Here is a 230686-nt window from a genome sequence, read left to right on the forward strand (position 1 = left end):
ATCGCTCAGTGTTCCGGCGTACCTGGCAGCAACCCTGGCCGCGAGCTCTGCAATGGCCGGGGTAAGGACAGCTACCGGCGAGACGACTTTGTGCAGGGCCGTCAACGGGTGAGCCGCGTCGGAGGTCGCGCGCCGCTCTGTGATGTAGCCGTTCAGTTCCTGGCCGTTGAACTTGACCTTGACCCTGACCCCGGGGGCAGCCGCTTCGGCCAGCACAGCTGGAACACTGTAATCGAAGGGCCGGTCCAGGTGGGGCAGGGATGACTCCAGAACCACGCGGGCAACGGGGTCCGTTTCTGCCAGGGGCGGGCCGTTGACGGGCAGGCGGTCCGGGAAACCTTGCAGCAGCGAGGGTTGAAGCAGGGACGGCTGGGCCTCGGGTCCTGCCATGCACTTCACCTCCAACTCATCAAGCGGAAAACCGCTGCGCGTCACCAACGCAGATGCCCGCAGCAGGATGGAACCCGCTGCGGGCATCTCACTGGCACCAGCCAATCACGGGCCACCGACAAAGTAGTAACCCCGGATGGCACCGGCAAAATCGACAAAGCGATCAGGCGTTGAAATATTCCTTCAGGTCAGCAACCCGGTCCAGACGCTCCCAGGTGAAATCGGGCTCGTCGCGGCCAAAGTGTCCGTGGGCTGCCGTCTTGGCGTAGATGGGCCGCTTGAGGTCCAGGGCATCGATGATGGCGCGCGGACGCAGGTCGAAGAGTTCGTCGATGGCCTCGCTGATGCGGGCCGGGTCCACGGTCTCCGTGCCGAACGTCTCAACGTACGTCCCGACCGGGCGGGCCTGGCCAATCGCGTAGGCAATCTGGATTTCGGCACGCTTGGCCAGTCCGGCGGCCACCACGTTCTTGGCAACCCACCGCATGGCGTAGGCAGCCGAACGGTCAACCTTGGACGGATCCTTGCCTGAGAAGGCGCCGCCGCCATGCCGGGAGAACCCGCCATAAGTGTCGACGATGATCTTGCGCCCCGTGAGGCCTGCATCGCCTACCGGACCGCCGATGACGAAGGCACCGGCCGGGTTCAGAATATTGGCCGTGCGCGAGAGGTCCAGGCTTGACGCCGCGAGGACGGGGTCGATGACGTAACTGGCGAGATCGGCCCGAAGCTGCTCAAGGCCAGCTTCCTCGGCGTGCTGGCTGGAGATCACCACGGTTTCAACGGAAACCGGGCGGTCGCCGTCGTACCCTACGGTAACCTGCGTCTTGCCGTCCGGCCGGAGGTAAGCCAATTCGCCGTTCTTGCGCACTTCGGTGAGCCGTTCGGACAAGCGGTGGGCAAGCCAGATGGGCGTGGGCATGTAGGAGGCTGTTTCATCACTGGCGTAGCCGAACATGATGCCTTGGTCGCCTGCACCCTGGAGATCGTAGTCATCCTCCTGGCGGCCTTCGCGGGCCTCGAGGGAGTTGAACACCCCGCCTGCGATGTCGTTGGACTGCTGGCCGATGGACACCGAAACACCACAACGGGCACCGTCGAAGCCGTTGGCTGAAGAGTCATATCCGATGCCGAGGATAGTCTCACGGACTATCTGCGGGATCTCTACGTAAGCGTCGGTAGTGACCTCACCAGCCACGTGCACCAGGCCGGTGGTGGCCATGGTTTCAACGGCCACGCGGGACTCAGGATCAGCGGCCAGCAGCGCGTCAAGGATGGCATCGCTGATCTGGTCGCAGATTTTGTCCGGGTGCCCTTCGGTGACCGACTCGGAAGTGAAGAGCCGGAGCTTGGACGGGGTGCCATGGTGTTCATGGTGCAGCGGTAAAGTCACTCGACCACCTTACTGGGTTGCGGGACGGCGGCATCTGCCGTGTGTCCCTTTGCTAAGAATTCGGGTGTGGGCTCAGTTACAACGCCGGGAAGACCCGTGTGAGCTCGGCGCCCACCCGATCAACCACTGCAGCGGCGACATCGGCCTTGGAACCGGCGGCCGACTGCGGGTCGGCTCCGTGACCGGAGAGGATCACCACGGAATTGTCATCCTGGCCGAACACGCGCCCAATGCCCACCTGGTTAACTACCAGGAGGTCGCAGCCCTTGCGCTTGAGCTTGGCCGTTGCGTGTTCCAGGACGTCTCCCTGGGCGTCGCCTGTTTCGGCCGCGAAACCGACAATCAGTTGCCGGCCACCCTCGGCGTTGCGGCGTTCCACGAGCTCATGCAGGATGTCAGGATTCCGGATCAACCGCACCACGGGCGCATCCTCGCCGTCGACCTTTTTGATTTTGGTGTCCGAGACCTCGGCCGGACGGAAATCCGCCACGGCGGCGGCCATGATGACGACGTCGGAATCCACTGCCGCCTTCAGCGCGGCCTCGCGCAGTTCCAACGCCGACTCAACACGGACAAGCTCGACGCCGGCGGGCGGTTCGACGTCCATATGTGCGGCAAGGAAGCGAACAGTTGCCCCGCCAGCCAAGGCTGCGGCGGCCAGGGCGGCACCCTGCTTGCCGGACGAGCGGTTGCCCAGGAAGCGGACCGGGTCCAGCGCCTCCCTGGTGCCACCGGCTGAGATCGTTACGATCCGGCCTGCCAACGGCTGCTCCGCGGCGGGTGAAGCCTTGGCGCCATCCGCCACCTCAGTCAAAGCCATCGCAGCCGTGAAGATTGCTTCCGGCTCCGGCAGGCGGCCAGGGCCCGAGTCGGACCCGGTGAGGCGACCGGAGGCTGGCTCGAGTACTGTCACACCGCGGCTGCGCAACGTCTCCACGTTCGCCTGGGTTGCGGCGTGCTGCCACATCTCAGTGTGCATGGCCGGAGCAAAGAGCACTGGACCGTGGGCCATGAGCAGCGTATTGGTAAGGAGGTCGCCCGCTTGTCCTGTTGCAGCCTTGGCCAGGAGGTCCGCCGTGGCGGGTGCAACCACAATCAGGTCGGCTTCATGGCCCAGGCGCACATGGTTGACCTTCTCGACGTCGTCAAAGACGCTGTTGCTCACAGGGTTGCCCGAGAGGGCCTCCCACGTCGCGACTCCAACAAACCGTGTGGCCGCTTCCGTGGGGATGACCGTGACCTTGTGGCCGGCTTCAGTAAAAAGCCGGAGGAGCGATGCAACCTTGTAGGCTGCAATCCCTCCCCCGACTCCGAGGACTATGCGCACGTGACCTCCGTCAACAGGCAGTCTGTACTTATTCTGCAGGCTCGATCGGCGTGGAAACCAAAAGGCCTTCGTTGATCTCGCGCAGGGCGATGGACAGCGACTTCTCGTTCAGCTTGGTGTCAACCAGCGGGCCGACGTACTCAAACAGGCCCTCGTGGAGCTGGGCGTAGTAGGCGTTGATCTGGCGGGCACGCTTGGCGCCGAAGATGACCAGGCCGTACTTGGAATCAGCAGCCTCAAGCAGCGAATCGATCGGCGGGTTGATGATGCCTTCAAGGTTCGTGGACACGAATTCTCCAAATTTTAGCGGGCCAACAAATGCAAGCGCTTAGCGCTGGTGCGGGGTAAGCCCCATGAGTGAAACAAGCTCGTCCGCTGCCCGGCGAACGTCGTCATTGATGACGGTGTGGTCAAACTCCGGTTCAGCAGCAAGTTCCAGTTTAGCGGTTTCCAGCCTGCGCTGCTGTTCCTCGGGAGTTTCCGTGCCGCGGCCCACCAGGCGGCGGACCATTTCGTCCCACGTCGGCGGTGCCAGGAACACAAAATTCGCGTCCGGAACAGCCTTCTTGACTTGGCGTGCGCCCTGGAGGTCAATCTCCAGGAGGACGGACTTTCCTTCGGCGATGGCGGCGTTGACAGTACTGCGGAGCGTCCCGTAGCGGTTCTGTCCATGCACCACAGCCCACTCCAGCAATTCACCATCCGCCACCAGGGAGTCGAACTCCTCGGCAGACTTGAAGAAGTAGTGAACGCCATCCTGCTCACCCGGACGGGCGGCCCGGGTGGTTGCCGAGACTGAGAGCCAGACCTCTGGATAGTTGTCCCTGATGTAGGTGGATACGGTTCCCTTGCCAACGGCAGTGGGGCCTGCAAGGACAGTCAGTCCGGGTTTCTTGCTCACGGATTCCTTCGGGGAGATGCGTCAAACGCTTTGCTGGGTGTCCATAAAATCTACCAGCGCCCGGGCCTGGTGAATTCCCAGGCCCCTGATGCGCCGGGATCCGGCGATGCCTATCTCCGCCATGATCCCGGCCGCCCTGACGGGGCCAATGCCCGGCAGGGCCTCCAGGAGTTCCACCACACGCATGCGCGCAATCGCCTCGTCCGTTGCCCCGGAAGAGATCAGCTCCGCAACACTGACCTCGCCGCGCTTGAGCCGTTCCTTGGCGGCGGCACGGACTGCCCTCGCCTTGGCGGCCTTCTCCAGCGCATCGGAACGCTCCTGTGGTGTCAGCTCTTTAAGGCCCACTGCCAAACCCCTGTCAGATCGCGATTGTGATCCAGATCACGCGGACTGATCCTGAACCTACCGGCAGGGGCGCTGTTGCGCAATGCGGTCAGGCAACTTACTCCGACCGAAGCCCGCCCAACGTCTCTTCGGTTGCGGCACGAAGGCCCACCACGGAGGGACCTGCGGCCAGGATGCCCCGGCTGGAGGTAGCCAGGACCGAAGGATAGGCAGCACCGAACGTCGCACGAAGGTCAGCAGGGGTTGCACCCTGGGCGCCGAGCCCCGGTGCGAGGATCGCGCCGCGGACCTGGCCCAGATCGATGTCCAGGTCCCCAAGCGCCGACCCAATGGTGGCGCCCACAACCAAACCAACGGAACCAAGGGTCCCCTCGTACCGCTGGTTCTCCGCTGCAGCAGCGGCCACGATCCTGCGCGCCACCGAATCATCGCCACCAACGTGCTGGACCGACTTCCCTTCCGGGTTGGACGTCAGGGCCAGGACAAACACTCCCCTGCCATATTGCGCAGCGAGGTCCAGCGCCGGACGCAGCGACTCAAAGCCCAGGTAGGGGCTGAGGGTCACGGAGTCTGCGGCCAAGGACGAACCGTCACGCAACCAGGCGTCCGCGTACGCCGCCATGGTTGAGCCGATGTCGCCACGCTTGGCATCGGCGATGCTGAGCACGCCTGCTTCCGAGGAAGCGGCAAGCGTGCGCTCCAGGACGGCCATGCCGGCGGAGCCGTGACGCTCGTAGAGTGCCACCTGCGGCTTGACCGCGGCAGCGAGGGAAGCGACCGCCTCCACCACTGTCAGCGAGAAGCGTTCCAGGCCGGCGGCGTCGTCGTTCAATCCCCAATCAACCAAAAGCTGCGGGTGGGGATCGATTCCGACGCACAGCGGACCGCGGGAGGCCATGGCGGCCGCCAGCCGGGAGCCAAAAGACTCCCGGACCGGCGTCTGCGCCTGCTGCAATTGGGCAGACTCAGGCATTGGCTGCTTCCACTGCTGCTGCCAGGTTGGCCGCGTGCTCCTGCAAGCTGGTCACGGACCACTCGTAGGTACGCAGGGCCTCGATGGCCTGCACAGCCGCGTTGAATTCGGCGACGGTGGTGATGCAGGGGATCCCGATGGACGTTGCTGCGGCGCGGAGTTCGTAGCCGTCGCTGCGGGCTTCGCCGCCGGACGGGGTGTTGAAGACCATATCGATCTCGCCAGCGATGACGAGGTCAGCAATGGTTCCTTCACCTTCAGCGCTGCTGCCCTCGGCCACCTTGCGGACCGGAGTCGCCTGGATGCCGTTACGACGCAGGACGTCCGCCGTGCCACCGGTGGAGACGATCTCGAAGCCGAGGTCCGAGAGGCGCTTGACACCCATGATGACCGAGCGCTTATCGCGGTTGGCCACGGAAACGAAGATCTTACCCTCGGTGGGCAGTGCGTTGTTGGCAGCGGCCTGGCTCTTGGCGAAAGCGGTGTCGAAGTGCTTGTCGATGCCCATGACTTCACCGGTGGAGCGCATCTCCGGGCCGAGCAGGGAGTCAACAACCTTGCCTTCGGGAGTGCGGAAGCGGCTGAACGGAAGCACGGCTTCCTTCACGGCAACCGGCGCGTCCAGGGGCAGCGTGGAACCATCACCGGTTTCCGGCAGCATCTTGTAGGCGCCGCGGAGCTGGTTGATGGTGACCCCGGTACCGATGAGGGCTGCTGCTTTGGCCATCTGCACGCCCGTTGCCTTGGAGACAAACGGAACCGTGCGCGAGGCGCGCGGGTTGGCTTCGAGAACGTACAGGACGTCTGAGGCCAGCGCGAACTGGATGTTGATGAGGCCGCGGACGCCCACACCTTCAGCGATGGCACGGGTTGCCGTGCGCACGCGCTCGATCACGTTATTGCCCAGGGTGATCGGAGGAAGCACGCAGGCGGAGTCACCGGAGTGGATACCGGCTTCTTCGATGTGTTCCATGATGCCGCCGAGGTACATGTCGGTGCCGTCGAAGAGTGCGTCGACGTCGATCTCCACGGCATCCTCGAGGAAGCGGTCGATCAGTACCGGGTGGTCCGGCGTAATTTCCGTGGCGTTGGCGATGTAGCGGGAGAGGTTCGCTTCGTCATAGACGATCTCCATGCCACGGCCGCCCAGGACGTAGGACGGCCGAACCAGCACCGGATAGCCGATTTCGTCGGCAATCTTCTTGGCGTCCTCGAAGGACACCGCGGTGCCGTTCTTCGGGGAGGTCAGTCCGGCTTCGTCCAGCACGCGGGCGAAAGCACCACGGTGTTCGGCGAGGTCGATCGCTTCCGGCGAGGTACCCAGGATGGGCACGCCGGCGTCGGCGAGCTGCTGTGCCAACTTCAGCGGAGTCTGCCCACCGAGCTGCACGAAGACGCCCATCACGCCGCCTGTGCGTTCCTCGGCTGCGATGACCTCAAGGACGTCCTCAAGGGTCAGCGGCTCGAAGTAGAGACGCGTGGAGACGTCATAGTCCGTGGAGACGGTCTCAGGGTTGCAGTTGACCATGACGGTCTCGTAGCCGGCCTTGCGCAGCGCCATGGAGGCGTGGACGCAGGAGTAGTCGAACTCAATGCCCTGGCCGATGCGGTTGGGGCCGGAGCCGAGGATGATCACTGACGGCTTGGCGTGCAGGCCTACCTCGTCCTCTTCGTCGTAGGAAGAGTAGTGGTAGGGGGTGTAAGCGGCGAACTCCGCGGCACAGGTGTCCACCGTCTTGTAGACCGGACGGATACCCAAAGCCTGACGGACTCCGCGGACCACGGCCTCGTTGTTGTGCGTCAGGGCACCGATCTGCTCGTCGGAGAAACCGTGGCGCTTGGCGTTGCGCAGCATTTCCTCCGTGAGCACACCGGCCTTGCGGATCTCCTGGGCTGTCTCGTTGAGCAGCTGCAACTGGTCCAGGAACCAAGGGTCGATCTTGGTGGCCTCGAAGAGTTCTTCCACGGTGGCGCCGCCGAGCAGGGCGCGCTGCACCTGGTGCAGGCGGTCCGTCGTGGGTCGCTTGGCCTTCTCGATGAGCTCTGCGACTTCGTATTCCGGCACGGAGCTGAAGTCCAGCTGGGAACCCTTCTGCTCAAGCGAGCGGAGGGCCTTTTGCAGGGCTTCGGTGAAGTTACGGCCCATGGCCATGGCTTCGCCAACGGACTTCATGGTGGTGGTCAGCGTGTTGTCTGCTGCCGGGAACTTCTCGAACGCGAAACGCGGGACCTTGACCACAACGTAGTCCAGGGTCGGCTCGAAGGAAGCCGGGGTCTTCTGCGTGATGTCGTTCGGGATTTCGTCCAGGGTGTAACCCAGGGAGAGCTTGGTGGCGATCTTGGCAATGGCGAAGCCGGTTGCCTTGGACGCCAGTGCTGAGGAACGCGAAACGCGGGGGTTCATTTCGATGACCACGACGCGGCCAGTGGCGGGGTCGATGGCGAACTGGATGTTGCAGCCACCGGTGTCCACGCCAACCTCGCGGATGACGGCAATGGAGACGTCGCGCAGCTTCTGGTACTCGCGGTCTGTCAGGGTCAGCGCCGGCGCAACAGTGATGGAGTCACCAGTGTGGACGCCTACGGGATCGAAGTTCTCGATGGAGCACACAACAACGACGTTGTCGTTCTTGTCGCGCATCATCTCGAGCTCGTATTCCTTCCAGCCGAGGATGCTCTCTTCAAGCAGGACCTCGGTGGTGGGGCTGTACTGAAGGCCCTGGCCCACGATCCGGCGAAGGTCGTCCTCGTTGTACGCCAGGCCCGATCCCAGTCCACCCATGGTGAAGGACGGACGGACCACCATCGGGTAGCCGAGGTCCTCGGCAGCGGCGAAGGCCTCTTCCATGGTGTGGATAATGTGGCTGCGTGCGGATTCTGCACCGCAGCGCTCCACGACGCCCTTGAACTTCTCGCGGTCTTCGCCAAGCTCGATGGCGGCAATGTTCGCGCCAATGAGTTCCACGTTGTACTTCTCCAGTACACCGTTCTTGTCCAGGGCGATGGCCGTATTCAAAGCTGTCTGGCCACCCAGGGTGGGCAGGATGGCGTCCGGGCGCTCCTTGGCGATGATCTTCTCCACCACCTCCGGGGTGATGGGCTCAACATAGGTGGCATCGGCGAACTCGGGGTCCGTCATGATGGTGGCCGGGTTGGAGTTCACGAGGATGACCCGCAGGCCCTCCTCCTTGAGGACGCGCAGGGCCTGGGTGCCTGAGTAGTCGAACTCGGCTGCCTGGCCGATGACGATCGGGCCCGAACCAATGACAAGGACGCTCTTGAGATCTCTACGTTTGGGCATTACTTCTTGTCCTCAGTCTTGGATTCGGTGGAGTTTTCGTCTGTGGCCTTGGACTTGGTGTCGGCCATGAGGTCGATGAAGCGGTCGAAGAGGTAGGCGGCATCGTGCGGACCAGCGGCAGCTTCGGGGTGGTACTGAACTGAGAAGGCGGGGATGTCGAGGCAGGCGAGTCCTTCAACGACGTCGTCGTTCAACGAAACGTGGCTGACTTCAACCCGTCCGTATCGCTCTTCAGGCGCCACGGTGGAACCGTTCAGCGGGGCGTCAACGGCGAAGCCGTGGTTCTGCGAGGTGATTTCCACCTTGCCGGTGCGGCGGTCCATGACGGGCTGGTTGATGCCGCGGTGGCCGTAGCGGAGCTTGTAGGTGCCGAACCCAAGGGCACGGCCCAGGATCTGGTTGCCGAAGCAGATGCCGAAGTACGGCAGCTTCTCGTCCAGGACTGAACGCAGCAGGGAGACCTGGTGGTCCGCCGTGGCGGGGTCGCCGGGACCGTTGGACATAAAGAAGCCGTCAGGGTTGACTGCGTTGACGTCTTCCAGCGTGGAGGTTGCCGGCAGCACGTGGACGCGGACACCGCGCTCTGCGAAACGCACGGGCGTCATGGCCTTGATGCCGAGGTCGACGGCGGCGATGGAGAACCGCGGTTCGCCTTCCCAGCCGTGGTCCTTGGGCTCAACGACATAGGCCTCATCGATGGAGACTTCCTCCGCCAGGGCTGCGCCTTCCATGGGAGCGCTGGCAAGCACGGCGTCCAACAGTTCCTTGTCGGTGGCCTGGGCAGCCTCGCCGGAGAAGATGCCTGCGCGCATGGTTTTGTGCTCGCGGAGGTGGCGGGTGATGGCACGGGTGTCTACGCCCTGGATGCCAACGATGCCCTGTTTCACCAGTTCGTCATCGAGGCTTCGTTCCGAACGCCAGTTGGAGGGACGGCGTGCGGCGTCGCGTACGACGTAGCCTGCCACCCAGATCCGGCGGGACTCAGCGTCTTCGCTGTTGACGCCGGTGTTACCGATGTGCGGCGCAGTCTGGACTACCAGCTGGCGCGCGTAGGAGGGATCCGTGATGGTCTCCTGGTAACCGGTCATGCCGGTGGCGAACACCGCTTCACCGAGCGCAGTTCCCTGCGCGCCGTAGCTGCGGCCGCGGAACATGCGGCCGTCTTCGAGCACCAGCACTGCTGCTGAGGGGGCGGGTGTGGTGGCTGCTTTACTATCCGTCACTTTATTACTTTCCACTATCGGCATCTGCCTGAGGGGCTGCGGAGATCAATTCCTGGAGGGCTTCGAGGAGGAGCTGCTTGTCGGCTGCGTGCCTGGACCGGAATCCGGTATCCAGTTCCCGGCCACCGAGTTTCCAGCTGATGACCAGGAGCCCGTCTTTTTCGACGAACTTCCCTGCCATTCCGCTGGACTCACGGCTGTCGGCCAGTGCGGAGCGGGGGATGAAGACCGGGGCGGCACCGGAGCGGTCGAACAGCACGCCTTCGGCGTGGATGCTCAGTTCCGCGTTGGTCCGGATACCCAGGCCCTGAACCGCGATCCGGTCCAGCCAGTCGCCCGCCGTGGTGGTGGCAACGTACTGGCCATCTGCGACGACGGTGGCCGGCGTCAGCTGCTCCGGCACCGCTGGTAGGCGTTCGACGTCGGCTTGTCGCCGCAGCCTGTTACGCCACCCCAGCCAGATCATCGCCAGGACGACGACGATCAACGGCACCGTGATGAGCACGGTCAGTGTCTGGTTATCCATTAATTGCTGCTGACTTCCGGGTACCGGTACGGCGTGTTGAGCCGGCCGTCGACGACCGTGGGATGTCCTTTGAAGAAGGTTGCCACAACGGATCCGGGCAGCTCCTTGCCCTTGAACGGTGAATTGCGGCCCATGGTTGCCATTTTATGGGGGTCAACGGTCCATCGCGCAGCCGGGTCCACCAGGATGACGTTGGCCGGTTCGCCAACCTCCAGCGGACGGCCCTGGTCAGCGACACGGCCGATGACCGCCGGAGTGAAGGACGTCACCCTGGCGAAGTCGGCCCAGGACATCAGGCCAGTCTCGATCATGGTCTCCTGGACCACCGACAGAGCTGTCTCCAGTCCGGTCATGCCCATTGCGGCCTGCGCCCACTCACATTCCTTATGTTCACTGGGGTGCGGTGCGTGGTCGGTGCCCACGACGTCGATGGTGCCGTCTGCCAGGCCTTCACGCAAAGCTTGCACGTCAGCATCGGTACGCAACGGCGGATTGACCTTGTAGACGGGGTCATAGCTGCGGACCAGTTCATCAGTGAGGAGCAGGTGGTGCGGCGTGACCTCGGCCGTGACGTTGATCCCCCGCGCCTTGGCCCAGCGCACGATTTCCACGGATCCAGCGGTGGAGACGTGGCAGACGTGGAGGCGGGACCCAACATGCTGGGCCAGCAGGACATCCCGGGCGATGATGCTTTCTTCGGCAACGGCCGGCCACCCGGTCAGTCCGAGGACCGCTGAGACAGTGCCTTCGTTCATTTGTGCCCCGGCGGTAAGGCGCGGTTCCTGCGCGTGCTGGGCCACCACGCCGTCGAACGCTTTCACGTACTCCAGGGCGCGACGCATCAGGACGGGATCATGGACGCAGATACCGTCGTCGGAGAACATGCGCACCTGGGCACGGGAATCGGCCATGGCCCCCAGCTCGGCGAGCTGTTCGCCGGCGAGACCCACAGTGACTGCTCCTACGGGACGAACGTCCACCCAACCCGACGCGCGGCCCAGGCTGTGAACCTGCTCCACCACGCCCGCAGTGTCAGCCACCGGGTTGCTGTTGGCCATCGCGTGGACGGCCGTGAAACCGCCCAAGGCAGCGGCACGGGTACCGGTTTCGACCGTTTCGGCGTCTTCGCGGCCGGGTTCGCGCAAGTGCGTGTGCACGTCAACCATGCCGGGCAGGGCGATGAGGCCTGCGGCATCAATCACCATAGCGCCGTCAGCGGCGAGGCCCTGGCCGCGCGCTTCGATGATGCCATTGCGGATCAGCAGGTCTTCAGCTTCGCCACCGAGGATGGCGGCCCCACGAAGCAGGTAGGTATTCTCGGCCATCATTTGGTCTCCTTGCTGGACTGGCTTAAGGTGTGGGCGGCTTCGCGGGAGTCTCCGGAGAGCAGCAGGTAGAGGGCGGCCATGCGGACCGAAACACCGTTGCGCACCTGGGCAAGCACGGTGGAGCGCGGCGAATCCGCGGCGGCGGAGGATATTTCCAAGCCCCGGTTCATGGGACCGGGGTGCATGATGATGGTGTCTTTCATGCCGAGGTCATCCAGAGCACGGAGCCTGGCGTCGTCGAAACCCCAGCGACGCGAGTACTCCCGGGTTGAGGGGAAGAACGACGCGTTCATACGCTCACCCTGGACGCGCAGCATCATCATGGCATCAATGCCGGCTTCCAGCGTCTCGTCCAGGTTGTAGCTGACTTTGCAAGGCCAGTGCTCGACGCCGATGGGCAGCAGGGTCGGTGGCGCCACCAACGTGACTTCAGCGCCGAGGGTCTTCAACAACCAGACGTTGGACCGGGCAACGCGGGAATGCAGGACATCGCCGGCGATCGCTACCCGCATGCCCTTAAGGTCAGCACCGGTGGATTCGCTGCCGTTGACCTTGGACCAGTGCCGGCGCATGGTGAACGCATCCAGGAGCGCCTGCGTCGGATGCTCGTGGGTGCCGTCGCCGGCATTGATAACGGCGGCGTCAATCCAGTCTGTCGCGGCAAGCCGGTGCGGGGCCCCGGATGCCCAGTGACGGATGACCACGGCGTCTGCGCCCATGGCGGCCAGGGTCTGTGCCGTGTCCTTGAGGGACTCCCCCTTGGACACCGAGGATCCCTTGGCGGCGAAGTTGATGACGTCGGCAGAGAGTCGCTTTGCGGCAGCCTCGAAGGAGATGCGGGTGCGGGTTGAGTCTTCGAAGAAGAGGTTCACCACTGTCCGGCCGCGCAACGCGGGCAGCTTTTTCACTTCACGCTCACCAACGGCGGACATCTCTTCTGCCGTGTCAAGGATTCGGATGGCGTCGAAAGCACTCAGGTTCTCGGTGGAAAGGAGGTGCTTCACTTGCCGGCCTCGATAACTACCTCGTTGACGGGCACACCGTCCACGGAGTCGATTTCCTCGAGGTGGACACGGACCTTTTCAGAAGAGGAAGTAGGCAGGTTCTTGCCCACGTGGTCAGCGCGGATGGGCAGTTCCCGGTGGCCCCGGTCCACCAGAACGGCCAAGCGGACAATCCGGGGGCGGCCAAGGTCCACCAGCGCGTCCAGTGCAGCACGGATGGTACGGCCCGAGTACAGGACGTCGTCGATCAGGACAACCACTTTGTTGTCGATCCCTGACAACGGCAGGCGTGTGTGGCGCGGGGGCCGGGTGGGCTGATGGGAGAGATCGTCACGGAACATGGTGACATCCAATTGGCCGACAATCGTTTCAGCGTTGACCGAGGCGTCGGCAGCTGCGATCTTTTGGGCGAGCCGTACGGCCAACGGATAGCCGCGGCTGGGAATGCCCAGCAGGACCAGGTCCTGGGAGCCTTTATTGGCTTCGAGGATCTCATGGGCGATACGAGTGAGCGCACGGTCAATGTCCGCCTGGTTTAGAACAACCCGCGACGGCACGTGCGCTGAAGTGACTTCAGTCATCGCTCGTCTCCCCTTTCCCCGCCTCACGGGACGGAATTAAAAAAGGAATATTTGCTTTTCAAAACTACCACAGGGGCCCTTCGCCACCGCACCGCCCGACCAACCCAAGCGTGAGTTTAAGCTCACACTGCGTGCCGTGGAATAGGCTCTTGCCCATGACCATGAACCACCACGGCCAACCCGGCGGACAACCCTATCCGCGACCCTATCTGGAACCTGGCGCCAACCCCACGTGGATCGGACGGGTACAGCCGGGAAACTATCAACCGGCTCCAGGGAATCCAGCCTCACTCCCCCGGCAAACCTGGGCCACACCACAGGCTCCGCGCAGCCGCCGGTCGCTGGGCACACTCCCCTTGGTCATTGTTGGTGGGGTCCTTGCCCTTGCCAGCCTGATGCTGGTGCTGCCGTTCCTGCTGGGCAACACCGGGGTGACAGGCTTCGTGATCGGCTTTATTGCTTCGTTGATTCCGTTGTCCGTCGTGCTGCTGACGGTACGACTCATCGATCGCTGGGAGCCGGAACCAAAAAGGCTGCTGTGGTTCGCCTTCACCTGGGGTGCCGCAGTGTCCATCGCCGGGACGCTGCTCATCCAGCCCCTCTTTGCCCTGGCCGCACCCACCAGCAGCGAAGAAGCTTTCACCTACTTCATGGCAACGGTCCAAGCACCCATCGTCGAGGAATTCACCAAGTCGCTCGGATTGCTGGTCTTGATCCTGGCCGCCCGGAAGTACTTTGACGGACCCGTGGATGGGGTGGTGTTCGCCTTCACCATTGCCGCCGGCTTCGCCTTCACTGAGAACATCCTCTACTTTGGACGCGAAATTGCCTCCTCCACCGATCCCGGGACGGACTTGGTCCGTATCTTCATCCTCCGCGGCGTCATGTCGCCCTTCGCCCACGCTCTGTTCACAGGCACCACCGGCCTGATCATGGGCTTTGCTGCGCGGAGGTGGCACAGCGGCTATGCCGTACTGGGATTCTTCATTGGGTTACTGCCCGCGATGTTCCTCCACAACCGTTGGAACAGCATGGGTCAGAACTTCCTGACGGAGTACTTCGTGGTCCAGGTCCCCATCTTCCTGGTGGCAGCAGTGGGCATCATCCTGCTTCGGGTCGCTGAAGGAAAACTCACGCGCCAACGCCTCCTGGAGTATGCCCGGGCCGGCTGGTTCACTCCGGCCGAGGTGGAGATGCTTGCCACCTCGCGCGGCAGGCGCCAGGCGGTGCGCTGGGCATCCACGCGCGGCCGTGGAAACCAGATGAAGTCCTTCATCAAGGGAGCCACTGCTTTGGCGTTCACCAGGCAGCGGATACTCAGCGGGCGGGACGTCCACGTTCACCAGCAAGACGAGTTGGAGCATCTGCGCAACATCCCCGGCTTGCGGGCAGCAGTTCTCCAATAACGGGAAAAGGACCCGCTCCCACAGTTTCCTGTGAAGCGGGTCCTTTGAATTCAGGCCAGGCGTGTACCTAAGCGAGAAGTGATGGCTTCAGCTTCTGGAGCCGGCCGAGGAGTCCATTGATGAACGCCGGGGACTCGTCCGTGGACATCGTCTTGGCAAGGGCCACGGCTTCGCTGACAGCTACACCATCCGGAACCTCGTCATTGTAGAGAAGTTCCCACGCGCCGATCCGCAGAATGATACGGTCCACGGACGGCATCCGTTCCAGCGTCCAGCCCTGGGCATACGTTTCCAGGAACTCATCGATGGTTGCCTGCATGGAAACAACACCCTCGACGATTTCCACCGTGTAAGGGTTGATGACCAGGTCAGTCTTCTCCCGGCGCGCCGTCATGGCGTCGAATGCCGGGACGGAGCGCTGCTCCGCCTCGAAAAGTACTTCAAGAGCCCTGCTACGGGCTTTACCGCGTGCGCTCACTAGTCGTTGACCCGGCCCAAGTAGCTGCCATCGCGGGTGTCGACCTTGACTTTGGTGCCCTGCTCGACGAACAGCGGAACCTGGATCTCGTAGCCGGTTTCAACGGTGGCCGGCTTGGTGCCTGCCGAAGAGCGGTCACCCTGGAGGCCCGGCTCCGTGTAGGTGATTTCGAGGACAACGCTCGGGGGCAGTTCAATGTACAGCGGGGTGCCCTCATGGATGGCAATGTTGACCATCTGGTTTTCAAGCATGAAGTTGGTGGCGTCGCCGACCGTTGCACCGGAGACGGTGATCTGGTCGTAGTCCTGGGTATCCATGAAAACGAAGTCTTCGCCATCCTGGTACAGGTACTGGTAATCACGGCGGTCAACCGTGGCGGTTTCGATCTTCAGACCGGCGTTGAAGGTCTTGTCGACCACCTTGCCGGACATGACGTTGCGCATCTTGGTGCGGACAAAGGCGCCACCCTTGCCAGGCTTGACGTGCTGGAACTCGATAATGTTCCAGAGCTGGCCCTCGAGCTTCAGTACGGTCCCGTTCTTGATGTCGTTTGTGGTTGCCACTCGTATCCTCTGGTTATCGCACTGGTTCTAGCTGCCAGCTATCTATGCCAAGCAGGCGTACCAATCGGCCCGCCAGCGCGTATTTATCAAAAATCCAAGAACCATTCTACCGGCAAATACGCCGGGGGCTTGCGGGGCGTGTTTCCACGTGCGTCAGGAAGTCAGTTCCAGCACATTCCGGGCCCTTTGAAGGGCAACGGCGGAGGAATAGATCAGCGCGGCATCAGCAGCCATGGCGACGCGCAGGTCCAAGGCTTTGGCGAACTCCTCGGATGCAGCCAGGGCGTTCCCGCTGACGAAGTATGCCCGCCCCAGGTACTGGTGGACGATCGCTTCCTTCGAGCTGCCCTGGACGTCCTGCAAGAGGTGGCGGAACAACTGTATGGCGCGGTCCAGCCGGTTGGTGGCACGGTGGACTTCCGCCTCGAAGATCCTCAGTCGGAACGACTCGGGATCCTTGTAGCGGGCTTCGGCCAACAGTTCGGCTGCCTCGTTGGGCTGATTTTCCAACAGCAATGCCATGATGCGGTCAGCGGGATCATCAGAGGCGGCCAGTGCCGTCTCCATGACTTCCTGGTTGACTATCACGGGCAGGAGGGTATCGGGATTGGTACGAACGCCCGGGAAGCCGGCTGTTGGCCAGTCGCTGACGCCTTCCCGCACGGCGACACTCATGATGCGATTTCCTGGTAGGCCGCAAACAGGAGGGAGGTATCGGGAACGTCCAGGATGCCAGGCTTGGCAACGCCGTCAAGGACCACAAACCGCAGAAGGTCGCCCCGCGACTTCTTGTCCCTGCGCATGCCATCGAGCAATCCCTGCCAGCGGTCACGCCGGTAAGTGATGGGAAGTCCCAGGCTTTCCAGGATGGTGCGGTGACGATCTGCATCGGCATCCGACAACCGCCCCACGCTGCGCGACAACTCGGCGGCGAACATCATGCCCACTGAGACAGCAGCACCGTGGCGCCAGGAGTAGCGCTCCACGAGTTCAATGGCGTGTCCCAGCGTGTGGCCATAGTTCAGGATTTCGCGGAGGCCGGATTCCTTGAGGTCCTGTGACACGACATCTGCCTTAACCGTAATGGCCCGCTCGATGAGTTCCCGGACAACGTCCGAGGACGGGTCCATCACTGCGTCGGTGTTCTTCTCAATCAGGTCCAGGATGACGGGATCAGCAATGAACCCACACTTGATGACCTCGGCCATACCGGAGATGAGCTCGTTCTTGGGCAGCGTCTGAAGCGTGTCGAGGTCTGCCAGGACGGCAGCCGGCGGGTGGAACGATCCCACGAGGTTCTTGCCCTCGGCTGTGTTGATGCCGGTCTTTCCGCCCACTGAAGCATCCACCATGCCCAGAAGGCTGGTGGGCATGTGGATGACCTTGACACCACGAAGCCATGTGGCTGCCACGAACCCGGCCAGGTCCGTCACAGCGCCACCTCCGACCGCCACGATGGCGTCAGAGCGGGTGAAGTCGTTTTGGCCCAGCACCTGCCAGCAGAAAGCAGCAACCTGAATGTGCTTGCCTTCTTCCGCATCAGGGATTTCGGCAGTCAGCGCGGTGAAACCGGCTGTTTCCAGCTCGTCGCGAACCGTGTCCCCCGTCAGGCGGAGGGCCCGGGGATGAATGACCAGGACACGCCGGACACGCTCCCCCAGCTTTTCAGGAAGGGTCCCCAAAAGGCCGCGCCCCACTACGACGTCGTAGTTTTCATTGGCGGACTGGCCAGTCACCTTGATGACAGTTGCTTCGTTACTCACTTTTCAACTTCCTCTTTCAAGGCTGCATACTGGCGCAGCCGCTCCTCCAACTGGAGGCCGATTTCCGCCACGGATCCTGAACGGACGTCCATGACGATGTCCGCGAGACGCTCATAGACAGGACGCCTCGTAGCGAACAATGCTTCCCACCGCGTCATCGCATCACCCTTCAGCAATGGCCTGCCAGTGTTGCGCGCGATGCGATCGGCAACGGTCTCCGCGTCACATTCGAGGTAGACCACCGTGCATTCTTCCAGCAGTTGCTGGGTTCCGGAGTCCAGGACCGCTCCCCCGCCCAGGGAAATAATGGCGGGCTGAACCTTGGCATTCTCGATGGACTTCGCCACTGCCCGGGCTTCAATTTCACGGAAGGCGTGCTCTCCGCGCCCCGCGAAAATATCTGCGATACTGCCGTGGGCAGCGACCACCACAGCGTCGGTATCCACGAACGGGAGCCCCAACTGCTGGGCCAACTGCTGGCCAATGGCCGACTTGCCAACAGCCATAGGGCCCACCAGGACAACGGGACGGCCGGTGCAGCCGTCCAGGATCGGGCGAACCACTACCGGCCGACCGAGTCCAGGGTGGCCGGTATGTTGCCGAGGTAGCTTTGCAGGTTGCGGCGGGTTTCGGCTACGGAGTCGCCGCCGAACTTCTCGGCGACGGCCTCGGCCAGGACCAGTGCAACCATTGCTTCGGCGACTACACCGGCCGCGGGCACTGCACAGACGTCTGAACGCTGGTGATGGGCCTTGGCGGGTTCACCTGTGCTGACATCGATGGTGCGCAGGGCACGGGGAACGGTAGCAATCGGCTTCATGGCTGCACGCACGCGCAATACCTCGCCAATGCTCATGCCGCCCTCAATACCGCCGGCGCGGTTGGTCTGCCGAACAATTTTCCCGTCAGCATCCTTCACGATTTCATCGTGGGCAGCGGAACCACGGCGCGCAGCAGTAAGGAAGCCGTCTCCGACCTCCACTCCCTTGATGGCCTGGATGCCCATCAGCGCAGCGGCCAGGCGGGAGTCAAGGCGGCGGTCCCAGTGCACGTAGCTGCCCAGTCCCGGCGGAAGTCCGTATGCCAGGACCTCAACAACACCGCCAAGGGTTTCGCCTTCCTTATGGGCGGCGTCCACTTCAGCGACCATGGCGTCGGAGGTCTGACGGTCAAAGCAGCGGAGGGGGTCCGCGTCGAGCGCCAGCACATCCTGGGGCAGCGGCAAGGGGCGGCCCTCGGGAACAGTCACGCTGGCGATGGAAACAGTGTGGCTCACCAATTCCACGCCCAGCTGCTTCAGGAACTGCGCGGCAACGGTGCCAAGGGCCACGCGGGTGGCGGTTTCCCTGGCGCTGGCGCGTTCAAGCACGGGACGGGCTTCGTCGAAGCCGTATTTCTGCATGCCCGTGAAATCTGCATGCCCTGGGCGCGGCCGCGTCAGGGGTGCGTTGCGGGCTTGATCGGCAAGGATTCCGGGATCTACGGGGTCAGCAGACATGATCTGCTCCCACTTGGGCCACTCGGTGTTGCCCACCTGGATGGCTACGGGGCCGCCCTGCGTCAGGCCATGACGAACGCCACCCATGATGGTGACCTCGTCTTGCTCGAACTTCATGCGGGCACCACGTCCATAGCCCAGGCGGCGACGCGCCAGGGCATCACGGATCTGCGCGCTGGTGAGTTCAACACCGGCGGGCACGCCTTCAACAATTCCGATCAGGGCCGGACCATGGGATTCACCGGCAGTCAACCAACGCAACATATAACCAATCCTGCCATGTAAGGCTTCTAGAACACTCGCCGGGGAAGCCCGACTGAGTCGCACATCACATCTATGACGGCGGCATCCACGTCACAGCCGCTGAAGCGCCTGATCTGCTCGGCCGCCTGGTACATCAGCATCTCAAGGCCCGGGACTACGGCGCCTCCGTGACCATGCCACACCTCAGCAAGGCGGCTGGGCCAGGGATCGTAGGCAACGTCCAGCAGGACACCGGCCCCTGTTCCCGGCAACGCCGCCAACTCATCCGCCAAGGAATCGGCGGCACGCGGCGGGAATGTGGAGATCACCAGGTCGGTGCCCGCCACAGCGGTGGCTGCTTCAGTCAACGGTCTGACATGGAGGGAAATTCCGACGGCGGCTGCAGCGGCTTCGGCCTCACCGGCACGCCCTGCATCACGGACGAAGACATCCACGTGGCTGCCACCAAGTTCCTTGACAGCCGCTACGGCCGCAGCGGAGGTACCGCCGCCACCCAGGATGGCCGCGTGGGGCGTGGAAGCAACCCCGGCATACCGGACCGCCTCAACGATCCCGGCGACATCGGTGTTGTATCCAACGCGTCGCACCACTCCGCCGTCGTGTTCAAAGACCACGGTGTTGATGACTCCCAACTGGGCGCCCGCGCCGCGGACCTCGTCGACCTCCTTGACCATGGCCGACTTCAACGGCATGGTCACTGAGAGCCCGCACCAGGAGTCATCGCCGAAGAGTGAGCCCATGAACGCCTGAAGGCCGTCCACGGTGACATCGATTGCGGAGTATTCAATGTCAACGCCCAGTTTGGCGTAGGCAGCAGTATGCAGGGCCGGTGACTTCGAATGCGAGATCGGATGCCCCAGGACTGCGGCACGACGACTCACACACACCGTCCCGGATTGGCCTGGCACCACGCGTTGTACTGCTCAACATAGACGTTGTGCTCAGCCAGCGTCTTGGAGAACTTGGTTTCTTTGCTGTCCAGGTTGATGGTGACCCAGTACATGTAGTCGTTCTGGGTGGGTTTGGCCGCAGCATCAATGGCAGTCTTGCCCGGTGAGCCGATGGGTCCAGCCGGCAACCCAACATTGGCGTACGTGTTGTACGTATTGGACTTATCGGCCTTTTCTTCCTCCGTGAGATGGAAGGATTTCTTGCCGAGTCCGTAGGTCACCGTGGCGTCAGACTGGATCAGGCCGCTGGTTTCCACATTGTTTGGCTTGAGCCTGTTGTAGATGGCGCCGGCCACGTTTCCATAGTCCGCTTGACCGCCTTCTGCCTGCACAATACTGGCGATGGTCACGGTGTCGTACTGCTTGCCCGGTTCCGTGATTCCCTGGGACTTGAGCTCATCCAGCGTGGTAGTGGCCAACTTTTGGATGATGTCCTTGGCCGGCGTGCCGAGCGGAAAGCGGTACTCCCCCGGGGCCAGGAAGCCTTCGAGGTTCTTGGCCTTGGACGGAATGCCGAACTGTGCCGGGGCCTGGTTGAGCGCGTTGAGTTCCTGCATGGAGATACCCGAGCCCTTGGAAATGGCTTCCAGCGACTCATTAATGCGAAGGCCCGCACTGAGGGCGAAGTACATCACCTTGGATGCGTCCTTGTTGACCAGGACATCCACTGCGTCGGAATTCTTCATCTCGGTACGGAAGGTGAACTCGCCCGGGGACAATTCGCCGCCGTCGTTAAGGAATTCCTTGACGAAGGCATCGGCGTCGGCCACCACTTTGTTCTCGACGAGTGCTACGGCCACCGCCTTCGGTCCGGAGCCTTCGGGCACTGTGATGTTGACCGAGCCCGTACCTGGGCCCGGATAGTCGGTGACCTTGTCCATGCCCAGCAAGGGCTTGAGGAACTGGGCCCCGATGGCTATTGCGGCAACGAAGACACCCAGCGTGATCAGCAGGGCAAGGACGCGACGACGGCGGCGGGCCTTCTTGACCGCTGCCTTGGAGGAAGCCGTCTGCTCGACAGGCGCGATGAGGTCGTGGTGGTGTTCATCGTGGTGAAGACCGTCGACGAGGTGCTCATCGTGGTAAAGATCGTCCGGGTGGTGTTCATCGTGGTGAACCCCATCTGCGTGGTGCTCATCATGAAAATCGCTGTGGGGCCCATGCCCGGCGACGTCGTGCGTAGGGTCGGAGTCCTCATGCCCGGGGTGGTGATGTCCTTCCACCTCGTGGGCTTCGGCGCCCTCCAGGTGATTCCCGCCATGATCCGGTTCAGCCGGGTGCGCTTCCTCCGGAGTCTCAACGGACGGCGATTCGTCAGTGGACGCCGGGGTGGGCTCGTCGGCAGGACTCGGCGCTGTAGACACTGGTTGCGCGGCGGGAACGGGAGGAGCAGCAGGCTTTGACACGGGAACGGGTGGAGCAGCCGGCACAGGTGGCGCAACCGGAGCCGGGGGCACCGCGGGAACAGGATTGGGCAGTTCAGGCTCACGGTCTGCGGACGCAGCGGCTTCCCCGGGGGTCGCTTCGGGAACGGGTACGACGTTATGGTTCTGCGTGGCGAGGAATCGTTCCCGCGCCCGCAGCTCTTTGCGGGTCAGCGGCATACCGCCGCCGGCGGTACCGCTGGAGGGGTCGTTGTTGACCGGGCTCACAGTTGCAGTCCCCTCGTAGAAGAATCGGGTTCACGGCCGGAGGCAGCCCGCAGCGTTGGGGCACTGCTGGGCTTATCGGATTGCGCCGGTGCCTGCACTCGGCGGCCAACGTCCGTTCCTCTGGCTTTTTGCATGTCAATTGCGTGCTGCAGTATTCCAGCAGCGGCAACCTGATCAACCACTTTACGGTGGTTCCTGCTGCTCATGCCAGCTTGATGCAGGTTGCGGTGTGCCGTGACGGTCGAAAGCCGCTCGTCCACAAGGCTCACGGAGATGTCCAAACCAACCCGCATCAGTTCGTTGGCGAGGAGTTCGGCGTACGCGGTGGCCATGTCTGCCGAGGCACGTTCCTCACCCTTCATGGTGCGGGGAAGGCCCACAAAGATCTGCACCGCAGGCAGTTCAGCGGCGTGCTTGACCACGAAGCGGACGTCGGAGTTCTTCTTGGCGTCGCGTAAAACAGTCTTGAAGGGTGTGGCCAGGATTCCGTCGGGATCGCAGATGGCGACGCCTACACGGACGGTGCCGACGTCTACCCCCAGCTTGATGCCCCGGGGGTAGACGTCACCGTGAGTACTTGCAGCCACCGTCAGCGCTTGGCTATCGCATCCACCACCGCTGTGAGGGCCTCGGGGACCTTCCCAGCGTCGGCGCCGCCGCCTTGGGCGACGTCGTCTTTACCGCCACCGCCACCGCCAAGGATGCCCGCAGCAAGGCGAACCAGCGCGCCGGCCTTGACGCCTGCTTCGCGGGCGGCCTCATTGGTGGCGATGAGGATCACCGGGCGGTCATTGCTGACGCCTGCCACAGCCACCGTGGCAGCCTCCGAGCCGAGGCGGCTGCGGAGGTCCAAGGCGAGATTCCGGAGATCGTCGGCACCGCCGACCTGACCGGCGTCGTGGGCTACTACGCGCACACCCGCAGCGTCCTTTGCAGTGCCCACAAGGTTTGCGGCAGCCGCGGCCAGCTGCTCCTTGCGAAGGCGGTCGAGTTCCTTTTCCGTTGCCTTCAGCTTGCTCAGCGTGCTGGAAATGCGGTCGGCGAGTTGCCCGGAGGGAACCTTCAGGAGTTCTGTGAGCTCAGTCACCAAGGCCCGCTCGGCGGCCAGATGACGGAATGCGTCCAGGCCAACGAAGGCTTCAACACGGCGGTTTCCGGAGCCAACGGACTGCTCTCCCAGCAGCGAAAGGCTGCCGATGAGCGAGGTGTTGGACACGTGCGTCCCACCACACAGCTCGCGGGACCAGGCGCCGTCGATCTCCACGACGCGCACTTCGCTGCCATAGTTTTCGCCGAACAGTGCCATGGCACCCAGCGCCTTGGCTTCAGCGAGCCCCATCACCTTGGTGTCTACCCGGTAATTGTTCCGGATGGCGATGTTGGAGACTTCTTCGATCTCGGACCGCGTGGCTGTGCTCAGACCCTCGCCCCAGGCGAAGTCGAAACGCAGGTAACCGGCTTTGTTGTAGGAGCCACGCTGGGTAGCTTCAGGGCCCAGGATTTGATGCAGGGCGGCGTGCACAATGTGCGTGCCGGTGTGGGCCTGCTCGGCTGCGTGGCGACGTTCACGGTCGACGGCGGCGCGCACCAACGCATCTGAGGCAATCTCGCCTTCACGGACAATAGCCTTGTGCACGCTCAGGCCCTTGATGGGCCGCTGAACGTCCAGGACCTCCACCACGAAGCCATCGCCGGTAATGAGGCCGGTGTCAGCGGACTGGCCGCCCGCTTCGGCATAGAACGGGGTTTCGTTGAGGACCAGCTCAATTTCGTCGCCGGTGGAGGCATGCCCTACAGCACGGCCACCGCTGACGATGCCGCGGACCGTGGATTCGCCCTCAAGTTCGTCATAGCCCGTGAAGACGGTCTCGCCCTTGCCCAGGAGATCCTGGTAGGCGCTGAGGTCCGCGTGGCCACCCTTCTTACCCTTGGCATCAGCCTGTGCACGCTGGCGCTGCTCGAGCATGAGCGAGCGGAACCCTGCTTCGTCCACCTTGAGGCCGGCCTCTTCCGCCATTTCCAGCGTCAGGTCGATCGGGAACCCATAGGTGTCGTGCAGGGCAAAGGCGTCGGCGCCGGAGAGCGGAACACCGGCAGCCTTCGATTCCGCCACGGCATCCTCGAGGCGGGCCGTGCCCGAAGCAATGGTGCGCAGGAACGCCTTTTCTTCGGCGTAGGCAATGCGGCTGATCCGGGCGAAATCCGTCTCCACCACGGGGTAGACGCCCTTCATGGCGTCACGGGAGGCGGGAAGAAGGTCCGGCAGGCAGGCCTTTTCGACGCCGAGCAGCCGCATGGCGCGGACTGCGCGTCGAATGAGGCGGCGCAGCACATAGCCGCGGCCTTCGTTGGACGGCGAAACACCATCAGCAATCAGCATCAGGGCAGAACGAATGTGGTCTCCGACGACGCGCATACGGACGTCGTCCGTGTGGTGCGGGTCCTCCGGAGACTCGGCCGAGGTGTACTCCCGGCCGGACAGTTCTGCAGCCTTGTCGATGACCGGGCGGACCTGGTCGGTTTCGTACATGTTCTCGACGCCCTGGAGGATCATCGCGAGACGTTCCATGCCCAGGCCGGTGTCAATATTCTTCTGCGGGAGCTCTCCCACGATGTCGAAGTCCACCTTGGAACGGACATTCTCGATCTGGTACTGCATGAACACGAGGTTCCAGATCTCGATGTACCGGGTCTCATCGGCCAACGGGCCGCCTTCGATGCCGTAGGCGGGGCCGCGATCGTAGTAGATCTCCGAGCAGGGACCGGCAGGACCCGGCTGGCCGGTGGACCAGTAGTTGTCGGCTTTGCCCATACGCTGGATGCGCTCGGCCGGGATGCCGGTGTTCTTGAGCCAGAGTTCCTTGGCTTCGTCGTCTTCTTCGTAGACAGTCACCCAGAGGCGCTCGGCGGGAAGTCCATAGCCGCCGTCGTCAACGCTGGTGGTGAGCAGCTCGAACGCGAACTTGATGGCGTCTTCCTTGAAGTAGTCGCCAAAGGAGAAGTTGCCGCACATCTGGAAGAACGTCCCGTGGCGGGCCGTTTTCCCCACTTCCTCGATGTCTCCGGTGCGGATGCATTTCTGGACGCTCGTGGCACGGCTGTACGGGGGTTCTTCGCGCGCAGTCAGGTACGGAATGAACGGCACCATTCCAGCGACGGTGAAGAGAAGGGACGGGTCGCTGGAAACGAGCGACGCGGAGGGAACGGCGGTGTGGCCCTTGCTGACAAAAAAGTCCACCCAGCGTTTGGTGATCTCCTGCGACTTCATTAGCTGATTACTTACCCTTCTCAATTCACTGCACGTCATGTGCGCGGTACCGGCTGGTGCCGTTCCGCAGTTTTCCATTCTGCCCTGTTGCGGGCGTGGGAGCGAACCGCTCCGCTAGCGTCGGCCTGCTCCGGCGTCGTCAATCCCCAACGCCGCCCGAAGGTCCTCTTCCCGCTGGTGCATGCCCGTCCGGACCGCGTCGGCGAAATCGAACAAGCCATCAGCCATCCGGCCCACGGCACGGTTCAAGCCCTCAGGACCGATGTTCGCCTGGGCCTCAGTGATCTTCCGGAAAGCAATGACGCCGATGGCGACGCCGATGCCCATCCACACAATTCTTTTCATGGGTTTCTTTCTCCCTCTTATTCAGCGACTGTATAGGGCAGCTGCTGCGCAGGTCAGCGGCTGCGGCGGCCGGAGGAAGGTGCACGGCGGCCGGCGAAGGCGGAACGTACTCCATAGCTGAAGGCAGCCACCTTGATCAATGGAGAACCCACCGTGGCCGCCACCAGAGAGGACAACGCGGAGATGTTGGCCGAGGCATCGGAGACGTTCGAGGCGATCCCGTCAACCTTCTTCAGCTGCTGGTTGGTGGTGGAAACCGTAGCGGTCACTTCATCCATCAAGGGGGTTGCACCGTCGCTGATGGACCGGATGGAGGTGCGGACCTCGTCAAAAACGCCACCCAGCTTCAAGATTGGCACAGCCAACAACAACACAAGGAGCGCGAAGACTCCTGCTGCGATGAGGCCGGCGATGTCGCCACCAGACATAGAACTCTTCTCCTAGGGTTGTTGCATTGCCCTGCACCAGCCGCTGAACGGCTTTGGACAAGGCCTCCCAAGTACCTTACCCACTTTGGACCGGTACCTTACATACAAAGAAGCCCGCGGCATGTGCCACGGGCTTCTTTGTATGCGCTGCTTGAATTTAGCGAGCGTAGAATTCGACGACGAACTGCTCTTCGCAGATCACGGGGACCTCAGAGCGCTTGGGGCGACGAACCAGGCGTGCCTGCAGGGCCTCGATCTTGACGTCCAGGTACGGCGGCACGTTGTTCAGAACATGTGCGCCTGCAGCTGCCACCTGGAACGGGGGCATGACCTCGGAGCGGCTGTGAACGTGGATGAGCTGGCCTTCGCCAACGCGGAAGGACGGGCGGTCCACGCGGATGCCGTCAACCATGATGTGGCGGTGCACAACCAGCTGGCGGGCCTGTGCGATGGTGCGGGCGAAGCCTGCACGGAGCACAAGGGCGTCCAGACGCATTTCGAGCAGCTCAACCAGGTTTTCACCGGTGAGGCCCTTGGTGCGGCGTGCTTCTTCGAAGGCACGGGTCATCTGGGCTTCGCGGATGCCGTACTGGGCGCGCAGACGCTGCTTTTCGCGCAGACGTACGGCGTAGTCGGAGTCCTGCTTCTTGCGGGCACGGCCATGCTCACCGGGGCCGTACGGGCGGCGCTCCATGTACTTGGCGGCCTTGGGGGTCAGAGCGATGCCGAGTGCACGCGAAAGGCGTGCGGTACGGCGAGCACGAGTGTTGTTAGCCACTTGTGTCCTTCCAATTACTGCGGTGTGTCAGTGTTACTGGCCTCCATCAGGGAGAGCATCGGCCAACCGCTGCCTCTTGCTACTAGCCCGGGCGCACAGCACTGTTGAAGGAATCTTCAGTGGGATTGTGCGTCGGGCCATGCCAGACAAGGATCAATCGTACCATGCACAACGTGGTTGACGCCTGTGGGCCTTCGAGGGGAATGGGCGCCCTTGCCTACTCCCCACGCACTATCTTGCGGAGCCGTTCCAACCTGGCGGCAATATCCCGTTCGGCTCCGTTATTGGTGGGCTGGTAGTAGTCCTTCCCCACCAAATCGTCGGGCGGGTACTGCTGGGTTGCCACACCGTGCGGTTCGTCATGTGCGTACTTGTAGCTCTTGCCATGCCCCAATTGTTTTGCCCCGGGGTAATGCGCATCCCGCAAATGCATGGGGATGCCACCGCCAAACCCTGCCCGGACATCAGCCACCGCTTTGTTCAAGCCCATATACGCGGCATTGGATTTCGGCGCGGTAGCCAAATGGACCACAGCTTCGGCGAGGACGATCCGCCCCTCGGGCATGCCGATCAACTGCACCGCCTGGGCCGCCGCCACTGCCGTTTGCAGCGCAGTGGGATCGGCCATTCCAATGTCTTCAGCGGCGGAAATCACGATGCGTCGTGCAACAAACCGTGGATCTTCGCCCGCTTCAAGCATGCGGGCCAGGTAATGCAGCGCGGCATCGACATCCGAGCCACGGATGGATTTGATGAAAGCACTGGCGACGTCGTAATGCTGGTCCCCGGCACGGTCATAGCGAACGGCGGCGGCGTCCAAGGCTCGCTCGGTATGGCGCAGTTCCACCAGCACCGGAGCGTCAGGGGTGCCGTCGCCGGCGAGTCCCGGCTCGCCGTCGTCGTTGATTGGTCCAGCGTCGCCGTCCTCCCCCGGCACGGCATCGGCACCGTCCGGTTCGGGCCCGACGGCGGTGCTGTCACCGAACGCGACCCCGGCAGCGGCTTCCAGCGCGGTCAACGCCCTGCGGGCATCGCCGCCGGAGAGGCGCACCAGATGGTCCAGCGCCTCCGGGCTGAGCTCCACACGTCCGGCAAGGCCGCGCGCATCGGCGACGGCACGTTGCAGCAGTCCCCCAATGTCGTCATCGGTGAGCGGCTTCAGCGTCAGCAACAGGGACCTCGACAACAGGGGCGACACCACCGAGAATGACGGGTTTTCCGTGGTGGCGGCGACGAGCACCACCCAGCGGTTCTCGACACCCGGCAGCAGGGCGTCCTGCTGGGCCTTGTTAAAGCGATGGATCTCGTCCAGGAAGAGGACGGTGGTTTTCTTATAGAGGTCGCGGGCCGTCAAGGCCTCATCCATGACGCGCCGGACATCCTTGACGCCCGCGGTGATCGCAGACAATTCCACGAACTTCCTTCCGGGACCCCGCGCGATCACATGGGCCAGCGTGGTTTTTCCCGTCCCCGGAGGCCCCCAAAGGATCACGGAGCTCGGTCCGGCAGGACCCGCAGCTTCGGCCCCGGCTGCCAACTGCCGGAGAGGCGAACCATGGCCCAACAGGTGCTGCTGCCCCACGACGTCGTCCAAGGTACGGGGGCGCATCCGCACTGCGAGGGGACTGCGCTGGGACGCCATCCAGTGTGCGTCGGAAGGCCCCCCGGGCGAATGCGGCGAGGCCGCCGGTTCCTCCGACCCGTCGTCGTTGTCAGCACCGGCACCAAAGAGATCTTCCACATGGATAGGCTACTCATAGTTCCAGCAAAGGAGACATCCACCATGGACCGCCGAGCATCTGCCCCGCGCCACCAGGCCATCCGGACCGCCTTGGTGTCCGCCACCAGGTTGCAGGGCTGGGTGGAACGGTTCGCGGCCGGCCACGGTCCCGTGGTGGAAGACCTCCACGACGGCGGCCTCCTCCTGCGCGCAGCCGACGGAGCCACCGCGCTGCTAAAGGCGCCATGGCCATCCGACGGACGCCCCGGCCGGGGAAGCAGCGAACTCCACCGCCTCGCCTCATTGGCCGCCCAGGAACGCGGGCTGGGCCTGGTGCTGGTCCGGCGCGGCGGTTACGCTGTGGCCTCGGCCAGCGGCACCACCATCATCGCTTCCAAGAGCGGGAACCGATTCATCGATGCCAGGTCCACGGCGGAACATGCGGCCAGGATCTTCACGGAGCACCTGATGGAGTACATCGTGCCCGGCGGAGACAGGGCCTTGGTGGATCAGGTCCTTGCGCAGCCCGCCCTCAAGGCTTTCACAGGCCGCACACGGCTGGCATTCCTGGACATTCAGGAGATCAAATCCGCGGCCCTGCAGAAAGCGGCAGCAGACGCCTGCTCGATCCGGATTACTGTGACCGATCCGGGGGCGGCGGGTTAGCAGCCGCTGAGGGCACGTTTCAGGGGAGCCTGCCGGTACACGTAGCTGCCGTGGTCCACGAATCCAGCCTGCGTGTACAGCGCCTGTGCCCCGTGGTTGGCGGCCGTGACCAAAAGCCAGACCCCCTTGAGATCCCGCCCGGCACCGGCATGCAGCAACGCGGCCAGCACCTGGGCGGCGTATCCGCGCCGGCGGTGCCTGGCAGACGTCGCCATACCGTAGATACCACCCCAGCCATCAACCAGGGCGAGGCGCCCGACGGCGGCGGGGACGCCGTCGTCGTCCCTCACCATTGCGTACAGCGCCGGGCAGCCGGTGAGGATCCTGTGAGCGACCGATAATTCGGCCTCACCCCCGCGGCCATCGACGGACCACCAGAGACTGAGCCATTCCTCAGAAGGCAGTTCGAGCATCTCCATCGTCGGTTGGCAGGACGGCAATGAGTCCAGGCCGCGGAGCATGATCTTCGTTTCGGACTGCCGGGTGAAGCGGCGGCGGTCCAGGAGATCATTGAGGGCAGCACTGCGGGAGTCATCGAACACTTGGAAAATCAATGGCAGACGGCGGCGCCGGTACCACTCCGATGCGGCGGTGACGGATCGCTCAAGGTCAGCGGCAGACTCCAGGCCGGTGGCCACTGCATGACTGTCTGCACTGCCTGCACTTTTTGCACTGTCTGCCGGGTTGGCCGGCCACACAGAATTGGCCCGCTGCGTCACCCCGTTCGAAGCACGAAGCACCCACTTCACCGTGCCTTCGCCAACAAGGTCTTCACGCTCAAGGGCCGGCCAGGCCTTGTCCATGAGCGTTTCCAACACGGTTTGCTCCAGCATCCGGCAGCACCTTTCGTTGAGGGAGTCTTGGGAAAAACGCCAAAGGCCCTCCACCGGAGTGGAGAGCCTTTGGGTGACCGTTTAGACGGTGGTGGTTTCCGGCTTGGCTGCAGGTTTGGCTTCCGGCTTGAAGTCGACGCCTGCCTCCTTGCGCTGCTGCGGAGTGATAGGTGCAGGAGCGGCAGTCAGGGGGTCATAGCCGTTGCCCGACTTCGGGAACGCAATAACATCGCGGATGGATTCCACACCGGCGAGCAAAGCAACAACGCGGTCCCAGCCCAGGGCCATTCCGCCGTGCGGAGGTGCACCGTACTTGAAGCCCTCCAGCAGGAAGCCGAACTTGGTTTCGGCGTCTTCCTTGTCAAGCCCCATGAGCTGGAAGACCCGTTCCTGCACTTCGCGCTGGTGGATACGGATGGAACCGCCACCGATCTCGTTGCCGTTGCAAACGATGTCATAGGCATACGACAGTGCGGATTCCGGGTCCTGGTCGAAGGTGTCCAGGAATTCCGGCTTGGGCGAGGTGAACGCGTGGTGCACAGCCGTCCACTGCCCTCCACCCACAGCTACGTCACCGGAAGCGACAGCTGCGGCGGCGGGCTCGAACATGGGAGCGTCCACGATCCAGACAAACGCCCAGTCGTTGGGGTCGATCAGGCCGGTACGGTGACCAATCTCCACGCGGGCAGCACCGAGCAGGGCGCGTGCCGCTGACTTCTCACCGGCGGCGAAGAAAATGCAGTCACCAGGCTTGGCGCCCACGGCGTCGGCCAGTCCGGCACGCTCTTCTTCCGTGAGGTTCTTGGCAACGGGGCCGGCGAGCTCGCCGTCCTCCTTGAAGAGCACGTAGGCAAGGCCCTTGTGTCCACGCTGCTTGGCGAATTCCTGCCAGCCGTCCAGCGTACGGCGGGGCTGCGAAGCTCCGCCGGGCATGACCACTGCGCCGACGTACGGTGCCTTGAACACGCCGAAGTTGGTGTCCTTGAAGAACTCCGTAAGCTCAGTCAGCTCCACACCGAAGCGAAGGTCCGGCTTGTCCGAGCCGTACTTGGCCATGGCATCCAGGTACGTCATGCGGCGGATCGGGGTGGGGATCTCGACGTCGATGAGCTGCCACAGAGCCTTGACGATTGCCTCGCCCAGCTCAATGACATCGTCCTGGTCCACGAAACTGGCTTCGATGTCGAGCTGGGTGAACTCCGGCTGGCGGTCCGCACGGAAATCCTCGTCGCGGTAGCAACGGGCAATCTGGTAGTACTTCTCAAAGCCACCCACCTGGAGCAGCTGCTTGAAAAGCTGCGGCGACTGCGGCAGGGCGTACCAGGAACCCGGCGCCAGACGTGCCGGGACAACGAAGTCGCGGGCGCCTTCCGGCGTCGAACGCGTCAGCGTGGGTGTCTCAATTTCGACGTAGCCACGCTGGTGCAGCAGTTCGCGGGCCACACGGTTGGCCTCCGAACGCAGACGCATGTTGCGGGCGGGGCCGGGACGACGAAGGTCCAGGTAACGGTGCTTAAGGCGTGCTTCCTCGCCAACTTCAACGTGTTCGTCGATCTGGAACGGAAGTGGCTCAGAGGTGTTGAGGATGACCACCTTGTCAGCGATCACCTCGATGTCACCCGTCGCCAGAGCCGGGTTTTCGTTGCCTTCGGGACGCTTGTTGACGGTACCCGTCACCTGCAGGACGTACTCGTTCCGCAGGCCATGGAAGACCTCTTCCTCACGGACTACCACCTGGGCGACACCGGACGCGTCACGCAGGTCAACGAATGCAACGCCACCGTGATCACGGCGGCGGCCCACCCAGCCGGCCAGGGTAACGGTTTGTCCAATGTGCTCGGAGCGAAGTGATCCGAGGTCATGTGTGCGCAGCACAGCATTCCTTTCAGCATGAAATTTATAGGGACCGCTGCAATGGCGGTCCCGTCCGAGTTTACCCGCCCCGGCCGCGGCTCCCGCCAAACGGCGGAACAAGCGATGCCGGTATCAGGCGGTGGTGACGCGGACGTGCAAGTCCTCTTCCGCCGGCGTCCATTCTGCGGGGTCGGCGTCAACCTGCTCACCGGTGCGGATGTCCTTGACCTGGTGTTTGCCGTCGTCGTCGGTAAACCACACAAACGGGATACCGCGCCGGTCGGCGAACTTGATCTGTTTGCCGAACTTCTCGGCTTTTGCAGCAACTTCGGTCGCGATGCCCCTCCCCCGCAGTTGTGCCGCGATATCCTGCGCGGAAGACCAGCTGTCGTCCGTATTCAAGGCAACCAGTACCGCTGTGGGGACCGAGCGCGATGCCGTCGCCAGTTCCTGGCTAAGGATGCGCGATACGAGGCGCGTCACACCGATGGAAAGGCCGACGCCGGGGAACTTGCGGTTGCCCTTGCTGGCCAGGGCGTCATAGCGGCCACCGGAGCAAATGGAACCGAGCTGCTCATGGCCAACCAGCACGGTTTCGACGACAGTTCCGGTGTAGTAATCCAAGCCGCGGGCGATGCTCAAATCGGCAACCACCTTTCCCGGGGCACGCTGTACGGCCGCCTGGATGACCTGCTCCAGCTCGTTGAGCCCTTCCTCCAGGAGCTCATCGGTGACGCCCAGGGCGCGGACCTGCTGGACGAAGGAGGTGTCCTCAGTGCGGATACGAGCCAGTTCCAAGGCCAGTCCGGCTTGCTCGTCCGTGGCACCAAGCTCGCTCTTCAACAGCTCTGCCACCCTCGCAGCGCCGATCTTTTCCAGTTTGTCGATGCTGCGCAGGACCCCGGCAGTGTCCGCCAGGCCGATCCCGCGATAGAAACCCTCGGCCAGCTTCCGGTTGTTGATCCGGAGCCGGAAGTCCGGAATCGGCAACGCGCTCAGCGCCTCGGCAATGACCAGGGCTATCTCGACGTCGTAGCGGAACGGAAGCTCGCCGTCGCCCACCACATCGATGTCCGCCTGGGTGAACTCACGGGCGCGGCCTTCCTGCGGCCGCTCGCCACGCCACACCTTCTGGATCTGGTAGCGGCGGAAGGGGAACGCCAGGTAGCCGGCGTTCTCCACCACGTAACGGGCGAAGGGAACAGTCAGGTCGAAGTGCAGGGCCAAGGCGTTGGGATCCGCTTTATCTGACTTCGCAGCCTCACCCTCGTCATCCTGGAGCCGGCTCAGCCCGTAAACCTCTTTGTCGATCTCGCCTTTGCGGAGCAGCTGCCCCACAGTTTCCACTGCCCTGGTCTCGATGGACGAAAACCCATGCAACTCGAACGTCTTGCGGAGCGTATCCAGCACATGGAGCTCCACCAACCGCTCCTGGGGAAGCCACTCGGGGAATCCGGACAGGGAGGCGGTACGTGCCATGGTGGAAATGTCTCCTCGAAGAAAGCTGACGCTGGTATGGGACCCACAGCTTTAAAACGCCCGTACGGCGTTTACAGGGCGGGCGTCCAGCCGGTCATGCATAAACTATGTGCGGCAGCCAGTTTATGCTTTCCGCGCGTGCACATCTAATGCAGCATGCCCGGGTTCCTGTCGGCGGCCCCGGAAGTGGACACAATCAGGAGGACTCTTGGCAACAAGGTCGCGGGATGACCGCGAAGCGAAACGGCGCATCAGGCAGATGGAAGCCAAGCGTGCCCTGCGGCAGGAACAGGGCAAGCGGCGCAAACGCGACAACACCATCGCTGTTGGCGCAGGTGCCGCAGCGGTGGTTCTGGCCGTCGTGCTGCAACTGACGGTCTTCAGCTCCAACCCCACCGAAGCGGAGTTCGCCGCAGCAGAAGCCGGGCTCAGCTCTCCGTCCGCTTCGCCGTCTGCGCCTGCCTCTAACAGTTCGGACATTCCCAGCCCGGACACAGCCGCTGGAAAAACGTTCACCGGCGAGCTCGCGTTGAACAGCGGAGTGGTCGGCGTTGAACTGAACGGAACGGCTGCACCCCAGGCCGCGGCAGTGTTCAAGTCACTCAGCGACTCCAGCTACTACAACGGGAAGTTCTGCCACCGCCTGACGACCTCGGAAACCTTCGGGCTGCTGCAGTGCGGCGCCCCGTCCGAAGACGGCGCGGACGACCCCAACTACCGATGGGGTCCGCTGGAAAACACGCCCGCAGACAACAAGTACCCTGCGGGGACGATAGCCGTGGCCCGCAGCGGGAACAACGCCTATGGCAACGGGCACCAGTTCTTCATCGTCTACAAGGACACCACCATTCCTGCTGACACGGCCGGTGGGTACACCGTAGTGGGCAAGGTAACCAGCGGGCTGGACGTAGTTGCCAACATCGCCGCCGCAGGCCTGAAAACCGGCGAAAGCACCAGTGACGGCGCCCCTGTGGCACCTGTCACGATAGACTCGTTTTCTCTGAAGTAACCAGCTCCAGGCCCCGGCCCGGGGTGCATTACCTGAGCAGTCCCTCCAAGCGAAAGACTTTTAGCGGTGACAGACAGTCAGAAATCCGACGAAACAGCAGTAGTGGCCAACGAAGAAGAAGCAGTCGAGGCGACCAGCCCCGACCATGTGGAAACCTCCGTCGCGCCGGCAGCTGCACAAGAACCAGCGCCTGTTGATGAGGCAGCAGCCGGGGCCGAAACTGCAGCCGGGGACAAACCGGAACCTGCAGCGACGCCCGAGGCCGAAGCAGCCGCAAGTGAGCCGGCCGCACCGCGACCTGCCCCGTCCGCTGCCCCAACACCTGCAGCGCTTGCGGCCCGCCCCAAGGCTCCCGCCGCCGTCGTTCCCGCTGCCCCGGCCGTGTCCGCCGCGTCGCTCGCCGAGGCAGCCAAGTGGGGTCGCGCCGAAGGCGATGGCCACGTGTTCCTGACGCTGGATGGTGACGAGATCGCCGTCGGCCAGTACCCGGGTGTCAGTCCCGACGAAGCCCTGGGTTACTTTGCCCGGAAGTTCGACGACATTATTGCCCAGGTGGTCCTGCTGGAACACCGTGTTGAGTCCAAGGCCCCGGCCACGGACATGCAAAAGACCGTCACTCATCTCCGCGAACAGCTTGCAGAGCGCACCATGGTGGGCGATATCCGGTCTGCGGAAGCACGCCTGGATGCCCTTTCCACCCAGATCGTGGAGCTGGAAAAGTCGGAGAAGGCAGCACACGAGGCTGTGCGGGCCGGCGAACTCGCTGCACGTGAAGCGATAGTGTCCGAAGCCGAATCCATTGCCGGACAAGATCCTGCCCAGATTCAATGGAAGACCTCCAGCGCCCGCATGAACGAGTTGTTTGAAACCTGGAAGGCGGCGCAGAAGAGCGGCGTACGCCTGGGCCGCAGCAATGAGGACGCATTGTGGAAGCGGTTCCGTTCGGCCCGCACAGTCTTTGACCGTCACCGCCGCGCCTACTTCTCACAACTTGACAGCAACAATTCAGCAGCGAAGTCCGCCAAGGAAGCGCTGATCGCCGAGGCTGAAGCCCTCTCCTCTTCCACCGATTGGGGATTCGCCGCCGGTGAATACCGCAGGCTGATGGACCAGTGGAAAGCCACCCCCCGGGCGAGCCGCAAGGATGACGACGCATTGTGGGGCCGCTTCCGCGCCGCCCAGGATGTCTTCTTCAGCAACCGCCAGGCAGCCAACGACCAGATCGACCAGGAGTACACCGCCAACCTGGTGGTCAAGGAGCAGCTGGTAGCTGAAGCGCAGGCCCTGCTTCCCATCAAGGACCTCAACGCAGCCAAGAAGGCCCTCCAGTCCATCAGGGACCGCTGGGAAGATGCCGGCAAGGTTCCGCGAGGGGACATGGGTCGCATCGAGGCCGGACTCCGCAAGGTTGAAGACGCCGTCAAGGAAGCCGAAGAAGAGAAGTGGCGCCGGAGCAACCCGGAGACCAAGGCGCGCACCAACAGCGCCCTCTCGCAACTCGAAGCTGCCATCGCCGGCCTTAAGGATGACCTCGAGAAGGCTGAAAAGGCAGGCGACCAGCGCCGCATCAAGACTGCCCGCGAGGCCTTGGAGGCCCGCCAGGCGTGGCTGGACCAGATTCAGCGCTCTGCAAGCGATCTCGCCTAGCGCTTCTGGCAAGGCACTACCGCAGGCTCCGTTCCAGTTATCCACATAACCGGAACGGAGCCTGTACTGCTTGGGCGGCGGCGCGGAATGATCAGTGGATGGACCCCGCTGCCGCCGCCCCGCACCTATCGGAGCCGGCCATCCCAGAGCTGTACTCCCCCCATCGGATCTTCACGTGGAACGAACTCCAGGGCATGGCCTTCGACGGCATCCTGCTGCCGCTCTACGGGAAGAGCTACGCCTCGCCGGGCACCGCTGTCACCCATCGCCTCCGGGCCCGCGCAGCAGCCCTCACAGTTCCGGAACGGATCCGGACCAAAGTAGTTGCCGGCCGCCTCACGGCCGCGTGGATCTACGGCTGCGCGAACCCTCCGGAGCGCCTGTCGCTCCTGGTTGATGCGAAGCACCGCATTTCAAGTCTGCGCGGAAGCACCGCCTGCAGCCTCCACGAGGTCCGGCTTGGTCAAATGGACGTAGTGAGTCTGGGCGGGATGCTGGTGAGCAGCCCGCTCCGCACCGCAGCTGACATCGCCTTGCATGTGGAAAGTGACCGCGCCCTGCCTGCCCTGAGGCGTCTCCTGGCCAAGGACGACCTCGGAATCCGGTTGAGACTCCTCACGCTGGCCGTGGAGGCAACACCGCGCGTTCCCCACAAGCGGCGTGCGCTGGCCACCCTTGCACACCTTGCTTCCGGCTAGCTGCGCCGCCTGTTACCCGTGGTGCGGTAGACATCAAAGACGCCATCAATGCGGCGTACGGCATTCAGGACGTGGTGCAGGTACTTGGGGTCGCCCATTTCGAAAGCGAACTTCGAGATGGCAACCCTGTCGCTCGAGGTGTGGACCGAGGCAGCGAGGATGTTCACGTGATTTTCGGACAGAATCCTCGTCACGTCGGACAACAGGGATTTACGGTCCAACGCCTCCACCTGGATTTCCACCAGGAACACACTCGACTGCGTGGGAGCCCATTCCACTTCCACGATTCTGTCCGGTTGGTCCCTGAGCCCCGAAACGTTGGTGCAATCGGTCCGGTGGACGGAGACGCCCGAGCCACGGGTGACGAATCCCAGGATGGGGTCCGGCGGAACGGGTGTGCAACAACGGGCCAGTTTGACCCAGACGTCGCCCACACCGCGGACGATGACTCCGGAGTCCGAGAATTTGGACTTGGCAACCTGCGTCGGAATGCTGACTTCGTCGAGGTCTTCATCCGGAGTCTCATGGCCGCCCAAGTGCTCGACGAGTTTTTCCATCACGGATTGGGCGGAGGTATGTCCATCGCCCACCCCTGCGTAGAGCCCGGAGATATCTACGTAGTGGAAGTCCTCGGCCACCGCAGACAAGGCGTCGTGCGTCATAAGGCGCTGCAAGGGCAGGTTCTGCTTCCGCATGGCCCGCGTCAGCATGTCCTTGCCGCGATCGATTGCTTCTTCGCGGCGTTCCTTGGTGAACCACTGGCGGATCTTGTTGCGTGCACGTGCCGACTTGACGAAATGTTGCCAGTCCTGGCTGGGACCGGCTCCTTCGGCCTTGGATGTGAAGATCTCCACCCAGTCGCCATGGTTCAGCTCACTGTTGAGCGGGACCAGCTTGCCGTTGACGCGGGCGCCGATGGTCCTGTGGCCGACCTCCGTGTGGACGGCGTAGGCAAAATCGACGGGAGTCGATCCCGCGGGCAGGGCCATGACCTCACCCTTGGGGGTGAAGACGAAAACTTCGCGTGCATTGATCTCATAACGCAGGGAGTCCAGGAACTCGCCGGGGTCCGACGTCTCCTGCTGCCAGTCCACCAAGGACCTCAACCAGCCCATGTCCCCATCGCGGGGGCTGCCGGGGCCCTGCGCAGTGCGGTTTGGCTGGTCCTTGTATTTCCAGTGTGCTGCCACACCGTACTCGGCCCGGCGATGCATCTCATGGGTTCGGATTTGAATCTCCACGGGCTTGCCGCCCGGGCCGATCACCGTGGTGTGCAGCGACTGGTACATGTTGAACTTGGGCATGGCGATGTAGTCCTTGAACCGCCCCGGAAGGGGATTCCATCGCGAATGCAGGGTACCCAGGGCTGCGTAACAGTCCCGGACCGAGTCCACCAGGACGCGCACGCCCATGAGGTCGTTGATGTCGTCGAAGTCCTTATCCCGGACGATCATCTTCTGGTAAATGGAGTAGTAGTGCTTGGGACGCCCGGTGATGGTCGCCTTGATCCGGGCCGTGCGCAGATCATCAGCTATCTGGTTGCGGATGACACTGAGGCTCTTCTCGCGCTCCGGCGTGCGGTCCCCCACCATGCGCACGATTTCCTCGTACACCTTGGGATACAGGGCAGCGAAGGACAGGTCTTCGAGCTCCCACTTGATGGTGTTCATGCCCAGTCGGTGAGCCAGGGGGGCAAAGATCTCCAGCGTTTCACGAGCCTTGCGGGAGGAAGACTCAGCGGAGACAAAGCGCCACGTACGGGCGTTGTGCAGGCGGTCGGCCAACTTGATCATCAAGACACGGATGTCCTTGGCCATGGCCACAACCATCTTGCGGACGGTCTCTGATTGCGCGGCTTCGCCAAAGCTGACCTTGTCCAGCTTGGTCACGCCGTCCACCAGCATGGCAACCTCGGGACCAAAATCCCTCGTCAGGTCAGCGAGTGTGTAGGGCGTGTCCTCCACGGTGTCGTGAAGCAACGCCGCTGCCAGGGTGGTTCCTGTCATTCCGAGTTCAGCCAGGATGGTGGCCACGGCAACCGGATGGGTGATGTAGGGATCACCACTCTTGCGTTTCTGGCCCTGGTGGCTTCGCTCCGCAACGGCGAAGGCCCGCTGGATCAGGTCAAAGTCCTCTTTGGGGTTGTTGGCCCGCACTGTCCGCAGCAAAGGTTCGAGGATCGGAGAATACGGAGCCACGCCACGACCGGTCAGACGGGCCAAACGGGAACGTGTACGCTCCCGACGGCCCGGGAAGGTTGGACGCGCGCCAGGGGTATCCACCGGAACAGCTCCCGCAGTCCGTCCAGCCATGCTTGTTGCTGGAACCGCCACAGCATTGTGGCCGTCTTCCCCGCCCGCCGGTGGTGCCGACGTCGCACGTTCTTCCACAGAAGTACCCCTCACAACCGAATAATTCTCTAAGTCTATTCCCGTCAGTGAATGCTTCTGCAAATGGGCAGCACATGACGCATGGGACGGGCAAGTCAAAAAGCCGGTCCCCGCGTAACTGCGCGGACCGGCTCTTTGGTCAAACAGAGGAGTTGCCAGAGCCTAGACGGTGACCTCGGCCCGGCGGTGGGCTACCTTCTTGGCCTGCTTTACGAGTTCCGGTTCACCTTGGCGCAACCAGGCGTACAGGGGCGCCGCGATGAAGATGGTGGCTGCCGTACCGATGAGGATACCGACGAACAACGCCAGCGAGAGGTCACGCAGCGTGCCCGCACCCAAGAGACCGGCGCCGATGAAGAGGATCGCTGCCACCGGGAGCACGGCCACCATCATGGTGTTGATGGAGCGGACCAGGGTTTGGTTGACGGCCAGGTTGACCTCTTCGGCGAATGTACGGCGGGTGGAAGTCGAGATATCGGCCGTGTTCTCGCGGATCTTGTCGAAGACCACGACGGTGTCGTAGAGCGAGTAGCTCAGGACCGTCAAGAAGCCGATGATGGCCGACGGCGTCACCTCGAAGTCGCTCAAGGCGTAGACACCCGCTGTGGTGAACATTGTGACAAGCATGCCCACGAGGGCCGACAACGACATCTTCCAGGTTCTGAAGTACAGCGCCATCAGGACAGCCGCCAAACCAACGAACACCACCAGGCCGATGAGCGCCTGTCGCGTGACATCCTGACCCCAGGTGGGACCCACAAAGTTGGACGTCACTTCATTCTCGGTAACGCCATAGGCGCTGGTAAGGCCGTCCTTGATGCGGTTGGTCTCATCATCGGTGAGCTGGTCCGTTTGGATCCGCATGGTGTTGCCCGCGACGTTTGCCACGCGCGGGATGGCGCCGGGTACGACGTCGTGCACAGCCTTTTCGCCAAGGCTGGCGTCCGTGGTGCTCACGTTGGAGACGGTGAACTCCGAGCCGCCCCGGAACTCGATGCCAAGGTTGAAACCGCCCTTGGCCACCGGAATGAGGATGGACAGGGCCACCGCGACGGCCGCAATGATGAACCAGATCTTCTTCGAATTGACGAAGTTGTACGAGCGCTTGCCCGTGTACAGCTCATGGCCGAAGGTTGCGAAGCTCGTAGTCATTACTTCTCCTCCTTGGTTGCCTTGGAGGAACCAGTCAACTGGCCCTTCTCGGCAAGGCGCCGTTCGGCGATGGTCATGCGACGTTCAGCTTCAGCCACTGCGCCGGTGTTCCGCGCACGGACAGCCGTGGGCTTCTCGTCAGGTGTACGGATCCGTCCCGCGCCACGGTACAAGGGAACTGCCCCAAGACGGTCCGGGGAAAGGCCCGAGAATCGGTGGCCTTCCCCGAAGAACTTGGTGCGCGCCAGAACCTGCAGCATGGGGTGGGTAAACATGAACACGACCAAGAGGTCGGCGAGGGCTGTCAGGCCCAAAGTGAAGGCGAAGCCGCGCACGTTGCCGACAGCCACGAAGTAAAGCACCAGGGCAGCAAGGAGGTTGACCGCCTTGGAGGCAAGGACAGTTCGCTTGGCCCGCTTCCAGCCGTTTTCGACGGCGGATACCAGTCCTCGGCCTTCGCGCAGTTCATCGCGGATACGCTCGAAGTAGACGATGAACGAGTCAGCGGTCTGGCCGATGGCCACGATCAAACCAGCCACGCCGGCGAGGGAGAGCCGATAGTTCTCGGTCCAGCCGAGGATCGCGATGGCCAGATAGGTCAAGACGCCGGCCACCACCAAGGAAGCGATGGTGACAAGGCCCAGAGCCCGGTATTGGAAGAGGGAATAGACCACCACCAGCAGCAGACCGATCATGCCGGCCAACAACCCGAGCCGGAGCTGGTCCCCACCCAGGGTGGCCGAAATCTGTTCCTGTGACTGGATCTCGAAGCTGATGGGCAGGGCACCGTAACGGAGCTGATCGGACAGCGCTTTGGCAGTAGCCTGCGTGAAGTCACCTGTGATCTGTGGGCGTCCGTCGGTGATCACTGCCAGGGAACGCGGTGCGGAAATGACTTTGTCGTCCAGGACAATGGCGAACTGGGATTTGGGATCTTCAGTTCCCTGCGCCTGGGCCGCCACATAGTACTGGTTGAGCCGCTCGGTGACGGCCTTGAACTTCTCGGTGGCATCCCCGTTGAAGACGATGTTCACACCCCAGGAGTTGGTGACCGAACCCTGGGCGCCCTGCACCTGGGAGAAAGTGGAATCGCTGATGTCCTGGCCCCGGACTTCTACCGGTCCGAGGATGTACTTGAGGGCCGGAGTCTTGGCTGTGGCAGCTTCGCAGGTGACAAGGGGCTTGGCCGGATCGGAGCGTTCACGCCTTTCCGTCGAAGGATTGACGCAGTCAAGTGCTTCAAATTCCTTCTGGACTTCGGGGGTGATCCAATTGACATCACTCGCATTGGCCGGCTCCGCCGTCGGCTTGTTCAGCTGGTCATCCGGTGTGCGTGATTCCACCGGGACGGCCGCGGGATCGCCGTAGGTGATGACAGGCCGGAAGTTCATGTCGGCCGAGGCCTGGATCAAGTCGCGGGTTTCCTTGGACGGTGTACCCGGGAGGCTGACCACAACATTGCGGCCGGACTGGGTGCTGATCTCTGCTTCAGCAACACCCGAGCCATCAACCCGCTGACGGATGATGGCAACTGCCTGGTTGAGCTGCTCTTCGTTGATCTCGCTGGATCCGTCAACCCTGGGCGCCAGGATCATCTGGGTACCGCCCTCGAGGTCCAAGGCAAGCTTGGGTGCCCAGCTGGCATTCCCAGTCAAAACTCCGCCACCGAGGACAGCGGTGAGTACAACGAATATTGCTCCAAGCCAGGTCAGCACCCTGCGGGCTGAATTTTTGGGGCCGGTCCGTGCCATTATCGATCTTCCTGTTATCGCCGGACAGCCGCCGGCCAACGCTTGTGAGCGTCTGCCGGCGGCTCTCAGCTGCCGTAGAAGTTGCCTTGCGCGGGGGTGCCGCGCCTGACGATCCTAGTTGTCCTTCTTGTCCTCTTTGTTGAGGCGCGCAATGGTTTCTTCGGGCGTCTCAACTGCGGCAGGAGCTTCAGCATCTGCGGTAGTCAGGGAAGAAGCGTCGTCCGGTACAACCGGGGCTTCCTCAGCGGGCGCTTCGACTACCTTGGTGACGGCCTGGCGGTGAACCGTGGCCTCGTTACCCGGGGAAAGTTCGATGACAACCTTGTTCTCGGCTTCGTCGATGGAGACGATGCGGCCAAAGAGACCGAAGCTGGTCATGACGTCGACGCCCGGAGCGAACTTGGACTGCATTTCAGCCTGCTGCTGCTGGGTCTTCTTGTTGCGGCGGAACATCATGAAGACAAAGAGTCCAAGCATGACGAACAGCAATATGGTCATTGGATCCACAGGGAAGTTCCGTTCTGTACTTACGTTTTGGTTCACGGCAACGTCCCTGGCAGATCCGCGGGGCGGCTGCATGGATCAAGGACTCGAACGTGCCGAGCGTCATACCAGTCTAGAGGGAAAAGCTGAACACGGCGTGTTAACCGACGGTATCTACGCTTTCGGCGTGGTTTTCATCCTCGCCGAAGAGTGCCAGTGCTTCCTGGCCGAAGACTCCGGCCGGCACGGCATAACCGAGGTGCGTCCACGCTGAAGCCATGGCGATACGGCCGCGCGGCGTGCGACCCAGCAGTCCTTCACGCACCAAAAACGGCTCGGCTACGGTCTCCACCGTTTCCGGCTCCTCGCCAACGGCAATCGCCAGGGTGGACAATCCCACAGGGCCGCCATTGAACTTGGTAATGAGGGCTTCCAGCACGGAGCGGTCCAGCCGGTCCAATCCCCTGGCATCCACTTCATACATGTCCAAGGCCGCTGAAGCAGACCGGGCGTCAATCTGGTCAATACCGTGAACCAGGGCCCAGTCTCGAACCCTGCGAAGGAGACGGTTGGCGATTCGTGGAGTACCACGCGACCGGCCGGCGATCTCCGTAAACCCGGCCGAGTTCACTTTCAGGTCCAGCAGGCCTGCAGATCGGCGAAGGACAAGCTCCAGTTCAGCAACCGAGTAAAACTCGAGGTGACCTGTGAAACCGAAGCGATCACGCAACGGTCCCGGCAGGAGGCCGGCACGGGTGGTGGCTCCTACCAGCGTAAACGGGGGCAACTCCAGGGGAATGGCCGTAGCGCCGGCTCCCTTGCCCACCACAATGTCCACCCGGAAGTCTTCCATGGCCATATAGAGCATTTCCTCTGCCGGCCTGGACATCCGGTGGATTTCATCCAGGAACAGGACCTCTCCCTCGGACAGGGAGGAGAGGATGGCGGCGAGGTCTCCGGCATGCTGGATGGCAGGACCACTGCTGATACGCAAGGGCGCGTTCATTTCTGCCGCAATGATCATGGCCAGAGTTGTCTTGCCCAGGCCAGGTGGGCCGGACATCAAGACGTGGTCGGCACTGCGTCCGCGCATCTTTGAGGCCTCGAGGACGAGGGCCAGTTGCTTACGGACGCGATGCTGGCCGACAAAATCATGCAGGTTCTTAGGACGGAGTGCGGCCTCGATGACCCGCTCTTCCGGTTCCTCTCCCCCGTTGACCAGTGACTGCTCAGCCACGGCTGCCTACGCGGTTGCCGGCGCGTGCGCCGTCCTGGCCCAGCCACCGCAGTGTGGCGCGGAGGATCTGGGCTACGTTACCGGCCTCCACCAGTTCCGGAGAGTCGGCCATGGCTTTGTCGATGCTGCCCGTAGCGTCCTTCTCGGACCATCCCAGGCTGGTCATGGCAGCGACTACCTGGGGCTTCCACTCGGCGTTGGTGGCAGTCTGGGCAGCAGTGGTTGCGGAGCCGGTGCCATGCGGAACCAGTTTGCCCGCGAGTTCCAGGACGATCCGGCCGGCCACCTTGGGCCCGATTCCGGGGACCTTGGTGAACGCCTTGCCATCACCGGTGTGCGCTGCCACACGGATTGCTTCAGGCTCGTGCACGGCCAGGACGGCCAGTGCCAGCCTCGGCCCCACTCCGCTGACGCTGAGCAAGACGTCGAAGACTTCACGTTCGTCGTCATCCGCGAAGCCGAACAACGTGAGGGAATCCTCACGGACGATCATGGACGTGAAGAGCTTGGCTTCGGTTCCAACTTTGAGGTGGCTCAGGGTTTGGGGGGTGGCGAAGACGCTCATACCCGCCCCGTTGAGGTCAATGACGGCGGTGGACAAACCCACGTGGGCTACGGTTCCACGGAGAAAACTGATCAAGACCCGGCTCCTGAATGATTGCGGCCCAAGCGGACTATCCGAACATATCTACGAATACCCTAGCAAGGACGGCGGGGAATCACCGTGCGCGGCGCGCTTTGGCTTCCGCGTCGGCCCAGGCCTTCTGCGCCGGAGTCAGCGAACCGGCACTGGAGGATCCACCCGCTGCGCCCATACCGTTGCCTGCCCGCCATGCGTGGGTCAGGGCGAGGGCAAGGGCGTCTGCAGCATCGGCCGGCTTGGGTGGAGCGTCCAGGCGCAGGATCTTGGTCACGAGTTTGGTGACAGCATCTTTGTTGGCCGTGCCACTGCCGGTCACTGCCGCTTTGACCTCAGAGGGAGTGTGCAGGGCCACCGGGATACCACGGCGGGCGGCCGCAGCGATCACCACGCCTGACGCCTGGGCGACACCCATTACCGTACTGACGTTCAGCTGGGAGAAAACGCGTTCGACGGCGACGACGTCCGGCTCGTGCCGGTCCAGCCATTCATCGATCGCTTCGGCAATCACCAGCAGGCGCTTGTCCAAGGTCTGGTCGGCGGAGGTCCCCACCACTCCGACGGCCACCATGGTAGCCCTGCGGTTCCGCTCAATATCGACTACGCCGATGCCGCAACGGGTAAGGCCCGGATCGACTCCCAATACGCGAAGAGTCAAGTCCGGGCCTTCCTGGTTGAAATCAACATTGGTTGCTGCCCCGCCTAGTCGGCGTCGAGGGCAGCCTGCACTTCCTCGCTGAAGTCCGCATTGCTGTAGACGTTCTGGACGTCGTCCAGGTCTTCCAGTGCATCGACGAGCTTCATGAACTTCCTGGCACCATCGACATCGAGTTCCACCTGCATGGACGGAACGAATTCGGCCTCATCAGTTTCGTAGTCGATGCCGGCGTCTTTGAGAGCGTCGCGGATGGTCTGGAGGTCCGAGGGCTCGGAGTGGATTTCCCAGTTCTCGCCGCTGTCCTTCACTTCCTCAGCGCCAGCTTCCAGGACAGCCATCAGGATGTCGTCTTCGCTGAGGCCGTTCTTCGGCAGGACCACAACACCCTTGCGGGCAAAGAGGTAACTGACCGAACCGGGGTCGGCAATGGTGCCGCCGTTGCGCGAAATGGCAAGGCGGACTTCCGAAGCTGCCCGGTTCTTGTTGTCCGTCAGACATTCGATCAGCAGAGCAGAGCCCTGCGGACCGCGTGCTTCGTACATGATTTCCGTGTAGTCGACTACCTCACCAGTGAGGCCGGCACCACGCTTAATGGCGCGGTCAATGTTGTCGTTGGGTACCGAGGTCTTCTTTGCCTTGGTGACCGCCAATTCCAGGCCGGGGTTGCCGGCGAGGTCCGGACCTCCCATTCGGGCAGCAACTTCAATGTTCTTGATCAGTTTTGCGAACGACTTTGCACGCCTGCCATCAATAATGGCTTTCTTATGCTTGGTGGTCGCCCATTTGGAGTGGCCTGACATGCTTTACGCTTCTCCTCTGATCATTCGAATAAAGAGTTCATGCACGCGCTTCTCCCCAGTCACTTCCGGATGGAAAGAGGTGGCCAGCAGGTGGCCGGAGCGCACTGCAACAATTCTAGCCACTCCGTGCAAAGCAGCTGTGTGGCTGGCGTGGTCGGGATCAACCTGCGCCAGGATTTCGACGTCCGGACCTACCCGTTCCACCCAGGGACCGCGAATGAAGACAGCGTGAACGGGATCCACGCCGGACTCCCCGGCGCTGAAGTCCAGGCCCTTGAAATCGAGATCCGTTTCGAAGGATTCACGCTGGCGCCCAAAAGCGTTCCGGCGCACAGTGATGTCCAGGCCGCCGAAAGTCTGCTGGGGATTTCCGTTAAGGTCCTTGGCGGGATCGGCGATCTCATCGGCCAGCAGGATCATTCCGGCGCAGGAGCCGTACACGGGAAGCCCGTCTGCGATGCGCTTTTGAATCGGATCGCGCAGTTCGAAAATCCGTGACAGTTTGTCGATGGTGGTGGATTCGCCGCCGGGGATGATCAGGCCGTCAACATCGTCCAGCTCGGACGGACGGCGGATGCCCACGCCGGCGGCTCCAGCGGCCTCCACAGCGTGGATGTGCTCGCGGAAGTCGCCCTGGAGTGCCAGAACGCCGATCCTGAGTCCTGAACCCACGCGCGATGAAGCGTCGGAAAGGGGGTTGGTCATTGATCCATCATAGTGCGCTGCGCCTGCCGCGGCGTCTTCTGCGACCACCGGGGAGTCCCGTCAGTCCGGGTTCCATGCCATGACTGGGATATATTACAGAGCATGCTTTCCTTCAGCGTCCCCCTCGGCAAGCTGGTCCGCACACTGTCCCGGCTTCGGGGCGGAGGATCAGCTTTTCCCGGCCTGGTGGTTGAGAAAATCGACCCCGGCTTCATGCAGCGAACGCTGGCCTCACTCCCCCACGGCGTGGCCGTGGTCAGTGGCACCAACGGCAAGACCACCACCACCAAGATGGTGGTGGAACTCCTCGAAAGCCAAGGCCTGAAGGTCTTCACCAACCGTTCCGGCAGCAACTTCACCCGTGGCGTGGCCGCCTCCCTCCTCGGCGAAGTTGACTGGCGCGGACGGCTCGATGCCGACATCGCCATCCTGGAACTCGACGAAGCGCATGCCGTGCATTTCGTCAACAAGGTTGAGCCCCGGTTCAGCCTCCTGCTCAATGTCCTGCGTGACCAATTGGACCGCTTTGGCGAAATCGATAAGACTGCCCGCTTACTGGAGCACATCGCCTCCAGAACCACGGATACTGTGATCCTGAACCGTGAAGATCCCCGCGTGGCCCGGATCGCGAAGGTCCTTCACGACGTTGACGCACTTCACCACCCCGCCGTTCGGTACTTCGGCCTCGATGAATCGCTGCGCAGCACTTTCCCGAACGACGACGAAATGCGAACCACCGGCTCCGGCCCGTCGCCGTCGGGAACTCCGGTGGCCGCTGCGGAAGGCGAGCCGGTAGAACTGCCGGACGCCGACGTCGTGCTCCGCCGGGTGGGCGCGCAGGACGCCGATTTCGAGTTCGACGGCGAAACCGTCAGTACCGCGATGAAGTTGCGTGGGGTTTACAACATCTTCAACGCTGCTGCCGCCTTGTCGCTGGCGCGCGCGGTCCTCGGCACCGGCCCCGTGGACACTCCCAAACTTGTCAAAGCCCTGGGTGAAGTAGCTCCCGCCTTTGGCCGCGGCGAAAGCCTCACCGTGGATGGTCAACCCCTGGAACTTGTCCTGGTGAAAAACCCCAGTGGATTCCGGCTCGGGCTCAAGTCCTTCCCTGCCGGTGGCTACGCCACCATGATTGCCATCAATGACAACTACGCGGACGGCAGGGACATGTCCTGGCTTTGGGACGTGGAGTTCGAGTCATTGCGCGAGGATGGCGTGGAAGTCCTCACGGGCGTCCGCGCCTACGACATGGCGCTGCGGCTGCAGTACGACGAAGTCCCCTTCGGCGTGGTGGAACCGGACATCACCGCCGCCCTGCGCACCTTCATCAACGGCTCCCGCGGCAAACCCAAACGAATTTTCTGCACGTACACCTCCATGCTCGCGATCCGTCGCGAACTCGCCAAAATCACCATAGTTGAGGTGGTCTCATGACCTCGGAAGTACAGCCAACGCCGCAGACACAGCCCGAATCGCCACAGCCCGGGAAGGGGACCCTCCGCGTCCTCCAGCTCTACCCCCGCGAGATGAACATTTATGGCGACTGGGGCAACGCCCTGGTCCTCCAGCAGCGCATCAAGTGGCACGGCTACACACCGGAGCTGCTGGAGTACAACGTGGGTGACGAATTTCCCGAGGACATTGACATTGTGGTCGGTGGAGGCGGACAGGACAGCGGACAGCTTGTCATCCAGGACGACCTCCAGGCACGGGCGGAGCACCTCCGGGAACTGGCTGATGGCGGTGCCCCCATGCTGGTGATCTGCGGCCTCTACCAGCTTTTCGGCAAGTTCTTCAAAACCAGCGCTGGACCGATCATTCCCGGAATCGGCATCCTCGACGTCGAAACCCACGGCACGGATGAGCGGCTTATTGGAAACGTGATCATGAAGTCCACCGAGTTCGGAGACATTCTGGGCTACGAAAACCACAGCGGACAGACCACCTTGGGTCCCGGCGTCGAACCTCTTGGGACCGTCACCAAAGGTGCCGGTAACAACAGCAAGGACGGGCACGAAGGTGCGCGCTACAACAATGTGGTGGCCAGTTACCTGCATGGCTCATTGCTGCCGAAGAACCCCGCGATAGCCGACTTCCTCATCCGAACGGCGGCCGAGCGCAAGTACGGCACCTTCATACCGGGGAAGCCCGACGACGACTACGCCCGCCTCGCGCGCGAACACGCCACCCGCCGGCCGCGGTAGGCGCTACTTCTCCTTGGTGATCAGCAGTTCATGCGCGCCTGCCGTCGCGGCGCCCATGGACTCAACCACTTCTTTGGTTCGTTGGTAAGTGGCAGCGTCGGCTGCCGGTGATGCGCAGACTCCTTGTGGAGCGTCGCTGGCCACTGAGCACCATCGGTAGGGATCGCGGACAATCACCGAAGGTGCCCAGGCAAGGTCCGAGGCGGTCCACGCACCGGCGGCGTTCTGGCTGAACTGGGCCCTCACCAGCAGCCCTTCGTTATTGAGTACGTACCAGGGCGACAGCTCGGTGACACCGTTGCCCAGTCCGTACACAATCCACGTGCCCTTGTAGTTTTCGATCGGCAGCACAGAGTGTGTGTGGTGCCCGTAGATCATGGTGAACTGCCCGCTGTCCACCAACGCGTGCGCAACATCCTGCTGCTGGGCATTGGCTTCGCTGGCATATTCGTCGCCTGCGTGCATTACTCCCAGGACGATGTCCGCTCCCAACGCCTTGGCTTGCGTTGCCTTGGCGATCATGGCTGCGGGATCAAGCTCGTCCACCAGCCACGGGTACTCGGGGATCTGGCCGTTGTGGCCGTAGGTACCGATGATGACTGCCACCTTGGCAGCCTCCGTTTGGAGCATCAGGATTTCCTTGGACTCCGCTTCGGTCCGGTAGGAGCCTGTGTGCTTGAGTCCGGCTGCGTCCAGGGCATCGAGCGTCCGAAGAAGCCCGTCGGTCCCTCGGTCAATGGTGTGGTTGCTAGCCGTGGTGCAGGCCTGGTAGCCAACCTCCTTGGAGGCGGTGATGATCTGCGGCGGGACGTTGAAGGACGGATAGGCCGAGAAGGGCCCTTCGGGCGTCGCCACCGGTGTTTCCTGATGACAGATGGCGAGGTCGCTGTTGCGGATATAGCGCCGCTGTCCTTCAAGGAGGGGCACGAATGTGTACCCGGGAAGGCCGGCCGCCGCGGCGTCGGCCCTTGCCTGTTGCCATAACTGGGTGTGGACCAGCATGTCGCCGGTCACGGTGATGGAGGTGCAACGAAGTGCGGGGCACGCTGGGCCTTTGCCGGGAGTGGGGTTAGGCGCCGGAGTGCGGGTTGGCTTTGGGGACTCCGACGCGGGAGCAGAGGCCGCCGCGCTGCGGTCCTGGTTATCAGTCTCGGCAATGACGCCACAGGCGCCCAGCGACAATGCAGCCAACGCGGTGATTGTCACGAGCATGGCCCGTGAACGACGGATCCGTTCTGCCGCAGATGTGATGTTCCCCATGGTTTTCATCCTACGGCGGATGAGCTGCACGCCCGGGCGTGCCGCTCTTGAGGACACGATTCTTACGTGAAAGAGTCACTTCATGACCAATCCCCTCCTGAGCCCCAGCCCCCTGCCGTATGGACTTCCGGCGTTCGCCAGCCTCACCCCTGGGCACTACGCCGAAGCTGTCGATGCCGGTTTGGCCAGCCACCTGCAGGACATCCAAGCCATCACGGACAACCCCGAACCGGCAACCTTCCAGAATACGGCCGTGGCCATGGAACGCTCCGGGCTCCTTCTGGACAGGGCTGCTGCAGCGTTTTTCACTGTGGTTTCGGCCGATGCCTCCGATGACATCAAGGCCCTGGAGACCGGGTTGTCACCCAAGTTCTCAGCGCACCAGGACGCCGTGTACATGAACCGTGCCCTGTATGAACGGTTCGCCGCTATCGACGTCTCCGATCTCGACCCGGAATCCTCCCGGTTGGTCGAAGAATACCTGAAGGAGTTCCGGCAGTCCGGGATCCAGCTTGATGCCCCTGGACAACAACGCCTGCGGGATGTCAACGCAGAACTCTCGCGGTTGGGAACCGAATTCGGCCAGCGGGTCAAGGACGGCATGAAGTCCGCTGCGCTCCTGCTCGACGACGCCGGAGACCTGGCCGGGCTGCCGGCCGAAGACGTCACAGGGGCCAGCGAGGCAGCAAAAGCGGCAGGGCACGACGGCAAGTACCTGCTGACACTCATCCAGCCCAGCAACCAGCCCGCTATCGCGTCGCTGGAGAACCGGGCCATCCGGCGTCGTTTGTATGAAGCGTCCCTGGCACGCGGCATCAGCGGTGGGGCCATGGACGTGCGGGACCTCGTGTCTGCTACTGTCCGGCTGCGCGCGGAGAAGGCACGCCTTCTGGGTTTCACGAATTATGCCGAGCTTGTAGTGGACCAACAGACCGCACCACATTTCGGCGATGTGGAGGCCATGCTTGGCCGGCTGGCCCCTGCCGCGGTCCGGAACGCGCAATCCATGGCCGAGGCCTTGGCCGCTTCCGCCGGGCATGACCTGGAGCCATGGGACTGGGCCTACTACTCCGCCAGGGTCCGTAAGGAGAAGTTCGAAGTTGACGAGCAAGCGCTGCGCCCCTATTTCAGCTTGGAAAGTGTCCTCTCAGACGGCGTCTTCCATGCTGCCACCCAGTTGTACGGCATCACCTTCCACGAGCGGTCCGACCTTAATGGCTACCACCCGGACGTGCGCATCTGGGAAGTGCGTGACGAGGATGGGCACGGAATCGGACTGTTCCTGGGCGACTACTACACCCGTGCTTCAAAACGTGGTGGCGCGTGGATGAATTCCCTGGTGGAACAGTCCAGCCTGCTGGGAACAAAGCCGGTGGTGATCAACAACCTCAACATCACCAAACCTGCTCCCGGCGAGCCCACGTTGTTGACCCTCGACGAGGTCCGCACCGTATTCCATGAGTTCGGCCATGCACTGCACGGGCTGTTTTCCGAGGTCACTTACCCGCGCTTCTCCGGCACATCCGTTCCCCGGGACTTTGTGGAGTACCCGTCGCAGGTCAACGAAATGTGGATCATGTGGCCCGAAGTCCTGGCCAACTACGCCCGTCATTACTCCACCGGGGAACCCCTCCCCCAGGCCACCGTGGACAAACTCAATGACTCACTGCTGTGGGGCGAAGGATTCGCCACCACCGAGTACCTTGCAGCTGCCCTGTTGGACCTGGCCTGGCACGTGTTGGCTGAGGCGGACGTTCCAGAGGACGTCATAGCGTTCGAAGCCAAGGCCCTTGCCGGGGCCGGCGTTGCCCATCCGCTGATTCCACCGCGGTACCGGACCGGCTACTTCCAGCACATCTTTGCCGGCGCGGGCTACGCAGCCGGCTACTACTCCTACATTTGGAGCGAAGTACTGGATGCGGACACTGTGGAATGGTTCAAGGAGAACGGCGGCCTGACACGGGCCAACGGCGCCCATTTCCGATCCGAACTCCTCTCACGGGGCAACAGCCGTGATCCCCTGGAGTCCTTCCGGGCGTTCCGGGGCCGCGACGCAGAACTGGAACCCCTCCTGAAACGACGGGGACTGGAATAGAAACGACGGCGGCCGGTCACCTCGGAAGGTGACCGGCCGCCGCCGTACGGTTAACTCTTACCAGCCGCGTTCTGCGAGGCGGTGGGGCTGGGGAATGTCGTCGACGTTGATGCCCACCATGGCTTCGCCCAGGCCGCGGGAGACCTTGGCGATGACATCCGGGTCGTCGTGGAACGTGGTGGCCTTCACGACGGCGGCGGCGCGCTCGGCCGGGTTGCCCGACTTGAAGATACCGGAACCAACGAACACACCGTCGGCGCCGAGCTGCATCATCATGGCAGCATCAGCCGGGGTGGCGATGCCACCGGCGGTGAACAACACCACGGGCAGCTTGCCGGTGGCGGCAACTTCCTTGACCAGCTCGTACGGGGCCTGCAATTCCTTGGCCGCAACATAGAGCTCGTCCTCGGGCAGGGCAGCGAGCTTGGCGATCTCGGAACGGATCTTGCGCATGTGCCCGGTGGCGTTGGAAACATCCCCGGTACCGGCCTCGCCCTTGGAACGGATCATCGCCGCGCCCTCGTTGATGCGGCGCAATGCCTCACCAAGGTTGGTGGCACCACAGACGAAGGGAACGGTGAAGTTCCACTTGTCGATGTGGTTGATGTAGTCCGCCGGAGTCAGGACCTCGGACTCGTCGATGTAGTCAACACCGAGGGACTGCAGGACCTGGGCCTCGACGAAGTGGCCGATCCTAGCTTTGGCCATGACCGGGATGGACACGGCGGCGATGATCGCATCGATCATGTCGGGATCGGACATGCGGGACACGCCGCCCTGGGCGCGGATATCGGCCGGGACACGTTCGAGCGCCATGACGGCGACGGCACCGGCATCCTCGGCGATGCGGGCCTGTTCGACGTTAACGACGTCCATGATGACGCCGCCCTTGAGCATCTCAGCCATGCCCCGCTTAACGCGGCTGCTGCCCGTGACGCTGTTCGCGGACGAACCGGCTTCGTTGCTTACATCTGGTGTAGACACAAAAACCCCTATGGGTAGATAAACGACCTATTTGCCGGAGGCACGCGCAGCCACACGACCGCAATCAGAGCACACCGGGTTTTCAGGTCAAGGTGACCAAGTACTAGTAATAGTAGTCGCACGTTCCATGGTGGGAGTACATTCATTACCGCTCCGACGGGCAACAAAGGACGCCGTGGTAGGACAGGTGCACAACCCGCGGGGGACGAGTTTGGTCGTATGCCAGTTCCCTGCGGACAGGCGGCTTGTTAGCCGCTAGCCCGCAGCAGTACCGTCGGCCTCGGCCATGGCCTGCCGGTGCACGGTGGACATCCGCTGGATGATGGTGACAACGCTGGCCAGCGCCAGCAGGATCAAGGTCCCGAACAGCACCACGGGCGGAAGCCCCAATCCGGTCAGGCCGGTGATGAGCAGAACGGACGCCAAACGCTCGGCCCGCTCAGCGATGCCAACGCTGGCCTGATATCCCAAGGACTCCGCCTTTGCCCTGGCATAGGAGACAACCATGCCAAGGACAAGGCAGACGACGGCGGCAGTTCCGATCGCGGGATCCTCGCCATGGGTGAAGAACCAGATGGTGATGCCGGCAAAGATCGCGCCATCAGCCAGACGGTCCAGGGTGGAATCCAGGAAATTGCCCCAGCCGCCACTCCTGCCTTGGAGCCGCGCCATGATGCCATCAACGACGTCAGAGAAGGCGAAGAACGCCACCATTACAGAGCCCCACCACAGGTGGCCGAGCGGATACAGTACCAAGCCGCCCAGGATCACGCCCGCCGTACCTGCCATGGTCACTGCGTCAGGGGAAACCCCGATCTTGAGGAGCCAACGGGCAAGGGGTGTGAAAAGTGATGTGAAAAAGCCGCGCGCATGCCTATTCAGCATTCGACTCCCCCGGCCAGGCTTCGGCCACGAGCTTGCGGACTTCGTCCAATGTCTGCGTGATGGCCTTGGTCTGGGCGATGATCGGGAAGAAGTTGCCATCCCCGCCCCAGCGTGGGACTACGTGCTGGTGAAGATGTGCGGCGATTCCTGCGCCGCCGGTAACGCCCTGGTTCATGCCCAGGTTGAAGCCGCTGGGGTTGGATACTTTCCTCAAGACCCGCATGGCGGTCTGTGTGAGTTCGGCGAATTCGGCAGTCTCTTCCACAGTGATGTCCGTGTAGTCGGGCACGTGGCGGTAGGGACAAATCAACAGGTGCCCCGGGTTGTACGGGAAAAGGTTGAGGACCACATAGCAGGTCCTCCCCCGGTACACGATCAGGGATTCCTCGTCCGAGCGCGTGGGTCCCACACAGAACGGGCAGTCGTCCTTGTTCTTGAATTGATCCTGCCCGCCCTTGATGTAGGCCATGCGGTGCGGAGTCCACAGGCGCTGAAATGCGTCCGGCACGCCCGCCAGTCCGAAATCATCGGTTACGTCGGCGTCGTCCGGAATCCCAGCTGCCGCGCCTGTGTTCTCCTGCACCGTCTCTGCGTCCGTTCCGTCAGCTCTCGCGGTTCTTGACGGCGTCCACAATCCTGCGGACCGCCTCGGCCACGGGCACGCCGTTGTCCTGGCTGCCGTCACGGAAGCGGAATGAAACTGCGCCCGCCTCGGCATCCTCACCTCCGGCAATCAGGACGAAGGGAATCTTGTCCTTGCTGGCCGTGCGGATCTTCTTGGGGAAGCGGTCCGAGGAAATGTCCACTTCGGCCCGGATGCCGGCTGCCTTGAGCTGGCCCACGACGTCGAACATGTAGTCGTTGAATGCCTCGGCCACCGGGATGCCCACCACCTGGACGGGAGCGAGCCAGGCCGGGAAAGCGCCGGCGTAGTGCTCGGTGAGGACACCCATGAAGCGTTCCACGGAACCGAACAGTGCGCGGTGGATCATGACGGGCCGCTGGCGGGTTCCGTCCGCAGCCTGGTACTCGAGCTCGAAACGCTCGGGCAGGTTGAAGTCCAGCTGGATGGTGGACATCTGCCAGGTCCTGCCGAGGGCATCCTTCGCCTGAACGGAGATCTTGGGACCGTAGAAGGCAGCTCCACCCGGATCCGGCACCAGTTCCAAACCTGAGGCAGCGGCAACCTCGGACAACGTGCGGGTGGCTTCCTCCCAGGCAGCGTCGTCACCAACGAACTTTTCTTCGTTCTTGGTGGAGAGCTCCAAATAGAAGTCATCCAGGCCGTAGTCCTTGAGGAGGCCCAGGACAAAGTTCAGCGTAGTGGTGAGCTCGTCCTTCATCTGCTCGCGGGTGCAGTAGATGTGGGCATCGTCCTGTGTCATGCCACGGACGCGCGTCAGGCCGTGCACAACGCCGGACTTTTCGTAGCGGTACACCGATCCAAATTCGAACAGGCGCAGCGGAAGTTCGCGGTAGGACCGGCCGCGGGAGCGGAAGATCAGGTTGTGCATGGGGCAGTTCATCGGCTTCAGGTAGTAATCCTGGGCCGGCTTGCGCACGGTGCCGTCTTCGTTGAATTCGGCGTCCACCTGCATGGCCGGGAACATACCGTCCTTGTACCAGTCAAGGTGTCCGGAAACCTCGTAAAGGTGACCCTTGGTGATGTGCGGTGTGTAGACGAACTCGTAGCCGGCATCCACGTGGCGCTGACGGGAGTAGTCCTCCATGGCCTTGCGGATGATGCCGCCCTTGGGGTGGAACACCGGAAGGCCGGATCCCAGCTCGTCCGGGAAGGAGAAGAGGTCAAGTTCCACGCCAAGCTTGCGGTGGTCGCGCCGTTCGGCTTCGGCAATCCGCTCCTGGTAGGCCTTGAGGGCTTCCTTGGTGGGCCAGGCGGTTCCGTAGATGCGCTGGAGCTGCTGGTTGTTCTGGTTGCCCAGCCAGTAGGCCGCCGAAGAACGCGTGAGCGCGAAGGCGTTGGAGATGATTTTGGTGTTCTGCAGGTGGGGACCGCGGCAAAGGTCGCACCAGATGCTCTCGCCACTCTTACGGTCCACATTGTCGTAAATGGTGATGTCGCCGGCGCCGACCTCAACGTTGACGCCTTCCGCGGCGTCGGTTGCGTCGTTCTTCTTTCCCAACAGCTCCAGTTTGTAGGGCTCGTTGGCCATCGCTTGGCGGGCTTCTTCTTCAGTGACCACGCGGCGGACGAACTTCTGGTTCTGGTTGATGATCTTCTGCATCATCTTTTCCAGGGTCCGCAGGTCCTCCGGGGTGAACGGCTCAGCGACGTCGAAGTCGAAGTAGAAGCCGTCAGTGATGTACGGGCCGATGCCGAGCTTGGCGTCGGGGCGCAACTGCTGCACTGCCTGTGCCATAACGTGGGCGGTGGAGTGGCGGAGGACGTTGAGTCCATCAGGGGAATCGATGGTGACGCCTTCGACGTCTGCACCTTCAGTGAGGACCTGGTCAAGGTCCTTCAAAACGCCATTGACACGGGCTACAACGACGTCGCGGCGCTCGAAGAAGAGTTCCGCGCCGGTCGTCCCTTCCGTCACCTTGGTCTCTTCGCCATCGACGATGAGGGTGATCTGTTGGGCATCTGACACGGGTGTCTCCTATTCATGGTTAAGGCTTCATAGCTTGTGGCGTACGGGGACCACAGCCAGCCACCGTCAATCGTATCTGCTTCCGCGGGGGCGGCCAAAGCAGCGCGCCGACGCCTGAAGCAGCCGTCCATCAGCTTCCCAAACCAGTGATGGCAAGGTTCCTGGAGATGCCATGAAGAGCACCTCGATGGGTGTATTCATCCGGTGGATCGCCCCCGGCAGGCAGGAGCTCGGTAAAGGGCAAGGTTTCAGGCCGGCTCAGGTCCCAGGCTTTGGTGGCGCTGAGGCTGATGCCTTTGGGACCTGTCCGCCTGGTGGTTCCACGGATCAGCAGCAACCGTGTCCCAAACAGCAGGGGCCCGGATTCTTCCTGGGCCTCATGGAAGAAGACAGAATCCACGCAGCCAGTGCCGTCATCGATGCTGATGAAGACCACGCGCCTGCCGCCGCGCATTGGCGGGGTCTGGGTTGCGATCCTTACCCCTGCCACCAACACTTCTGTGCCATTGCGGAGACCGAGGAGCTGATCCGCGGTAGTGACACCCAGCTTGTCCAACAAGGGCCGGTGGCTGTCCATGAGGTGCTCGCTGACATCGACGGCCATCAAGTCAAGCTCTGCCCTGACGTTGTCCACCATGGAGGGTTCAGGAAGTTCAGGTGCCAGGTTCCTTAGCTCAACATCACCCAAGGCAAAGGACAACTGCCCCTCAATAACGTCGATGGCTTTTTTGGTGGGACTGTTTTGGAGTGCCTGCAGGTGTTGCACAAGGTCTGCCCGGTTGGCTTTTCCACCGGAGTCTTGATGGAGGGCATCAAATGCGCCAAGTTGGGCAAGCCTCTTGATGTTGGGCTTGCTCACCCTCGCACGGGCCCGCAGGTCTGCCAGGGAATCGTAGGGCTGGCCTGCCACAATCCTTTTCAGCTCAGCCCCTGACAGCCCATAAATTCCCGTTAGGCTCAGGCGGATGCCAAGTTTGCCTTGATGGGGACCTTGCTGGATCTTCTCCACACGGTATTCTGCATGGCTGCGGTTGATGTCCAAGGGGAGGATGGGGATACCCAGCCTGCGTGCTTCGGCTACCAGGAGTCGCTTGGGATACATCCCGGGATCGTGTTCCCACAACCCTGCAAGGAAGGCCTCGGGATGATGGGTCTTGAGCCAAGCCGACTGGTAGGTGGGCACGGCAAAGGCAGCACCGTGTGCTTTGCAAAAGCCAAAACTGCCGAAGGCCTTCAGGGTTCCCCAGACCTTGTCTACCACCTCGGGCGGGTAATTCCTGATGGCTTCCCGGCGGAAGTAGCTCTCCACTCCAGGCTCATGTACTTCATCTCCCAGAGCCCTGCGGAATTCATCCGCCCTTGCCAGTCCGCATCCGGTCATGACATCAAACGTCTTCAGGATCTGCTCATGAAACACGGTGACCCCATGGGTTTCCTGCAAAACCGGCTTCAGGTCCGGATGAGGATAGATCTCCGGAGCAAACCCGTGCCTGTGCTCAAGGAAGGGCCGCACCATATCTGATTTCATGGGCCCGGGCCTAAAGAGCGATATATCGATGATGAGGTCGTTGAATTCCCGGGGTGCCATCTTTCCAATGAGCTCCCGCTGTCCCGGGGACTCAATCTGGAAACAACCCAGCGTGTGGGTGCTGCGGATCAACTCATAGGTGGGTTCGTCGTCGAAGGGGACAGCATTGAGATCGATCCTGCCATCGTCGGCAATATAGTCCGGACCTGTTCCTCCAGGTTCCACAGGATGACGTCCGGCGGCCACTACTTCAGCTTTGGAGGGATGAAGGCGAATGACTTCCCGGACAGCAAAAGCCATGGCACTTTGCATTCGCACGCCCAGGACATCGAGCTTGAGCATTCCCATGGGATCCATATCGTGTTTGTCGAACTGGCTCATGGGCAATCCCAATCCGCTGGGCTGCACAGGGGTGCGGTCCAGGAGGGTCGCATCTCCCAAAATCACTCCACACGGATGCATGGAGATATGCCGTGGCAAGCGGTCCAACCTTTCGGTAAGGTCCACCAAGAGATCCAGTTGCTGGTTTTCTTCCAGGCCTCCTTGCTCAACCCGGCCTGCAAAGGAGCGTAGTTCCGGTTTCTCCACCAGTGCTTCACGGAATTTGCGGGCTGAAAATCTCCACAACTGTTTGGCAATTTCACCGATCTCGCCATCATCCATTCCCAGCGCCAGGCCTGCGTCCCGGACAGCTCCCCTTGCCCTGTATCCGTTCTGCATGCTCATGAGGGTGACGCGCTCGGCTCCGAAGCGGTCAAAAATCTTTCGATAGACGTTGTGCCTTTCTGCGCTTTCAACATCTAAATCAATGTCGGGCAGGGTGGACCGGCGGCCTGACAGGAATCGTTCAAAGATGAGGTCGTGACGGATCGGGTCCACCTGGCTGATATCGATCAGGTAGTTCACCAGGCTGGACGCACCGGATCCCCTAGCAGCAACCCTCACGCCCATATCAAGGATCATCCTGGATACCTCGGCAACGGTGAGGAAGTAGGGGGCAAAACCCAGCCGGGCGATGATGCCGAGTTCATGCTCCAACCGCGAGCGCAGCTGCTTTTCTGCTTGTCCGGCGATGCCCGGGAACCTTCTGGTAATGCCGGACTGGCAGCGCTGGGTGAGTTCCACCATGGGGTCGCAGTCGATGCCGATGATGGAGGCTTCGGGAACCACGGGTTTCTTCCACCCCATGTCCAGAATGGGGTTGATGCGGCATTTGTCAGCGAGCGCTTCGGTGTTGGCGAGCAGTTTGTGGAGGTCCGCTTTTCCTTGCCCTGCCGCGGCCATGATTTCTTTGCCGAGTTGGTGCATGTGGTGTGCGTTTTTCAGCCAGCCTTGGCCTGTTGGTTGGAGCATGGGCGCTGCCGAGAGTTCGGGGAGGGATTTGAGGGTGCGGGCTGAGTCCAGGACGTCCGCGGTGGCTGCGCCGTCCTGGGCACAGTAGCGCACGGCGTTGCTGAGGACGGCTGGGATGTTGTATTCGAGTGCGAGCTTGAGCATGCGCACGGCGTGTGCGGTGCTGAGCGGTTCTCCAGGGGCGCTGAGGTGGGTGACTACTTCGGTGACGATGGTGCCGGGCGGCATTGCGTCGATCCATTGTTTGAAGAGTGTTCTTGGCCGGAGGTATTTTCTGCCTCCCATGGCCTGACCCACATCTGAGTCCGGTCCGATCATGACTGTCAGCACGGGTTTGAGGGTGTGGGGGTCAAGTGTCCTTGAGGCCAGTTCGCCACGGGTGACTGCGGCGGGGATCGCTCCCCCGGCCTTGCCTGAGGTGCGTGCGTGGGCGTCGGAAATGAGGCGGCAGAGCGCCCGGTAGCCGGCGCCGTTGTTGTTTCCGTGGGCGAGGACGACGACGCGGCCCGCGACCTGGGTGCGGTGGTCGCCGTCGTCATCGAATACAGCCAGGTCCACACCGACGATGGGATCGATGCCGGCGTCCATGCAGGCTTTGAGGTGTTTGATGGTGCCGTACAGGCCGTCGCGGTCCGTGCAGGCGAGCGCCGTGGCGCCGTCTGCTGCGGCTGTTTTGGCGAGTTCGTCGGGCCAGGAGACGCCATAGTGCGCACTGAAAGCCGTGGAGACGTGCAAGTGGGTGAAGCTCAAGGGTTCACGCTGCTTCGTCAGGCTCTACGGCCTGTGCCGGCGCAGCGTCGTGGATGCGAAGGAGCCGCCATCGTCCGCTGCTGACATGGCGGACAAGGTCAAGGGTGATGGGGTCTGCAGTTGGGGCAACTGCATCCAGGGGGTGGAGTTGGACGCGCCATATTTCGTGGTCCACCAGTCCTGCTCCGGTACCCAGGGGGGCGCGGCTTTCTTCCAGCCACCATTGGCGTCGCTCGTACCACCGGACGGGGTCGTTGGAGACTGTGTAGTGCGTCCCTTTCCAGTGGACGGTGCGTGGCTGGCCTGTTTCCGTGCAGCCGACCTCCACGGACTCGCTGAACAGCCCCATATCCTCACCTCGTTTGCGCCGGATTTTGCATTCGAATGTATGTTCGAATAAATCCAGTTTACGCCGGGGTCGGGACAAAACCTACTTCGAAGTTCCTGCCTTCCCCTTGGACCGGGGTACCCGCTTGCCTGCCTGCTTCAGCAGGGCATCACGCCAGGGCTGCATTCCCTGGGCGAGGGCTATGCTGCCCATCATTGACGATGCCAGGCGAAGTTGCTGGGTCCGCAGTATCCGCTTTCTGCCATAGGTGGCGAGTGCTGCATCCCTGGGCATTTCATTGAGGAGCTTGCCCAGGGTCACGGCATCGATCAACGCTTCGCAGGCGCCCCGGCCCAGGTTGGGTGTCATGGCGTGGGCGGCATCCCCAAGCAACACCACGTTGCCCCGCGCATAACGCCCCAGGGCTGGCGTGGTCCAAATCCGCTGGGCCAGGGAGTTGTCCGGCGACGCCAAGGAAAGAACCTTCCTTACCGCAGGCGAGTAGTGGCCATACCGGTTCCGTGTCAGTTCAAGAGCCTGGGCAACGTCCACTTTCTCCGGGCCGAGGTCCGAACGGAAGGAGGCGTACCAGTTGGTTCCGCTCCCGGTGGGTGCCAATCCAAAAATCTCTCCGTGTCCCCAGTACTCGCCAATGTCTTCGGTGGACGGAGTTGCTGGAATGACTCCACGGACAGCGAGGAACGGCGTGGGCCTGGCGGCGCTGCGCGATCCCCAGGAAGCCTGCCGGACCACACTGTTGACCCCATCCGCCCCCACAGTCAGCCATGCGTCACCCGGGAGTCGGTCCACGCGCCCAGTTACCCGGCGGACGGCTTCCGGGACGGCAGAGTCCAGCAGCCTCAACAATTCCGGCCGTGACACCCCAAGGAGCCCCTCCCCTTCCATGGACAGCATGGGCTCACCTGAGGGGCTGCGGAGCGCTCCGGCTTTGATGATGGCTCCCCTGCTCCGGGCGGCTCCCAAAATTCCCAGCTCGGACAAGGCCCCCTGGGCTTCCCTCCACATGGCCAGGGTCGTTCCTACTGTGGGCAGTTCCGGCCGTTGCTCGTACACCGTGACATCGAACCGGCCGGTGTCCAGCCGGCCTGCGAGCGCCAGGCCGGCAATTCCGCTGCCGATGATGTCCACTTTTTCCATGGCCACACTGTACTACTACATTTGTAGTGGCGATAGGGTTTGAGGCTAGACTTTCGCCATGCCGGACCGCCGAACAGAACTTGCCGACGCCGCCCTCGCCGTCGTGGCGGCGAAAGGCCTCAAAGGACTTACCCACCGGGCTGTCGACGCCCAAGCCGGCGTGGCCGTCGGAACCACCTCGAACTATTTCCGCAACCGCGCCGCACTGGTCAGTGCCGCCGTCGACCGCGTCGAAGAGCGGGACACCCTCCTGCTCCAGCAGGACGGATGGGAGACGCCGACGTCGGTGGCGGCCTTGGCGGACCAACTCACGGGCGCCCTCATGGGACTGGCGCTGGAAAATGCAGACCTCACCCGTGCGAGGTTCGCGTTTGCCCTGGACCAGCCCGAGGTCGTAGCGGCCGGCCACGAGCGGATGCTCGCCGGGCTGACCCACATCCTGGGCTTTCTGAAGGTGCCCGACGCCAGGGCACGGGCCGAGTCGGTGGCCGACTACGGAGATGGCCTTGCCATGCACCTTCTGACTGCCCGCAAAGGCCAGGATATTGACAGGGCATCTGTGGCACGGAACATCCAGCGCCTGCTGGAAGGATGAAAGTCAAGGGGTGGACGGCAGCGGGTCCACAGAGCAGGATTGTGGCATGAGTACCAATGACGCACTCCTGAAGCAGGTCAACATCACGGCATCGGACGACAACCTGGTGGCAAGGTTTGAAATCGATGGGAACATACCAGGCTCCGGCGCTTACGTCGTGGGCCTTGTTGCTGCCAGTGAGGATTACTCCTCACAGCGTAGGCTCGGCATCGAATTCATGAATGGAGAGGCTATCTCCTTCTACTCCTTCAACCACTCCCTGAGCGCCGAGGAAAACTACGACATCAAGGGCGTAGAGCACTCCGGCAACGTCATCACCGGAAACTTCCCGATGTCGGCCATCCACGGGCTCAGCAAAGGCCATGTGATGACGGGCTTCAGCGAAGCGGACGGCCGGGACTTCCAATCCGGGGTCCCGGTAACAGAAGCACTCTGACGTCAGAAGAGGCCTTCCACCGGCTCAATGAGCTCCGGTGAATTATTGCGGACGTTTCCCACGGCTCTGCCCACAGGATCCAACGTCCACCCGGAGGCGGCGTCGTGCGCCTTGGAACGGACCATCTCCACCAGCCCCGCAGCATCCTTCTCCCGCGGATCCAGCCAGGCTTCCATGGTCTCCGTGTCCATGGGCAGCGGAACCCGGTCGTGGAGGGCAGTGAGCTCGTCAAACACCGAAGCACTGCGACGCGTCCGGGCAGATTCGGCGGTTGGGGTGTCCGCCGTCAGGATGGACATGGACAGCAGCCAGCGACCGGGATCATCATCAGCTGCCGACTGGTCCCGCCACCATTCATACAACCCGGCAAAGACCAGGCCCTGGCCATCCCCCGGGTGTACGTAATAGGGCTGCTTGTTCTTCCCCTCACCCTTTTTCCACTCGTAGTAGCCATCGGCCGGAACTGCGCACCGCCGGGCAACAGCAGCCTTCTTGAAGGAAGGCTTTTCCAAAAGGGTCTCGCTGCGGGCATTGATCAACCGGGCGCCACCCTTGGGATCCTTGGCCCACGATGGCACCAGGCCCCACTTGGCAACGTGGAGCTGCCGCTTCAGGTTGTCATCGACAAGCCGCTCCAACACGATCGGAACAGCGTCGGTGGGTGCCACATTCCACGACTTTTCCAGGGCGATCTCGTTCTCCAGCTCGGCGTCGAAATCGGCAAGCAGATCCCCCACCGCACGGGCCATTACATAACGTCCACACATGCCAACAGTCTGCCCTCTCCTCCCACATCGCACCAGCGCATGCGCGTGACGTAACCCGGCTTCCCGGCCGTACGGGAATTATCAGGGGGCAGGTTACCGTTGATAACAACGAATTACCCGTGCAAACCACCACTACTGAGGAGAGCTCTGTGGACTTCACTCCCGACTCCGGCACCATCACCATGTTCTCGACCACTTGGTGCGGTTACTGCAACCGCCTGAAGAAGCAGCTGGACGCCAAGGGCATCGGCTACACCGAGATCAACATCGAAGAAGTGGATGGCACTGCCGAACTCGTCGAGCAGCTCAATGGAGGAAACCGCACCGTCCCCACCGTCCTCTTCCCCGACGGCACCGCGGCTACCAACCCCTCCGCTTCGGAGGTTGAGAAGCGCCTGGTCGCCGCATAACCGCCGGCTCCACGCCTAAGCGCTCCAGGGCCCGCACGGAACAATCCACACGCTGTCTGCCACCTGTGATAGACAGATTGGGAATCCGTTGCGGGCCCTGCTGCATTTAAGGGCCCGCTCTCCGCGAGCCCGAAAGGAACATCTCCATGGTCCACGCAGTCAAAGGTGTCGTCGTCCGCTCCAAAGGCGCACCCGCAACCCTGGAAACCATCCTGGTTCCCGAGCCCGGTCCCGGCGAAGCACTGGTGGACATCCTCACCAGCGGCGTCTGCCACACCGACCTCCACTACAAACTCGGTGGCATCAGCGACGACTTCCCGTTCCTCCTGGGCCACGAAGCCACCGGCGTGGTCAGCGCAGTGGGCCCCGACGTCACCGACGTAGCCCCCGGCGACCGCGTGGTCCTCAACTGGCGTGCAGTCTGCGGCAACTGCCGGGCCTGCAACCGCGGGCAGGCCCAGTACTGCTTCAACACCCACAACGCCACCCAGAAAATGACCCTCGAAGACGGCACGGAACTCTCACCCGCCTTGGGCATCGGTGCATTCATTGAAAAAACCCTGGTCGCTGCCGGTCAATGCACCAAGGTAGACCCCGACGCCGATGCCGCCGCCGTTGGGCTGCTCGGCTGCGGCGTCATGGCAGGTTTGGGCGCGGCACTCAACACCGGCGGCGTCAAGCGCGGCGACTCGGTTGCCGTCATTGGCTGCGGCGGAGTGGGCGTAGCTGCCATCGCAGGTGCCGCGCTCGCAGGCGCCACCACCATCATCGCCGTCGACATCGACGCAAAGAAGCTCGAGCGGGCAAAGGACCTCGGCGCAACCCACACAGTGGATTCCTCCAACAGCGACCCCGTCGAGGAAATCCGCGCCCTGACGGGTGGTTTCGGCGCAGACGTGGTGATTGACGCCGTCGGACGTCCCGAGACCTACAAGCAGGCCTTCTACGCCCGCGACCTCGCAGGAACCGTCGTCCTGGTAGGCGTCCCCACGCCGGAGATGACTCTGGAACTGCCCTTGCTGGACGTCTTCGGCCGCGGCGGTTCACTCAAATCATCGTGGTACGGTGACTGCCTTCCCTCCCGGGACTTCCCCATGCTGGTGGACCTCTACAAGCAGGGCAAGCTGGACCTCGATGCCTTCGTCACCGAACGCATCACCATCGACCAAGTGGAAGAAGCATTCGACAAAATACACCACGGCGCCGTCCTCCGCTCGGTGGTTGAACTATGAGCACCCTCACCATTGACCACGTGGTCACGTCAGGCACGTTCTCGCTTGACGGCGGCACCTGGGACGTCGACAACAACGTTTGGATTGTCGGGGACGACTCCGAATGCCTCGTCATCGACCCCGCCCACAACCCTGACGCCATCCTGCAGGCAGTCAACGGCCGCACCGTCAAAGCCATCCTGCTGACCCACGGCCACGACGACCACATCCGCTCAGCCGGTGAATTCGCGGATCTCACCAAAGCACCCATCCATTTGCACCAGGACGACTGGATGCTGTGGCGGGCAGTGTTCCCGGACGTCGACCCCGATGCCGCAATTGCGGACGGCGACCAGTTCACCGTTGCCGGAGCCAACTTGAAGGCCATCCACACGCCCGGACACTCGCCGGGATCCGTTTCCTTCCACTTGCCCGGCGAAGGGACACTCTTCAGCGGAGACACGCTCTTCCAGGGCGGCCCCGGTGCAACGGGACGCTCCTACAGCGACTTCCCCACCATCATCGACTCCATCCGGACCAAACTGCTCAGCTTGCCGGAAGAGACGGTGGTTCGCACCGGGCACGGGGACTCCACCACCATCGGAGCGGAAAAGCCGCATCTGGACGAGTGGATCGCCCGGGGCCACTGACCTAAGGCGAGTCAGACTCCGGGGCCTGGAAAGCAGGGGCTCGCGTCCCTAGCCCACCAGGCTCCGGAAGTCGCCGTCGACGACGTCCGCGTACCCGCGGTAGGCCTCGATGACGGCATCCTCCACAGTCTGGACATCCAGGTGGGGCAGAAGGTCATTGGCGGCGCCCGCGGTAGCAGGATCCCAGTCAAGGCCCAACGCGGCGTAGCTGGCCGTCAAAACGTCACGGATCGGCTTGGAGTTTTCCACCACAATCACGGAGCTGAAGAGCCACCCACCGGAGACCACCCGCTGTGCAGTGCCGATCAGTTTGATGCTGTGAGCGGGAAAATCAGGGTCCTCGCCGTGGACGCTGAATTCACCAGGGCAGTACTCCCCGGGGATCTCGCCGACCGCGGCGTGGACACCAACGCTGCGAAGCGCGCCTGCCAACAACTCCCCAAACTCCGAAAACCTTGCCTTCGCGCGCACGATCGCGTCCGGATGCGGCTCAATGTGGTCAATGACCAACGTCCCCTGATGATAGGCAGCCGCGCGTCCGCCGGCTTTCCGGATCAGGGGTTCGAACCCCAGCTCCCTGCAGGCTTCCTCCGCCGCGGGAAAGCCAGGGAGGTTCGCGTCCCTTTGTCCGAACGCCACAGTTGGCTGCGGACGGTACAGGCGAAGCGAAGGGCCCAACTGCCCGCTGCGGGCGCGCTGCAACAGCTCCAAAGCAAAATCCAGGTCCTGTGCCGCACCCATGGATTCCAGCTGGCGGTAAGCGGTGAGCTGCGCCGCGGGTGCTTCGGCCCGCATCAGCTCTTCCTCAACGTCAGGATCTGTTCGGCCCTGCCGAACGGCCCATTGATGTCGTGCAGCACCGTGGACGTCAGGCCGATGCCGTCCGCTCCGAACGAGACTTTGTTGTCCAGACCCAGCCATTCACCGGACGGCGCCCGGTACATGTGTACCTGGAGGTCAACATTGGGAAAAATGTAGCTGTTTTCGCCGGGAGGGACCCTGGCTGCGATGCCGTTGGCGGTATCCACCAGACCCATCAGCCGTGCAAGATCCGAGCTGTCGTCATGGTCGGTCAGAGGAAGCGGGGTGCGGATCCACACCTTGCCTGATCCAGGCCGGTGGCCCTCCGCCAAGCGCATTTCCAAGGAACGGATATAGCCGCCAGGCCACACACTTGCACCCTCCCACGGCTTGCATTCGTCGGGGGCCGGCATGGGCTCGTCCTCAACTGCGGCTACCGCGCTGGTGTCGCTGGTCACCATGCGCCATGCAGCGGCACGGATGGCTACACGGCCTCCAGCGGAGAGCTCGGCTTGGATGAGCTCGATGGTCCGGCCCGGCCGCAGCGTTGAGGTAGTGACCTGGAACTCGCCGCCGGGAATCAGCCCCAGGATTTCATAACTGATCCGCGCCATACGGACATCGTCCCGGGGCTCATGCCTTGCAAGGGCGTCGGCCAAGATACCCGACGCCGGGGCCATATGTTGCTCATGCGGATTCCACGCACCTTGGGCATGGATGGTGGACCTGTAACGGCCCTGACCCAACGATTCGTAGTAGAAATCGCCATCCGCCAGTTCCGGTAATGCAGTAGTCAACCCAAGCCTTTCGCCGATCCAGCAGTAGAACTCAGACCACTGTATCCGCTGATTTGGCCGCAGAACGACGCTTGCGGGCCACCACTACCCAGACGATGACGGCGGCCAATGCCGCAACCCCCAGCCCGGCTCCCACAGGCGATGCCGCCGCAACCGCAAGCCAGGTTTCCAAGGCTGCCAGCCCGATGGTGGCATACAGCAACGCCCACATGAGCGAACCGGCAATTGCTGCGGGCAGGTATCTGCGAAGCGGCATGCGGGCAGCACCTGCTGCAAGGTTGATGGCCGTCTGCAGGCCAATGGTCAGGAAGGAAAGTACGACGGCGTACGGCCCCCAGCGCTGGATGAGGACTTGCGCGCGGGCTGCTTTGGGACGCTCCAGGGATCTACCGAAACGGGTGTGGGCGAACCCGGCCACGGCACCGCGTCCGATCCAGTACGTGACGTTGACGCGGATCATGACAATAGCGAAGAGCGCCGCGAGGGCGACGCCGAAGGGCAAACTCATGATCTGATCCACTCGACTTAGGCTACCCTAAGCAACGTCGCATTATGGATTCGGTCCGACCGACCGGGCGCAGTGAACCCTAGGATGAGTCCATGGATCTCCGCGATGCCGCCCAAGAGCTGTACGCCGTGCCCCCCAAAGACTTCACCGCTGAGCGAACCGCCTTGGCCCGCAAAGCCAAGGATGACGGAGAAAAGGACCTGGCCAAGGAGATCGCCGGCCTGCCCAAACCCGCCGCCGGCGCCTGGGCCATCAACATGCTGTCCGTTCACAAGCCTGAGGTAATTGACGGCGTCGTGCGTTTTGGCGTTGCTCTCAGAACCGCCCAGGAGGACGGAGACGCAGAAGCGTTTCGTGAGCTCGGACAGCAGCGGCAGGGGCAGCTGACCTCGGCCGTGCATGCCGCAAAGGAACTTGCCACCGAGCTGGGGACGCCCCTCAGTGCCGCGGCAGCAGCCGACGTGGAACAAACGCTCCGGGCCGCCATGGCCGACGCCGGCGCGGCCGTCGCCGTCGGCACAGGCCGGCTGGTGCGGGGACTCAGCGGCAGCGGCTTTGAGGCAGTGGACCTCACAGATGCGGTGGCTGCGGCCGCACCCGGGGACCTTGTTGTCCCCGAACAGGAGGTCGCATCGAAACCGGCAGCAAAGAAGGAACCCGCGTCCCGTACCAAAGAGACACCCCCTCCCCAAGCCGCGGCGGCCGGGAAAAAGCCGCCGCAGGAAGAAGCCACCTCGCTGGCGGATCGCCGGGCAGCCAAGCAACGGGCAGCGTTGAAGGACGCGCAAAAAGAGTTCGACGCCGCAGACCAGGAAGCCGCGGAGGCCGAAGCAACGGCATCCTCAGCCTGGGATGTCGTCAACGAACTCTCGGCCCGTCGAACACGCCTTAAGTCCGAGATTGAGGATGCCAAAAAACGCCTGTCCTCGCTCGAAGCAAAACTTATTGGCCTGACCAGGGACGCTGAAGCTGCGGAATCCCTGAAGAAACGTTCCGTCAGGGAGGCTACCCAAAAACGACGCGCTGCTGACCAAGCCCAGCGGCGCGTGGACCGGCTGGGCTAGCTCTCTTTCTTACCGACCGACTTTTCCAGGGGACGGGTGGCGGGCCCCTCCAAGTACTGGCCCTCTGGTGTGAAGCGGGAGCCGTGCAGCGGACAATCCCAGGACTTCTCGGCATCGTTCCAGCTCAGGAGGCCGCCCAGGTGCGTGCACGTGGCGGAGACCTTGCAGACTTTCCCTTCCACAGTGGACACGGCCGCTGGCTCACCCTTGTACAACCCCACGACGCCTGTCCCCTCCGGTGGGCGGGTCTCGTCGGTGATCTCGGGGTTTTTCCTGACCTTGGCTTTGTCCTCGATCATCCGGCGGGCAACGTCCGCATTGTGCCGGACACCCTCAACCGCGCCTTTCGGCGAGGTGACACGATGATGGATGACGGTGGCCCAATCGGACTGGCCTCCCAGAATGTCCGAGGTGATGGACAGTGCTGCCGCCACCCCGTTGCTCATCCCCCATTTGTTATAGCCCGTGCCGAAGAAAATCCGTCCCTGTCCGCGGGGAAGTTTGCCAAAGAAGGGCATGAGATTGGTGGCCCGGTAGTCCTGGGCAGACCAGGTGTGGGTGACTTCAGCGCCAGGGTAATGCTTTGTTGCCCATCCGAGCAGGTCATCCAGGTGCGACTGCGGCGACGCGGCCCGGCCACCCGCATGCCCGTAGCCGCCCACCAGGAGCAATTCGCCCTCGGGAGTGGGTTGAGTGCGTTGGGACCGGGTGGGTGAATCGATGGACAGATACATGCCCTGAGATATGTCTCCCGGTACCTTCAGCGCCGCTGCATAGGACCGGTTGGGCTCAAGCTTGGCAAAGTACAGGCCACGATCCAGGATCGGAGTCCCTGTAGCCAGCACCACGGTGTCCGCTGTGAAGGTGCCGTTCTGCGTGGAGACTTCCAAGGGCTGCTCCGAACTTACGTTCCGGACCTGCAGATCCTCGACGATCATTCCGCCATGCCCGCGGAGGTCCCGCGCGAGGGTTTCCAGCACGTCCATGGGGTTGATCTGCACTTGGTTTTCGAGTTCCAGCGCTTCCACTACGGGGAACGGCAGGCCGGCATCACGGCTGAAGTGGACGTTCAAACCTGCGTCCCGTGAAACTGCCGCCTCTTTGCGAAGCCGCTGGCCGCCGTCGTCCGTGGTTGCGAACGTTACCGCAGTGCGGCGCTGGAACGGAGTGCCCTGCTGCTCCATGTACTGCGTCAGCCAGGCTTGGCCGGACTTGTTGGCCTCCACGTAGGCCTGCACCACTTTCAGGGGGTACTGGCCACGCAAAGCGGACAGTACACCGCCTTGCAAGAGGCTCAGTTTCCCTGTGGTGTTGCCGGTGGTCACGGCACCCAGCGTTCTGGCCTCGAAAACCACCACACGCTGGCCTGACCGTGACAACAGCAAGGCCGTCACCATTCCAGTGAGCCCGGCGCCTACCACTATGGTGTCGAAGTGCTTTTCCTCAGGGATGTGGTCGGAGGTGGAGCGCATCTCCCGGTCCAACCAGAGCGATTTCATCGATCAGCCTGCCTCTCACCTCAATGGCACGTGGTGAGGGAAACGCTAGGCGGGTCGCTGGTGCTTATCAAGGGGTGGCGGTGCCTGCCGCCAATGCCGCAGCGTGCCGAAGCTCGGGGTCCGGATCTGCAGCCCAACGCTCCAGGACGCGTTCGGCGCGTTCCTTGGCGAGTCCCTCCAGCCGCGCCACCAACGGCCTCACAACGTCTGAGGCCAGGGGATCCACCAACTCCCGGGTCCCGGCTTGCCTGATGAAACCTTCAATACGGGTCAGGTCAGTGTTGACCAGGATGCCTGCTTTGGTCTGCAGCAGAACCACTGCGGCGAGACGCCGTTCGAAGACAGGCTCCGCGTAGAGCTCCGAACTCAAGGCGGTGACGTCGTCATGGTCCAGATTCTTGTACCGCTTCAGCGTATCCCTCACCGTTCCCCGCACGGCACCCACGGACGCGCCATACACCTTCAGGGCCCCGCCCAGACGTTCACTGGCTTCAGCAGCTTTCTCCCAGGTGGATTCCATCTGCAGGGTGTGGTCCACGAATTCACCGGCTTCACTCACCTGCCTATTTTGTCAGGGCCTCCCCCTAGCGTGACAACAACAGCAACCGACAGGAGCACCATGCCGTCCCAAGAGCTCGCCACCGAAGCATCATTTCCGGGTGTCCCGGCCGCTTCGTCCATGCCCGACTGGTACCCCACCTTGCTCAACACTGTGGCGAAGGAAGTCCGCGTGGGCAGGACCCGGGCCATGGCAGCGGCCAACAGCGAGTTGTTGAATTCCTACTGGAGCATCGGCCGGCAGCTCGCCGAACGTGAATCCGAGCAGGGCTGGGGCGCCAAAGTGGTCACTCGTTTGTCTGCCGACATCAGGACCCGCTTCCCGGAAGCGAAAGGCTTCTCCCCCAGAAACCTCCGGTACATGAAGAGCTTCGCCCAGGCTTGGCCCGACTTCCCAATGTTGCAAGAGCCGCTTGCAACATTGCCCTGGTACCACCAGATCGCACTGCTGGAAAAACTCGACGACGCCGCCACGCGGCTCTGGTACGCAGCGGCAGCTGCCCAGCACGGCTGGTCCCGCAACGTGTTGACGCATCAGATTTCAACCCGCTTGCACGAGCGCTCGGGGCAGGCCATCACCAACTTTGCCTCCACGATGGTCCCCGCAGATTCGGACCTGGCGCAGCAGGCGACCAAGGATCCCTACGTCTTCGACTTTCTGTCCATGAGTGATCGGCACACCGAACGGGACCTGGAGCTGCAGTTGGTGAAACATGTGGAGAAATTCCTGTTGGAGCTGGGCCAAGGGTTCGCTTTTGTAGGTGAGCAGGTGCGCTTGGAGATCGCCGGCGACGAGTTCTTCGCGGACCTCCTCTTCTACCACCTGAAGCTGCGCTGCTACATGGTGATCGAACTCAAGGCCGTGAAGTTCGAACCCGGGTTCCTCGGGCAGCTGGGGATGTACATGGCAGCAGTGGACGACCTCATGGCGCACCCGGACGACAAGCCAACTATCGGATTACTGCTGTGCAAGGAGAAAAACAGCGTGGTGGCCGAGTACGCATTGCGTGGGTTCAACGCTCCCGTGGGCATTGCGGAGTGGAAGACATCCCTCGCGGACTCACTCCCCGACGAGTTGGTGGCGAGCTTGCCGAGCATCGAAATTCTGGAGGCAGAGCTGGCGAGTGAAGCTGCGCGGTTGCAGGGGTAGGTTCCCGCGTGCCGGGGCCTAGACGTTGTCCTTGAACCACGCCAGGGTGTCGTTCCATGCTGCTGTAGCTTGGGCCTCCACGTAGCGCTCACCGTTGTCGTTGTGGAAGGCATGGTCTACTCCGGGGTTGAGCTTGAGCTAGTGCTTCACGCTGGTTTGGCCCACCATGTCGCAGAGGCCCGGGACACAGGTGCACCGTGGCTGCTGGACGATGGGTCCGAGGAACGCAACCCCATTGAACAGGTGTCCCGCCAGCAAGACGCCGTCCGCTGAGCACTTTGAGACCATATAGTCGCTCCCTTCTTTCCAACACAGAAAGCGCACGACCTGCATGTCATGCAATGCTTCTTCTGCCCACAGATGGATAAATAACGATCAGAACCAGGACACTCAACATCACCGCAATCTCGATTGGAGTCATTCCGTTAGGTTAGGGAGTGGCCGCAGCTCCATCAAAGGTCCCGGAAACGCAATGACTTGAGTGGCAATGAAAGTCCACACAACCCGCCCAAGGCCGTTCCGTGTGAAGACGGAAATGGTGGATTTCGTCATCCAGCTTCATGTCCAGGTCGTGCCCGTCGTTGGTGTCTGGCTGGTTTTCCGAGGCCGCGCTTGTCCACCCAGAAGTCAGCTCTGAACGCCATTTTGTCCACCCAATGCAGTTCGGCCCCATACATCGTTTACGAGGTGGTGGAGCATGTGGCCTGACTTCCAGCTCTCATGATGCTAACGGGTAGCTGAACCCGTAGCTGAGCTGGGAACATGGGCGAGTTCGCCGGTAAATGCCCATGCAGCCTGTCTTGCGGTCCCTTGGACGGCGTATTCTCGAGGTCGGCCACCCCTACAGTTCTACCTGTCATGTCGGATACTGCATGGCGGAGGGCGTTGGCCTCAGAACCGCCGCCAAATGAGCGCAACGGTTCGGACGCTCAAGTGGTTTGAATGAGGTCGTCCATGGCGTTCGCTAGGGCGCACGGCAAACGGATTGGGCTCGGCATAACAAAAGAGTCCGCCCGGCTCGCGGACTTCAGATCCGGATCCAAGAACGACACGGAGCGTTCATCGTTAGCCTGCCACTCCATCAAACGGTACGCCCGGTATGCTTTGGGCATTCGAAATTGGGGGCATCACATGACGCAAAATATCTCGGGCCTGGAACGGTGGCAGGATCCGCAGTTCCGGTCAACGGTCAGCAGGGAATTCGTTCATCGACGCGCAGTCTCGGAGGTTTTTCCAACTGCTATTACGAGGGCATCCGAGACAGAATTCACTGTCTGTGCGCAGTGGCCTCGATGGCATGTTTTCTACGGCGGACCGAACAGTAGCTTCGACTCAGCACTGGTTGTGGAGACGTTGCGCCAACTTACCGTCTTGATTGCGCACACCTACCTCGGCGTTCCGCTTGGAAGTCCATTCCTGATGCCACACATTGGGGTAGCCATGGATACGAGCCGTTGCCGAGACACCTCCCGCCCAGTAGAAGTAACGGCGAAAGTCCACGTGACATACCAGCGCGCGAGTCACCATGGCCTCGCGGCCTTTGGCACGGCGGCCATATTTCTCGTTGACGGTCAGGAAATCGCGAGAGGCGATGCAACGGCCAGGATCGTAGATCCGGTTATTTACAGCCGATTCAGGAATAACGCGCGCGTGCCGCCGTCCAAGACCGGGCTCATTCATCCGGTACCAGCCTCAGATGTTGGACACCTCTCCGATTGGAACGTCGTAGTGGGTCGCCCCACGGGACCGCAACGGTGGCCGCTGCGGGTGGACACTACCAACCCAATTTTGTTTGACCATCCCCTCGACCACATTCCGGGCGTTTTACTCATTGAGGCCGTGCGGCAGGCGCTGCGGCTGGAATTACGGGACCCGGACTTGGATTTCGCTGCCTTCGAGTCACAATTTCACGGGTTGGCCGAATTGGCAGTAGAGCACGCGGTGGTCCTCGAATCCCTAGTGGACGACCATGGCACCCTTCTTGCGGTGGCCGGCGTTCACGCGGGAGATGACGCCCTGATGCGCACCGTCGCTCGGATCAGGCGCCGGACCCCACTACCCTTCGCGATACGACCGTCGTCTCGGCCACCAAGGCAGCAAGTTCTTCCGGATCCAAGCCAGAACCCTCATGGATGATTCCCGGAAGGAGTATTTCCCACATCTGTCGTATTCGCTCGATAACGTCTTCGCGACCGGTCAGAACATTAGAGACCATTTGGACCCCGGTGAACGAGGCAACGATGTACCGCGACAGGAATGCCGGATCAACAGAAGAACGGACATGTCCCTCCTCGATGGCCTGTTCAGCGAGGTGGCCCATGGTGGCCATCCAGTCTTCGTAGGGCCTACGAACGTCTTGGTCGAATGCCGACGCTTCAAGCGTCAGCCGTATACCAGCCCGCACAATGCCATCGGCCGCCAACAGCTCCGCAAAGGCGCCGCAAAGGCGGATCATGGTCTCCAACGCCGGCGACTTCTCAGCGAGTATGCGCTCTCCTGCCGCCATGGTGATCGCGTGTTGTTCTTCCAACACAGCCCGGGCAAGTTCGTCTTTGGACTTGAAGTGGAAGTACATGGCCCCCTTCGTCACCTTGGCCGCCTCAGCGACAAGCGAAATGCTCGCAGTCCCGAAGCCATGCTCTTCGAAGACCACAGCAGCTCCAGCGATGACCGCCTCCCGCGTAGCCTTTGCGCGATCTTGAAGGACCAACGATGAACCTCAGCTCTAGTCGAAAAACGTTTGAATCGCTTCCACAGCTCCACCAAGACGGCAGGTCGAAGCGTGTGCTTCTGGTGGGAGCAACCGGATTCATCGGAAGCCGCATCTTGCGCGCTTTCGACTCTCAAAGCGATACCACCGTATCAATCCTATCAAGAGGGCATTACAACGGCGTCGGATCCTATGACAACTCCGTCATATCGGGCGATGTCACCGATTTTTTCGGCCTATCCTTGGCCATGGAAGGTATCGACGTGGTGATCAACGCGGCCTCATATGTGGGACCCGACGCAGAATCAGCCATGCGTGTGAATCTGGAGGGCACACGGAACATCCTTCGCGCCTGCGAACAGTCCTCCGTTAGCAGAGTGATCCAGCTCAGCACCACCGCCGTCTACGGATCTGGACCCCACCGGGGTCCGAAACCCTCAGCACCCGACTACCATCCGGAGTCCGCCGTCAGTCAGACCCGGGCAACTGCGGATCAGGACGTGCTGGCCGCCGGCGGGATCGTTGTCCGCCCCAACCTGGTCTACGGCAGTGGTGACCGCTGGGTCATACCTGGAATTGTGCGGATGTTCAGCACCTTAGAGGCAACGATAGACCACGGTGATGCGCTGGTGTCACTAATCGACGTCGAAGCCCTGGGCAGATTAGCCGCAAGCCTGGCCAAGACGTCACGGCCCATATCGGGGGCGCTGCATGCCGCCGGCACAGAACCGGTGAGCGTCAGAAACTTGCTGAGGCACATTTCTGAGCAGATCCAGAAGTTGGACATCAAGCGGGACTGCTCACTCCCTGAGGCTATTCGACTACTGGAACCAGCGGGATTTCGCCCCCATCAAGTCAGCATGCTCGGCGCCGATCATTACTACGATTCCTCCGAGCTCTGGGAAATCGCCGGGCTGGCGGCACCCGCATTTCGTATCTCACCGGACGCCTCGCTCTGGTACCGGCGACTTCTCGCGGGACACTGAGCGGCTCCTAGCAGCCCGCAAACACGACATGCATGATATTTGCACCAATTTGACTCCGAATTTCTTCCATGCTCATGACGCAGTCGCCATCCTCGAACGAGCAGCCTTCAGCTCCCACCACGTGCGCATGTCGGATGCCGACCACTACTACGATTCCTCAGATCTCTGGAGATTGGCGGGCCATGAAAACCCGGAGATTCGCATCGCACCTGCAGCAAGGCTGTGATCTCCGGAGCATTTGCCGAATCTGGATCAAGACTGACATGTTACTCAACGACAGCCCTGCCATTGAGTCCTTCCCCAAAATATCCAACGTGGCAATTTGGAGCTCCTACAGAACCCCGTCCTTGAAAAAGAATAGCGGCGAGCCAGGACAGACCGCCTATTCGTTCACCGCAAGGGAGCGCTGACCTTGGTTAGTTGCTTGACGGCGTGAGCTGCCGCGTAGAACTGCGCAACATACACACCGAGGTTCACGACGAGTACCGCGACACCGACAGACATCAAAGATTTGGGCATCGGGCTCACCATGTAGGCGGTCAGGAGTCCGTACCCGATACCGAATATCAGGGTCGTTAGCGCCTTTCTTTTCATCAACGTCAATTCATAATTCGGCATGACCCGGAGACCCTCGAACAGGGCAGCAACAGCAAATACAACAAGCGACCCTCGCAACGTGTCCTGAACCGAGGTGTCGGAAGTGTAGACCCCCGAAATGGGAGTTGCGATCATCAGCAGGCTGGCCAGTACGGTGAGAACCACCATCAGAATTTGGGCTTGCCTTGAGTTCGTCCGAAAGGTCCGATAGTTCTCGGACTTGGCTTGTCGGGCCAGGTCAGGGCCAGCGAATTGTCCGACTGCGGTGGCCGGCAGGGTGATGAACGAGCTTAAGGATAGGACAATGGCGTATGCGGCAGCGGGTACGACTCCGATGGTGCTGACTGTTGCTGCGACGACCGCGAATGCCCCAAGTTTCATGAGTGCGTTGGCCGAGATAGGTAGCCCCAGTTTGGCCATCTCCACAACGTATCCCCAGCGGGGCTTCCGCATACCTGTCTTCCCGACCACCTTAACGAGCCGCCAGTTAGCCACGATCATTGACGCCAAGGATGCCCCAACCAAAGCTGCCACGGCTCCTGTGGGTCCCATGGCCGGGACTGGTCCCAGACCAAGAATCAGGAGCGGACCAAGGGACAGTACGATTAGTGTGTCGGCGATACCCGACCACGCCACGTCCTGGGAACGGTCGAGCGCCAGAAGCGAAGCTTGACCGCCTCCGGCCAGTCCTTGCAATAACAGACCGGCGGCCGAAACTACCGGCATGAATCCAAGTTCATTGATGACGGCTTGATCAACGTTGATACCGGTGGAAAGGGCGGGAAGAGCGAGCATACAACAGGAAGCAGTCGCGCCGACTACCAAAGACAGCCAGCGTCCGTCGCTGATTAGCAACCTGGCCGAAGCGTGGTCTTCTTTGAAGGGGGCGACTTCCAGGGCGATACCCCGTACAACGCCAGCTATTGCTGCGGACCCTGTGATGAAGAAGACGGCGATGAGGTTAAATGCTGCCAGCGCGGCATGATTACTGTTGCCAAGAATCGCGGTCAGAACCGCTATGCCGAAGACGTCGGCGGCAAGGACCAACATAAGGGGGGCACTTTTGGACAACATGACTGTGAACGATTTCACTGAGATCACGGCTTTTCTTGGAAACCTTTCCGGACAGTTGCGTCCATTGCGCGGGCTTCATCGAGGGTCGCGGCAACGATGCAGTACATGACGCTGCCCAGTCGAGGCTCCGGAGGGGAAGTCAGAATTACTCCTTGCCTCTCTGCAGCACTGTAGGCGATACCGTGCTGCTCTAGATGATTCAAGGCTGCATGGTGGTCCGGCACTCGCCAGTCGACCCTTTCATAGATGACTCGGTCCTTGGGAAAATACTCTCGCCCTACTACCCGAAAGCCCACGCCCTCGTACGTTGGGGTGGTCCCAGTGACGCAACAGTTGCACTCTGTGAAGAGAAGAGTTCCATTCGCGAGCAGAATCGCGTCCGCGGAAGCAGGACCCCGGTAACCCATTTTCTGATACGACTCGCAAAGCTTCCTGCCATGCGCCACAAGTTCGTTGGCTTGATCTGCAGTCAGAGATGTGGCGGGAAGGGCTTGAGCGTCGCCAACTGGCCGAGAAAATAACTCTCCGGTTGTCTGAAGCAATATCTCCTGATCCGTGACCGAGAACTCGGCGAAGAAAGCCTTGGCGTTTTCGTGATACTCCTCTACGACAACCAGGAATCGGCCGTCCTGTGAAAGGGCCGGCCAAAGGTCCTGGAGCACCCGCAGAGCTTCTCCTCGGTCTCCGGCCAGGACGCTGACATGGTTAGATCCGACGGGATCCAGCTCAGTGTTAGATGTCAGGATGTAGTTGCCAGCACCGGAAGATTTGTAAGGATGCTTCAGCATGACGGACTTGCCATGGGCAAGAAATTCCAGAACTACATCCAGTGCGTCTTCAGGGCTGTGCGAGACGGTGCCTTCGGATATGGGGATTCCCTGGGCGGCTGCAAGAGCCCGAAAGGTCGTCTTGCTTTCGGCGAGCCATGCCCCTCCTTGCATGATGTATTCATGACCGGGCAGACAGTGCTCCAACTCCAATTCCGAGACCAGCCTTGCGATGCCGGGATCTGAGACACAACTCACAACGCGCGACGTTGAGGAGGGCAGCTCACGCTTCATCTTCCGAAGGAACCTTGGGTTCCTAAGGCGCTCCAGCGATAGCCGTGCAGTCTCACCGTCGTTCGCAGGCGGCGCCACGAGGACGTTAAGCGTAGAGCTTTCAAATCCCATCAGCGCCGTAGCGTAGTCCAACCACGCTTGGTCCGGCGGGCCAGGCAAGATCAATGTGTCGCCTTCAGCAGCGAGCCAAATCGACCGCTGCGCCCACCAGCTTGCTCCTCGTTTTGCATAGTCGCCGACGGAGGACTCAAGCCTGAACGTTGCAAAGATGGCCTTGGTCACGACTGAGCCTCTTCCGAGGAAGCGTATTCAAATCCGACAGAAAGCAGAACGATCTTCTCCCCATCGCCCACAGGGGTTCGCCCGTGAATAGTGCGGGTGCCGTCGAATATCAGGCACTCGCCGACACCGTAGCGGTACTCATCAATTCCGTCCGGGGTCACAGCCACTGTGGCCGAAGACGAGTCGCTAGTAACGCGCCGCTCGATGCAAAGTAGCATTGTTAATCCGCCAAAGGATGTAAGGTCCAAGTGCAACCCCAGGCCAGCCTGCGGCTCGTCGTAGATGATGAACACGGCACCATCGGTCGCAGTCAACGGCAGCCCGGTAGCTTCAACGGCTCGTTGCTGAAGGCCGAGTCGGCCGACGAATTCCGCATACTGCGGAGCGATTCGAGCGTTCTTTTTTCCTGACGCGTTCTGTCGCGTCTCAATGGACATTCCCTCGGCACAAATGTCGCTAAGAAGGCGAAGATCTGCTTCCGCGATGCCGCTGTTGAAAATCACCGGCGAGTCCATCTTCGCGTAGGCCGACTGGACGGAGGCCATCTCCCTGAGGCACTGGAGAGTCCCGGCGTCTACGGAAGATAAGTCGTTGATGTCAACGACGCTCCTTAAGGCTTTGGTCCATGCAGCAGAATATTGGTTTCCCAGAACCTGGCCCGCAGTCAATTTCATAGAAACTCCTAGATCAGTTGGTGCCGTAAACACTGCGTGGGCAGATGGCAAAACCACCGGCCCACGCAGTCTGCCGACACTAGAAGGCGCAGGCCGGCGGGTCGGGCAAGTTCCAATCAAGGTCATCAACTACAACATCGGTAACTGTTTCCACGTTTCCTCCTTCCACATGCGTTTCTAACCCGGAGATGGGCTCTCCGGGAGGTCGCGGCTCGGCCGGTCTTATCGCGACCGAGTCAGTATGGACGGAGTATCGAGTTCCGCCACAATGCCGGGAGCGCAAAGTTCCTGGATTTCAGTGAGGGACGTGCCGGGGTTGTAGAAGTCCATTTGAATGGAGTCGGTGGCGAAGTGCCCCTTGGGCATGAGCCCCGTCTTGGTGTGCGATCGCGAACCCGTCCAAACGTATCCGTTGCACATGTTCACGATCTTGGCGGCTTGTCCGTAGATGAACTCGGGATGAAGCCTTGTATTTCCAACGAGGTGAGATTCCGGAAAGGCCAGCCGCAAGCGGCTAATGATCTCGAGATACAACTCAGGTCCAACACGGAACGGCGGAGTCACATCAAAATTCTCCGGGACTCTGGCGGACTCCGAAAGAGTGACGTCTTGCAATACAGGTGTCGCTACGAAATCGAATCCACCCACGGTCCGGGACCACTCCACAAAGAGTTCGAGCTCTCTCTCCCACTCCGGCGTCAGCCCCCACAGCAAGGCATTCCCAACATCCAGGCCAGCTGCCCTTATCCGTTCAGGCGCTTCGAAGCGCTGACGTTGATCAGCTTTTATTCCGCCTTTGTGTTTTGAGGCATACAAGACGGGGTCCATGGCCTCCATGAAGGTCCAGATCGCGTTGGCTCCTGCAGAACGGAGAACCTCATAGCCACCTGGTTGCAAAGTGTCGCAATTGACGATGATGTAGCAGTCTTCATCGACAAGCCGCGTCCTTTCAACCCATCGGGCGATCCGGTCAGCGAGCTTCCGCTGATCTTCAGCCACGGTTCCAAATACAAGTTCGTGGGTTCGATAGCCCTGATTCCGCAAGTCACCGATGAGAGAATTGAAAGTCTCCGGAGGCATGCCGCCCCGCACACCGTGGGCTCCTTCCTTCGCCAACAGTTGACTGAGCCCGCAGTAGGTGCAGCTTGAAGTGCAGAAATCTATGGGATACACCACGGAGTGCAGATGTAGTAGGTTTGCGTGGTTCGCGCTCCGAACGGATTGCGCCGTTTCAATCATTTGTTTTTCCGTTTCTGTTAGTCAGGCGAAATAGTCAGCCGGTCCACCCTCACGGACTGCGTCCAGGGTGAAGCAATGCAAACCGCCACCGAAGATTCTTCTGTGACGATGCCGGACCGGCACGCAGGTAAAGCCAGCTCCTTCAAGCGTGCCGATCAGCTTGGTGGCGGATTCATTTACCAGGACGGTTTCTTCGTCCAGCGACAAGATATTGAGGTCGATGAAAGGGCTGGTCAAAACCAGATCGTCGTCATCGTAGGCAGGAAAATCCATCGGATCAGGTTCTGGAGCGATCACCATGTCCCACCTCTGGAGCTTCTCCGGAAGCAGGTCCCGGACGCCGGCGTGCCGAACCAGCAACAGACCTGGACGCAGCGCCAAGACCATCGAGTCGATGTGGTTGGCAGTCAAGGCATCTATCCGATGTACAGCGAACCGACCCTTAAGGTGTCTTTTTAGCCATTCGAATCCGAGGAGATGGTTCGCGTTTGCGACGTTGACGAAAATATCGTTTCCCGCACGAAGGCATTGAGCACCATCAATCATCATTTCGTGACCCACGTCAAACGGACTCTCCGACGACACTTCGATGTGCTGTGTATTGCCCACGGAACGATCGGTGTAAGTCGTGTCAAAGGATGCGTCAGTCATTAGGGGCCGAGGCATCGGGGTCCACCGGCAGCCCCTCTTGAAGTACTCACTAAAAGTGTTCTTCAAAAACTGTGTTTCAAAATATCTTGACCGGAGCATAGGTGATGTTTCAATTATCTCATCACCAATGATGAGCGTGTTGTCCCTAAGGTTCAGGGCAGGAAGGACTGTATCCTCCCAAAAGGGTGTCTGAACCGAGCTCAGGGTCGGATCTATGTCCAGAGGCCGATGCACGGTGATTCCCAGACGCTGAAGAGTGCCTGAAATCTCTTCCAGGTCTTCGACGAGCTCATCCACATATTGTTCTTTGATTGAATGCGTCGCTGGTTTGGCTGCACTCTTTGGTGTGACCCTTGGATAATACGAATGAACGGGCGAAACATTATCTTGAAAGAACACATCAAAGCTAATGTCCCGCGAATGTGAATAGAAGTTCCGTGCCGTACCTAAAACCACTTCGCGAAGTGGGCTCCAACCGTCATAGCTGTTCAATTTATTCGTCAAGAAGAATTCCCCAGATCATACTCGTTCATCAGTTCAGGGCTGTGCCCAGTTACTATCTTCGCGATAGGGAGCCCTCTGTCCATGACACTTCAAAGACGACCACCAATGTGCCCCCATCAGACGGGGACCCTGGTCGCGACTGGTGGCGTGTGGCCGTGAAAAACCCATTCCCGGCCGGCCTGCTACCCCAAACACTCAAAGAAGGTCGCCGCCTCCGATACCCAACCCGGCAAAGCCACCCAGGTCTTCACCCGGACGACGCCCCTTAGACGCACCAAGCGTAACAGATCACAAACCGGACGCATGGTTTGTTATTGTGATGTGTGTTCACCTTTGCACATGCGCGACCCGCGGGAACTCGTCCCGCCGCAAACCAGCCGGTAGCACGGATGCAGAGATGAGGGACTTTATCCTCGATTTTCGTTTCATGGGCACCGCGTACGACACATCGTCACCGCGTTGCTCAGTCGTAGCCATATTGTGTCCGGGCCTCAGCTCCGACGGCGCAGAGGGTCCCGGAAAGCCCGCCGCCAGCTCACGACATCGCGTGACCCTAACACCAACCAGACCCGAAGGACCTTCATGACCGAACCGTCAGCAGCGGCCCCTATGCCCATTCGGGCGACCCCACCTACCTATCGGCCGTTTACGATTGCCAGGGCCGGGGAACTGGCAGCTTACAAAGATCTGCCGGCGGCCTCCCAGGCACGGATCACTCCGGTCTTCATCGTCGCGGCCCGTGACTGGGACTACGACAACGAAGTCTTCGCAAAGACCCCAACAGCCCATCTGGCCGATCTGCCCAAGAAGCTCCACGCCGCCCGGGGCGACCGCCTGGCCTATCTCGACTTGTCGTTGCTGGACGACGAAGGATTGGTCCACGGCCAGCACCCTCTGCACTGGCTTGTCACCGAAGCCCAGAAACTGGGGCTCCTCCTGATGCCACTGGCCACCCCACAAAGTTCTGCCGCGTTCCTTTCCGCCGCCAAATCACTCCACGCAGCCAACGGCCGCGGAATCGGCATTCGCCTGACAACAAACGACTGGCCCGGCATCAACGCCGGGGCCGCCACCATTCTGATGTCCGCTGTCGGTGTCGGACACTCAGACGTCGACCTTTTTCTGGATTTTGAGGCCAAAGTCGATGCTCTGGTCGTCGCGGCCGTTCAGAACGAAATGCATGCGGCCTCGAGCACAGGATGGCGCCACATCACCACAGGAGGCCACAGCTGGCCCAAGGATCCGCCGACCGGCCAAGGCACGTTCATCCTCCCTCGGGCAGAACTGGACCAGTACACCGCCAGCTACGTGGGCCTGAAAGGAACCAGCACACTCCTTCCCGACTTTTTCGACCATCTGGTGGCAAACCCTGAGGTCACTCTGGATATTGACCCCAAGCTGCTGACCATCAGCGCCACCCTCCGGTATGCGGCAGAATCCCAGTGGGTCTTTGTCCGCGGCGGTCTCTATAAGGCCTCCGGCGGCAAAGGCAAAGGTGGCGCATCGGTAGCGCCGGCATTGCAGGCCCTCATTGGGCACACCCTGTACGGGACCCCGGTCCGCACGAAAGCGGAAACCTGGATCGAAGCCGCCGCGGCAGGAGGCCCGTCAGGCAACCCCATGACCTGGCGGCGATGGGCGACATACCGGCACATCGAGGTTACGCTGCACTCTCTCGCCAATTCACTCTGACTCCAACCGGTCGCGGACACCGACGTGCATCCACCAGCCGCGCCATGTGTTCATGGCGCGGCTGGTAGCGCACAGCCAACCGCGGGCCCACCACAAGCGGCGTGTCCCCGCTACCAGACCCGAACCTCGAGGCCACAAGGACGAGCAGGTCCAGAGAGGTGATGTTCGCTGCGCCAGCTCGCTGGCCTCTGGCAGCTACCCACGCGAAAACGCCAGTGACCGCACGTGCTCGGTCACGGCGCCATCGCCTCGCAGGGCGGGCAAACAAGAAGCACTCTGCAGCCCAATGCAGACTGAACATCAGCGTCCTCGGGCAGTGCACGAACGCTCACCCACACGGCATGCTCTTCCGGACGGAGCCGATCCTGTCAGGCAGAATGCCGCCCTCTTCGGTGCCGCAGGATTATCGCAGTTTCATAAAGATCTATAAAACGTGCATAAGCTTGGAACTCCCCAAGCCCCGCGAGATCTGCATCAATGGGCGGTGAAGCCTCTAACCCGTGCGATGACAAGTAAGGGCCTATGGGAGCGCCCCCAACGGTCTTCTTCGACCATCTGGTGGCATTTTTTTAAGCGACCCTAAACTGTTGGCCATTCGCCGCTTCCGCCACCGTACGAAACCGGAAGTCTGGATCGAAGGGGCCGACGCCTGTGGGCCTCAGGAAACGCCAGAACGTGGCGGCGCAGGGCAAGCTAGCGTCATATCGAGGTCACGCTGCACTCTCACGCCAATTCACTCTGACCTTCAACTGCTCGCGGACAAGAACCCGCATTTGGTCGACGTCAAGGTGCTCCACGAGCCGTGTCATGAGCACATGTCGCGGCTTGGATCGCACTCCCCTGTCGATGCCGCGCTGTTCCAAAGCATCCAAAAGTTCTTCCCGCCACAGCAGCGTGGCGAGAAACGAAGAATCGATGCCCGGGTTGTGCTGCGCTTCCCGGAGCTGTGTAAGGACCAGACCCTCATCCGGGGAGATGGCGGCTGTCATGACACCCCACCACTCCGGAAGCAACGGCAGGGCATGAGCGAGGTGTTTGTCCGCGACCACCAACGTCATGTGGTCGAGGATTTTTGAGTACACCTCGACCTGCTTCGGAAGGCGGCGCAACGTATCCTGGGCACTCTTGATTTCATAGCCGGAAAAGGCGCCGTTGAGGACAGCGACGTCAACACGCACTTCTCCGGCCAAGCTCAGTTCATCGACGAACCGGGTGTCCGCGCGCTCATGGCTGTGCTGGCGCTCCAACGCGGCGTGTAACGCCATACGAACATCCCGATCCCACATACAGCCAGATTAACATTTTGCTCCATCGATTAACAGTTCAGCCAGCGCTACGAGCCAGCTGACGACCTTTTGCGGCCTTGTCGTGCACGTCGCATGGGGAATGATCTTCGCCAGCAAGCAGGTGCTGCGGCAGGTCAAGGGTGGAATTGGTTGCGACGACCCATTCGGAATCGATCAGCTCCCTGGATCCGCCACTGCTCACGGTTGTAGACGGCACGGCCGTCCAACCAGATGAATTGCCTTGCATGACGTCTTGGATGGGCCTACAAAGCTCCGCCTCCCAGCGAGGGCGCAGCAATCTGTTCTTTGAAGGCTCAAATTCCTCTTGGAGACATTCAGGCTGCTGATCCCGCACTCGGACACCCCAGAAGGACCCATCTCTGTAAATGACGCGAATCGCTCCGGAGTGAACGATGGCACCCAGATGCTTCAGCCTCGCCGTGATTTTCATTCGAAATGAGCTACAAGAAGAAACCCCGGTCCCTCAGCGTAAAGCTGCAGAGAACCGGGGCTTCAAAGCACGATGAATGAGTCCGCATTGCCCACAGCCGAACTGGGGTGAGGGATCCACTACTCCCCGGTGCCGCGACCCTAAAATCCAGTAGCGATTGTCTGACGCTGCAGAACGGATAAGCGTGTGGCCGCCCAACTAGTCCGGGCCCAAAAACCTTTCAACAACGTCACGCAGATCCCTGCACACAGGCCGGCCTCGAAGCTGGGACCAACTTGGATGGCACAAGGACCATTTGGGCTGTCAATCTACACAAGTGCCTAGAACTCCCAGTCCTCATCCTCCGTGTTGACAGCCTTGCCAATCACGTAGGAGGAGCCCGAGCCGGAGAAGAAGTCGTGGTTCTCGTCGGCGTTCGGGGACAGGGCCGACAGGATGGCCGGGTTCACGTCGGTGACGGACGCCGGGAACATCGCCTCGTAGCCGAGGTTCATGAGGGCCTTGTTGGCGTTGTAATGCAGGAACTTCTTGACGTCTTCGGCCAGGCCGACTCCGTCATAGAGGTCGTGGGTGTACTGGACTTCGTTTTCGTACAGCTCAAAGAGCAGCTCGAACGTGTAGTCCTTGATTTCCTGCTTGCGTGCCTCGGAAACCTTCTCCAAGCCCTTCTGGAACTTGTAGCCGATGTAGTAACCGTGCACGGCCTCGTCACGGATGATGAGGCGGATGAGGTCGGCCGTGTTCGTGAGCTTGGCGCGCGAGGACCAGTACATGGGCAGGTAGAAGCCCGAGTAGAACAGGAAGCTCTCCAGCAGCGTGGAGGCAACCTTGCGCTTCAGGGGATCGTCGCCCTGGTAGTAATCCATGACGATCTGCGCCTTCTTCTGCAGGTTCTCGTTTTCGAGTGACCAGCGGAAAGCGTCGTCAATCTCCTTGGTGGAGCACAGGGTGGAGAAGATGGACGAGTAGGACTTTGCGTGCACCGACTCCATGAAGGCGATGTTGGTGTACACGGCTTCTTCGTGCGGGGTGATCGCATCCGGGATCAGCGAAACGGCGCCAACCGTGCCCTGGATGGTGTCCAGAAGCGTGAGGCCAGTAAAAACGCGCATGGTGAGCTGCTGCTCATCCGGCGTCAGGGTGTGCCACGACTGGACGTCGTTGGACAGCGGCACCTTTTCCGGGAGCCAGAAGTTGTTGACCAGCCGGTTCCAGACTTCCACGTCCTTGTCGTCCTGGATTTTGTTCCAGTTGATGGCCTCGACGTGTGTCAGCAGCTTGACCTTTTCGGTCATTTCATCCCCTTAAAGCGATGGTTTTCTTGAGATAAGCCTACGACGGCGGGTGGAAACCCGCCGTCGTACTCTTTAGTTTTGAGTGCAGCCGGGGCCGCAACTAATCAACCGATAAAGGCTGATTACAGCATGCAGCTGACGCAACCTTCCACCTCAGTGCCCTCCAGCGCGAGCTGGCGGAGACGGATGTAGTAGAGGGTCTTGATGCCCTTGCGCCATGCGTAGATCTGGGCCTTGTTGATGTCACGCGTGGTGGCGGTGTCCTTGAAGAACAGCGTCAGGGACAGGCCTTGATCCACGTGCTGCGTGGCAGCGGCGTAGGTGTCGATGATCTTCTCGTAGCCGATTTCGTAGGCGTCCTGGTAGTACTCCAGGTTGTCGTTGGTCAGGTACGGAGCCGGGTAGTAGACGCGGCCGATCTTGCCTTCCTTGCGGATTTCAATCTTGGCGGCCACCGGGTGGATCGACGACGTGGAGTTGTTGATGTAGCTGATGGAACCGGTAGGCGGTACGGCCTGGAGATTCTGGTTGTAGATACCGTGCTCCATGACCGAGGCCTTCAGCTCGCGCCAGTCATCCTGCGTGGGGATGTGGTGGCCGGCGAAGAGCTCGGAGACGCGTTCCGTTGCCGGGACCCATTCCTGCTCGGTGTACTTGTCGAAGAATTCACCCGAAGCATAGGTGGACTTCTCGAAGCCGCCGAACTTCTGGCCGGTCTCGATGGCCAGGCGGTTGGAAGCGCGCAGAGCGTGGAACAGCACCGTGTAGAAGTAGATGTTGGTGAAGTCCAGGCCCTCTTCGGAACCGTAGTGGACGTGCTCGCGGGCAAGGTAACCGTGAAGGTTCATCTGGCCAAGGCCGATCGCGTGGCTCTGGGCGTTGCCCTGTGCGATGGACGGCACCGAGTTGATGTAGGACATGTCGGACACAGCGCTGAGGGCGCGGATGGACGTCTCGATGGAACGACCAAAGTCCGGCGAATCCATGGTCTTGGCGATGTTCATGGAACCGAGGTTGCAGGAAATGTCCTTGCCCACGGTCTCGTAGCTGAGGTCTTCGGCGTAGATGGACGGCGAGGAAACCTGGAGGATCTCCGAGCAGAGGTTGCTCATGGTGATCTTGCCGTCGATCGGGTTGGCCCGGTTCACAGTGTCCTCGAACATGATGTACGGGTAGCCGGACTCGAACTGGATCTCCGCGAGGGTCTGGAAGAACTCCCGGGCAGAGATCTTGGTCTTTTTGATCCGGGAATCGTCAACCATCTCGTAGTACTTCTCGGTCACCGAAATATCGGAGAACGGGACACCGTAGACCTTCTCGACGTCGTACGGGGAGAAGAGGTACATGTCCTCGTTCTTCTTGGCGAGTTCGAACGTGATGTCCGGAACCACAACACCCAAGGAGAGCGTCTTGATACGGATCTTCTCGTCGGCGTTCTCACGCTTGGTGTCCAGGAAGCGGTGGATGTCCGGGTGGTGTGCGTGCAGGTATACGGCACCTGCACCCTGGCGGGCACCGAGCTGGTTTGCGTAGGAGAAGCTGTCTTCGAGGAGCTTCATCACGGGGATGACGCCGGAGGACTGGTTTTCGATCTGCTTGATCGGAGCACCGTGTTCACGGATGTTGGTGAGAGAAAGCGCTACACCGCCGCCACGCTTGGAGAGCTGGAGCGCGGAGTTGATGGCGCGGGCGATCGACTCCATGTTGTCTTCGATGCGGAGCAGGAAGCAGGAGACGAGCTCGCCGCGCTGTGCCTTGCCGGCATTGAGGAACGTAGGCGTAGCAGGCTGGAAGCGGCCGTCGATGATCTCATCGACGAGGCGGTTGGCCAGGTCTTCGTCGCCGCGTGCCAAGTGAAGGGCAACCATGCACACGCGGTCTTCGTAGCGCTCCAGGAAACGCTTGCCGTCGAAAGTCTTCAGCGTGTAGGACGTGTAGAACTTGAAGGCGCCAAGGAAGGTTTCGAAGCGGAACTTCTTCTTGTATGCGCGGTTGAAGAGGTCGCGGATGAAGTTCATCGTGTACTGGTCGAGGGTTTCGCGCTCGTAGTACTGGTTCTTCACCAGGTAATCGAGCTTCTCTTCCAGATCGTGGAAGAACACCGTGTTGTTGTTCACGTGCTGCAGGAAGTACTGGTGCGCAGCCTCACGGTCGGCTTCGAACTGGATCTCGCCGTTGGGGCCATACAGGTTCAGCATGGCGTTGAGCTCGTGATAACCCAAGCCCTTGAAAGCCTCAGGCAGCGGCTTCTTGACCGTGTCCACAGCGCCCCCGGTTACTTCTGTTTCTGCGACAGTTGTGTCCAAAACTTTTCCAGCCCTTCGTTGACCCGCTGAACGTCTTCCGGCGTTCCCATGAGTTCAAATTTGTAAAGATGCGGCACTTTGCACTTGACGGAGATGATGTCTCCCGCCGCGCAGTAGTTGTCCGCGAAATTGGTGTTCCCTGCTCCGATAACACCGCGGATCAGTTCCCTGTTCCTGGAATCGTTGAGAAATCTGATGACTTGCTTCGGCACGGAACCTTCGCCGTTTGTTCCGCCGTAAGTGGGCAGTACAAGGACGAAGGGTTCGAGGGCTCGAAGCGGGGCATCCTGGGCGTATAGCGGGATGCGCGCCGCATCCGTACCCAATTTTTCGACGAATCGTTTGGTGTTCTCGGAGGTCGAGGAAAAGTAGATGAGGTGACTCCTCGTGGTCACAGCTTCCGCAGCATCGCGTACGGGTGCCGCTGCCAGCGGTGCCATGGGAGTCACCTCGACTACATAGGAATTCTTAGTGTGCTGTGGTGGCGAAGTTTGGATGAAACTTAGGCCACGGAGGAAACGGCCTGGGCCAGTTCCTCGATCTTGTCCGGGCGGAAACCAGACCAGTGGTCCTGCTCGGTTACGACGACCGGAGCCTGCATGTAGCCCAGTGCCTTGAGGCGCTCGAGGGCCTCGGCATCCTGGGAGATGTCGACACTCTGGTAGGCAATGCCCTTCTTGTCGAGTGCCCGGTAGGTTGCGTTGCACTGAACACAGGCCGGCTTGGTGTAAACCGTTACGGTCATGATCCCTGTCCCCTTAGTTGAAGTCTGTCGCTCTTCGTATCTGGCGGGCTCAACCGGAACTAGCTACTGAATCCGATACCGGCCCGCGGGCTGCCGTGACAGCCAACACGCTCTGATTTTGTCTTGTGCTGGTTTCCCGCTCAATCCGTAAATCGATACTACATGTAGTGCAAGCGTCGAACTGGAACCCCAAGATGATGTATTACAAGTATGTCATTCAATCCACCGCTCGTCCACAGGCGTGGGCCCTCAAAATGTCCGTGATTCCGCCAAATTGAGAGATGTCATCCACACCCTGTGGACTACTTAGCCACATTTAATCTCCAGCGTGTCGCCCGGATACGGCGTGTCGTGACACTTTGAAAATGTGGCGTGGCGAACAGCTAAAATCTGCTGATGGTCAATCTCCTCCACCTCCGGACGCTGATGGAAGTAACCCGCTTGGGTTCCTTCGCTGCTGCCGCCGCCCAGCTTGGCTACACAGCCTCGGCAGTCTCCCAACAGATGGCCGCGCTGGAACGCGATACCGGCGTCGAGCTTTTCCAACGGTCGGCGCGGAGCGTTGTCCCCACGGAAGCTGCCGTGACCATGACCCGGCACGCATCGAAGGTACTGACAGACGTCGAAGCCCTCATGGCTGCCGCTTCACGAACCAACGACTCCCCCGCGCAGGAACTGAGGCTTGGCATCTTCCCCAGCCTTGCCACCTACGTGTTGCCGGAAATCCTCCGGAACGATCGGTGGAACGGGCTGGGCATTGAGCTCCGTGTCTCCGTGGCGGAGCCCGCCCAAACCATCCAGGGACTGCGCAGCGGCGGCGAACTGGACGTGGCGCTGGTCTACCAGGTGGGGCAGTCCGGACTGGCCTGGCCACACTCCCTGGAACGGCAGTGGATCGGCGACGACGACTTCAGGGTGGTGCTGCCTGCATCCTGGAAAATCCGGGAGGACGCCGAGATAGAAGCCGCTCACCTGTCCGACATGCCGTGGATCGTCCACCACCCCGGCACCAGCGACGCCCTGGTGATCGAGCGCCTGTTCGCCAGCTGCAACCTCCATCCACGGGTGGTGGCGTACAGCGACGACTTCCACGCCAGCTTGGAGATGACCGCCGCCGGCCTGGGTGCCTCGCTGGTACCCGAACTGGCGCTCCGGAACCGGCCATCCGGCGTCGTGGTCCTTGACGTCCCGGACATTCGGCTGGCGCGCAACGTCTTCGCACTGCTCATCAACGAAAAGCGGACGGCGCAAGTGCAGTTGTTCACACAACTGCTGGCCGACACCCTCCGGGAGACGTCGGGTAAGAGCGGACTTCACCCCTTGAAAACCGCGCCTGTCAAGGCCCCGCAACGGCGCCGGTGAAATATCCCCAAGTGCTGGAACCCGCCGGTTGATGGGGTTAGATTGATCACATGGGCAAGGTAGCGAGCAAACATTTTGGGGAGATCGAGCTCAACCACGGGCGTGAACATTGCTTCGTCGCAAGACACGAACTCGCCGGCAACCAGTTGGAGCTGGACCTCAATGTCACCGCGCACGACCACTTCGATGAGGCCGCCATGCGCAAGGTGGACTACAGGTTGCGCTTCCTGCCCGAACTCGTGGACCAGGTCAGGGAAATGATTGCCGAAGAGCTTGACCAGGACGGCACCAATCCCCAGCAATTCCTGCATTTCCATAGCTCACAGCTCAAGGACGAGCAGCTGGAATCGGTCTTCGGCGTCCGGGACAAGGGCCAACTAACCAATGATGTGTTCCTGAAGGCCCTCAAGCTCGGCCACGTAGCCATCTACCCCGGACAGCCTGAGCGGTATTTTGTGCTGGACTTCACCCTCGGATCTCATTTCACGGACGAACTCCTGGTGGTCGCAGCCGACGAAGACGGCGTGGTGGATGACGAAATCCTCTGGGAGTAGCCAGCAACACTTAACAGCGAACGACGGCGGCCGGTCACCTCATGGTGGCCGGCCGCCATCGCTGTTGTCCGATGTGAGTCCAAGGATTCGTGAACTTTATTCACCCATACGTTCACCATGGCCTGTCAACGCGAGGGCCATCGTCAGGACTGCGCAGGTATTCTCCGCGTTCCTGCCCCTCCGAGCGTTCCCGTTGGGCTCGTTGCGCGCTCTCCTCCAACTGTTTGAGCTGTTCCTGTGGAGGCGTGGACGGGGATTCCCCGGAAGGCTGCTGCGCCGTGCCGCTTTGCGTCTTTCCTTCGGCGATTTTGTTCGTGAGCCGGTCCTCCGCCGCGTCAAGGGCTGCGCCCTCCCCTGCGGCGTTGGCGGGACCAACAGCATGGCATTGCGGCGGTGATGCTTCGGCGACAGCAAGTCCTTCCGCAAGCAGCCGGGCCGCAGCGTCACCGTCCCCTGCCGCGTCCCCCAATTTCTCGATGCTCAGGACAAGGTTGACCCGGACTTTGCACTCGTCATCACCTGGGCCGAGCCGCAAAGCCGTCTCGAACTCTTCCCGTGCAGCGGCGAAGTCACCGGCCAGCACCCGGGCGTCCCCGGAGGCGAACGACGCCTTGTGCGGCTCCACGAAGTTGGCTACATGGAGCCAGGAGGCAGCCCGGGCAACGTCATTTTCCTGACCGGCTGCGTAGGACTCCGCGGCTGCACCACCCAGGACGCCCACACCCAGGAGTTTCGCGGCAACTGCGAGCGCCAGCAGGGCCGCCGGCGCGGACCACAGCGCAAGGCGGAGTCGCCGTCGTCGTACGTCGTGGGTCATGGGGTGCGCTCCTTTGCTGCTGCAGGCCGGAGGTTCAGGAGTGCGGCGAGGTGGCGCAGTGGTTCGTGCAATGCCAGCAGGAAGGCAGCCAGGGCGAGGAGCCAGTAGAGCTCAATGCGTCCGGGGGTGTCCGCGTCGCTGATAGTGAGGACATCTGGCTGGGCTTTTGCAAGCATGTCCGACGGCGGCTCTGTCCCGGTCCGGTGTGCGTAGGGGAGGCGGAGTTGCTCGGCGATAGCGCGGAGTTGGTCTTCGTCGATGCGTGAAACGGCGTCCTGCGTGGTGTCGGAGCTGCGGTCCTTGAGGTAGCCGGCGTCGGCATCCGGGGTTTCCTTCATGCGTCCTCCCTGAGGGGTGCCGTATCCAAGGACTGCTCCCCCGGCTACGTTGGCGGCGTCCATGGCCGCTGGCCGCTCGGCGCTGGTGTTCTCGCCATCGCCGGCGTAGAAGACCAGAGCAGGCCTGCCCGGGTGTTGCTCCTTGGCCGCGGCAAGCCGGTCTTTGAGGAGCTGTGCCGCACCGGTGACGCTGCTTCCCTTGGCGTATCGGGCGTTTTGGGGTTGGAGCGTGGTCATGGCAGTCTGCAGCGCGGTGGCGTCGCGGGTGAGGGGCATTCGGACGGTGGCCTGGTTGTCGAACGTGATCAGGGAGAATTTGGCACCGGCGAGCTCCTTGGCTATCGCCATGACATCACGTTGGGCCCCCGTCAGGCGGGTACTGGAGCCGTTGTAGTCTTCGGCTGCCATGCTGGTGCTGGTGTCCACCACGAAGAAGACGTCCATCTCCGCGGTGGCGGTGTTGGCCTGTCCACCGGGCCAACCCGGCCGGAGCGCGGCAAGGAGCAGAAGCACGACGGCGGCGCCCCGCAACGCTGCCGGCCTCGCGTTCCGTGTCAGGGCCAGCACGGTGAACATCAGCATGGCGGCGAAGGCCAGGACCAACAGGGGCCATGGAAAGACCGGTGCAAACGTCATGGTTCCAGCCTCCATCCGACCACCAGCATGCCCGTTCCGGCAAGCAGGGCAATCCCGAGCGGCCAGGCGGGAGCATCGGCTACTACCGACTGAGGAGCTGCCCGGTAGCTGGTGGCTTCTGTTTCCTGCACTTTCCCCACAATGCCCGGCACGGCCTCAGCGCCGTCCACGGTGAAGTAGGCGCCCTGGGTACCCTCAGCGGCAGCCCTGAGTTGGGCACCGGGTTCATCAGGTTGGTTGCCGTAGTCCATGTCGCTGGGGTTCAGGGCATAGACCTTCACGTTTTTGTCGACTGCCAGTGCTGCTGCTTCCTGCAGGCTGAAGATCGGCTCGCCGGAGAGGAAATTGTCAGTGGCCAACACCACGGACCGCGAGCGCTGGGCATCGGTGGCGCCTGCGTCATCGGGAAAGCTCTGCACGCAGGACGCCAGGCCGTCGCCGATCAGCGAGGAGCCTGCGCCGTTCCACGTGCCGTCGAAGAAGGATCCTGCCCCGCTGTCCAAGGCTTCCTTGGCTTCGGCGAGCTGTTCGGCGGCGTAGTCGTAGTCGTCCGTGAGGGGAAAGAGTTGCACGCTGCTGCTGTCGAAGATGACCATGCCGATCCTCTCGCCGTCGAATTCCTTGGCGAGTTCCTGGAACACGGTGGCTATGGCGGCATCGGTGCTGGTCATGGATCCGGACACGTCCAGGCAGAGCACGATGTCCCTGTTCCGGATTTCCGGTTGCTCCGTGGCGCGCAGGACGGGCCGGGCGGCAGCTGTAGCGGTGGCGGCGAGGAATACGACACCCAGCGCCACTGACACCATCAGCCGCAGCCGGTACCTGCGTAATGCGTGCTGGTACTCCGGCAGGTCGGTCAGGCGGTCTCCGTGCGCGACGGGCCGGGTCCGTGGAGGACGACGACGGCGGTACAGCCAGGCGCTGATGGCCACCGCTGCTGCGGCAAGGGGAAGGATCCACCAGTAGCTCAGTTCCATCCGATCACCACCTGTCGCGCAGTCTCTGCTGAGTGCCCCACGGGGTGGATTGGCACACGGGAGAATTCGTTGGGGTAGATGCCCGCGATTCCTTCAGCAAGTTCCTCGAGACCTTGGCGGCGGAGATCTTCCAGCGTCATGGACGTGACGGGTAGCCCCGTGGCTGCCCCGGCGAACTCCCGCACGAGGAAGCTAAGTCTTTGGTGGGCGTCGCGCACTGGTATCCGTCCGGCGTCGGCGTCTTCTGCTGTGGCGTTGATGGCCGCGAGGCACGCAGAACGCAGGGCGTCCAGGTCCTGCTGTGGCGGTCCTTGTCCGGCTGGTGGTCTCCGGCGAATGGGCCGGAAGATCCAGGCATACCAAGCACCCACCACCACCACTATCAGCAGGCCGGCCCAGAACCATTGCGGCTGATACTGCAGTGGCGCGTAGAAGCCGGCATCATCCTGCACGATTGCCACCTCCACCGGAACCCCTGGCAGTTGGCCCACCCGAACGGTGCTTCTCAAGGAGTGCAAAGACGGCAGGCAGGACGTCCGCACTGCCTGAGGTTTGTTCCTCGGCTATGCCCAATCGGCGGAAGATGGAGCTGCGACGTTCTCCGCGTTCCACCATGGCAGCTTCATAGGCTGCCTGGATCTTGCTGTCGGCGGCCAGCAGCGCGGGGATTCCCTGCCCGGTGCCCACATCCGTACTGTTCGTGGCACCTTTGTCTGCCACCGGTGTGAGGTTCGCGTCCCGCACTGTCAGCCACAGGACTTCGTGCCTGGCCCGAAGCCTGCGCATCAGCCCCTCAGTACGGGCATCGGGCATGAACTCGTCCGTCACGGCAACCACGAGCAGGCGCCCCTTCAGGTATCTCAGGACGTAGTCGAGTTGCTCCGCGAGGGAACTGGGCGGCCCGTCCAGGACGACGCCCGCATCGACCTCCTGCAGCAAGCGTTCCAGGTGCTCCTCGCCGCTGCGGGGAGGTACATACCGGGTTGTGGTCTCGTTCCCGTGCAGGAGGCCGACGTCGTCACCGTGGCGACACGCCAGATACCCCAGCACTCCGGCTGCCTGCACAGCGATGTCCTTCTTGGATTCACCAGACAAAGCCTGGGCAGCCATGGTCCGTCCGGTATCCACCAGCAACAGCACCGAGTGACGGCGAACCGCCACATACCGCTTGACCAGGGGCGATCCGTGCCGTGCGGTGGCTTTCCAATCAATATCCCTGACTTCATCTCCAGGAACGTAGGCCCGCAGTTCATCAAAGTCCAGGCTGCGGCCTGTGAAAACGGAGCCGTATTCACCATCGAGCAGGGTCAGTGTCCTCCGGTGGGCGAAGATGAACATCTTCGACTTAACCCGGCGAAGCAGGCTGGGCACGCGTAGTCCCCGCTACGGTGTCTGGACAGACGCCACGACGGCATCAATGACAGTTTCCACCGGGACGCCTTCAACCACAGCATCGAACCCGAGAATGATGCGGTGCCGCAGGATCCGGTGGGCGAGGTTTTTGACGTCCTCGGGAATGACGTGGTCTCGGCCGTTCAGCAAGGCCAGGGCCCTGGCTGCCTGGCTGAAGGCAATGCTGGCCCTGGGGCTGGCGCCGAACTCCACCAGGTTGGCGAGCTTGGGCTCCAGATATTGGGAAGCATTGCGGGTGACGTAGGCAAGGCCCACGATGTACCTGACGATCGCGGGGTCGATGTAGACCCGTCGCACGAGGTTCTGGACCTGGACAACAGCGTCCAGTGAGGCAGCAGCCGGCGGCTTCTGGTCGGCATCGAACACACCGGCGTCAATCCGGCGGATGACTTCGGCTTCCTCGGCCGGACTCGGGTAGTCCAGGACGTCCTTGAGCATGAAGCGGTCCATTTGGGCTTCGGGGAGCCGGTACGTCCCTTCCTGCTCGATCGGGTTCTGTGTAGCCAGCACCAGGAACGGCTGCGGCAAAGGGTAGGACTCGCCACCGATGGAGGTCTGCCGTTCCTGCATGGCCTCGAGCATGGCACTCTGGGTCTTCGCGCTGGATCTGTTGATCTCATCCAGGAGCACGATGTTGGCATGGACCGGGCCCAGCTGCGTGATGAAGGTTCCTTTGGCGGCATCGAAAATTTGTGTGCCTGCGATGTCACTGGGCAACAGGTCGGGAGTGCACTGGATCCGGCGGAACTCCGCGCTGACCGATTCCGCGATGGCCTGGGCCGCAGTGGTCTTGGCAAGGCCCGGCACACTTTCTAGCAGCACGTGGCCGCCCGTCAACAAACCGATGACCAAGGTCTCGCGGAGCCTGGACTGGCCCACCACTTTGTTCTCGAAACTCCGGATAATGCTGCCCACGAGTTGTTGGGCACGGGCCATGTCCGGTGCGTCGATACCGGCCGTGGCTGTGGTCTGTTGCACTCGTGGTCCCCTCGCTGGCGTCTGACGTCTCCCGGCAGGCAGCCGGCAACAAAGCCGGGATCAGTGCTTCCGCCTGCATGGGCCACTCTATCGAAGCCTGCCCTGTTCAGGGCCGCAATGGGGACCCCTCCCCATGCAGCCCTCCGAGGTCTATCCTTTTGCCATGCATCAGCTACCAGCCGCCTATCAGAAGTACCTCGCCGCCCAGGACCAGCACGTCATCGACGCCGTTCGGCCCGTCCTCCTGCAATCAGCCGCCGACGAGCGCCACGGGGTCCGGATCACCTACAACACAGGCTCTACCGGACATCAGGCCCACCTGGACGAGTCCATACCGTACGGCGAGATCATCGAGGACATCGACTGAGCGCCGCTAACCCTTCATAGCCCCAGACAGGGCAAAAGAGTTCCCCATGCCCCGGGACACCAACGCGTAGAGCAGCAGCACCGGGACCGAGTACAGGATGGAAAACGCTGCCAACTGGCCGTAAGCGACCGCTCCGTGCTGACCGAAGAAACTGAAGATGGACACCGCCGCCGGTTGCTTGCCCGGTGACAACAACAGGATGAAGGGAACAAAGAAGTTTCCCCACGCCTGGATGAAGACAAAGATGAACACCACGCCCAGCCCCGGCCTCATCAGCGGCAGGACGATGGTACGCAACGCCGCCATGGCTGACGCCCCGTCCATCCAGGCCGCCTCCTCCAGTTCCAAAGGAACCGAGTCCATGAAGTTCTTGGTCATCCAGATCGCCATGGGCAAAGTAGTGGTCGCCATGAAGAAAATAGTGGCTGCCATGGAATCCAACAGGTGCAGTTGGACGAACAACCCATACACGGGCACCATAATGGCCGTCACCGGCAGCGAGGTGCCGAACAGCACCGTGTACATGAACGGCTTGTTGAACCGGGACTGATATCTGGACAACGGATAAGCGGCCAACACAGCAGCAAGAAGGTTCACCACAGCCGTACCGGCAGACAACCACAAGCTGTTGGCCAACGGCTGAAACAGCAGCTCAGGAGTCAGCACCGCACTGAAGTTGGCGGTCGACGGCGCCGATGGCACCTTGGTCTGGTATCCGGCCTGGGGATCGACGGCGGCCAGCAGCAACCACAATAAAGGCGCCACAAAGCAGACACCGATCACGGCCAAGGCGATATCCGCACCCAACCTGTCCCTGGAACGGGCGGTGCCGCCCGTCGTCGTGCCTGGTGCCTTCTGCCGCGCTCGCAGTCCCTTGGTGGTCACGGGCGACGCTCCCTCAGGAGCCGAACGTAGAGCGCACCGAACACCATGCCCAGCAGGATCAGGACCGACGCCACCGCCGTTCCATAGCCGATGTCACCAAACTTGAACGCCTCCTGGTACGCCAAGACCGGCAAAGTGGTGCTGGCGTTGGCAGGACCGCCCGCTGTCATCACCCAGATGAGGGTGAAAACGGCCAGCGTCTGCAGCGTAATCAACATCAGGTTGGTGGTGATACTGCTCCGGATCAGAGGCAGGGTAATGAAAGTGAGCCTTTGCCACCCCCGGGCGCCGTCCATGAGCGCGGCCTCGGATATATCCCGGGGTACGTCCGCTAAAGCCGCCCGGTACACCAGCATGGAAAAAGCGGTGCCGCGCCAGGTATTGGCCAGGATGATCGCCACAAGGGGGAACGAATACAGCCAGTCCACGCCGTCGACACCTACGATGCCGGCCAGTTGGTTCAGAGTTCCTTCCCGGTTGAAGTAGGCATAGGCGGCAAACGCAGCCACAATTTCCGGGAGGACCCAGGCCGCAACAACTGCCGTACCCACCACGGAGGAGACCACCTTCCGTGAACGCGTCATCAGCAGCGCAATCAGCAGGCCCAGCACATTCTGCCCCAACACCGCCGACGCCGCGACAAAGACCACGGTCAGCCAGGCCGACAGCGGAAACGAGTCATCGCTGAACATCCGGGCGTAGTTGTCGGCGCCCACCCACTGCGGGTCCTGCGCCGCTTTGCCCGTCAACGACGCATTTGTGAAGGACGCATAAAAGGACCAAGCCACCGGGGCCACGAGGAAAAGCAGGAGCAACAGAATCGACGGAACTACCGGCAGGAGCCGCAGGATGCGGCGGATGGTCATTTCTCCAGGACCTTGTCCTCACCCACAAGCTTCCGGACGGTGGCATCGTATTCTGCCGCGGCATCCTCGGGGCTTTGCTTGCCCGTTATTACTGACTCCGTGGCCACTTGGAGTGCAGTGGAAATCTTCGGATAGTCAGCAGTGGCGGGCCGGTAATGCGTTACGGCCACCAGGTCCGAGACATCCTTGACGAACGGGTTGGCCGCCAAATAATCCGCTTCCGCGGCGACATCGGTCCGGACGGCAATCTGCGAATTGTTGATGTCGTACGCCAACGCGTTCTTCTTGTTCAGAGCAGTGGTGAGGAACTGGAAGGCAAGGTCAGGGTTCTTGCTCTTCGCACCCACCGCAAGCGTCCAGCCGCCGGACATACTGACACCTCCGGGCTCCTGGCCATTCCTGGTGGGGAACATCGCGACGCCCATGTCCTGCTCATATCCTGCCCACTCGTACGCCCCACCCTTTTGCCAGAACGACGGCGTGTAGGAACCTTCCACGGTGGCCGCCAGTTTGCCTTGCGGGAACCACTCGCCAAAGACCTTCTTCCAGACGTTGGCATCCAAGGCCTCGGCGGGGCTCACTGCGAGTTTTTCGTCGTAGAGGGTCTTCAAGAACGCCAGTGAGTCAGTAAATCCCTGGGACCCGACTACCCACTTCCTGGCGTTCTCGTCATACAAGGTGCTGTCTGTCCCGTAGAGGAGTTCATAGAAGCCCTGCATGACTGTGCCCTCGCCGGTCCCCTTGCCTGCGTACATGTTGAAGGCGATCACGTTGGGATCGGATGCCTTCACTGCGCGGGCCGTGGTCAGGATGTCATCCCAGGTCTTTGGCTGCCAGGGCAAAGAAATGCCCGCCTTTTGAAGGACTGCCTTGTTGTACCAAATAGCTCTGGTGTCCGTACCGAGCGGCACCGCATAAATACTGCCGTCATCTGCCCGGCCGGCCGCTTTGGCTGCTTCGTTGAACAGGGACCAGTCGTCCCACTTCTCAAGGTAGCCATCAAGCTTAAGGAGGTACCCGGCGTCGACGTCCGAACGGACCTTGAAGGTGTCCTCATAGAAGACATCCGGTGCCGTTTCCGCGGAACGCTGGGCCAGGGCAAGCTTGGTTCCGTAGTCGTCGTCGTTGGCTTGGATGGGCTGAAGCTCAACGGCAACCCCGGAGTTGGCTGCCTCGAACTCCTTCTTGGCGTCCTGCATGACTGCGTCGAGGGCAGTAAAGGCATCCGTCTTCTGATAGACGATCTTCAGCGTCTTGTTCCCGGCCGCGTCAGGCGCAGGCGAACAGGAGCTGGCTGCCACAAGGACGGCGGTGGCTGAAGCGATGGCGGCAAACTTCCGCGCCACGTGTTTGATACCGGCTAACTTCATCGGGCGGCCCATGGTGCTCCAATCCGTCAAACGTCGTGCTGATTCAGCCTTCCAGAAGGAGCCGCTGGGCCCGCGGTGCCAGCATGTGCTCCAGGACGAGACATGCTGCACCGATGGCGCCCACGTCCTCGCCCACTCCCGTGCCTACAACTTCCAGGTCATGGATCATGCGGGCGGCATTGTTCCTGTCCAGCAGTTCCGGAACCCGCTCCAGGAAGTAGGGCGACATACGGCCCCAGAAGGGACCACCGAAAACCACGCGCTCCACATCCAGGGTATTGGTCACTACGGACACGGCACGAGCCACAAGAGTGGCCGATTTGTCCAGAATGGCAATGGCTTTTTGGTTCCCGGCGTCGGCTTGGTCGCACAGCGCTGCAAAACGTTCCTGGACCTCGGGGCCGTCTGCCCCCTCACGGTGACCGTCCAGGACACCGGCTGCTTCGGCTTCGGCCACCAGGACCTGAGGGATGCAGGAGGACTTAACGCATCCGTGCAGTCCGCAATCGCAAAGAGGTCCGGAAGGGTCAACCACGATGTGGCCGATTTCGCCGGCGTTGCCGGAGGTTCCACGCACTACTTCATCGTTGAGCACGATTCCGCAACCGATGCCGGTACCCATGTACATAAAAACAAAGCTGCCGGCACCGCTCGCGCCTCCGGCCCAGGTCTCAGCAACAGCTGCACTGGTGACGTCCTTGTCAACCAGGGTCTCCAGCCCGGTGGCTTCGCTCAGGGCCTCGCGGATACGCACCCGATTCCACCTGGTCAGCAGGGGCGGCTCCACTACAGAGCCTTCATCCAGGTCAATCGGTCCAGGGACGGCAACGCCAAGACCAGCGATCTTGGATGCGTCCACGCCCGATTCTTCGACCAGGACCTTGATTTGCGCGGCGATGCTGGTGATCACGCCGGCGGGGTCCCCGCCAGGGGTGGACATCCGGGAATGCCTGACGACGTCGCCCAACAGGTCAAGGACCACGAAAGTGATGACGGCCGGGTCCAGATGGACACCGACGGCGTACATCCCAGCCGGGTTCAACCGAAGGATGGTCCGCGGCTTGCCCGGCCCCGATCCTTCCTTGCCGGCTTCGACGATCAGCTTTTGATCCAGCAGGCGCCGGGAAATATTGGAAATGGTTTGGGGGGAAAGTCCAACAATCTGTGCCAGCTCCACGCGGCTGAGTCCCTGCGCTGACCGCCGGATCGCCTCCAGAATGACGGTCAGATTGAAGTCCCCCATACGGGGTAGATTCGTTCCGCGCCTCGGTGTCGGCTGCCGGATCTCAGTCACTGATGCCCCTCGTCATTCGGAAAAACTTGGTCGGGTTTAGTCTCTGTCTGCATCGTACGATACGCACAGCCCCACAGGTACGAGCACACGCTGGCGACGAAGTCAGGGGTTGGTAACGATGCCACTGAATTGTATGTGACAGCTTCCTGCACCGGCCCTTGATGACGGTGACCTCAGGATTTGAGGCTGCGTGTCACCGTGAATTTGGGGTTGCGGCCTTCCTCCGACGTAGGTCCAATAAGCCGTTCCAGCGCACCCCGGTACTGCAAGTGACTGTTGTAGACGGTCCACAACTCCCCACCTGGCGCCAGCACACGTCCGGCGGCCTGGAACATCTTCAGCGCAGCGCCTGCATGGACACTGGCCCCTACATGAAACGGCGGGTTCAGCAGGATGAGGTCCGCGCTGCCGGGTGCAAGCGTGAACATCGCGTCATCATGAAGGACGGCCACCCGATCCCCCACACCATTGGCCGCCGCCGTACCCCGGGCCGAGGCAACAGCAGCAGCGGATTGGTCCGTTGCCACCACGTTCGCCTCCTCATGGCGCCGTGCATACATGGTGGCCAGGATCCCCGTGCCACATCCCAGGTCCACCACGCGGCGGGCAGCCGGCATCCGGTCCAGGAAGGTCAGCAGGTAACGCGTCCCAATATCCAGGCGGGCTCCGGAGAAGACTGCGCCATGAGCGCAAACCGTGATTCCCAACTCCTGCAATGGTTCCACAACGGGGAATGGTGGTGTGTCCGGAACCGGTTGGGGATCCCGGGCAATGAGCACCCTGGATTTCTGGCGGGCGAGTTGTGGTTGGACAGTGGAGAAGTACTTCTCCAGGACTGAATTCATCCCGGTGGACATATGTTTGACACGGCCGCCTGCCAACACCACCGTATCCGGCGCTGCGAACCGCGCAACGGCGTCGGCGGTTTCCTCCAACTCAGCGAGCGACTTCGGCAATTGAACAAGTACCAGCCCTGCATTGCCGAGCAATTCCGGGCCTAAACCGTGCTGCGTGAAACGGCCCTCGAGACCTGCTGCAGCTGCGTTGCGCTCCAACGCGAGCCGCCCCGTGACAAGGTCTTGGTGAACACGGACATGCCCGACGCCGAGTCCCACCAGCGCACCCAGCGTCAGGGCACCGTAACGGTCGCCAATGACGACAACCCCGGTTTCCTGGCCTACCATTTCTGCCGCTGTCTCCAGCAAAATCCGGTCAGTGGCGTCGTAGGCCTGCAAATTCTCCGCTTCGACGTCCGGGAGCCTGCTCAAGGAGCCAAACAGGGTCTCCAGTTCCAATGCCGTCACGATGGAGGTTCTCACTTTCGTTGCGTTTTTGACTCGACTTTGCCAGTGCTTGGGAGGAACCTGAAAGTGCAGCACCTAAACACCTGGCTGTCCCGTCAGTTTGGTTGAACCATCACAGAGGCGGCCGGCACACGTCGCGGTGACAAGGGAGCCAGGCACCGGGACCATCCATCATCCGGCTCCCCCTCCCCTGCGAGAAGCCATGAGTGTCAATGTTGTCACGAACCTTGAAGTAAAGTCCCACAACTCTCCCGACGAAACGCGCCGCCCGGATAAGACCGTTCTGGACCTCGTCACCGTAGGAGAATACACAATCGGCCGTATGACCTTTGAGCCCGGTTGGACCTGGGCTGACTGCATCAAACCTGTGGTGGGCACCGACTCCTGCCAGTTGAGCCACGTCGGATTCTGCGTTTCCGGCAAGTTGGACGTTGAAACCGACGACGGCGGCCAGATCAGTATCGCTGCCGGCGACTCCTACACGATCCCGCCGGGCCACAATGCCCACGTTGTAGGCGACGAACCGTTCCAAGGTGTCGAGTTCGTCAGCGGCGCCGAGTTCGCCCGCCCGCCTGGATAAGGAGATTCGGTTTTCAGTACATGCAAAAAGACCCCGCTCAAGTGAGCGGGGTCTTTTTCCGAAGTGGAGCTGAGGGGACTCGAACCCCTGACCCCCTGCATGCCATGCAGGTGCGCTACCAGCTGCGCCACAGCCCCGGATTTGTTGATTTTCCGGTGAAGTTTTTCTCTTCCCGTCGAAGCAACTCGTCAATACTAACCACAATCCATCGAGAAGCGAAATCGGCCAACCGTGAACTGCGTCACCCCCGGGGCCGCGGCTTACCAATGAAACCCGGCAGCCGAGGCGCGCTGGACGAATCCACCGCGCCTCCCCCCAAACCGGCCGCCTGGGAGCGTGCTGTCATCCAGCTCCGCCCCCATGAAGTCTAAGATCGATACCTTCAGAAACCAAACTGTCCAGTCGGTTTATTTGACTGACCCGGCCGCGCCCGGTGATAGCGTTATGGGTTCCGGAGGTGCCACTGCCAGCATCCCCTGCCAGATCATCCGACCCCACCACATCGCTCGAAAGGTCAGCCACTACCGATGCAGCAACGTGCGCAGGACACCCGACTGGCAGTCATTGAAGGCGCAGCCCGCGTCTTCGCTGAGATTGGGTACGGAAACGCCAGCCTGGCTGACATCACCAAGCGCGCGGGCGTGACCAAGGGCGCCCTCTACTTCCATTTCACGTCCAAGCGGGAGCTTGCCCTGGCGGTCATCGACGAACAACACGCCTTGGTCCAGTCGGCGGGCTCGGAGATCGCCGGTTCCGACAACACTGCCTTGGAAAAGATCATCAGCCTCTGCAGAATGTTCGGGCAGCAGTTGTTGGATGAACCGATAGTGCAAGGTGGTATCCGGCTCACCTTTGAAGCCTCCGCATTCCAAGCTGACGTTTCCGCCCCGTATCAGGACTGGATCAACACCACCCACCAGTTATTGGCTCAAGCCCAGACGGAGGGGGATGTCCGGGCCGATCTGGATGCCGCTGCCTTTGCCCGATACCTGATTGCATCCTTCACCGGAGTCCAGATGGTTTCCGAGGTTCTCACCGCGCGCGCCGACGTTATGGCCAGGATCGAACAAATGTGGGAATTCATGCTGCCAACCCTGACATCAGGCGCTAGGACCCAGCCGCAGGTTCCATGACCCGCTGATCACCCAACTGCGTGAGCCCGGTACAGCCAGCTGGATCAATTGATTCCGGGTACAAGAAAGGTCCTGCTTTCTTGACGAAAGCAGGACCTTTGATTGTGGAGCTGAGGGGACTCGAACCCCTGACCCCCTGCATGCCATGCAGGTGCGCTACCAGCTGCGCCACAGCCCCATATTCTTGCTGCTTCACGTTCAGCATTTCAGCCATCCGCGCCGAAGCAACTCAAATATCTTAGAACAGCATTTCCGAAAATTCCAAATCGGGCATATTCGGTTGCCGTAGCTTCTAGTGCTCTGAGTCCTCCGCGGAAACAGCCTTGGCGGAGGCATCGTCACCGAGCTCCAGATCCACCACAGGGCAGTCCTTCCAGAGGCGCTCCAGTGCATAGAACACGCGATCTTCTGCGTGCTGGACGTGGATTACGATGTCCGCATAATCCAGCAAGACCCAACGGCCTTCGGAGCGGCCCTCACGACGCACGGGACGGAGATCCTGCTTGAGCAGTTCTTCCTCGATGCCATCGACGATTGCGTTAACCTGGCGCTCAGTGGGAGCAGACGCGATAAGGAAGATGTCAGTAAGCGCCAAGCGCTCGCTCACATCAAGCGCAACAATGTCTTCGGCGAGCTTATCGGCCGCTGCACGCGCTGCGTGACGGGCGAGGGTGATGGATTGTTCATGTGCAGACACGGGGACTCCTTGTTGTGGCCGGTGGCCTTGGTTTGGCGTTTGCCGGGATAAAGCGGAACTAGCCGCTGGTGATCATGATGATGCCGACGATGAGCGCAACCAGGCCCATGGCCAAAACACCGTATTGCAGGAGCCTGTTGCGCTGAGCCCGTGCCAGTCCTGCAGTATTGACGTCCAACGGATCAAGTCCGTAAGCCGTACTGGCAGAAACGGGCGGGCGCTGCGTCTCTTCGCTGCGCTCCACAGGTGCAGCAGGCTTCTTCCTGGCGGACCTGGCTACAGCTTCCGCCCGGGCAAGAACTCCTGCGCGGCCTCGGGATCCTGGCTTCTTGACCTGCGACGGGTCATCCAGAGTTGGACCTGCCGAGGTGATCAACGGTACGAACGTGGTACTGGGACGCTTCATGACCGGACGCTCAACACCAGGAACCTTGACGAACTCCAAAGGAGTCACCATGGCCAGGTTGTTGGCCGTGGAAGGGCCTGACGTGGCCGCCGGAGACTTTGCCTGCTCGACCTTGCCCTGCTCAGCCTTGTTCTGCTCGGCAAGCTTCTGCTTGGCTGCAGCTCGTTTGTTCAACACCGCCGCACGTTCGGCAAGGGCAATCTGCTCCGCCAACACCGCTGGATCAACAGCCAACGGATCCTGCTCGGCGATGTGTTCCAGCTTGGACGTCTGGTTCTGAACCTGCGCCGCGATCAACTCACGGACTGCAAGGGCCTGCTCAACGGACATTCCGGACTCCGTGGCGGCATCCGGAGCCTTGTCCTTGGGCGTGTTCTTCTCTGCGGGAGTTTCGTTGACGTCCCCGGCTGTGGCAACCTCGGGCTTTGCCATGCCGGGCTTGGTGGTCGCGGACTTCGTAGCGTCGGCGTTTCCGGCGTCATCAGTTGGAGCACCCGGCTTTGCAGCTTCCTGCGCGGAACCCGGCACTGGAACGATCGGGTTCATTGACGTGGCAACTTCGGCCTGGAGCTGCTGAAGCCGCAGCTGGCGCCGCGTGGGAGGCCCACCTCCGGAGAGCTGTTCTTCCTTGTCCGCGAGTTCCTTGATGGTCCGGAGGGCTGCACGGTCACGTGCCCGGACCTGAGAGGATCGCTCTTGCGCGGCGGTTCCTACAGCATCCACCGGACCATCAGCGGCACGGCGGTTACGGGCAGCGGGGCGGTCAGACCCAGCCGGACGGTCAGCGCCAGCAGCGGCACTTGTGGTGGGGGCCTTGGAATCCACGCCGGCTTTTGCCGGCACCTTTGGCTCCGCGGCAGGTTTCGGCTGCGCCGTCGGTTCCGCGGTGGCTTCTGGTTGCGCGTCCGGCTGCGCAGTGGCATCCGGGTGCGCAGTGGCATCCGGCTGCGCGGCGGCGCCCGACTGTTCTTCCCGGGCGCGGCGAAGCTCACGCCTGCTGCGGATGGGTCGCTGTTCCTGGCTGCTCATTCAAAACTCATTCAGTACGTGCTTGGTCGTCTGATCCGGACAGTGCGGGCGTCAGCTCCCCTGCCACGGGCTGGGGCGCGTACAGACCATACTTTGCGATGTATTGCACCACTCCGTCCGGCACCAGGTACCAGACGGGATTGCCTGCGCCCACGCGGATCCGGCAATCCGTGGAGGAGATCGCCATAGCCGGAACTTCGAGCAAGCTGACGTCATCAGTCCGTCCGAGGTCGTTCAGTTCATGTCCGGGACGGGTCACCCCGACGAAGTGCGCCAACGACCACAACTCGTCCACATCTTTCCAGGACAGGATCTGGGCCAAGGCGTCCGCACCGGTGATGAAGAACAGGTCCGCGTCAGGACGCTGGGCCCGCAAATCACGCAGGGTGTCTATGGTGAACGTTGGGCCGGGACGGTCAACGTCAACCCGGCTGACAGTGAACCGTGGGTTGGATGCCGTGGCAATCACTGTCATCAGGTACCGGTGCTCCGGCTCGCTGACAAGTTTGTGCGACTTCTGCCACGGCTGTCCCGTCGGCACGAAAACCACTTCGTCGAGTCCGAACTTGGCTGCTACTTCACTGGCAGCCACAAGGTGGCCGTGATGGATTGGATCAAATGTTCCACCCATCACGCCCAGCCGAAGCCTGCGCCCCGACTCCCCACGTGGTGTTGCGGCAATAATGTTAGTGGCCCTGCCCGTGGGTGTGCTTGTTCGGGTGCTGGCGGTGCGGATCAGCGTGCTCTTCAACAGCCTCGTGGCGGTTGCCCAGGTTGGTGTAGGACAGGGTGACGAACAGGAGGACCAGCATCAGGGCAAACATCACGATGCCGAAGACCCACGGCTCTGCCCACAGGGGTGCGAGTTCCTCGTGGCCGCCGCCTTCAGTTTGGGCGGCAATGGACGTGGCGATCTGCTGAAACAGCATCTTCTCCCCTAGTTGGTTCTCAAATGTTTGCACGGCGGGGCATCCCGACGTTCCGGACTTCTGTTCTATGTTACAGCGTTGCTAGCTGCGGACTTGGCCTTCACCCTGGACGATCCACTTGGTGGTGGTCAACTCCGTGAGGCCCATGGGACCCCGGGCGTGCAGCTTTTGTGTCGAAATGCCCACCTCGGCGCCGAGGCCCAGTTCACCGCCGTCGGTAAAGCGCGTGGAGGCATTGACGATCACGGCAGCGGAATCAATCTCTGCGATGAACTTCTCGGCGTTGGCAAGGTTGTTGGTGAGGATCGCTTCAGTGTGTCCCGTGGTCCACGTGCGAATGTGGTTGACGGCCTCATCCAGGCTGTCCACCATGGCCACTGCAAGGTCCAGGTCCATGTATTCGGTGGCCCAATCGTCGTCGTCAGCGGGAACGGTTTCAACGTCCCTGCCCAAGGCAGCGGCGATCCTCTCGTCCACATGGAGCGTCACCCCTTGTGACCGCAATGCCTTGGCAACAGCAGGAAGCACCGTTGAGCCCGAGTGCACCAGCAGGGTCTCAACTGTGTTGCAGACGCTGGGACGCTGTGTTTTGGCATTGAGGAGGATCTCCACAGCCATTTCTTCATTCGCGGACTCGTCGATGAAGATGTGGACGTTGCCTTCGCCGGTCTCAATAACGGGTACGGCAGAGTTGGTGACCACCGTCTGGATGAGGTCCCGCCCGCCCCGCGGAATGAGGACGTCCACGCGCCCGCGGGCACGCATCAGCACGTTGGCACCTTCGCGGCCGTACTGGTCCACGGTCTGGACAGCATCGGCCGGCAGGCCCACCGAATCCAGTGCTTCCCGAAGGATCCGCACCAAAGCCTCATTGGTGTTCGCCGCAGCGGACCCGCCACGAAGAATCACGGCGTTGCCGCTCTTGAGGGCCAAGCCTGCGATATCAACGGTCACGTTCGGGCGGGCCTCATAAATGGCGGCCACAACGCCCATGGGTACGTTGACCTGGCGCAGGCGCAGGCCGTTGGGGAGCGTCTGTCCGCGGACTACGTTGCCTACGGGATCCGGCAGGCCTGCCAGATTCTCCAGGGCCGCAACCAAGCCATCGATCCGGGCAGGAGTCAGCGTGAGGCGGTCCAGGAGCGCTGCGGACGTGCCATTGGCGCGACCTGCGGCAACGTCCTTGGCGTTGGCCTCCAAAACATGCTTCCGGTTCTCCACCAAGGCTGTTCCAATGGCACGGAGCGCACGATCCTTCCAGGCACGGTTCGCCTGGCCCATCCGGCGGGCAGCCTTGCGGGAACGGTCGGCAATGGCATGAACGGCGGCCTGGACATCCTCCGGGGAGAGCGGAGCGCCGCCTGCCACAGGGTTCTCCGGCGTTTGTCCGGCAACACCGGAAACGTCGGAGATCACAGGGGCATCAGGGGTCAGCGCTTCAGTCATGCTCCAAGTTTAGATGAGCGGGGCGTCCGCAGGAGCACCAGATCATCAACATGAACAACTTCGCGGTCGTAACCCCGGCCCATCGCCTGGCCGAGCTCCTGGGTAGTGCGGCCCAGCATGCGCGGAAGTTCCTCCGAAGAGTAGTTCACCAGCCCACGCGCCAGCACGGTTCCGTCATGGGCAACCATCTCCACGGGATCGCCGGCTTCGAAATCACCGCTGACCTCCGAAATGCCCGCGGGAAGGAGTGACCTGTGCCGTTCGCGGACTGCTTTAACAGCACCGTCGTCGAGCATTAAGCGTCCCTGAACCGTCGCCAGGTGCGCCAGCCACAGGAGGCGCACCGGCTTGCGGTTGCCATTGACGGAGAACCAAGTCCCCACGTCCTCCCCCGCCAAGGCGGCCGCGGCATTGGCCGTTGACGTCACCAAAGCGTGGATGCCCGAGCCGGCAGCGATCGACGCCGCCTCAACCTTGGTCATCATTCCACCGGTTCCGACGCCGGCCTTACCAGCCTTGCCGATGGTGACGTCCTCAAGGTCCTGAGGACCCTGAACCAACGGAATACGCTTGGCACCCTGGGACGGCGGGCCGTCATAGAGGGCATCGACGTCGGACAGCAGTACCAGCGCATCCGCGCGGACCAGGTGGGCTACCAAAGCGGCCAGCCGGTCGTTGTCACCGAAGCGGATCTCGTGCGTGGCCACGGTGTCGTTCTCGTTGACCACTGGCACCACGCCAAGGTTGAGCAGGCGGTCCAACGCCCTGAAAGCGTTGGTGTGCTGCGTGCGGCGCATGAGGTCATCCGCGGTCAGCAGCACTTGGCTGACGGTGACGCCGTGGGCACTGAATGCCTGTGTGTAGCGGGCCATCAGCAATCCTTGGCCTACACTGGCGGCAGCCTGTTGCGTTGCCAGGTCCTTGGGTCGCTTGGCCAGTCCCAAAGGTGCCAGGCCCGCAGCGATGGCCCCCGAAGAGACCAGAATGATCTCGGTGCCGGCGTTGCGCTTGTCCGCCAGGGCGTCCACCAGTCCCGCAAGGGATTTCTCGGAGATACCGCCCTTGATGCTGGTCAAGGAAGAGGACCCCACCTTGACCACAATCCGCTTGGCGGTGGCGAGGGCCTGGCGTTCAAGGCCTTCGGCCGTGGCCGGAACGTCGACGGTCCTAGTCGTCATCACCGGCGTCCAGGGTACTCTCCCTCACGGTCTGTGCGCGGCGGCCGCTGACGGATTCGGTCCAGATGCCGGCCTTGCGTTCTGCTTCAAGCTCGGCACGGGCGGCGGCCTTGGCTTCGCGGCGCTCAATCTGCTCATCGCGCTTCTGCGAACGTGTAGGACGGTCGCCAATGTCCGCAACGCGGATGTCGGTACCGCGGGGGGTTGCCAGGAGTTCGGCGCCGGCCATCATGGTGGGCTCCCAGTCGAACACCACGCCGTCGTCTTCACCGATGACCACGGTGTCGCCAGGCTTGGCGCCAACCTTGAAGAGCTCAGTTTCCACGCCCAGCTTAGCCAGACGGTCGGCAAGATAGCCGATGGCTTCCTCGTTGGTGAAGTCGGTCTGCTTGACCCAGCGCACAGGCTTTTCGCCCAGAACGCGGAACAGCGGCTCGAGGTTCTTTTCTTCGCGGCGGATCTTGAAACCGGACTCGTTGACCGCACGGGGCCGCAGAACCGGCGGTGCAACCTTGGGGGGTGCGATTGCCACGGCATCGCGCGCTGCCTTGACGATCTCCGCCATGGCAAATCCGAGCTGGCGCAGGCCCTCGTGGCTGGTTGCCGAGACTTCGAACACGCGGTAACCCCGCGCTTCCAGGTCGGGACGAACGAACTCAGCCATGTCCTTGCCATCGGGCAGGTCAACCTTATTGAGGACAACCAGCTTGGGGCGCTCGTTCAGGGGAACAACTTCGCCGTCAACACCGGCGTAACTCATGTCAACCGCGTACTTCTCCAGCTCGGCCTCAATGATGGCGAGATCGGACAGGGGATCCCGGTCCGACTCCAGGGTTCCGCAGTCAAGGACGTGCACCAATGCCGCGCATCGTTCAACGTGCCGCAGGAAGTTGTGCCCGAGTCCCTTGCCTTCGCTGGCACCCTCGATCAAACCGGGGACATCGGCAATGGTGAAACGGACTTCTCCCGCCTGGACCACGCCCAGGTTGGGAATGAGCGTGGTGAACGGGTAATCGGCGATCTTCGGCCGGGCAGCAGACATGGCTGCGATCAGGCTGGACTTGCCGGCAGAGGGGAAGCCGACCAACGCGATGTCCGCAATGGACTTCAGTTCCAGGACGATGTCGCTGGATTCGCCTTCGATGCCCAACAGGGCAAAGCCCGGCGCTCGGCGCTTCTGGGAGGAAAGGGAAGCATTGCCCAGGCCGCCTTGGCCGCCGGCAGCTGCGACGTATTCAGTACCCTCACCCACGAGGTCTGCCAGGACTTCGCCGTCCTTGGTCTTGACGACGGTGCCGTCGGGGACCGGAAGAATCAGGGTCTCGCCGTTCTTGCCACCGCGCCAGTCGCCCATGCCCGGGCCACCATTGGTGGCGTGGCGGTGGGGTGCATGGTGGTAGTCCAGCAGCGTGGTGGTCTGGGCGGACACCCGGAGGATGACATCGCCGCCATTGCCGCCGTTGCCGCCGTCGGGGCCACCGAGGGGCTTGAACTTCTCCCGCTTTACAGAGACACAGCCGTGGCCGCCGGTTCCGCCGGATACGTGCAGGACTACCCGGTCTACAAAGCTCGCCACGTGGATCTCCTCAGTTGCTGTCTTACTTACAGCGTTTGTTGCTGTTGCCAGCGCTGTTGCAAAACCAGTGCGCTAAAGCGCCCTAGTCGATTGTAATGCGGTTAAAAGAATGGTGGAGCGGGCCGTTTGGCCCGCTCCACCGGTTCAGAACTTGTTGTTACTCTGCAGCTGCAGCAGCAACGATGTTCACTACGCGACGTCCGCGGCGAGTACCAAACTCAACCGAGCCGGCCTGCAGGGCGAACAGGGTGTCGTCGCCACCGCGACCAACGCCTGCACCGGGGTGGAAGTGCGTGCCACGCTGGCGAACGATGATTTCGCCTGCGGAGACTACCTGACCACCGAAGCGCTTGACGCCCAGGTACTGTGCGTTGGAGTCACGACCGTTGCGAGTGGAACTCGCGCCTTTTTTGTGTGCCATGTGAAATGCCTGCCTCTAAATTTCTGGGGAAACTGGAAAACCTGAACAGCGGGTAACGAAAGTTACGCGATGCTGGTGATCTTGATCTTGGTCAGTTCCTGACGGTGACCCTGACGCTTCCGGTAGCCGGTCTTGTTCTTGAACTTCTGGATGACGATCTTCGGACCACGGAGGTCTTCGAGGATCTCAGCCGTCACCTTGACGTTGGCCAGTTCCGCAGCTGCGGAGGTGACCTTATCGCCGTCAACCAGGAGCAAGGCGGGCAGCTCAAGCGTGCTGCCGGCTCCACCGGGGACGCGGTTAAGCGTTACGTAGTCTCCAACGGAAACTTTTTCTTGGCGGCCGCCTGCGCGGACAATCGCGTACACCACTTGGGTACTCACTTCTCTCGACGTTTATAACTAAATTTGCGTGCGGAACCTGGAACCGAAATCAGGCTTGGTTCGCGCTGTGCCTCAACGCCGTGGACTTCTGATCGAAGTCCGCGAGTCATCCCTTGAACAATTCCAAGGGGCATAACCCAAGTGTTGGCGTAAGCACCGAAGATCAAGATTACGCTAGTTTGACCCTCGGCTGCAAATGAGGCCGGGTCCGGAGGCTACCACGTGACTTGCATCACCAGTTGTAACGGACTCTCCCGGCACCGTGCCCATACAGCCTACAGGGTTTGGGGCGATTAACGTGATTTGACCCGCGACGCGCTGGGGCGGTTTGAAACCCGGAGATAAAAAGCCCGAGCAGGAACGGTCAGGCGAACAGCCGGGGTGCGTCAAAGAACGCAGTTTCGTAGCGGCAGGACTGGGCAAAAGCCTCCACCATTGATGCCCGCTCCCCCTCGGAAGCTGCCGCTGCAGCGGCGTCCGTGAAATTGATCGCATTCCTGGTGGCTGCAGCAAACTCTTCATCGGCGTAAGTCCTGAGCCAGTCCGCGTAGGGATGCGCCGCCGGGGATCCCGCCTTCACGAACGACCCATGGAGCCGCTGGCCCACCTCTGCGTAGAGCCAGTAGCACGGCAGGATGGCCGCCAGCACCACGGAGTAGCTGCCGGTGGCCGAGGATGCCAGCAGGTGGTCCACGTAGGACTTCGTGACGGGTCCGGTCACCGAGGATGCCTCTCGGGTGCTGAGCCAGTTCCTGTGCAGTTCCGATTCGACCTCAAGGCACTGCTGTGACGCTTTGGCCCAGAACAGTTGCTCCTCCTCCGTGGGGGCAAGGGCGCCCGCACGCGCCAGGACCCTGGAATACCCGTTGAGGTAGAGGACGTCCTGCGCGAGGTAGTAATTGAACGCAGCCTCCGGGAGCTCGCCCGATTGCAGGCCGTCAATAAAGCTGAGTTTGTAGATTGCCTCGAGCTCCGGAGCAGCTTCCTTCCACAGCGTCGCGGCGAATTGCCCCGGCCTCAGGACCTGATGGTGGTGGAAATGGTGGACCGGCCCGTTTCCCTGGCCTACGTCGAGGCTGTCCGAATGCAGCAGCGCCTGGAGCAACCACGGCTTGACTTCGCGCAGGGAAGCTTCCCAATCGCCGGTGCGGGCCTGGACCGTGGCCAGAGCCGACGACAACGAACAGCCCGTGCCGTGGCTGTTCTTCGTTTCCACGCGGGGTCCGGCTACCTCGATGACGTCCTGCCTCAGGAGGCCGCTGGTGTTAACCAGGGCATCCGGGCATTCCGCCCCTGCCAGGTGTCCGCCCTTCACCAGGACCGTGGTGCCGCACTCAGCAGCCAGTCGCTTGCCCTGGTTCAACGCCGAATCCCAGTCAGCAGCTTCAGGCTCCCCCAACAGCATGGCAAGCTCCGGGAGGTTCGGGGTAATAAGGTCCGCCAACGGCAGCAGAGCGCGCAGGGCCTGCTCGGCAGACCCTCGCAGGAGGCGGTCGCCGCTGGTGGCCACCATCACCGGGTCAAGGACCACGACGCCGGGACGCACCGCCTCAAGCCAGCTGCGGACCTCATCGATCACCGCAGCGTCACCCAGCATGCCGATCTTCACGGCATCGATGGCAATGTCCGTGCTGATGGACTCCAACTGCTGTCGCAGGAACTCCACCGGAGGAACATGGACAGCACTGACGCCCAGCGTGTTTTGGGCAGTCAACGCGGTGATCGCCGCCATGCCGTAGCCGCCCTGCGCAGCAATGCTCTTCAGGTCAGCCTGGATACCGGCACCGCCGGAGGGGTCCGAGCCCGCGATACTCAGTACGCGGGGCGTTTCCCGGCCGCAAACAGCCAGAGGGTACACAGAAGAATACGACGATGACGTCATGGGGACATCCCTTCGCCGGTGCTAACCGGACAGGTTCAACGGGTCTGGATCTCAGCCGGGCCCTATGCCCGGCACCCCGTGTCAATCCCCAGCGTAGCCGGGAAGCAGCACGGCCCGGGAACTGCACTCCGCAGAAGACCGGTTATGACCGCTGTGAGCAGACAGCAAAGGGCCCCGCAGTACCCGCCTGTGGCGGTTACTGCGGGGCCCTTGCGGATCGGGTCCTAGAGCTCCGAAGCGGGAACACCAACCCCAAGGATGATGGGTTCCTCGGACGCTGCCTTCTTGGCAGGCTCCGCCGGTGCTTTGGCCTGGTGTGCAGTTCCACGCGCTGCGGTAGCAGTGACCTCGTGGTGCTCAACGCTGGTCTCGTTGGCTGCACCCTGGGCGCGGCTCGCACTGCGGTTGCGGCGCCCCCGGCGGGACTTCGACGCCGAAGCAGCTTCAGGGTCCTCGTCCACGGGCCCCGCCACGGCGGCTGCCGGTGCAGCGGCTGCCTTGGAAGGAACCACGGTTTCGGGCTTTGCCTCGGGTGCTGCGCCAAGGTGGGAGAACGCTTCGGCCAGGAGATCCAGGCTCATGGCAGGCTTGGCGGCAGGCGGTTCCTCGTGGTGTTCCCCGAAAGGCAAGGCCACTTCTTCGCCGCCGAATCGCAGAACCGGTGTGGACCGTGTGTCACGAACCGATGCTTCCCGGTCTGATTCGGGGTCGGCGTGCTCTCCGGCCTCCGGCTGTGATGCGGCAGGCGCCTGGTGCTGGCCGGCCGCCCGTGCTTGCTCTTCTGCACGGTGAACTTCGTCATCGTGGAGGTGGGCAGCGTGGGCGGCAGCAGCGATCGTCGCCAGCGCAGCGCGGGTTGCCTCTGCTTTGGCCTGCTTGGCAGGATCCTGCGGCTCGGAAGCCGCGGGAGGTGCGGCAGGGGCGGAAGCAGTGCTGTGGACCTGCGCGGGAGCCTCGGCGACAGCCTGTCCCCCGCCCTTGCCACGGCGGCGCTTGCGTTCTGTTCGGGCTGTGGGTTGCTGCGCCTCAGTGTGGGGGCGGTGGTGCTCGGCAGCCACAACGTTGGCGCGACGGTGCTCCACCGGTTCATCGTGGGTGACCACGCCGCGGCCGGCACAGTGCTCGCACTGCTCACCGAAGACCTCAAGGAGGCCGGTACCCATGCGCTTGCGGGTCATCTGGACAAGGCCCAGTGACGTCACTTCAGCCACTTGGTGCTTGGTGCGGTCGCGGCCAAGGCACTCAACCATACGGCGGAGGACGAGGTCGCGGTTGGACTCAAGGACCATGTCGATGAAGTCGATGACAATGATGCCGCCGATGTCACGCAGGCGAAGCTGGCGAACTACTTCCTCAGCAGCTTCGAGGTTGTTCTTGGTGACGGTTTCTTCAAGGTTTCCACCGCTGCCGGTGAACTTACCGGTGTTGACGTCCACCACGGTCATGGCTTCGGTGCGGTCGATGACCAGCGAACCACCGGATGGGAGGAAGACCTTGCGTTCCAGTGCCTTGTGGATCTGCTCGTCAATGCGCCAGGCACCGAAGATGTCCTGGTCCTTGGTCCACTTCTCGAGGCGGCCCACAAGGTCGGGGGCAACGTAGGTTACGTAAGCCTCAATGGTGTCCCAGGCGTCGTCGCCGGAAACGATCAGTTTGGAGAAGTCTTCATTGAAGACGTCACGGACCACCTTGATGGTCAGATCGGGTTCGCCGTAGAGCAGTTCCGGTGCCAGGACCTTGGTGGAGGAGGCCTGGCCTTCGATGCCTTCCCACTGGGCGCGCAGGCGGTTGATGTCATGCGTCAGTTCTTCTTCCGACGCACCTTCAGCAGCCGTGCGGACAATGACGCCGGCGTTTTCCGGCAAACGGTCCTTCAGGATGCGCTTGAGGCGGTTGCGTTCGACATCGGGCAGCTTGCGTGAAATGCCGGTCATGGAACCACCGGGCACGTACACCAGGTAGCGGCCGGGCAGGGAGATCTGGCTTGTCAGGCGGGCACCCTTGTGGCCTACAGGGTCCTTGGTGACCTGGACCAGAACGGAATCGCCGGACTTCAGCGCATTCTCGATCCGGCGCGGCTGGCCCTCGAGGTTGACCGCGTCCCAGTTCACTTCACCGGCGTACAACACGGCGTTGCGGCCGCGTCCGATATCCACGAAGGCAGCTTCCATGGACGGCAGGACGTTCTGGACCTTGCCCAGGTAAACGTTGCCGATCAGGGAGTCCTGCTGGGTCTTGGAGACAAAATGCTCGGCAAGCACGCCATCTTCCAGGACGCCGATCTGAATTCTGTCGTCGCGCTGGCGGACAATCATCTGGCGGTCCACTGATTCGCGGCGGGCCAGGAATTCGGCCTCGGTGATGACCTGGCGGCGGCGTCCGGTCTCGCGGGATTCACGGCGGCGCTGCTTCTTGGCCTCAAGCCTGGTGGAGCCCTTGACGCTGGTCACGCGATTCGAGGGAGCAGTTTCCGTGATGGGGCGGGGAGCGCGGACGCGGGTGACTGTGTTGGGCGGATCGTCGTCCGAGCCGCCGGTCAGTTCAAGGTCCTGGTCGCCACGGCGGCGACGACGACGGCGACGCGAGGTCACCCCTTCGTCGGAGGCTTCAGCTGCGGGAGTTTCCTCATCGTCAGACTCGGCGCCCTCTCCGGCTTCGCTTTCTTCGCGTTCGGTCCCGCGGCGGCCACGGCGGCCACGGCTACGGCGGCGGCGACGACTGCCGGCATCTTCCAGCTCATCCTCGGCACCGGCTTCAGCTTCTTCCCCAGAATCCTCTTCCTTCTCCTCCACCGCGACAACGCGGGGAACAGTGGTGAGGTCCGGAGCCTGGAAGATCATGGACGTGATGGACACGGGCTCCAGGAAGAGCGAAGCAGAGCCTGCAGCGGCGGCTTCCTCCTCTTGGGGGGTTGCCTCAACAGGAGCCGCATCAACGGTATCTGCTTCAGCAGCAGGCGACTCCTGCGGGGAGGCGGCGTCCGGCGTCGTGGTTTCAACTGTGGTTTCCGCAGCAACAGGTGCTTCGTCGGCGGCAGGCGCCTCCGCTTCAACCTTGGGCTTGGCAGTACGACGACGGCGGACCGGCTTTTCGGGGGCAGGCCCGGCGACGGCTTCGGGCTGGGTCTCTACAGCGGCTTCCGGCGCGGCAGCGACGTCCTCACCCAAACCGGGCAGTGGCTCAGCGGGTTCTGCTTTCTTGCGTGAGCGGGTACGTCGCACCGGCGCAACGGGGGCCTCCGTTGCCTCAGGGGCCTCCGTCGATTCAACGACAGGCGCTGCTGCGGCCTGTGCCTCGGCGTCAGCTGCAACTTTGGGCGCAGCCTTGCGCCGGGTCCGGGTGGCTTTCTTTGGCGCTTCCGCAGTTTCCGCGGGAGCTGCCTCATCATTAACGGCTACAACCTGGTCATTATCCATATGTGGCAACACTCCTGCCCCAGCGACACCGCCACATCCGGCGCCCAGTGGGGCAAATATTGTCAAAACCCGCAGGCGTTGACAGAAGTCGGTAGTATGCTCTCCGGTTCGCACCATCATTGGGGTGCGGCAGCCCTGGAAAGCCGGCGCCCTTGTTCTGAAACCCGTTGTTCTGCTGCCACAACCAGGTGCCGTCCATTGTCATGGCGGGCCCACCAAGGATCACGTGATCCAGGCATGCCCAGCTCATACTGGCGGTCTTGGGAACAAAGTCACCGGACCGGATTCCGAATGTGGATCGGGCTCCGGCCATGTTCATTCTCTCACACCTGTTCACCTTCCCACGGTAGGCCGCTGTGTCGCAGCTCCGGGGAACAGGCGTCAACCGGAAGCTTGGGGGCACCGTCCAGCCTCCGGAGTTACAATCCTCCCAAGAGCCCATACCGGCGTGGCCGGACCGTACATTGAAAAGGACCAGATCCGCGATGCCGAGCACAGCCAGGGGAAACTTGGCCAACCAATCCACCAACTCCGTGGAGGATTTCTCCACGCAGGCAGGTCCCCACCAGGATCCACTCCCCCGGACTGTCCGTGACAAACCCTTTGCCTGGCTGCTGCTGGTCACCGGTGTGATCGGATGGGTGGCATCCGGAGCCTTGGTATTGGAGAAGCTTGAAGTACTCAAGGACCCCAACCACGTAACCGTCTGCGATGTGAATCCCTGGGTTTCCTGCGGGGCGGTCATGCAGACACCGCAGAGTTCCGTGTTCGGGTTCCCCAACATGTTCATCGGCATCGTGGCCTTTGCCGTCATCATCACCACGGCGATGGGTATCCTCGCGGGGGCCAAGTTCTCACGAGGATACTGGCTGGGCCTCCAGGCAGGCGTTACCCTTGGCTTCGCGTTCGTTGTCTGGCTGTGGTCGCAGGCCCTCTACGCCATCCACGTACTCTGCCCGTTCTGCATGGTGGTGTGGGCTGCCATGATCCCGTTGTTCGTGTGGGTAACCATCCGCAATGTCACCCACGGAGTCATCAAGGCGCCACCGGCCTTGGCAAAGCTGCTGGGCGAATCCGGCTGGATCATTGTGGCGCTCCTGTACGTTGCCGTCGCCGCTACCATCTTCTTCTCGTTCATTCACATCTTCGTGGGGTCCTCCGCTTAGGAAAACCTCCCGCGGGATGACAGAAAAGGCCAATGTTCGTGATGAACATTGGCCTTTTCCATAGTTTCGGTGATGCGTGACTAGCCCGCGAACCAGATCTTGATTTCGCGCTCAGCCGAGTCAACGGAATCCGAGCCGTGGACGAGGTTCTGCTGGACTGCCAGGCCCCAGTCGCGGCCGAAGTCACCACGAATGGTGCCCGGTGCTGCCGTGGTGGGATCCGTGGTTCCAGCCAGCGAACGGAAGCCCTCAATGACACGGTGGCCCTCGAAGACCGCCGCGATGACCGGTCCGCTCAGCATGAATTCAACCAGTGGCTCGTAGAACGGCTTGCCCACGTGCTCCTCATAGTGCTGCTCCAGCAGCTCGCGGGATGCGTTGACCTTCTTCAGTTCCGCCAGGGTGTAACCCTTGGCTTCGATCCGGGCGAGGATGGTTCCGCCCAGGTTGCGGGCGACGCCGTCGGGCTTGACCAGGACGAGGGTCCGTTCAATGCTCACAGTTGCTCCAATGTGGTTGGTCGGTGGTTTTCCCAGCCAGTTTACGGGGTTTGCGGGTCTGCTTCGTCACCGTGGGCAGCATCCCATTCGGCCTGTTCACGGTCCCGCTGGGCTACTTCACGGTCAATCCTCATGCCGGCCCTGATCCCGTACCACCAGCAGATGGCGAACAGGATGCCCACAATGAACATTGTTGGCTCTGCAAAGCCCGTCAGGATCAGCACCAGCTGCAGCGCCCAGCCAACGGCGATCCCCCAAGGCTTGGACAACACAGCGCAGGCGAGGACCAGCACCACACTCAGGGCGATGCCCACGCCCAGGATGATGCCGGGGGCCACCTCCCCGCGCCTCAACCCGAAGACCGCCAGCGTGCCGAAGAACGCGACGAAGGCTTCGAGGAGGAGCACGGTGGATGCGAACATCACTTTGGTGGAGCGGCGCTTCTTGGGCATGCCGGGGCGCCATTCACGCTGCGCCTTGGTCATTTTTGCCATGCTTAGGCACCGGCCTTTCCGAGCAGGATCCTGGCCTCGGCCACCACGGTGATGGAGCCGGTCACCAGGACGCCGCCTGCGAGGTCGTCGTTGGATTCCGCACGCTCCACGGCCCATTCAAGGGCGTCATCGAGCTTCTCCGCAATGTGGATGTTGTCCTCGCCGAAGCCAAGGTCGACGGCGAGTTCGGCCAGTTCCGCTGCGGGAACGGCACGCGCCGAGTTGGATTGCGTGAAGCAGAATTCTCCGGCAAGTCCACCGAGGGAATCCCTGAGGGTCTTCAGGATTTCCTCCGCGTCTTTCTCGCGCAGGACTCCTACCACCACTACGAGCTTGCTGAAACTGAAGGCCTCCTGGATGGCCTCAGCTGAGACGCGGATGCCATCCGGATTGTGCGCAGCGTCAACCACTACGGTAGGCGCCGTGCGGACAACCTCCAGCCGCCCTGGGGACGTCACGTTGCCGAACGCTTCCGTCAGCACCTCTGCATCGAGTTCCTTCTCTCCCCCGCCGAAGAAGGCTTCCAGTGCTGCAACGGCGACGGCAGCATTTTCAGCCTGGTGGGCCCCATGGAGCGGAAGCAGCAGGTCCTCATAGCGGCCGGCCAATCCCTGGATGGTGAGCACCTGGCCACCCACGGCCACTGCGCGGGACTCAACGCCAAATTCAACGCCCTCGAACCGGAACGGCACGTCCACTTCGCGGGCTTTCTCCAACAGGACCTGCGCGGCGTCCACCGGCTGGGCGGCGCTGACCAGGAACCCGCCGGGTTTGATGATGCCGGCCTTCTCATAAGCGATGTCCTCGGTGGTGTCGCCCAGGAGATCCGTGTGGTCCAAAGAGATCGGCGTGATGACCGAGACTTGACCGTCGCCCACGTTGGTGGCGTCGGTGATGCCACCCAACCCGACTTCGATCACGGCAACATCAACCGGCTGGTCCGCGAACACAGCAAAGCCCAAGATTGTGAGGCACTCAAAGTAGGTCAGCCGGGGCTGGTTGTCGGCCTCGAGCTCGCTGTCCACGATTTCCAGGTAGGGGCGGATTTCGTCCCAGATGCGCACGAACGTCGCGTCGGGCACGGGCTCGCCGTCGATGCTGATGCGCTCGGTGACCTTGGACAAGTGCGGGCTGGTATAGCGGCCCGTGCTCAGTCCGTGGGCACGGAGTCCGGCCTCGATCATGCGGGCCGTTGACGTTTTGCCGTTGGTACCGGTGATGTGAATGATCGGGTACGCCTTGTTCGGCTCCCCCAGTACATCCATGGCACGGAACAAGGGGGCCAGGCGCGGTTCCATCTTGTTTTCCGGAGCACGGCCCAGAAGTTCGGCGTAGACGCTTTCTACTGAGAATTCGTCAGTCATGGTCAGGCTCCTGCCTTGGTGACCGTGACCTGCGGTTCGTCGACGCCGGCCAGCAGAACCTCCAGCTCAAGGGTCAGCGTTTCTGTCTTGACGAGCTCCGCATTGGCTTTCAGGGCGTCAACGACATCCTGTGCGGCCTCCACAGACGTCCGGATGCGGTCGCTCACGTTGAGTCCAGCGTCCTTGCGGGCTTGCTGGATGGCGCGGACCATGTCCCGGGCCAGCCCTTCTGCCGCAAGCTCCGGGGTGACCTCGGTGTTGAGGACCACAAAGCCACCGCCAGGAAGTACCGCTACTGCCGCACTGCCGCCATCGGCGGCTTCCGCAACCACAGTCTCCAGCGTGTACTCGTGCGGTTCGAGCTCGAGGCCACCGGCAACCACAACACCGGCATCATTGACAGACCAATCTCCGGACTTGGATCCCTTGATGGCCTGTTGGACGTTCTTGCCCAGGCGAGGTCCGGCAGCGCGGGCGTTGACCACCAGCTTCTGCTCGATGCCGAATTCCTCAGGCGAGGCAGTTGCCGCGTCCAACAGGCGGACGGACCGGAGGTTCAGTTCATCGGCGACGACGGCGGCAAAGCCTTCCAGCGCGTCTGCTCCAAGTGCCACAACAGTCAGTTCCTGCAGCGGCAGGCGGACGCGCAGGTTGGCTCCCTTGCGCAAGCTGGAACCAGTGGAGCAGATCTGCTGCACACGGTCCATGGCCTCCACCAGCCCGGCGTTGGCAGGGAACAAGGACGCGTCCGGCCAGTCAGCCAGGTGTACGGAGCGGCCACCCGTGAGACCACGCCAGATCTCCTCGGAGACCAGCGGCAACAACGATGCCGACACCCGGCACACGGCTTCCAACGCAGTGTAGAGCGCGTCAAAGGCGTCAACATTCTCGTCGAAGAAGCGCTGGCGGCTGCGCCGGACGTACCAGTTGGTGAGCATGTCCAGGTAGCTGCGCAGTTGATCGCAGGCACCCGAGATGTCGTAGCTGTCCAGGCTTGACGTGATGTTCCGGACCAAGTCTCCGGTGTTGGCCAGGAGGTATTGGTCCAGCGTGTCGGCGTAGCCGTCGTAGCGCAGCTTCGCCTCGTAACCGGACCCCCCGTTCGATGCGTTGGTGTACAGCGTGAAGAAGCTGTAGACGTTCCACAGCGGCAGGATGACCTGACGGACGCCATCGCGGATACCTTGCTCGGTCACCACGAGGTTCCCACCGCGAAGGATGGGGCTGGACATGAGGAACCAGCGCATGGCGTCGGAACCGTCGCGGTCCAGGACCTCGGACACGTCCGGGTAGTTGCGCAGGCTCTTGGACATTTTCTGGCCGTCGGAGCCCAGTACGATGCCGTGACTGATCACATTGCGGAATGCCGGGCGATCAAACAGAGCGGTGGACAGGATGTGCAGCATGTAGAACCAGCCGCGCGTCTGTCCGATGTACTCCACAATGAAGTCCGCCGGGTTGTGGGTGTCAAACCACTCTTCGTTTTGGAACGGGTAGTGCACCTGTCCGTACGGCATGGAGCCGGAGTCGAACCAGACGTCCAGGACGTCCTCGACGCGGCGCATGGTGGATTGACCTGTGGGGTCGTCCGGGTTGGGGCGGGTCAGTTCATCGATGAACGGACGGTGCAGGTCCACTTGGCCTTCGTTGTTGACCGGGAGGCGGCCGAAGTCGGCTTCCAGTTCCGCCAGCGAACCGTAGACGTCGGTGCGCGGGTACTCGGGATCATCCGACTGCCAAACGGGGATGGGTGAGCCCCAGTAGCGGTTGCGGCTGATGGACCAGTCGCGGGCGTTGTCCAGCCACTTGCCGAACTGGCCGTCCTTGACGTTGCCCGGGATCCAGTTGATCTCCTGGTTCAGCTCGGACATGCGGTCTTTGAACTTGGTGACCTCCACGTACCAGGATGACACTGCGCGGTAGATCAGGGGGTTCCGGCAACGCCAGCAGTGCGGGTAGCTGTGCTCGTAGCTTGCCTGGCGGACCAACCGGCCATCGGCGCGGAGCACCTGGGTGATGGGCTTGTTGGCGTCGAAAACCTGCAGGCCAACGATCGAGGCCAGCTCGCCATGGGCAAACAGCGGCAGGAACTTGGCGCCTTCATCCACGGAGAGGACCACAGGGATACCGGCGTCTTCACAGACCTTCTGGTCATCCTCACCATAGGCCGGAGCCTGGTGGACGATGCCCGTACCGTCGGTGGTGGTGACGTAGTCCGCCACCAGGAATCGCCAGGCATTCTGCGTCCCGTACTTCTCAGTATCCGCAAAGTCGTTCCACAGCGGCTCATACTCAAGGCCTGCCAGCTCGGCGCCTGTGTGGGTGGAGACAACGGCGGCAGTTGCGGCAGCGACGCCGTCGGCACCGTCACCGTACCCCAGGTCCTTGGCGTAGGAGCCCACAAGGTCAGCAGCGAGCAGGAAGCTGCCGGTGACCGGCGCCTCAGCGGAGGCCGCCTTCACGCCGTTGGGTCCTGCGGGCAGGACGGCGTAGGAGATGTCAGGCCCGACGGCGAGCGCCAGGTTGGTGGGCAGCGTCCAGGGCGTGGTGGTCCAGGCAAGCGCCTGCACACCTTCAAGAGCCTTGGAGAGTTCGGACTCTCCTGCCTTGATGGGGAACGTCACGGTGACAGTCTGGTCCTGGCGGTTCTTGTAGATGTCGTCGTCCATGCGGAGTTCGTGGTTGGACAGCGGCGTCTCGTCCTTCCAGCAGTAAGGGAGGACGCGGTAACCGTTGTAGGTCAGGCCCTTCTCGTGCAGCTGCTTGAAAGCCCAGAGCACCGACTCCATGTACTCGACATTGAGGGTCTTGTAGTCGTTGTCGAAATCCACCCAGCGGGCCTGGCGGGTGACGTAGGCCTTCCACTCATTGGCGTACTTCATGACGGAGGCGCGGCAGGCGTCGTTGAATTTGTCGATGCCCATGGCTTCGATCTGGGTCTTGTCCGTCATACCCAGTTGCTTCATGGCTTCGAGCTCTGCGGGGAGCCCGTGGGTGTCCCAACCGAAGCGGCGTTCCACGCGCTTGCCGCGCTGGGTCTGGTAGCGGCCCACGAGGTCCTTGGCGTAGCCGGTCAGCAGGTGGCCGTAGTGGGGCAGGCCGTTGGCGAAAGGAGGGCCATCGTAGAAGACGAATTCGTTGCTTCCGGCTGTCCCACCGGGAAGGTCGCTGTCGCGCTGGTCGATGCTGGCTTGGAAGGTGCCATCTTCATCCCAGTATTTGAGGATGCGCTCTTCGATTTCCGGGAACTTCACGGAAGCGGACACGCCGTGCGTGCCGGACGAAGACGCTGAGGCCTTGGGGTAGTGGGTCATCTCATATCCTGTGATAGCTGGTTGACTGTCAGGATGCGAGGACGGCTTCTGTGCTGCCTGTCGGCTGCGCAGGTACCGCGGTACCACCTCACTTACCGGAACGGATATTCCGGCCTCTCATTACTGCTGTGACGGGCTTACCCGTCCGGTTCTACTGGGCGCCTGCCACCTTTGCAGGTGGTCAGAGCTGTTCTTCCGGAAGCTCACCGGTGATGGCCGGGTCAAAGCTGCTCCCCCAAGTCTAGCGGCAGCCTGGCGCCTCCCTCTACCCGGAGTTCATCCCATGGATGGAGTCCGGTGGCGCTGCTGATACATAGACTCATCCCCATGATGCTTCCCGCTCCTGCACTTCAGGAAAGCCGCCCCCGGCAGTCCGCGTCCATCGCGTGGTCGGTACTGGGCCTGGTGGTGTCGCTGCCGGTAGCGGGGCTGTCGATTTTCCGTGCCATCCCTGCTGAATGGCCCCTCGTTGTGGTGCAGTTGCTGTCCTTCACACCCTGGATGGTGCTGCCCGCGGCGCTTGCGCTGGTGCTTGCTGTGGTGGGGCGGCGGTGGTGGGTCATCCTCACGACGGCGGCGCTGTTGGCGGTTCAACTCTTCTGGCTGTTCCCTTTGGACAGCGGAAAAGCGGAAGCACTGCCGGCAGGGACGGCCACGGCTTCGCTGAAGGTGATGAGCCTCAACTCCGAGTATGGCGAGGCGGACGCGGCGACCATTGTGAGGCTGGTCCGCGAGAACGGTGTCCAGTTGCTGACGATCCAGGAACACACCCAACGGCTTGAAGACGCCCTCAGCTCAGCGGGCCTGGAGCACGTGCTGCCGAATCTCCTCAGCCAACCCAATGACGACGCGTCCGGCGGCGCGGTGTACTCCGTGTTCCCGCTGGAGGCCGTGGGGCTGCTCCCTGACACCCCGTTCCGGATGGACGTGACCCGGGTACAGGTCACGGATGCCGGTGCTGGTTCCACTGCGGCGCTGAACCTCACCAACGTCCATACCCTTCCACCGGTTGATGAGCGGATCGGGCAGTGGCGCAGCGATCTGGACAAGCTGTCCCGGCAGGCTTCCCGGCCCGGGAACCATCTGTTGGTGGGCGACTACAACGCAACGTACGATCACGCCGAGTTCCGTTCGTTGCTCGATAACGCCTTGGGTGGTCAGCAAACGGGCACGAAGCTCGTTGACGTCGGCATTGCTTCCGGTGGGCGGTTCTCCCCGACGTGGCCCATGGAGGGACAGCCGCTGCCGGGCATTGTCATCGACCACATGGTCACCTCGCCCCGGATCAGCAACAGCGGCTATGCGGTCCTCCACGTTCCGGGCACCGACCACGCCGCCATCCTGGCAACGCTCAGCATTCCGGCCGGTTAACTTTCCCTGCGGATCAGCTTGTGGTTGGCTGCCTGTGCCACAGGACGAACGACGATCTCGTCGAGGTTGATGTGATGCGGCAAGGAGACGGCGTACTTCACGACGTCCGCCACGTCCGCGGCCGTCAGGGGTTTCTCGACGCCGGCATACACCTTCGCGGCCGCGTCCTTGTCGCCCAGCCGGTTGAGGGCGAACTCCTCCGTTTGCACCAGTCCCGGAGCCACCTCGATGACCCGGATGTTGTTGCCCACCTCTTCCAGGCGCAAGGCGTTGGTCATGGCGTGCTGGGCAAACTTGGCGGCGTTGTAGCCGGCACCGCCCTCATACGCCGACAGGCCGGCAGTGGAGGTCAGGTTCAGGACCGTACCTTCGCCGTGGTCCCGCAACATGGGCAGGAACGCCCGGGTGATCTTCATGGTCCCCAACACGTTGACCTGGTACATCCATTCCCAATCCCCGGTGTCGGCGTTGGCGATGGTGTCCGCGCCACGTGCACCGCCGGCGATGTTGATGAGGGTGTCAGCACCTCCGGACGTGGTCACGGCCTCCAGCAAGGCGGCGACGTCGTCGTCGTTGGTGATGTCAGCAGGGAACGGCACAGCGCCGGTCTCAGCACCCAGGGCCTCGAGCCTGTCGGCCCTGCGCGCCACCGCGAATACCGTCCAACCCGAGGAAGCCAGGGCCCTCACGGTGGCTTCACCGATGCCGGTGCTTGCACCGGTCACCACGGCCGTCCTGTTTGTGCCGGAATTCTGTCCTGAGGGGGTGCTGTGCGCTGCCGAAGTCATGGCACCACCTTATCCGGGGGTGCGCAGTCATTCCCCGGCGGGCTGTAACGCCAGGCCATGAAACAATTGATCCATGGCTGAATCAACGCAGGGTACAGACACGCCCGCCACCAACCCCATCAACGTTCCCGACAAGCCGGCCCTTGAAGGCCTTGAGGCTGCCTTGACGCAGCGCTGGCTGGCTGAAGGAACCTATAAGTTCAACCCGGACACCACCCGGGAGCAGGTCTACTCGATCGACACTCCCCCGCCCACGGCATCCGGCTCGCTCCACGTGGGCCACATGTTCTCCTTTACCCAGACTGACGTCCAGGCCCGGTACATGCGAATGACCGGGAAAAACGTCTTCTACCCCATGGGCTGGGACGACAACGGCTTGCCCACCGAGCGCCGCGTCCAGAACTACTACGGTGTGCGTTGCGATCCGGCCATCCCCTATCAGGCCGACTACACGCCGCCCGCACAGCCGGCCAAGAACCAGCGCGACTTCGACGTCGTCTCGCGCCGGAACTTCATCGAACTGTGTGAGGAACTCGCCGTTGAGGACGAGAAGGTCTTCGAGAACCTGTTCCAGACCCTCGGCCTGTCCGTGGACTGGGACCTGACGTACCGCACCATTGACGACACTTCACGTGCGGTCTCCCAGCGCGCCTTCCTTACCAACCTCTCTGCCGGTGACGCCTACATGGCCGAAGCTCCCACGCTTTGGGATGTGACGTTCCGCACGGCTGTTGCACAGGCCGAACTTGAGGACCGCGAAGTTGCCGGCGCGTACTACCGCTACCCGTTCTTCACTGAAGACGGCGAAAAGATCTTCATCGAGACCACCCGCCCGGAACTGCTGGCTGCCTGCGCGGCCCTGGTGGCAAACCCCGACGACGAACGGTACCAGCCGCTGTTTGGCAAGACCGTGAAGTCCCCGCTGTTCGACGTCGAGCTTGAGGTCAAGGCCCACCCCCTCGCCAAGGCGGATAAGGGCTCCGGCATTGCCATGGTGTGTACTTTCGGCGACCTCACCGACGTCACCTGGTGGCGCGAACTGCAGTTGCCCACGCGTGCCATCATGGGCCGCGACGGCCGCATCATTGCCGACATCCCGGAATGGATCACCACCGAGGCAGGCAAGGAAGCCTACGCTGCGATCGCGGGCAAGACCGCTTTTTCCGCCAAGGAAGCCGTAGTTGAACTGCTCAAGGCAGCGGACCTGCTGGACGGCGAACCGAAGAAGATCACCCACCCGGTGAACTTCTTCGAAAAAGGCGACAAGCCCCTCGAGGTTGTCACGTCACGTCAGTGGTACATCCGCAACGGTGGCCGCGATGAGGAACGCCGCGAACGCCTGATCGGTCGAGGCCAGGAAATCACCTTCCACCCGGCCTTTATGCGCTCCCGCTACGAGAACTGGATCGCCGGCCTGAACGGTGACTGGCTGGTTTCCCGCCAGCGCTTCTTTGGCGTGCCCATCCCCGTCTGGTACCCGCTGGATGCCCAGGGCAACCCGGATTACGACAACCCCATCCTGCCCTCGGACGACATGCTGCCCGTGGATCCCGCTGCGGACGCTGCTCCCGGCTTCGACGAAGCGCAGCGTGACCAAGCCAATGGCTTCACAGGTGACGCCGACGTCCTGGATACCTGGGCCACGTCCTCTCTCACCCCGCAGATTGTGGGCGGCTGGAGCCGTGACGAGGACCTGTTCTCCAAGGTCTACCCCTTCGACCTCCGTCCGCAGGGCCACGACATCATCCGCACCTGGCTGTTCTCGTCGGCTGTCCGCGCTGATGCCCTGCAGAAGAATGCCCCGTGGAAGCATGCGGCCATCTCCGGCTGGATCCTGGACCCGGACCGCAAGAAGATGTCCAAGTCCAAGGGCAACGTTGTGGTGCCCACGGATGTGCTCAACGAGTACGGTTCCGACGCCGTCCGTTACTGGGCCGCCTCGGCCAAGCTTGGCGCAGACACTGCCTACGAAATAGCGCAGATGAAGATCGGCCGTCGCCTGGCCATCAAGCTGCTGAACGCCTCCAAGTTCGTGCTCAACCTTGGTGCCACCGAGAACTCCGTGGTCTCCGGTGACCTCTCTGTGCTGACCAACCCGCTGGACCGTGCGCTGCTCGCGCAACTGTCCGACGTCGTTGCCCAGTCCACCAAGGCGTTTGAGAACTACGACTACGCCCGCGCACTCCAGATCACCGAATCCTTCTTCTGGCAGTTCACGGACGATTACGTAGAGCTCATCAAGGACCGCGCCTATGGTGCCGCCGGCGAGACTGAGCAGGCCTCGGTCCTTGCTGCGCTGGCGACAACGCTGGACTCGCTCCTGCGTCTCTTCGCACCGTTCCTGCCCTTCGCCACCGAAGAGGTCTGGGGCTGGTGGCGCGCAGGGTCCGTCCACCGTGCAGAGTGGCCCGCCGCCTTGGAAATCACCGACGGCGACACCACCATGCTTGGCACAGTGGGCATTGCTCTCAGCGGTATCCGCAAAGCGAAGTCCGAGGCAAAGGTCAAGCAGCGCACAGAGGTGGTCTCTGCCTCGATCACGGCCTCGGAGGTTCTGGTGGCCCAACTGAAGGCCGGCCTGGGCGACTTGAAGGCAGCCGCCAACGCACAGGAAATCACGCTCCAGTCCGGTGAAGGCGAACTGACCGTCAGCGACGTTGTCCTGGCGCCTGCCGAGGAGACGTCCGCGTCCCAGTCGTAGTCCCGGAAGTCACTGCGCCCATTGATTCAGGGCAAAGGGGAAGCCCCATCAGCGTTTTGCCGTTGGTGGGGCTTCGACTTTTCGGCTGTCTGGTGATGTCTTGACAGTCTGGCGGAATCCTAGGAATTTCAGGTCTTCCTACCTCATCACTGGTAGCCTGCTTCCAACTTTGCCAAAGGCTGCGTTGGTTGCAATCACTGAATCTTTGGTTTCCGTGTCCCTCTTCTTTCGAAGTGGGTAAGAACCATTGTTGTCCCGCTGAATGCAATGCACAAGACCCTTGGAAGAACTACAAACCTGTAGTTCTCCTGCGCTCCGGGGGCTACCTGTGGCAGAGTATTGAGCATGCCGGAACTCCCCGAAGTGCACGGCCTGTGCATGTATCTGGACACCCAACTCAGTGGAGCCGTGCTCAACGAGGTCCGCATCAACTCCTTCTCCGCACTGAAGACTGCTGATCCTCCGTACAGCGTCCTGGAAGGCAGAACCGTTCAGGGTGTACAACGCCTCGGTAAATTCGTGTGCGTTGATGTTGACGGCCTGTACTTTGTCTTCCATCTGGCCAAGGCCGGTTGGGTCCGCTACACCGAGCACCCTTCGTCTGCCGGACTGCGGATGGGCAAAAGCAACATCTCTGCAAGGCTCCTGCTGCACCGTCCTGCCGACGAAGCCCACATCGGCGTGGACCTCACGGAAGCCGGAACCAAGAAAAGCCTGGCCATCTATGTGGTGCGGGATCCCCAGGACGTGCCGGGAATCGCCACCTTGGGACCGGAGCCCCTCAGCCCCGACTTCGACCTTGCCGCGTTGGCGTCGATCCTTGGATCCAGTTCCCAACAGATCAAGGGCTTGCTTCGGAGCCAGGGCGTCATTGCCGGCATAGGAAACGCGTACAGTGACGAAATCCTGCACGCAGCAAAAATCTCTCCTTTCGCCAGTGCCAAGTCCCTGGACCAGGCCACAGTGGCGCGGCTCTACGAGGCCATGCAGGAGATCCTGGTGGGAGCTGTCAACGCAGCGGCAGGCAAGCCGTCCAGCGAACTCAAGGACACCAAACGCAGCAACTTCCGAGTGCACGCGCGGACCGGCCTTCCCTGTCCGGTATGCGGGGACGTAGTAAGGGAGGTGTCCTTTGCGGACACCTCCCTGCAATACTGTGCCACCTGCCAGACCAACGGAAAGATCCTTGCTGACCGACGGACATCCCGGTTCCTGAAGTAACCTGCTGGTTGAGGTTGGGAAGCCTCTTGGGTTCGGGAAACTAGTTGAATTCGGGGCTTTCGCTGCGGCTGCGCTTCAACTCGAAGAAGTGCGGGTAGCCGGCCAAGGTCACCGTGGCGTCCCAGATCTTACCGGCTTCTTCACCGCGGGGAATACGGGTCAGTACGGGACCGAAGAAAGCAGTCCCATTGAAGGCAACTACGGGAGTTCCAACATCCTGGCCTACCAATGAGATCCCCGCCTCGTGGCTCGAGCGCAGTTGGGCATCATACTCCTCCGAGTCAGCGAAGCGTGCCAGATCAGCCGGCAGGCCTACCTCGGCAAGGGCCTTCTGGATGACCGATGCCCGGTCCTTGTTGCCCTCGTGGTGGATCTGCTCTCCCATGGCGTCATACAGCGGCTTGACGTAGTTCGCGCCGTGAAGTTCCTGGGCGGCGATGATCACGCGGACAGGACCCCAGCTGTCATCCATCATTGCCCGGTAGTCGGCAGGAAGGTCCCGGCCCTCGTTGAGGACGGAGAGGCTCATCACGTGCCATTCAGTCTGGATGCCACGTACCTCCTCAACCTCACCAATCCAGCGCGACGTGATCCAGGCAAACGGGCAAACAGGATCAAACCAAAAATCGGCTTTGTTGACGGTCTGTTCGGGCGTGGACTTTTCGGGCATAGGGAACTCCTCGGAAAAGGTGGGATACGTGTGGTGGCAAGCGGTCCAACGGAACCGCTCCTTGCCTAGGCCAACAGGCTGCTAGGCCGACTTATTCCGGCGCTTGGCCACCACGTCGTGGGCAATCATGGTGGGCTGGGCTTTCTTCAAAACAACATCAGCTGTGATGACCACCGTGGCTATGTCGTCCCTGCTGGGGAGATCGAACATGACGGGCAGCAACACTTCTTCCATGATGGCCCGGAGCCCACGGGCACCAGTGCCGCGTTCGAGCGCTTGATCCGCGATGGAGTCCAGGGCGTCGTCTTCGAACTGCAAATCCACGCCGTCCAGCTGGAACATCTTCTGGTACTGCTTCACCAGCGCGTTCTTGGGGGTGGACAGAATCTGGATGAGGGCGGGCCGGTCCAGGTTGGAGACAGTGGTGATCACCGGGAGCCGGCCAATGAATTCCGGAATGAGGCCGAACTTCAGCAGGTCCTCCGGCATCACTTCGCCGTAGCTGTCCACGTTGTCCCGGGCCTCGTTCAGGGGTGAACCAAAGCCGATGCCCTTACGCCCGGACCGTGAACCAATAATGTCCTCAAGGCCCGCAAAAGCGCCGGCCACGATGAAGAGCACGTTGGTGGTGTCGATCTGGATGAATTCCTGGTGCGGGTGTTTGCGGCCGCCCTGAGGGGGCACGGATGCAACGGTTCCCTCAAGAATCTTCAAGAGCGCCTGCTGCACACCTTCACCGGATACGTCACGGGTGATCGAAGGATTCTCACTCTTACGCGAGATCTTATCGATCTCGTCAATGTAGATGATGCCTTGCTCGGCCTTCTTCACGTCATAGTCCGCGGCCTGGATGAGCTTAAGCAGGATGTTCTCCACATCCTCGCCCACGTAGCCGGCCTCCGTCAGTGCAGTCGCATCGGCTACGGCAAAGGGAACATTGAGTCGACGGGCCAAGGTCTGGGCGAGATAGGTCTTGCCACAGCCGGTGGGGCCGATCAGGAGGATGTTGGACTTTGCGATCTCCACGTCCTCGTGATGCGATCCCTCACCGAGGCTGCCGGTCTTGGGTGCATGGCCGGCCTGGATCCGCTTGTAGTGGTTGTAGACAGCCACTGCCAGCGACCGCTTGGCCGGTTCCTGGCCAATGACGTATTCCTGCAGGAAGTCGAAAATCTCACGGGGCTTGGGCAGTTCGAAACTGCCGAGATCGGAAACTTCAGCGAGTTCCTCTTCAATGATCTCGTTGCACAGCTCGATGCATTCATCACAGATGTAGACACCGGGCCCGGCTATCAGCTTCCGTACCTGCTTTTGGCTCTTTCCGCAGAAAGAACACTTCAGCAGATCCGTGCTCTCGCCAATCCGAGCCATGTGGGAATCCCTTCGTTGCATGCGGGTGATGCGGCTCCGCGCCGTACTCAAGTGTGCGGCCAAGCCGCGGTTGGCACCACCGTGACAAGATCCACTCTAGGTCACAATGAGCTGCTTGGGTGGAAACAGAACGCCGGTGCGGTCCATATTTCGTGAACCGCACCGGCGTCGAATTCCGTGTGCTACCGGGTGATTGCCTGCGGCTTGATCTTCCGGGAGTCAAGAACCTGATCGATCAGGCCGTAGCTCAAGGCATCAGCAGCCGTGAGGATCTTGTCACGCTCGATGTCGTTGTTCACCTGCTCGGACGTGCGGCCGGAGTGGTGTGCCAGCGTGTCCTCAAGCCAGGTACGCATGCGCATGACTTCCGCAGCCTGGATTTCGAGGTCCGAGGCCTGGCCACCCTGGCCACCGGAGAGAGCCGGCTGGTGGATCAGGACACGTGCGTTCGGGAGTGCCAGTCGCTTGCCCGGGGTACCGGCAGCGAGCAGGACTGCAGCTGCACTGGCAGCCTGGCCCAGGCATACCGTCTGGATTTCCGGACGGATGTACTGCATGGTGTCGTAGATGGCCGTCATGGCAGTGAACGAACCACCTGGCGAGTTGATGTACAAGGTGATGTCGCGGTCCGGGTCGGTTGACTCAAGGACCAGCAACTGGGCCATGATGTCATCGGCGGAGGCGTCGTCAACCTGGACACCGAGGAAGATGATGCGGTCCTCGAACAGCTTGGTGTACGGGTCCTGGCGCTTGAAGCCGTAAGGCGTGCGCTCCTCGAACTGGGGCAGGACGTAACGGCTGGACGGGAGATTACCGGCAGACCATCCGAAGTTGTAATTCATGTTCTTTACTCCTGGGGTTTCAGTGGTTCTTTGTGCCGGTTAGTTTTCGGAGTTCGGCTCTGCGCCCGACTGGTTGGCCGTTCCGCCACCACCGGCAACAGAACCGGCGTGCGCCGAGATCTTGTCGAAGAAGCCATATTCCAACGCCTCGGCGGCAGTGAACCACTTGTCGCGGTCATTGTCCTTGAGGATGGTCTCTACGGACTGACCGGTCTGCTCAGCCGTGAGTTCCGCCATGACCTTTTTCATGTGCAGGATCAGTTCAGCCTGGATCTTGATGTCCGAGGCCGTGCCGCCGATGCCGCCGGAAGGCTGGTGCATCAGGATGCGGGCGTTGGGCGTGGCGTAACGCTTGCCCTTGGTGCCGGACGACAGGAGGAACTGGCCCATCGAGGCAGCCAAACCCGTGGCGACGGTGACGACGTCGTTCGGAATGAACTGCATGGTGTCGTAGATGGCCATGCCGGCCGTCACGGACCCACCCGGGGAGTTGATGTACAAGTAGATGTCCTTCTCCGGGTCTTCGGCCGAGAGGAGGAGGAGCTGGGAGCAGATGGCATTGGCATTCTCGTCACGGACTTCAGAGCCGAGCCAGATAATGCGCTCTTTCAGCAGGCGGTTGTAGATGTAGTTGTCCTGGGCTGCGGGATCGACAGTTGCCATCCGGGGAGCCTCTGATTGCTGTGACATAAGTACTTACCTCTCGCTGGTGCCAGTGACCTCACTGAACTTCACTACTTGGACACTAACCGTTTTCCGCAGTGATTTGTTCGCCGGAATCGCGCTGTTCGCTGACGGCGCACGTCTGCGTTCAGCACCAATGTTCAGCCTTAAAAGCAAACCGGCCCCGGATCAGAAGATCCGGGGCCGGTTGAAGTCGTTGACTAGAACTTCACTGCTGCGGGGTCGTCGCTTGCTGCAGCGTCGGCCTCGTCGGTTGCCTCGACTGCGGCGGCCTCTTCGGCTGCTGCTTCACCGGCAGGACGAACGAAGTCGGTGAGGTCAACCTTGTTGCCCTCGGAGTCGACAACCTCTGCCTGGCCGAGCACAACTGCCAGCGCCTTGCGGCGTCGGACCTCGGAAACCATCATGGGGACCTGGCCGCTCTGATCAATGATCTGGGCGAACTGGTTGGGGTCCATGCCGTACTGGCTTGCGGTGGTGACGATGTAGTCGATCAGCTCGTTCTGGCTGACATCCACTTCTTCCTTGTCCGCGATGGCGTCAAGGATGATCTCGTTCTGGAACGCACGCTCGGTGTTGGCCTTGACCTCGGCGCGGTGTTCCTCGGTGTCGTGGTCACCTTCGCCGTGGGCGTTCTCCGGGTTGAAGTGCGCTTCGATCTGCTCTTCGACCACGGAATCCGGAACCGGAACCTCTACGAGCTCAACGAGCTTGTCCAGGACCTTGTCGCGTGCCTCAACGCCCTGCTCCACAACCTTGGAGTCGGAAGCCTGCTTGGCGAGGTCCTCGCGGAGCTCGGCAAGGGTGTCGAACTCGGAGGCAAGCTGTGCAAAGTCATCGTTGGCCTCGGGGAGCTCGCGCTCCTTGACGGCCTTGACAACAACCTTCACCTGAGCGGACTCACCGGCGTGGTCGCCGCCCACCAGCGTGGTGTCGAAGATTGCCTCTTCGTCGGCTGAAAGGCCGGTCACGGCTTCATCGAGGCCTTCGAGCATGGTGCCCGCGCCAACCTGGTAGGACAGGCCTGCCGCGGAATCGATCTCTTTGCCGTCAATGGTGGCGGTGATGTCGATGGTCAGGAAGTCATCGTTCTTGGCGGGGCGCTCAACGGACTTCAGCGTGCCGAAACGGCCACGCAGTTCGTCAAGGGACTTCTCGACGTCAGCTTCGGAGGATTCAGCGGCAGCCACCTCGACCTTGATGCCGGCGTAGTCCGGCAGCTCGATCTCGGGGCGGACATCGATTTCCACCTGGAACTTGAGTTCACCATCGGTGGAGGTGGGGTCGGGAACCTCGGTGATTTCAACCTCGGGACGGCTCAGGGGGCGAACGCCCGTTTCCTGAACTGCAGCCTGGTACCAGCCATTGAGGCCATCGTTGATGGCCGTCTCCAGGACGTAGCCGCGGCCAACGCGCTGGTCGATCAGCTTGGTGGGAACTTTGCCCTTGCGGAATCCGGGAACCTGGATCTGCGAAGCAACGGTCTTGTACGCGGCATCGATGCTCGGCTTCAGTTCCTCAAAGGGAACCTCAACGTTGAGCTTGACCCGCGTTGCGGTGAGGTTCTCGACAGCGCTCTTCACAGTCTAAGTACTCCTGATTTTGTGGGTATGGGGTTCTGTCGCGTCCCTGAGGCGGACACAAACACAGAGTCGGGGTGACAGGATTTGAACCTGCGACTTCCTGCTCCCAAAGCAGGCGCTCTAGCCAAGCTGAGCTACACCCCGAACGCACAGGACAGTCTACGGGCAAGCGAGCCAGGAATGCACATTTGACACCGCCGCCGGAATTAGGTTTAGTTGTACCCGGCTTGAACAGCCACCGGGAAGATGTCCTGAAAAAAGGAGATCCGTCCTGGGGACGTAGCTTAATGGTAAAGCCTCAGTCTTCCAAACTGATTACGCGGGTTCGATTCCCGTCGTCCCCTCCAAGGGAAAACGCCCCGATCCTCGGATCGGGGCGTTTTTTGTTGCTGCTACACCTGGCAGCCCGGACACCAATACAGCTTGCGCGCACCGATTTCCGTCATGCCCACCGGCGTCCCGCAGGCCCGGCAGGGCATGCCGTCCCGCTTGTAGACAAAGTGGGCGTCGGCGTCGGGCGCTACGACACCGCCACCACTCCACAGCGCGGAAGGCGTCGTAACAATCCGTCCGTCACGAACACCGTCGGACATGGTGGCCACGGTGTCGTCCCACAGACGCCCTGCCGTTTCCTCGTCAAGGGAGCTGCCCGGCGTCCAGGGATCGACGGCTTGCCGGAACAGCACTTCCGCTCGATAAATATTGCCCACGCCGGCCAGGACGGACTGATCCATCAGCAACAGGGCCACCGCCGTTTTCCGGCGGCGCAGGCGGCGGATGAATTCCCCTCGGTCGCCGGGGTGGTTGTGCAACGGGTCCGGACCCAACCGTTCCATGACGACGGCAACTTCCGCCGCCGTAATGGCGGCACATGTCGTGGCGCCACGGAGGTCGGCCCAGCCATGGTCTGAAACGAGTCGGACACGGACGGCGCCCACCGGTGCAGGCGGGCCGGTGTACTCCGTTTCACCTAACGCCGCTTCGTCCTGTGCCGGCCCTGTTTCCCGCTCACCGATGCGTCGTGGCGCACCGATGCTGGAGGCACCCTTGAAGGAACTGTCCCCGCCGAAGTTCCACGCACCGTACAGGCCAAGATGGACGTGAAGGAAGAGATCGTGGTCAAACCTGAGGAACAACTGCTTCCCGTGGGCCCTCGACTCAACCATGGTGTGCCCGCTCAGGACCTGCGCGCCGTGGGTGAACCGACCCTGCGGGCTGGAAACGGCCAGGCGGCGGCCGCCAAAAACATCCTGGAATTGGCGGGCCAACCTATGGACCGAATGTCCTTCAGGCACTACTCGACGATTTCGCCGGTGGTTTCGTACACCGCGATTTTTCCGATCCGGCGGACATGGCGTTCATCGTTGCTGAACGGTTCCTCAAGGAAGGCTTCAATGAGCTCGGTAGCTTCTTCAACCGAGTGCTGGCGGCCTCCAACAGCGACGACGTTGGCGTCGTTGTGCTCCCGGGCCAGCTTTGCGGTGGAAAGGTTCCAGGCGAGCGCAGCGCGGACACCCTTGACCTTGTTGGCGGCAATTTGCTCACCATTTCCCGAACCACCCAAGACGATTCCCAGGGCGTGGATGCCGGCTTCCTGATCCGCCACGACAGCAACGCCGGCGTTGATGCAGAAAGAGGGGTAGTCGTCCAGGGCGTCGTACTCCTTGGGTCCGTGATCCACCACTTCATAGCCCTTGGCCGTGAGGTGGCTGACCAGGTGGGCACTCAGTTCCATGCCGGCATGGTCAGTAGCGATGTGGACGCGGGGTGTAGTCACAGGAAGTCCGTTCTTTCTGGCGCGCGGGGACGGCGTCTGGCCGGGGCGCGGCGGTGAGGGATGCGCTACCTAGGGTACCGCTACCGGGGTTGTTGGGACTGTCCATCATCCCGGGCCCGGTGGGCCGCCCGGTTGAGTATCCCCGCCAGCTTGTCAGCTGAGGCCTGGGAGCCGGCACTGAGAGCCACCCGTCCCCCGTTAAGTTTCCTTACGACGACGGCAGGCCCGCTGCTGACCAACATTGCCGTGGCGTCGTCGTGATGCCGCCAACCCCACCCCCCATAATCAGCCGCTTTGACGTCCGCCGGAGCCGCCCCGGCGATCTCGACGGCGGGGACGGTCAAGACGCGCACGATGCCACCGGCAAACACCTGCAGGCCTCCCCTGTCCGCCCGTACGCGGGCAAACAGGAAGCCGGCGCCTACCAAAGCAGCCACGGCGACCAAGGCGCCGAGCCAAGGGACGGCGACCGCAATCAAGGCCGCCGGAAAAACGGCGGAGACAATGATCATGATGAAAACCGAGCTCCGGGCATGCACCCACAGGCGAAGCGTGTCGCGGGCCAGGTCCGGGTCCGCGAGCAGGGTCAGTTCCTCTTGGAGGGCAACGTCGTCCTCGCGGGTCCAGCGCGGGTCCGGCTTGAAGGCGAACATCATCACGACGCCCAGGGCCACCGCGGCGCCACTGCCCATGGCCAGCACGATCGGGTCCACATGGGACTCGCGCGCGTCCCCCAGCCCGGACTGTCCCACCAGTCCGGCTGCCACCACCGTGGTGATGAAAAGGCTCACTGTCAGTCCCAGGCCCATCATGACGCGCCTCATGACAACAGGCCTGGTGATGGACACCGCCTGGAGGAATACCGCCCATCCGCAGAAGGTGATGAGGGTTGCACCGCCGGTCACATAGGCGCCGAACGGCGCGAACGAGCTGCCGCCGTCGGCGTTCCACATCACGGCAACGGGGTTGGGAAGATCGTTGCGCAGCATTTGGGCGCACACCACGAATCCGACGGCGAGGAGCAAAGGAAAGGCAACCGCAAACCTCAGTGCGCGGAAGTCGAGAGTGTCCCGGAACGATCCCATAATCCAACGCTACTCCGTGGGGCGACACTGTGGTGTTCCCTCCTTGCCTTCGGGCCGTGGAGTGAAAGAATGGTTTCACACCAACGTCCGGCCTCGAGTGGCCGGGCATCCCAAATCTTCCGGAGGCACCACTTGCCAGGCCTGAACCTCACGCGCGACGAAGCCGCGATCCGCGCCCGACTGCTCAATGTCGAGTCGTACAACGTCACTCTGGACCTGACCAAAGGCCCTGAGGTCTTCGGTTCCACCACTGTGGTGAAGTTCTCCGCGGCCCCGGGATCCACCACCTTTATTGATGCCATCACCCAGGCCGTCCACAGCGTGACCTTGAATGGAACCGATCTGGACCCCGCGGAAGTTTCGGACGGTATCCGTATCCACCTCCCGGACCTCGCCGCCGACAACGAGCTGGTGGTGGTCGCCGACGCTCCCTACATGAACACGGGCGAGGGACTGCACCGTTTCGTTGACCCCGTGGACGGCGAGGTGTACCTCTACACGCAGTTCGAGGTTCCGGACTCCCGGCGTATGTTCGCCGTCTTTGAGCAGCCCGACCTGAAAGCAACCTTCACTTTTAACGTCACAGCGCCGTCGCATTGGGATGTCATCTCCAACTCCCCCACGCCGGTTCCCGTTGAAGCTCCTGCGGGAGAAGACGGCGGCGCCCGGTCCGTGTGGGCATTCGCGCGTACTCCCCGCCTGTCCTCGTACGTCACTGCGTTGATCGCCGGACCGTATCAGTCGGTCCGTTCCGAAGTCACCAGCGCCGACGGGCGGGTTGTGCCGCTGGGAGTCTTTGCCCGCAAGTCGCTGATGCAGTACCTCGATGCGGACAACATCTTCACCCTGACCCGTCAAGGATTTGAGTTCTTCGAAGCACAGTTCGGCTGCCCCTACCCGTTTGAAAAGTACGATCAGTTGTTCGTCCCCGAGTTCAACGCCGGGGCCATGGAAAATGCCGGCGCCGTGACCATCCTGGAGGGCTACGTATTCCGTGGAAAGGTCACCGGCGCCCAGGTCGAACGGCGTGCCATCACCGTGCTGCACGAACTGGCCCACATGTGGTTCGGGGACCTGGTGACCATGCGGTGGTGGAACGATCTCTGGCTCAACGAGTCCTTCGCCGAATACATGTCGCACCTGGCCGCTGTGGAAAACACGGAATTCGACCGCGCCTGGACCACTTTCGCCTCGGTGGAGAAGTCCTGGGCGTACAAGCAGGACCAACTGCCCACCACCCACCCGATCTTCGCGGAAATCAACAACCTCGAAGACGTGGAGGTGAACTTCGATGGCATCACCTATGCCAAGGGGGCTTCCGTGCTCCGGCAGTTGGTGGCCTGGGTAGGTCCGGAGCAGTTCATGGCCGGCGTCCGCAGCTACTTCGCCAAGCACGCCTGGAAGAACACTGAGCTCACCGATCTCCTGGTGGAGCTTGAGGCGGCCAGCGGCCGCGACCTGGATGGGTGGGGCAAGCTCTGGCTTGAAACTTCAGGCGTCAACACCCTTGCTCCCGAGGTCAGCGTTGACGCTGACGGCATCATCACCGGATTCGCGATTCTGCAGACCGCGATCGACGAACAGCCAACCCTCCGTCCGCACCGCCTCGCGGTTGGATTCTACTCGCTCTCCGGTGACGGCAAGCTGGAACGCTCCCACCGGGAGGAGCTTGATGTCGATGGCCCCCGCACGGAGGTCCCTGCCTTGATGGGCAAGGCACGTCCGGACTTGATCCTGCTCAATGACGACGACCTCGCCTATGCCAAGGTCCGCCTCGACCCGCACTCCCTTGCCACCGCCACGGCCCACCTGAAGGACTTCTCAGCCAGCCTGCCGCGCACCTTGGTGTGGGGCTCGGCCTGGGATGCGGCGCGCGACGGCGAAACCCCTGCCCGTGGTTACGTGGACCTGGTCCTGGCCAACATTGCCCATGAAACGGATTCCTCGGTCATTCTGGTCCAACTTCGCCAGCTGGCCACCACCTTGACCTATTACGTGGCCGCCGAACACAAAGCCGAGGTCACCATCGCGGCCGCAGAAAAGCTGTGGGAGCTTGCATCCTCGGTGGAAGCGGGCTCGGATGCCCAGCTGCAGTTCGCCAAGTCCTTTGCCCAACTCGCGCGCGGCGGGCGCCAGCTGGACCGCATCCAGGGGCTGCTGGACGGAGCCGAAACCCTGGAAGGCCTCACGGTGGACCAGGACATGCGCTGGGAGCTCCTGACCGCACTGGTGGCCGGCGGGCGCCAAGGCCAGGAACGCATCGAGGCCGAACTTGCCCGCGACAACACCTCCAACGGTCAAAATGCAGCCGCCCAAGCAAAGGCTGCCATCCCCACTGCTGAAGCCAAAGCTGCAGCGTGGGACGCGATCGTTGTTACCGGAGAACTCTCCAACGCGCTGCAGGCGTCAGCCGTGGCCGGGTTCATGCGGGTCCCCACCACTGACTTGCTGGAGCCCTACGCCGAAAAGTACTTTGACGCCGTGCCTGGAATCGTCAAGGAGCGCACTCACGCCCTGGCGCAGCAGATCGTGGTGGGACTCTACCCCGCGCAGCTCACGACGCAGGCAACGGTGGACCGTACGGACGAGTTCCTGGCGGCGCTTCCGGAGGACAGCGCGGCCCTTCGCCGGATGATGCTGGAGAACCGTGACGGCGTGGCCCGTGCCCTCCGCGCACGGGCTGCCGACGTCTAGGCCCGCACCTGACGAGGTCACTGCGGACAGTCGATGCCTGCTGGCTAGACTGTCCGCATGGGCCTCAACGAACACCATTACGCTCTGACAGTCCGCTGGACCGGAAACCTGGGTGAGGGCACGGCCGGCTACCGGGCCTATTCACGGGACCACGACGTGGAGATCCCGGGTCTGCCCACCCTTCAGGGCTCCGCTGATCCCACCTTCCATGGGGACCGTTCACGCTACAACCCGGAACAGCTGCTGCTCGCTGCCCTCTCGCAGTGCCACATGCTGTCTTTTCTCCATGTGGCCGTCAAGCACGGGGTGGTGGTCACCGGCTACGAGGACAATGCCGAGGGCCTGATGAAGCTCAACCGGGACGGCAGCGGTCAATTCGAAAGCGTCACGCTCAAACCCCACGTCACCATAGCCGATGCCAGCCATTCCGAGTTGATGCCCCAACTGCACCATGAAGCCAACCAGGTCTGCTTCATCGCCCGCAGCGTCAACTTCCCCGTCCTCCACGAACCACGCACGACGCCGGCAGCGGCCTAGGTCTGTTGGGCCCGCCATAGTGCCACGAGACGTCGTTCGGTTTCGCGGCTGAGCCCGGCTTTGCGTTCCCTGTCCAATCCCCGGCTCCTTTCATCCTCGAGCGTGGCCGCCAACGTCTCCTGCCAGGGCCGCAGGACCATTCCGCGCTCACGTGCAGCTTTGTTGGACCGGGCCTGGAAGCCATCATTGTCCGCCGGCAACCACAAGGGAAGCGAGTCCGGTCCTGCCCAGTAGTCGACGCCGTGCTCAAGGAGCCACCCTTCGCCAGCCCGGACAACGTCCTGCACCGCTCCATCCCCGGTTCCGGTTCCAGCCGCCTGCCGGGACTCGGCCAGGTAGTCCTCAAAGCGCACGACGTCTCCCAGCGCGTTGTAGGTACCGGTCAGTCCTCCACCGGCGGATTGCAGGATCCAGGCGGCAAGATCCCGGACGTCAATGATCTGTGTTGCGGCATCCGGGATGTCAGGAACCAGCACCGCGTCAGTGTCAGCGGCGAATCGGGCGGGCCAGTATCCGTACCTGTCAGTGCCGTCCCCCGGGCCACTGATGAGACCCGCCCGCACGATGTGTGCCTTCTCCCCCACCACAGCCAGAGTCATCTGCTCAATAGCCGATTTGGATTCGCCGTAAGTCTCCGGGGTACCGGCCTGTCCCGCCGGCAGCGGCTCAAGCAGCTCCGCGCCCTCATCCGCGCCGGGTATCGAATGGTCTGCATAAACAGAGCAACTCGACACAAACGTCCAGTGCGCGGCGGCGGCTCCCAGCACGTCCAACGCCTCGCCCGCCTGCACGGGATCCCGCGATACCTCCACCACCGCGTCCCATCCGCCGTCGAGTTCAGCATAGGCCGCCGCGCCCAAGGCGCGGTCCCCCCTGACCCAGGTGGCGCCGTCGGGCGGGGTCATTGAGGTGCCACGGGCAAAGCAGGTGACGTCATGTCCGGCGGCAACAGCCTGCCGGGCGGTTTCTGCGGACAGGAAGGCGGTACCGCCAAGGACCAGGATGCGCATACCGTCACGCTACGGCGCTAGGGTTGTAGGTGGACAGAGTGTTCCGCGCCCGGCGAACACGGGCCGACGACAAGGAGAAATTCACCCTTGACCTCCATCCCCCTGGCAGAAATTGTCACTTTGGAACCCGAAAAGATCGACCTCGTTTCAATCCTCATCACCGTAGGCGTGGGCCTGGGTGTGTGGATCGTCGCGCGGTTCATCATCTTGCGCATCACCCGGCGGGTTTCCGCCGGAAGTTCCTTCTTCAAGAAAGCGCACTTCAAGTGGGTGCAACCAGCCATCCGCGCGCTCGACCACGAGCGCCGCTCACAGCGCGCCGAGACAATCGGCACCTTGCTGACGAGCCTGGTGAGCGTTGTGGTGGTGGTGATCGTGATCATCTACGTCCTCAAGTACATGAACGTGGACGTCGCGCCGCTGCTGACCAGCGTGGGCATCCTGGGTGTCGCCATCGGCTTTGGCGCCCAGCAACTGATCCGTGATTTCCTCGCCGGAATCTTCATCACCATCGAAGACCAATACGGAATCGGTGATGTCATTGTCACCAGCGAAGTGATTGGTACCGTTGAATCCGTGGGCCTGCGCATCACCCGGGTCCGCGCTGAAGACGGAGCCATCTGGTATCTGCGCAACGGCGAGATCCTCCGCGTGGGCAACCGCTCGCAGGGTGACTACGTCCCACTGGAAACACCGGACACCACCATTGAGCCCGGCGCTGCAGCAACTGCGCCCGTCACAGCAGGCGCACCCCGCGTCACCAAAGCCGAGGAGAAGTCCAATGAGTAGCACAGCAGGCGGGCAACCCCCGGAACCCCAAGCAGGCCCCCGACGCCAGCTGATGCAGAATGATCCCTTCAGCCAGCCCGCCTACACGGACAGTTTTTACGCCGCAGTGGGCGGTCACGAGACATTCGTCAAGCTCATCGACGTCTTCTACGACGGCGTTGCCACGGATCCCTTGCTTCGGCCCATGTACCCGGAGGAGGACCTGGGGCCGGCCAAGAGGCGCTTTCTGATGTTCCTGGAACAATACTGGGGCGGCCCCACCACCTATGGCGAAGAACGCGGCCATCCCCGGCTCCGCATGCGCCACATGCCGTTCCGGGTAACCCCCGAGGCCAAGGACCGCTGGCTGTTCCACATGCGCACGGCGGTGGACTCCCTGGAGCTCTCCCCTCTGCATGAGGGCACGTTGTGGGACTACATGGAACGGGCTGCGCTGACCATGGTCAACAGTCCTTCGTCCGGAGCCTGACCTTTAGAAGCCGAGTCCCAGGCCTGCGCCTGTGCGCACCAGCACATGTCCGCGGGGGCCGCTCAAACGGAACCAGCGGCCATTGCGGAAGACCTTCTGCTCGGCGTCGCCCAGGAAGCCCAGAGCGAAAGCAGCGAAGGCCGCGCCGGCAGGAAGGTTGCCGGCGTCTGGAAGCTCACGACCCCATACTGCTGCCCTGGCGCTGTTGACCACCGCCGCACCCGCCAAAACCGGAATGACGCCGGCCACCTCGGCTATGCCGGCCTCGGCCGCCGACCTAAGGTCGGCGTCGAGTATTGATCCCTGCGCTTCCCACCCGGAGCGCGGCGCCCCAACGCCGGCCCAGGACTCGGAAACGGTCGACGGCGGAATGGGCAGCTCCACGTCGTCGGCACCCGAGCGGGCCAACCGGTCCATAACGGACGCAAGCGTCACCGTCACATCGGCATGGGCCGGCTCAGCCAGGGCCATGGTCCGCAGGCCGAGGATGGTGGGAGTGGACTCCCCCAGGATGCGCGGCCGCAGGACGCACACGTATGCGGCCAGGACACTGCCCGCGGCCTGGAGGCGGATGGCGCCGTCGTCGATGCTCTTTGCCCGCGTCACAAAGGTTTTCAAGTCAGCGAGGTCACGGGGATCGGCGAAGCGGAAGGACTGGGTCAAGACGTCTGTCACATCATCGACTCTACCGGCATGTCCCCGGTTGAGAGGGGTCGGGGCGGCGTCTAAAGTCGAACCATGACTGAGACGAATGCTGGCCTTGAAGTGGAAGCACCCGCAGAAGACCCCATGGATGTGCTGATCGGCCTGCTGGACCTTGGTGACTTTGACGGAGCCCGGACCAACGAGGACATCTTCCTGGGCCCATCGCAGAAACAGCCGAGGCACAGGGTCTTTGGAGGCCAGGTTTTGGCGCAGTCGATGATGGCAGGCATGCGAACAGTGGAACCGGACAGGGTGGCACACTCCATGCACGGCTACTTCCTGCGGCCGGGGGACGCCAACAAGCCCATCACTTTCGGTGTTGAGAGGTTGCGGGACGGGCGTTCGTTCTCCGCCCGGCGCGTTCACGCGTACCAGGACGGCGTGCCGATTCTCTCGATGATCGCGTCATTCCAGGTGGAGGACACCGGCCTGGACCACCAGGCAACCATGCCCGAAGGCATCCCCGACCCGGAATCCCTGCCCAGCACTGCGGAGCTGTTGTCGCAGTACGACCACCCGATGGCGCGGCACATGTCATCGGAACGTCCGTTCGACGTCCGCCACATTGACCCGGCGCTCTATGTTTCCCCGCCCACCCAGCACGTGGCAAGCAACGCCGTGTGGATGAAAACCATGGGACCGTTGCCCGATGATCCCAACCTGCACCGCGCGGCCTTGGCCTATGCCAGCGACTACACGCTGCTTGAACCTATTCTCCGCGCACATGGCCTCGCATGGATGACGCCGGGAATGAGCGTCGCCAGCCTCGACCACGCCATGTGGTGGCACCGTCCGGTACGGGTGGACGAGTGGATGCTCTACGTCCAGGAGTCCCCCAGCGCCCAAGGCGCGCGCGGACTCGCCACGGGCCGCATCTTCAACCGCGACGGACTGCATGTTGCCACCGTGGCCCAAGAGGGTATGGTGCGGATCCCGTAGGCTTTCGAGGCGCCGTGTGACGGCGGGAAGTTAAAGCAGAAAGGCCGGTCCCTTGCGGGACCGGCTTTTCTGTGTGTACCTGGAATTCCTAGTCGCGGGTCAGGCGGCGGTGCGTGACGCGGTGCGGCTTGGCGGCATCGGGGCCAAGGCGCTCCACCTTGTTCTCTTCGTAGGAGTCGAAGTTTCCCTCGAACCAGTACCACTTGGACGGGTTCTCGTCGTCGCCTTCGTAGGCGAGAATGTGGGTCGCTACCCGGTCGAGGAACCAGCGATCGTGCGAAACCACCACTGCGCAACCAGGGAACTCGAGAAGAGCGTTTTCAAGGCTGCTCAGGGTTTCGACGTCGAGGTCGTTGGTAGGTTCGTCAAGCAGCAACAAGTTGCCACCTTGCTTGAGCGTCAAGGCAAGGTTGAGGCGGTTGCGCTCACCACCGGAGAGGACACCGGCCTTCTTCTGCTGGTCCGGGCCCTTGAAGCCGAACGCCGACACGTAGGCACGCGAAGGCATTTCGACCTGACCGACCTGGAGGAAGTCGTGGCCTTCCGAGACAACTTCCCAGAGGGATTTGTTCGGATCGATGCCGCCACGGGACTGGTCCACGTAGGAGATCTTCACGGACTCGCCGATCTTGAGCTCACCATCGTCCAAAGGCTCCATGCCGACGATCGTCTTGAACAGCGTGGACTTACCCACGCCGTTGGGTCCGATGACGCCAACGATGCCATTGCGGGGCAGCGAGAAGGAGAGGCCATCGATCAGGACGCGGTCGTCGAAGCCCTTCTTCAGGTTCTTGGCCTCGATGACCAGGGAACCCAGGCGCGGTCCCGGCGGGATCTGGATTTCTTCGAAGTCCAGCTTGCGCGTGCGGTCGGCCTCTGCAGCCATTTCTTCGTAGCGGGCAAGACGGGCCTTGGACTTGGTCTGGCGGCCCTTGGCGTTGGAGCGCACCCACTCAAGTTCTTCGGTAAGGCGCTTGGACAGCTTGGCGTCCTTTTTGCCCTGGACCTCCAAACGGGCCTTCTTCTTCTCCAGGTAGGTGGAGTAGTTGCCTTCGTATGGGTAGAGGTGGCCGCGGTCAACTTCTGCGATCCACTCTGCCACATGATCCAGGAAGTAACGGTCGTGGGTCACGGCAAGGACAGCACCGGGATACTGGGAGAGGTGCTGTTCGAGCCACAGCACGCTCTCGGCGTCCAAGTGGTTGGTGGGCTCATCGAGGAGCAGCAGGTCAGGCTTCTGGAGGAGCAGCTTGCACAGGGCCACGCGGCGGCGCTCACCACCGGAGAGGACAGTGACGTCGGAATCGGCCGGCGGGCAACGCAAGGCGTCCATAGCCTGTTCCAGCTGGGAATCGATATCCCAGGCATCGGCAGCGTCAATGGCTTCCTGCAACTTGCCCATTTCATCCAGGAGCGTCTCGTAATCCGCGTCCGGGTTGGCCATTTCTTCGGAGATCTCGTTGAAACGCTGGATCTTGCCGTAGATCTCGCCTACACCTTCCTGGACATTGCCCAGGACAGTCTTTTCCTCGTTCAGCGGCGGTTCCTGCAGGAGGATGCCCACGGTGTAGCCGGGGCTCAGGCGGGCCTCGCCGTTCGAAGGGGTGTCCAGTCCGGCCATGATCTTCAGGATGGTGGACTTACCAGCACCGTTCGGTCCCACGACGCCGATCTTCGCGCCAGGGTAGAACGACATGCTGACATCGTCCAGAATAAGTTTGTCGCCAACGGCTTTGCGAGCCTTGGTCATCGTGTAAATGAATTCCGCCATGCCCTTAAATCTAATGGCTCGGCCTGCTTAACTCACATTCGCGCCCCGAAGAGCCGCTAGCGGGCGTCTCCCACGAAGCATTTACCGGTAGCCAGCACGGGCAGTACGGTCACCAGGACACCACCGTCACGGATTTGCCCCACGACGCAGCTCCCTCCGGTCAAAGCGGCTGCCTCCAGGGCATCGACGTCAAGGCCCGTGGGCGTACGGCTGACAGAGACTTCCACGTTGGCCTTCGGAATCCCGGCCGACACCAAGGCCGATCGGAGTGCTTCCTGGTCCGGCTTGGGGTTGCCGGCCACGAGGTTTTTCAACGTGGTTTCGACGGTTGCCGAGGTGGCGGCCACGGCAGGATCCACCGGAGCTGTGGCTTGGGCAGAGGTGGAGGGGGCCGGGACGGTCCCTGGTTGCGCCGTGGACCCCGTGCTTGAAGTGCAACCAGTCAGCGCAATTGTTACCGCTACCGACAGCGACAATGCTGCACCGCGGATTTTCGCTGCCCCCGTTGACCTGCCACCCGGCATCGTTCCCCTGCTCATCACTTAGACATTGTGCCATTCACACGGGGTGCTCACCGGCAGGGTTCGGCTGAAGGGATTTTGGTAACCCGGCTGAGGAATGGCGCAAACCACCATGAGCGGAAGGCCCGTGATGCCGTTGCATCGAAGTTCTTGAAGCGAGGCGATAAAGGAACATCCCCCTTGGAAGCTTGTCCAAGGGGGATGCGGTGGTGCCCCAGGAGGGAATCGAACCCCCGACCGGCGGATTAGAAGGCCGCTGCTCTATCCCCTGAGCTACTGGGGCGCACTGACGCCGTCACCACCATGGGCGGCTGGCGCCACAAAGAGTTTACAGTGCCATCGGCGGGTAGCCCGCCATCTCATCACCAGCGGCCTCCATTCCTCCACAAGGGCCCGTTCGCCAGGGTTATGCACATAGGCCCCCGCGGCACTGCCTTCGACGGCTTCACTGGATGAAGCTGAAAGAGCCGGACAGGCACTCCCTACATCCAGAAGGACCACCAATGAATGACATCATCACCGTCCGGGGCTTCGTGGCCTCGGAGGTTAAGAGTTCAACAACCACACGGGGAACGGCTACAGCATCGTTCCGCCTGGGAACCACAGAGCGCCGCTATGACCGGGCGAGCAACACGTGGGTTGACGGCAACACCAATTGGTATACGGTGCAATCGTTCCGATACCTTGCCGGACACGTTGGGTGCAGCGTCAAAAAGGGGCAGCGTGTGCTGGTCATGGGAAGGCTCCGGTTGAGGCAATGGGAACATGAAGGCCGCGTCTACCATGTAGCGGAAATCGACGCCGAATCCGTGGGACACGACCTCATGTGGGGCTCCGCCAACTTCACCCGCATGAACGGCACCTCTGCTCCAACGGACTCCGCCGCTGCAGACACTGCGCCCTCGGACGAGGCTCTGTCCAGCCCCGCCCCGGGTGGCCCAGGGAGCAGCGGCGAGTGGGACACTGAGGATGCCGAACAAGATCCTCCGGAGGACGAGTCAGTAGCAGCCGGGATGGATGATCCCGATGGAACCGGGCCATTGATGGTGAACACCTCGACAGGAGAGCTGGTGGGTGCTGGCGCTTGAACCTTGAGCCTGGTGCCCGTAACCCGCCATTCCAGCCGCGACGGTGAGGCCTATTCTGGGTCCATGGAACAGCACGAGGATGCACTCAGGCTAGAGACGGCACCTGCGTCGTGGGCAGCAGTTGAGGAACTGTTTGGGACCAAGGGCGAACCATCCCGGTGCTGGTGCCGGTGGTTCGTCCTTGCCGGCAAGGATTGGGACACCACGTCTCCGGATGATCGAAAGGAAATGCTGAAGTCAGCTTTCAGCAATGAACCGGCGCCGGGGGTCATGGCCTTCAGGAACGGTGATCCAGTGGGTTGGTGCGCTGTTGAGCCCCGGGCAACCTACCGGCGGCTGAAACGGTCACCAGTACTGAGGGCAGTACCATCGGCCACAACGGACGACACCGCGCTTTGGGCCATCAGCTGTTTCGTCGTGGCACCACGTCATCGCCGCACCGGGGTGTCGGCCGCGCTCCTGGCCGCCGCCGTAAGCCATGCGTTCACCCACGGTGCGGAAGTCGTGGAGGGCTATCCCGTCGACACAGGGCTCAGGACCAAGGCGACCTCAGCGGAGCTCTACCACGGCACTCTGTCGCTTTTCCTGGCTGCCGGATTCGGCCCGGTCTCCGAATCCGTGCCAGGCCGGCCCGTGGTGAGGCTGACCAAGGCCCAGGCGGCGCCCTGAGGCCGTGCCTGATTCAGAGCGTGCCTGATTCAAAGCGTGGCCTGTTATGCGGCAGTGCCGGAATCAAGGCAGGGTCAGGATCATCGGGCCGTCCGCCGTGATGGCAACCGTGTGCTCGCTGTGGGCTGCTCTACGTCCGTTCGCCGAACGCAGGGTCCATTCGTCCTCATCATGGTAGTAATCGTCCTTGCCTCCCAGAATCAACATGGGCTCGATGGCGATGACCAGGCCCTCCTCCAGCTTCATGCCCCGCCCCGGACGCCCGATGTTGGGAACGGGAGGTTCGGCATGCATGGTCCGGCCGATGCCATGTCCGCCGTGATCGGCCAACAGGCCGTAACCTGCGCGTTTGGCTTCACCACCTATGGCGTAGGCAAGATCCCCCATTTTGTTGCCCACGCGCGCTGCTTCTATTCCCCGCGCCAGTGCGGCATCCGCTGCATTTATGAGTTCCTGGTCCAAGGGATCGCCCTCCCCGACAATGAAGCTGATGGCGGCGTCTCCGCACCATCCCTCCAGGAAAGCACCGCAGTCAACGCTCAGCAGATCGCCGTCTTCAAGGGCATAGCCGTTAGGGATACCGTGCACCACGGCATCATTGACACTGGCGCAGATCACGCCGGGAAACGGCACGGACGCCCAGCGGGGATGATAGTCGAGGAAGGCGGGCCTGGCGCCGGCGTCGGACATCACTGCCGCCGCGACGTCGTCAAGCTCCTTCAGGGAAACTCCCACGGCAGCGTGCTTCTTGACGGCCTTCAAAGCATTGGCCACCACCCTGCCGGCCTCACGCATCAACGTAATCTGCTCGGGAGTTTTCAGCATTGACATCAAAGGTCCTCCGTTGCTGGGCGTGCCCTCAGGGGCTGGTTGTGCGGCCAACTGCGGCCACGTTGCCCACTCTACGACTCCCCGGCTATGCCTGGGAGGGTCTCCGGGCAATGGCAGGAGACCCTCCGCCATACATCGGTCCTACAGTGGACGCATGACCAAGGAACTGGTGGACTCGATCCGCTCCTCACTCCGCTCGTCCGGGGACGCTGAACGGGGGCTTGGTGCCCAGAAGTACATGAAGTCGGCCATGCCCTCACTCGGGGTCAGGGTTCCCGAGGTGCGGAGCATCGTCAAAGCAGCAGCAAGAGAGTTTCCTGTCTCATCCCCTGACGAGTTGCGGGAGGCGGTTCTCCTGTTGTGGCGCGATGCCGAGGCACGCGAAGAGCGGTACGCAGCCATTGACCTGACGGGCCAGCGGATGGTGAAGGAAGACCTGGACATGCTGCCCGTGTACGAGGAAATTATCCGGACAGGAGCCTGGTGGGACCTGGTGGATGGAGTTTCGCCCCGGATATGCGCACTGTTGCTTGCGCATAAGCCGACGATGACCCCCTTGCTGCTTCGCTGGGCCGAGGACAACGACCTGTGGATCCGCCGGGCTGCAATTACTGCCCAGCTGGGGGCGAAGTCCATGACCGATCACGGCTTGCTGGCTGCAGTCATCGAACCCAATTTGCACAGCAGGGAGTTTTTCATCCGCAAGGCCATCGGCTGGGCGCTGCGCGAATACAGCAAATCAGATCCCGAATGGGTCCGGAATTTTGCCGCAGATAACGCGTCATCGCTGAGTCCCTTGTCCCTTCGTGAGGGGACACGGCTTTTGTCGTCGAGCTGATGCGGCTCAGATGATCGGACGGAGGCCTGGCTCGTCGTGTTTCCGGAACAGGCTCTTGGTTTTAGGGTCCACAAAGATCAGGTACACGGCGAAGAGCAAGGCAATGATGGCCGCTGCATTCCGCGCCAACGTCAAAGCCAGGCCCAGGTCTTCGCTCTGGAGGTACGGGAAGACGTCCAGCTGGTCCGAGATCGCGTAGACCATGAAGAAGGAGACCACAAAATAGACGGCCTTGACCTGCCAGTCATTGCGGATACCGGTCACGGCAAAGAGCGGAATCAGCCAGACCACGTACCAGGACTGGATCATCGGAGCCAGAATGACGATAGCTGCAAACGCCAGAGTGAGACGGCGCATCAGGCGGTCGTAGTCACCGCGGAAGACCTGCCAGGCGATGGCGCCCACCATGAGCACCTTGCCGGCGTCGTAAACCCACTTGGCCATGCCCCAGCCATCCAGTCCAAAGACATTGAAGATGGACGCCACCACCAAGCCGATCAGGCCGATGGGGGCGTACCAGATCCAAACACTGCCCGGAGCTGACAGGCCATTGATCCAGCCAAATCCGAAGCCATTAACCATGCTCATGGCATACAGCAATCCGAAGCTCAGCCCGGCGGTCAAGAACCAGAAGGCGAACTTCCGTGGCCAGGAAGCCCCCTTGCCGGCCCACAAGAGCCCAATAAAGGGAAGGAACACCACCGTAATGGGCTTAACGGAGATGGAGAGGGTGACCAGCACCAAGCCCAGGATCACGCGACGTGTTGCGCAGTAGTAGAGTCCCGCAAGGGCCAGCCCGATCATGAGGGCGTCGTTGTGGACACTGGCAATGAAGTTGGTGAGGAAGAGCGGATTTGCGGCTGTCAGCCACAGTGCCCGGTGCGGATTCACTCCGTGAAGTTCCGCCAGCTTGGGTACGTAGATGATGCAGAGGACGATTCCCACGAGGGCAACCAGCCGGAACAACATGATGCTTGCTTCAGGTTGGACATTGGTCACCCAAACGACGAACTGCTCGATCCACAGGAACAATTGCCCGTACGGCACCGGCGCTTCGGTCCACATCTTGTCCGCACCCAATTGGAAGTAATTGGGCAGCGCGGAAATCCCATTCTCGTAGGGATTGATGCCTTCGACCATCAGACGGCCCTGACCGATGTACGCGTAAACGTCCCTGCTGAAGAGGGGAACGGTGAACATCATGGGCAATCCCCACGCAGCCACGGCCTGAAGCGTTGCCTTCCGCGCCTCCAGCCCCCAGACCCGGACGCGTTGACCCAAGCGCAGCCAGGCCCGGACCAGCAGCATTCCACCGACGGCCAGCAGGACAATCGACAGGGCGACTCCAACACCTTCGGTGCGCATCCAGATGAAGAGTGGCAACCTCCGAAGTTCGGAGACCGGAGCCAGCCAGCCCACGCCCAGGGACCCGAAGACCATGAACATGGAGCCGATGAAACCGGCAATCAGCGGCGAACGGGCATTATCAACCTCGCTGGCCGCAGCATCTGCCGTCGGCGCTGCTGTCCCTGCCTTCTGGGCGGCGGGTACTGGCACCGTCATGTGGTCGTCATCCAATCGTTCGCCCGGTACATTCGGGAGAAATTCTGCGTCTTTGGGACTTTCCACGGCAGGAAGAAAAAGACACTGCCGCGCTCAAAAATCGTACCATCAGAGCACTTCGAAGCGGCTGAAGGATAGGCTGGGCGCGTGCCTATTACTAATGAACGCATCGTCTGGATCGACTGCGAAATGACCGGCCTGGACCTGAATAACGACGCCCTGATCGAGGTTGCGGCGCTGGTGACGGATTCCGAGCTCAACATCCTCGGCGACGGCGTCGACGTCGTCATCAAGCCGGACGATGCTGCCCTGGAACAAATGAATGATTTTGTGCGGGACATGCATACCCGGTCAAAGCTCCTCGACGAACTCCCCCATGGGAAGACCATGGCCGAGGCCGAAGCCGAGGTACTTGAATACATCGAGAAGTGGGTTCCGGACCCCCGTAAAGCGCCTTTGGGCGGCAACTCCGTGGGAACAGACCGCATGTTCCTGGCCAGGGACATGCCAAACATCGTGGAGCACCTCCACTACCGCGTGATCGATGTCAGCACCATCAAGGAACTCTCGCGGCGTTGGTTCCCGCGCGCCTACTTCCAGTCGCCTGCCAAGCACGGCGGGCACCGCGCCCTCGGCGACATCAAGGACTCCATCGACGAACTTCGCTACTACCGCCAGGCCGTCTTCGTGCCCGCGCCCGGACCGGACACGGCCACGGCACAGCGCATCTCCAGGGACGTCATGGCCACTGCGGAGACCTTGGGCTCCACAGAAACTGTGTGATCTGCACCATTTTTCAAGGTTTTTTCGCCAAAACCGGCAAAAGTGGACTTTGCACCCCTAAACAGCAGGTAAGCTATTTGTCGTTGCCTTGAAGGAAAGCCGGTCAAACGGTTCAGCCCCAAAAGGCACATGGTGGGCTTAGCTCAGTTGGCAGAGCGCCTGGTTGTGGTCCAGGAGGTCGCGGGTTCAACCCCCGTAGCTCACCCCACCGAGATTGGCTGCAGAGCCGGTTTCCACAAAGGCCGCACCGGTTATCCGGTGCGGCCTTTGCTTTTAACCCTGAAGCGGACCTGCGCCGCCACGGACTTCAGCGATCAACAAAGGAAGAACTGACATGACCGTCCTGCCAGTCACCATTTGGGGCGAACCTGTTTTGCATCGCCGGGCCAGCGAAGTGGAGGTCTTCGACGACCAACTCCGCGTGCTGATCGCGGATATGTTCGAGACCAACGACGCCGCCAACGGGGTAGGGCTCGCAGCCCCTCAGATCGGTGTGGGCAAGCGCCTTTTCGTCTACAAGTACGCCAACGACGACGACGTTCCGGAACAGGGCGTGGTGGTCAACCCTGTACTCACCCTCTCCAAAGTCTCGGGAGCTCTCCCGGACCCTGACGAGCATGTTGAGGGTTGCTTGTCCTTCCCGGGAGAGTACTACCCGTTGCAGCGTGCTGAATGGACGCGCGTCCAGGGCTTCGACGGTGACGGCAACCCTGTGGACTTTGAAGCGACCGGCTGGTTTGCCCGGATTCTGCAGCACGAGTTCGACCACCTGGACGGCAAGCTGTACGTTAACCGGCTGGTGGACAGGTACGCAAAGAAGGCCCTCAAGCAAGCGAAGAAGCACGGCTGGGGCGTGCCCGGCCTGACGTGGATGCCCGGCGTCGATCCCGATCCTTTTGGACACTGAGCCATGACCCCGACCCCGCACACTGGACTCTTCGAACTCCTGGACATCAGCGGCGACGACGCGGAGGAGTGCACCGCCCTTCTCGCAACTCCGCCCGGCGAAGCGGTGCTGCGCGCCATGGCTGCCATGGACGAGCGGCTGGATTCCTTTCCACTGGACAGCATCCAGGAAGACAACCCCGACGAATCGGTCTGGATCGAAGCACTGCTCCGCTTCTCCCCCACCGTCCACGCTTATCACCTGAAGCTCGGTATCAGTCCCGAAGTCTCTGCGGCATCGCTGGCTGACATGGGACTGCAGCTCAGGATCAACCGGCGGGTCCATGGCCGGTTCGGCCTCGATACCTGGGGCTGGATGACCTTGCACATGGCAGGGAACCTGTTCAGGCTGGGCCGCCTGCAGTTCCATCTGGTCCGCAGCCCGGAGGAAACCGCTCAAGCCGGTACCCCCGCGGCTGACGGTCACTGGGTACTCGGCGTCCACATTCCAGAAGATGGCGGGCTGTCCCCCGCCTCGGTGGATGCCAGCTTGTCCGAGGCCCGCCTGTTCTTCCCCCGATACTTCCCTGATAAGCCAGCAGCCGTTGCCACGTGCGATTCGTGGATGCTGGACCCCTATCTTGCGGACCACCTGCCTGAGAGCAACATTGCCTCGTTTGCCCGGCGCTTCACGCTGGACCGTTGTTCTGAAGCCCCTACCGACGCCGTGTATTTCACCTTCCGGCAGCGCGGGCTCCAGGACCTGGACAAGCTTCCCCGGGAGACGTCACTTCAGCGGGTGGTCTTGGAGAGAATCGACGACGGCGGCACCTGGCAGTTGGGGCACGGTCACCTCGAGCTGTAGATGGTCTGTTGCTCCGGACAGGAGGAGAGTACGCCCTTCATGGCGTCCTTTTCCGCCTGTGTTACCCAGAGCTTGTACGCGGCCTTCACGGAAATTTGCCGGGCGACGTAGTGGCAGCGGAAGTTCTTGTTGGCCGGCAGCCACGTCGCAGCGTCACCCGCCCCTTTTTTGACGTTCGCAGGACCGTCGGCCGCAATCAGGTTCAAAGGATCGTTGGCGAAAGTCTGCCGCTGCTGAACGGTCAGGTGTTGTGCCCCTTTTTGCCATGCGTCCGCCAAGGCAACCACATGGTCGATTTGGACGGCCGCACTTGTTTCCTGCCCCCGCCTGAAAACCACCTGTGCCCCGGTGTAGGGTTCGTTGAAACTGCCACCGGCCACCTTGCAGGAAGATCCTTCTGTGAACTCGACAGCGGAAAGGTCACGCCGGAGGATGTCGTTCCTGGTGTCGCACCCGTTACGGTCGGCATCGGCCCAGGCCTGTCCGAAGGCCGCCCGGTCATAGTCTGATTTGGGGGCCCTGCCCTTGACCGGCAGCCGGTCCAAGGCATCGGCGGCCTTCTCGGCAGTCACCGGGGCGGCGCCGCGCACGGGTTTCATCCAGAGGGGGTTGTAAACGGGCGCTTCGCTGGGTCCTGCTACCCATGGATCTGCTGCGGAGAATTGGCCCGCGGTGAAAAACCAGGAAAGCGCCGCCACGATGGTTGCGGCAGCCAGGGCGAGAATCGTCCATGCTTGCCGGGATCTGCGGCGGGCGCGTTTGTAGGCAGACCAGGTGATACTCAAGGGACTCCGTCCAGTGGGGGCAGGCATGTCCTACGAGCGTAGGACAAGGCCCCGACAGAAAGAGCCGGTATCCACAGTGTGTAGGAGAAGTCACACCGTGGGGGCGGATCTCCGGGTTTATTGCTCGCGCAGCACGCGTTGGAGGTCCTCGGTTGCCAGCGCGAGGAGTGCCCGCAGTTGCTCCACCCGTTGGTCCGGGACGTCGCCGGAGGCGTTGGCCGCAACAGCCTGATCCAGGAGTTTTTGGGCTTGTTTGTGATTGGCTCGGGCTACGTCCAGTGCGTGTTCCAGTGCTGTTTCGTGCTCCAAAGTTGATTCATTTTCCATGAACCCATTTTGGTCAGGTTTCCCGGCTGATACCAGTGATTCAGCCGGGAAACCCGCGAATACTTACGGCTGCTAGGCGCCGGCCGTTTCCAGAACGGCGATGGGAGCAACGACGTCGCGGGCAGGGAACGACGGCGGGTTGACGCCGGCCATTTCCTCCATGACACGGACAACCTGGCATGAGTAACCGAACTCGTTGTCGTACCAAACGTAAAGTACGAGGTTCTTGTCATTGGAGATCGTTGCCAGGCCGTCGACGATGCCTGCACGGCGCGAGCCGACGAAGTCCGTTGAGACAACATCGGGAGAATCGATGTAGTCGATCTGCTTCCGAAGATCGGAGTGCAAGGACATTTCGCGGAGGAAATCGTTGACTTCGTCCCGGGTGGTGCCCTTTTCCAGGTTCAGGTTGAGGATGGCCATGGAAACATCCGGCGTGGGAACGCGGATGGCATTGCCGGTCAACTTGCCCTGAAGTTCCGGAAGAGCCTTGGCCACGGCCTTGGCGGCACCGGTTTCGGTGATGACCATGTTCAGCGCAGCGGAACGTCCGCGGCGATCGCCCTTGTGGAAGTTGTCAATAAGGTTCTGGTCGTTCGTGAACGAGTGCACTGTTTCCACGTGGCCGTGGATGATGCCGAACTTGTCATTGATGGCTTTGAGCACCGGTGTGATGGCGTTCGTGGTGCAGGAAGCAGCAGTGACGATCTTGTCATCGTCCGAGATGTCCTTGTGGTTGATGCCGTGGACGATGTTCTTGAGGTCGCCCTTGCCCGGAGCTGTGAGCAGGACGCGGGCAGCACCCTTGCTTTGCAGGTGCTGGGAGAGGCCCTCAGCATCGCGCCAGCGGCCCGTGTTGTCGACTACCAGGGCGTCCTTGATTCCGTAGGCTGTGTAGTCCACCGTGGCGGGGTTGTCCGAGTAGATGACCTGGACCTGCACGCCGTTGGCAGTGATGGTGTTGGCTTCCTCGTCAACGCGGATGGTGCCCTCGAAGGAACCGTGAACGGAGTCGCGGCGCAGCAGGCTCGCGCGCTTCACAAGATCATTCTCGGCGCCCTTGCGCACTACGATCGCACGGAGTCGAAGGCCGTGTCCGCCGCCGGCCTTTTCGATGAGGATGCGGGCCAGGAGACGGCCGATGCGGCCAAAGCCGTAAAGCACGACGTCGGTGCTGGTCCGGTCGTCAGCGCCGCGCTTGCCCACGATCTCGGCAAGTTCAGCGCGCAAGTACTCGTCCAGGGAGGCGCCATTGCCTTCTGCCCGGAACTTTTCGGTCAGGCGCGCGATGTCAATGGCTGCTGCGCCGAGTTCCAGCTCCGACAGGGCGTTCAGCAAGGGTGCGGTCTCTTCGAGCAGGAGCTCGTGGTTGCTCATCCGGCGGGCAAATCGGTGCGCCTTGAGGATGTTCATGGTGGACTTGTTGATCAGGCTGCGGCCATGGATGCTGGTGACCACGTTGTTTTCCCGGTACAGCCGGCCGATCACCGGAATCATGGCCTCGGCGAGAGCCTCCCGGCCCATCCACTTATCAAGACAAGAATCTGACGTCTGGCTCACAGAACTACCTTCCTTGGGTCAACCACATACGTCCTCGTATGCAGATGGCAGCGGCCGCCCGGAGTAGTCCTGCGGCACATGCGCCGGCGGGCTTCGGTCCACCCACAGCGCCTTGAACGAGAGCAAAGAAAATCCGCCGGCTGCGAACGCAGTCCCGGCGGCAGAACATCTACGTTCAGTAACCATTCTAGGGCGGAAGGAGGGGGCGTAGGCCGCCCGGGGGCGTGAAATCACTCACACGGCGCGTTTACGCGAGTCATAAATGGATGGGTCGACCGATACGCCGGGTTCTGTCATCCCCTACCGTTACCGGAAAGGGAGTGGCGGCCATCCATCTACGAACGCCGTTGCCGACGCCCTCCAGCAGCCTACCCGGACACTCGGGCGAGCAGCCCTCAAACGTGTCCTGTCTGGCCTTGCTCCGGGTGGGGTTTACCTAGCCTCCCCGGTCACCCAGGGAGCTGGTGGTCTCTTACACCACCGTTTCACCCTTACCTGCTGCTCCGCGATGAAAAACATCACGCAGCGCAGGCGGTCTGTTCTCTGTGGCACTGGCCTGCGGGTTACCCCGAGTGGGCGTTACCCACCACCCTGCTCTACGGAGCCCGGACGTTCCTCGAGCCACTTTCGTGACGCGCGACCGCCTGGTCGACCCATCCGCCGTCCAGTCTACCGGCGTTGGGACCGGCCAAAGTCCGGCGGTAATATCGACGGGTGCTGATTCTGCTGCCGCCTTCCGAAGGCAAGACCCCTGCCCCCAAAGGTCCCGTCATCGAGTGGGAGTCGCTGAGCTTTCCGGAGCTGAATCCTTACCGGGCAAAAGTGCTCGAGGCTTTGGGCACAGTGAGCGCACACGAGGACGCACTTTCCCTCCTGGGCGTCGGCGCCTCGTTGCGGGACGACGTCGAACGTAATACCCGGCTCCGTACCGAACCGGCAGCCCCTGCGCACCAGGTGTATTCGGGCGTGCTTTACGACGCCCTGGGCTATAACAGCATGACGCCAACCCAGCGCAGTAAGGCCACTGAATCCATTCTGGTGGTGTCCGCCCTCTGGGGCGCCATCGGCTTTGGCGACCATGTGCCTGCCTACCGGCTGTCCATGGGAACGGCACTGCCCGACGTCGGACGCCTCGCCTCGTTCTGGAAGCCGCAGCTTAACGCCGCCCTCGCCTCACGTGCCGACGGCGAACTCATGGTGGATTGCCGCTCCAGCACCTATGCCGCTGCTTGGGCTCCCCCAGCCGCGCAGACGGTCAACGTCAACGTCTTCAATGAAGCCAACGGCAAGCGCACAGTCGTGAGCCACTTCGCCAAGCACACCCGCGGAGAGTTGGCGCGGCACTTGATCACCCGGCGTGGCAAGGCGCCGGCAACCCCGGATCAGCTCCTGAAGGCTGCCGGCGAAGTCTGGACGGCAGAACTCGTTGAGGGCACTGCCCGCAAGCCCCACGCGCTCAACATCATCCTGTCCAGCTGAGTTTCGGGCCGGCCAGCTGAGGGCTTGTCAGTTCCAGTCTGCCGAACGGACCAGGATAACGCCTGAGTCCGGGCAGAACACGATGTCATCTTCCGCGGCGGCTTTGACTTCGGCGAGGTCTCCCGGGCTGAGCATCATGCCGGATCCCTCGGATTTGCCGTGGAACAGCCGGGCAGCGCCCACTCCCCTCTTGGCAATGGTCTTCTCGTATACGGCCAGGAGGCCGGCATCCAAAGCCTCCGCAAAAGCCGCGCGCTGGCCCCGCACCACCGTCTCTTCAGCAGCGATCTCTGCGATCGCCTCATCGAGTTCTGCCCGGATGCTGCCGAAGGATCCCTGGATGTCATCGACGATCACCTGCTGGGCAGCCTGGCGTTCGCGCAACGTATCCAAGCGTTCCAGGATCTCGAGCTCGACGTCTTCAAGGTCAGAGCGGCGCTTGTTCAGTGAGGCAATGTCGCTTTGGAGCGCCACCAGATCCTTGGACAGGCCGGTGCCGCTGTTGAGCCGGGTCTCGTCACGCTCAATGCGGGTGGCCACCTGCTCCACGTCGGCTTCCGCCCGGCGAAGTTCGGCCTCGGCGTCATGGACGGCAACTTTGGCTGCCCCCAGTTCGCCGTTGGCCACGTTCAGCGCATCCGTGAGGTCCGTGATCCGGGGATCCGTCTCCAGTACTTTCCGACGGCCGGCCAGCGACTTCAGCTTGGCATCCAGTCCCTGCAGTTCAAGCAATTTCAGTTGTTCTGCCGGTGCTGCTTTCGCCACGCTTACCTCCGCTTATCGATGCCGGGCCTGGAGATCAGTTCCGGCCGGACCGGCCCCATCCTGTTGAGACCGTCCGTATCCTTCTAGACTCTAGTCCCCGCCGGGAGTGAGTATGAAGTCCCAGGGATCGCTGTTGGTGCTGCTGACACGGATCTCGACGTCGTAGCCCTGGTCTGCGAGCACGTTGCCCAGCGCTTCTGCGGCGGCAGGCAGCCACAGCCACTCGCTGGCAAAGTGTGAAACGTCGATCAAATATGGCCGGCCATTGCTTGCACCCTCACGGGCTTCGGAGGCCGGGTGGTGGCGCATGTCAGCGGTCACGTATACGTCGGCATGGCTGGCACGAACGGCGTCGAACAAGCTGTCGCCGGCGCCGCCGCAGACGGCAACCCGCCGCACCAGCCCGTCCTTGTCACCGGCCACGCGGACGCCGCCGGCCACTGCAGGCAGCATTTCAAAGACGCTCGCCGCGAAATCACCGAGCGTGATGAGTTCCGGAAGGTCACCCACGCGGCCGATGCCCTCTTCAGGCAAGCCGTTGGCAGCCGGAGTCAGCGGCTCCACGTTTTCCAGTCCAAAGGCGTCAGCCAGGACGTCCGAGACTCCCCCGACTGCGGAGTCGCCGTTGGTGTGGACGGTCAGAAGGCCCGTTCCGGCCTCGATCAACCGGTGGACCGCCAAGCCCTTGGCAGAGGTGGCGGCCACGGAGTTCACCCCTTTAAGGAGCAGAGGGTGGTGGGTGATCAGCAGTCCGGCGCCCCACTCAATGGCTTCGTCGATGACAGCCAACGTGGGGTCTACTGCGAAGAGGACCTTGGTCACGGGGACGTTGGGGCGTCCCACCACCAAGCCAACTTCGTCCCAGTCCTCGGCCAGTGACTCGGGCCAGAGTTCTTCAACAGCAAGCAACACCTGGCCAAGCGTGGGGTCTCCGCCGGCGTCAACTGTTTCGTCCTCTTCAACTGCTTGGTCATCATCGACCGAATCCGCATCAGAAATACCGGTGTTTACTGCTTCCATGCTCTTATTCTTCCCTACTTCTTCCCTTCCACGGCGGATGAGGCAGTTCCGCCACCCGCAGGCCTGCCGGGTGCCGTAATTCTCCCGTAAGGTGAAGCGGGAATCATCAAGCCCTCCGATCCATTGAAGAGAACATGAAAACTTTCGTACTTGGCGGTGGCTGCTTTTGGTGCCTGGACGCCGTTTACCAGAAAACCCGCGGTGTCAGCTCAGTTGTTTCGGGCTACACGGGCGGCCACGTCCGCAATCCCGACTACTACCAGGTCTGCTCAGGAACCACGGGCCATGCCGAAGTGGTGGCCGTAAGCTTCGATGAAACCGTGGTCCCCGAAGAGGTCATTCTGGACATGTTCTTTGCCCTGCATGACCCCACCACGCTGAACCGGCAAGGCTATGACGTCGGTACCCAGTACAGGTCTTCGATGTTCTACACCACCACGGAAGAAAAAGTGCTGTTCGAGGAAGCCATCGAGCGTGCCCAGGCGCTCTGGTCGGATCCGATTGTGACGGAAGTCAGCCGCCTGCCTGAGTTCCACGAGGCCGAGGAAGTCCACCAGAATTACTACGCCAAATTCCCCTATCAGGGTTACTGCCAGGTGATTATTAACCCGAAGCTGGCCAAGGCCCGGAAATATTACTCTGCATGGCTTACTGCTTAGCGGTGTTTCGATCCGGCTGGTTAGGCTGACCTCAGCATTCCCTCTTCAGAGATAGGCGAAATTTTCATGGCTAGGATCTACGACGACGTCACGCAGCTGGTCGGCCGCACACCGCTGGTCCGCTTGAACCGGCTTACCGAAGGCCTTGACGCCACGGTTGCCGTCAAGCTTGAGTTCTACAACCCGGCCAACAGCGTCAAGGACCGCATCGGTGTGGCCATCATTGACGCTGCCGAGAAGTCCGGCGCTTTGAAGCCCGGCGGAACCATCGTCGAAGGCACCTCCGGCAACACCGGCATCGCACTGGCCCTGGTGGGCGCAGCCCGCGGCTACAAGGTCATCCTGACCATGCCGGAGACCATGTCCACCGAGCGCCGCGTCATGCTGCGCGCCTACGGTGCCGAAATCGTTCTCACGCCCGGATCCGAAGGCATGCGCGGCGCGGTGGAGAAGGCCCAGGAAATCGTCGCCAACACCGAGAACTCCATTTGGGCGCAGCAGTTTGCCAATGAGGCCAACCCGGCAATCCACCGCACCACCACTGCCGAGGAAGTCTGGGAAGACACCGACGGTGAAGTGGACATCTTTGTTGCAGGCGTGGGCACCGGCGGCACCATCACCGGCGTCGGGCAGGTCCTCAAGGAACGCAAGCCGGGCGTGCAGATCGTGGCTATCGAACCCAAGGACTCCGCGATCCTGAACGGTGGCGCTCCGGGTCCCCACAAGATCCAGGGAATCGGCGCCAACTTTGTTCCGGAAATCCTGGACACCAACGTCTACGACGAAGTCCTGGACGCCACGCTGGAAGATTCCGTCCGTGTTGCCCGTGAACTCGGCGCCCGTGAAGGCATCCTCGGTGGCATCTCCTCCGGTGCCATCGTGTGGGGTGCCCTCGAACTGGCCAAGCGCCCCGAGAACGCCGGCAAGTTGATTGTCGCTGTTGTCTGCGACTTTGGAGAGCGTTACATCTCCACTGTGCTGTTCGACGACATCCGCGGCTGAGACAACGCCTGCAAACCTTCACTTCCTGTAGAAAGGTCTTTGTGAGCTTCTTCGCAAGGCTTAAGGAAGACCTCGACGCCGCCCGGTCACACGACCCGGCGGCTCGAGGCTCTTTCGAGAACTTTTTCGCATATTCCGGCCTGCACGCCATCTGGGCCCACCGAGTGACGCACCGGCTGTGGCAGAATCCGGCGCTCCGTTTTCCGGCGCGCCTGATCTCCCAGCTGGCAAGGTTCCTGACGGGCATCGAGATCCATCCTGGTGCCACCATTGGCCGCCGGTTCTTCATCGACCACGGGATGGGTGTAGTGATCGGAGAAACCGCCGAAATCGGCGAGGACGTGATGATCTATCACGGCGTAACACTTGGCGGCCGTTCGCTGGCCAAAGTCAAGCGGCACCCCACCATCGGCGACCGCGTCACCATCGGCGCAGGCGCAAAAGTCCTGGGTCCCATCACTATCGGTGCCGGCAGCGCAATCGGTGCCAACGCCGTGGTGGTCAAGGACGCACCACCGGAGTCCATCATCACGGGCATACCTGCCACTTGGCGGCACCGCGACGCGAGGTCCGAAACCAAGCCCGCCGTGGATCCCGCGGAGTACTACATCGAATACCGGATCTAGCCCGCCAGCCTTCTGTAGAAATTCCAGAAGACAGCATCGAACGCACGGTCCGGAAGAATCCTTCGCATTGCCAGGACGCTCCAGGCTCCCCTGCCCACCGGGTAGCGGGTCCTGGGGCGTTTTGCCGTTGCGGCCCGAACGATGGCGTTGGCAACAACCCGTGCCGGGGTCGACAACACGTGGCCCCCTCCCGATGTAGACGCCAAAGCAGCAGCCACAACATGAGCCTGCTGCTGATAAGGCCCGTCGCCGGACGTAGCCAGCAGGCTCTCCCCGGCAATGGTGCCCCATTCACTGTTGGTCCCTGACGGTTCGATGATTACGACGTCGATGCCGTGCGGCTTCAGTTCCAGGCGCAGGGCGTCGCTCATGCCTTCGACGGCGAATTTGGTTCCGTGGTACCAGGCGCCCAATGGCTCGTAGATTTTTCCGCCTATGGACGTGACATTGATGATCCTGCCGGAGCCGGCGGCACGCATCCCTGGGATCACCAGCTGGGTCATCCTGGCCAGGCCCATGACGTTGACCTCGAATTGGCGCCTGCCCTCGGCCAACGGCACTTCCTCGAGGGATCCGTAGGAGCCATAGCCAGCATTGTTCACCAGCACATCGATGTGTCCGTGGGCCGCTTCCACCAGCGCCACCGCCGATGCCATGGATTCCTCCGAGGTGACATCCAAGGACATGACTGTAATGCCGTGGGGTTTCAGTGGCTCCATCTTCTCCACGCGGCGCGCGCCGGCGTAGACCGTGAATCCGGCCGCACTCAGGGCGATGGCTGTGTCAAAGCCAATTCCTGTGGAGGCCCCGGTGACCACCGCAATACGGGATGCCATGGCGGTTCTCCTTCTTTCGCGTACGGCAAAGGCCGGCCCTCCCCAGCTTAACGGGGATGGACCGGCCTTTGACGGGACGGTGATGCTAGTGGGTGTCGACCGCCGAGATCTCGGACTTGTCTTCGCCCCACAGTGTGTGGAACGTACCCTCGGTGTCCACACGGCCGTAGGTGTGTGCTCCGAAGAGGTCGCGCTGGCCCTGGATCAGGGCAGCGGCAACGCGCTTGCGGCGCAGGCCGTCGTAGTAGGCCAGCGAGGAGGAGAACACCGGTACCGGGATGCCCAACTGGACTGCGGTGGCCACGACGCGGCGCCACGCCGGGAGTGCCTCGGCGATGGCCTTGGTGAACGCCGGCGCGAACAGCAGGTTGGCGGGCTTCTCTTCCGCGGCATATGCCTTGGTGATGTCCTTGAGCAGTTCTGCACGGATGATGCAGCCTGCACGCCAGAGCGAAGCGATCTCATCCAGCTTGAGGTCCCAGCCGTACTCCTTGGCTGCTGAGGTCAGCATGTCCAGGCCCTGGGCATAGGAGACCAGCTTGGAGGCGTACAGTGCCTGGCGGACGTCCTCGACGAAGGTCTCGGGGATTTCCACGGAGGCTTCTTCGCCGGCGAGCAGTTCCTGGCCAAGCTTGCGCTGCTCGGTCTGGGAGGACAGTGCGCGGGCGAAAACGGACTCGGCGATGCCGGAGACCGGGGAGCCGAGTTCCAGGGCGGAGATGACCGTCCAGCGGCCCGTGCCCTTCTGGCCTGCGGCATCGACGACGACGTCCACGAACGGCTTGCCCGTCTTGGCGTCAACGTGCCCCAGGACTTCAGCGGAAATTTCGATCAGGAAGGAGGACAGATCGCCCTTGTTCCATTCTGCGAAGATCTTGGACTGCTCGGCGGGCTCGATGCCTGCACCGGAACGGAGGAGGTCGAATGCTTCACCGATGACCTGCATGTCGGCGTATTCAATGCCGTTGTGGACCATCTTGACGAAGTGGCCGGCACCGTCGGTGCCGATCCAGGCGCAGCAGGGTTCGCCGTCGACCTTGGCGGAAATCTTCTCCAGCAGCGGGCCGAGGGCGTCGTAGGACTCGCGGGAGCCGCCGGGCATGATGGATGGGCCGTTAAGGGCGCCTTCTTCGCCACCGGATACACCGACGCCGACAAAGTGGAGATCCTTCTTTGCCAGCGCGGCCTCGCGGCGGCGGGTGTCCTCGTAGTGCGAGTTGCCGGCGTCGATGATGATGTCGCCGGCCTCAAGCAGCGGTTCGAGCTGCTCGATGACGTTATCAACAGGTGCGCCTGCCTTGACCATGATGAGGACGCGCCGGGGCTTTTCGAGGGAGTCGACGAGTTCCTGCAGCGTCTCGGTGCGAATGAAGTCGCCTTCCGAGCCGTGCTTCTCCAGCAGGGCGTCAGTCTTTTCCACGGAGCGGTTGTGGAGCGCCACGGTGAAGCCGTTGCGTGCGAGGTTGCGGGCCAGGTTGGCGCCCATCACCGCAAGGCCGGTGACACCGATGTGTGCTGACATCAAAACTCCAATTCGTTCGTGTACAAACAGTCCTGCCGTGCCCCCCTGGGGGCACACAGGAAGCGATTTCAAAACCAGGGGCTGTAATAAACCATACGTATTAAAACCTAGGGCGGGAAAGCGGTGCCCACGTTATGGAAGCTCCCGCGTCATAAACAGTCTATGATGAGCGCCCGGATCCACCCGTGCATGCGACGCCGGGTCCTGCACGCAGGCGACCCGTGCGCCACTATGCTTACCTCTATGTCGACCAGCCTCCACCACCGCGCCGTTGAGCATTTGGGAACCCGGATTGTGGGTGGCGCCCTGCCAACCGGACATGTGATGTTGGCGGAGCACTTGGAAGACGAACTCAAAGTGTCCCGCTCGGTAGTACGGGAAGCTGTGCGCGTCCTGCAGTCGCTGGGCCTCGTGGAGACCATCAAGCGGGTGGGCATTCGGGTCCTTCCTGCGCACCGGTGGAATCCTTTCGATCCCTTGGTGATTCGTTGGCGGCTGGCAGGCGAAGGGCGTGGCGCCCAGTTGCGGTCTCTCGCAGAGCTGCGTTCCGCCGTCGAGCCCGTTGCTGCAGAACTTGCCGCAGGCAATGCACCGGAAAGCCTCCGCCAAGAGCTGGTGGGTATTTCTTTGGCCATGAAGGAAGCCGGCGACGCCGGCGATATGGCCAGGTTCCTGGACCTTGACATCCGTTTCCACGCCCTGGTGCTGTCCGGCTCGGGCAACGAAATGTTCGCCAACCTCATTGGCCAGGTCACCGAGACACTCACCGGACGTACGGTGCACGGACTTATGCCTGAACACCCCCAGAAGCAGGCATTGCAGTGGCACATGGACGTCGCCCACGCGATCGACGCCGGAGACGGTTCCCTGGCGCGGGACGCGGCGGCAAAGATCATGCGGCAGACCATAGCGGAGCTGGCACCCAGCTGGGATGACCAGCCCCGCGTCTTCGTGCCTGTGTCCAAAAACTAGCCGGCAGTTATCCGAAGTTCAGCAGGACCTTGCCGGATTCGGCGGAGTTCCTGGCTACCTCAAAGGCTTCCAGTCCGTGGGCGAGGTCGAATTCGTGCGTCACCACGGGGTCCACGAACAGCGACCCATCGGCTAAAGCAGTAATTACGTCGTCTATTTCGTCATTGAAGCGGAACGAGCCGAGCAGTTCCAACTCGCGGGTGATGGCCAGAGAGATGAACACCGGTTGCGGTCCTGACGGCAGCAGGCCAACCATCACTACCTTGCCGCCGCGCGTGGCTCCCTTGATGGCCGAGGCCAGTCCGTAGTGGCTTCCCGAGGACTCAATAACGACGTCGGCATCCACTGCCGCTATGGCCTCCGCTTCATCGCCCTTGAGGACTTCATCCGCGCCAACAGCGCCGGCGATTTCCAGCGGCTTGTCATGCATGTCGACAGCGACGATCCTGGCCGCGCCGGCACGCTTGAGGACTGCGACGGCAAGGGCGCCGATCGGGCCACTGCCGATCACCAGGGCCGTCTTCCCCTTGACGTCGCCCGCGCGGGCCACTGCGTGCCATGCAACACTGGCCGGTTCGACGAGCGCAGCGGTGCGAAGGTCCAGGTTTTCCGGCAGCGGGCGGAGCATCCTGGAGGGCAGGTTGGCGTAGCGGCTGAACGCGCCGTCCGTATGCGGATGCCGGGCAGCGCTGCCCAAGTACGTGCAGCCAGGGGAGAGGTTCGGCCGGTCTTCCGGATACCTGGCGTCCCCAGGGGCCGGGGTCGCTGGATGGACGGCCACCGGCGTTCCCACGCCAGGGCCGGAACCATCGGCGGCCTGCTGGACCACCACTCCCACAATCTCGTGCCCGAGGACCATGGGTTCTTTGAGGATCGACTCCCCTGCCGCACCATGCAACCAGTAATGAAGGTCTGAACCGCAGATCCCGCCGTAGGCAATCTCCACGATCGCTTCCCCGGTAGCCGGTGCGGTCAACGGGATGTCTTCGATCCGGAGATCGCCCTTTCCATGGGCAACCACAGCGGGCCCGAAAGCCGGAAGAGTGATGTTCATCAGACCACCACCGTCATTCCGCCGTCGACGAAGATCGTCTGGCCGTTGACGAAGTTGGACGCTTGGGAGGCAAGCCACACCACGGGTCCGGCAAGATCGGCCACCGTCCCCCACCGGTTGGCCGGTGTGCGGCCCAGTATCCAGGAGTTGAAGTCGGAATCACCCACCAGGTTCTGCGTCATTTCCGTGTGGATGTACCCCGGCGCGATGCCGTTGATCTGCAAACCGGACGCGGCCCACTCAGCAGTCATGGCGCGGGTCAGGTTCCGGAGGCCGCCCTTGGCAGCCACATACGGTGCGATGGTTGGCCGGGCAAGGTCCGTCTGGACCGAACAGATATTGATGATCTTCCCTTGTCCCCGGGGGATCATGTGCCGTGCGGCTTCCCTGCCTACCAGGAATGCACTGGTCAGGTCCGTGGTGATCACCCGGTCCCAGTCCTTGACGTCCAGGTCCAGCATGGGAACGCGGTGTTGGATCCCGGCGTTGTTCACCAGGATCTCCAGTGGGCCAACGTTCTCCTCCACCCAGGCAACTCCCGCAGCAGCGGACGCAGCGTCCGTAACGTCGAAGGCGCGGCTGTGCACCCGGGCCGCCGGATAATCCACCGCCATGGCTTGATGGGCCGCTTCAAGCCGCTCCGGATTGATGCCATTGAGCACCACCGTAGCGCCGGCATCGGCCAGGCCCCTGGCCAACGCGTTACCAATCCCCCTGCTCGAACCAGTGACCAAGGCAACCCGCCCTGTCAGATCAAAAAGTCCACTCATCTCTTGTTCTTCATTCCTTCTGTGGTTGCACCGGTTCAGTTGGTGTTCGCCGACGCTTCGTGCGCCCGGCTCAGGTTTGCGATGGTTTGGCGGACCACGGCGAGGTCCTGGTCGCCGAGGCCCTGGCGTTTGAGTTCTGCGTAGAGTTCAATCGCGGCCGAAGCCATGGGAACGGCGGAACCAACGGCTACCGCGCTGGACACCACGAAACCAAGGTCCTTGTGCATGAACTTGGCCGGACCGGTAGGTGCATAGTCCTTGGCGGCCAGTCGTGGACCAACGATGTCCAGAACCCGGCTTCCCGCCAGCCCGCCGGACAGGACGTCAAAGAGGGCTCCCACTTCCATACCGGACCGTTCGGCGACTTCGGCGGCTTCGGCGAGCGCCGCCGTCGTGGTTCCGACAATCAGTTGGTTGCACGCCTTGGCGAGGGACCCTGCTCCCAGTGGTCCCATCCGACGAACGGTGGTCCCCATGGCGCCCAGCAGTGGTTGAAGCGTTTGGAAGCCGGATTCGGTGGCTCCAACCATGATGGCCAGTGTCCCGTTTTGCGCACCGGCTGTGCCTCCACTGACCGGCGCGTCCATCACCACGGCGTTGCCACTGCTTGCCTCATGGACTGTCGTACCGAACTGCTGTACCACTGTTGGCGAGACACTGCTCATAATCACGACGGCGGTGCCGGGCTTTGGCGGTTGGTTCCGCCATGAGCCAAGCAGGTCCTCGGCGGCTCCTTCAATGAACGGCAGGTCAGGGAGCATGAAGATGATGGCGTCCTCGTCACGGAGTTCCGCGACGCTTGCTGCGCGACGAACGCCGGTCAGCCTTTCAAAGGCCGCATCGGATCGGTTCCAGCCCGTGACGGACCAGCCGGCTTTGGCGATATTGGCGGCCATGGGTGCGCCCATGAGTCCCAGGCCCACGAAGCCCACTCGGTGACTGATCATGGAAGGTAACACCTCACTTCATTGTGGTCATCTTCAGAAATTCTGTTCAATATCCTAGCCGCCATTCAGTATGATGAACACCATGACGACTGATGAACTTACCATCGCCATCGCTGTGCCGCTCGAAGCAGAGCACGTAGAGCTGATCCGCGCTGTAGATCCCTCCGTAACAGTTCTCTACGAACCCGATCTGCTGCCCCCCGAGCGGTTTCCTGCCGATCACGCAGGCGATCCCGACTTCAAGCGCACGCCCGAGCAGGAGGAGCGCTACTGGTCCCTGCTGAACCGGGCGCAGGTTCTCTACGGCTTCCCCAATGAAAGCCCCGCCGGGCTGGCACGCATCGCTGCCAGCAACCCCCACCTGCAGTGGATCCACGCCATGGCCGCCGGCGCAGGCGGAGCAGTTAAAGCCTCAGGCCTGGACACCGAAACCCTGCAGAAGTTCCGCGTCACCACATCCGCAGGCGTCCACGCGCTGCCGCTGGCAGAGTTCTCCGCGTTCGGCATCCTCAACGGATTCAAGCGCAGCGCAGAGATGGCACAAGACCAAGCCGCCAAGTTCTGGCCCGGGCTCCGCACCCCCACCAAATTGGCCAACGGCTCCAAGGTGGTCATTGCCGGGCTCGGTGAGATCGGCATGGAGACGGCACGCATCGCACGCGCCCTGGGCATGAAGGTCAGCGGAACCAAGCGCAACGTCGAAGCCATCGATGGGATTGATGAGGTCACCGGCAACGATGGACTTCCCGGACTGCTGGCAGGCGCCGACGCAGTGGTCAACACCCTCCCCGGCACTCCTTACACGGAGAAGCTGTTCAACAGGGACATTTTCGCTGCCATGAAACCCGGCACAGTCTTCGTCAATGTGGGCCGCGGAACAGTGGTGGACGAGGACGCATTGCTCGAAGCACTCGACAACGGTCAGGTCTCCTACGCTTGCCTTGATGTCTTCGCCGTGGAGCCGCTCCCCCAGGACAGCCCCCTGTGGAGCCACCCCCGGGTACTGGTGTCTCCGCACACCTCCGCCCTGAGCTCTGCGGAGAACCGCCTCATCGCCGAACGTTTCTGCAGCAACCTCCGCACGTTCCTGGCCGGCGGCGAACTGCCCCACCTGGTGGATCCCGTCCACTTCTACTAGGCCCCGCAGCCACCCGCGGTGGCTGCCGGCTTCAGACATACGTTCCTGCAATGGGCACGGCCAAGGGCGACCATGGCCGTGCCTATTGTCGTACCGGCTGAGGTAGCATCGCCCCATGGCAGACTCGGAGAGTCTTCAACGCTTCACCGTGCGCCTGTTTCCGGACTACGGGGACACGGCGCTCTGGCTTGACGGTCCCATCGACTACTCCCTCACGAGGCTGCCTGAAGGCCTGGTGCATGAGCTCCGGGACTGGGAACAGTTCTACTACGAGTCTCTGACACGCGATTTCACCTGGAAGTCAGCGGAGACTGCTGCCAGATACACCGCTGAAGGTCATCGCCTGGCCCAGCGAGTGGCGGACAAACTCGGCGACGGTTATGAAGTTGAGTTCTGGCCCTCTGAAGAAAATGCCCGGCCGCACCGGTTTTGCGGCACCAGGGCCCCCAACCCGCAGGTAGTTGCTGCCTTCGATGCCCTTGCAGCTGCGGCACACGCAGAAAAGGAGCGAATCGCGCGTTCTTTGGCCTACGCCCCACCCGGAACAGGCACAGGATGGTTCGCAACCTCTCCCCTGTCAGGCAGCGTTTTCAGGCCGATGCAGGCAGAACAGGAATAGTTCGGCAAGCGCCAGTTCCCTGCAAAACAGCGTGGCACCCTCCATGTGTAGGGTGCCACGCTGTGTTTGTGGTGCCGGGACGCTACTTGGCGTCTTCGGTGCTGACGAGATCGCGGCCCGCCGTCTCCGGAGTGAAGAAGGTGGTGACGAAGGAGATGAGCGCAAGGACCAGGGAGTAGATGGCCAGCACCCACCACGAGTGGTTGGTGGCCGCCAGCATGAGCGCACCCAGCAGGGGTGCGAGTCCGCCGGCCAGGACGGCTGAGATTTCCCGGCTCATGGCCACACCGGTAAAGCGGTACTGGGAGCCGAACAGCTCCGGCAGCAGCGGGCACTGGGGGCCCAGCATCGACTGGACGCCGATGGCGATGCCCACGGACATGACAACCCACACCAGAGTGACGTTGCCCAGGGTGACCAGGTAGAAGGCAGGAACCGCAATGATGGCTTGGAACAGGGCCCCGTAGCGGTACACCGGAACGCGGCCGAACCTATCGGACAGCGCGCCGAACGTCACCACCAGGACCGCAGCGAACCCAGCGGCGATCAGCAAGCCCACCGGACCGATCGAGTTGTTTCCGGCAAAGACGCCTGCCGGCATGCTCATGAACGACACCAGCAGGGCCGAGTAGATCGATGAATTGCCGTTTTCGCCCATACGGAGCCCGATGCCCAGGAGCACATTCTTCTTGGAGTGCTTCCACAGCGCACTGATGGGGTTCTTGACCACATTCTTGTGCTTCTCCAACTCCTGGAAGGCAGGCGTTTCCTTGAGCTTGAGGCGAATGAAGATGGCCACTGCGATCAGGATGAAGCTGGCCAGGAAGGGCACCCGCCACAGCCAGCCCTGCAGGACGGCCTTGTCAGCCATGGCAATCAAAGCAAAGGTTCCCGCGCCGAGGAGGGTACCCAGTTGGATGCCCACGAAAGGCAATGATGCGAAGAAACCACGACGACGGCGCGGAGCTACTTCGGAAATCAACGTAGTGGCGCCGGCCTGTTCTGCGCCTGCGCCAAGGCCCTGGATGATCCGCAAGGTCACCAGCAGGACAGCCCCGAGCATTCCGGCCTGCTCGAAGGTCGGAAGCAACCCAATAGCGAAGCTTGCCGTACCCATCAAGGCAATGGTCAGGATCAAGACCATCTTGCGGCCAAACCTGTCGCCGATGTAGCCAAAGATCAACCCGCCGAAGGGCCGCGCCGCGAATCCAACGCCATAGGTGGCGAAGGAGGCGATCAGAGCACCCTCCGGGCCCAGGGGGGAAAAGAACAATGGGCCAAAGATCAGCGCGGAAGCCAATCCGTAAATGTAGAAATCGTAGTACTCCAAGGCTGAGCCTACGGAGCTGGCCAAGGTAGCCCTGCGCAGCTGTTCCGGCTCAACAACAGCATCGTCAGCATCAGCTGCGAGCCGTTCATTAGTACGAGTTATCACAAGCACTCCCTCAAAATCACCCCAGGCCCCCGTTGGCCCGGCGAGATAGTGATGGCATCACCGCCAAGATCACTATGATGAACAGCGTACAGCTTGTTGAACTCGCTGCCAAGGTTGTAATCAGATTTATTTATTGCGTCCCAGGGAGATAAGGGATTAGCCCATCGGGTTACCCAGTGATCGCGCCAACTCCTTGAGTTCCTTGACCATCAAGGCGCCCTGCTCCTCGGAGTAGGTGGCCTTCAGCGCAGTCACCGAAAGTCCCAAACTGGGACCGTGGGCTCCATGCGTAGGGACGGGCACAGCGAGGCAGACCACACCCACCGTCGACTCCTCATCTTCGAAAGCGAACCCCTGCTTCCGGATGGCAGCTATTTGGGACTTGAGTTCCTCTGCGGTGCGAAGTGAGTTGGCAGTCATGACCGGCAGTTCCATGCCGTCAGGGAACATCGATTCAATGTCGTGATCATGGAGTTGCGCCAGCAGGGCTTTGCCAACGCTGCAAAGGGAGACCGGCATCTTGTCGCCAATATTGGAGGTCAGCCTCACCGCAGGATGCCCCTCATAGCGGGCCAGGTAGATGACGTGGTCGCCGTCGAGCATGGCGATGCGCACCGTCTCACCCGAAAGGGTAGGCGCCTGCTCGCAGTATTTGTAGAACTCCTGGACCTCGTCGAGCCGGCTCAGGTAGGCGGCGCCCAGCTCCACCAGTTTCCGCCCCAAGGCAAAGTCCGCGCCCTGCCTGGTAATGAGGCGGGCTTCCTCAAGCGCCAGCAAGAGATTGGACGTGGACGATTTGGGGATGCCAAGTTCGCGGGAAAGATCACTCAGCGTCAGCCGACCCGATGGAGATCCTGCAAGCGCCTCAAGAACCGCTGCTGCGCGGGTCACGGCAGGGGCAGGCGACGAAGCACCCAGCCCCTCGGAACGGGTGGTGCGGGAATCGGCCATGATTCTCCTTCGTCAGAACTCTCTCATCGCGTTCATTCAGCTGAACACTTCCCATCATAGTGTGTCGCCCTGCTGCCACCATGAGGCAAGACCCAACCGGTTCTTGGACACGTTCCTGCCGTTTGGCATGCTCAGCTTTCCAAACCGAAAAGTTCTCTGTATATTCATTTTCGAGCTCTCCACCGCGGCATCCCCCAATAGTCGCGGTGGAGAGCTCATCCATTTCCCGGGAAACCTAGGCCGCGGCCACTTCTTCGCCCCTGAGGCACCAACCTCCTCCGGCACCGTCCCGCATCAGCTCCCACGTAGCAATGCCGGACCGGAGATTGCTTCCCAAGCGAACCTGAACCTGCCAGATCTCCACATCAACGCGGCCTTGCCCCCTCGGCATTCGCCGTGACTGCTCCCACCATGGGACGCGCTCAAACCAACGCACAGGCTCGACCACGATCCGCCATTCCCGATTGCCCCTCACCACCACCGCGGGCGTGCCCTGCGTGCTGCTGCGGATATATACGTGCTCCATGGAGAAAAATCCTAGAAGCCGGCTCTGACATTAAAGGGTTGTGGAGAACGTGGCCTTCGCGCGAAAAAACCCCGCCACTGCCAGCCAAAGGCTTGGAGTGACGGGGTTTCCATCGGTGGGTCCTACCGGGATCGAACCGATGACATCCACGGTGTAAACGTGGCGCTCTACCAGCTGAGCTAAAGACCCATTGTGCGGTTTCAGTGCCTCAGCGCTTCAACCAACGAACAACGACTCTACATGATCAATCGGGAGAAACACCAATCGGCGGATTCGCGCTTGTAAGATCCGGCAAATTCCGCGCCAAATAGTCCAAGGCGCCGCTGACCCCGAGCTCGAGTTTCAGGGTGGCATAGCTGTCACCCCGGGTAGCTCCCCGATTGATGATGACTACCGGCTTTTCGGCCTTGGCAGCGTGGCGCACGAAGCGCAGCCCGCTCTGCACCGTCAGCGACGAGCCTGCTACGAGGAGTGCCTCCGCTTGATCAACCATGGCGTAGGCGCGCTTAACGCGGTCCTTGGGAACGTTCTCGCCGAAATAGACGAAGTCGGGCTTAAGTATCCCTCCGCACCTGGGACACACCGCCATGATGAACGAGGTGATGAGCTCCGGATCCTCAACCGTTGCATCAGCATCCGGAGCCATTTCCACGAGCCCGGACTCCAGGGCGGCTTCAAGGAACCCTGGATTGATCTCCTCAAGGATCGCTGCAATGAGCCGCCTGCTGAATATATGGCGGTTCTCCAGACAGACCACCTGGTCAAAGCGCCCGTGCAAATCCACCACATTGACGCTGCCGGCGTCCTCGTGGAGCCTGTCGACGTTCTGAGTGATGAGGCCGGACAGGAGGCCCCTGCGCTCCATCAGCGCGACCGCGGCGTGTCCGGCGTTGGGGTCGGCATGCCTCAAGTGGGACCACCCAAGATGATTCCGGGCCCAATAGCGCCTGCGGTTGGCCTCGCTGCCGATGAACTCCTGGAAGGTCATGGGATTCCGGGGTGCAGAACCTGGCCCTCGATAATCCGGAATACCGGAGTCGGTGCTGAGCCCGGCGCCCGTCAGCACCGCCAGACGCTTTCCACCCATGGCCTCTACAGCCTTCCTGACTGACAGAAGCTCATCGGGATCAAGCTGCGCCGCCGGCGCAGGAGCCATGCTGGCAAAACCAGTCATTCCCACGCCGGGCCGGCCGGCACTCATGCTTGCTGCTGATCGAGCGCCGTGAGCGCGAGGCGGTATTCAGCCAAGTCCCTCGCTTGTCCACGTGGATTGACGACGACGTACCGGATGATCCCCGCGGCGTCGATGATGAACGTTCCCCGCAGAGCCATACCACTGACGTCGTCGAAAACCCCATAGGACCTTGCCACCGCCCCATGGGGCCAAAAATCAGCCAGGAGGTCAAATCCATAGCTTTCCTGGTGGGCGTAAGCGCGCAGGGTGAATTTACTGTCCACGGAGACGGCAAGTACCACGGCGTTCGAATCCTCGAACGCCGAAATGTTGTCACGAATCTCACAGAGTTCACCGGTGCAGATCCCGGAGAACGCGAAGGGGTAGAACACCACAACTACGTTGCGGCCCCGGTAATCCGACAGGCGGACAGGCTCGCCAAACTGGTTTACGAGCTCAAAGTCCGGCGCAGTTTGGCCCGGCTGCGGTACAACCGCAGGCGCCGGCGCCAGTCGGACATCGGTCACTTGTTCTTCTTCGGCACCAGTCGGGTGGCGCTCCAGTCTTTCGACACCCCGGCAGAGGTGGTGAGGTGCAACCCGGACGTGGGGGCCGCATCCTGGATATCAGCCGGAGAAACATAGTTGTCACGGCCTGACTTAGGGGTCATCACCCAGACAACTCCGCCTTCCTTCAGCGTGGTGAGCGAATCCATGAGGGCATCAACAAGATCGCCGTCGCCATCCCGCCACCAAAAGACAACGGCATCTACTACGTCGTGGTCGTCTTCATCCAACAGCTCAGAGCCCGTCACATCTTCAACGTCATCACGCAAGTCGAAGTCGACGTCGTCGTCGTAGCCGCGCTCCTGAATCAGATCCCCATCTTTGAAACCCATTCGTTCCGCCACATTTACCGATGTGGCGGCGTCGGCCTCGCTCACGTTTCCTCCTTTTGAAGTGACTTCCATTACTAACAGCCAACACCCTTTGGGCGTGTGCTTCAAGCCATTGTCCCTGCCACGGGCCACATTCCGCATTCCCCGGGGTGTTTCGGGGCTGTGACACTCACGTGCTTTCCGTCACGCAGGCCGGCGGGGTGTGACATACAACGCCCTTCAGGGCCCACGGCTACGCATCCCAGCGCAGTGAAAGCTAGAGTGGCCATGAGCGCTCTGGCTGCAGGGCGATCGCCCCGCAGAATTCTACTGGGCAGCCAAGCGCTCACAAGACCTGCCCGGCGCATCCGACCGGGCTGTTGAAACCGAAATGTCGCACACGACGCGTTCACGACGGGCAGTTACCCTGCCAGACCTGAGGCGCCGATGCATGCGCCTAAAGGAAGGTTGGACGTGGCTGCAGGAGAAGAGACCTCACACATCCTCAGCGGGTTGACTGCCCAGCTGCCTGATCGTGATCCGGAAGAGACCGCGGAGTGGATTGAGTCCCTTGATGCGTTGATCGCGGAGCAGGGTACCGAGCGTGCCCAGTACATTATGCGTTCGTTGCTTCAGCGTGCCGGCGCGAGGTCGGTGGGTGTGCCGATGGTGACGACCACTGATTATGTGAACACGATCCCGGTGGACCAGGAAGCGCCGTTCCCGGGGAACGAGGAGTTCGAGCGCCGGTATCGTGCGTACATGCGGTGGAATGCCGCGGTCATGGTCCACCGTGCGCAGCGTTCCGATATTGGTGTGGGCGGGCATATTTCCACCTATGCCGGTGCTGCGACGTTGTATGAGGTGGGGTTCAACCACTTCTTCCGTGGCAAGGACCATCCCTCCGGCGGGGACCAGGTGTTCTTCCAGGGCCATGCTTCCCCTGGCATGTACGCCCGGGCGTTCATGGAAGGCCGTCTGACCGAGGAGGATTTGGACGGGTTCCGTCAGGAGAAGTCCAAGGCCGGCCATGCGTTGTCTTCGTACCCGCACCCGCGCCTGATGCCGGATTTCTGGGAGTTCCCGACCGTGTCGATGGGTATCGGCCCGATGAACGCGATCTACCAGGCCCAGTCCAACCGGTACCTGCAGAACCGTGGCATCAAAGACACCTCGGACCAGCAGGTCTGGGCGTTCCTCGGTGACGGGGAAATGGACGAGCCCGAGTCCCGTGGTTTGTTGCAGCTCGCCGCGAACGAGAACCTGGACAACCTGAACTTCGTGATCAACTGCAACCTCCAGCGCCTGGACGGACCGGTCCGCGGCAACGGCAAAATCATGCAGGAACTCGAAGCGTTCTTCCGCGGTGCGGGCTGGAACGTGATCAAGGTCGTTTGGGGCCGGGAATGGGATTCCCTGCTGGAAGCAGACCAGGACGGGGCGTTGGTGAAAATCATGAACGAAACCCCCGATGGTGACTACCAAACCTACAAAGCCGAGTCCGGCGGGTTCGTGAGGGAACACTTCTTCGGCAAATCCCCGCAGACCAAGGACATGGTCGCGGATTTGGACGACGAACAGATCTGGGGCCTCAAACGCGGCGGCCACGACTACCGCAAGGTCTACGCCGCGTACAAGGCCGCGACCGAGTTCAAGGGCAAACCCACCGTGATCCTGGCCAAAACGGTCAAGGGCTACGGACTGGGCCCGCACTTCGAAGGCCGCAACGCCACCCACCAGATGAAGAAACTGACCATGGAAGACCTCAAAGCCTTCCGTGACCACCTCCGCATCCCCATCAGCGATGACCAACTCGACGCTGACCTCTACCGGCCCCCGTACTACCACCCCGGCATGGACGCCCCCGAAATCAAGTACCTCATGGAACGCCGGGCCGAGCTCGGCGGGTTCGTCCCCGAACGCCGCCGCAAACACACCGAGGTCACCTTGCCCGACGCGAAGTCCTACGACGTAGCCAAACGCGGATCCGGGAAACAACAAGCCGCCACCACCATGGCCTTCGTCCGTTTGCTCAAGGACCTGATGCGGGACAAGAACTTCGGCGCCCGGTTCGTGCCCGTCGTCCCCGACGAATCCCGGACCTTCGGGATGGACGCGTTCTTCCCGACCGCGAAAATCTACAACCCCAAAGGCCAGAACTACCTCTCCGTGGACCGCGACCTCGTCCTGGCCTACAAAGAATCCCCCGCCGGACAACTGATCCACCCCGGCATCAACGAAGCCGGCGCCGTCGCAGCCTTCACCGCCGCCGGGACCGCCTACGCCACCCACGGCGAACCCCTGGTCCCGATCTACGTGTTCTACTCCATGTTCGGCTTCCAACGCACCGGCGACTCCTTCTGGGCCGCAGCAGACCAAATGACCCGCGGCTTCATCATCGGCGCCACCGCAGGACGGACCACCCTCACCGGCGAAGGACTCCAACACGCCGACGGACACTCCCCCCTCCTGGCCTCCACCAACCCCGCCGTGAAAACCTACGACCCCGCCTACGGCTACGAAATCGGCCACATCATCCGCCACGGCCTCGAAGAAATGTACGGCGAGGCCTCCGAGGACCACAACGTGATGTACTACCTCACCGTCTACAACGAGCCCATCACCCAACCCGCGGAACCCGAAAACCTGGACATCAACGGACTCCTCAAAGGCATCTACAAACTCGCAGACGCCCCCACCGCGGACAGCACCAACACAGCGAACCGCCCCACCGCGAACATCCTCGCCTCCGGCGTGTCCGTGCCCTGGGCCCTCGAAGCCCAACGGATCCTCGCCGAAGACTGGAACGTCGCCGCCGAAGTCTGGTCCGTGACCTCCTGGAACGAACTCCGACGCGACGGACTCGCCGCCGAAGAACACGCCTTCCTCAACCCCGGCCAACCCGCCCGCACCCCGTTCATCACCGAACAACTCGCCGGCCACACCGGACCCGTCATCGCCGTCACCGACTACATGAAAGCCGTCCCCGACCAAATCCGCCAATTCATCCCCAACGACTTCGCCTCCCTCGGAGCAGACGGCTTCGGCTTCTCCGACACCCGCCAAGCCGCACGCCGCTACTTCAAAAACGACACCCACTCCATCGTCGCCAAAACCCTCCAACTCCTTGCCGCCAAGGGAGAAGTTGAAGAAGGTGCCTTGGAGAAGGCCATCGAGAAGTACCGGCTCCTGGATGTGAATGCCGGCACCACCGGCGGAGCAGGCGGAGACGCCTAACAACCGCAGGAAAACCCTCGGACGCAGTCCGGTACCAAGGGCCACTCCAGCACCCAACGAAACGGCGGCTTCCACCGAAAGGTGGCGGCCGCCGTCGTGGTTTAACCGTGGGGGAAAAAGTCTCCAGTGCATGTGAGCAGCAACAACACAAGTTGTAGCCTTCTCACAAATGGAGCTTGCCCGGGATGGGCCGTATGCTCGTTCCATGGCAGAGCCGAGCAAAACCACCACCAAGCGCAAGGCAGCAACCCAGGCATTGTCGCCTGAAAAGGCCGAAACTCTGCGTCAACTCCGTGCCAATGTGGGCCAACTGTCCACCAGCACCATGCGCCAACTCGAGAAGTCCCTGCCCTGGTACAGCCGTTTGAGCTCCGATGAGCGCTCGGCGCTGGGGCTCGTGGCACAGAACGGCATCGCGGCATTCGTGACCTGGTACGAACGGCCGAGCTCACCGTCATGGATTCTCACGGACGTGTTCGGCAACGCCCCCACGGAACTGACCCGATCCATCAGCCTCCAAAAAGCCCTGCAGCTGATCCGCATCGTCGTGGAGGTGGTGGAAGACCAGGTACCGGTGATCGCGCCGGAATCGGACCAGCCCTCACTTCGCGAAGCGGTCCTCCGGTATTCGCGGGAAGTGGCCTTCGCGGCTGCGGACGTCTACGCCCGGGCCGCCGAGTCCCGCGGCTCCTGGGATACCCGCCTGGAAGCACTGATTGTGGATGCCATCCTTCGCGGTGAGAACACGGATGCTTTGCGGTCCCGGATCGCAGCCCTTGGCTGGAAAGCCCAGGAGCGCTTCACGGTGATGGTGGGGAATTCGCCGTCGGAACCAAGCGCCAGCTATGTCAGCGAGCTTCGCCGGACTGCCGGGCGTTTCGCCGAGGACGCCCTGGTGGGAATCCAGGGTGACCGGCTCATCCTGATCCTTGGTGGCGTCCAGGACCGTGACACCGCATACCTCAAACTCAGCGAACTTTTTGCGCCGGGCGCAGTGGTCTACGGGCCCGAGGCCGGGTCTTTGTTGGAGGCCAGCAGCTCGGCCCAGGCAGCATTCGCGGGTCTCACTGCCGCCCGCGCATGGCCTTCCGCTCCACGTCCAGTTGCCGCCGACGACCTGCTTCCGGAGCGTGTTGTCTCCGGTGATGACGCAGCCCGCAGGTCCTTGATCAAGAACATCTACCGGCCGCTGCTTGCCGCCTCCAACGGGTTGGTGGAGACTCTGGGAACCTACCTGGAGCTGGGGCATTCACTGGAAGCAACGGCACGCGAACTGTTCGTCCATGCCAACACAGTGCGCTACCGTTTGAAGCGTGTCTGCGACGTAACGGGCTGGGATCCGCTCCTCCCAAGGGAAGCTTTCGTCCTCCAAACCGCCCTGGTGGTAGGCCGGCTTTCAGCGCAACCGAAAGCCGCTCCCGAACGTCATACGTCGCGTTCACAGAACTGAACCGTTGTAGACTTCCTACAAACTGACCCAGTGAGCTTGGTGTACCAAAACACCAGTGGATCACGTGGCAATTTGGAAAGCTGGATACGTGCTTGCAATCGTCTGCCCTGGACAGGGCTCCCAGACCCCCGGATTTTTGGCCCCTTGGCTGGAACTCCCCTCCGTCGAAGGCCAACTGGCCAACCTGAGCGAGATCGCAGGCATTGACCTCAAGGCCCACGGCACCACCTCCGATGAAGAAACCATCAAGGACACTGCAGTGGCCCAGCCGCTGATTGTCGCGGCAGGGCTGGTAGCTGCTTCGTCTTTGTTCGACGTCGAGCTCAGTACCCTCCCCGTGATCCTCGCCGGCCACTCCGTAGGCGAGATCACGGCTTCTGCCTTGGCCGGCGTCCTCACGGAAGCTGAAGCCATGACCTTCGTCCGGGAACGCGCCAACAGCATGGCCGCCGCTGCCGCTGTCACCCCTACCGGCATGAGTGCTGTGGTGGGCGGCGATCCCGCTGAGGTACTGGCAGCCATCGAAGCCGCCGGAGCAACGCCCGCGAACGTCAACGGTGCCGGACAGACAGTCGCAGCGGGCACCTTCGACCAGCTCAAGGCCTTGGCAGAAAATCCGCCGGCTAAAGCGCGCGTGATCCCCCTCAAGGTTGCAGGAGCATTCCACACCTCCCACATGGCTCCGGCCGTCAGCGCGCTCGAGTCCCTCAAACCGTCGCTTTCACCCCAGAGCCCGGCCGTTCCTTTGCTGTCCAACTACGACGGCAAGGAAGTCACTGCCGGACCTGCCGCCGTCGACAGCCTGATCGCCCAAGTGTCCCGTCCCGTCCGCTGGGACAAATGCATGGAAACGCTCGTCAGCCGCGGTGTCACCGGCGTGATCGAACTGGCCCCAGCCGGCACCCTCGCAGGATTGGCCAAGCGCGGCATGCCCGGTGTCAAGACCGTCGCTGTCAAAACCCCGGATGACCTGTCCGCGGCTCTCGCTCTCTTCGCAGAATTGGAGGGACAGGCATGAGCACTCCCGTGTTGAACAAGGCAGTTGTCAACGAGAACGCCCGTATCCTCGGCATCGGCGCCTACCGCCCCGATGTCATTGTCACCAACGACGACGTGTGCCAGTGGATCGACTCCTCCGACGAATGGATCCGCCAGCGCACCGGCATCATCACCCGTCACCGCGCCGCTGCTGACATCAGCGTCATCGACATGGCTGAAGGCGCCGCACGCGAAGCGTTGCAGCACGCAGGAATCGACGCTTCCCAACTGGGCGCCGTCATCGTGTCCACCGTGACGCACCCTTACGCCACGCCGTCGGCTGCCGCTGCGCTCACCGAACGTTTGGGCGCGACGCCGGCACCCGCCTTCGATATCTCGGCCGCCTGTGCCGGGTACTGCTATGGCGTGGCCCAGGCCGATGCCCTGGTTCGTTCCGGCGCAGCCCAATACGTCCTGGTGGTTGGCGCGGAGAAGCTTTCCGATGTCATCGACAACCACGAACGCACCATCTCGTTCCTCCTCGGCGACGGCGCAGGCGCTGTGGTGGTTGGCCCGTCCGACACTCCTGGCATCGGCCCCTCCGTCTGGGGCTCAGACGGCAGCAAGTGGGACGCCATCGGCATGACCCACTCCCTTGAGGACGTCAAGAAGCTGGGCGAATCCGCCCGGCACTCCGATGAAATCGACGATCCCGCCATTCTTTCGGCAACCCAGGATGTTTGGCCCACCCTGCGGCAGGACGGTCAGACCGTGTTCCGCTGGGCCGTGTGGGAAATGGCCAAGGTTGCCCAGCAGGCTCTGGATGCCGCCGGCATTGAAGCAAGCGACCTCGCTGCCTTCGTTCCGCACCAGGCAAACATGCGGATCATCGACGAGATGGTCAAGAAGCTGAAGCTTCCCGAATCCGTTGTCATCGGCCGCGACATCGCCCAAGCGGGCAATACCTCCGCAGCGTCGATCCCGCTGGCAACGCACCGCCTGCTTCAGGAGAACCCTGAGCTGAGCGGCGGCCTGGCCCTGCAGATCGGGTTCGGCGCCGGACTGGTCTTCGGCGCCCAGGTAGTGGTCCTGCCGTAGACCGGGACTCGTCCCGGCTACCACCAGCCAACTGAATACGACTTACAAACCCAAACCGTAAACCGCGGTTTGCCCCCTTTCCGGCAGTAGCCGGTACAACAAGAAAAGGAGCCAACAATGGCTAGCAACGAAGAAATCCTGGCCGGCCTGGCTGAAATCGTCAACGAAGAGACGGGCCTCGCCACCGAAGCCGTAGAGCTGGACAAGTCCTTCACCGAGGACCTGGACATCGACTCCATCTCCATGATGACCATCGTTGTCAACGCTGAAGAGAAGTTCGGCGTTCGCATCCCGGACGAAGAGGTCAAGAACCTCAAGACCGTCGGCGACGCCGTCAGCTTCATCGCCAACGCACAGGCCTAGTCCTGACACCAGCTGTGCCGGGCCGGGATTAACGTCCCTGCGCCCGGCACAGCCGCAATACCACCCAAAGATTTTTTTGCCTCCCCTTGTGAACGCTGCAGGAGGGATGGCTGATCCGACAGAGAGTGATCGCATGGCACGCAAAGTAGTCATAACCGGTCTGGGGGCCACCACTCCCATCGGCGGCGACGTACCCACAATGTGGAAGAACGCGCTGAAAGGGGTCTCCGGCGCCCGCACGCTCGAAGACGAGTGGGTGGCCAAATACGACCTCCCCGTTCACTTTGCTGCCCGGTGCTCGACGCCGGCACTTGAAGTTCTGAGCCGCGTCGAGGCCAAGCGTATGGACCCATCCACGCAGTTTGGTGTCATCGCCGCACGTGAAGCGTGGTCCGACTCCGGTATCGAAGAGATCGACCACGACCGTCTCGCGGTAGCCTTCGCCACCGGAATCGGCGGCGTCTGGACCCTGCTGGACGCTTGGGACACGCTCAGGGACAAGGGTCCCCGCCGGGTCCTGCCCATGACCGTTCCCATGCTCATGCCCAACGGTGTGGCCGCAGCGGTCAGCCTTGACCTCGGCGCCCGCGCTGGAGCGCACACCCCGGTTTCGGCATGTGCGTCCGGCACCGAAGCACTCCACCTGGGCCTGGACCTGATCCGCTCCGGCAAAGCAGACGTCGTAGTATGCGGTGGCGCTGAAGCTGCCATCCACCCGATGCCGTTGGCCGCGTTCTCCTCCATGCAGGCATTGTCCCGCCGCAACGACGAGCCGGAGCGCGCCTCCCGCCCGTACGACACCGACCGGGACGGTTTCGTCATGGGTGAAGGTGCCGGCGCACTGGTCCTCGAAGCCGAGGAACATGCCATTGCCCGCGGCGCCCGTATCTATGCAGAACTGGCCGGAACGTCCGTCACAGCGGATGCCTACCACATCACCGCACCGGACCCCGAAGGCCTTGGTGCGACCCGGGCACTGAAGGCGGCAATGTTTGATGGCCGCATCCAGGCCGAAGACGTGGTGCACGTCAACGCACATGCCACCTCGACTCCTGTCGGCGACAAGCCCGAGTACACGGCGCTGCGCGCTGCTCTGGGGACCCACGTAGACAACGTGGCGGTCTCTGCCACCAAGTCGCAGATGGGCCACCTCCTGGGCGCTTCAGGGGCCGTTGAGGCTGTCTTGACAGTACTGGCGGTCTACGAGCGCAAGGCCCCAGTGACCATCAACCTCGAAAACCAGGATCCCGAGATCCCCCTCGACGTTGTGACCTCCGTCCGCGACCTGCCATCCGGTGACATCGTGGCGCTGAGCAACTCCTTCGGCTTCGGAGGACACAACGCCGTCATAGCGGTCAGGAACGTCTGACCGGACTCGGAGCACGCTCCTTTATCGACGTTTGGTTGAAACGTGAGAAGGGCCCCACCATCAGGTGGGGCCCTTCTCATTGCTATGGAAGACGCTTCTCGTCGGATTAGTTGGATGAGGTCGGCGGACTCTGTGCGCTGAGCCTACCTGGTGCTGCCCTGCTAACCGACTTGGTGCAGCCAGCGAACCGGTGCGCCCTCTGCTGCATGCCGGAAGGGTTCGAGTTCCTCGTCCCACGCCTCACCCAGCGCCAGGGACAACTCATGGTAGACAGCCGAGGGGTCGCCTGCACCTGATTCGTAGGCGTAACGGATGCGGTCCTCGGTGACCATGATGTTGCCATGGACATCCGTGACGGCATGGAAAATTCCGAGCTCCGGGGTATGGGACCATCGGGCTCCGTCCACTCCCTGGCTCGGTTCTTCGGTGACCTCGTAACGCAGATGCGCCCAACCCCGAAGGGCTGATGCCAACTGCGCACCCGTGCCGGGCGTTCCCGTCCACGACAACTCGGCCCGGAACATTCCGGGCGCAGCAGGTTGAGGGGTCCACTCAAGATCGGTCCGCTTGTCCACGACCGATCCGATGGCCCACTCGACGTGCGGGCAAAGTGCCGTAGGGGCCGAGTGCACAAACAGGACACCGCGGGTTGTTGCAACAGACATTCCATCCTCCATAGCTGTAGGTACGTCTTCCCCAACGACCTCTGCTTGGATGTTTGCTGTTGCTGCCGGATGCCATGAATTACGTGGGCCCTGACAGGCTATTCAGTTATGTGAAGTGCTACTGACGATCTTGGCACAAAGATAACCCTCAACTGTGAATTGAAGGTTTCCCCGTGGTGCTCTTATTTTGCCGTACGGCGCCGCTTTCCGCCAGTGCGGCTCATGGGCGGGCCTGCTCAGGCCCTGGGGTGCGCCTGCTGGTAGCTTTTCCTTAGCCGGTCCACGGACACATGGGTATAAATCTGCGTGGTCGCCAGGCTGCTGTGTCCCAGAATTTCCTGGACGGCGCGCAAGTCCGCTCCGCCGTCCAAAAGGTGGGTTGCCGCGCTGTGCCTGAGCGCATGCGGTCCCGTGGCCGACGTATCGCCCAAGGCTTGCAGCAGCTCGCTGACCACGGCCCGGATCTGGCGTGGATCAACCCGGTTGCCCCGTAAGCCCAAAAAGAGGGCCGGCCCGCTGCTGGCGGTGACCACTGCAGGACGTCCCCTACGAAGCCAGTCATCGACTGCCACAGCTGCCGGGACTCCATACGGAACAGTTCGCTCCTTGTTTCCCTTGCCCACAACCCGGAGAGTCCGACGGTCCGGGTCGAGGTCATCAATATCCAGGCCGGCAAGTTCTCCGACGCGAACTCCGGTGGCGTACAGGAGTTCCACCATGGCCCGGTTGCGAACAGCCATGGGGCCCCCTTCTGCGGCTGCCGTATTCAGGTCATCCACCATCCGGGTAACCTGCTGCTGCTGAAGGACTCCTGGCAGGGATTTGTCCCGTTTGGGAGCCTGCAGGCGGATCGCCGGGTCAGTGGCAATAAGCTCTTCCCTCAGGGCCCAGGCGGTGAAAGACCTGGCCGTGGCAGCCCGGCGGGCCAGGGTGGCCCGGGCCATGCCCGCTTCACTTTGCGCACCCAGCCAGCGGCGCAGGGAACCCAGCTCGAGATGGCCGAGCTCTTCGATACCTTCCTGCACGGCAAAACCGAGGAGGCTCTCCACATCTGCAAGATAAGCACGCACAGTGTGCGCCGACCTCGCCCGTTCACCCTCCAGGTAGCGGCGAAAACCAGCAAGGGCGCTGAGCATCGATGATGGCAGTGATTGTCCGTTCACACGTCCCACTGTGCCAGCATCCGACACCGACAGGACGGATCAACATGTTTCCAATCCTGGTCAGGTGTTTTTGGCCCGTTTCCAGGCGCCTCGTTCCGAGCTGGCCAATCCCATGAGTCCCAGTCGTCCAAGGCCTGCCCGCACAGCATCCGGGCTCAGGCCTGCCACCACAGTCAGCTTTTCCACTGAACTGGTGGAACGGAGGGGCAGGGCATCCAAAAGAATGAGATCTTCCAGCGACAAACCATCGTGTACTGACACGTCGGCGCTTTTTTCCTCACTGGTGGATTCGCCGATTGCTCCGGCCAGTTCGGCGATCTCACCCACGTCAGTGACGCACACAGCTCCTCCATCCCGCAGCAGGCGGTGGCAACCTGCCGAGTTGGCGCTGTGAATGGATCCCGGCACGGTGGCGACAACCCTGCCGATCGATTCAGCATGATGAGCAGTATTGAGGGCACCTGAACGCCAACGAGCCTCTACCACGACGGTGACGGACGCCAGGGCTGCAATGAGCCTGTTCCGCTGCAGGAACCGGTAGCGGGTAGGTGCGGACCCAGGCGGCACCTCCGAGATGACAGCACCTTGGGTGGCAACAGCCCGGAGCAGGTCCTCGTTGCCGGAGGGGTAGAAGCGGTCCACACCGCCGGCCATCACGGCAATGGTGGGCAGCCCGGCTCCCCCGCCGCTGAGCGCCCCACGGTGAGCATGGGCATCAATGCCATAGGCGCCTCCGGAGACCACCGTGTAGCCACGCTGCGCCAAGCCAAACGCGAAGTCTCCCGTAACGGACGCGCCGTAGCTCGTACTGTCCCTGGATCCGACCAAGGCAATGGTTCGCACCAAGGGCGGCAGCGGCTGTTCCTGGCCCCGCCACCAGAGACAGAGCGGTTCCTGGAGTCCAAGGTCCTCCAGTTGCTCCGGCCATAACTCATCCCCGGGAATGATGAAGCGCCCACCCAGCCGACGCATGGTTTCAAGGTCACGCTCCGGTGCAAGGTCACTGACGCGCGGCGCCCATCTCCGGAGACTGGCCGGGAGCCCTACCCACGTGGACGGTCCCCCTGCCTCAACCAGCAGGGCGGTAATCTCCTGCTCCACAGTGGGACCTACCGCCAGTTCCCCGGTCGCCACACCCAGGGCATCAACCGCCCCGAGAGCCCGTACCAAGGCGAGCCCAACGGAGTCCTGCGGCTCCATAAGCCGGGCAAGTGCTGCCCGCGCAATCCGTTCTTTGTCCTGCATCCCCGCTGTTGCCACTGGATTGGTTCCCTTCGATTCACGGTCTGTCATGGCGCACCCGCCGCTTGTCGCAGACTGAGCGCTTGGCCGATGTGGTCAACGTCCGGTGTCCCGCTGTGTCCCAGGTCGGCGAGCGTCCATGCCAACCGAAGGACGCGATCGTAACCGCGGGCAGTCAATGTGCCGCGTTCCAATGCGGTGTCCAGGATCCGGGTGGTCCCCGACGCCAGCCGCAGTTCGCCTCGCAAGGTGCGTCCTGGAACTTGGGAGTTCGTTTCAAGCCCCAATTGCCGCAACCGATCCAACTGGGCTTCCCTCGCCGCCAATACCCGGGTCGCTACAGTGCCTGTGTCCTCTTCCCGTCCTGCTTGACCGAAATCCGCCAGGGAGACCCGTTCAACCTGGAGCTGGATGTCTACCCTGTCCAGCAGCGGACCCGACATCCTCCCGAAGTACCGCCGCCGCATCATGGCAGTACAGGTGCAGTCCATGCCCTTGCCTGACGCCTTCCCGCACGGGCAAGGGTTTGCAGCAAGGACGAGTTGGAAACGGGCTGGGTACGCCGCCGTTCCTGCGGAGCGGTGAATGACGAGCTCCCCACTCTCCAGCGGTTGCCGGAGCGCATCGAGCACACGGCGTTCATATTCCGGGGCTTCGTCCAGGAACAGCACGCCGCGATGCGCCCGAGATGCAGCACCCGGGCGCGGAAGTCCGGATCCACCGCCAATGATGGCCGCAGCTGTGGCACTGTGATGAGGATTCTCGAAAGGCGGCCTACGGATCAGCCGCACTGCCGAGGATTGTACGGCGGCCAACGAATGGATGGCCGTCACCTCCATCGCAGCGTTATCTGCCAAATCCGGGAGCAGTCCGGGCAGACGCTCCGCCAGCATCGTTTTTCCAGCACCCGGCGGCCCTGTCAGCAGCATGTGGTGGCCGCCGGCGGCGGCGACTTCAAGCGCCCTGCGCGCCTCGCCTTGGCCCGACACATCGCAGAGGTCCGGCACCAAGGCATGGTCGCCGCCGCCGTCGTCGTCAGGGACGCAGCCGTCCCCGGGGTCGTAGTCGAGGGCCAACTCCTTGGGGTCGGCCCCGAAGTCGAACGCGAGCCTGGCGAGCGTCTTGTACCCGCGGACGTTCGCCCCCGGTACCAAGGAAGCCTCCACGGCGTTTGAGTCAGCTACCACGACGTCGGGATAGCCAGCCTGAACGGCCGCCATCACCGCCGGCAGGATGCCCCGGACCGGCCGCAACCGGCCGTCCAAACCAAGTTCCGCGATGAATACCGTCCCGTCGATGGAACGGACGTCGTTGGCGGCACACAGAACCGCCATGGTAATCGCCAGGTCGAAGCCGGAGCCCCGTTTTGGGAGCGACGCCGGTATCAGGTTGGCCGTAATTTTTCGCCGGCTCAGGGGTATCCCGGAGTTTTGGGCAGCCGAGCGGATTCGCTCCTTGGCTTCGTTCAGAGCAGCGTCCGGCAGGCCCAGAATGACAAAGTTCGGAAGTGTCTGGCCTATATCGGCTTCAACCTCCACGATGTAGCCGTTGAGGCCCACCAAGGCAACGCAGTAGCTGCGCCCCACTCCCATTCAGCCCACACCCCGCAGGTGGTCAAGCTCCGGCTCGCCCACGCCGTCGTCGATGACCGACACGACGTCCACGCGCCTCCGGAGTGCCTTCAGCTCGTGTTCCCGGCACCACGATGAAGCCAATCGGTGGAGGCGGGCCAACTTGGCAGTCCCCACAGCTTCAAAAGGATGCCCATAGTCAAGGCTTCGTCGGGTTTTGACTTCAGCCACCACAAGGGTGTCTCCGTCGATCGCGACGATGTCGATTTCACCGTCTGCGCATCGCCAATTACGATCGACGATCCGCATCCCCTGGCTTTCCAGAAAACCGGCCGCCAAGGCCTCGCCGCTCCTGCCCAGCAGGTCTTTTGCTCTCATGACCATCACCTCCGCTTACCAGCTTTCCGGCTGGCGGCGGTGGGCGGCAGGGGCTCACGGGGCTATGTGGGTAAACCTTCCCGGATTACTGCTGTGGAGGAAGAGTCAGATGCTAGTTTCCAAGATCGCCCAAGTCCCCGAGCCCGCCATCCTTGGGCAAGGACAGGTCTTCACTGCGGGGCAGCTCTTCGACATTGACGTCCTTGAACGTGATCACGCGGACGTTCTTCACGAAACGGGCTGAACGGTAAACATCCCATACCCAGGCATCCTGGAGGGTCAGGTCGAAGTAGACTTCACCGTCCGCGCTGCGTGCCTGCAGATCAACATGATTGGCCAGGTAGAACCGTCGTTCAGTTTCCACGACGTAGCTGAACAGACCGACAACATCCCTGTACTCGCGGTAGAGCTGCAGCTCCATGTCGGTTTCATAGTTCTCAAGGTCCTCGGCACTCATAGTTCCATCTTGCACTATCTGCCGCGCGGCATGCGCCAACCGGAGCATGACCCCAGGCCACAGCAGGGCAGCAGCACTGTGCGGTGTGCCGTCAGCCGGCGTCAGGCCCCGTAAGGTTCCAACTGGTCCGGTGGTAGGCGCTGGGCCCTTGGAGCCGGATCACGTCCCTGTGGGCGGAGGTGGCATATCCCTTGTTCTCGTTCCACCCGTAGGCAGGGACCTCCGAATGGAGATCCACCATGATGCGGTCACGTGCCACTTTGGCCAGGACACTGGCGGCTGCAACGCTGAGGCAGCTCATGTCTGCTTTGACCCGGGTATGTACGGGAGCCTCGCACCAAGGTCCCGGCGCGGGCTCGTCAAAGAGGGACGCCTGAACATCCGGGGAGAGCCAGTTGTGGCTGCCATCCAGGAGGACGACGTCTGGCGTGGTTCCGCCGGCCAGGATCTCCAGCCACGCACGCGTCCCTGCCAGGCGCAAGGCTGCAATAATGCCAATGTCATCAATTTCCCTGGACGAGGCGTGTCCTACGGCGGAAGCAACAGCCCATTCGCGGACCAAGGGTTCCAGCCTGTCACGGTCCTCAGGCTTGAGAAGTTTGCTGTCCCGCACATCGGCCAACAAGCCATGTTCCTCTAGGTTGACCACGGCAATCCCAACACTGACGGGTCCAGCCAGGGCGCCACGACCCACCTCATCCACACCGGCCAGCAACCGCACGCCGGGCGCCAGGAAGGACCGCTCCACGTCAAGGGTGGGGAAACCCACAGGGCTCTTGGCCTTGGTGGCGGGCTTGGCGCTCTTCTTGGTCTTGGCCGGGACTTTGACCTGCGTCTTGCCCTTGGGGCCGGCAGCCGTTGTTGCCATTATTTTGCCGGGGTGCTTTCGGGGACATCGCGGAAGACGTCCGGAAAGTTGTCGAGGTAGGTCCAGCGATTGACGGGCCAGGCTATGACAGTGGCCCTGCCCTCAATGTCTTCAATGTTGATGAAGCCGCCGTTGCTCTCCTGGTGGGCCCGTGAGTCCGCCGAATGATTGCGGTTATCGCCCATCACCCACACCTTGCCCTCCGGAACCACAATGTCGAAGGCATTCGGCTGCGGTATCTCGGCCGGGTTGATGTACGTCTCATCCAACGGCACACCATTAATACTGACACGCCCTTGGGCATCGCAGCAGGAAACCCGGTCCCCGGGAAGCCCAATGACACGCTTGACGAGGTGCTGCTCATTGTCGTCGGCAGCCAACCCCACAAACTCCAGCGCGTCCCCCACCCAGTCCATGGGGCCGGCAGGCTCTTTGGCTACCGGCGTCAGCCAGTTCTGGGAGTCCTTGAACACCACAACATCTCCACGTTGCAGGGCGAAAGGTTCAGGGACCAGGAGGTTGATGAAGATGCGGTCGTTGACGTCGAGGGTGCTTTCCATGGACTCCGACGGAATGTAGAACGCCCGGAAAAGGAAAGTCTTCAGCAGGAAGGACAGCACCAGCGCGATGGCCACCACGGTCACAATCTCTTTGACCCAGACCAGGACAGGGTTCTTGCGGGGCTTCTCCACTGCGTGGGCGCCGCCCGTCGATTCACGGGCGGCTGTCTTGCCGTTGCCGGGGGCAGCAGCTGCGTTGCCGGACCCACTTGACGCGTCGTCGGGTTGGCGCGGTTCATCCACCCCGGCGGCAGGTGCCGTTCCGTCCGAGACCCGGGCGTCGTCGTCGTACCGCTCGGGATTCTCTGGAGCCTTGTCCGGCATCTACTGTCCGTTCTTCGATGTTTCGGCCTGCGTAGAGCGAGGCATCTCTGCAAATCTATCAAGTGGCCAGATGATCTGGACCGGCCGTCCTATCACCCGTTCCACAGGAACCATACCGCCGCCCGGCGCACCCAGCAGTCCCCGGGAGTCTGCGGAGCGGGAGCGGTGGTCACCCATCAGCCACAGGCGGCCCTCGGGTACCATGACGTCGAATTTCTGCTTGCTGGGTGCATCCCCTGGATACACATAGGGTTCCTCAACCGGCTGGCCGTTGACTGTGAGGTGGCCAGTGGGATCGCAGCACTGGACGCGGTCCCCTGCGACGCCGATGACCCGCTTGACATAGGTGGTGTCGCTGCCGGTCAGTCCAAACCACTGGCTTGCAGCCGAGACGGCGTCAACAAAAGGGCCTTGTCCGCTGCTCAGCGGCGCGAACGAGCCACGGCCGTCGAAGACCACGATGTCACCGCGGCGGATCGGCTCGGAAGTAAAGGCCGTCCGTGACACCAGGATCCTGTCCCCTGCCCCGAGGAGCGGTTCCATGGATTCGGATGGGATGTAGTAAACGTCCAGCCACAAGGACCGGACCAGTCCGCTGATGGCCACGGCGAGGACCAGTGCAAGGAAAACAAAACGCCAGCCCTGTTTCCGGGGCTGGCGTTCTGATGTGTCCATGACTCGTATCCCTGTTGCGTTGCGGATTGCTCGGGAACAACCGGGCACGAATCCTGGACCCGTTACATAAGTCGCAGGACTTACTTGGCGAAGTCGCGCTTTTCCTTGATCTTCGCAGCCTTACCGCGCAGTGCGCGCATGTAGTAAAGCTTGGCGCGGCGGACGTCACCCTTGGTGACGACCTCGATCTTCTCGATGATCGGGGAGTGTACCGGGAAGGTACGCTCTACGCCGACACCGAAGGAAACCTTGCGCACGGTGAAGGTTTCGCGAACGCCGTCACCCTGGCGGCCCAGGACGAAGCCCTGGAAGACCTGGACACGGGAGTTCTTGCCTTCAATGATGTTGACGTGAACCTTGAGGGTGTCACCCGCGCGGAACTCAGGAACATCGTTACGCAGCGAGGCTGCATCTACGCTATCGAGGATATGCATTAATCCACTCCTGGTGAACGCCACAGGTCATTCACTTTGGGTTACGGCAGACAAGCCCGGGGCACGAAGGGCCGCCGGAAATCTCCGCCGAAGTTTCTTAGTGTCCGGCTCCGCCACTGATTGGCGCGGCCGGGTTGTCCGACTGTTGGCTGAACTCCCCCTGTGGCAGGTGTCAGCCCAGTAGACACAAGGGTTAATTCTGCCATATGCGCTGCCATCGGGCCAACTGTCACGACTATTGAACTTTCGACGGCGGCAGCGGACCTCAGATTGCGGCGTCGCCGCCAGGGCGGGGACGCAAGCGACCGTCGACAACCTCGTACCCGAGGTCAGACAGGGCGTTGCGGTCAGCGCGGCTCAAGGTACCGGCGTCGAACGTTTCCAAAAGGTCCGGACGCCGCTCTGCGGTCCGCCGGAATTGCTCGTGGCGCCGCCATTGGGCGATTTTTCCATGGTTGCCGCTCAGCAGGACAGCAGGGACGTCATGGTCGCGCCACGCGGACGGCTTGGTGTAGACGGGGTACTCCAGGAGGCCGTCCGAATGGGACTCTTCCACCAGTGACTCAGGGTTTCCCACCACGCCGGGAAGGAGCCGGCCAATGGCTTCGACCATGGCCAGCACCGCGACTTCGCCGCCATTGAGCACGTAATCACCGAGGCTGACGGGCCGGACAGTGAAGTGGTCCCGCGCCCAGTCGATGACCCGTTCGTCGATGCCTTCATACCGCCCACAGGCGAAGACAAGCTGCTGCTCCTCGGCGAGCTCATAGGCGAGGGCCTGGTTGAACCGCTCCCCTGCCGGCGACGGAACAATCAGTACCGGCTTGGACCCTTCAGGAGCACCGGCCACTGATTCAAGGGCCTGTGCCCACGGTTCCGGCTTCATCACCATCCCGGCGCCACCACCATAGGGTGTATCGTCCACAGTTCTGTGCTTGTCCGTGGTGAACGCGCGCAAATCGTGGACGTTGAGTTCCAGCAGGCCATCCTGGCGGGCTTTTCCTATGAGGGAGAGCTCCAGCGGTGCAAGGTACTCCGGGAAGATGCTGACAACGTCAATCCTCATTCAGGCTTCATCCCCCGCGCCGTCCTCGGGCTCCCCGGATGAGTCGTCGTTGACTTCAAAGAGCCCGGCCGGCGGGGTGATCAGGATGTACCCGTCCTCAACATTGACTTCGGGAACGATCTCCTCGACGAAGGGAACCAGGATTTCCTTGCCATCGTCCGTCTTGACCATCAGCAGGTCCTGGACGGGCATGGTGTTGAGGGCGGCCACCTTGCCAACCACCTGCGAACCAACACGCGCCTCGAGGCCGACCAACTCGTGCTCGTACCAGCCTTCGTCGTCGTCTTCGTCGTCAAGTTCTTCGGTCTCGATGAAGAGCTTCGCACCACGGATGACTTCCGCTTCGTTGCGGTCGGCGATCTCCTCGAAGCCCAGCAGCAGGATGTCCTTGTTCCACCGGGCACTGCGGATGGTCAACGGGCCAGCCGATGCCGGTTCCACAATGAACTCGGTTCCTGCGACGAATCGCTCGGAAGGGGCGTCGGTGAGCACCTGGACGGTCACCTCGCCGCGGATGCCATGGGGTTTGCCGATCCGGGCCACCTGGAGCTGCATGGGTTCCTCTGAATTCTTATGTACCGCGCCGCCGGGCAGCCACGGTGATGAAAGGGTGGATAAAGCAATCCGGCCCCTCCACCATATTCGGTGAAGGGGCCGGACCTAAGACAAGCAGTGCTGAGCGCGTTACCGGCGGCGGTCGGTGTCGACGACGTCGACCCTGACCTGCTCGCCACCTGCCAAGGCTGCAACCACTGTGCGCAAAGCGCGTGCGGTGCGTCCTTGACGGCCGATCACCCGTCCGAGGTCCTCCTGGTGAACGCGCACCTCAAGGGATTCCCCGCGGCGGTTGTTCTTGGCACTGACCTTGACATCCTCAGGGCTGTCAACGATCCCACGGACCAAGTGTTCGAGCGCTTCTGCCAGCAACTTACTCAGCCTCGGTGGTCTCTGCTTCAGCCTCGGCCGGAGCTTCTGCTTCGTCCTTCTTGGCCTTCTTGGTGATGGCTTCCGGAATGATGACGGAACCCTTCTCCGGTGCTACGAAGGCTTCCTTCGGAGCTTTGGTCTTCAAGGTGCCTTCCTGGCCCGGGAGGCCCTTGAACTTCTGCCAGTCACCGGTGATCTTGAGGATCGCAGCAACCTGCTCGGTCGGCTGGGCGCCAACGGAAAGCCAGTACTGGGCGCGCTCGGAAGCGACCTCGATGTACGACGGCTCTTCGGTGGGGTGGTACTTGCCGATTTCTTCAATGGCACGGCCATCGCGCTTGGCGCGGGCATCCATGACGACAATGCGGTAGTACGGTGCGCGCATCTTACCGAAGCGCTTAAGGCGAATCTTTACGGCCACTTTTGTGGTCACTCCTGTTTCTGAAACGAGGTGAACCCGACGTTCTGCACCCGTGGGGCGGGCCATACTGGACGGTTCGAAGGACAAGATACGAGCACGGAGAGAGGGGCCGCACCGATCGAGTACCTGTCTATTGTGCCAGATGCCCGGAGCAAATACGACTTACGCCACCTGGGCCCGTGTGTTGTTGCTCACCCACGGGGGTTCAAGGTGCGCCCATGCCCGGGCGGAAGTGCTATTCGGACCAGACGTAGAGCCCGGCGCGCTCCACCTTTTCAACATCGGTTGCCAAGGCAGCCAACTGCTGGACGTACTGGCGGGATTGGGCAGCGTCGAAGGGCATATCGTCCTGCGCAGCCCAGGCTGCGGCAACGTCATCGAGGACGTTTGCCTCGCCTTCGCTCTCGTACGTCAACAGCTCGGCCAAGGCCCGCACCATGGCTTCGGGGACACCCAGAAGCGCATCGCTGGTGACATCAACCAGGGCAAGTTCGTAGTCAGCACCGGCTGCGTGGACCGCCTGGCCGGCAAGGTCACCCAGCTGCTCCACTTCGAAATCGGTAATGCCGTCAATCCTGACGGCGGGGCCGGTGACATCCGCGCCCTTATCCAGGGCCGTGGCCCTCTTGAGTGCTTCATCGTGGGTGGCTACAAAAATTTCGGCAAAGCCCATGGAAAGTACTCTCATTCCTTCGTGCTGACGGGGCGGCGGCACAAAACCCGGTTGGATCCGTGCCGTCACTGCCCAGCCTAATGCAGGAGTGGGCGGCGCAGCGGGAGTGTGCCGGCGCAGCAGGAGTGGCGCTGCTTAGCGGACGGCAACCCGCAGTTTGTTCCGCCACGGATCCTCGAACTGGAGTTCGGCGCCGGTGTGGTGGTTCTGCACTCCTGCGATCTTCAAGCGATCCGCAAGCGCCGCTACGTCGTCGGCGTCGGGGACCTCAATGAGCACTTCCCCCAGGCCCAGCGTGTCCTTGCGGGGCCCGGCGCCACGGCTGTTCCACACGTTCATGGCCATGTGGTGGTGGTAGCCGCCGGCGGAAACGAACAACGCCTGGCCATGCCAGCCCGCGGTCCGCTCAAAGCCCAGGGTTTCCACGTAGAAGTGTTGGGCAGTTCCGACGTCACCGACTTGCAGGTGGACGTGTCCAATTCCGGCCGCTGCCTCGCGCTGCCCTGTCACCGCGGCTTCACTCAGGTGCTGCTCGAGGAATCGCTGCGGAGGCAAGGCAACATTGTCCATCACCACATTCCTGCCATCCCACTGCCAGAGTTCACGCGGCTTGTCGTAGTAGAGCTCAATGCCATTGCCTTCAGGATCGGTGAAGTAGAACGCTTCGCTGACCAGATGGTCGGCACTGCCCGCGAAAGCTCGGGGCTCGTACTCGGCGGCGGTAGCAATGGTGGCGGCCAATGAAGGCTGGTCGTGGAACAGAATGGCCGTGTGAAACAGGCCAGCCTCCCCACGGCCTGGAATCTGGAGACCGGACGCCGGGGCAAGATGCACCACGGGCTTTCCGAGCCGTCCCAGGTAGAGCCCGCCATCCTGCTCGGCCACCACGTCAAGGCCAAGGGCACGCTGATAGTAGTCGCTCATGACAGCCATGTCGCCGACCTTGAGCATGACTGTGCCCATGGTCAGTTCGGCAGGCAGGAGATCCTGGCTGAGTGGTGTGGTCATGTGACGCTCCCGGGTTCGAGGTGCCGCTCATCAGCACCTTTCTACTTCTCTAAATTACTTGAAGCTTCAATTTATTCCTAACGGACCAGTGAACCGCGCAGCACGATGTGTTTGAGGCTGGAAACAGTTTCCAGCTCGATCCTGGGATCCTCGGAGCACAACACGACGTCGGCACCCGCCCCTTCGCTGATGCCCTCGGCCCCCAGCCACTCCCGGGCACGCCACGCCGCGGAGTCCAGGACCGCGGCCGGCGGCAGGCCGGCGTCGTGCAGTTCCTTCATTTCGTCTGCGATCCTGCCGTGCTTGATCACGCTGCCGGCGTCCGTGCCCGCATAGATGGCCACGCCTGACTCAAAGGCCTCCAACACCCGCTCGCGCCGCCGCTCCCAAAGCCGCACCATGTGGTCCGCATAGTCAGGAAACTTTGGGGCAGCCTGGGCAGCAATGTCCGGGAAAGTCGCGATGTTGACCAAGGTGGGAACGATCGGCACGGACTGCTCCACCAAGCGCGGAATGTGTCGCGGCAGCAGGCCCGTGGCATGTTCGATGCAGTCGATGCCTGCATCTAGCATGTCGTCCACTGTGTCCTCGGCAAAGCAGTGGGCCGTCACCCGGGCACCTTCATCGTGGGCGGCAGCGATGGCATCCTTGACGATTTTGGCGGGGAAAGAGGCAGCGAGGTCACCCACGCCACGGTCGATCCAGTCCCCCACCAACTTGACCCACCCGTCTCCATCCCGCGCTTCCTTCCGGACGGTCTCCACGAGTTGGCCGGGTTCGACTTCATGCCCCAAACCGCGGAGGTACCGCCGGCTCCGGGCAATGTGCCTACCTGCCCGGATCAACCGGGGAACGTCCGCACGTTGCTGGACCCAACGGGTGTCACTTGGTGATCCGGCATCCCGTATCAGCAGAGTCCCGGCGTCGAGGTCAGCGTGGGCCTGCGCAAGGGTAGTCCGCTCGTCAACGGCGCCACCCACACCCAAACCGATGTGGCAGTGGGCATCAACGAAACCCGGGAGGACCCAGCCATCCAACACCAGGTCCGGTGTGGCCGTGGGGCGTTCGAACGTCAGGACTCCGTCAACAGACCACATCCCTTGGCGCTCTTCGTCCGCCGAGACAAGCACAGATCCGCTGAATTCGATGATGGTGGCCATATCAAAAGCCTAGTCCGCAGCGGCGTCCTGGACGCTGGTTCGTTCATGTGACTGGGTGCCCGTTGTGAGCTGTGGTAGCTTCGTCTACGACCACACGGGGGCCCCTGCAGGGGCTGAGATCGGACTGATGCAGTCTGCGACCGTTGAACCTGTCCGGGTAATGCCGGCGAAGGAAGTGAGTAATCCTTTGAGCACCACAAAAACACAGCACAGCCCTGCCCAAAACCGGTCCGGCTCCAGCGCAAGGACGCCGGAATCTGTGACCCAGTCGCTGACATCCCATTCATTGGCCTACCTGGAGGACCCGGACCACGGGATCCGGGTGCCCGTCACCGAGATCGCCTTGGAACCGTCTCCCAACGGCACAGCCAACCCGGCGTTCCAGGTGTACCGCACTGCGGGCCCCGGCAGTGATCCCGTTGTGGGACTTGAGCCTTTCCGCGCTCCATGGATCGAAGCCCGCGGTGACACCGTGGCTTACCGCGGACGGGAGCGAAACCTGCTGGACGACGGCAAGTCAGCGGTGCGGCGCGGGGAAGCATCAGCAGAGTGGAAGGGCACCCAACCGGTGCCCCGCCGCGCCGTCGAAGGTAAAACCGTCACGCAGATGCACTATGCCAAGCAGGGCACGGTGACTCCCGAGATGCAGTTCGTCGCGTTGCGGGAAAACTGTGACGTTGAGCTGGTCCGCAGCGAAGTTGCCGCAGGACGGGCGATCATTCCGAACAACATCAACCACCCCGAGTCAGAACCGATGATCATCGGCAAAGCCTTCCTGGTGAAAATTAACGCCAACATCGGCAACTCAGCAGTGACGAGCTCCATCGCGGAAGAGGTGGACAAGCTGCAGTGGGCCACTCAATGGGGTGCCGATACCGTCATGGATCTCTCCACTGGGGACGACATCCACACCACCCGGGAGTGGATCATCCGCAACTCCCCGGTCCCGATCGGGACGGTCCCCATCTACCAGGCGCTGGAGAAAGTCAACGGCGAGGCGAACAAGCTGACGTGGGAGATTTTCCGGGACACTGTGATCGAGCAATGTGAGCAGGGCGTGGACTACATGACCATCCACGCCGGCGTGCTCCTGCGCTATGTGCCGTTGACCGCCAACCGGGTCACGGGAATTGTCTCCCGTGGCGGGTCGATCATGGCGGGTTGGTGCCTGGCGCACCACCAGGAGAACTTCCTCTACACGCACTTTGACGAGCTCTGCGAAATCTTCGCCCAGTACGACGTCGCCTTCTCCCTGGGCGACGGCCTGCGCCCGGGTGCAACCGCCGATGCCAATGACGCAGCCCAGTTCGCCGAATTGGATACCCTCGCCGAGCTGACACAGCGGGCGTGGGAGTTCGATGTGCAGGTGATGGTGGAAGGACCTGGCCACGTGCCGTTCCACCTGGTCCGGGAAAATGTGGAACGCCAGCAGGAACTGTGCAAGGGAGCCCCTTTCTACACCCTTGGGCCCTTGGTCACGGATGTCGCTCCTGGTTATGACCACATCACCTCAGCCATCGGCGCCACCGAGATTGCCAGGTACGGCACCGCCATGCTGTGTTACGTGACCCCCAAGGAACATTTGGGCCTTCCCAATAAGGACGACGTCAAGACCGGTGTCATCACGTACAAGATCGCAGCCCACGCCGCCGACCTCGCCAAGGGCCATCCCGGGGCCCACGAGCGGGACGATGCCTTGTCCAAGGCCAGATTCGAGTTCCGTTGGCGTGACCAGTTTGCCCTCTCCCTGGACCCCGTCACAGCAGAAGCCTTCCACGACGAAACGCTGCCGGCGGAACCGGCCAAGACCGCCCATTTCTGTTCCATGTGCGGCCCCAAGTTCTGTTCGATGCGCATCAGCCAGGACATCCGTGACGAATACGGATCAGAAGAGGCGCAGACAGCCATTGCGGAAATGTACAGCGGCATGCGCGGAAAGAGCCAGGAATTCCTGGCATCTGGCGGAAAGGTCTATTTGCCGGAACTGCAGGTACCCGGCAGCCCGGACACATTTGAGGCCGGCTCAGGAAGCCTGAACTGACATGGCCCGTCCGACGTCACCAACAAACGATCGGATGATGTGATCCCCGTCCACTGAATCCTGGGGCCGGTGCCCTCCCGCAGCAACACGGCGGAGGGCTCCGGTTTCCTGGAGGTAACCGGCAATTTCCTCATACAGGGGTTCCCAGCCACCCGTGAGGACCAACGTGGGGACACCGGGCACGATGTGCAGCGGAGCCTCCCACGGCGGGGCCTGGAGCCTGAGCCTGCGGGCTGAACGGCGCGCTTCGGGAGTATCCAGTCCCCCCGTTTCGGCAGAAAACGCCCGGCGGTAGTACTCACGTTGGTAGTCGGCGTCGTTGAGCTGGCTCCGTACATCGAACAGGGGTTCCATAAGGGCCCGATGGGAGGCTGTGGCCGGAAGCTCGGCTGTCAGGGACAAACAAGCAGGCTCAACCAAGCTCAGCGAGTGCACCAGGTCCGGACGTTCTATGGCAGCCAGCATGGCGGAGATGGCACCTTGCTCGTGCGCTACGACGTGGCCGCCACCCGTATCCGCCAGGGCATTGATGACAACGGCAACGTCCGCGGCAACGCTCGATCCCACGGGTTCTGCTGCAACGTCAAAGCCATGCCGGCGCAGGAACAGCGCGTCATAAGCGAGGGCCATGCCGTGCTGTTTCGGCCATGCCGCAGCACCAAAGCTGCCCAGGCCGTGAACGAAGACTACGCGCTGCTTATGCATTGGTTCAGCCTATTCCACGGCCCTGACATCCCAACTGCGACGCGGTGGGTATGTCAGCCGCGGCCTATTTGCCGAGGAACTTATCGAAGCCCTTGGGAAGGTTGAGCGATGAGGGATCGAACTCTGCCGCGCCTTGGCCGAAAGCGGCACCCGACGGTGCTGCCGAGGCTGCGTTCGCCCGCTTGGCTTCGGCATCGCGCAGTTCCTGTGCTGCTTTGGCAGGGTTGCCTGAACGCGCCTTCTTCTTGGGCGCATTCTTGCCGCCCTTGCGGCCTCCGCCGGGGCCACCAAGGCCAGGCATCCCGGGCATCCCCGGCATGCCGCCGCCCTGCGCAAGTTTCTTCATCATCTTCTGGGCCTGGGCGAAGCGCTCCAGCAGGCCATTGACCTCGGACACGTGGACGCCTGAACCCTTGGCGATACGGGCGCGGCGTGAGCCGTTGATGATCTTGGGAGCGACGCGTTCGTGCGGCGTCATGGACCGGACGATTGCTTCGACGCGGTCGATCTCCTTTTCATCGAAGTTCTCCAGCTGCTGACGGATGTTTTGCGCACCCGGCATCATCATGAGCATCTTCTTCATGGAGCCCATGTTGCGGATCTGCTGCATCTGGGCGAGGAAGTCGTCCAGGGTGAAGTCTTCCTGGTCGGCGAACTTCTTCGCCATCCGGGCGGCTTCGTCCTTATCCCAGGCCTTCTCAGCCTGTTCGATCAGGGTAAGGACGTCACCCATGTCAAGGATGCGGGAAGCCATGCGGTCCGGGTGGAAAAGCTCGAAGTCGTCCAGGCCTTCACCGGTGGAGGCGAACATCACCGGCTTGCCGGTCACGGACGCTACCGACAGCGCGGCACCACCGCGGGCGTCGCCGTCGAGCTTGGACAGCACGATGCCCGTGAAGTTGACGCCTTCATCAAACGCCATCGCCGTGTTGACGGCGTCCTGGCCGATCATGGAATCGATCACGAAGAGGACTTCGTTGGGGATGATGGCCTGACGGATCCGGCGGGCCTGGTCCATCATCTCGGCGTCGACGCCAAGACGGCCGGCGGTATCGACGATGACGACGTCGTGGAGCTTCTGGCGCGCTTCCTCGACGCCTGCCTTCGCGACGGCTACGGGGTCGCCGGCAGGGTGCTCGAGCTCGGAGGTGGCACCAGGGTGCGGAGCGAACACCGGGACGCCGGCGCGCTGGCCCACCACTTGGAGCTGTGTCACGGCGTTGGGGCGCTGAAGATCGCAAGCAACCAGCATGGGGCTGTGGCCCTGGGCCTTCAGCCACTTGGACAGCTTGCCGGCAAGGGTGGTCTTACCTGCACCCTGGAGACCGGCGAGCATGATGATGGTGGGGCCAGTCTTGGCCAGGCGGATCCGGCGTGTCTCGCCACCGAGGATCTCCACGAGTTCCTCGTTGACGATCTTGACGATCTGCTGGCTCGGGTTCAACGCACCCGAAACCTCGGCACCCAAGGCACGTTCGCGCACGCGGCCGGTGAACTCACGGACCACTGATACTGCAACATCCGCGTCCAGCAGGGCGCGGCGGATCTCCCGGACTGTGGCATCAACATCAGCCTCGGTGAGGCGGCCCTTGCCACGAAGGTTCTTGAAGGTTGCTGTCAACCGGTCAGAGAGTGAATTGAACACGCGCCGTGCACTTCTTTCGATGGTCTGCGAATGGCGGCCAATGCGGCACACCAGAGTCTTGACGATTGCCCCCAGCAAACATGTCTCAACCCAACAAATCTGAATCGACTAGGGGACTCGACTATCTAGGGTACCAAGTCGCACCTGCAAGATGGCATGCTGGCACAGTGACCAGTAAAACAACTGTAAAAACGTTGCTCATCCTCGGCGCGTCCGGGGACTTGACAGGAAGGCTCCTGCTGCCCGGACTCGCCGGACTGCTGGCTTCCGGCAGGGCTCCCGGATTACGGCTGGCAGGTGCAGGCTCGGACCCCTGGTCTCCGGAACAATGGCGGGAGCGGGTTGCGGGCGCGTTCAACGCGGCCTCGGGCACGGCTGATGATGCCGGCCGTGCGGCACTGGCAAAAGTCGCTGACACCACCGAGTACCACCAGCTTGATGTCACAGCGGACGGTCCCCTGGCGGACCTCCTGGCCACCTTGCAGGGACCCGTCGCCATCTATTTCGCTTTGCCTCCCCACGTCAGCCAGAAGGCCTGCGAGGTACTTCACAGCGATCAGGTGCCTGCCGGGACCCGTTTGGTGATGGAGAAGCCTTTCGGCTCAGGCACCGAATCCGCCCACGAGCTGAACAAGACGCTCGCGGCCCTGGTCCCCGAGGACCACATCCACCGCGTGGACCACTTCCTGGGCAAAGCCACGGTGTTGAACATCCTGGGCCTTCGATTCGCCAACCGGTTCCTGGAGCCCGTGTGGAACCGCGAACACATCGAAAAAGTGGAAATCGTCTTTGACGAGGATTTGGCCCTTGAGGGACGCGCCCGCTACTACGACACTGCCGGCGCCCTCCGGGACATGATCCAGAGCCACCTCCTGCACATCATGGCTTTCCTGGCGATCGACGCGCCGGCAACCATCGAGGAGCGGGACCTGCGCGACGCCGTGGCAACCGTTCTGCGTGCCAGCAGCATCAAGGCTCCGTTCAAGGAGTCCACACGGCGGGCACGGTACACCGCGGGAACCCTCGGGGAACGGACGGTGCCGGATTACGCAGCGGAGGACGGGGTTGATCCGGCCCGCAATACCGAAACCCTGGCCGAGGTCCGGGTGGAGATCGACAACTGGCGCTGGAAGGGGGTGCCGTTCATCCTGCGCTCCGGCAAGGCCATGGGACGCCGGCGCAAGGAAGCCGTCATTACCTTCCGCCCGGTCCCCCACCTTCCCAAAGGATTCTCCGGCGTGGACTCCCCCAACCAGTTGCGCATCGGCTTCGGTCCGGACGTGCTCCAGCTTGACGTTGATGTGAACGGCCCCGGCGACATCTTCACCCTGGACCGCGCCAGCCTGGTGACCCAGCTCAGCGCAGCCGGAATGCTGCCCTATGGAGAGGTGCTCGAAGGCATCATCAGCGGCGATCCCCTCCTGTCCGTCCGCGGCGATACGGCCGAGGACTGCTGGCGGATCATCGAGCCGGTGCTTCGCGCCTGGGAGAGCGGCGACGTCCCCTTGGAAGAGTACGACGCCGGCAGCGCGGGGCCGGCGGACTGGCCCACCGGCGTCGTGGACTAGAGACAGGCAGCGGCCTAAGACAGCAGGCTTCATGTCCTCCCACACGCGAAAGCGGGCCGGGTACCTTGACTGGTACCCGGCCCGCCTTTTGGGTGCAGGACTTAGATTGCGGCCGAGCCGCGCTCCCCGGTCCTGACCCGGACTGCTTCGTAGACATCCACGGTCCACACCTTGCCGTCACCGGCGCGTCCGGTGTTGGAGCTGGCGATGAGGACATCCAGGATGTCGTCGGCCTGCTCATCCGTGGCGAGGACCTCAATGCGGATCTTCGGCAGCAAATCCACGTTGTACTCAGCTCCGCGATACACCTCGGTGTAGCCGCGCTGGCGGCCGTAGCCGCTGGCCGCGCTGACCGTCAGGCCCTGGACCCCGTAGGATTCGAGGCCTTCCCGGACTGCTTCAAGCTTTTCGGGGCGGACGATCGCTGTAATGAGCTTCATGCCTGGACACTCTCCTTGCCTTCTGCGGGGGTCTTGGCTGCGGCGGTTTCGGACTTTCCAGTCATGGCGTTGTGCAGCGGCTGGAAGCTGCCGCCGTGGCCGTTGACTCCGAATTCGTAGGCCGTCTCAGCGTGGAGGCTGAGGTCGACGCCAACGTTCTCCTGTTCCGTGGAAACCCTGAAGCCCATGGTCTTGTGGATGGCGAAGGCGATGATGGCCGTCATGATGGCCGAGAACGCGATGGCGATGCCGGCCGCTGCGAGCTGGGCCCACATCTGGGTCATGCCGCCGCCGTAGAAGAGGCCGCCACCTACGCCGTCGGCGGGAAGGGCGATGAAGCCCAACGCCACGGTGCCGATGATGCCGGAGACGAGGTGGACGCCTACAACATCCAGCGAGTCATCGAAGCCCCAGCGGAACTTGAGGCCGACGGCCAGGGCGGAAGCCACACCGGCAACGACACCAAGCCCAAGGGCCCCGACCGGGCTGACGTTGGCACATGCCGGGGTGATGGCTACGAGGCCGGCAACCACGCCGGATGCTGCGCCCAGCGACGTCGGGTGACCGTCGCGGATACGTTCGGTGATGAGCCAGCCGATCATGGCCGCTGCGGGAGCTGCCAGAGTGTTGATCCAGATCAGGCCACCCTGCTCTGCTGTTGTTGCTGCACCGCCGTTGAAGCCGAACCAGCCAAACCAGAGGATTGCTGCACCGAGCATGACGAACGGGATATTGTGCGGGCGGTGGTTCGGGTCCTTGCCGAAGCCGCGGCGGTTGCCGATGATGAGGACCAGGACGAGCGCCGCCACACCGGCGTTGATGTGCACCACGGTGCCGCCGGCGAAGTCGATGGCCGGGCCGAGGGCCTTGCCGATTGCGCCTTCGGGACCGAACAGGCCGCCACCCCAGACCATGTAGGCCAGCGGGCAGTAGACCAGGGTCACCCATACCGGAACGAAGATGCTCCAGGCGCCGAACTTGGCGCGGTCAGCGATCGCGCCGCTGATCAGTGCAACAGTGATGATGGCGAAGGTGGCTGCGTAGCCAACCTTGATGAGCCCATCAGGGGTATTGATGCCTTCGAGGCCGAAGGTGGCAAACGGGTTGCCCACGATCTCCATGAAGCCCTCGCCGGAGCTCATTGAGGCGCCCCACAGCACCCAGACGACGCCCACGATGCCGATGGAGATAAAGCTCATCATCATCATGTTCAAGGCTGCCTTGGCGCGTGTCATGCCGCCGTAGAAAAATGCCAGACCAGGTGTCATGAACAGCACAAGCGCCGCCGCCACCATGACCCATACGTGACCTGCGGTAAGTTCCATGGTGCACGTTCCTCTCTTGCTAGATCTGCGGTTCAACCGCTGTCCTGACGCCGTTTGCGTCCTGCTTAAGAGTTTTGTGCCGCCGTGTTTCACCTGCTCGGGTTTTATATTGCGCGCTGGTTACAACAACCTCCCCAACGTAAATGGTGCATATCTCCGGTGTTACGGATATGTTTCAGGCGTCGGACTTCTCTGGAAATCCCCGGTTTTTGACCATCCGGCCCACCACGGCCCCACATCACCTGAAGGACCCGCCCCGTATGACGCAGCCGCCCAGATCCGTCAAAGCTCCAAGGATCCGGCAGGAGAAAGCCCCGTTGCCCCGCGACATTAAGGTGATGTTGGCTGCAGCATTCCTGATCGCCCTAGGGTTCGGGCTGGTGGCGCCCGTCTTGCCGCAATTCGCCACCACCTTCGACGTTGGCGCCACGGCTGCCGCTGTGATCGTCAGCATCTTCGCCTTCATGCGCCTGGTGTTTGCTCCGGCAGGCGGTGCCCTGATCGGACGCTTTGGAGAACGGAACGTCTACGTCTCAGGCCTGCTGATCGTGGCAGTGTCCACGGCGGCGTGCGCGTTTGCCCAGGATTACTGGCAACTGCTGATCTTCCGTGGCCTCGGAGGAGCCGGCTCCGTCATGTTTACCGTGGCCGCGATGGGACTGCTCATCCGCCTCGCACCCCCTGAACGACGAGGGCGGGTCTCCGGCGCGTATGCCTCAGCCTTCCTGATCGGCAGCGTCCTAGGGCCGGTAGTAGGAGGTCTGCTGGCAGGTTTCGGCCTCCGGGTACCTTTCCTGGCGTACGCAGGAGCGCTCCTGGTGGCGGCGCTGGTGGTCCGGACCATGCTGAGCGGTGAGGGCAACGCCGCAAAAGATGCTGAGCCGGCACCGGCCATGACCCTGAAGGAAGCTCTGTCCGATTCCGCTTACCGTGCCGCGGTGTTCTCGAGTTTCGGTAATGGCTGGGTGACGTTCGGTGTCCGCATGGCTACTATTCCACTGTTCGCGGTGGCTGTCCTGCAGTCCAAACCTGAGACGGCAGCCTGGGCCTTGGCCATCTTTGCGGTGGGCAACGCCTTGGCGTTGACCTTCTCCGGGCGTTTGGCCGATGCCTGGGGACGGAAGCCCCTGCTGATCCCCGGACTGCTCATCACGGGCGCGGCCACCGGGGTTATCGGTCTCACCACGGACCTGACCGGATTCCTTGTCGCTTCTGCGGTGGCTGGGTTCGGATCCGGATTGTTGGGCCCGGCCCAACAAGCCGCCGTCGCTGATGTCATTGGCAGGGGACGCTCCGGAGGCAAGGTGCTCGCGGTCTTCCAAATGGCTGCGGACACGGGTGCCATCATCGGACCGGTTGTGGCGGGCCTCCTGGCCGACCAGCTGGGCTATGGCTGGGCGTTTGGCATCACAGGTGGCGTTCTGCTCCTCACGGCAGCAGGTTGGTTACTGGCCCGGGAACCCCTTAAACCCAAAAAACTGACGGGCAGCCATGGTGCGCCCTGAGTCCTCAGGGCGCACCAAGCTGCCAGCCAGTTGAATGCGGAGGGTTTGGACCCGCGCTAGTTGAGCAGTGCGTCCACGAAGCTCTCGGCGTCGAACGGTGCGAGGTCGTCGGGGCCTTCGCCCAAGCCAATGAGCTTGACCGGCACGCCCAGCGACTTCTGGATGGCCACAACGATTCCGCCCTTTGCGGTTCCGTCCAGCTTGGTCAGCACGATGCCGGTGATATTGACCACCTCGGCGAAAACGCGGGCCTGGTTGAGGCCGTTCTGCCCGGTAGTGGCGTCCAGCACCAGCAGGACCTCGTCCACTTCAGCCAGCTTCTCGATGACGCGCTTGACCTTGCCGAGTTCGTCCATCAGGCCGGTCTTGTTCTGCAGTCGTCCAGCGGTATCCACCATGACAACATCGACCTCCTGGTCGATGCCGGCTTTTACGGCCTCGTAAGCCACCGAGGCGGGGTCGGCGCCGTCGATGTCGGACCTGACGGTAGGGACACCTACACGCTGTCCCCAGGTGGCCAACTGCTCGGCAGCAGCTGCGCGGAAAGTATCAGCGGCGCCCAGCAGGACATCCTTGTCTTCGGCAACCAGGACGCGTGCCAGCTTGCCCACCGTGGTGGTCTTGCCCACGCCGTTCACACCAACAACAAGCACGACGGCGGGACGGTCACCCTTGCGCTCGACGTTCAACGAGCGGTCCATGGAGGGATCCACCAGCTTGATGAGTTCCTCGCGGAGCATCGCCTTGACGTCCTCGGGGCTGCGGGTGCCCAAGACCTTCACGCGCTCACGCAGTGCATCAACCAGCTGCATGGTGGGTTCGGTGCCGAGGTCGGCCAGGAGGAGGGTTTCCTCCACCTCGTCCCACACGTCTTCGTCGATCTTGTCGCCGGACAGCAGAGCCAGGAGGCCCTTGCCCAGGATGCTGTTGGACTTGACCAAGCGGGCGCGCAGGCGGGTCAGGCGGCCTTCAACCGGCGCAGGAGTGTCGATGGCAATGGTTTCGAGCCCGGCGGCATCATCGGGCACATCCGCGCCCTCGACGGTTCCGTCAAAGGTGGGAGCCGGGGCCTTCACCGCGTCCGGGCGCTCTTCCACCAAGGTTCCGCCGCCCGCTGCCGGCGACTGCAGGGGGTCGTTCGCATCCCGGGTTCCGGGGTATTTCGCTCCGGACTTCCGGGCCTTCAGGAGTACCGGCACGAGTCCGCCGACCACCACGAGGGCAGCGAGAATGGACAGAATTATGGGTAGGAAATCGTTCACTCCCCTACCTTCTCATAAAGCTACGCCCCGGCACCGAGCCTCTGGCTGATGACGGTGGAGACGCCATCGCCCCTCATCGTCACCCCGTAGAGGGCGTCTGCCACTTCCATGGTCCGCTTCTGGTGGGTGATCACAATCAACTGGCTGGACTCGCGCAGTTCCTCAAAAATGGTGATGAGCCGGCCCAGGTTGGTGTCGTCCAGTGCCGCTTCCACTTCGTCCATGACATAAAACGGCGACGGGCGGGCTTTGAAAATTGCCACCAACAGTGCCACTGCCGTGAGGGACCGTTCACCACCGGAGAGCAGGGACAGCCGCTTGATCTTCTTGCCCGCGGGCCGTGCCTCCACTTCGATACCCGTGTTCAGCATGTCGTCGGGATCCGTGAGTACCAGCTTTCCCTCACCGCCGGGGAAAAGCCTGGCAAAGACGTGGTCGAACTGGGCGGAGGTGTCGGCGAAGGCCTCAGTAAAGACCTGCTGGACCCGGGCGTCCACTTCTTTGATGATGTCCAACAGGTCTCTGCGGCTGGATTTGAGGTCTTCGAGCTGCGAGCTGAGGAACTGATGCCGTTCTTCCAGTGCGGCAAACTCCTCCAGAGCCAGGGGGTTCACTTTGCCCAAGGCAGCCAGCTCCCGCTCAGCCTTTCTGAGTCTTTTCTCCTGCTCAGCCCTGACGAACGGAATGCCGTCCACTATTGCCTGGCCATGCTCATCAACGGGTGTCCGGAGCTCTGCCCACTTGTCGGCAGTGGCTCCGGCGGGCACCGGAACAGGCAGCCCGGGTCCATAGTCTGCCACGAGTTGTTCGCCGGACAGGCCGAGTTCCTCTATGGAACGTGTCTCCAAGGCCTCGATACGCAGGCGCTGCTGGGTCCGCGCCATCTCGTCCCGATGCACGGAGTCCGTCAGTTCGGCCAGCTCCTTCGCCAAGGCCTCATTGCCGGTCCGGACCAGCGTCAGCTCCGTCTCCAGCCGTTCCCGGGTCTGCTCTGCGAGGTCGCGCTCCCAACCGGCAGCCTCCACCGAGACATCGATGAACCGCAGGGCCTGTTCCACCGCTGAAGCCACTGCTGCCGCACGCTGCGCCTGGGCTCGGCGGCGCTGGGCCCTACGGGCCGCCTCTTCACGCGCGCGCCGTTCCGTTGCGGCCGCCCGCTCAAGCGACGCGGCCCGGTTGCTGATCGCCCCCAGTTGCTCTTCTGCCGTCCTGAGGGCCAGGCGGGCTTCTGTTTCGAAGGAACGGGCCATCCTGGCTTGCGCGGCCAGTTCGTCGCGCTGATCCGTGGATGGTTCCTCGTCCGGGGCCTCCTGGGCGGCGGCGAGGCGTTCCGCGGCGACTTCAAGATCCAGTTGGGCTTCAGCGATGTTGGCTTCGGCCTTGGCCATGGAGGCGGCCAGCCTGTCGCTTTCGCCCACGGCACTGCGAAGAACGGAATTCAGGTGGCCCAGGCGCTCCGCCACTGCAGCCAGTCGGGCATCGGACTCGTGCAGGCGTTCCAGCGCGGCGTCCGCACGGTCCTGCGCTTCAGCGCGGCGGGACTGGGCGCCGGCAAGGGCAAAACGGCCCCGCTCCAAGCGGGCAGTGACCTCCTGGAGGCGGGCACCGGCGTCGTCCACTGCTGCCTGGACTTCCAACAGCGACGGCGCTGTGGCCGAACCGCCGGTGACGGTCAGGGAGGTGAAGACGTCACCTTCCCTCGTCACCGCCTTCAGGTCCGGTTGTTCGGAAATGAAGACCGCCGCGGCGTCAAGATCGTCGACGACGGCGGTCCCCGCCAGAAGGGCCAACACGCCTTCCGCTGCGGGATCGGAAATTTTCACGACGTCGGACGCCCAGCGGCCGCCGTGCGGAAGCGGCACGTCGGCTGGAATATCTCCGTCAGCGGCGGAACCACCGGCGAGAACCAGGGCTGCCCGCCCGGCGTCAGCGTCTTTCAGGGATCTGAGGGCTGCTGCTGCACTTGCAGCATCTGCAACGACCAAGGCGTCCGAGGCGCTCCCCAATGCTGCGGCGACGGCTGCCTCGAAACCGGGCTCAATGGCCACCAACGCAGCCAGCGGTCCAAGAACGCCCTCGGCCGTCAGGAGGCTGCCGGAGCCATCCTTCCGGTTGAGTCCCAGTTGCAGGGCATCCCTGCGCGCTGTCAGGGCATCCCTCTCGCGGACAGCTTCCCGTTCCGCGGCTTTCAGTTCCTCAATTTCGGCAAGGACAGCATCCAGGACATCGTTCGCATTTTCGTAGTCGGCATCCAAGCTCTCCTCGCCGTCCTCAACGCCGGCCACCTGGGATTCAAGCGCCGTGAACTCGCTCTGGGCCTTGCGGCGGCGTTCATCGCCGGATGCGAGGGATTCCCTGAGCCGGCCACGTTCAGCTTCGGCGGCTTCGGCCCTGGACCTGGCGGCCGCCACTTGGCCTGCAAGCCTGGCGAGCCCTTCCCTGCGGTCGGCAGCGGCGCGCAACATGGCCGTGAGCCTCTTGTCTTCGGCGGCCGCCAGCGATTCAGCAGCGTCCTTGGCCACCGTGGCTTCAAGAAGTGCGGCTTGCTTCGCCAGGATGTCATGCTGCAGGGCGGACTCTTCCTCGCGGACCCGGGCGGCCTGGCGTTCCAGCTGCTCCGGGTCCCGTCCTGTATCCGCCGCGGCCTCGGAGGAACCCAGAAGCCGGCGACGCTCAGAAGCAAGGGATCCAAGAGAACGCAACCTCTCCCGGCCGGCAGAGAGCTGGTACCAGTGATCACGCGCGGCGTTGAGCTTCGGGGTCGATTCGGCGGCCTGCTGTTCCAAGGCAGCCTGGCGCCGACGTCCGGTCCCCAGTTCCGCCTCCACCACCTGGCGTCGTTCCTTCAACGCCGCTTCGTCAGCAACATCCTGTTCAAGACTTGTAGTGAGCTGCACCAGGTCATCGGCCAGGAGGCGGGCCCTGGCATCCCTGACATCGAACTGGACCGTCTGGGCACGGCGGGCGATTTCCGCCTGCTTGCCCAAAGGAGTCAATTGACGCCGGATTTCCGCGGTAAGGTCGCCGAGCCGTGCCAGGTTGGCCTGCATGGCTTCGAGTTTGCGGACGGTCTTTTCCTTGCGGCGGCGATGCTTGAGGATTCCTGCGGCCTCTTCAATGAAACCCCGCCGGTCTTCCGGTGTGGCGTGCAGGACCCTGTCCAGTTGGCCCTGGCCCACAATGACGTGCATTTCGCGACCCAGGCCGGAATCGGAGAGGAGTTCCTGGATGTCCAGAAGCCTGCAGGGTGCGCCGTTGATGGCGTATTCGGAGCCGCCGGTCCGGAAGAGTGTCCGGGAGATGGTGACTTCGCTGTAGTCGATGGGGAGCGCGTTGTCCGCGTTGTCTATGGTGAGGGAGACATGCGCACGGCCTAGAGGCGGCCGGCCGGACGTGCCGGCGAAGATGACATCCTCCATCTTGCCGCCGCGCAGGGTTTTTGCACCCTGCTCCCCCATCACCCATGCCAAGGCATCAACCACGTTGGATTTACCCGACCCGTTGGGACCGACGACAGCAGTGACGCCGGGCTCAAAGTCGAACGTCGTAGCCGACGCGAACGACTTGAATCCTCGGACAGTCAAACTTTTCAGGTGCAAGGCGCTTCGGTTCTCCTGGGTGGCCGTTGTATCCCCTAAATCTACTGCCGTTTGAGCGAAATCCATGGATCTGTTGCCGGAACGCCTTGTGATCGGCCGGACACACCCCTACACTCCTGCCAAGGGCTACTTGGCCTGTTCGTTCCGGTGATCCGGCTGCAGCATGAACTTTGGTTCTGCCACTGCCGGATCCGGTCCCGATCTTCGGAACGTCGAGCCAAGTGCACAATGCCCCATGTTCATAACTGAAGATCTTGGTTTGACCCTGGCTGGGGAGCGGCAAGCAGGGCCCGTGTATGAAATCGCGGACCCGCATATGCATTTTCGGCGCGCCACCCCCAGGAGTTCTGATGCCCGGTACTTCAGCCAACCGACCCCAGCGAGTCCTCAAGGGTTTCCTCGTGCCCTTGGTGATCGCCACGGTGGCGGCCCTCTTGCCCCTTACTGCGCCAGCGGCGGTGGCTGCGGGTCCTTGCGACCCTGTAGTGAACCTCGTGGCCTGTGAGAATTCCAAAACCGGCAGTCCGCCGTCGGAGTGGGACATCAATGGTGCCGGCGACGACAGCATCCAGGGCTTCTCCACCGAGATCAGTGTCAATGCCGGCCAACCCATCCGATTCAAGGTGGATACCAACGCATCGAGCTACACCATCGGGATTTACCGGACGGGCTGGTATGCGGGCAATGGCGCCCGCAAGATCGCTGACGTGACGCCATCAGTGTTTCGCCAGACCCAACCCGCATGCCGCAGCGACGTCACCACGGAGCTGTACGACTGCGGCACGTGGGCAGTATCGGCGACGTGGCAGGTCCCGGCCACCGCTGTCTCAGGGGTCTACATCGCGCTCCTCCGGCGTCCGGACACGGGCGCGAAGAGCCACATCACGTTCATCGTCCGCAATGACGGCAACCGCTCCGCCGTCGTGTTCCAGACAGCTGATCAGACATGGCAGGCCTACAACACCTACGGCGGCTCTGACTTCTACCAGGGCGCCGCGAACGGACGGTCCTACAAAGTCAGCTACAACCGGCCCATGGCAACCAGGGATGGCCCTGGCGGAAGGGACTTCTACTTTTCCAACGAATACCCCATGGTGCGTTTCCTGGAACAGAACGGTTATGACGTCAGCTATATCAGCGGCCTGGATACGCACCGCAACGGCGCCGAGCTGTTGAACCACAAGGTGTTCCTCTCGGTCGGCCACGACGAATATTGGTCGGGCCCCCAACGGGCCAACGTCACTGCCGCCAGGGACGCCGGCGTCAATCTCCAGTTCCTGTCGGGCAACGAAATGTACTGGCGCACCAGGTTTGAGCCTTCAACTGTTGACAGTGCCGCCAACCGCACCCTGACTTGCTACAAGGAAACCTGGGGAAACGCCAAGATCGACCCCAGCACGGAGTGGACAGGCACATGGCGTGACCCGCGCTTCGCTTCCCAAGCCAACGGCGGAGGCCTGCCCGAAAATGCCGTAACCGGGACAATCTATATGTCCAATCACTCGGACCTGCCGGTGACCGTCAAAGCGGACGAGGGCAAGACCAGGCTATGGCGGAACACCACCTTGGCATCGATGCCCGCAGGTTCCTCGACAGCACTTGCACCCCACACTGTCGGCTACGAATCCAATGAGGACCTGGACAACGGGTTCCGGCCTGCGGGACTCATCAGGCTCTCCACCACCGTGGGAAACGTGCCGGAATATCTGCAGGACTTCGGCAACACCGTAGCTCCCGGCACCACCACCCACAACGTAACCCTTTACCGCGCACCCAGTGGCGCGTTGGTCTTTTCAGCAGGCAGCGTCCAGTGGACCTGGGGCCTGGACCAGGAGCACGACGGCGACGGCGCACCCGCCGATGCCCGCATGCGGCAGGCGCAGGTCAACATCCTCGCCGACATGGGTGCGCAACCCGCCACTCGCGCGGCAGGACTGGTTGCCGCAGTTGCCAGCACCGATACCACCAAGCCCACCGCCGCCATCTCCGCACCAGCCAATGGAGCTACCGTGGCGCACGGCAGCTCGGTCACCGTGACGGGCACTGCCACGGATGTGGGTGGCGTTGTGGCCGGCGTCGAAGTGTCCACCGACGGTGGAACCACCTGGCACCCCGCCACGGGAAAGCAGAGCTGGACCTATACGTACATCCAGAAGGGCCTCGCTACGGCCACCATCCAGGCGCGGGCCATCGACGACAGCGCCAACATCGGTGCCGCCGTCACCAGGAACCTGTCCCTCAGCGGACCGTACAGCGTTTTCGGCCAAACAGTACCTGCCGTCAAAGACTCAGGTGACGGTGGAGCCTACGAAATGGGTCTCCGGTTCACCCCCTCTATAGACGGCTTCATCACCGGCGTCCGCTTCTACAAGAGCACCGCCAACACCGGCACGCACACCGGCTCGTTGTGGAGCGCGACCGGCGAGCGCCTGGCGACGACCACGTTCACCAATGAAACTGCGTCCGGCTGGCAAACTGCCCTGTTCAGCCAGGCCGTGCCTGTTGCGGCCGGCCAGAAATATACGGTGTCTTATTGGGCACCTAATGGCCACTACGCCACCAAGGACCATCAATGGGCGAGTTTCGGTTCCACCGACGCGCCTTTGAAGGTTGCGGGTGGTTTCGGGGCTGAACCGGCGGGCGTCTACAGCACCTCGCCAGGATTCCCCACCACCAGCTTCAACGGTGGCAACTACTTCGCGGACGCGCTCTTCAGCACGGTAGACAGCTCCCCCATGACCGTCTCGGGCCACACGCCCATTCCGTCGTCGTCGAGCGTGTCCGTGAATACCAAAGTAAGTGCCGTCTTCTCCAAGCCGGTCACTGCGGCAAGCGTCCAGCTGACGTTGCAGTCGCCGTCGGGACCTGTGGCAGGCACTACGGCGTACGACGCCGCAACGCGGCGGGCCACTTTCACGCCGTCGAGCGCTCTGGCGTTCAGCACCCAATTCACGGCGACGTTGTCCGGCACCGATTCAATCGGCGGTCCGGTCACGGCCGGTGGCACCTGGTCCTTCACCACTGCAGCCACGATGCCTGTTCCGGGCGCCTGCCCCTGCAGCCTCTTCGATGACTCCGTCACACCCGGGATCGCCGAGCTGCGTGAAGGCGTGCCGGTGACCCTCGGAGTGAGGTTCTCCAGTGTTTCAGCGGGTGAGGTATTGGGTATCCGCTTCTACAAGTCAGCTGGTAACACAGGTGCCCACAATGGAGCCTTGTACACGGCCGCAGGACAGCAGTTGGCCACGGTGGCATTCACCAACGAAAGTGCCTCAGGATGGCAGACCGCCATGTTCAGCCAGCCTGTCCAGATGGCCGCGAACACAGAGTACATCGTGTCCTACAAGTCGCTGACCGGTACCTACTCGGCCACCACCAACGGCTTCGGGTCAGGGCTCAGTGTTGGTCCGCTGCGGGCGGCATCGGATGCCGGGGCGTACACCTACAGCGGCGACTTTGCCGCCTCGCGATCGACCACCAGCTACTTGGTGGACGTCGTGGTGACGGTACCGAATCCGCCATTCACGGTCGGCTCACACTTGCCCCTGCCAAACGCTTCGAGTGTTCCACTGAACACCGCAGTCAGTGCCGTGCTGTCCGAGGCTGCGGTGGCGTCCAGCGTCAGCATGGCAGTCAAGGTGACGGGTGGCGCCGCAGTTGCCGGCGCGACGACCTATGACTCAGCTACCCGTAAAGTCACGTTCACCCCCACCGCTGCCTTGACCGCAGGGACCTCCTACACGGCCACCGTGACGGCAACGTCCGTCTCCGGGCAACCGATGTCTGCTGGTGGAACGTGGACCTTCACCACAGTTCCAGCACCGCGTACTCCCGGCGTCTGCCCGTGCACGCTGTACCAGGACACAGTGACACCTGCAACACCCAACGCCGATGACGGAGTTTCGTTGTCCCTCGGCGTCAGGTTCGCCAGCGACACTGCGGGCCAGATCACCGGAGTGCGCTTCTACAAGGCGGCCGGCAACACGGGAACCCACACTGGTTCGCTCTACACGGCCACGGGACAACTCCTGGCCACGGTCACCTTCACCAATGAGTCGAGTACCGGCTGGCAAACGGCAACATTCAGCCAACCGGTGACCATTACGGCCGATACTGAGTACGTGGCGGCGTACAAGGCCCCCACCGGCAAGTACTCCTATACCGCCGGCGGATTCGGTGAAGGGTTCACCAGCGGGCCACTGCGTACGGCGGCTGACTCGGGAGCTTTCGGATACAACAGTGACTTCCCGGGTTCCTCCTCTACCGCCAGTTACCTGGTGGATGTGGTGTTCGCCACCGCCGCGCAGCCCCTGACGATCTCCGAACAGGTACCGGCTCCCGGGGCAACGGGCATTCCAACGGATGTGAAGCCTTCCATCACCTTCTCCTCCGCCATCCGCCCGGGGGCGTCGTTCACCCTGACAGCGAGCGGCAACCCGGTGGCCGGTACAGCTGCCCTCTCTGCGGACAGCCGGACCGTCACGTTCACCCCCACCGCGGCGCTGCCCAACAGCACCGTGATCTCGGCCAGCGTCAGTAATGTCGTCTCCCAACAGGGGCAGTCGTTCCCGACTACCAACTGGCAATTCACCACTGCGGCGCCCACCGTCCAGGTGTCCACGATCTTTGGATCGCTGACGCCCCAGATAGTTTCCGCGTCCGACTTCATGCCTGTGGAACTTGGTACTGCTTTCAGTGTTTCGCAGGCAGGGAACGTGACGGGCATACGTTTCTACAAGGGGGCCGGCAACACCGGAACCCACGTGGGTTCGTTGTGGAACTCGGCAGGTACGCGCCTGGCGCAGGTGACCTTCACCAATGAGACCGCCACGGGCTGGCAAACTGCCACCCTCTCCGCACCAGTCGCGTTGGTGACAGGCCAAACCTACGTGGTGTCCTACAGGGCACCCAATGGCCGCTACTCCTACACCTCAGGGTTCTTCAACCAGACCTACACCAGCGGGGTGTTCACCGCCAGTGGCCCGAACAACGGCCGCTACCGGTATGGATCCGGTGGCGTCACGCCGGCCAACTCCTGGAACGCGACCAACTACTTTGTCGATGTGGTGTACTCCTTCGCCACCCCGGCGCAGCAGCAGGCTGCACCCGCTCCGTCGCCCACAGCTACTCAGACGGCCTCGCCCACACCGTCACCCACGGCAACGGCGACGGCTACTGCTTCCCCGGGCCCCTCGCCCAGTCCGACTCCCAGTCCAACCCAGTCGGGTGGGTTGCTCTGCGGGCTGCTGGGTACATGCTGAGGGTCTGCTGACACACCGCTTCCGCTGGCGTCCGACCCCTGAACTCCGGGTCGGGCGACAGCGGAGCTATGCCAGGGGCACTTTCACGGCCGCTTCCCTTAGCGCGTCCTCTTCAGCGGGCTCGTTGTGGCGGGAGCACCTGCATCATGGCCCCTCGCCGCGGCTGCTTCAGCGGACGACGCTTGGCGACCACGCGTGGGCGATGAACAGGCTGGGCTGTGAGCCCGGTTCGGTGCCAAGCTGCCAAATGTTGCTGTCGCCCTCCACTGCATCATCTGCCAAGCCATAGAGCAGGTTCCGGTCATCCAGCCATTCGATCTGGTCATCCACGCTGCGCTTTTCCGCAAGAACCGTTTCCCGACCTGACGCGAGGTCAAGGACGGCGACCTTCCAATGGGCCACCAGCCCTCCGCCGTCGTTCTTCTTGTAAGCGATCCGAGTACCGTCAGGAGAAATCGACGGGCACTCCACATGGTCGTGAATGGCGGTGAGGGTTTTCGCGGACAGGCTCCCCCGGACCAGCCAGATACGGCCCGACGACGCCGCTGTGGCGTAGAAGACATCACTCTGTCCTGGCGCGAAGGTCACTCCCCAGATGTTCCTGTCCGTGGCAACCAGGCGCTCACCGTTAACCATCAACGCGAAGTCCTCAAGGTTTCCGGACGTACCCCCGGGCAAACTGATTTCAGTGGCTGTGGAAAATCCCGAAGCAGCGTAGGAGTGACCCGTGACAAAGACGGTAGTAGCGATCATGGAGCCGTCAGCGCTGACCCGGGTCCTGCTCGGAATGCCCGGGAGGGGCCATGAACGCTGGATCTGCCAGTCGCGGTTCATGACTGCTGCTTCGAAGGCGGTCACCAGCCCGCGGTTCGTCTTCAAGCACACTACAGTTTCGGCCGTTCCATGGACGCGGTCGCACTCTTGTTCACTCACCGCCCGGGTACCGCCCGGAGCGGACAGGGGCACAGTTGCCGCGTTGCCATAGCCCTGGCCCGACGCCGTGTTCCGGAAAAGGACAAAAGGGGCAGCCGGAAGCGGCTGGCCAGCAGTGATACCTACGGACGAAGCCGCGGTCCTGCTCTCTTCGAACCGCTGGTAGGCGCCCACCGCATAGATTCCGGCCGCTGCCAGCACGAGTGCTGTCACGGCGAGGAGAACACCCCACCGCGCCTTGCTGCCGGTCAGTGTCCCACTCATGCCCCGCTGCCCGTGTCCTGTTGTGCGGCTGGCCTGGCACTTCGCAGGATCACGATGACAGCCACCACTGCACAGGCCAGGAGTCCGCTGGCCACCACCATCGCCGTCGACGCTCCCACGGCATACCAGAGCACGCCAAAGCCCGCGGAGGCGGTCATCCGGCTCAACGCCACCACCGTTTGGGCTGAAGCAATTCCTGTAGCAAGCTTCCCCGCCGGCGTGAGTTGGCTGGCCAAGGCGGCCAGGACGCCATCGGTTGCGGCGTAAAACGCTCCCAGGAGGACCAGGCACCCCACCGTGCCCCACAATCCACCGAAAGGCGCCGCAGCGAGAAGGTATGTTGCCAGCAAGGCGATATGCCCGCCCACAAAAACCGGAATTTTGCCCACCCTGTCAGCCAGCCGCCCCAGCGGAATTGCGAGGGCAAGGAACACCACATTGGTCCCGACGAACAACAACGGGAACCACTGGACGGCGAACGAGTCCCTGGCCTGCAGAACCAGGTAGATGAAGCCATCTCCGATGGTCACCACACCCAGAAGGCCTGCGGCGATCAGCAGCTTGCCCAGCCCCGGTTCCTTCAAATGGCTCCACGAAAAGGCAAAGAGCCGCCGGTCCTCCCGTCCCTCAGTGCTCTTCAGGCCGTGGGCGCGGATATCCGGCACAACCAGTGCCAGGACGGCGACTCCGATCACCGCGAAGGCAAGAGACACCACAAAGACGGTGCTGAATCCGTTGGGAATCATCAACAGGACAAGGAAAGCGATCAACGGCCCGGCCGCAGCCCCTATATTGTCCAGCATTCTGTGAACGCCAAAGGACCGCGCCAAATGTTCTGGCTGGGCGGAGACCGAGATCAGTGCGTCCCTTGGCGCAGTGCGAATTCCCTTGCCGATTCTGTCGCCGGTCACAATGGCCGCAATCGCCCAGAAACCACCGGCAAAGAGGAAACCGATTCTGGCAAGCATGGAAAGGCCATAACCGGCCAGCGCTATCCGTTTGGGGTGCCCGCTGCGGTCGGCTGCCCACCCGGCCGCAATCCTGACGATTGCACTGGCGCCTTGGTTGATGCCGTCGATGAAGCCAAACGCGATAGTGGACAGCCCTAAAAACCCCGTCACGTACAAGGGAAGGATTGCCGTGACCGACTCGGAAGAAACGTCCGTCACCATGCTCACGATGCCCAACCAGAGGATGACCGGGGACAAACGGAACGGCACCTCCGCCGCCAGTGCCGTTGCGTTGTTCCGTGACTTGTCCCGTTTACCGCCGCTGTGGTCTGAAAGCGAAATGTACATCGATTCCCTACTCCGCCCTCGTGTGCAGGCTGCCCAGCAGCTGGAAGCGCGAGTTGCCGGTTCCCGTGGTGGCCACTGAAACCGTTACCGTGTCAGCGCCCCGCACAAAGCGTGCCGCTACCGCACCGTCCGGGGCCGGCGCGTCCTCGGTCCAAAAGCCGTGTGACACCAACGATTGGCGGAAGAAGTCCAGGACCTCAGCCCTCGGCTTGGCAACAATGCCATCCGCTGCCAGCTGGAGGATGTCACCGGACGTGGAAACCGAGGTGGACCCAATCGTGGTCCCGGCCGGCAGCGACAGGACGCCGTCGGGCCAGCCGTCCACCAGCTCGCCCGACGCACTGCCGGGCTCCGGAAGTGCACCAGTGATGAGCGGTGCCGGCGCGGAAGGTTCAGGTAAACCTGTTGGCGTGGCAGTGACGGGAGGCAGGACTTCGAGGGGCCTGGCCGTAGATGGCCCGGCATTGCCTTCTGCTCCACTTGTCCCGTTGCCGCTGCCCTCGGTAGCTGTGCCCCCGGTTGCGCTGTTCGCAGCGTCAGGAGCCGGACTGCCGGATGTCGGCGCGGTCGCGCCGGTGGAACCGGCGCCTGCGGCAGGGGTGGAACTGGACGACGGCGGAGCTTGCGCGGACGTGGCTCCCTGCCTGGCCATCTGGTCGAATACTACGGCCACGGCGGCAATGAGCACAGCAAGGCAGATACCTGCTATGACCAGCCGCCGCGCCATCATGGCGTACCCGGACCGGATGGGCCGCGGAAGCGGCAGTTGGATCCTGCATCAAGAACGGCTGCGGGTAGAAGTGACGCCACCCGGATTGAGGTGGCGTTGATCCTTGCGATGGCGATTCGAAGCGCCAAGCTGTTCATGGGGACAGTCTGCCATTGTGATCCGGATTCCGGAACAGTTTTGGCCCTACCAACGTCCGTTCCGTGGCCGGGGTTGGCATACGGGACACGTATAGGAGGAACGGTTCATGAACTGTTCCCTTTTCATGACACTGTGAAGGCCGATCGCCTCGCACCGGCTGCACAGTTCGCCGGCACGCCCGTACGCATTGAGGGACCGTGCAAAGTAGCCGGAGTCGCCGTTGACGTTCACGTAGAGGGAGTCGAAGCTGGTTCCGCCAGCGGCCAATGCGGCGTTCATGACGTCCTTGACCGCTTCAACCAGTTTCCCGGCATCCGCACGGCGCATGGTGTCCGTAGCCCTGGCGTAGTGGAGGCGGGCGCGCCATAAGGCTTCGTCCGCGTAGATATTGCCGATGCCGGAGATGACTGACTGATCCAGCAGCGCCCTCTTGATGCCGGTCTTCCGGCTCTTGATCCTTCGGTAGAACGCGTCGAAGGAAAAATAAGGATCCAAGGGATCCCGGGCAATGTGGGCGGCTTCCGCCGCGATCTCCGGCAGTGGTGTTTCGCCCAAGCCTCCGGGGCCGCCGTCCGGCGTCGGTACCAAGGACGTCACGAACAGTCCGCCGAAAATTCTTTGGTCCACGAACCGCAGCTGTTCCGGCATGCCGTCCGCCGGGCTGAGCTTGATCCTGACTTTGAGGTGTTTTTCATCCGGAACATCCGGGTCCTGCATCAGCAGTTGGCCGCTCATTCCCAGATGGGCCATCAGAGCCACCGCAGGGAGGCTTTCAGCTGCACCTGGGTCGGTGTGGGGCAAGCCCGGCATGGCAAGGGGCATCCAGAGGAATTTGCCTCTCCGCACCACATCCAGCACCGTGGCGTGTTCCAGGTTCCCGATGAAGTCCTCCGCTCCGAGGGCATGCCGTCGGATGGACCGCGGATCAAGGACATCGACGCCGGTCACGGAACGGCCGCGGACCCAGCGCGCCAGGCCGCGGCGTACTACCTCTACTTCGGGAAGCTCAGGCATCGGGGCTCAGGCGGATGCAGGACCGGCAGCAGTCGGATCCAAGGCAGTCAAAGCACGCCAGGCGTCGGCGGCGGCTTCCTGTTCCGCTTCCTTCTTGGAATGACCCGAGCCCCGTCCGTAGGGGGTTCCGCCGATGTTCAGCACGGCTTCAAAAGTACGGGCATGGTCAGGTCCGGAACCTTCCACGGCATAGTGGATGGCGCCCAGCTGCCGGCTGGCAGTCAGTTCCTGGATGCTGGTCTTCCAGTCAGTTCCAGCACCAAGGGCTCCGGCGTCCTTCAGGAGCGGACCCACCAGCCGCATCACTAATTGGCGGGCAGTCTCCATGTCGTTGGACAGATAGGTGGCGCCAATCAAGGCTTCCATGGTGTCGGCCAGAATGGAGGCCTTGTTCTTACCGTCAGTCAGCTTCTCGCCTTGCCCGAGGTAGATGAACTCGCCAACGCCAATTGCCCGGCCGATCCCGGCCAAGGCGCGCGTACTGACGACGGCGGAGCGGCGTTTTGCAAGTTCGCCTTCAGGCAGGGTGGGGTTCTCACGGTACAGAGAGTCAGTAACCGAGAATCCCAGGATGGAGTCGCCGAGGAACTCGAGGCGCTCGTTGGTGGGAATCCCGCCGTTCTCATACGCGTATGAGCGATGTGTCAGAGCAAGACGAAGCGTCTCGGTGTCAATCGAGACACCGAGACGCTTCAGAAGCTCTTCAGTTGAAGACATCCTTAGTCAGCCTGTACGGCAGATTAGGCGTCTGCGACCTTGCGGCCCTTGTATTCAAGGAACAGCGCGGTGCCGGCAGAGTCAGTAACGACCTTTGCCTGGTGCGGCAGGCTGTAGGTAACCTGACCGTTTTCGATGGTCTTGACCAAGTTGGGGGCAGTTGCCTTCCACTGGGCACGGCGGGCGCGTGTATTTGCGCGAGACATTTTCCGCTTGGGAACAGCCACGGCTATCTCATTTCTCTCTTAGACGAACACTTACTAATCGGTTTGCCGGTCAGTCTTAGCCAGATCAGCTAGGGCAGCCCAGCGAGGGTCAATGACCTCGTGGTGGTGCCCCGGCTCGTCTTCCAGGCGCGCTCCGCATTCGGAGCACAGACCCTGGCAGTCTTCCCGGCACACCGGCTGGAACGGCAGCATAGTGACAACTGCGTCCCGCAACACCGGCTCAAGATCGATCAGATCGTACTCGACTCGACGTTGCTCTTCATCGTCTTCTCCGCCCGAAAGCTCTACGCCTTCATAGAAGAAAAGTTCTTGCACATTGACTTCAAGGTCATACGCAAGGGGATCCAGGCATCGGCCACACTCGCCGGTTACATCGACGATTACGGTGCCGGATACCAGAATTCCTTCGTGTACGGCCTCAAGGCGAAGATCCAACTCGATATCCGAGCCTTCCTTCACGCCAATGAGCGCCACACCAAGGTCACTTGGCGCAGGTACATGCTCGTTGAGTGTCCGCATGGTCCCTGGACTGCGTCCAAGGTCCTTGACTACCAGCGCCAAGGGCGAACTTGCATCTCGCTTAATGAGAACTCCTGTAGAACATATGACCGACGTACCATCTTAGCCTGATCACGCTTGAGGACTCAAACTGACGCCGGGCGCGCATAAATGCGCGGTGGTTTCAGCTTGGGGCACTCCGCATAAGGGCGCGAGGTACCCATCAAGCCTACCCCTTGCGCGGGTGTTCCGTTGCAGGCTCGCCAGCGAGGAGACGTTTCAGTACTGACTTGGGCACGAAATCCGAGATGTCCCCTCCCAAAACGTTCACCTCTTTGATGAGTGTCGAAGACAAGTGAACATAGTGCGCTTCAGCAGGAAGGAACACAGTTTCCACACCGGCCAGCTGACGGTTCATGGTGGCCATGGGCAGTTCGTAGTCAAAATCGGACGATGAGCGGAGGCCCTTGACGATGGCCGATACGCCCCGGTGGCGGCAGTACTCAGCCAACAGTCCTTCGCCCATGGGCTCCACGATGATTCCGCGAAGGGACGCCAGCGTTTCGCGTGCCATTTCCATGCGGTCTTCCAGGCTGAACCTGTACTTTTTGGCGTAGTTGGTGGACACGGCCACAATGACTTCGTCAAAGAGGCCGGCCGCCCGGGCAATGACTTCGAGATGTCCGTTGTGGATGGGGTCAAAGGATCCAGGGCATACCGCTCGTCTCATGAGACGAACCTACCCCATAGCTTCGCCGGGATACCATGGCAGACATGGCATCCGCAGGCAGCAGCCCCTCCCTCGACACGAGCGCCGGCACCACCCCCGGTACCAGAACAGCACCTTGGCAGCGGGCCGCAACCGGAGCCAATCTACTCTCACCCGAAGGAGGGCTGGGAGTGACCATCTTCGAGGAGATGACCACACTTGCTCTCTCCACTGGAGCCATCAACCTTGGCCAGGGTTTTCCTGACGAAGACGGGCCCGATGAGATCAAAGCAGCAGCCCAAACCGCCATAGCCTCCGGGGCCAACCAATACGCACCCGGCAAAGGCCTTCCCGTTCTAAGGGAAGCGATCACGGCACACCAACAGCGGTTTTACGGCCTGGCCCCTGACCCTGACACCGAGGTCCTTGTCACCACCGGAGCAACGGAGGCGATCGCGGCAACACTGCTCGCCTTCACCCAGCCAGGTGATGAAGTCCTGACCTTCGAGCCCTTCTACGACTCCTACGGTGCCATCATTGGCATGGCAGGTGCCACGCACGTCACCGCTCCCCTGCTGGCACCGGACTTCCTCCCGGACCTTTCGGCCCTTGAAGGCGTCTTCAGTCACCGGACCCGCATTGTCCTCCTCAATAATCCGCACAACCCGACGGGCGCTGTCTTCCCCCACCATGTCCTGGCGAAGATCGTGGAACTGGCTGCCAGATACGATGCCATCATTGTCAGCGACGAAGTCTACGAGCATTTGACCTTTGGCGTGGACCACATCCCCATCACTTCCCTCCCAGGAGCAGCGGACCGGACCCTCACCGTATCCTCGGCCGGCAAGACCTTTTCCTTTACCGGCTGGAAAATCGGCTGGCTCAGCGGTCCTGAACATTTGGTTTCTGCTGTGCGCACAGTGAAACAGTTCCTGACCTACAGTTCGGGGACACCCTTTCAGGGAGCCATTGCAGTCGGCCTCGGCCTTCCCGACGGGTTCTACACCGGCATTGCCAGTACGCTCCAGCACAAACGCGACATCCTGGCAGAAGGGCTGCGTGCGGCAGGGTTCGGGGTATACATCCCCAGCGGCACCTACTTCATCAATGTGGACACCGCCCCCTTGGGTATCCGCGATTCCGTGGACCTTGCGCGGCGCCTGCCGGGACTGGTGGGAGTGGCCGCAATCCCGGTTCCTGTCTTCTGCCATCCAGAGGGGGCAGCGCGCACCCGCAGCCTGCTGCGCTTCGCTTTCTGCAAAAAGACATCCGTCCTGGAAGAAGCAGCCGAACGCCTCGCCTCGCTCAAGGACCGGCTCTGAATACCACCGGCTCCGGACACCACGTCGCCTCGCGCTACCTCCGGACCACGGGGCAGCACGCCACCATTGACGCGGATACCCTCATTGAGGGCAGCTTCATCCTCAGCATCGGCGGGGCCGAGCAATCGCACGTCAACCTCGCGGATCCGCGGGAGATATTTTATGAGTACCTGCGCAGGATCGGTCATGTAGTGGATTTGGCTGCGGCGCCCGGGGCACCCATCCGCGCACTGCATCTGGGTGCAGGGGCGTTGACCCTTGCCCGCTACATCCAGGCCACCCGCCCTGGTTCGGCACAGTATGCCGTTGAACTGGAACGCGAACTCCTGGACTTCGTGCTCCACAAACTGCCCATGCCCGACGGCACCACGCTGACTACCCACATTGGCGACGCGCGCGACGCGTTGGCGGAGCTTGACGCCGCGGTGACATTCGACGTCGTGATTCTTGATATCTTCTCCGGACCAGAGGCCCCGGCACACATCGCGTGCAGGGAATTCTACGAGGAAGCTGCCGCACGGCTGGGTCCTGACGGGGTCTTGATCGTCAACGTGGGAGACGAACCCGCCCTGACCTTGGTGCGGAGCCAGGTGACGGCCCTGCGTGAGGCCATGCAGGATGTTGCCGCCGTCGCAGAAACCGGCATGTTTGAGGGCCGTTACCCCGGCAACATCATTCTTGTGGGCACACGCAGACGGTGGACGCCGGAGTGGACGGTGGAGTTGCTGGCCCGCGGCCCGCATCCTGCCGCTGTGCTCACCGGGATGGACCTGGACCGGATTGCCGGCTGAGATCCCAGCCCCGACCCGCTAGGCCGGTTCGGCGAACCATAGCTTGGTTTCGCCGTACTTCTTGTCGGCGAAGCACTCCATGGTCTCAGGCCATGCCGGTTCCGGGCTCCGCGAACTTCGCTCGACAACCACCACGGCGCCCTCATCCAAGTGCGGCGCGAGTTTTGCCAACACCTCGCTCAAGGCCGGTTCGTCCAAGGGGTACGGCGGATCGAGGAAGACCAAATCCCACAACCCGCCCGCATGTGCCCGTTCCAGGAACGATTCCACCTTGGAACGGTGGACCGAGACCTTCTTGCCGCCCAGGAGCTGGTTCACCAAGTCCGCATTGCGCTGGCAGACGTCGCTCGCCTTGGCGTCGAACTCCACCAGGTCCACGCTGCGGGCTCCCCGGCTGGCGCTCTCAATGCCCAGGGCTCCCGAACCAGCGTAAAGGTCAAGGACACGGGCATCGGCGATGACCGCCAAGGATTCCAGGCGGGAAAAGAGAGCTTCCTTGACTCGGTCGGTCGTAGGCCGCGTGGCGGTTCCGGGGACGCTGGCCAGCGGGTTCCCGCCACCGACTCCTGCAATGATCCGGCTCACAGGAATGCTCCTTGTGCTGACGCGCCTTGGGGGCCGCCACTTCTTGGTTTTTTAACCGCGCTCAAGGAACGCCTCCTTTTCAGGGTTCAAGTATTCGTCGATGGCTGCGGCAAGCCCCGGCTGGTGCTGGAGGGTGGGGTCCTCTGCAACAAAGCCCTGGGCGTCCGTGCGTGCGCGGGCAATGATGTCCTCATGCTCCAGGACACGGAGCAGCTTCAGCGTGGAGCGCCCACCGGATTGCGAAGCTCCCAGGATGTCGCCTTCGCGGCGGAGCTTCAAGTCTTCCTGCGACAGTTCAAAACCGTCTGTGGTTGATGCAACCGCCTCAAGCCGCCGGCGACTCGGATGCCCGGGTTCCAAGGTGGTCACCAGCAGGCAAGTGCCAGGCAAGCCGCCACGTCCTACACGCCCGCGAAGCTGGTGAAGTTGGGAAATTCCGAAGCGGTCCGCGTCCAGGATCACCATCAGGGTGGCGTTGTGGACATCCACACCCACCTCAATGACGGTGGTGGAAACGAGCACTTTGACCTGGTTGGCGGCAAAGGATGCCATGGTCTCGGACTTCAGTTGCGGGTCCTGCCGACCGTGGAGCGGTGCCACAGGGACACCGGCCAAGGCCGGTTCCTGCAGAAGGCTCTCGACGACGGCTGTCACCGATGCGAGCTCCCGCGCTGATCCTTCCTCCGCGAGCTCGGCGTCGCTGGGTTCGACCTCTCCCGGACTGAAATCGCCGTCGTCGTCCGTTCCAATCTTGGGGCACACCACGTACACTTGGTGGCCCGACTCAACCTCTTCACGCGACCGTTTCCAAATACGATCCACCCAGCCGGGGTTCTCCACCAGTCCCACCACATGCGTGGTGATAGGGGCCCTGCCAGCGGGAAGCTCATCCAGGATGGAGGTCTCAAGGTCTCCGAAAACCGTCATCGCCACGGTGCGGGGAATGGGCGTTGCCGTCATGACCAGCAAGTGGGGCGGCCGCTGCGCTTTGGCCCGAAGGGCGTCCCGTTGCTCTACGCCGAAACGGTGTTGCTCGTCCACCACAATCAAGCCGAGGTCCTGGAAGCTGGTCTTGTCACTCAGCAAGGCGTGGGTGCCAATAACGATTCCGGCATTGCCCGAGGCTGCGTCCAACATGGCCTGTTTGCGTGCCGCCGTCGGCATGGAGCCCGTCAGCAGCGTCACGTGGACGGACTCCTGCGCCGGGTCCCCGCCAAGCATCCCCGCGCCACCGAAGACATCGTCTCGTGCCAACGATCCCAACGTCCGGCGGATCGAGTGGAAGTGCTGTGCCGCCAACACTTCCGTGGGTGCCAACAGCGCAGCCTGGCCGCCGGCATCCACCACCTGCAACATGGCCCTGAGGGCAACAACGGTTTTTCCGGAACCCACTTCGCCTTGCAACAGCCGGTTCATCGGCGCATCCCGCGCCAGTTCTTCAGCAAGCGTCTTTCCGACGGCGGACTGGCCGGCAGTCAGCGTAAAGGGCAGGTTCCGGTCAAAGCTGCTGAGCAATCCGTCGGCGCGGGGCCTGCGTGCGGTGGCTTCCTCGGCTGCAAGTTGGGCGCGCCGGCGCGCGAGGGCCGTCTGCAGGACCAATGCTTCCTGGTACCGGAACCGCTCCTGCGCCCGTTGCCAGTCCTTGGCGGTCTCCGGCGAATGGATCAAGCGGTAGGCCTCAGCCACGCTGAGCAGCCCGTCCCTGCGAACGATGCTCGCCGGAAGGGGGTCTTCCAAGGCGTCAAGGTCCATTGTCTGGAGCAAGGCCGTAATCACTTTGTGGATGGACCAACTGGTCAGCTTGGCGGTTGCCGGGTAAACCGGGATGGGCATCGCGGCAAGCTTTTCGGGGTCCATGGAACCTTCGGCTTCCGGGTCCTCGTCCAGCAGCAGGAAGTCGGGGTTGGTCAGGCCAAGTGAGCCACCATAGCGGGTGACCTTGCCGGAGAACATGGCCCGCCGGCCTGCCTGTAGTTCCGCTTTGGCCCTGAAACCGTTGAAGAAGCTGACTTTCAACGTGCCCGGAGCGCCGCTTCCACCGGCTTCGTCCGTCACCACAACATCAGTAATGGAGCCACGGCGGGCCCGCATCTGGCGCGTACTGTTGGACAGGACCCGGGCAATCAGGGTGACTTCCTCATCCAGCGGAAGGTTGCTGATGGGGGTCAGCTCGCCACGGCTGAGATACCTGCGCGGGAAATAGTTCAGCAGGGCACCTGTGGATTTGAGTCCCAGGTGCTTGTCGATGACTGCCGCGGACCGCTTGCCGATTCTGCGCTCGAGGGGTAGTTCCAGCTCAGTCATCATGCCGTGGCTGGCCTGTAATGCTGGGTTCCTGTGATGTTGGAACCTGTCCATCCCCGCTGGGCAGTGCCAATTGGCTGACGGCGATGTCCGTGGGCTCGCCCAGTGACCGAATCAGGGCCACTGCCGGCTCGGGATCTGGAACGTGAACGTGCACCCTCCACCGATAGCTTGCTTCAACCGTGGATTCCTCGTCCTCATCATCCTGGCTCCGGGCACCGCCAACCTGGCTCATGATGACCGAATCACCCATCTCATCCAGGCGCTGCCTCAGGATGGCTGCATTCAAGGGGGAAAGGTTGATGGTGCACATGACTTCCACGCCGTCGTCGGCCGGCATCCGCTCATGAATGTGGGGGTCCTGCAGCTTATAGCCGTGAAGCCCGTCCAGGAGTTCGTCCTGGAGTTCTTCGCCCAGGACTGCAGAACGCAGGCAGTCCAAAATCAGCAGCATGCCAACACCCCCGGCGTCCACCACGTGGGCTTCCTGAAGTTGTGCGAGCTCGCCTTCGGTTCGGACAACTGCCTGGTAGGCGGCTTCCACGGTGGCGTCAAGAGCGAGGGCAAGGGCGTGGTTGCTGTCGTCGGAGTTTTGGGAAGCATCCACGGCCTGCGCAGCGTCCGAAGCAGCTTCCAGGACCGACAGCATGGTTCCGGCTACCGGCTCACTCAATGCGGACCATGCCCGGATCTGTGCCCTGTTCAGCGCTGTGGCGAGCAACGGTGCACTCAGCCGCGATTTACCGCCCAACGGTTCAGCAGCGGCACAGAGGAAGACAGCGAACAGCGTGCCCGAATTCCCCCGTGCCTGCTCCATGGCGGCTTGGCCGGCGCGCGACAAGACTGCGCCGACGTCGTTACCCGCTTCGGTGCTGTCCGGGGCTGCCCCGTCAAGGGCGGACACTGCTGCGCGAACCGTGAGGTACAGGTTGGTGCCGGTATCGCCGTCGGCCACGGGGAAGATGTTGATCGCATTAAGGCGA

Annotated in this window: 213 protein-coding genes, 7 tRNA genes, 1 other RNA gene, 1 pseudogene and 2 riboswitches (2 of these 224 cut by a window edge); of the genes and pseudogenes, 59 read left to right on the top strand and 163 right to left on the bottom strand. The window is 62.3% G+C overall.

Translation table 11 applies throughout. The features are described 5' to 3' along the window. The 13 genes from QEH68_RS11570 to pyrR form a co-directional block, all read right to left on the bottom strand. Positions 1–390, bottom strand: the 5' end (the start) of a protein-coding gene (locus tag QEH68_RS11570) for a primosomal protein N' (protein WP_280622920.1). 1710 nt of this gene lie to the left of the window's left edge; only the first 390 of its 2100 coding nucleotides appear in the window; it begins with the start codon at positions 388–390; its stop codon lies beyond the left edge, outside the window. A 163-nt stretch (positions 391–553) separates the two neighbouring features. Beyond that, entirely contained in the window at positions 554–1783 is a 1230-nt protein-coding gene (metK, locus tag QEH68_RS11575) for a methionine adenosyltransferase (RefSeq protein ID WP_089595220.1), read from the bottom strand. Between the two features lie 76 nt (positions 1784–1859). Continuing rightward, a complete protein-coding gene (gene coaBC / locus QEH68_RS11580; RefSeq protein ID WP_280622921.1) occupies positions 1860–3110 on the bottom strand; it encodes a bifunctional phosphopantothenoylcysteine decarboxylase/phosphopantothenate--cysteine ligase CoaBC in 1251 nt (416 codons plus the stop codon). 28 nt (positions 3111–3138) lie between these two features. Next, the gene (gene rpoZ / locus QEH68_RS11585; RefSeq protein ID WP_017197559.1) at positions 3139–3399 is read right to left on the bottom strand and encodes a DNA-directed RNA polymerase subunit omega; all 261 of its coding nucleotides are present in this window, start codon (positions 3397–3399) and stop codon (positions 3139–3141) included. Between the two features lie 39 nt (positions 3400–3438). Further along, complete coding sequence (gmk, locus tag QEH68_RS11590) at positions 3439–4011, bottom strand: guanylate kinase (RefSeq protein ID WP_207593659.1); 573 nt, start codon at positions 4009–4011, stop codon at positions 3439–3441. 21 nt (positions 4012–4032) lie between these two features. Beyond that, complete coding sequence (gene mihF / locus QEH68_RS11595) at positions 4033–4359, bottom strand: integration host factor, actinobacterial type (protein ID WP_207593660.1); 327 nt, start codon at positions 4357–4359, stop codon at positions 4033–4035. A gap of 97 nt (positions 4360–4456) precedes the next feature. Beyond that, positions 4457–5332, bottom strand: coding sequence for an orotidine-5'-phosphate decarboxylase (gene pyrF, locus QEH68_RS11600; RefSeq protein ID WP_280622922.1), 876 nt, complete (start codon positions 5330–5332; stop codon positions 4457–4459). Then, positions 5325–8633, bottom strand: coding sequence for a carbamoyl-phosphate synthase large subunit (carB, locus tag QEH68_RS11605; RefSeq protein ID WP_280622923.1), 3309 nt, complete (start codon positions 8631–8633; stop codon positions 5325–5327). The genes pyrF and carB overlap by 8 nt, the downstream gene beginning before the upstream one ends. Next, positions 8633–9880 carry a glutamine-hydrolyzing carbamoyl-phosphate synthase small subunit gene (carA, locus tag QEH68_RS11610; protein WP_280622924.1) on the bottom strand — a complete coding sequence of 416 codons (1248 nt, stop codon included), beginning with the start codon at positions 9878–9880 and terminating at the stop codon, positions 8633–8635. Before carA ends, carB begins: the two co-directional genes overlap by 1 nt. Beyond that, positions 9861–10382: a hypothetical protein gene (locus tag QEH68_RS11615; RefSeq protein WP_207593664.1), complete on the bottom strand. Its 522-nt coding sequence runs from the start codon at positions 10380–10382 to the stop codon at positions 9861–9863. The genes carA and QEH68_RS11615 overlap by 20 nt, the downstream gene beginning before the upstream one ends. Next, the gene (locus QEH68_RS11620; protein ID WP_280628002.1) at positions 10382–11707 is read right to left on the bottom strand and encodes a dihydroorotase; all 1326 of its coding nucleotides are present in this window, start codon (positions 11705–11707) and stop codon (positions 10382–10384) included. Before QEH68_RS11620 ends, QEH68_RS11615 begins: the two co-directional genes overlap by 1 nt. Further along, positions 11707–12714 carry an aspartate carbamoyltransferase catalytic subunit gene (locus QEH68_RS11625; protein ID WP_207593665.1) on the bottom strand — a complete coding sequence of 336 codons (1008 nt, stop codon included), beginning with the start codon at positions 12712–12714 and terminating at the stop codon, positions 11707–11709. Before QEH68_RS11625 ends, QEH68_RS11620 begins: the two co-directional genes overlap by 1 nt. Further along, positions 12711–13295, bottom strand: coding sequence for a bifunctional pyr operon transcriptional regulator/uracil phosphoribosyltransferase PyrR (gene pyrR, locus QEH68_RS11630; protein WP_280622925.1), 585 nt, complete (start codon positions 13293–13295; stop codon positions 12711–12713). The genes QEH68_RS11625 and pyrR overlap by 4 nt, the downstream gene beginning before the upstream one ends. 110 nt (positions 13296–13405) lie before the next feature. Between pyrR and QEH68_RS11635 the strand changes: the two genes are divergently transcribed. Continuing rightward, positions 13406–14701, top strand: a complete 1296-nt coding sequence (locus QEH68_RS11635) for a PrsW family intramembrane metalloprotease (RefSeq protein WP_280622926.1) — start codon at positions 13406–13408, stop codon at positions 14699–14701. A gap of 67 nt (positions 14702–14768) precedes the next feature. Here the strand turns inward: QEH68_RS11635 and nusB are convergent, their stop codons facing one another. The 14 genes from nusB to QEH68_RS11705 all read right to left on the bottom strand — a co-directional run bounded on the left by nusB (position 14769) and on the right by QEH68_RS11705 (position 28429). Continuing rightward, complete coding sequence (gene nusB / locus QEH68_RS11640; RefSeq protein ID WP_207593668.1) at positions 14769–15179, bottom strand: transcription antitermination factor NusB; 411 nt, start codon at positions 15177–15179, stop codon at positions 14769–14771. After that, on the bottom strand, positions 15179–15742 hold the full coding sequence (gene efp, locus QEH68_RS11645) for an elongation factor P (protein ID WP_011774957.1): 564 nt from the start codon (positions 15740–15742) through the stop codon (positions 15179–15181). The genes nusB and efp overlap by 1 nt, the downstream gene beginning before the upstream one ends. Positions 15743–15895: 153 nt before the next feature. Continuing rightward, complete coding sequence (locus tag QEH68_RS11650; protein WP_280622927.1) at positions 15896–16417, bottom strand: tetratricopeptide repeat protein; 522 nt, start codon at positions 16415–16417, stop codon at positions 15896–15898. Then, positions 16414–17505: a 3-dehydroquinate synthase gene (gene aroB / locus QEH68_RS11655; protein WP_280622928.1), complete on the bottom strand. Its 1092-nt coding sequence runs from the start codon at positions 17503–17505 to the stop codon at positions 16414–16416. Before aroB ends, QEH68_RS11650 begins: the two co-directional genes overlap by 4 nt. After that, positions 17502–18011, bottom strand: a complete 510-nt coding sequence (locus tag QEH68_RS11660; RefSeq protein WP_242703628.1) for a shikimate kinase — start codon at positions 18009–18011, stop codon at positions 17502–17504. The genes aroB and QEH68_RS11660 overlap by 4 nt, the downstream gene beginning before the upstream one ends. A gap of 56 nt (positions 18012–18067) precedes the next feature. Beyond that, positions 18068–19267: a chorismate synthase gene (aroC, locus tag QEH68_RS11665; protein WP_207593671.1), complete on the bottom strand. Its 1200-nt coding sequence runs from the start codon at positions 19265–19267 to the stop codon at positions 18068–18070. A gap of 26 nt (positions 19268–19293) precedes the next feature. Further along, positions 19294–20148 carry a shikimate dehydrogenase gene (locus QEH68_RS11670; RefSeq protein WP_280622929.1) on the bottom strand — a complete coding sequence of 285 codons (855 nt, stop codon included), beginning with the start codon at positions 20146–20148 and terminating at the stop codon, positions 19294–19296. After that, entirely contained in the window at positions 20145–21869 is a 1725-nt protein-coding gene (gene mltG / locus QEH68_RS11675) for an endolytic transglycosylase MltG (protein WP_280622930.1), read from the bottom strand. The genes QEH68_RS11670 and mltG overlap by 4 nt, the downstream gene beginning before the upstream one ends. Further along, on the bottom strand, positions 21866–22456 hold the full coding sequence (ruvX, locus tag QEH68_RS11680; RefSeq protein WP_280622931.1) for a Holliday junction resolvase RuvX: 591 nt from the start codon (positions 22454–22456) through the stop codon (positions 21866–21868). Before ruvX ends, mltG begins: the two co-directional genes overlap by 4 nt. 2 nt (positions 22457–22458) lie before the next feature. Next, on the bottom strand, positions 22459–25137 hold the full coding sequence (gene alaS / locus QEH68_RS11685; RefSeq protein ID WP_207593675.1) for an alanine--tRNA ligase: 2679 nt from the start codon (positions 25135–25137) through the stop codon (positions 22459–22461). 114 nt (positions 25138–25251) lie between these two features. Next, positions 25252–25482 carry a hypothetical protein gene (locus QEH68_RS11690; RefSeq protein WP_280622932.1) on the bottom strand — a complete coding sequence of 77 codons (231 nt, stop codon included), beginning with the start codon at positions 25480–25482 and terminating at the stop codon, positions 25252–25254. Between the two features lie 53 nt (positions 25483–25535). Beyond that, the gene (locus QEH68_RS11695) at positions 25536–25910 is read right to left on the bottom strand and encodes a DUF948 domain-containing protein (RefSeq protein WP_026540818.1); all 375 of its coding nucleotides are present in this window, start codon (positions 25908–25910) and stop codon (positions 25536–25538) included. Between the two features lie 157 nt (positions 25911–26067). Continuing rightward, positions 26068–26688 (bottom strand): 30S ribosomal protein S4, encoded by a 621-nt coding sequence (rpsD, locus tag QEH68_RS11700; protein ID WP_280622933.1) that lies wholly within the window; start codon positions 26686–26688, stop codon positions 26068–26070. Between the two features lie 217 nt (positions 26689–26905). Next, positions 26906–28429, bottom strand: coding sequence for a replication-associated recombination protein A (locus QEH68_RS11705; RefSeq protein WP_280622934.1), 1524 nt, complete (start codon positions 28427–28429; stop codon positions 26906–26908). 42 nt (positions 28430–28471) lie between these two features. Here QEH68_RS11705 and QEH68_RS11710 point away from each other — a divergent pair, with 42 nt between their 5' ends. Beyond that, the gene (locus QEH68_RS11710; RefSeq protein ID WP_207593679.1) at positions 28472–29074 is read left to right on the top strand and encodes a Vms1/Ankzf1 family peptidyl-tRNA hydrolase; all 603 of its coding nucleotides are present in this window, start codon (positions 28472–28474) and stop codon (positions 29072–29074) included. On the opposite strand, the gene QEH68_RS11715 is transcribed toward QEH68_RS11710, so the two are convergent. From QEH68_RS11715 to hisS, 3 genes are all read right to left on the bottom strand, one after another. Continuing rightward, on the bottom strand, positions 29071–29907 hold the full coding sequence (locus tag QEH68_RS11715) for a GNAT family N-acetyltransferase (RefSeq protein WP_280622935.1): 837 nt from the start codon (positions 29905–29907) through the stop codon (positions 29071–29073). The two genes, QEH68_RS11710 and QEH68_RS11715, sit on opposite strands and share 4 nt — an antisense overlap. A gap of 81 nt (positions 29908–29988) precedes the next feature. Further along, positions 29989–31782, bottom strand: a complete 1794-nt coding sequence (aspS, locus tag QEH68_RS11720) for an aspartate--tRNA ligase (protein ID WP_207593681.1) — start codon at positions 31780–31782, stop codon at positions 29989–29991. Positions 31783–31893: 111 nt separating this feature from the next. After that, entirely contained in the window at positions 31894–33240 is a 1347-nt protein-coding gene (gene hisS, locus QEH68_RS11725) for a histidine--tRNA ligase (protein ID WP_207593682.1), read from the bottom strand. 208 nt (positions 33241–33448) lie between these two features. Here hisS and QEH68_RS11730 point away from each other — a divergent pair, with 208 nt between their 5' ends. The 3 genes from QEH68_RS11730 (at position 33449) to QEH68_RS11740 (ending at position 36594) form a co-directional block, all read left to right on the top strand. Continuing rightward, positions 33449–34249, top strand: coding sequence for a peptidylprolyl isomerase (locus QEH68_RS11730; protein WP_280622936.1), 801 nt, complete (start codon positions 33449–33451; stop codon positions 34247–34249). Positions 34250–34315: 66 nt separating this feature from the next. Further along, a complete protein-coding gene (locus tag QEH68_RS11735) occupies positions 34316–35896 on the top strand; it encodes a DUF349 domain-containing protein (protein ID WP_280622937.1) in 1581 nt (526 codons plus the stop codon). Positions 35897–35994: 98 nt separating this feature from the next. After that, a complete protein-coding gene (locus QEH68_RS11740; RefSeq protein WP_207593685.1) occupies positions 35995–36594 on the top strand; it encodes a hypothetical protein in 600 nt (199 codons plus the stop codon). On the opposite strand, the gene QEH68_RS11745 is transcribed toward QEH68_RS11740, so the two are convergent. From QEH68_RS11745 to pdxT, 9 genes are all read right to left on the bottom strand, one after another. After that, positions 36591–38984 (bottom strand): bifunctional (p)ppGpp synthetase/guanosine-3',5'-bis(diphosphate) 3'-pyrophosphohydrolase, encoded by a 2394-nt coding sequence (locus QEH68_RS11745; RefSeq protein WP_207593686.1) that lies wholly within the window; start codon positions 38982–38984, stop codon positions 36591–36593. The two genes, QEH68_RS11740 and QEH68_RS11745, sit on opposite strands and share 4 nt — an antisense overlap. Positions 38985–39146: 162 nt before the next feature. After that, positions 39147–40136 (bottom strand): protein translocase subunit SecF, encoded by a 990-nt coding sequence (secF, locus tag QEH68_RS11750; protein WP_207593687.1) that lies wholly within the window; start codon positions 40134–40136, stop codon positions 39147–39149. Continuing rightward, positions 40136–41887, bottom strand: coding sequence for a protein translocase subunit SecD (gene secD, locus QEH68_RS11755; protein ID WP_280622938.1), 1752 nt, complete (start codon positions 41885–41887; stop codon positions 40136–40138). The genes secF and secD overlap by 1 nt, the downstream gene beginning before the upstream one ends. Before the next feature lie 114 nt (positions 41888–42001). Further along, the gene (gene yajC / locus QEH68_RS11760; RefSeq protein WP_198318222.1) at positions 42002–42385 is read right to left on the bottom strand and encodes a preprotein translocase subunit YajC; all 384 of its coding nucleotides are present in this window, start codon (positions 42383–42385) and stop codon (positions 42002–42004) included. A gap of 145 nt (positions 42386–42530) precedes the next feature. After that, positions 42531–43607 (bottom strand): Holliday junction branch migration DNA helicase RuvB, encoded by a 1077-nt coding sequence (ruvB, locus tag QEH68_RS11765; protein ID WP_089595248.1) that lies wholly within the window; start codon positions 43605–43607, stop codon positions 42531–42533. Further along, positions 43600–44247, bottom strand: a complete 648-nt coding sequence (gene ruvA / locus QEH68_RS11770) for a Holliday junction branch migration protein RuvA (RefSeq protein WP_207593689.1) — start codon at positions 44245–44247, stop codon at positions 43600–43602. Before ruvA ends, ruvB begins: the two co-directional genes overlap by 8 nt. Positions 44248–44326: 79 nt before the next feature. Then, the gene (ruvC, locus tag QEH68_RS11775; RefSeq protein WP_207593690.1) at positions 44327–44905 is read right to left on the bottom strand and encodes a crossover junction endodeoxyribonuclease RuvC; all 579 of its coding nucleotides are present in this window, start codon (positions 44903–44905) and stop codon (positions 44327–44329) included. A 44-nt stretch (positions 44906–44949) separates the two neighbouring features. After that, entirely contained in the window at positions 44950–45705 is a 756-nt protein-coding gene (locus tag QEH68_RS11780) for a YebC/PmpR family DNA-binding transcriptional regulator (RefSeq protein WP_280622939.1), read from the bottom strand. Between the two features lie 3 nt (positions 45706–45708). Beyond that, entirely contained in the window at positions 45709–46410 is a 702-nt protein-coding gene (pdxT, locus tag QEH68_RS11785; RefSeq protein WP_207593691.1) for a pyridoxal 5'-phosphate synthase glutaminase subunit PdxT, read from the bottom strand. 102 nt (positions 46411–46512) lie between these two features. On the opposite strand from pdxT, the gene QEH68_RS11790 reads away from it, so the two are divergent. Both QEH68_RS11790 and QEH68_RS11795 read left to right on the top strand, forming a co-directional pair. Then, positions 46513–47844: a Mur ligase family protein gene (locus QEH68_RS11790; protein ID WP_280622940.1), complete on the top strand. Its 1332-nt coding sequence runs from the start codon at positions 46513–46515 to the stop codon at positions 47842–47844. Then, the gene (locus tag QEH68_RS11795) at positions 47841–48614 is read left to right on the top strand and encodes a glutamine amidotransferase (protein WP_280622941.1); all 774 of its coding nucleotides are present in this window, start codon (positions 47841–47843) and stop codon (positions 48612–48614) included. Before QEH68_RS11790 ends, QEH68_RS11795 begins: the two co-directional genes overlap by 4 nt. Before the next feature lie 3 nt (positions 48615–48617). Here the strand turns inward: QEH68_RS11795 and QEH68_RS11800 are convergent, their stop codons facing one another. Next, positions 48618–49883: a CapA family protein gene (locus QEH68_RS11800; protein WP_280628003.1), complete on the bottom strand. Its 1266-nt coding sequence runs from the start codon at positions 49881–49883 to the stop codon at positions 48618–48620. A gap of 73 nt (positions 49884–49956) precedes the next feature. Here QEH68_RS11800 and QEH68_RS11805 point away from each other — a divergent pair, with 73 nt between their 5' ends. Then, the gene (locus tag QEH68_RS11805) at positions 49957–51969 is read left to right on the top strand and encodes a M3 family metallopeptidase (RefSeq protein ID WP_280622942.1); all 2013 of its coding nucleotides are present in this window, start codon (positions 49957–49959) and stop codon (positions 51967–51969) included. A gap of 57 nt (positions 51970–52026) precedes the next feature. Here the strand turns inward: QEH68_RS11805 and pdxS are convergent, their stop codons facing one another. The 7 genes from pdxS to QEH68_RS11840 all read right to left on the bottom strand — a co-directional run bounded on the left by pdxS (position 52027) and on the right by QEH68_RS11840 (position 61573). Next, positions 52027–52953: a pyridoxal 5'-phosphate synthase lyase subunit PdxS gene (gene pdxS, locus QEH68_RS11810; protein WP_017197521.1), complete on the bottom strand. Its 927-nt coding sequence runs from the start codon at positions 52951–52953 to the stop codon at positions 52027–52029. 255 nt (positions 52954–53208) lie between these two features. Then, positions 53209–53838 carry a phosphatidylinositol phosphate synthase gene (gene pgsA, locus QEH68_RS11815; RefSeq protein WP_280622943.1) on the bottom strand — a complete coding sequence of 210 codons (630 nt, stop codon included), beginning with the start codon at positions 53836–53838 and terminating at the stop codon, positions 53209–53211. Next, complete coding sequence (locus QEH68_RS11820; protein ID WP_207593697.1) at positions 53828–54421, bottom strand: HIT domain-containing protein; 594 nt, start codon at positions 54419–54421, stop codon at positions 53828–53830. Before QEH68_RS11820 ends, pgsA begins: the two co-directional genes overlap by 11 nt. Positions 54422–54440: 19 nt before the next feature. After that, positions 54441–56450 (bottom strand): threonine--tRNA ligase, encoded by a 2010-nt coding sequence (thrS, locus tag QEH68_RS11825; protein ID WP_207593698.1) that lies wholly within the window; start codon positions 56448–56450, stop codon positions 54441–54443. Between the two features lie 130 nt (positions 56451–56580). Next, positions 56581–60081, bottom strand: a complete 3501-nt coding sequence (gene dnaE / locus QEH68_RS11830; protein WP_280622944.1) for a DNA polymerase III subunit alpha — start codon at positions 60079–60081, stop codon at positions 56581–56583. 4 nt (positions 60082–60085) lie between these two features. Then, positions 60086–60430 carry a DUF6504 family protein gene (locus QEH68_RS11835; RefSeq protein WP_207593700.1) on the bottom strand — a complete coding sequence of 115 codons (345 nt, stop codon included), beginning with the start codon at positions 60428–60430 and terminating at the stop codon, positions 60086–60088. Between the two features lie 81 nt (positions 60431–60511). After that, positions 60512–61573, bottom strand: a complete 1062-nt coding sequence (locus QEH68_RS11840) for an FAD-dependent monooxygenase (protein WP_280622945.1) — start codon at positions 61571–61573, stop codon at positions 60512–60514. A 52-nt stretch (positions 61574–61625) separates the two neighbouring features. Between QEH68_RS11840 and QEH68_RS11845 the strand changes: the two genes are divergently transcribed. Next, positions 61626–62162, top strand: a complete 537-nt coding sequence (locus QEH68_RS11845; protein WP_280622946.1) for a TetR family transcriptional regulator — start codon at positions 61626–61628, stop codon at positions 62160–62162. 46 nt (positions 62163–62208) lie between these two features. Then, positions 62209–62598 (top strand): hypothetical protein, encoded by a 390-nt coding sequence (locus QEH68_RS11850; RefSeq protein WP_089595262.1) that lies wholly within the window; start codon positions 62209–62211, stop codon positions 62596–62598. A 2-nt stretch (positions 62599–62600) separates the two neighbouring features. Here QEH68_RS11850 and QEH68_RS11855 read toward each other — a convergent pair whose 3' ends face one another. Then, positions 62601–63347: an SOS response-associated peptidase gene (locus QEH68_RS11855; RefSeq protein ID WP_280628004.1), complete on the bottom strand. Its 747-nt coding sequence runs from the start codon at positions 63345–63347 to the stop codon at positions 62601–62603. Between the two features lie 167 nt (positions 63348–63514). Here QEH68_RS11855 and QEH68_RS11860 point away from each other — a divergent pair, with 167 nt between their 5' ends. The 3 genes from QEH68_RS11860 to QEH68_RS11870 all read left to right on the top strand — a co-directional run bounded on the left by QEH68_RS11860 (position 63515) and on the right by QEH68_RS11870 (position 65636). Further along, on the top strand, positions 63515–63775 hold the full coding sequence (locus QEH68_RS11860; protein WP_024816868.1) for a mycoredoxin: 261 nt from the start codon (positions 63515–63517) through the stop codon (positions 63773–63775). 146 nt (positions 63776–63921) lie between these two features. Next, positions 63922–65007, top strand: a complete 1086-nt coding sequence (locus QEH68_RS11865) for an S-(hydroxymethyl)mycothiol dehydrogenase (RefSeq protein WP_280622947.1) — start codon at positions 63922–63924, stop codon at positions 65005–65007. Next, the gene (locus QEH68_RS11870) at positions 65004–65636 is read left to right on the top strand and encodes an MBL fold metallo-hydrolase (protein ID WP_207593705.1); all 633 of its coding nucleotides are present in this window, start codon (positions 65004–65006) and stop codon (positions 65634–65636) included. The genes QEH68_RS11865 and QEH68_RS11870 overlap by 4 nt, the downstream gene beginning before the upstream one ends. A 48-nt stretch (positions 65637–65684) precedes the next feature. Here QEH68_RS11870 and QEH68_RS11875 read toward each other — a convergent pair whose 3' ends face one another. From QEH68_RS11875 to QEH68_RS11885, 3 genes are read right to left on the bottom strand one after another with little or no spacing between them, the layout of a single operon-like run. Beyond that, a complete protein-coding gene (locus QEH68_RS11875; RefSeq protein WP_207593706.1) occupies positions 65685–66431 on the bottom strand; it encodes a lipoate--protein ligase family protein in 747 nt (248 codons plus the stop codon). Beyond that, positions 66431–67234 (bottom strand): thioesterase family protein, encoded by an 804-nt coding sequence (locus tag QEH68_RS11880; protein WP_280622948.1) that lies wholly within the window; start codon positions 67232–67234, stop codon positions 66431–66433. The genes QEH68_RS11875 and QEH68_RS11880 overlap by 1 nt, the downstream gene beginning before the upstream one ends. Before the next feature lie 31 nt (positions 67235–67265). Beyond that, positions 67266–67754: a VTT domain-containing protein gene (locus QEH68_RS11885; RefSeq protein ID WP_348537374.1), complete on the bottom strand. Its 489-nt coding sequence runs from the start codon at positions 67752–67754 to the stop codon at positions 67266–67268. Positions 67755–67834: 80 nt separating this feature from the next. Here QEH68_RS11885 and QEH68_RS11890 point away from each other — a divergent pair, with 80 nt between their 5' ends. After that, on the top strand, positions 67835–68806 hold the full coding sequence (locus tag QEH68_RS11890) for a hypothetical protein (protein WP_280622950.1): 972 nt from the start codon (positions 67835–67837) through the stop codon (positions 68804–68806). Here QEH68_RS11890 and QEH68_RS11895 read toward each other — a convergent pair. Then, complete coding sequence (locus QEH68_RS11895; RefSeq protein WP_280622951.1) at positions 68803–70305, bottom strand: FAD-dependent oxidoreductase; 1503 nt, start codon at positions 70303–70305, stop codon at positions 68803–68805. The two genes, QEH68_RS11890 and QEH68_RS11895, sit on opposite strands and share 4 nt — an antisense overlap. Positions 70306–70372: 67 nt before the next feature. Next, a complete protein-coding gene (locus tag QEH68_RS11900; RefSeq protein ID WP_207593711.1) occupies positions 70373–70864 on the bottom strand; it encodes a DNA alkylation repair protein in 492 nt (163 codons plus the stop codon). Between the two features lie 60 nt (positions 70865–70924). On the opposite strand from QEH68_RS11900, the gene QEH68_RS11905 reads away from it, so the two are divergent. Continuing rightward, positions 70925–72013 (top strand): PDDEXK nuclease domain-containing protein, encoded by a 1089-nt coding sequence (locus QEH68_RS11905; protein ID WP_280622952.1) that lies wholly within the window; start codon positions 70925–70927, stop codon positions 72011–72013. 18 nt (positions 72014–72031) lie between these two features. Here QEH68_RS11905 and QEH68_RS11910 read toward each other — a convergent pair. Further along, positions 72032–72097 (bottom strand): annotated as a pseudogene (locus QEH68_RS11910) (hypothetical protein); the annotation flags it as partial. Here QEH68_RS11910 and QEH68_RS11915 point away from each other — a divergent pair. Continuing rightward, positions 72083–72286 carry a hypothetical protein gene (locus tag QEH68_RS11915; RefSeq protein ID WP_280622953.1) on the top strand — a complete coding sequence of 68 codons (204 nt, stop codon included), beginning with the start codon at positions 72083–72085 and terminating at the stop codon, positions 72284–72286. The pseudogene QEH68_RS11910 and the gene QEH68_RS11915 overlap by 15 nt on opposite strands. Positions 72287–73345: 1059 nt before the next feature. On the opposite strand, the gene QEH68_RS11920 is transcribed toward QEH68_RS11915, so the two are convergent. Together QEH68_RS11920 and QEH68_RS11925 are read right to left on the bottom strand one after the other, a co-directional pair. Continuing rightward, complete coding sequence (locus QEH68_RS11920; protein ID WP_280622954.1) at positions 73346–73693, bottom strand: hypothetical protein; 348 nt, start codon at positions 73691–73693, stop codon at positions 73346–73348. Positions 73694–74051: 358 nt separating this feature from the next. Beyond that, positions 74052–74723 (bottom strand): ScbR family autoregulator-binding transcription factor, encoded by a 672-nt coding sequence (locus QEH68_RS11925; protein WP_280622955.1) that lies wholly within the window; start codon positions 74721–74723, stop codon positions 74052–74054. 2 nt (positions 74724–74725) lie between these two features. Here QEH68_RS11925 and QEH68_RS11930 point away from each other — a divergent pair, with 2 nt between their 5' ends. Further along, a complete protein-coding gene (locus tag QEH68_RS11930; RefSeq protein WP_280622956.1) occupies positions 74726–75709 on the top strand; it encodes an NAD(P)-dependent oxidoreductase in 984 nt (327 codons plus the stop codon). 390 nt (positions 75710–76099) lie between these two features. On the opposite strand, the gene QEH68_RS11935 is transcribed toward QEH68_RS11930, so the two are convergent. The 5 genes from QEH68_RS11935 to QEH68_RS11955 form a co-directional block, all read right to left on the bottom strand. Then, positions 76100–77407, bottom strand: coding sequence for a hypothetical protein (locus QEH68_RS11935; protein WP_280622957.1), 1308 nt, complete (start codon positions 77405–77407; stop codon positions 76100–76102). Further along, positions 77404–78723 (bottom strand): peptide ligase PGM1-related protein, encoded by a 1320-nt coding sequence (locus QEH68_RS11940; RefSeq protein WP_280622958.1) that lies wholly within the window; start codon positions 78721–78723, stop codon positions 77404–77406. Before QEH68_RS11940 ends, QEH68_RS11935 begins: the two co-directional genes overlap by 4 nt. Beyond that, on the bottom strand, positions 78720–79397 hold the full coding sequence (locus QEH68_RS11945) for a hypothetical protein (RefSeq protein ID WP_280622959.1): 678 nt from the start codon (positions 79395–79397) through the stop codon (positions 78720–78722). Before QEH68_RS11945 ends, QEH68_RS11940 begins: the two co-directional genes overlap by 4 nt. Positions 79398–79619: 222 nt before the next feature. After that, complete coding sequence (locus QEH68_RS11950; protein WP_280622960.1) at positions 79620–80636, bottom strand: radical SAM protein; 1017 nt, start codon at positions 80634–80636, stop codon at positions 79620–79622. A 21-nt stretch (positions 80637–80657) separates the two neighbouring features. Then, a complete protein-coding gene (locus tag QEH68_RS11955) occupies positions 80658–81791 on the bottom strand; it encodes a hypothetical protein (RefSeq protein ID WP_280622961.1) in 1134 nt (377 codons plus the stop codon). Between the two features lie 582 nt (positions 81792–82373). On the opposite strand from QEH68_RS11955, the gene QEH68_RS11960 reads away from it, so the two are divergent. After that, on the top strand, positions 82374–83483 hold the full coding sequence (locus QEH68_RS11960) for a hypothetical protein (RefSeq protein WP_280622962.1): 1110 nt from the start codon (positions 82374–82376) through the stop codon (positions 83481–83483). 710 nt (positions 83484–84193) lie between these two features. On the opposite strand, the gene QEH68_RS11965 is transcribed toward QEH68_RS11960, so the two are convergent. From QEH68_RS11965 to nrdH, 5 genes are all read right to left on the bottom strand, one after another. After that, positions 84194–84748, bottom strand: coding sequence for a sce7726 family protein (locus tag QEH68_RS11965; protein WP_280622963.1), 555 nt, complete (start codon positions 84746–84748; stop codon positions 84194–84196). A gap of 792 nt (positions 84749–85540) precedes the next feature. After that, positions 85541–86515 carry a class 1b ribonucleoside-diphosphate reductase subunit beta gene (gene nrdF / locus QEH68_RS11970; RefSeq protein WP_011775019.1) on the bottom strand — a complete coding sequence of 325 codons (975 nt, stop codon included), beginning with the start codon at positions 86513–86515 and terminating at the stop codon, positions 85541–85543. 122 nt (positions 86516–86637) lie between these two features. After that, positions 86638–88758, bottom strand: coding sequence for a class 1b ribonucleoside-diphosphate reductase subunit alpha (gene nrdE / locus QEH68_RS11975; protein ID WP_207597569.1), 2121 nt, complete (start codon positions 88756–88758; stop codon positions 86638–86640). 32 nt (positions 88759–88790) lie between these two features. Beyond that, entirely contained in the window at positions 88791–89261 is a 471-nt protein-coding gene (gene nrdI / locus QEH68_RS11980; protein ID WP_207593714.1) for a class Ib ribonucleoside-diphosphate reductase assembly flavoprotein NrdI, read from the bottom strand. A 62-nt stretch (positions 89262–89323) separates the two neighbouring features. Continuing rightward, positions 89324–89566: a glutaredoxin-like protein NrdH gene (gene nrdH, locus QEH68_RS11985; RefSeq protein WP_011775022.1), complete on the bottom strand. Its 243-nt coding sequence runs from the start codon at positions 89564–89566 to the stop codon at positions 89324–89326. A gap of 396 nt (positions 89567–89962) precedes the next feature. Between nrdH and QEH68_RS11990 the strand changes: the two genes are divergently transcribed. Then, positions 89963–90928: a LysR family transcriptional regulator gene (locus tag QEH68_RS11990; RefSeq protein WP_207593715.1), complete on the top strand. Its 966-nt coding sequence runs from the start codon at positions 89963–89965 to the stop codon at positions 90926–90928. A gap of 50 nt (positions 90929–90978) precedes the next feature. Further along, on the top strand, positions 90979–91482 hold the full coding sequence (locus QEH68_RS11995) for a DUF2004 domain-containing protein (RefSeq protein WP_089595277.1): 504 nt from the start codon (positions 90979–90981) through the stop codon (positions 91480–91482). A gap of 112 nt (positions 91483–91594) precedes the next feature. Here the strand turns inward: QEH68_RS11995 and QEH68_RS12000 are convergent, their stop codons facing one another. The 6 genes from QEH68_RS12000 to QEH68_RS12025 are packed head-to-tail and all read right to left on the bottom strand — an operon-like array spanning position 91595 to position 96641. Then, on the bottom strand, positions 91595–92299 hold the full coding sequence (locus QEH68_RS12000; RefSeq protein ID WP_280622964.1) for a hypothetical protein: 705 nt from the start codon (positions 92297–92299) through the stop codon (positions 91595–91597). Continuing rightward, positions 92296–93273 carry a VWA domain-containing protein gene (locus tag QEH68_RS12005; protein ID WP_280622965.1) on the bottom strand — a complete coding sequence of 326 codons (978 nt, stop codon included), beginning with the start codon at positions 93271–93273 and terminating at the stop codon, positions 92296–92298. Before QEH68_RS12005 ends, QEH68_RS12000 begins: the two co-directional genes overlap by 4 nt. Next, positions 93270–94250 carry a vWA domain-containing protein gene (locus QEH68_RS12010; protein ID WP_280622966.1) on the bottom strand — a complete coding sequence of 327 codons (981 nt, stop codon included), beginning with the start codon at positions 94248–94250 and terminating at the stop codon, positions 93270–93272. Before QEH68_RS12010 ends, QEH68_RS12005 begins: the two co-directional genes overlap by 4 nt. Then, a complete protein-coding gene (locus tag QEH68_RS12015) occupies positions 94241–94702 on the bottom strand; it encodes a hypothetical protein (RefSeq protein WP_280622967.1) in 462 nt (153 codons plus the stop codon). Before QEH68_RS12015 ends, QEH68_RS12010 begins: the two co-directional genes overlap by 10 nt. Beyond that, positions 94692–95621 carry a DUF58 domain-containing protein gene (locus QEH68_RS12020; protein ID WP_280622968.1) on the bottom strand — a complete coding sequence of 310 codons (930 nt, stop codon included), beginning with the start codon at positions 95619–95621 and terminating at the stop codon, positions 94692–94694. Before QEH68_RS12020 ends, QEH68_RS12015 begins: the two co-directional genes overlap by 11 nt. A gap of 12 nt (positions 95622–95633) precedes the next feature. Continuing rightward, the gene (locus QEH68_RS12025; RefSeq protein ID WP_280622969.1) at positions 95634–96641 is read right to left on the bottom strand and encodes a MoxR family ATPase; all 1008 of its coding nucleotides are present in this window, start codon (positions 96639–96641) and stop codon (positions 95634–95636) included. Between the two features lie 133 nt (positions 96642–96774). Between QEH68_RS12025 and QEH68_RS12030 the strand changes: the two genes are divergently transcribed. Next, on the top strand, positions 96775–97008 hold the full coding sequence (locus QEH68_RS12030; protein WP_089595283.1) for a hypothetical protein: 234 nt from the start codon (positions 96775–96777) through the stop codon (positions 97006–97008). Between the two features lie 6 nt (positions 97009–97014). Here the strand turns inward: QEH68_RS12030 and QEH68_RS12035 are convergent, their stop codons facing one another. The 5 genes from QEH68_RS12035 to QEH68_RS12055 form a co-directional block, all read right to left on the bottom strand. After that, complete coding sequence (locus tag QEH68_RS12035) at positions 97015–97815, bottom strand: carbohydrate ABC transporter permease (RefSeq protein WP_242703630.1); 801 nt, start codon at positions 97813–97815, stop codon at positions 97015–97017. Between the two features lie 74 nt (positions 97816–97889). After that, the gene (locus QEH68_RS12040; RefSeq protein WP_280622970.1) at positions 97890–98759 is read right to left on the bottom strand and encodes a sugar ABC transporter permease; all 870 of its coding nucleotides are present in this window, start codon (positions 98757–98759) and stop codon (positions 97890–97892) included. Continuing rightward, positions 98756–100129, bottom strand: a complete 1374-nt coding sequence (locus QEH68_RS12045; RefSeq protein WP_280622971.1) for an extracellular solute-binding protein — start codon at positions 100127–100129, stop codon at positions 98756–98758. Before QEH68_RS12045 ends, QEH68_RS12040 begins: the two co-directional genes overlap by 4 nt. Before the next feature lie 43 nt (positions 100130–100172). Next, the gene (locus QEH68_RS12050; protein WP_242703319.1) at positions 100173–101372 is read right to left on the bottom strand and encodes an ROK family protein; all 1200 of its coding nucleotides are present in this window, start codon (positions 101370–101372) and stop codon (positions 100173–100175) included. Positions 101373–101596: 224 nt separating this feature from the next. Continuing rightward, positions 101597–102742 carry a class I SAM-dependent methyltransferase gene (locus QEH68_RS12055; RefSeq protein WP_280622972.1) on the bottom strand — a complete coding sequence of 382 codons (1146 nt, stop codon included), beginning with the start codon at positions 102740–102742 and terminating at the stop codon, positions 101597–101599. Positions 102743–102929: 187 nt separating this feature from the next. Here QEH68_RS12055 and QEH68_RS12060 point away from each other — a divergent pair, with 187 nt between their 5' ends. Then, complete coding sequence (locus QEH68_RS12060; protein WP_089595289.1) at positions 102930–103307, top strand: cupin domain-containing protein; 378 nt, start codon at positions 102930–102932, stop codon at positions 103305–103307. Positions 103308–103371: 64 nt separating this feature from the next. Here the strand turns inward: QEH68_RS12060 and QEH68_RS12065 are convergent. After that, a tRNA-Ala gene (locus tag QEH68_RS12065) sits at positions 103372–103444 on the bottom strand. A 390-nt stretch (positions 103445–103834) separates the two neighbouring features. Here QEH68_RS12065 and QEH68_RS12070 point away from each other — a divergent pair. After that, entirely contained in the window at positions 103835–104440 is a 606-nt protein-coding gene (locus QEH68_RS12070; protein WP_280622973.1) for a ScbR family autoregulator-binding transcription factor, read from the top strand. 105 nt (positions 104441–104545) lie between these two features. On the opposite strand, the gene QEH68_RS12075 is transcribed toward QEH68_RS12070, so the two are convergent. The 12 genes from QEH68_RS12075 to QEH68_RS12130 all read right to left on the bottom strand — a co-directional run bounded on the left by QEH68_RS12075 (position 104546) and on the right by QEH68_RS12130 (position 117803). Further along, positions 104546–104618: transfer RNA gene (locus QEH68_RS12075), tRNA-Ala, on the bottom strand. A 114-nt stretch (positions 104619–104732) separates the two neighbouring features. After that, a complete protein-coding gene (gene rsfS, locus QEH68_RS12080) occupies positions 104733–105137 on the bottom strand; it encodes a ribosome silencing factor (protein ID WP_091553904.1) in 405 nt (134 codons plus the stop codon). Positions 105138–105195: 58 nt separating this feature from the next. Beyond that, a complete protein-coding gene (locus QEH68_RS12085; RefSeq protein ID WP_280622974.1) occupies positions 105196–106572 on the bottom strand; it encodes a hypothetical protein in 1377 nt (458 codons plus the stop codon). Positions 106573–106579: 7 nt separating this feature from the next. Then, positions 106580–107203, bottom strand: coding sequence for a nicotinate-nucleotide adenylyltransferase (nadD, locus tag QEH68_RS12090; RefSeq protein ID WP_242703321.1), 624 nt, complete (start codon positions 107201–107203; stop codon positions 106580–106582). A gap of 55 nt (positions 107204–107258) precedes the next feature. Beyond that, a complete protein-coding gene (locus tag QEH68_RS12095; protein WP_089595294.1) occupies positions 107259–107501 on the bottom strand; it encodes a hypothetical protein in 243 nt (80 codons plus the stop codon). An 81-nt stretch (positions 107502–107582) separates the two neighbouring features. Beyond that, positions 107583–108947: a glutamate-5-semialdehyde dehydrogenase gene (locus QEH68_RS12100; protein WP_280622975.1), complete on the bottom strand. Its 1365-nt coding sequence runs from the start codon at positions 108945–108947 to the stop codon at positions 107583–107585. Continuing rightward, positions 108944–110125, bottom strand: coding sequence for a glutamate 5-kinase (proB, locus tag QEH68_RS12105; RefSeq protein WP_280622976.1), 1182 nt, complete (start codon positions 110123–110125; stop codon positions 108944–108946). The genes QEH68_RS12100 and proB overlap by 4 nt, the downstream gene beginning before the upstream one ends. Next, a complete protein-coding gene (obgE, locus tag QEH68_RS12110; protein WP_280622977.1) occupies positions 110115–111701 on the bottom strand; it encodes a GTPase ObgE in 1587 nt (528 codons plus the stop codon). The genes proB and obgE overlap by 11 nt, the downstream gene beginning before the upstream one ends. A 157-nt stretch (positions 111702–111858) precedes the next feature. Next, positions 111859–112122 (bottom strand): 50S ribosomal protein L27, encoded by a 264-nt coding sequence (gene rpmA, locus QEH68_RS12115; protein ID WP_024816903.1) that lies wholly within the window; start codon positions 112120–112122, stop codon positions 111859–111861. A 62-nt stretch (positions 112123–112184) separates the two neighbouring features. Then, positions 112185–112493, bottom strand: a complete 309-nt coding sequence (gene rplU, locus QEH68_RS12120) for a 50S ribosomal protein L21 (RefSeq protein WP_018777818.1) — start codon at positions 112491–112493, stop codon at positions 112185–112187. Between the two features lie 376 nt (positions 112494–112869). After that, positions 112870–114387 (bottom strand): bifunctional hydroxymethylpyrimidine kinase/phosphomethylpyrimidine kinase, encoded by a 1518-nt coding sequence (gene thiD, locus QEH68_RS12125; RefSeq protein ID WP_280622978.1) that lies wholly within the window; start codon positions 114385–114387, stop codon positions 112870–112872. After that, positions 114378–114476, bottom strand: a riboswitch (TPP riboswitch). (Overlaps the previous gene by 10 nt.) A 135-nt stretch (positions 114477–114611) precedes the next feature. Then, entirely contained in the window at positions 114612–117803 is a 3192-nt protein-coding gene (locus QEH68_RS12130) for an Rne/Rng family ribonuclease (RefSeq protein WP_280622979.1), read from the bottom strand. 485 nt (positions 117804–118288) lie between these two features. Here QEH68_RS12130 and QEH68_RS12135 point away from each other — a divergent pair, with 485 nt between their 5' ends. Next, the gene (locus QEH68_RS12135; protein WP_280622980.1) at positions 118289–118969 is read left to right on the top strand and encodes a vitamin K epoxide reductase family protein; all 681 of its coding nucleotides are present in this window, start codon (positions 118289–118291) and stop codon (positions 118967–118969) included. A gap of 80 nt (positions 118970–119049) precedes the next feature. On the opposite strand, the gene ndk is transcribed toward QEH68_RS12135, so the two are convergent. The 4 genes from ndk to ileS are packed head-to-tail and all read right to left on the bottom strand — an operon-like array spanning position 119050 to position 124641. Further along, a complete protein-coding gene (gene ndk / locus QEH68_RS12140; protein WP_089595301.1) occupies positions 119050–119469 on the bottom strand; it encodes a nucleoside-diphosphate kinase in 420 nt (139 codons plus the stop codon). 41 nt (positions 119470–119510) lie between these two features. Next, positions 119511–119963, bottom strand: a complete 453-nt coding sequence (locus QEH68_RS12145) for a DUF4233 domain-containing protein (RefSeq protein WP_207593735.1) — start codon at positions 119961–119963, stop codon at positions 119511–119513. A 2-nt stretch (positions 119964–119965) separates the two neighbouring features. After that, positions 119966–121327 carry a folylpolyglutamate synthase/dihydrofolate synthase family protein gene (locus QEH68_RS12150; protein WP_207593736.1) on the bottom strand — a complete coding sequence of 454 codons (1362 nt, stop codon included), beginning with the start codon at positions 121325–121327 and terminating at the stop codon, positions 119966–119968. A gap of 2 nt (positions 121328–121329) precedes the next feature. After that, positions 121330–124641, bottom strand: coding sequence for an isoleucine--tRNA ligase (gene ileS / locus QEH68_RS12155; protein ID WP_280622981.1), 3312 nt, complete (start codon positions 124639–124641; stop codon positions 121330–121332). A 327-nt stretch (positions 124642–124968) separates the two neighbouring features. On the opposite strand from ileS, the gene QEH68_RS12160 reads away from it, so the two are divergent. Further along, positions 124969–126012, top strand: a complete 1044-nt coding sequence (locus QEH68_RS12160; protein ID WP_280622982.1) for an endonuclease/exonuclease/phosphatase family protein — start codon at positions 124969–124971, stop codon at positions 126010–126012. On the opposite strand, the gene QEH68_RS12165 is transcribed toward QEH68_RS12160, so the two are convergent. Beyond that, positions 126009–126800: an SDR family oxidoreductase gene (locus tag QEH68_RS12165; RefSeq protein WP_207593739.1), complete on the bottom strand. Its 792-nt coding sequence runs from the start codon at positions 126798–126800 to the stop codon at positions 126009–126011. The two genes, QEH68_RS12160 and QEH68_RS12165, sit on opposite strands and share 4 nt — an antisense overlap. Positions 126801–126873: 73 nt before the next feature. Between QEH68_RS12165 and valS the strand changes: the two genes are divergently transcribed. Together valS and QEH68_RS12175 are read left to right on the top strand one after the other, a co-directional pair. Continuing rightward, entirely contained in the window at positions 126874–129501 is a 2628-nt protein-coding gene (gene valS, locus QEH68_RS12170; protein WP_207593740.1) for a valine--tRNA ligase, read from the top strand. Positions 129502–129846: 345 nt separating this feature from the next. Next, positions 129847–130722, top strand: coding sequence for a DNA-formamidopyrimidine glycosylase family protein (locus QEH68_RS12175; RefSeq protein WP_280622983.1), 876 nt, complete (start codon positions 129847–129849; stop codon positions 130720–130722). Positions 130723–130762: 40 nt separating this feature from the next. On the opposite strand, the gene QEH68_RS12180 is transcribed toward QEH68_RS12175, so the two are convergent. From QEH68_RS12180 to QEH68_RS12205, 6 genes are all read right to left on the bottom strand, one after another. Beyond that, on the bottom strand, positions 130763–131392 hold the full coding sequence (locus QEH68_RS12180; RefSeq protein WP_207593742.1) for a DsbA family protein: 630 nt from the start codon (positions 131390–131392) through the stop codon (positions 130763–130765). Between the two features lie 81 nt (positions 131393–131473). Continuing rightward, a complete protein-coding gene (gene clpX, locus QEH68_RS12185; RefSeq protein ID WP_207593743.1) occupies positions 131474–132763 on the bottom strand; it encodes an ATP-dependent Clp protease ATP-binding subunit ClpX in 1290 nt (429 codons plus the stop codon). Positions 132764–132945: 182 nt separating this feature from the next. Further along, positions 132946–133605: an ATP-dependent Clp protease proteolytic subunit gene (locus QEH68_RS12190; protein WP_024816918.1), complete on the bottom strand. Its 660-nt coding sequence runs from the start codon at positions 133603–133605 to the stop codon at positions 132946–132948. Between the two features lie 39 nt (positions 133606–133644). Continuing rightward, positions 133645–134268, bottom strand: a complete 624-nt coding sequence (locus QEH68_RS12195) for an ATP-dependent Clp protease proteolytic subunit (RefSeq protein ID WP_278251958.1) — start codon at positions 134266–134268, stop codon at positions 133645–133647. Positions 134269–134489: 221 nt separating this feature from the next. Continuing rightward, on the bottom strand, positions 134490–135872 hold the full coding sequence (tig, locus tag QEH68_RS12200) for a trigger factor (RefSeq protein WP_207593745.1): 1383 nt from the start codon (positions 135870–135872) through the stop codon (positions 134490–134492). 69 nt (positions 135873–135941) lie between these two features. Further along, positions 135942–136016, bottom strand: a tRNA-Pro gene (locus QEH68_RS12205). Positions 136017–136145: 129 nt separating this feature from the next. On the opposite strand from QEH68_RS12205, the gene QEH68_RS12210 reads away from it, so the two are divergent. Then, positions 136146–136219 (top strand) — tRNA-Gly (locus QEH68_RS12210). Between the two features lie 45 nt (positions 136220–136264). On the opposite strand, the gene QEH68_RS12215 is transcribed toward QEH68_RS12210, so the two are convergent. The 3 genes from QEH68_RS12215 to QEH68_RS12225 form a co-directional block, all read right to left on the bottom strand. Continuing rightward, on the bottom strand, positions 136265–137167 hold the full coding sequence (locus tag QEH68_RS12215) for a DNA-formamidopyrimidine glycosylase family protein (protein ID WP_207593746.1): 903 nt from the start codon (positions 137165–137167) through the stop codon (positions 136265–136267). Further along, positions 137167–137607, bottom strand: coding sequence for a ribose-5-phosphate isomerase (locus tag QEH68_RS12220; protein WP_242703631.1), 441 nt, complete (start codon positions 137605–137607; stop codon positions 137167–137169). The genes QEH68_RS12215 and QEH68_RS12220 overlap by 1 nt, the downstream gene beginning before the upstream one ends. Positions 137608–137729: 122 nt before the next feature. Further along, positions 137730–138734 (bottom strand): hypothetical protein, encoded by a 1005-nt coding sequence (locus QEH68_RS12225; protein ID WP_280622984.1) that lies wholly within the window; start codon positions 138732–138734, stop codon positions 137730–137732. A 132-nt stretch (positions 138735–138866) separates the two neighbouring features. On the opposite strand from QEH68_RS12225, the gene pepN reads away from it, so the two are divergent. Both pepN and QEH68_RS12235 read left to right on the top strand, forming a co-directional pair. Next, positions 138867–141428 (top strand): aminopeptidase N, encoded by a 2562-nt coding sequence (pepN, locus tag QEH68_RS12230; RefSeq protein WP_280628006.1) that lies wholly within the window; start codon positions 138867–138869, stop codon positions 141426–141428. A gap of 57 nt (positions 141429–141485) precedes the next feature. Beyond that, positions 141486–141965, top strand: a complete 480-nt coding sequence (locus QEH68_RS12235; RefSeq protein WP_207593749.1) for an OsmC family protein — start codon at positions 141486–141488, stop codon at positions 141963–141965. Here QEH68_RS12235 and QEH68_RS12240 read toward each other — a convergent pair. Next, a complete protein-coding gene (locus QEH68_RS12240; protein ID WP_280622985.1) occupies positions 141962–142975 on the bottom strand; it encodes an NAD-dependent epimerase/dehydratase family protein in 1014 nt (337 codons plus the stop codon). The two genes, QEH68_RS12235 and QEH68_RS12240, sit on opposite strands and share 4 nt — an antisense overlap. Positions 142976–143062: 87 nt before the next feature. On the opposite strand from QEH68_RS12240, the gene QEH68_RS12245 reads away from it, so the two are divergent. Continuing rightward, on the top strand, positions 143063–143764 hold the full coding sequence (locus QEH68_RS12245) for a mechanosensitive ion channel domain-containing protein (RefSeq protein WP_207593751.1): 702 nt from the start codon (positions 143063–143065) through the stop codon (positions 143762–143764). Further along, complete coding sequence (locus QEH68_RS12250) at positions 143757–144233, top strand: globin (RefSeq protein WP_280622986.1); 477 nt, start codon at positions 143757–143759, stop codon at positions 144231–144233. The genes QEH68_RS12245 and QEH68_RS12250 overlap by 8 nt, the downstream gene beginning before the upstream one ends. 3 nt (positions 144234–144236) lie before the next feature. On the opposite strand, the gene QEH68_RS12255 is transcribed toward QEH68_RS12250, so the two are convergent. After that, positions 144237–144908: a hypothetical protein gene (locus QEH68_RS12255; protein WP_280622987.1), complete on the bottom strand. Its 672-nt coding sequence runs from the start codon at positions 144906–144908 to the stop codon at positions 144237–144239. 63 nt (positions 144909–144971) lie between these two features. Here QEH68_RS12255 and QEH68_RS12260 point away from each other — a divergent pair, with 63 nt between their 5' ends. Continuing rightward, on the top strand, positions 144972–145877 hold the full coding sequence (locus QEH68_RS12260) for an acyl-CoA thioesterase II (protein WP_207593753.1): 906 nt from the start codon (positions 144972–144974) through the stop codon (positions 145875–145877). A gap of 88 nt (positions 145878–145965) precedes the next feature. On the opposite strand, the gene ettA is transcribed toward QEH68_RS12260, so the two are convergent. From ettA to QEH68_RS12275, 3 genes are all read right to left on the bottom strand, one after another. Continuing rightward, positions 145966–147648 carry an energy-dependent translational throttle protein EttA gene (gene ettA, locus QEH68_RS12265; protein ID WP_207593754.1) on the bottom strand — a complete coding sequence of 561 codons (1683 nt, stop codon included), beginning with the start codon at positions 147646–147648 and terminating at the stop codon, positions 145966–145968. 56 nt (positions 147649–147704) lie between these two features. Further along, positions 147705–148187 (bottom strand): hypothetical protein, encoded by a 483-nt coding sequence (locus tag QEH68_RS12270; RefSeq protein ID WP_280622988.1) that lies wholly within the window; start codon positions 148185–148187, stop codon positions 147705–147707. A 189-nt stretch (positions 148188–148376) separates the two neighbouring features. Further along, positions 148377–148452 (bottom strand) — tRNA-Arg (locus QEH68_RS12275). 220 nt (positions 148453–148672) lie between these two features. Here QEH68_RS12275 and QEH68_RS12280 point away from each other — a divergent pair. Both QEH68_RS12280 and QEH68_RS12285 read left to right on the top strand, forming a co-directional pair. Next, the gene (locus QEH68_RS12280; protein WP_280622989.1) at positions 148673–149257 is read left to right on the top strand and encodes a single-stranded DNA-binding protein; all 585 of its coding nucleotides are present in this window, start codon (positions 148673–148675) and stop codon (positions 149255–149257) included. 63 nt (positions 149258–149320) lie between these two features. Then, on the top strand, positions 149321–149926 hold the full coding sequence (locus tag QEH68_RS12285) for a GNAT family N-acetyltransferase (RefSeq protein ID WP_280622990.1): 606 nt from the start codon (positions 149321–149323) through the stop codon (positions 149924–149926). Between the two features lie 63 nt (positions 149927–149989). Here the strand turns inward: QEH68_RS12285 and map are convergent, their stop codons facing one another. After that, entirely contained in the window at positions 149990–150757 is a 768-nt protein-coding gene (map, locus tag QEH68_RS12290; protein WP_280622991.1) for a type I methionyl aminopeptidase, read from the bottom strand. A gap of 154 nt (positions 150758–150911) precedes the next feature. Here map and QEH68_RS12295 point away from each other — a divergent pair, with 154 nt between their 5' ends. Next, a complete protein-coding gene (locus QEH68_RS12295) occupies positions 150912–151595 on the top strand; it encodes a DNA alkylation repair protein (RefSeq protein ID WP_280622992.1) in 684 nt (227 codons plus the stop codon). A 6-nt stretch (positions 151596–151601) separates the two neighbouring features. On the opposite strand, the gene mptB is transcribed toward QEH68_RS12295, so the two are convergent. After that, complete coding sequence (mptB, locus tag QEH68_RS12300; protein WP_207593759.1) at positions 151602–153158, bottom strand: polyprenol phosphomannose-dependent alpha 1,6 mannosyltransferase MptB; 1557 nt, start codon at positions 153156–153158, stop codon at positions 151602–151604. Between the two features lie 147 nt (positions 153159–153305). Here mptB and orn point away from each other — a divergent pair, with 147 nt between their 5' ends. From orn to QEH68_RS12320, 4 genes are all read left to right on the top strand, one after another. Then, positions 153306–153941: an oligoribonuclease gene (orn, locus tag QEH68_RS12305; protein ID WP_207593760.1), complete on the top strand. Its 636-nt coding sequence runs from the start codon at positions 153306–153308 to the stop codon at positions 153939–153941. A gap of 132 nt (positions 153942–154073) precedes the next feature. After that, positions 154074–154149 (top strand) — tRNA-His (locus tag QEH68_RS12310). A gap of 126 nt (positions 154150–154275) precedes the next feature. Continuing rightward, a complete protein-coding gene (def, locus tag QEH68_RS12315; RefSeq protein WP_207593761.1) occupies positions 154276–154848 on the top strand; it encodes a peptide deformylase in 573 nt (190 codons plus the stop codon). Positions 154849–154851: 3 nt separating this feature from the next. After that, positions 154852–155691 carry an acyltransferase domain-containing protein gene (locus tag QEH68_RS12320; protein WP_280622993.1) on the top strand — a complete coding sequence of 280 codons (840 nt, stop codon included), beginning with the start codon at positions 154852–154854 and terminating at the stop codon, positions 155689–155691. On the opposite strand, the gene QEH68_RS12325 is transcribed toward QEH68_RS12320, so the two are convergent. The 4 genes from QEH68_RS12325 to rnpB form a co-directional block, all read right to left on the bottom strand. Then, positions 155676–156476, bottom strand: coding sequence for an HNH endonuclease family protein (locus tag QEH68_RS12325; RefSeq protein WP_280622994.1), 801 nt, complete (start codon positions 156474–156476; stop codon positions 155676–155678). The two genes, QEH68_RS12320 and QEH68_RS12325, sit on opposite strands and share 16 nt — an antisense overlap. Positions 156477–156593: 117 nt before the next feature. Continuing rightward, on the bottom strand, positions 156594–156803 hold the full coding sequence (locus tag QEH68_RS12330; protein ID WP_207593764.1) for a hypothetical protein: 210 nt from the start codon (positions 156801–156803) through the stop codon (positions 156594–156596). 72 nt (positions 156804–156875) lie between these two features. Next, on the bottom strand, positions 156876–158327 hold the full coding sequence (locus QEH68_RS12335) for a glyceraldehyde-3-phosphate dehydrogenase (RefSeq protein ID WP_242703633.1): 1452 nt from the start codon (positions 158325–158327) through the stop codon (positions 156876–156878). 299 nt (positions 158328–158626) lie between these two features. Beyond that, positions 158627–159019: RNase P RNA component class A (gene rnpB, locus QEH68_RS12340), an RNA gene on the bottom strand. A gap of 58 nt (positions 159020–159077) precedes the next feature. Between rnpB and QEH68_RS12345 the strand changes: the two genes are divergently transcribed. Then, on the top strand, positions 159078–159842 hold the full coding sequence (locus QEH68_RS12345) for a peroxide stress protein YaaA (protein ID WP_280622995.1): 765 nt from the start codon (positions 159078–159080) through the stop codon (positions 159840–159842). Positions 159843–159869: 27 nt separating this feature from the next. Here the strand turns inward: QEH68_RS12345 and QEH68_RS12350 are convergent, their stop codons facing one another. Further along, complete coding sequence (locus tag QEH68_RS12350) at positions 159870–160607, bottom strand: C4-type zinc ribbon domain-containing protein (RefSeq protein WP_280622996.1); 738 nt, start codon at positions 160605–160607, stop codon at positions 159870–159872. Between the two features lie 90 nt (positions 160608–160697). After that, complete coding sequence (locus tag QEH68_RS12355; protein ID WP_280622997.1) at positions 160698–161627, bottom strand: Nif3-like dinuclear metal center hexameric protein; 930 nt, start codon at positions 161625–161627, stop codon at positions 160698–160700. A gap of 134 nt (positions 161628–161761) precedes the next feature. Between QEH68_RS12355 and msrA the strand changes: the two genes are divergently transcribed. The 3 genes from msrA to epsC all read left to right on the top strand — a co-directional run bounded on the left by msrA (position 161762) and on the right by epsC (position 163914). Continuing rightward, complete coding sequence (gene msrA, locus QEH68_RS12360) at positions 161762–162286, top strand: peptide-methionine (S)-S-oxide reductase MsrA (RefSeq protein ID WP_280622998.1); 525 nt, start codon at positions 161762–161764, stop codon at positions 162284–162286. 66 nt (positions 162287–162352) lie between these two features. Beyond that, on the top strand, positions 162353–163288 hold the full coding sequence (gene cysK, locus QEH68_RS12365; protein WP_017200618.1) for a cysteine synthase A: 936 nt from the start codon (positions 162353–162355) through the stop codon (positions 163286–163288). Positions 163289–163329: 41 nt separating this feature from the next. Next, complete coding sequence (gene epsC, locus QEH68_RS12370) at positions 163330–163914, top strand: serine O-acetyltransferase EpsC (protein ID WP_011775089.1); 585 nt, start codon at positions 163330–163332, stop codon at positions 163912–163914. Here the strand turns inward: epsC and QEH68_RS12375 are convergent. Together QEH68_RS12375 and gndA are read right to left on the bottom strand one after the other, a co-directional pair. Next, positions 163911–164750, bottom strand: a complete 840-nt coding sequence (locus tag QEH68_RS12375) for an oxidoreductase (protein WP_280622999.1) — start codon at positions 164748–164750, stop codon at positions 163911–163913. The genes epsC and QEH68_RS12375 overlap by 4 nt on opposite strands. Before the next feature lie 85 nt (positions 164751–164835). After that, positions 164836–166272 (bottom strand): NADP-dependent phosphogluconate dehydrogenase, encoded by a 1437-nt coding sequence (gene gndA / locus QEH68_RS12380; protein ID WP_235522089.1) that lies wholly within the window; start codon positions 166270–166272, stop codon positions 164836–164838. A 243-nt stretch (positions 166273–166515) separates the two neighbouring features. On the opposite strand from gndA, the gene QEH68_RS12385 reads away from it, so the two are divergent. Next, positions 166516–167244, top strand: a complete 729-nt coding sequence (locus tag QEH68_RS12385) for an FCD domain-containing protein (protein WP_089595337.1) — start codon at positions 166516–166518, stop codon at positions 167242–167244. A gap of 7 nt (positions 167245–167251) precedes the next feature. On the opposite strand, the gene QEH68_RS12390 is transcribed toward QEH68_RS12385, so the two are convergent. The 3 genes from QEH68_RS12390 to QEH68_RS12400 are packed head-to-tail and all read right to left on the bottom strand — an operon-like array spanning position 167252 to position 170015. After that, positions 167252–168298, bottom strand: a complete 1047-nt coding sequence (locus QEH68_RS12390; RefSeq protein ID WP_280623000.1) for an L-idonate 5-dehydrogenase — start codon at positions 168296–168298, stop codon at positions 167252–167254. Then, positions 168298–169068: an SDR family oxidoreductase gene (locus QEH68_RS12395; protein ID WP_280623001.1), complete on the bottom strand. Its 771-nt coding sequence runs from the start codon at positions 169066–169068 to the stop codon at positions 168298–168300. The genes QEH68_RS12390 and QEH68_RS12395 overlap by 1 nt, the downstream gene beginning before the upstream one ends. A gap of 35 nt (positions 169069–169103) precedes the next feature. Further along, on the bottom strand, positions 169104–170015 hold the full coding sequence (locus QEH68_RS12400; RefSeq protein ID WP_280623002.1) for an NAD(P)-dependent oxidoreductase: 912 nt from the start codon (positions 170013–170015) through the stop codon (positions 169104–169106). Positions 170016–170085: 70 nt separating this feature from the next. On the opposite strand from QEH68_RS12400, the gene QEH68_RS12405 reads away from it, so the two are divergent. Together QEH68_RS12405 and QEH68_RS12410 are read left to right on the top strand one after the other, a co-directional pair. Continuing rightward, a complete protein-coding gene (locus QEH68_RS12405; RefSeq protein ID WP_207593773.1) occupies positions 170086–171153 on the top strand; it encodes a D-2-hydroxyacid dehydrogenase in 1068 nt (355 codons plus the stop codon). Between the two features lie 115 nt (positions 171154–171268). Next, complete coding sequence (locus QEH68_RS12410; RefSeq protein WP_280623003.1) at positions 171269–171772, top strand: hypothetical protein; 504 nt, start codon at positions 171269–171271, stop codon at positions 171770–171772. Positions 171773–171854: 82 nt separating this feature from the next. Here QEH68_RS12410 and QEH68_RS12415 read toward each other — a convergent pair whose 3' ends face one another. The 7 genes from QEH68_RS12415 to QEH68_RS12445 all read right to left on the bottom strand — a co-directional run bounded on the left by QEH68_RS12415 (position 171855) and on the right by QEH68_RS12445 (position 176801). Further along, positions 171855–173213, bottom strand: coding sequence for an MFS transporter (locus tag QEH68_RS12415; RefSeq protein ID WP_207593775.1), 1359 nt, complete (start codon positions 173211–173213; stop codon positions 171855–171857). Between the two features lie 150 nt (positions 173214–173363). Continuing rightward, positions 173364–174158, bottom strand: coding sequence for an IclR family transcriptional regulator (locus QEH68_RS12420; protein ID WP_089595344.1), 795 nt, complete (start codon positions 174156–174158; stop codon positions 173364–173366). Positions 174159–174393: 235 nt separating this feature from the next. Next, positions 174394–174684: a hypothetical protein gene (locus QEH68_RS12425; protein ID WP_280623004.1), complete on the bottom strand. Its 291-nt coding sequence runs from the start codon at positions 174682–174684 to the stop codon at positions 174394–174396. Positions 174685–174800: 116 nt separating this feature from the next. After that, positions 174801–174873: transfer RNA gene (locus QEH68_RS12430), tRNA-Val, on the bottom strand. Positions 174874–174928: 55 nt separating this feature from the next. Further along, the gene (locus QEH68_RS12435) at positions 174929–175885 is read right to left on the bottom strand and encodes an NAD-dependent protein deacetylase (RefSeq protein ID WP_280623005.1); all 957 of its coding nucleotides are present in this window, start codon (positions 175883–175885) and stop codon (positions 174929–174931) included. Then, positions 175882–176385: a peroxiredoxin gene (locus tag QEH68_RS12440; protein WP_207593778.1), complete on the bottom strand. Its 504-nt coding sequence runs from the start codon at positions 176383–176385 to the stop codon at positions 175882–175884. Before QEH68_RS12440 ends, QEH68_RS12435 begins: the two co-directional genes overlap by 4 nt. Continuing rightward, entirely contained in the window at positions 176382–176801 is a 420-nt protein-coding gene (locus tag QEH68_RS12445) for a DUF3052 domain-containing protein (protein ID WP_207593779.1), read from the bottom strand. Before QEH68_RS12445 ends, QEH68_RS12440 begins: the two co-directional genes overlap by 4 nt. A gap of 381 nt (positions 176802–177182) precedes the next feature. Between QEH68_RS12445 and aceE the strand changes: the two genes are divergently transcribed. The 6 genes from aceE (at position 177183) to QEH68_RS12475 (ending at position 185230) form a co-directional block, all read left to right on the top strand. Then, complete coding sequence (aceE, locus tag QEH68_RS12450; RefSeq protein WP_280623006.1) at positions 177183–179972, top strand: pyruvate dehydrogenase (acetyl-transferring), homodimeric type; 2790 nt, start codon at positions 177183–177185, stop codon at positions 179970–179972. Positions 179973–180177: 205 nt separating this feature from the next. Next, positions 180178–181422, top strand: a complete 1245-nt coding sequence (locus QEH68_RS12455) for a helix-turn-helix domain-containing protein (RefSeq protein WP_089595416.1) — start codon at positions 180178–180180, stop codon at positions 181420–181422. Between the two features lie 88 nt (positions 181423–181510). Next, complete coding sequence (locus QEH68_RS12460) at positions 181511–182440, top strand: ACP S-malonyltransferase (RefSeq protein WP_207593781.1); 930 nt, start codon at positions 181511–181513, stop codon at positions 182438–182440. Next, positions 182437–183498, top strand: a complete 1062-nt coding sequence (locus QEH68_RS12465) for a beta-ketoacyl-ACP synthase III (RefSeq protein WP_207593782.1) — start codon at positions 182437–182439, stop codon at positions 183496–183498. The genes QEH68_RS12460 and QEH68_RS12465 overlap by 4 nt, the downstream gene beginning before the upstream one ends. A 117-nt stretch (positions 183499–183615) precedes the next feature. Continuing rightward, positions 183616–183861 (top strand): acyl carrier protein, encoded by a 246-nt coding sequence (locus QEH68_RS12470; protein ID WP_011692310.1) that lies wholly within the window; start codon positions 183616–183618, stop codon positions 183859–183861. Positions 183862–183994: 133 nt separating this feature from the next. Further along, positions 183995–185230 (top strand): beta-ketoacyl-[acyl-carrier-protein] synthase II, encoded by a 1236-nt coding sequence (locus QEH68_RS12475; protein ID WP_207593783.1) that lies wholly within the window; start codon positions 183995–183997, stop codon positions 185228–185230. 161 nt (positions 185231–185391) lie between these two features. Here QEH68_RS12475 and QEH68_RS12480 read toward each other — a convergent pair whose 3' ends face one another. The 17 genes from QEH68_RS12480 to QEH68_RS12560 form a co-directional block, all read right to left on the bottom strand. After that, a complete protein-coding gene (locus QEH68_RS12480) occupies positions 185392–185895 on the bottom strand; it encodes a DUF3145 domain-containing protein (RefSeq protein ID WP_026005636.1) in 504 nt (167 codons plus the stop codon). A 236-nt stretch (positions 185896–186131) separates the two neighbouring features. Further along, entirely contained in the window at positions 186132–187031 is a 900-nt protein-coding gene (locus tag QEH68_RS12485) for a tyrosine recombinase XerC (RefSeq protein ID WP_280628007.1), read from the bottom strand. Between the two features lie 87 nt (positions 187032–187118). Continuing rightward, positions 187119–188351 carry a DNA-processing protein DprA gene (gene dprA, locus QEH68_RS12490; protein WP_280623007.1) on the bottom strand — a complete coding sequence of 411 codons (1233 nt, stop codon included), beginning with the start codon at positions 188349–188351 and terminating at the stop codon, positions 187119–187121. Next, positions 188348–189892: a YifB family Mg chelatase-like AAA ATPase gene (locus QEH68_RS12495; protein WP_280623008.1), complete on the bottom strand. Its 1545-nt coding sequence runs from the start codon at positions 189890–189892 to the stop codon at positions 188348–188350. Before QEH68_RS12495 ends, dprA begins: the two co-directional genes overlap by 4 nt. Beyond that, positions 189893–190258, bottom strand: a complete 366-nt coding sequence (locus QEH68_RS12500) for a YraN family protein (RefSeq protein WP_280623009.1) — start codon at positions 190256–190258, stop codon at positions 189893–189895. 103 nt (positions 190259–190361) lie between these two features. Continuing rightward, a complete protein-coding gene (locus QEH68_RS12505) occupies positions 190362–190706 on the bottom strand; it encodes a DUF2469 domain-containing protein (RefSeq protein ID WP_089595421.1) in 345 nt (114 codons plus the stop codon). Positions 190707–190797: 91 nt separating this feature from the next. Then, positions 190798–191574, bottom strand: coding sequence for a ribonuclease HII (locus QEH68_RS12510; protein WP_280623010.1), 777 nt, complete (start codon positions 191572–191574; stop codon positions 190798–190800). Continuing rightward, positions 191574–192458: a signal peptidase I gene (lepB, locus tag QEH68_RS12515; RefSeq protein ID WP_280623011.1), complete on the bottom strand. Its 885-nt coding sequence runs from the start codon at positions 192456–192458 to the stop codon at positions 191574–191576. The genes QEH68_RS12510 and lepB (QEH68_RS12515) overlap by 1 nt, the downstream gene beginning before the upstream one ends. Continuing rightward, complete coding sequence (gene lepB, locus QEH68_RS12520; RefSeq protein WP_280623012.1) at positions 192459–193133, bottom strand: signal peptidase I; 675 nt, start codon at positions 193131–193133, stop codon at positions 192459–192461. It lies immediately after the preceding gene. An 80-nt stretch (positions 193134–193213) separates the two neighbouring features. Continuing rightward, complete coding sequence (rplS, locus tag QEH68_RS12525; protein WP_144649543.1) at positions 193214–193567, bottom strand: 50S ribosomal protein L19; 354 nt, start codon at positions 193565–193567, stop codon at positions 193214–193216. Between the two features lie 265 nt (positions 193568–193832). Further along, a complete protein-coding gene (trmD, locus tag QEH68_RS12530) occupies positions 193833–194633 on the bottom strand; it encodes a tRNA (guanosine(37)-N1)-methyltransferase TrmD (protein WP_280623013.1) in 801 nt (266 codons plus the stop codon). Continuing rightward, positions 194634–195188: a ribosome maturation factor RimM gene (rimM, locus tag QEH68_RS12535; RefSeq protein ID WP_280623014.1), complete on the bottom strand. Its 555-nt coding sequence runs from the start codon at positions 195186–195188 to the stop codon at positions 194634–194636. It abuts the gene before it with no gap. Between the two features lie 129 nt (positions 195189–195317). After that, complete coding sequence (locus QEH68_RS12540) at positions 195318–195560, bottom strand: RNA-binding protein (protein ID WP_011775119.1); 243 nt, start codon at positions 195558–195560, stop codon at positions 195318–195320. A 1-nt stretch (position 195561) separates the two neighbouring features. Then, the gene (rpsP, locus tag QEH68_RS12545) at positions 195562–195981 is read right to left on the bottom strand and encodes a 30S ribosomal protein S16 (RefSeq protein WP_017199647.1); all 420 of its coding nucleotides are present in this window, start codon (positions 195979–195981) and stop codon (positions 195562–195564) included. Between the two features lie 235 nt (positions 195982–196216). Next, positions 196217–196654: a hypothetical protein gene (locus QEH68_RS12550; RefSeq protein WP_280623015.1), complete on the bottom strand. Its 438-nt coding sequence runs from the start codon at positions 196652–196654 to the stop codon at positions 196217–196219. A 135-nt stretch (positions 196655–196789) separates the two neighbouring features. Continuing rightward, entirely contained in the window at positions 196790–197662 is an 873-nt protein-coding gene (locus tag QEH68_RS12555) for a VOC family protein (protein ID WP_280623016.1), read from the bottom strand. A 77-nt stretch (positions 197663–197739) separates the two neighbouring features. Beyond that, a complete protein-coding gene (locus QEH68_RS12560; RefSeq protein ID WP_280623017.1) occupies positions 197740–198822 on the bottom strand; it encodes an amidohydrolase family protein in 1083 nt (360 codons plus the stop codon). Between the two features lie 84 nt (positions 198823–198906). Next, positions 198907–199014: riboswitch (TPP riboswitch) on the top strand. Between QEH68_RS12560 and thiC the strand changes: the two genes are divergently transcribed. Continuing rightward, positions 199010–200863 (top strand): phosphomethylpyrimidine synthase ThiC, encoded by a 1854-nt coding sequence (thiC, locus tag QEH68_RS12565; RefSeq protein ID WP_242703326.1) that lies wholly within the window; start codon positions 199010–199012, stop codon positions 200861–200863. (Overlaps the previous riboswitch by 5 nt.) On the opposite strand, the gene QEH68_RS12570 is transcribed toward thiC, so the two are convergent. Next, positions 200846–201568: an alpha/beta hydrolase gene (locus QEH68_RS12570; protein WP_280623018.1), complete on the bottom strand. Its 723-nt coding sequence runs from the start codon at positions 201566–201568 to the stop codon at positions 200846–200848. The two genes, thiC and QEH68_RS12570, sit on opposite strands and share 18 nt — an antisense overlap. A gap of 64 nt (positions 201569–201632) precedes the next feature. After that, positions 201633–203213 (bottom strand): signal recognition particle protein, encoded by a 1581-nt coding sequence (gene ffh / locus QEH68_RS12575; protein WP_280623019.1) that lies wholly within the window; start codon positions 203211–203213, stop codon positions 201633–201635. A gap of 167 nt (positions 203214–203380) precedes the next feature. On the opposite strand from ffh, the gene QEH68_RS12580 reads away from it, so the two are divergent. Continuing rightward, complete coding sequence (locus tag QEH68_RS12580) at positions 203381–204781, top strand: glucose-6-phosphate dehydrogenase (protein WP_207593798.1); 1401 nt, start codon at positions 203381–203383, stop codon at positions 204779–204781. A gap of 101 nt (positions 204782–204882) precedes the next feature. Here the strand turns inward: QEH68_RS12580 and QEH68_RS12585 are convergent, their stop codons facing one another. Together QEH68_RS12585 and QEH68_RS12590 are read right to left on the bottom strand one after the other, a co-directional pair. Further along, complete coding sequence (locus tag QEH68_RS12585; protein WP_089595433.1) at positions 204883–205221, bottom strand: P-II family nitrogen regulator; 339 nt, start codon at positions 205219–205221, stop codon at positions 204883–204885. Continuing rightward, the gene (locus QEH68_RS12590; protein ID WP_207593799.1) at positions 205218–206546 is read right to left on the bottom strand and encodes an ammonium transporter; all 1329 of its coding nucleotides are present in this window, start codon (positions 206544–206546) and stop codon (positions 205218–205220) included. The genes QEH68_RS12585 and QEH68_RS12590 overlap by 4 nt, the downstream gene beginning before the upstream one ends. A 260-nt stretch (positions 206547–206806) precedes the next feature. On the opposite strand from QEH68_RS12590, the gene QEH68_RS12595 reads away from it, so the two are divergent. Next, a complete protein-coding gene (locus QEH68_RS12595; RefSeq protein ID WP_280623020.1) occupies positions 206807–208051 on the top strand; it encodes an MFS transporter in 1245 nt (414 codons plus the stop codon). A gap of 56 nt (positions 208052–208107) precedes the next feature. On the opposite strand, the gene ftsY is transcribed toward QEH68_RS12595, so the two are convergent. Both ftsY and smc read right to left on the bottom strand, forming a co-directional pair. Next, positions 208108–209313 carry a signal recognition particle-docking protein FtsY gene (ftsY, locus tag QEH68_RS12600; protein ID WP_207593801.1) on the bottom strand — a complete coding sequence of 402 codons (1206 nt, stop codon included), beginning with the start codon at positions 209311–209313 and terminating at the stop codon, positions 208108–208110. A 20-nt stretch (positions 209314–209333) separates the two neighbouring features. Continuing rightward, entirely contained in the window at positions 209334–212912 is a 3579-nt protein-coding gene (gene smc / locus QEH68_RS12605; protein ID WP_280623021.1) for a chromosome segregation protein SMC, read from the bottom strand. A 350-nt stretch (positions 212913–213262) separates the two neighbouring features. Here smc and QEH68_RS12610 point away from each other — a divergent pair, with 350 nt between their 5' ends. Beyond that, complete coding sequence (locus QEH68_RS12610; RefSeq protein ID WP_280623022.1) at positions 213263–218173, top strand: DUF4082 domain-containing protein; 4911 nt, start codon at positions 213263–213265, stop codon at positions 218171–218173. Between the two features lie 168 nt (positions 218174–218341). On the opposite strand, the gene QEH68_RS12615 is transcribed toward QEH68_RS12610, so the two are convergent. The 8 genes from QEH68_RS12615 to coaD all read right to left on the bottom strand — a co-directional run bounded on the left by QEH68_RS12615 (position 218342) and on the right by coaD (position 224722). After that, the gene (locus QEH68_RS12615; RefSeq protein ID WP_280623023.1) at positions 218342–219370 is read right to left on the bottom strand and encodes a hypothetical protein; all 1029 of its coding nucleotides are present in this window, start codon (positions 219368–219370) and stop codon (positions 218342–218344) included. Next, a complete protein-coding gene (locus QEH68_RS12620; protein WP_280628008.1) occupies positions 219367–220590 on the bottom strand; it encodes an MFS transporter in 1224 nt (407 codons plus the stop codon). The genes QEH68_RS12615 and QEH68_RS12620 overlap by 4 nt, the downstream gene beginning before the upstream one ends. 85 nt (positions 220591–220675) lie before the next feature. After that, complete coding sequence (locus QEH68_RS12625) at positions 220676–221398, bottom strand: hypothetical protein (protein WP_280623024.1); 723 nt, start codon at positions 221396–221398, stop codon at positions 220676–220678. 183 nt (positions 221399–221581) lie between these two features. Next, positions 221582–222550 (bottom strand): bifunctional DNA-formamidopyrimidine glycosylase/DNA-(apurinic or apyrimidinic site) lyase, encoded by a 969-nt coding sequence (gene mutM / locus QEH68_RS12630; protein WP_207593811.1) that lies wholly within the window; start codon positions 222548–222550, stop codon positions 221582–221584. 6 nt (positions 222551–222556) lie between these two features. Then, a complete protein-coding gene (rnc, locus tag QEH68_RS12635) occupies positions 222557–223267 on the bottom strand; it encodes a ribonuclease III (protein WP_089595441.1) in 711 nt (236 codons plus the stop codon). A 23-nt stretch (positions 223268–223290) separates the two neighbouring features. Beyond that, positions 223291–223494, bottom strand: a complete 204-nt coding sequence (gene rpmF / locus QEH68_RS12640; protein WP_011775139.1) for a 50S ribosomal protein L32 — start codon at positions 223492–223494, stop codon at positions 223291–223293. Positions 223495–223527: 33 nt separating this feature from the next. Further along, complete coding sequence (locus QEH68_RS12645; RefSeq protein ID WP_089595442.1) at positions 223528–224055, bottom strand: DUF177 domain-containing protein; 528 nt, start codon at positions 224053–224055, stop codon at positions 223528–223530. A gap of 166 nt (positions 224056–224221) precedes the next feature. Beyond that, on the bottom strand, positions 224222–224722 hold the full coding sequence (coaD, locus tag QEH68_RS12650; protein ID WP_026540246.1) for a pantetheine-phosphate adenylyltransferase: 501 nt from the start codon (positions 224720–224722) through the stop codon (positions 224222–224224). Between the two features lie 35 nt (positions 224723–224757). On the opposite strand from coaD, the gene QEH68_RS12655 reads away from it, so the two are divergent. Then, a complete protein-coding gene (locus tag QEH68_RS12655) occupies positions 224758–226023 on the top strand; it encodes an aminotransferase class I/II-fold pyridoxal phosphate-dependent enzyme (protein WP_280623025.1) in 1266 nt (421 codons plus the stop codon). Further along, the gene (locus QEH68_RS12660; RefSeq protein WP_280628009.1) at positions 226020–226814 is read left to right on the top strand and encodes a fused MFS/spermidine synthase; all 795 of its coding nucleotides are present in this window, start codon (positions 226020–226022) and stop codon (positions 226812–226814) included. Before QEH68_RS12655 ends, QEH68_RS12660 begins: the two co-directional genes overlap by 4 nt. An 18-nt stretch (positions 226815–226832) precedes the next feature. Here QEH68_RS12660 and rsmD read toward each other — a convergent pair whose 3' ends face one another. The 3 genes in view from rsmD to QEH68_RS12675 are tightly spaced (at most 51 nt apart) and all read right to left on the bottom strand, a layout consistent with a single transcriptional unit that may run on beyond the window. Beyond that, positions 226833–227399 (bottom strand): 16S rRNA (guanine(966)-N(2))-methyltransferase RsmD, encoded by a 567-nt coding sequence (gene rsmD, locus QEH68_RS12665; protein WP_207593813.1) that lies wholly within the window; start codon positions 227397–227399, stop codon positions 226833–226835. Between the two features lie 51 nt (positions 227400–227450). Further along, positions 227451–229706, bottom strand: a complete 2256-nt coding sequence (locus tag QEH68_RS12670; protein ID WP_280623026.1) for an ATP-dependent DNA helicase RecG — start codon at positions 229704–229706, stop codon at positions 227451–227453. After that, positions 229696–230686: the 3' portion of a DAK2 domain-containing protein gene (locus QEH68_RS12675; RefSeq protein ID WP_280623027.1), read on the bottom strand. Its footprint extends 50 nt past the window's final position; only the last 991 of its 1041 coding nucleotides appear in the window; its start codon lies beyond the right edge, outside the window; its stop codon occupies positions 229696–229698. The genes QEH68_RS12670 and QEH68_RS12675 overlap by 11 nt, the downstream gene beginning before the upstream one ends.

Source organism: Paenarthrobacter sp. OM7, assembly GCF_029873575.1.
GTDB lineage: Bacteria > Actinomycetota > Actinomycetes > Actinomycetales > Micrococcaceae > Arthrobacter.

Coding starts and splice junctions, on each gene's coding strand:
- QEH68_RS12510 (WP_280623010.1), bottom strand. CDS start 191,574: ATGGCAACAACGGCTGCCGGCCCCAAGGGCAAGACGCAGGTCAAAGTC.
- lepB (WP_280623012.1), bottom strand. CDS start 193,133: ATGGACACATCAGAACGCCAGCCCCGGAAACAGGGCTGGCGTTTTGTT.
- QEH68_RS12070 (WP_280622973.1), top strand. CDS start 103,835: ATGCAGCAACGTGCGCAGGACACCCGACTGGCAGTCATTGAAGGCGCA.
- QEH68_RS11990 (WP_207593715.1), top strand. CDS start 89,963: ATGGTCAATCTCCTCCACCTCCGGACGCTGATGGAAGTAACCCGCTTG.
- QEH68_RS12235 (WP_207593749.1), top strand. CDS start 141,486: ATGGGCCTCAACGAACACCATTACGCTCTGACAGTCCGCTGGACCGGA.
- ileS (WP_280622981.1), bottom strand. CDS start 124,641: ATGACCCACTACCCCAAGGCCTCAGCGTCTTCGTCCGGCACGCACGGC.
- QEH68_RS12590 (WP_207593799.1), bottom strand. CDS start 206,546: ATGGAACTTACCGCAGGTCACGTATGGGTCATGGTGGCGGCGGCGCTT.
- QEH68_RS12475 (WP_207593783.1), top strand. CDS start 183,995: ATGGCACGCAAAGTAGTCATAACCGGTCTGGGGGCCACCACTCCCATC.
- QEH68_RS11995 (WP_089595277.1), top strand. CDS start 90,979: ATGGGCAAGGTAGCGAGCAAACATTTTGGGGAGATCGAGCTCAACCAC.
- QEH68_RS12085 (WP_280622974.1), bottom strand. CDS start 106,572: ATGAGCAGCCAGGAACAGCGACCCATCCGCAGCAGGCGTGAGCTTCGC.
- QEH68_RS12285 (WP_280622990.1), top strand. CDS start 149,321: ATGGAACAGCACGAGGATGCACTCAGGCTAGAGACGGCACCTGCGTCG.
- QEH68_RS11790 (WP_280622940.1), top strand. CDS start 46,513: ATGCTTTCCTTCAGCGTCCCCCTCGGCAAGCTGGTCCGCACACTGTCC.
- QEH68_RS12595 (WP_280623020.1), top strand. CDS start 206,807: ATGACGCAGCCGCCCAGATCCGTCAAAGCTCCAAGGATCCGGCAGGAG.
- valS (WP_207593740.1), top strand. CDS start 126,874: ATGGCTGAATCAACGCAGGGTACAGACACGCCCGCCACCAACCCCATC.
- pyrR (WP_280622925.1), bottom strand. CDS start 13,295: ATGACTGAAGTCACTTCAGCGCACGTGCCGTCGCGGGTTGTTCTAAAC.
- QEH68_RS12670 (WP_280623026.1), bottom strand. CDS start 229,706: ATGATGACTGAGCTGGAACTACCCCTCGAGCGCAGAATCGGCAAGCGG.
- alaS (WP_207593675.1), bottom strand. CDS start 25,137: ATGAAGTCGCAGGAGATCACCAAACGCTGGGTGGACTTTTTTGTCAGC.
- QEH68_RS11615 (WP_207593664.1), bottom strand. CDS start 10,382: ATGGATAACCAGACACTGACCGTGCTCATCACGGTGCCGTTGATCGTC.
- QEH68_RS12420 (WP_089595344.1), bottom strand. CDS start 174,158: ATGGCCGATTCCCGCACCACCCGTTCCGAGGGGCTGGGTGCTTCGTCG.
- nrdI (WP_207593714.1), bottom strand. CDS start 89,261: ATGGCACCGCTGGCAGCGGCACCCGTACGCGATGCTGCGGAAGCTGTG.
- QEH68_RS12005 (WP_280622965.1), bottom strand. CDS start 93,273: ATGACGTTTGCACCGGTCTTTCCATGGCCCCTGTTGGTCCTGGCCTTC.
- carA (WP_280622924.1), bottom strand. CDS start 9,880: ATGCCGATAGTGGAAAGTAATAAAGTGACGGATAGTAAAGCAGCCACC.
- QEH68_RS12240 (WP_280622985.1), bottom strand. CDS start 142,975: ATGCGCATCCTGGTCCTTGGCGGTACCGCCTTCCTGTCCGCAGAAACC.
- QEH68_RS12465 (WP_207593782.1), top strand. CDS start 182,437: ATGAGCACTCCCGTGTTGAACAAGGCAGTTGTCAACGAGAACGCCCGT.
- QEH68_RS12000 (WP_280622964.1), bottom strand. CDS start 92,299: ATGACCCACGACGTACGACGACGGCGACTCCGCCTTGCGCTGTGGTCC.
- QEH68_RS12390 (WP_280623000.1), bottom strand. CDS start 168,298: ATGAACATCACTCTTCCGGCTTTCGGGCCCGCTGTGGTTGCCCATGGA.
- QEH68_RS12435 (WP_280623005.1), bottom strand. CDS start 175,885: ATGAGTGCCGGCCGGCCCGGCGTGGGAATGACTGGTTTTGCCAGCATG.
- QEH68_RS12250 (WP_280622986.1), top strand. CDS start 143,757: ATGAGTAGCACAGCAGGCGGGCAACCCCCGGAACCCCAAGCAGGCCCC.
- QEH68_RS11965 (WP_280622963.1), bottom strand. CDS start 84,748: ATGGCGTTACACGCCGCGTTGGAGCGCCAGCACAGCCATGAGCGCGCG.
- clpX (WP_207593743.1), bottom strand. CDS start 132,763: ATGGCTCGGATTGGCGAGAGCACGGATCTGCTGAAGTGTTCTTTCTGC.
- proB (WP_280622976.1), bottom strand. CDS start 110,125: ATGACGACTAGGACCGTCGACGTTCCGGCCACGGCCGAAGGCCTTGAA.
- QEH68_RS12410 (WP_280623003.1), top strand. CDS start 171,269: ATGGCAGACTCGGAGAGTCTTCAACGCTTCACCGTGCGCCTGTTTCCG.
- QEH68_RS11920 (WP_280622954.1), bottom strand. CDS start 73,693: ATGAATGAGCCCGGTCTTGGACGGCGGCACGCGCGCGTTATTCCTGAA.
- mptB (WP_207593759.1), bottom strand. CDS start 153,158: ATGACGGTGCCAGTACCCGCCGCCCAGAAGGCAGGGACAGCAGCGCCG.
- QEH68_RS12260 (WP_207593753.1), top strand. CDS start 144,972: ATGACTGAGACGAATGCTGGCCTTGAAGTGGAAGCACCCGCAGAAGAC.
- QEH68_RS12385 (WP_089595337.1), top strand. CDS start 166,516: ATGTCGACCAGCCTCCACCACCGCGCCGTTGAGCATTTGGGAACCCGG.
- QEH68_RS12050 (WP_242703319.1), bottom strand. CDS start 101,372: ATGGGGGACTTCAATCTGACCGTCATTCTGGAGGCGATCCGGCGGTCA.
- QEH68_RS12100 (WP_280622975.1), bottom strand. CDS start 108,947: ATGACTGAAGCGCTGACCCCTGATGCCCCTGTGATCTCCGACGTTTCC.
- QEH68_RS11660 (WP_242703628.1), bottom strand. CDS start 18,011: ATGGCTGTTGGCAAGTCGGCCATTGGCCAGCAGTTGGCCCAGCAGTTG.
- QEH68_RS11890 (WP_280622950.1), top strand. CDS start 67,835: ATGGATCTCCGCGATGCCGCCCAAGAGCTGTACGCCGTGCCCCCCAAA.
- QEH68_RS11690 (WP_280622932.1), bottom strand. CDS start 25,482: ATGAAAAGAATTGTGTGGATGGGCATCGGCGTCGCCATCGGCGTCATT.
- QEH68_RS12610 (WP_280623022.1), top strand. CDS start 213,263: ATGCCCGGTACTTCAGCCAACCGACCCCAGCGAGTCCTCAAGGGTTTC.
- QEH68_RS12150 (WP_207593736.1), bottom strand. CDS start 121,327: ATGACTGACGAATTCTCAGTAGAAAGCGTCTACGCCGAACTTCTGGGC.
- QEH68_RS12030 (WP_089595283.1), top strand. CDS start 96,775: ATGCAGCCCTCCGAGGTCTATCCTTTTGCCATGCATCAGCTACCAGCC.
- QEH68_RS12280 (WP_280622989.1), top strand. CDS start 148,673: ATGAATGACATCATCACCGTCCGGGGCTTCGTGGCCTCGGAGGTTAAG.
- QEH68_RS11740 (WP_207593685.1), top strand. CDS start 35,995: ATGGACCCCGCTGCCGCCGCCCCGCACCTATCGGAGCCGGCCATCCCA.
- QEH68_RS11960 (WP_280622962.1), top strand. CDS start 82,374: ATGACCGAACCGTCAGCAGCGGCCCCTATGCCCATTCGGGCGACCCCA.
- rimM (WP_280623014.1), bottom strand. CDS start 195,188: ATGCAGCTCCAGGTGGCCCGGATCGGCAAACCCCATGGCATCCGCGGC.
- QEH68_RS12550 (WP_280623015.1), bottom strand. CDS start 196,654: ATGGGCTTTGCCGAAATTTTTGTAGCCACCCACGATGAAGCACTCAAG.
- QEH68_RS11650 (WP_280622927.1), bottom strand. CDS start 16,417: ATGAGTGTCGCCGTGCGGGAAGGCGTCAGCGACTGGCCAACAGCCGGC.
- QEH68_RS12180 (WP_207593742.1), bottom strand. CDS start 131,392: ATGCCCGAAAAGTCCACGCCCGAACAGACCGTCAACAAAGCCGATTTT.
- QEH68_RS12145 (WP_207593735.1), bottom strand. CDS start 119,963: ATGGCAAAAATGACCAAGGCGCAGCGTGAATGGCGCCCCGGCATGCCC.
- QEH68_RS11780 (WP_280622939.1), bottom strand. CDS start 45,705: ATGTCAGGCCACTCCAAATGGGCGACCACCAAGCATAAGAAAGCCATT.
- QEH68_RS12225 (WP_280622984.1), bottom strand. CDS start 138,734: ATGGGATCGTTCCGGGACACTCTCGACTTCCGCGCACTGAGGTTTGCG.
- pyrF (WP_280622922.1), bottom strand. CDS start 5,332: ATGCCTGAGTCTGCCCAATTGCAGCAGGCGCAGACGCCGGTCCGGGAG.
- QEH68_RS11930 (WP_280622956.1), top strand. CDS start 74,726: ATGAACCTCAGCTCTAGTCGAAAAACGTTTGAATCGCTTCCACAGCTC.
- QEH68_RS12505 (WP_089595421.1), bottom strand. CDS start 190,706: ATGAGTGCCGAGGACCTTGAGAACTATGAAACCGACATGGAGCTGCAG.
- QEH68_RS12400 (WP_280623002.1), bottom strand. CDS start 170,015: ATGATCAGTCACCGAGTGGGCTTCGTGGGCCTGGGACTCATGGGCGCA.
- QEH68_RS12220 (WP_242703631.1), bottom strand. CDS start 137,607: ATGGAACTGAGTGCCCACCTGGTCAGCCACCTCACGGCCAAGGGCTAT.
- QEH68_RS12040 (WP_280622970.1), bottom strand. CDS start 98,759: ATGACCATCCGCCGCATCCTGCGGCTCCTGCCGGTAGTTCCGTCGATT.
- QEH68_RS11865 (WP_280622947.1), top strand. CDS start 63,922: ATGGTCCACGCAGTCAAAGGTGTCGTCGTCCGCTCCAAAGGCGCACCC.
- ettA (WP_207593754.1), bottom strand. CDS start 147,648: ATGGCGGAATTCATTTACACGATGACCAAGGCTCGCAAAGCCGTTGGC.
- QEH68_RS12480 (WP_026005636.1), bottom strand. CDS start 185,895: ATGTCTGTTGCAACAACCCGCGGTGTCCTGTTTGTGCACTCGGCCCCT.
- secD (WP_280622938.1), bottom strand. CDS start 41,887: ATGGCACGGACCGGCCCCAAAAATTCAGCCCGCAGGGTGCTGACCTGG.
- rpmA (WP_024816903.1), bottom strand. CDS start 112,122: ATGGCACACAAAAAAGGCGCGAGTTCCACTCGCAACGGTCGTGACTCC.
- QEH68_RS12425 (WP_280623004.1), bottom strand. CDS start 174,684: ATGGAGCACGTATATATCCGCAGCAGCACGCAGGGCACGCCCGCGGTG.
- QEH68_RS12355 (WP_280622997.1), bottom strand. CDS start 161,627: ATGGAAGCAGTAAACACCGGTATTTCTGATGCGGATTCGGTCGATGAT.
- QEH68_RS11905 (WP_280622952.1), top strand. CDS start 70,925: ATGCCGTCCCAAGAGCTCGCCACCGAAGCATCATTTCCGGGTGTCCCG.
- QEH68_RS12175 (WP_280622983.1), top strand. CDS start 129,847: ATGCCGGAACTCCCCGAAGTGCACGGCCTGTGCATGTATCTGGACACC.
- QEH68_RS11855 (WP_280628004.1), bottom strand. CDS start 63,347: ATGGCCCGTGCGGTGGGGGATCTGCTTGCCGATTTCGACGCCGAGCTG.
- gndA (WP_235522089.1), bottom strand. CDS start 166,272: ATGTCAGCACACATCGGTGTCACCGGCCTTGCGGTGATGGGCGCCAAC.
- QEH68_RS11950 (WP_280622960.1), bottom strand. CDS start 80,636: ATGATTGAAACGGCGCAATCCGTTCGGAGCGCGAACCACGCAAACCTA.
- QEH68_RS11845 (WP_280622946.1), top strand. CDS start 61,626: ATGCCGGACCGCCGAACAGAACTTGCCGACGCCGCCCTCGCCGTCGTG.
- QEH68_RS12135 (WP_280622980.1), top strand. CDS start 118,289: ATGCCGAGCACAGCCAGGGGAAACTTGGCCAACCAATCCACCAACTCC.
- QEH68_RS12320 (WP_280622993.1), top strand. CDS start 154,852: ATGACCCCGACCCCGCACACTGGACTCTTCGAACTCCTGGACATCAGC.
- QEH68_RS12045 (WP_280622971.1), bottom strand. CDS start 100,129: ATGAAGTTAGCCGGTATCAAACACGTGGCGCGGAAGTTTGCCGCCATC.
- QEH68_RS11895 (WP_280622951.1), bottom strand. CDS start 70,305: ATGAAATCGCTCTGGTTGGACCGGGAGATGCGCTCCACCTCCGACCAC.
- def (WP_207593761.1), top strand. CDS start 154,276: ATGACCGTCCTGCCAGTCACCATTTGGGGCGAACCTGTTTTGCATCGC.
- QEH68_RS12655 (WP_280623025.1), top strand. CDS start 224,758: ATGGCAGACATGGCATCCGCAGGCAGCAGCCCCTCCCTCGACACGAGC.
- trmD (WP_280623013.1), bottom strand. CDS start 194,633: ATGAGGATTGACGTTGTCAGCATCTTCCCGGAGTACCTTGCACCGCTG.
- QEH68_RS12455 (WP_089595416.1), top strand. CDS start 180,178: ATGGCAGAGCCGAGCAAAACCACCACCAAGCGCAAGGCAGCAACCCAG.
- carB (WP_280622923.1), bottom strand. CDS start 8,633: ATGCCCAAACGTAGAGATCTCAAGAGCGTCCTTGTCATTGGTTCGGGC.
- QEH68_RS12585 (WP_089595433.1), bottom strand. CDS start 205,221: ATGAAGCTCATTACAGCGATCGTCCGCCCCGAAAAGCTTGAAGCAGTC.
- rplS (WP_144649543.1), bottom strand. CDS start 193,567: ATGCATATCCTCGATAGCGTAGATGCAGCCTCGCTGCGTAACGATGTT.
- QEH68_RS12395 (WP_280623001.1), bottom strand. CDS start 169,068: ATGAGTGGACTTTTTGATCTGACAGGGCGGGTTGCCTTGGTCACTGGT.
- QEH68_RS12195 (WP_278251958.1), bottom strand. CDS start 134,268: ATGGCAACTGTCGATCCCGCAGCCCAGGACAACTACATCTACAACCGC.
- QEH68_RS12560 (WP_280623017.1), bottom strand. CDS start 198,822: ATGGCCACCATCATCGAATTCAGCGGATCTGTGCTTGTCTCGGCGGAC.
- cysK (WP_017200618.1), top strand. CDS start 162,353: ATGGCTAGGATCTACGACGACGTCACGCAGCTGGTCGGCCGCACACCG.
- QEH68_RS12060 (WP_089595289.1), top strand. CDS start 102,930: ATGAGTGTCAATGTTGTCACGAACCTTGAAGTAAAGTCCCACAACTCT.
- yajC (WP_198318222.1), bottom strand. CDS start 42,385: ATGACCATATTGCTGTTCGTCATGCTTGGACTCTTTGTCTTCATGATG.
- hisS (WP_207593682.1), bottom strand. CDS start 33,240: ATGGCACGTACCGCCTCCCTGTCCGGATTCCCCGAGTGGCTTCCCCAG.
- aroC (WP_207593671.1), bottom strand. CDS start 19,267: ATGTTGCGTTGGTTGACTGCCGGTGAATCCCATGGTCCGGCCCTGATC.
- lepB (WP_280623011.1), bottom strand. CDS start 192,458: ATGCCGGACAAGGCTCCAGAGAATCCCGAGCGGTACGACGACGACGCC.
- QEH68_RS12160 (WP_280622982.1), top strand. CDS start 124,969: ATGATGCTTCCCGCTCCTGCACTTCAGGAAAGCCGCCCCCGGCAGTCC.
- QEH68_RS12010 (WP_280622966.1), bottom strand. CDS start 94,250: ATGGAACTGAGCTACTGGTGGATCCTTCCCCTTGCCGCAGCAGCGGTG.
- QEH68_RS11805 (WP_280622942.1), top strand. CDS start 49,957: ATGACCAATCCCCTCCTGAGCCCCAGCCCCCTGCCGTATGGACTTCCG.
- QEH68_RS12335 (WP_242703633.1), bottom strand. CDS start 158,327: ATGGGCCGGGAGGCTCTCGCCGAGGCCATGATTCCGGTGATCGGCCGG.
- QEH68_RS12270 (WP_280622988.1), bottom strand. CDS start 148,187: ATGAGCAGGGGAACGATGCCGGGTGGCAGGTCAACGGGGGCAGCGAAA.
- nadD (WP_242703321.1), bottom strand. CDS start 107,203: ATGGGTGGAACATTTGATCCAATCCATCACGGCCACCTTGTGGCTGCC.
- secF (WP_207593687.1), bottom strand. CDS start 40,136: ATGACTACGAGCTTCGCAACCTTCGGCCATGAGCTGTACACGGGCAAG.
- QEH68_RS12625 (WP_280623024.1), bottom strand. CDS start 221,398: ATGATGGCGCGGCGGCTGGTCATAGCAGGTATCTGCCTTGCTGTGCTC.
- QEH68_RS12295 (WP_280622992.1), top strand. CDS start 150,912: ATGACCAAGGAACTGGTGGACTCGATCCGCTCCTCACTCCGCTCGTCC.
- pgsA (WP_280622943.1), bottom strand. CDS start 53,838: ATGCTGAATAGGCATGCGCGCGGCTTTTTCACATCACTTTTCACACCC.
- coaD (WP_026540246.1), bottom strand. CDS start 224,722: ATGAGACGAGCGGTATGCCCTGGATCCTTTGACCCCATCCACAACGGA.
- aceE (WP_280623006.1), top strand. CDS start 177,183: ATGCATGCGCCTAAAGGAAGGTTGGACGTGGCTGCAGGAGAAGAGACC.
- QEH68_RS11945 (WP_280622959.1), bottom strand. CDS start 79,397: ATGAAATTGACTGCGGGCCAGGTTCTGGGAAACCAATATTCTGCTGCA.
- pdxT (WP_207593691.1), bottom strand. CDS start 46,410: ATGACCAACCCCCTTTCCGACGCTTCATCGCGCGTGGGTTCAGGACTC.
- QEH68_RS12130 (WP_280622979.1), bottom strand. CDS start 117,803: ATGGATAATGACCAGGTTGTAGCCGTTAATGATGAGGCAGCTCCCGCG.
- QEH68_RS11800 (WP_280628003.1), bottom strand. CDS start 49,883: ATGAAAACCATGGGGAACATCACATCTGCGGCAGAACGGATCCGTCGT.
- QEH68_RS11795 (WP_280622941.1), top strand. CDS start 47,841: ATGACCTCGGAAGTACAGCCAACGCCGCAGACACAGCCCGAATCGCCA.
- QEH68_RS12405 (WP_207593773.1), top strand. CDS start 170,086: ATGATGAACACCATGACGACTGATGAACTTACCATCGCCATCGCTGTG.
- QEH68_RS11710 (WP_207593679.1), top strand. CDS start 28,472: ATGGACCGCCGAGCATCTGCCCCGCGCCACCAGGCCATCCGGACCGCC.
- QEH68_RS11875 (WP_207593706.1), bottom strand. CDS start 66,431: ATGCGGGCCGAAGCACCCGCGGCGCAGCTCACCGCTTACCGCCAGCTG.
- QEH68_RS12330 (WP_207593764.1), bottom strand. CDS start 156,803: ATGGAAAATGAATCAACTTTGGAGCACGAAACAGCACTGGAACACGCA.
- mutM (WP_207593811.1), bottom strand. CDS start 222,550: ATGCCTGAGCTTCCCGAAGTAGAGGTAGTACGCCGCGGCCTGGCGCGC.
- QEH68_RS11715 (WP_280622935.1), bottom strand. CDS start 29,907: ATGCTGGAGCAAACCGTGTTGGAAACGCTCATGGACAAGGCCTGGCCG.
- QEH68_RS11620 (WP_280628002.1), bottom strand. CDS start 11,707: ATGGCCGAGAATACCTACCTGCTTCGTGGGGCCGCCATCCTCGGTGGC.
- QEH68_RS12165 (WP_207593739.1), bottom strand. CDS start 126,800: ATGACTTCGGCAGCGCACAGCACCCCCTCAGGACAGAATTCCGGCACA.
- rnc (WP_089595441.1), bottom strand. CDS start 223,267: ATGTCTTCAACTGAAGAGCTTCTGAAGCGTCTCGGTGTCTCGATTGAC.
- QEH68_RS12375 (WP_280622999.1), bottom strand. CDS start 164,750: ATGGCATCCCGTATTGCGGTGGTCACCGGGGCCTCCACAGGAATTGGC.
- map (WP_280622991.1), bottom strand. CDS start 150,757: ATGTCAATGCTGAAAACTCCCGAGCAGATTACGTTGATGCGTGAGGCC.
- QEH68_RS11870 (WP_207593705.1), top strand. CDS start 65,004: ATGAGCACCCTCACCATTGACCACGTGGTCACGTCAGGCACGTTCTCG.
- QEH68_RS12555 (WP_280623016.1), bottom strand. CDS start 197,662: ATGACCACACCACTCAGCCAGGATCTCCTGCCTGCCGAACTGACCATG.
- QEH68_RS12470 (WP_011692310.1), top strand. CDS start 183,616: ATGGCTAGCAACGAAGAAATCCTGGCCGGCCTGGCTGAAATCGTCAAC.
- QEH68_RS12615 (WP_280623023.1), bottom strand. CDS start 219,370: ATGAGTGGGACACTGACCGGCAGCAAGGCGCGGTGGGGTGTTCTCCTC.
- msrA (WP_280622998.1), top strand. CDS start 161,762: ATGAAAACTTTCGTACTTGGCGGTGGCTGCTTTTGGTGCCTGGACGCC.
- QEH68_RS12495 (WP_280623008.1), bottom strand. CDS start 189,892: ATGGGAGTGGGGCGCAGCTACTGCGTTGCCTTGGTGGGCCTCAACGGC.
- QEH68_RS11850 (WP_089595262.1), top strand. CDS start 62,209: ATGAGTACCAATGACGCACTCCTGAAGCAGGTCAACATCACGGCATCG.
- dprA (WP_280623007.1), bottom strand. CDS start 188,351: ATGACAGACCGTGAATCGAAGGGAACCAATCCAGTGGCAACAGCGGGG.
- QEH68_RS11835 (WP_207593700.1), bottom strand. CDS start 60,430: ATGGGGCTGTTCAGCGAGTCCGTGGAGGTCGGCTGCACGGAAACAGGC.
- QEH68_RS12570 (WP_280623018.1), bottom strand. CDS start 201,568: ATGCATAAGCAGCGCGTAGTCTTCGTTCACGGCCTGGGCAGCTTTGGT.
- nrdH (WP_011775022.1), bottom strand. CDS start 89,566: ATGACCGTAACGGTTTACACCAAGCCGGCCTGTGTTCAGTGCAACGCA.
- QEH68_RS12190 (WP_024816918.1), bottom strand. CDS start 133,605: ATGAATTACAACTTCGGATGGTCTGCCGGTAATCTCCCGTCCAGCCGT.
- QEH68_RS12095 (WP_089595294.1), bottom strand. CDS start 107,501: ATGCTGTTTCAGCAGATCGCCACGTCCATTGCCGCCCAAACTGAAGGC.
- thiD (WP_280622978.1), bottom strand. CDS start 114,387: ATGACGTCATCGTCGTATTCTTCTGTGTACCCTCTGGCTGTTTGCGGC.
- QEH68_RS12485 (WP_280628007.1), bottom strand. CDS start 187,031: ATGCTCAGCGCCCTTGCTGGTTTTCGCCGCTACCTGGAGGGTGAACGG.
- QEH68_RS11695 (WP_026540818.1), bottom strand. CDS start 25,910: ATGTCTGGTGGCGACATCGCCGGCCTCATCGCAGCAGGAGTCTTCGCG.
- nrdF (WP_011775019.1), bottom strand. CDS start 86,515: ATGACCGAAAAGGTCAAGCTGCTGACACACGTCGAGGCCATCAACTGG.